The sequence below is a fragment of the Amycolatopsis thermophila genome (genome assembly GCF_030814215.1).
GTDB classification, from domain to species: domain Bacteria; phylum Actinomycetota; class Actinomycetes; order Mycobacteriales; family Pseudonocardiaceae; genus Amycolatopsis_E; species Amycolatopsis_E thermophila.
Window position 1 is genome coordinate 3,095,434 of the sequence record NZ_JAUSUT010000001.1, and the last position, 229,580, is coordinate 3,325,013.

Annotated in this window: 205 protein-coding genes, 2 tRNA genes, 4 pseudogenes and 2 riboswitches (2 of these 213 only partly in view); of the genes and pseudogenes, 117 read left to right on the plus strand and 94 right to left on the minus strand. The window is 71.6% G+C overall.

All coding sequences use genetic code 11. The features are described from left to right. Both FB470_RS15435 and FB470_RS15440 read left to right on the plus strand, forming a co-directional pair. On the plus strand, positions 1–290 hold the 3' portion of the coding sequence (locus FB470_RS15435; protein ID WP_306992206.1) for an ATP-binding cassette domain-containing protein. Its footprint begins 652 nt before the window's first position; 290 of the gene's 942 nt are visible here — the last part of the coding sequence; the start codon falls outside the window, past its left edge; it ends in the stop codon at positions 288–290. Next, entirely contained in the window at positions 287–1,030 is a 744-nt protein-coding gene (locus FB470_RS15440; RefSeq protein WP_306992207.1) for an ABC transporter permease, read from the plus strand. Before FB470_RS15435 ends, FB470_RS15440 begins: the two co-directional genes overlap by 4 nt. Here FB470_RS15440 and FB470_RS15445 read toward each other — a convergent pair. Beyond that, a complete protein-coding gene (locus FB470_RS15445) occupies positions 1,014–4,181 on the minus strand; it encodes a BTAD domain-containing putative transcriptional regulator (RefSeq protein WP_306992208.1) in 3,168 nt (1,055 codons plus the stop codon). The genes FB470_RS15440 and FB470_RS15445 overlap by 17 nt on opposite strands. Positions 4,182–4,267: 86 nt before the next feature. Here FB470_RS15445 and FB470_RS15450 point away from each other — a divergent pair, with 86 nt between their 5' ends. From FB470_RS15450 to FB470_RS15460, 3 genes are read left to right on the plus strand one after another with little or no spacing between them, the layout of a single operon-like run. Next, the gene (locus FB470_RS15450) at positions 4,268–4,702 is read left to right on the plus strand and encodes a MarR family winged helix-turn-helix transcriptional regulator (protein WP_306992209.1); all 435 of its coding nucleotides are present in this window, start codon (positions 4,268–4,270) and stop codon (positions 4,700–4,702) included. Continuing rightward, a complete protein-coding gene (locus FB470_RS15455) occupies positions 4,699–5,037 on the plus strand; it encodes an epoxide hydrolase N-terminal domain-containing protein (protein WP_306992210.1) in 339 nt (112 codons plus the stop codon). Before FB470_RS15450 ends, FB470_RS15455 begins: the two co-directional genes overlap by 4 nt. Continuing rightward, positions 4,937–5,635, plus strand: coding sequence for an alpha/beta fold hydrolase (locus FB470_RS15460; RefSeq protein WP_306992211.1), 699 nt, complete (start codon positions 4,937–4,939; stop codon positions 5,633–5,635). The genes FB470_RS15455 and FB470_RS15460 overlap by 101 nt, the downstream gene beginning before the upstream one ends. Here FB470_RS15460 and FB470_RS15465 read toward each other — a convergent pair. From FB470_RS15465 to FB470_RS15485, 5 genes are all read right to left on the minus strand, one after another. Further along, positions 5,624–6,295 carry a DUF2306 domain-containing protein gene (locus FB470_RS15465; protein ID WP_306992212.1) on the minus strand — a complete coding sequence of 224 codons (672 nt, stop codon included), beginning with the start codon at positions 6,293–6,295 and terminating at the stop codon, positions 5,624–5,626. The two genes, FB470_RS15460 and FB470_RS15465, sit on opposite strands and share 12 nt — an antisense overlap. 177 nt (positions 6,296–6,472) lie before the next feature. Beyond that, complete coding sequence (locus FB470_RS15470; protein ID WP_306992213.1) at positions 6,473–7,918, minus strand: PH domain-containing protein; 1,446 nt, start codon at positions 7,916–7,918, stop codon at positions 6,473–6,475. After that, complete coding sequence (locus FB470_RS15475; RefSeq protein WP_306999289.1) at positions 7,915–8,394, minus strand: PH domain-containing protein; 480 nt, start codon at positions 8,392–8,394, stop codon at positions 7,915–7,917. Before FB470_RS15475 ends, FB470_RS15470 begins: the two co-directional genes overlap by 4 nt. A gap of 56 nt (positions 8,395–8,450) precedes the next feature. Continuing rightward, on the minus strand, positions 8,451–9,020 hold the full coding sequence (locus FB470_RS15480; protein ID WP_306992214.1) for a TetR/AcrR family transcriptional regulator: 570 nt from the start codon (positions 9,018–9,020) through the stop codon (positions 8,451–8,453). Continuing rightward, the gene (locus tag FB470_RS15485; protein ID WP_306992216.1) at positions 8,990–9,802 is read right to left on the minus strand and encodes an SGNH/GDSL hydrolase family protein; all 813 of its coding nucleotides are present in this window, start codon (positions 9,800–9,802) and stop codon (positions 8,990–8,992) included. Before FB470_RS15485 ends, FB470_RS15480 begins: the two co-directional genes overlap by 31 nt. Positions 9,803–9,941: 139 nt before the next feature. Here FB470_RS15485 and FB470_RS15490 point away from each other — a divergent pair, with 139 nt between their 5' ends. Beyond that, complete coding sequence (locus FB470_RS15490) at positions 9,942–10,691, plus strand: SDR family NAD(P)-dependent oxidoreductase (protein ID WP_306992218.1); 750 nt, start codon at positions 9,942–9,944, stop codon at positions 10,689–10,691. Continuing rightward, positions 10,688–11,605: an RNA polymerase sigma-70 factor gene (locus FB470_RS15495; protein WP_306992220.1), complete on the plus strand. Its 918-nt coding sequence runs from the start codon at positions 10,688–10,690 to the stop codon at positions 11,603–11,605. Before FB470_RS15490 ends, FB470_RS15495 begins: the two co-directional genes overlap by 4 nt. A gap of 1,012 nt (positions 11,606–12,617) precedes the next feature. Here the strand turns inward: FB470_RS15495 and FB470_RS15500 are convergent. Together FB470_RS15500 and FB470_RS15505 are read right to left on the minus strand one after the other, a co-directional pair. Continuing rightward, positions 12,618–14,174 carry a beta-N-acetylhexosaminidase gene (locus FB470_RS15500; RefSeq protein ID WP_306992222.1) on the minus strand — a complete coding sequence of 519 codons (1,557 nt, stop codon included), beginning with the start codon at positions 14,172–14,174 and terminating at the stop codon, positions 12,618–12,620. 251 nt (positions 14,175–14,425) lie between these two features. Further along, a complete protein-coding gene (locus FB470_RS15505; RefSeq protein WP_306992224.1) occupies positions 14,426–16,339 on the minus strand; it encodes a propionyl-CoA synthetase in 1,914 nt (637 codons plus the stop codon). Between the two features lie 250 nt (positions 16,340–16,589). Here FB470_RS15505 and FB470_RS15510 point away from each other — a divergent pair, with 250 nt between their 5' ends. Then, positions 16,590–18,305 carry a serine/threonine-protein kinase gene (locus FB470_RS15510; RefSeq protein WP_306992226.1) on the plus strand — a complete coding sequence of 572 codons (1,716 nt, stop codon included), beginning with the start codon at positions 16,590–16,592 and terminating at the stop codon, positions 18,303–18,305. Positions 18,306–18,643: 338 nt separating this feature from the next. Here the strand turns inward: FB470_RS15510 and FB470_RS15515 are convergent, their stop codons facing one another. Further along, a complete protein-coding gene (locus FB470_RS15515; protein WP_306992228.1) occupies positions 18,644–19,261 on the minus strand; it encodes a class I SAM-dependent DNA methyltransferase in 618 nt (205 codons plus the stop codon). Continuing rightward, a complete protein-coding gene (locus FB470_RS15520) occupies positions 19,258–20,805 on the minus strand; it encodes a dolichyl-phosphate-mannose--protein mannosyltransferase (RefSeq protein WP_306992230.1) in 1,548 nt (515 codons plus the stop codon). Before FB470_RS15520 ends, FB470_RS15515 begins: the two co-directional genes overlap by 4 nt. Positions 20,806–20,869: 64 nt before the next feature. Between FB470_RS15520 and rsmI the strand changes: the two genes are divergently transcribed. Next, positions 20,870–21,694: a 16S rRNA (cytidine(1402)-2'-O)-methyltransferase gene (gene rsmI, locus FB470_RS15525; protein WP_306992232.1), complete on the plus strand. Its 825-nt coding sequence runs from the start codon at positions 20,870–20,872 to the stop codon at positions 21,692–21,694. Positions 21,695–21,741: 47 nt separating this feature from the next. Here rsmI and FB470_RS15530 read toward each other — a convergent pair whose 3' ends face one another. Beyond that, positions 21,742–22,821: an aminodeoxychorismate synthase component I gene (locus tag FB470_RS15530; protein WP_306992233.1), complete on the minus strand. Its 1,080-nt coding sequence runs from the start codon at positions 22,819–22,821 to the stop codon at positions 21,742–21,744. A 931-nt stretch (positions 22,822–23,752) separates the two neighbouring features. On the opposite strand from FB470_RS15530, the gene FB470_RS15535 reads away from it, so the two are divergent. Further along, positions 23,753–24,739: a DUF4185 domain-containing protein gene (locus tag FB470_RS15535; RefSeq protein WP_306992235.1), complete on the plus strand. Its 987-nt coding sequence runs from the start codon at positions 23,753–23,755 to the stop codon at positions 24,737–24,739. Here FB470_RS15535 and FB470_RS15540 read toward each other — a convergent pair. Next, the gene (locus FB470_RS15540; RefSeq protein ID WP_306992236.1) at positions 24,736–25,203 is read right to left on the minus strand and encodes a hypothetical protein; all 468 of its coding nucleotides are present in this window, start codon (positions 25,201–25,203) and stop codon (positions 24,736–24,738) included. The genes FB470_RS15535 and FB470_RS15540 overlap by 4 nt on opposite strands. 49 nt (positions 25,204–25,252) lie before the next feature. Next, positions 25,253–25,867: a glycoside hydrolase family 25 protein gene (locus tag FB470_RS15545; protein ID WP_306992238.1), complete on the minus strand. Its 615-nt coding sequence runs from the start codon at positions 25,865–25,867 to the stop codon at positions 25,253–25,255. Positions 25,868–26,036: 169 nt separating this feature from the next. Between FB470_RS15545 and FB470_RS15550 the strand changes: the two are divergent. The 5 genes and pseudogenes from FB470_RS15550 to FB470_RS15575 all read left to right on the plus strand — a co-directional run. Next, positions 26,037–26,774 (plus strand): annotated as a pseudogene (locus FB470_RS15550) (efflux RND transporter periplasmic adaptor subunit); the annotation flags it as partial. 349 nt (positions 26,775–27,123) lie between these two features. Beyond that, positions 27,124–27,742 (plus strand): annotated as a pseudogene (locus FB470_RS15555) (ABC transporter ATP-binding protein). A gap of 116 nt (positions 27,743–27,858) precedes the next feature. Beyond that, positions 27,859–28,220 (plus strand): annotated as a pseudogene (locus tag FB470_RS15565) (ABC transporter permease); the annotation flags it as partial. Further along, on the plus strand, positions 28,157–28,915 hold the full coding sequence (locus tag FB470_RS15570) for an ABC transporter permease (protein WP_306992243.1): 759 nt from the start codon (positions 28,157–28,159) through the stop codon (positions 28,913–28,915). The pseudogene FB470_RS15565 and the gene FB470_RS15570, both read left to right, overlap by 64 nt. Before the next feature lie 41 nt (positions 28,916–28,956). Further along, a complete protein-coding gene (locus tag FB470_RS15575) occupies positions 28,957–29,433 on the plus strand; it encodes a DUF2087 domain-containing protein (protein ID WP_306992244.1) in 477 nt (158 codons plus the stop codon). 48 nt (positions 29,434–29,481) lie between these two features. Here FB470_RS15575 and FB470_RS15580 read toward each other — a convergent pair whose 3' ends face one another. From FB470_RS15580 to FB470_RS15590, 3 genes are all read right to left on the minus strand, one after another. Continuing rightward, positions 29,482–30,249: an ABC transporter permease gene (locus FB470_RS15580; RefSeq protein ID WP_306992246.1), complete on the minus strand. Its 768-nt coding sequence runs from the start codon at positions 30,247–30,249 to the stop codon at positions 29,482–29,484. Further along, on the minus strand, positions 30,239–31,225 hold the full coding sequence (locus FB470_RS15585; protein ID WP_306992247.1) for an ATP-binding cassette domain-containing protein: 987 nt from the start codon (positions 31,223–31,225) through the stop codon (positions 30,239–30,241). The genes FB470_RS15580 and FB470_RS15585 overlap by 11 nt, the downstream gene beginning before the upstream one ends. 92 nt (positions 31,226–31,317) lie before the next feature. Beyond that, complete coding sequence (locus tag FB470_RS15590; protein WP_306992248.1) at positions 31,318–31,917, minus strand: PadR family transcriptional regulator; 600 nt, start codon at positions 31,915–31,917, stop codon at positions 31,318–31,320. 62 nt (positions 31,918–31,979) lie between these two features. On the opposite strand from FB470_RS15590, the gene metG reads away from it, so the two are divergent. The 5 genes from metG (at position 31,980) to FB470_RS15615 (ending at position 38,561) form a co-directional block, all read left to right on the plus strand. After that, complete coding sequence (gene metG / locus FB470_RS15595) at positions 31,980–33,773, plus strand: methionine--tRNA ligase (protein WP_306992250.1); 1,794 nt, start codon at positions 31,980–31,982, stop codon at positions 33,771–33,773. Next, on the plus strand, positions 33,770–34,600 hold the full coding sequence (locus FB470_RS15600; protein WP_370876474.1) for a TatD family hydrolase: 831 nt from the start codon (positions 33,770–33,772) through the stop codon (positions 34,598–34,600). Before metG ends, FB470_RS15600 begins: the two co-directional genes overlap by 4 nt. Before the next feature lie 272 nt (positions 34,601–34,872). Further along, positions 34,873–36,270, plus strand: a complete 1,398-nt coding sequence (locus FB470_RS15605; protein ID WP_306992253.1) for a resuscitation-promoting factor — start codon at positions 34,873–34,875, stop codon at positions 36,268–36,270. Between the two features lie 80 nt (positions 36,271–36,350). Then, a complete protein-coding gene (gene rsmA, locus FB470_RS15610; protein ID WP_306992255.1) occupies positions 36,351–37,211 on the plus strand; it encodes a 16S rRNA (adenine(1518)-N(6)/adenine(1519)-N(6))-dimethyltransferase RsmA in 861 nt (286 codons plus the stop codon). 55 nt (positions 37,212–37,266) lie between these two features. Continuing rightward, positions 37,267–37,358: riboswitch (SAM riboswitch) on the plus strand. Positions 37,359–37,547: 189 nt separating this feature from the next. Further along, complete coding sequence (locus tag FB470_RS15615) at positions 37,548–38,561, plus strand: methionine ABC transporter ATP-binding protein (protein WP_306992256.1); 1,014 nt, start codon at positions 37,548–37,550, stop codon at positions 38,559–38,561. A gap of 48 nt (positions 38,562–38,609) precedes the next feature. On the opposite strand, the gene FB470_RS15620 is transcribed toward FB470_RS15615, so the two are convergent. Then, entirely contained in the window at positions 38,610–40,004 is a 1,395-nt protein-coding gene (locus tag FB470_RS15620; RefSeq protein ID WP_370876669.1) for a DHA2 family efflux MFS transporter permease subunit, read from the minus strand. A 167-nt stretch (positions 40,005–40,171) separates the two neighbouring features. Between FB470_RS15620 and FB470_RS15625 the strand changes: the two genes are divergently transcribed. Genes FB470_RS15625 through FB470_RS15635 form a run of 3 tightly spaced genes read left to right on the plus strand, consistent with a single transcriptional unit; the run spans position 40,172 to position 43,470 of the window. Beyond that, on the plus strand, positions 40,172–40,741 hold the full coding sequence (locus FB470_RS15625; RefSeq protein ID WP_306992259.1) for a TetR/AcrR family transcriptional regulator: 570 nt from the start codon (positions 40,172–40,174) through the stop codon (positions 40,739–40,741). Positions 40,742–40,750: 9 nt separating this feature from the next. Continuing rightward, positions 40,751–41,713, plus strand: coding sequence for a 4-(cytidine 5'-diphospho)-2-C-methyl-D-erythritol kinase (locus tag FB470_RS15630; protein ID WP_306992261.1), 963 nt, complete (start codon positions 40,751–40,753; stop codon positions 41,711–41,713). Then, positions 41,713–43,470 (plus strand): ABC-F family ATP-binding cassette domain-containing protein, encoded by a 1,758-nt coding sequence (locus tag FB470_RS15635; protein ID WP_306992263.1) that lies wholly within the window; start codon positions 41,713–41,715, stop codon positions 43,468–43,470. Before FB470_RS15630 ends, FB470_RS15635 begins: the two co-directional genes overlap by 1 nt. A gap of 87 nt (positions 43,471–43,557) precedes the next feature. On the opposite strand, the gene FB470_RS15640 is transcribed toward FB470_RS15635, so the two are convergent. Continuing rightward, positions 43,558–44,187 (minus strand): TetR/AcrR family transcriptional regulator, encoded by a 630-nt coding sequence (locus FB470_RS15640; RefSeq protein ID WP_306992265.1) that lies wholly within the window; start codon positions 44,185–44,187, stop codon positions 43,558–43,560. A gap of 90 nt (positions 44,188–44,277) precedes the next feature. On the opposite strand from FB470_RS15640, the gene FB470_RS15645 reads away from it, so the two are divergent. The 3 genes from FB470_RS15645 (at position 44,278) to FB470_RS15655 (ending at position 47,349) form a co-directional block, all read left to right on the plus strand. Further along, positions 44,278–44,922 (plus strand): CatB-related O-acetyltransferase, encoded by a 645-nt coding sequence (locus FB470_RS15645; protein ID WP_306992267.1) that lies wholly within the window; start codon positions 44,278–44,280, stop codon positions 44,920–44,922. Further along, positions 44,919–45,548 carry a DUF5701 family protein gene (locus tag FB470_RS15650; protein ID WP_306992269.1) on the plus strand — a complete coding sequence of 210 codons (630 nt, stop codon included), beginning with the start codon at positions 44,919–44,921 and terminating at the stop codon, positions 45,546–45,548. Before FB470_RS15645 ends, FB470_RS15650 begins: the two co-directional genes overlap by 4 nt. A 115-nt stretch (positions 45,549–45,663) precedes the next feature. Beyond that, the gene (locus FB470_RS15655) at positions 45,664–47,349 is read left to right on the plus strand and encodes a fatty acyl-AMP ligase (RefSeq protein ID WP_306992271.1); all 1,686 of its coding nucleotides are present in this window, start codon (positions 45,664–45,666) and stop codon (positions 47,347–47,349) included. A gap of 215 nt (positions 47,350–47,564) precedes the next feature. On the opposite strand, the gene FB470_RS15660 is transcribed toward FB470_RS15655, so the two are convergent. The 3 genes from FB470_RS15660 to FB470_RS15670 form a co-directional block, all read right to left on the minus strand. Continuing rightward, a complete protein-coding gene (locus FB470_RS15660) occupies positions 47,565–47,918 on the minus strand; it encodes a DivIVA domain-containing protein (protein ID WP_306992273.1) in 354 nt (117 codons plus the stop codon). A gap of 134 nt (positions 47,919–48,052) precedes the next feature. Continuing rightward, positions 48,053–48,646, minus strand: a complete 594-nt coding sequence (gene pth / locus FB470_RS15665) for an aminoacyl-tRNA hydrolase (RefSeq protein WP_306992275.1) — start codon at positions 48,644–48,646, stop codon at positions 48,053–48,055. Next, complete coding sequence (locus FB470_RS15670) at positions 48,647–49,252, minus strand: 50S ribosomal protein L25/general stress protein Ctc (RefSeq protein ID WP_306992276.1); 606 nt, start codon at positions 49,250–49,252, stop codon at positions 48,647–48,649. 705 nt (positions 49,253–49,957) lie between these two features. Here FB470_RS15670 and FB470_RS15675 point away from each other — a divergent pair. Then, positions 49,958–50,965 carry a hypothetical protein gene (locus FB470_RS15675; protein ID WP_306992278.1) on the plus strand — a complete coding sequence of 336 codons (1,008 nt, stop codon included), beginning with the start codon at positions 49,958–49,960 and terminating at the stop codon, positions 50,963–50,965. On the opposite strand, the gene FB470_RS15680 is transcribed toward FB470_RS15675, so the two are convergent. The 5 genes from FB470_RS15680 to FB470_RS15700 form a co-directional block, all read right to left on the minus strand. Continuing rightward, positions 50,954–51,808, minus strand: coding sequence for a TIGR03621 family F420-dependent LLM class oxidoreductase (locus FB470_RS15680; protein ID WP_306992280.1), 855 nt, complete (start codon positions 51,806–51,808; stop codon positions 50,954–50,956). The genes FB470_RS15675 and FB470_RS15680 overlap by 12 nt on opposite strands. A gap of 77 nt (positions 51,809–51,885) precedes the next feature. Beyond that, complete coding sequence (locus FB470_RS15685) at positions 51,886–52,866, minus strand: ribose-phosphate diphosphokinase (RefSeq protein WP_306992282.1); 981 nt, start codon at positions 52,864–52,866, stop codon at positions 51,886–51,888. Continuing rightward, positions 52,856–54,337, minus strand: coding sequence for a bifunctional UDP-N-acetylglucosamine diphosphorylase/glucosamine-1-phosphate N-acetyltransferase GlmU (gene glmU, locus FB470_RS15690; RefSeq protein ID WP_306992284.1), 1,482 nt, complete (start codon positions 54,335–54,337; stop codon positions 52,856–52,858). Before glmU ends, FB470_RS15685 begins: the two co-directional genes overlap by 11 nt. Before the next feature lie 44 nt (positions 54,338–54,381). Next, the gene (locus FB470_RS15695; RefSeq protein WP_306999291.1) at positions 54,382–56,079 is read right to left on the minus strand and encodes a GGDEF domain-containing protein; all 1,698 of its coding nucleotides are present in this window, start codon (positions 56,077–56,079) and stop codon (positions 54,382–54,384) included. A gap of 82 nt (positions 56,080–56,161) precedes the next feature. Beyond that, positions 56,162–56,233 (minus strand) — tRNA-Gln (locus tag FB470_RS15700). A 186-nt stretch (positions 56,234–56,419) separates the two neighbouring features. Between FB470_RS15700 and FB470_RS15705 the strand changes: the two genes are divergently transcribed. The 4 genes from FB470_RS15705 to FB470_RS15720 all read left to right on the plus strand — a co-directional run bounded on the left by FB470_RS15705 (position 56,420) and on the right by FB470_RS15720 (position 62,506). After that, positions 56,420–57,346 (plus strand): acyl-CoA desaturase, encoded by a 927-nt coding sequence (locus tag FB470_RS15705; RefSeq protein WP_370876670.1) that lies wholly within the window; start codon positions 56,420–56,422, stop codon positions 57,344–57,346. A gap of 81 nt (positions 57,347–57,427) precedes the next feature. Continuing rightward, a complete protein-coding gene (locus tag FB470_RS15710) occupies positions 57,428–58,021 on the plus strand; it encodes a TetR/AcrR family transcriptional regulator (protein ID WP_306999293.1) in 594 nt (197 codons plus the stop codon). Positions 58,022–58,085: 64 nt separating this feature from the next. Beyond that, positions 58,086–60,938 carry an AfsR/SARP family transcriptional regulator gene (locus FB470_RS15715; protein ID WP_306992288.1) on the plus strand — a complete coding sequence of 951 codons (2,853 nt, stop codon included), beginning with the start codon at positions 58,086–58,088 and terminating at the stop codon, positions 60,936–60,938. A 188-nt stretch (positions 60,939–61,126) separates the two neighbouring features. Further along, positions 61,127–62,506, plus strand: a complete 1,380-nt coding sequence (locus FB470_RS15720; protein ID WP_306992290.1) for an amino acid permease — start codon at positions 61,127–61,129, stop codon at positions 62,504–62,506. On the opposite strand, the gene FB470_RS15725 is transcribed toward FB470_RS15720, so the two are convergent. Together FB470_RS15725 and FB470_RS15730 are read right to left on the minus strand one after the other, a co-directional pair. Continuing rightward, positions 62,490–63,683, minus strand: coding sequence for a PQQ-dependent sugar dehydrogenase (locus FB470_RS15725; protein WP_306992291.1), 1,194 nt, complete (start codon positions 63,681–63,683; stop codon positions 62,490–62,492). The two genes, FB470_RS15720 and FB470_RS15725, sit on opposite strands and share 17 nt — an antisense overlap. A gap of 41 nt (positions 63,684–63,724) precedes the next feature. Continuing rightward, a complete protein-coding gene (locus tag FB470_RS15730) occupies positions 63,725–64,489 on the minus strand; it encodes a helix-turn-helix transcriptional regulator (protein WP_306992292.1) in 765 nt (254 codons plus the stop codon). Between the two features lie 71 nt (positions 64,490–64,560). On the opposite strand from FB470_RS15730, the gene FB470_RS15735 reads away from it, so the two are divergent. The 6 genes from FB470_RS15735 (at position 64,561) to FB470_RS15760 (ending at position 71,693) form a co-directional block, all read left to right on the plus strand. Continuing rightward, entirely contained in the window at positions 64,561–64,731 is a 171-nt protein-coding gene (locus FB470_RS15735) for a hypothetical protein (RefSeq protein WP_306992294.1), read from the plus strand. A gap of 114 nt (positions 64,732–64,845) precedes the next feature. Further along, positions 64,846–65,775 carry an LLM class flavin-dependent oxidoreductase gene (locus FB470_RS15740; RefSeq protein WP_306992295.1) on the plus strand — a complete coding sequence of 310 codons (930 nt, stop codon included), beginning with the start codon at positions 64,846–64,848 and terminating at the stop codon, positions 65,773–65,775. A 70-nt stretch (positions 65,776–65,845) separates the two neighbouring features. Continuing rightward, entirely contained in the window at positions 65,846–69,400 is a 3,555-nt protein-coding gene (gene mfd, locus FB470_RS15745; RefSeq protein ID WP_306999295.1) for a transcription-repair coupling factor, read from the plus strand. A 10-nt stretch (positions 69,401–69,410) separates the two neighbouring features. Then, complete coding sequence (locus FB470_RS15750) at positions 69,411–69,695, plus strand: GNAT family N-acetyltransferase (RefSeq protein ID WP_306992297.1); 285 nt, start codon at positions 69,411–69,413, stop codon at positions 69,693–69,695. Between the two features lie 67 nt (positions 69,696–69,762). Further along, entirely contained in the window at positions 69,763–70,743 is a 981-nt protein-coding gene (locus FB470_RS15755) for a hypothetical protein (RefSeq protein WP_306992299.1), read from the plus strand. Next, the gene (locus tag FB470_RS15760; RefSeq protein ID WP_306992300.1) at positions 70,740–71,693 is read left to right on the plus strand and encodes a nucleoside triphosphate pyrophosphohydrolase; all 954 of its coding nucleotides are present in this window, start codon (positions 70,740–70,742) and stop codon (positions 71,691–71,693) included. Before FB470_RS15755 ends, FB470_RS15760 begins: the two co-directional genes overlap by 4 nt. A gap of 318 nt (positions 71,694–72,011) precedes the next feature. Here the strand turns inward: FB470_RS15760 and efeB are convergent, their stop codons facing one another. Genes efeB through efeU form a run of 3 tightly spaced genes read right to left on the minus strand, consistent with a single transcriptional unit; the run spans position 72,012 to position 75,225 of the window. Next, positions 72,012–73,259: an iron uptake transporter deferrochelatase/peroxidase subunit gene (gene efeB, locus FB470_RS15765; protein WP_306992302.1), complete on the minus strand. Its 1,248-nt coding sequence runs from the start codon at positions 73,257–73,259 to the stop codon at positions 72,012–72,014. Continuing rightward, a complete protein-coding gene (efeO, locus tag FB470_RS15770; protein ID WP_306992303.1) occupies positions 73,256–74,389 on the minus strand; it encodes an iron uptake system protein EfeO in 1,134 nt (377 codons plus the stop codon). Before efeO ends, efeB begins: the two co-directional genes overlap by 4 nt. After that, entirely contained in the window at positions 74,386–75,225 is an 840-nt protein-coding gene (efeU, locus tag FB470_RS15775; RefSeq protein WP_306992305.1) for an iron uptake transporter permease EfeU, read from the minus strand. The genes efeO and efeU overlap by 4 nt, the downstream gene beginning before the upstream one ends. A 201-nt stretch (positions 75,226–75,426) precedes the next feature. Between efeU and FB470_RS15780 the strand changes: the two genes are divergently transcribed. Next, positions 75,427–76,092: a hypothetical protein gene (locus FB470_RS15780; RefSeq protein ID WP_306992306.1), complete on the plus strand. Its 666-nt coding sequence runs from the start codon at positions 75,427–75,429 to the stop codon at positions 76,090–76,092. 78 nt (positions 76,093–76,170) lie between these two features. Here the strand turns inward: FB470_RS15780 and FB470_RS15785 are convergent, their stop codons facing one another. After that, positions 76,171–76,575 carry a tetratricopeptide repeat protein gene (locus FB470_RS15785; protein WP_306992308.1) on the minus strand — a complete coding sequence of 135 codons (405 nt, stop codon included), beginning with the start codon at positions 76,573–76,575 and terminating at the stop codon, positions 76,171–76,173. A gap of 84 nt (positions 76,576–76,659) precedes the next feature. Between FB470_RS15785 and FB470_RS15790 the strand changes: the two genes are divergently transcribed. From FB470_RS15790 to FB470_RS15825, 8 genes are all read left to right on the plus strand, one after another. After that, a complete protein-coding gene (locus tag FB470_RS15790; protein WP_306992309.1) occupies positions 76,660–77,112 on the plus strand; it encodes a VOC family protein in 453 nt (150 codons plus the stop codon). Between the two features lie 78 nt (positions 77,113–77,190). Then, on the plus strand, positions 77,191–78,477 hold the full coding sequence (gene eno, locus FB470_RS15795) for a phosphopyruvate hydratase (protein ID WP_306992311.1): 1,287 nt from the start codon (positions 77,191–77,193) through the stop codon (positions 78,475–78,477). A gap of 9 nt (positions 78,478–78,486) precedes the next feature. Further along, the gene (locus FB470_RS15800) at positions 78,487–79,029 is read left to right on the plus strand and encodes an FtsB family cell division protein (RefSeq protein ID WP_306992313.1); all 543 of its coding nucleotides are present in this window, start codon (positions 78,487–78,489) and stop codon (positions 79,027–79,029) included. Positions 79,030–79,056: 27 nt separating this feature from the next. Next, the gene (locus tag FB470_RS15805; protein ID WP_306992315.1) at positions 79,057–79,578 is read left to right on the plus strand and encodes a DUF501 domain-containing protein; all 522 of its coding nucleotides are present in this window, start codon (positions 79,057–79,059) and stop codon (positions 79,576–79,578) included. Between the two features lie 139 nt (positions 79,579–79,717). Beyond that, entirely contained in the window at positions 79,718–80,914 is a 1,197-nt protein-coding gene (locus FB470_RS15810; RefSeq protein WP_306992317.1) for a lytic transglycosylase domain-containing protein, read from the plus strand. A 9-nt stretch (positions 80,915–80,923) separates the two neighbouring features. Next, positions 80,924–81,877, plus strand: a complete 954-nt coding sequence (locus FB470_RS15815; protein WP_306992319.1) for a Ppx/GppA phosphatase family protein — start codon at positions 80,924–80,926, stop codon at positions 81,875–81,877. 41 nt (positions 81,878–81,918) lie between these two features. Continuing rightward, positions 81,919–82,077, plus strand: coding sequence for a hypothetical protein (locus FB470_RS15820; protein ID WP_306992320.1), 159 nt, complete (start codon positions 81,919–81,921; stop codon positions 82,075–82,077). Positions 82,078–82,169: 92 nt separating this feature from the next. After that, on the plus strand, positions 82,170–83,891 hold the full coding sequence (locus FB470_RS15825; protein WP_442320134.1) for a S8 family serine peptidase: 1,722 nt from the start codon (positions 82,170–82,172) through the stop codon (positions 83,889–83,891). 55 nt (positions 83,892–83,946) lie between these two features. Here the strand turns inward: FB470_RS15825 and FB470_RS15830 are convergent, their stop codons facing one another. After that, positions 83,947–84,357 carry a PASTA domain-containing protein gene (locus tag FB470_RS15830; protein ID WP_306992324.1) on the minus strand — a complete coding sequence of 137 codons (411 nt, stop codon included), beginning with the start codon at positions 84,355–84,357 and terminating at the stop codon, positions 83,947–83,949. 367 nt (positions 84,358–84,724) lie between these two features. After that, entirely contained in the window at positions 84,725–86,197 is a 1,473-nt protein-coding gene (locus FB470_RS15835; protein ID WP_306992326.1) for a S10 family peptidase, read from the minus strand. Here FB470_RS15835 and FB470_RS15840 point away from each other — a divergent pair. The 4 genes from FB470_RS15840 to FB470_RS15855 all read left to right on the plus strand — a co-directional run bounded on the left by FB470_RS15840 (position 86,196) and on the right by FB470_RS15855 (position 89,613). Then, positions 86,196–86,936: a uracil-DNA glycosylase gene (locus tag FB470_RS15840; RefSeq protein ID WP_306992328.1), complete on the plus strand. Its 741-nt coding sequence runs from the start codon at positions 86,196–86,198 to the stop codon at positions 86,934–86,936. The two genes, FB470_RS15835 and FB470_RS15840, sit on opposite strands and share 2 nt — an antisense overlap. An 84-nt stretch (positions 86,937–87,020) precedes the next feature. Further along, the gene (locus FB470_RS15845) at positions 87,021–88,346 is read left to right on the plus strand and encodes an NAD(P)/FAD-dependent oxidoreductase (RefSeq protein ID WP_306992329.1); all 1,326 of its coding nucleotides are present in this window, start codon (positions 87,021–87,023) and stop codon (positions 88,344–88,346) included. A gap of 42 nt (positions 88,347–88,388) precedes the next feature. Continuing rightward, positions 88,389–88,462, plus strand: a tRNA-Leu gene (locus FB470_RS15850). Positions 88,463–89,217: 755 nt separating this feature from the next. After that, positions 89,218–89,613 carry a DUF6841 family protein gene (locus FB470_RS15855; RefSeq protein ID WP_306992331.1) on the plus strand — a complete coding sequence of 132 codons (396 nt, stop codon included), beginning with the start codon at positions 89,218–89,220 and terminating at the stop codon, positions 89,611–89,613. 95 nt (positions 89,614–89,708) lie between these two features. Here the strand turns inward: FB470_RS15855 and FB470_RS15860 are convergent, their stop codons facing one another. From FB470_RS15860 to adh, 3 genes are read right to left on the minus strand one after another with little or no spacing between them, the layout of a single operon-like run. After that, positions 89,709–91,571 carry a propionyl-CoA synthetase gene (locus FB470_RS15860; RefSeq protein WP_306992332.1) on the minus strand — a complete coding sequence of 621 codons (1,863 nt, stop codon included), beginning with the start codon at positions 91,569–91,571 and terminating at the stop codon, positions 89,709–89,711. 10 nt (positions 91,572–91,581) lie between these two features. After that, on the minus strand, positions 91,582–91,950 hold the full coding sequence (locus FB470_RS15865) for a DUF779 domain-containing protein (protein WP_306992334.1): 369 nt from the start codon (positions 91,948–91,950) through the stop codon (positions 91,582–91,584). Positions 91,951–91,952: 2 nt separating this feature from the next. Then, entirely contained in the window at positions 91,953–93,476 is a 1,524-nt protein-coding gene (gene adh / locus FB470_RS15870) for an aldehyde dehydrogenase (RefSeq protein ID WP_306992336.1), read from the minus strand. A 161-nt stretch (positions 93,477–93,637) separates the two neighbouring features. On the opposite strand from adh, the gene FB470_RS15875 reads away from it, so the two are divergent. Next, a complete protein-coding gene (locus FB470_RS15875) occupies positions 93,638–95,131 on the plus strand; it encodes a GAF domain-containing protein (RefSeq protein WP_306992338.1) in 1,494 nt (497 codons plus the stop codon). A gap of 103 nt (positions 95,132–95,234) precedes the next feature. Here FB470_RS15875 and FB470_RS15880 read toward each other — a convergent pair whose 3' ends face one another. After that, on the minus strand, positions 95,235–96,110 hold the full coding sequence (locus FB470_RS15880; RefSeq protein ID WP_306992340.1) for an MIP/aquaporin family protein: 876 nt from the start codon (positions 96,108–96,110) through the stop codon (positions 95,235–95,237). 116 nt (positions 96,111–96,226) lie between these two features. Here FB470_RS15880 and FB470_RS15885 point away from each other — a divergent pair, with 116 nt between their 5' ends. From FB470_RS15885 to FB470_RS15920, 8 genes are all read left to right on the plus strand, one after another. Next, on the plus strand, positions 96,227–96,673 hold the full coding sequence (locus FB470_RS15885) for a diol dehydratase small subunit (protein ID WP_306992342.1): 447 nt from the start codon (positions 96,227–96,229) through the stop codon (positions 96,671–96,673). Continuing rightward, entirely contained in the window at positions 96,670–98,358 is a 1,689-nt protein-coding gene (locus FB470_RS15890; RefSeq protein WP_306992344.1) for a propanediol/glycerol family dehydratase large subunit, read from the plus strand. Before FB470_RS15885 ends, FB470_RS15890 begins: the two co-directional genes overlap by 4 nt. Positions 98,359–98,367: 9 nt before the next feature. Beyond that, positions 98,368–98,958 (plus strand): propanediol/glycerol family dehydratase medium subunit, encoded by a 591-nt coding sequence (locus FB470_RS15895; protein ID WP_306992346.1) that lies wholly within the window; start codon positions 98,368–98,370, stop codon positions 98,956–98,958. Positions 98,959–98,963: 5 nt separating this feature from the next. Continuing rightward, entirely contained in the window at positions 98,964–100,799 is a 1,836-nt protein-coding gene (locus tag FB470_RS15900) for a diol dehydratase reactivase subunit alpha (RefSeq protein WP_306992348.1), read from the plus strand. Next, positions 100,799–101,110, plus strand: a complete 312-nt coding sequence (locus tag FB470_RS15905; protein WP_306992350.1) for a glycerol dehydratase reactivase beta/small subunit family protein — start codon at positions 100,799–100,801, stop codon at positions 101,108–101,110. Before FB470_RS15900 ends, FB470_RS15905 begins: the two co-directional genes overlap by 1 nt. Before the next feature lie 10 nt (positions 101,111–101,120). Then, positions 101,121–101,540, plus strand: a complete 420-nt coding sequence (locus tag FB470_RS15910) for a GlcG/HbpS family heme-binding protein (protein ID WP_306992352.1) — start codon at positions 101,121–101,123, stop codon at positions 101,538–101,540. 834 nt (positions 101,541–102,374) lie between these two features. Beyond that, a complete protein-coding gene (locus tag FB470_RS15915; protein WP_306992354.1) occupies positions 102,375–106,403 on the plus strand; it encodes an AAA domain-containing protein in 4,029 nt (1,342 codons plus the stop codon). A gap of 34 nt (positions 106,404–106,437) precedes the next feature. Next, positions 106,438–107,277 (plus strand): hypothetical protein, encoded by an 840-nt coding sequence (locus FB470_RS15920; RefSeq protein WP_306992355.1) that lies wholly within the window; start codon positions 106,438–106,440, stop codon positions 107,275–107,277. 14 nt (positions 107,278–107,291) lie between these two features. On the opposite strand, the gene FB470_RS15925 is transcribed toward FB470_RS15920, so the two are convergent. Then, a complete protein-coding gene (locus tag FB470_RS15925; protein ID WP_306992357.1) occupies positions 107,292–108,014 on the minus strand; it encodes an SDR family oxidoreductase in 723 nt (240 codons plus the stop codon). Positions 108,015–108,091: 77 nt separating this feature from the next. On the opposite strand from FB470_RS15925, the gene FB470_RS15930 reads away from it, so the two are divergent. After that, complete coding sequence (locus FB470_RS15930; RefSeq protein WP_306992359.1) at positions 108,092–108,679, plus strand: TetR/AcrR family transcriptional regulator; 588 nt, start codon at positions 108,092–108,094, stop codon at positions 108,677–108,679. Between the two features lie 929 nt (positions 108,680–109,608). Here the strand turns inward: FB470_RS15930 and FB470_RS15935 are convergent. The 3 genes from FB470_RS15935 to FB470_RS15945 all read right to left on the minus strand — a co-directional run bounded on the left by FB470_RS15935 (position 109,609) and on the right by FB470_RS15945 (position 112,237). Then, the gene (locus FB470_RS15935; RefSeq protein ID WP_306992362.1) at positions 109,609–110,820 is read right to left on the minus strand and encodes an NAD(P)/FAD-dependent oxidoreductase; all 1,212 of its coding nucleotides are present in this window, start codon (positions 110,818–110,820) and stop codon (positions 109,609–109,611) included. Between the two features lie 276 nt (positions 110,821–111,096). Continuing rightward, the gene (locus FB470_RS15940) at positions 111,097–111,426 is read right to left on the minus strand and encodes a hypothetical protein (RefSeq protein WP_306992364.1); all 330 of its coding nucleotides are present in this window, start codon (positions 111,424–111,426) and stop codon (positions 111,097–111,099) included. A 142-nt stretch (positions 111,427–111,568) separates the two neighbouring features. Further along, complete coding sequence (locus FB470_RS15945; protein WP_306992366.1) at positions 111,569–112,237, minus strand: ANTAR domain-containing response regulator; 669 nt, start codon at positions 112,235–112,237, stop codon at positions 111,569–111,571. A gap of 217 nt (positions 112,238–112,454) precedes the next feature. On the opposite strand from FB470_RS15945, the gene FB470_RS15950 reads away from it, so the two are divergent. The 3 genes from FB470_RS15950 to hypB all read left to right on the plus strand — a co-directional run bounded on the left by FB470_RS15950 (position 112,455) and on the right by hypB (position 114,573). Beyond that, positions 112,455–113,078, plus strand: a complete 624-nt coding sequence (locus FB470_RS15950; protein WP_306992367.1) for a D-sedoheptulose-7-phosphate isomerase — start codon at positions 112,455–112,457, stop codon at positions 113,076–113,078. A 5-nt stretch (positions 113,079–113,083) separates the two neighbouring features. Continuing rightward, positions 113,084–113,767 carry a D-sedoheptulose-7-phosphate isomerase gene (locus tag FB470_RS15955; RefSeq protein ID WP_306999297.1) on the plus strand — a complete coding sequence of 228 codons (684 nt, stop codon included), beginning with the start codon at positions 113,084–113,086 and terminating at the stop codon, positions 113,765–113,767. A gap of 101 nt (positions 113,768–113,868) precedes the next feature. After that, the gene (hypB, locus tag FB470_RS15960; protein WP_306992368.1) at positions 113,869–114,573 is read left to right on the plus strand and encodes a hydrogenase nickel incorporation protein HypB; all 705 of its coding nucleotides are present in this window, start codon (positions 113,869–113,871) and stop codon (positions 114,571–114,573) included. A gap of 183 nt (positions 114,574–114,756) precedes the next feature. Here the strand turns inward: hypB and FB470_RS15965 are convergent, their stop codons facing one another. Then, a complete protein-coding gene (locus FB470_RS15965; RefSeq protein WP_306992370.1) occupies positions 114,757–116,334 on the minus strand; it encodes a putative glycoside hydrolase in 1,578 nt (525 codons plus the stop codon). Between the two features lie 125 nt (positions 116,335–116,459). On the opposite strand from FB470_RS15965, the gene FB470_RS15970 reads away from it, so the two are divergent. Continuing rightward, the gene (locus tag FB470_RS15970; RefSeq protein WP_306992372.1) at positions 116,460–117,485 is read left to right on the plus strand and encodes a polysaccharide deacetylase family protein; all 1,026 of its coding nucleotides are present in this window, start codon (positions 116,460–116,462) and stop codon (positions 117,483–117,485) included. Between the two features lie 110 nt (positions 117,486–117,595). Here FB470_RS15970 and FB470_RS15975 read toward each other — a convergent pair. The 5 genes and pseudogenes from FB470_RS15975 to FB470_RS15995 form a co-directional block, all read right to left on the minus strand. After that, positions 117,596–117,694: pseudogene (locus FB470_RS15975) on the minus strand (transposase); the annotation flags it as partial. 156 nt (positions 117,695–117,850) lie between these two features. Continuing rightward, positions 117,851–118,441 (minus strand): GTP-binding protein, encoded by a 591-nt coding sequence (locus FB470_RS15980; protein WP_306992375.1) that lies wholly within the window; start codon positions 118,439–118,441, stop codon positions 117,851–117,853. Continuing rightward, on the minus strand, positions 118,422–118,796 hold the full coding sequence (locus FB470_RS15985; protein ID WP_306999299.1) for a DUF742 domain-containing protein: 375 nt from the start codon (positions 118,794–118,796) through the stop codon (positions 118,422–118,424). The genes FB470_RS15980 and FB470_RS15985 overlap by 20 nt, the downstream gene beginning before the upstream one ends. 2 nt (positions 118,797–118,798) lie before the next feature. After that, complete coding sequence (locus FB470_RS15990) at positions 118,799–119,209, minus strand: roadblock/LC7 domain-containing protein (protein ID WP_306992377.1); 411 nt, start codon at positions 119,207–119,209, stop codon at positions 118,799–118,801. Continuing rightward, entirely contained in the window at positions 119,209–121,614 is a 2,406-nt protein-coding gene (locus FB470_RS15995; protein WP_306992379.1) for a sensor histidine kinase, read from the minus strand. The genes FB470_RS15990 and FB470_RS15995 overlap by 1 nt, the downstream gene beginning before the upstream one ends. Before the next feature lie 745 nt (positions 121,615–122,359). Here FB470_RS15995 and FB470_RS16000 point away from each other — a divergent pair. Continuing rightward, positions 122,360–123,670, plus strand: a complete 1,311-nt coding sequence (locus tag FB470_RS16000; RefSeq protein ID WP_306992381.1) for an amidase — start codon at positions 122,360–122,362, stop codon at positions 123,668–123,670. Positions 123,671–124,473: 803 nt separating this feature from the next. On the opposite strand, the gene FB470_RS16005 is transcribed toward FB470_RS16000, so the two are convergent. Together FB470_RS16005 and FB470_RS16010 are read right to left on the minus strand one after the other, a co-directional pair. Continuing rightward, positions 124,474–125,916, minus strand: a complete 1,443-nt coding sequence (locus tag FB470_RS16005; protein WP_306992383.1) for a coiled-coil domain-containing protein — start codon at positions 125,914–125,916, stop codon at positions 124,474–124,476. Between the two features lie 59 nt (positions 125,917–125,975). Continuing rightward, the gene (locus tag FB470_RS16010) at positions 125,976–127,970 is read right to left on the minus strand and encodes an SDR family oxidoreductase (protein ID WP_306992385.1); all 1,995 of its coding nucleotides are present in this window, start codon (positions 127,968–127,970) and stop codon (positions 125,976–125,978) included. Between the two features lie 197 nt (positions 127,971–128,167). Here FB470_RS16010 and FB470_RS16015 point away from each other — a divergent pair, with 197 nt between their 5' ends. Together FB470_RS16015 and FB470_RS16020 are read left to right on the plus strand one after the other, a co-directional pair. Continuing rightward, positions 128,168–129,004, plus strand: a complete 837-nt coding sequence (locus FB470_RS16015) for a Bax inhibitor-1/YccA family protein (protein WP_306992387.1) — start codon at positions 128,168–128,170, stop codon at positions 129,002–129,004. 427 nt (positions 129,005–129,431) lie between these two features. Further along, a complete protein-coding gene (locus tag FB470_RS16020; RefSeq protein ID WP_306992389.1) occupies positions 129,432–129,926 on the plus strand; it encodes an LppU/SCO3897 family protein in 495 nt (164 codons plus the stop codon). 58 nt (positions 129,927–129,984) lie between these two features. Here FB470_RS16020 and FB470_RS16025 read toward each other — a convergent pair whose 3' ends face one another. Then, on the minus strand, positions 129,985–131,205 hold the full coding sequence (locus FB470_RS16025; protein WP_306992391.1) for an acetyl-CoA C-acetyltransferase: 1,221 nt from the start codon (positions 131,203–131,205) through the stop codon (positions 129,985–129,987). 164 nt (positions 131,206–131,369) lie between these two features. Between FB470_RS16025 and FB470_RS16030 the strand changes: the two genes are divergently transcribed. From FB470_RS16030 to FB470_RS16050, 5 genes are all read left to right on the plus strand, one after another. Continuing rightward, positions 131,370–132,740 (plus strand): cystathionine beta-synthase, encoded by a 1,371-nt coding sequence (locus tag FB470_RS16030; RefSeq protein ID WP_306992394.1) that lies wholly within the window; start codon positions 131,370–131,372, stop codon positions 132,738–132,740. A 127-nt stretch (positions 132,741–132,867) separates the two neighbouring features. Continuing rightward, positions 132,868–134,241, plus strand: coding sequence for a hypothetical protein (locus tag FB470_RS16035; RefSeq protein WP_306992396.1), 1,374 nt, complete (start codon positions 132,868–132,870; stop codon positions 134,239–134,241). A 123-nt stretch (positions 134,242–134,364) separates the two neighbouring features. Continuing rightward, entirely contained in the window at positions 134,365–134,829 is a 465-nt protein-coding gene (locus FB470_RS16040) for a hypothetical protein (protein ID WP_306992397.1), read from the plus strand. 2 nt (positions 134,830–134,831) lie between these two features. After that, positions 134,832–135,296, plus strand: coding sequence for a hypothetical protein (locus FB470_RS16045; protein WP_306992399.1), 465 nt, complete (start codon positions 134,832–134,834; stop codon positions 135,294–135,296). Positions 135,297–135,305: 9 nt separating this feature from the next. Beyond that, positions 135,306–136,463, plus strand: a complete 1,158-nt coding sequence (locus FB470_RS16050) for a cystathionine gamma-synthase (RefSeq protein WP_306992400.1) — start codon at positions 135,306–135,308, stop codon at positions 136,461–136,463. 362 nt (positions 136,464–136,825) lie between these two features. Here FB470_RS16050 and FB470_RS16055 read toward each other — a convergent pair whose 3' ends face one another. Beyond that, positions 136,826–137,107: a hypothetical protein gene (locus tag FB470_RS16055; protein ID WP_306992402.1), complete on the minus strand. Its 282-nt coding sequence runs from the start codon at positions 137,105–137,107 to the stop codon at positions 136,826–136,828. 77 nt (positions 137,108–137,184) lie between these two features. Here FB470_RS16055 and ilvA point away from each other — a divergent pair, with 77 nt between their 5' ends. Beyond that, complete coding sequence (ilvA, locus tag FB470_RS16060) at positions 137,185–138,390, plus strand: threonine ammonia-lyase (protein ID WP_306992404.1); 1,206 nt, start codon at positions 137,185–137,187, stop codon at positions 138,388–138,390. An 81-nt stretch (positions 138,391–138,471) separates the two neighbouring features. Here ilvA and hppD read toward each other — a convergent pair whose 3' ends face one another. Then, positions 138,472–139,635 carry a 4-hydroxyphenylpyruvate dioxygenase gene (hppD, locus tag FB470_RS16065; protein ID WP_306992406.1) on the minus strand — a complete coding sequence of 388 codons (1,164 nt, stop codon included), beginning with the start codon at positions 139,633–139,635 and terminating at the stop codon, positions 138,472–138,474. 119 nt (positions 139,636–139,754) lie between these two features. Between hppD and FB470_RS16070 the strand changes: the two genes are divergently transcribed. Beyond that, the gene (locus FB470_RS16070) at positions 139,755–140,228 is read left to right on the plus strand and encodes an Lrp/AsnC family transcriptional regulator (RefSeq protein ID WP_306992407.1); all 474 of its coding nucleotides are present in this window, start codon (positions 139,755–139,757) and stop codon (positions 140,226–140,228) included. On the opposite strand, the gene FB470_RS16075 is transcribed toward FB470_RS16070, so the two are convergent. From FB470_RS16075 to FB470_RS16085, 3 genes are all read right to left on the minus strand, one after another. Then, positions 140,207–140,998, minus strand: coding sequence for an MBL fold metallo-hydrolase (locus FB470_RS16075; protein ID WP_306992409.1), 792 nt, complete (start codon positions 140,996–140,998; stop codon positions 140,207–140,209). The genes FB470_RS16070 and FB470_RS16075 overlap by 22 nt on opposite strands. Before the next feature lie 100 nt (positions 140,999–141,098). Further along, positions 141,099–141,599: a transcription elongation factor GreA gene (greA, locus tag FB470_RS16080; RefSeq protein WP_306999301.1), complete on the minus strand. Its 501-nt coding sequence runs from the start codon at positions 141,597–141,599 to the stop codon at positions 141,099–141,101. A 189-nt stretch (positions 141,600–141,788) separates the two neighbouring features. Continuing rightward, positions 141,789–142,214 carry a DUF4307 domain-containing protein gene (locus tag FB470_RS16085; protein WP_306992411.1) on the minus strand — a complete coding sequence of 142 codons (426 nt, stop codon included), beginning with the start codon at positions 142,212–142,214 and terminating at the stop codon, positions 141,789–141,791. A 101-nt stretch (positions 142,215–142,315) separates the two neighbouring features. Between FB470_RS16085 and mca the strand changes: the two genes are divergently transcribed. The 6 genes from mca to FB470_RS16115 all read left to right on the plus strand — a co-directional run bounded on the left by mca (position 142,316) and on the right by FB470_RS16115 (position 149,387). Next, positions 142,316–143,227: a mycothiol conjugate amidase Mca gene (gene mca, locus FB470_RS16090; protein ID WP_306992413.1), complete on the plus strand. Its 912-nt coding sequence runs from the start codon at positions 142,316–142,318 to the stop codon at positions 143,225–143,227. Then, complete coding sequence (locus FB470_RS16095) at positions 143,224–143,538, plus strand: hypothetical protein (RefSeq protein WP_306992415.1); 315 nt, start codon at positions 143,224–143,226, stop codon at positions 143,536–143,538. The genes mca and FB470_RS16095 overlap by 4 nt, the downstream gene beginning before the upstream one ends. A 37-nt stretch (positions 143,539–143,575) precedes the next feature. Then, a complete protein-coding gene (locus FB470_RS16100; RefSeq protein ID WP_306992416.1) occupies positions 143,576–145,606 on the plus strand; it encodes a thioredoxin domain-containing protein in 2,031 nt (676 codons plus the stop codon). A gap of 63 nt (positions 145,607–145,669) precedes the next feature. Then, positions 145,670–146,236 carry a hypothetical protein gene (locus FB470_RS16105; protein ID WP_306992418.1) on the plus strand — a complete coding sequence of 189 codons (567 nt, stop codon included), beginning with the start codon at positions 145,670–145,672 and terminating at the stop codon, positions 146,234–146,236. A gap of 42 nt (positions 146,237–146,278) precedes the next feature. Continuing rightward, complete coding sequence (locus FB470_RS16110; protein WP_306992420.1) at positions 146,279–148,168, plus strand: acyl-CoA dehydrogenase family protein; 1,890 nt, start codon at positions 146,279–146,281, stop codon at positions 148,166–148,168. Between the two features lie 250 nt (positions 148,169–148,418). After that, positions 148,419–149,387: a glycoside hydrolase family 113 gene (locus FB470_RS16115; protein WP_306992422.1), complete on the plus strand. Its 969-nt coding sequence runs from the start codon at positions 148,419–148,421 to the stop codon at positions 149,385–149,387. On the opposite strand, the gene trhA is transcribed toward FB470_RS16115, so the two are convergent. Further along, positions 149,354–150,025 carry a PAQR family membrane homeostasis protein TrhA gene (gene trhA / locus FB470_RS16120; RefSeq protein ID WP_306992424.1) on the minus strand — a complete coding sequence of 224 codons (672 nt, stop codon included), beginning with the start codon at positions 150,023–150,025 and terminating at the stop codon, positions 149,354–149,356. The genes FB470_RS16115 and trhA overlap by 34 nt on opposite strands. An 89-nt stretch (positions 150,026–150,114) precedes the next feature. Here trhA and FB470_RS16125 point away from each other — a divergent pair, with 89 nt between their 5' ends. Both FB470_RS16125 and FB470_RS16130 read left to right on the plus strand, forming a co-directional pair. After that, positions 150,115–150,891, plus strand: a complete 777-nt coding sequence (locus FB470_RS16125) for an isoprenyl transferase (protein ID WP_306992426.1) — start codon at positions 150,115–150,117, stop codon at positions 150,889–150,891. Positions 150,892–151,228: 337 nt separating this feature from the next. Continuing rightward, a complete protein-coding gene (locus FB470_RS16130; protein ID WP_306992427.1) occupies positions 151,229–152,623 on the plus strand; it encodes a PhoH family protein in 1,395 nt (464 codons plus the stop codon). A 42-nt stretch (positions 152,624–152,665) separates the two neighbouring features. On the opposite strand, the gene guaB1 is transcribed toward FB470_RS16130, so the two are convergent. Continuing rightward, on the minus strand, positions 152,666–154,105 hold the full coding sequence (gene guaB1 / locus FB470_RS16135) for a GMP reductase (protein ID WP_306992429.1): 1,440 nt from the start codon (positions 154,103–154,105) through the stop codon (positions 152,666–152,668). 30 nt (positions 154,106–154,135) lie between these two features. Between guaB1 and FB470_RS16140 the strand changes: the two genes are divergently transcribed. Next, the gene (locus tag FB470_RS16140) at positions 154,136–154,585 is read left to right on the plus strand and encodes a DUF309 domain-containing protein (protein ID WP_306992431.1); all 450 of its coding nucleotides are present in this window, start codon (positions 154,136–154,138) and stop codon (positions 154,583–154,585) included. Positions 154,586–155,432: 847 nt separating this feature from the next. Here FB470_RS16140 and FB470_RS16145 read toward each other — a convergent pair. The 4 genes from FB470_RS16145 to FB470_RS16160 all read right to left on the minus strand — a co-directional run bounded on the left by FB470_RS16145 (position 155,433) and on the right by FB470_RS16160 (position 159,468). Beyond that, a complete protein-coding gene (locus FB470_RS16145; RefSeq protein WP_306992432.1) occupies positions 155,433–156,050 on the minus strand; it encodes an MBL fold metallo-hydrolase in 618 nt (205 codons plus the stop codon). Positions 156,051–156,060: 10 nt separating this feature from the next. Next, the gene (locus FB470_RS16150) at positions 156,061–157,044 is read right to left on the minus strand and encodes an ABC transporter substrate-binding protein (RefSeq protein ID WP_306992434.1); all 984 of its coding nucleotides are present in this window, start codon (positions 157,042–157,044) and stop codon (positions 156,061–156,063) included. A 20-nt stretch (positions 157,045–157,064) separates the two neighbouring features. After that, on the minus strand, positions 157,065–158,084 hold the full coding sequence (locus tag FB470_RS16155; RefSeq protein ID WP_306992435.1) for a FecCD family ABC transporter permease: 1,020 nt from the start codon (positions 158,082–158,084) through the stop codon (positions 157,065–157,067). Between the two features lie 358 nt (positions 158,085–158,442). Next, positions 158,443–159,468, minus strand: a complete 1,026-nt coding sequence (locus FB470_RS16160) for a FecCD family ABC transporter permease (protein WP_306992437.1) — start codon at positions 159,466–159,468, stop codon at positions 158,443–158,445. A 126-nt stretch (positions 159,469–159,594) separates the two neighbouring features. On the opposite strand from FB470_RS16160, the gene FB470_RS16165 reads away from it, so the two are divergent. Then, on the plus strand, positions 159,595–161,121 hold the full coding sequence (locus FB470_RS16165) for a CehA/McbA family metallohydrolase (RefSeq protein WP_306992439.1): 1,527 nt from the start codon (positions 159,595–159,597) through the stop codon (positions 161,119–161,121). 80 nt (positions 161,122–161,201) lie between these two features. Here FB470_RS16165 and FB470_RS16170 read toward each other — a convergent pair whose 3' ends face one another. Beyond that, positions 161,202–162,713: an ATP-dependent DNA ligase gene (locus tag FB470_RS16170; RefSeq protein ID WP_306992441.1), complete on the minus strand. Its 1,512-nt coding sequence runs from the start codon at positions 162,711–162,713 to the stop codon at positions 161,202–161,204. Beyond that, a complete protein-coding gene (locus tag FB470_RS16175; protein WP_306992442.1) occupies positions 162,674–163,603 on the minus strand; it encodes a DMT family transporter in 930 nt (309 codons plus the stop codon). The genes FB470_RS16170 and FB470_RS16175 overlap by 40 nt, the downstream gene beginning before the upstream one ends. 68 nt (positions 163,604–163,671) lie before the next feature. On the opposite strand from FB470_RS16175, the gene FB470_RS16180 reads away from it, so the two are divergent. Next, a complete protein-coding gene (locus FB470_RS16180) occupies positions 163,672–164,247 on the plus strand; it encodes a TetR/AcrR family transcriptional regulator (protein ID WP_306992444.1) in 576 nt (191 codons plus the stop codon). A gap of 784 nt (positions 164,248–165,031) precedes the next feature. Here FB470_RS16180 and FB470_RS16185 read toward each other — a convergent pair. Then, positions 165,032–165,586 (minus strand): sigma-70 family RNA polymerase sigma factor, encoded by a 555-nt coding sequence (locus FB470_RS16185; protein WP_306992446.1) that lies wholly within the window; start codon positions 165,584–165,586, stop codon positions 165,032–165,034. A 156-nt stretch (positions 165,587–165,742) separates the two neighbouring features. Here FB470_RS16185 and FB470_RS16190 point away from each other — a divergent pair, with 156 nt between their 5' ends. Beyond that, positions 165,743–166,432 (plus strand): zf-HC2 domain-containing protein, encoded by a 690-nt coding sequence (locus FB470_RS16190; protein ID WP_306992447.1) that lies wholly within the window; start codon positions 165,743–165,745, stop codon positions 166,430–166,432. Here FB470_RS16190 and FB470_RS16195 read toward each other — a convergent pair. Then, a complete protein-coding gene (locus FB470_RS16195; protein WP_306992448.1) occupies positions 166,399–167,274 on the minus strand; it encodes a helix-turn-helix transcriptional regulator in 876 nt (291 codons plus the stop codon). The genes FB470_RS16190 and FB470_RS16195 overlap by 34 nt on opposite strands. Positions 167,275–167,370: 96 nt before the next feature. Further along, entirely contained in the window at positions 167,371–168,768 is a 1,398-nt protein-coding gene (locus FB470_RS16200) for a class II fumarate hydratase (RefSeq protein WP_306992450.1), read from the minus strand. Positions 168,769–168,871: 103 nt separating this feature from the next. Between FB470_RS16200 and FB470_RS16205 the strand changes: the two genes are divergently transcribed. Beyond that, positions 168,872–169,846, plus strand: coding sequence for an NAD(P)/FAD-dependent oxidoreductase (locus FB470_RS16205; RefSeq protein WP_306992451.1), 975 nt, complete (start codon positions 168,872–168,874; stop codon positions 169,844–169,846). Here the strand turns inward: FB470_RS16205 and FB470_RS16210 are convergent, their stop codons facing one another. From FB470_RS16210 to FB470_RS16235, 6 genes are all read right to left on the minus strand, one after another. After that, positions 169,847–170,779 carry a S1 family peptidase gene (locus FB470_RS16210; RefSeq protein WP_306992453.1) on the minus strand — a complete coding sequence of 311 codons (933 nt, stop codon included), beginning with the start codon at positions 170,777–170,779 and terminating at the stop codon, positions 169,847–169,849. Then, the gene (gene glpX / locus FB470_RS16215) at positions 170,776–171,846 is read right to left on the minus strand and encodes a class II fructose-bisphosphatase (protein ID WP_306992454.1); all 1,071 of its coding nucleotides are present in this window, start codon (positions 171,844–171,846) and stop codon (positions 170,776–170,778) included. The genes FB470_RS16210 and glpX overlap by 4 nt, the downstream gene beginning before the upstream one ends. A gap of 85 nt (positions 171,847–171,931) precedes the next feature. Then, positions 171,932–172,159, minus strand: coding sequence for an exodeoxyribonuclease VII small subunit (locus FB470_RS16220; protein WP_306992456.1), 228 nt, complete (start codon positions 172,157–172,159; stop codon positions 171,932–171,934). Beyond that, positions 172,156–172,548 carry a hypothetical protein gene (locus FB470_RS16225; protein ID WP_306992458.1) on the minus strand — a complete coding sequence of 131 codons (393 nt, stop codon included), beginning with the start codon at positions 172,546–172,548 and terminating at the stop codon, positions 172,156–172,158. The genes FB470_RS16220 and FB470_RS16225 overlap by 4 nt, the downstream gene beginning before the upstream one ends. A gap of 3 nt (positions 172,549–172,551) precedes the next feature. Beyond that, positions 172,552–173,790, minus strand: a complete 1,239-nt coding sequence (xseA, locus tag FB470_RS16230; protein WP_306992460.1) for an exodeoxyribonuclease VII large subunit — start codon at positions 173,788–173,790, stop codon at positions 172,552–172,554. After that, positions 173,787–174,401: a lipid droplet-associated protein gene (locus FB470_RS16235; protein WP_306992462.1), complete on the minus strand. Its 615-nt coding sequence runs from the start codon at positions 174,399–174,401 to the stop codon at positions 173,787–173,789. The genes xseA and FB470_RS16235 overlap by 4 nt, the downstream gene beginning before the upstream one ends. Positions 174,402–174,536: 135 nt before the next feature. On the opposite strand from FB470_RS16235, the gene FB470_RS16240 reads away from it, so the two are divergent. Continuing rightward, entirely contained in the window at positions 174,537–175,481 is a 945-nt protein-coding gene (locus FB470_RS16240; RefSeq protein ID WP_306992464.1) for a 4-hydroxy-3-methylbut-2-enyl diphosphate reductase, read from the plus strand. Positions 175,482–176,470: 989 nt separating this feature from the next. Here the strand turns inward: FB470_RS16240 and FB470_RS16245 are convergent. Further along, on the minus strand, positions 176,471–177,625 hold the full coding sequence (locus FB470_RS16245) for a DUF6542 domain-containing protein (RefSeq protein ID WP_306992466.1): 1,155 nt from the start codon (positions 177,623–177,625) through the stop codon (positions 176,471–176,473). A gap of 155 nt (positions 177,626–177,780) precedes the next feature. Beyond that, complete coding sequence (rmuC, locus tag FB470_RS16250; RefSeq protein ID WP_306992468.1) at positions 177,781–178,698, minus strand: DNA recombination protein RmuC; 918 nt, start codon at positions 178,696–178,698, stop codon at positions 177,781–177,783. Between the two features lie 164 nt (positions 178,699–178,862). Here rmuC and FB470_RS16255 point away from each other — a divergent pair, with 164 nt between their 5' ends. Both FB470_RS16255 and FB470_RS16260 read left to right on the plus strand, forming a co-directional pair. Next, positions 178,863–180,014 carry an exonuclease SbcCD subunit D gene (locus FB470_RS16255; RefSeq protein WP_306992470.1) on the plus strand — a complete coding sequence of 384 codons (1,152 nt, stop codon included), beginning with the start codon at positions 178,863–178,865 and terminating at the stop codon, positions 180,012–180,014. After that, positions 180,011–182,974 (plus strand): AAA family ATPase, encoded by a 2,964-nt coding sequence (locus tag FB470_RS16260; protein WP_306992473.1) that lies wholly within the window; start codon positions 180,011–180,013, stop codon positions 182,972–182,974. The genes FB470_RS16255 and FB470_RS16260 overlap by 4 nt, the downstream gene beginning before the upstream one ends. Positions 182,975–182,978: 4 nt before the next feature. Here FB470_RS16260 and FB470_RS16265 read toward each other — a convergent pair whose 3' ends face one another. Continuing rightward, on the minus strand, positions 182,979–183,488 hold the full coding sequence (locus FB470_RS16265; protein ID WP_306992475.1) for a methylated-DNA--[protein]-cysteine S-methyltransferase: 510 nt from the start codon (positions 183,486–183,488) through the stop codon (positions 182,979–182,981). A gap of 20 nt (positions 183,489–183,508) precedes the next feature. Further along, positions 183,509–185,014 (minus strand): DNA-3-methyladenine glycosylase 2 family protein, encoded by a 1,506-nt coding sequence (locus FB470_RS16270; RefSeq protein WP_306992477.1) that lies wholly within the window; start codon positions 185,012–185,014, stop codon positions 183,509–183,511. A 105-nt stretch (positions 185,015–185,119) separates the two neighbouring features. On the opposite strand from FB470_RS16270, the gene ychF reads away from it, so the two are divergent. After that, positions 185,120–186,202: a redox-regulated ATPase YchF gene (ychF, locus tag FB470_RS16275; protein ID WP_306992479.1), complete on the plus strand. Its 1,083-nt coding sequence runs from the start codon at positions 185,120–185,122 to the stop codon at positions 186,200–186,202. 418 nt (positions 186,203–186,620) lie between these two features. Here the strand turns inward: ychF and FB470_RS16280 are convergent, their stop codons facing one another. The 3 genes from FB470_RS16280 to FB470_RS16290 all read right to left on the minus strand — a co-directional run bounded on the left by FB470_RS16280 (position 186,621) and on the right by FB470_RS16290 (position 188,272). Beyond that, positions 186,621–187,262 (minus strand): hypothetical protein, encoded by a 642-nt coding sequence (locus FB470_RS16280; protein ID WP_306992480.1) that lies wholly within the window; start codon positions 187,260–187,262, stop codon positions 186,621–186,623. Positions 187,263–187,665: 403 nt separating this feature from the next. Continuing rightward, positions 187,666–187,917 carry a hypothetical protein gene (locus FB470_RS16285; RefSeq protein WP_306992482.1) on the minus strand — a complete coding sequence of 84 codons (252 nt, stop codon included), beginning with the start codon at positions 187,915–187,917 and terminating at the stop codon, positions 187,666–187,668. Between the two features lie 64 nt (positions 187,918–187,981). Beyond that, the gene (locus FB470_RS16290; protein ID WP_306992483.1) at positions 187,982–188,272 is read right to left on the minus strand and encodes a 4a-hydroxytetrahydrobiopterin dehydratase; all 291 of its coding nucleotides are present in this window, start codon (positions 188,270–188,272) and stop codon (positions 187,982–187,984) included. A 33-nt stretch (positions 188,273–188,305) separates the two neighbouring features. Then, positions 188,306–188,416, plus strand: a riboswitch (TPP riboswitch). Positions 188,417–188,438: 22 nt separating this feature from the next. Here FB470_RS16290 and FB470_RS16295 point away from each other — a divergent pair. From FB470_RS16295 to FB470_RS16305, 3 genes are read left to right on the plus strand one after another with little or no spacing between them, the layout of a single operon-like run. After that, on the plus strand, positions 188,439–189,479 hold the full coding sequence (locus tag FB470_RS16295; protein WP_306992486.1) for a thiamine ABC transporter substrate-binding protein: 1,041 nt from the start codon (positions 188,439–188,441) through the stop codon (positions 189,477–189,479). Beyond that, complete coding sequence (locus tag FB470_RS16300; RefSeq protein ID WP_306992488.1) at positions 189,455–191,077, plus strand: ABC transporter permease; 1,623 nt, start codon at positions 189,455–189,457, stop codon at positions 191,075–191,077. The genes FB470_RS16295 and FB470_RS16300 overlap by 25 nt, the downstream gene beginning before the upstream one ends. Positions 191,078–191,079: 2 nt before the next feature. Then, on the plus strand, positions 191,080–192,090 hold the full coding sequence (locus FB470_RS16305; protein WP_306992489.1) for an ABC transporter ATP-binding protein: 1,011 nt from the start codon (positions 191,080–191,082) through the stop codon (positions 192,088–192,090). Here the strand turns inward: FB470_RS16305 and FB470_RS16310 are convergent. From FB470_RS16310 to FB470_RS16320, 3 genes are read right to left on the minus strand one after another with little or no spacing between them, the layout of a single operon-like run. Beyond that, on the minus strand, positions 192,087–192,956 hold the full coding sequence (locus FB470_RS16310) for an ABC transporter permease (protein ID WP_306992491.1): 870 nt from the start codon (positions 192,954–192,956) through the stop codon (positions 192,087–192,089). The two genes, FB470_RS16305 and FB470_RS16310, sit on opposite strands and share 4 nt — an antisense overlap. Next, positions 192,953–193,957 (minus strand): ABC transporter ATP-binding protein, encoded by a 1,005-nt coding sequence (locus tag FB470_RS16315; RefSeq protein WP_306992492.1) that lies wholly within the window; start codon positions 193,955–193,957, stop codon positions 192,953–192,955. The genes FB470_RS16310 and FB470_RS16315 overlap by 4 nt, the downstream gene beginning before the upstream one ends. Then, positions 193,954–195,015, minus strand: coding sequence for a DUF2092 domain-containing protein (locus FB470_RS16320; RefSeq protein WP_306992493.1), 1,062 nt, complete (start codon positions 195,013–195,015; stop codon positions 193,954–193,956). The genes FB470_RS16315 and FB470_RS16320 overlap by 4 nt, the downstream gene beginning before the upstream one ends. Before the next feature lie 143 nt (positions 195,016–195,158). Between FB470_RS16320 and FB470_RS16325 the strand changes: the two genes are divergently transcribed. From FB470_RS16325 to FB470_RS16335, 3 genes are read left to right on the plus strand one after another with little or no spacing between them, the layout of a single operon-like run. Then, positions 195,159–195,863: a response regulator transcription factor gene (locus FB470_RS16325; protein WP_306992494.1), complete on the plus strand. Its 705-nt coding sequence runs from the start codon at positions 195,159–195,161 to the stop codon at positions 195,861–195,863. A 32-nt stretch (positions 195,864–195,895) separates the two neighbouring features. Next, positions 195,896–197,191, plus strand: a complete 1,296-nt coding sequence (locus FB470_RS16330; RefSeq protein ID WP_306992496.1) for a sensor histidine kinase — start codon at positions 195,896–195,898, stop codon at positions 197,189–197,191. Further along, positions 197,188–197,583 (plus strand): (deoxy)nucleoside triphosphate pyrophosphohydrolase, encoded by a 396-nt coding sequence (locus FB470_RS16335; RefSeq protein ID WP_306992498.1) that lies wholly within the window; start codon positions 197,188–197,190, stop codon positions 197,581–197,583. The genes FB470_RS16330 and FB470_RS16335 overlap by 4 nt, the downstream gene beginning before the upstream one ends. 136 nt (positions 197,584–197,719) lie before the next feature. Here FB470_RS16335 and trpS read toward each other — a convergent pair whose 3' ends face one another. Further along, positions 197,720–198,685: a tryptophan--tRNA ligase gene (gene trpS, locus FB470_RS16340; RefSeq protein ID WP_306992500.1), complete on the minus strand. Its 966-nt coding sequence runs from the start codon at positions 198,683–198,685 to the stop codon at positions 197,720–197,722. Between the two features lie 294 nt (positions 198,686–198,979). On the opposite strand from trpS, the gene FB470_RS16345 reads away from it, so the two are divergent. Beyond that, positions 198,980–199,279: a YciI family protein gene (locus FB470_RS16345; protein ID WP_306992502.1), complete on the plus strand. Its 300-nt coding sequence runs from the start codon at positions 198,980–198,982 to the stop codon at positions 199,277–199,279. Here FB470_RS16345 and FB470_RS16350 read toward each other — a convergent pair. After that, entirely contained in the window at positions 199,276–199,431 is a 156-nt protein-coding gene (locus FB470_RS16350) for a hypothetical protein (RefSeq protein WP_306992503.1), read from the minus strand. The two genes, FB470_RS16345 and FB470_RS16350, sit on opposite strands and share 4 nt — an antisense overlap. A gap of 142 nt (positions 199,432–199,573) precedes the next feature. On the opposite strand from FB470_RS16350, the gene typA reads away from it, so the two are divergent. Continuing rightward, positions 199,574–201,487: a translational GTPase TypA gene (gene typA, locus FB470_RS16355; RefSeq protein WP_306992504.1), complete on the plus strand. Its 1,914-nt coding sequence runs from the start codon at positions 199,574–199,576 to the stop codon at positions 201,485–201,487. Positions 201,488–201,658: 171 nt separating this feature from the next. Then, on the plus strand, positions 201,659–203,404 hold the full coding sequence (locus tag FB470_RS16360) for an ABC transporter family substrate-binding protein (RefSeq protein WP_370876475.1): 1,746 nt from the start codon (positions 201,659–201,661) through the stop codon (positions 203,402–203,404). 82 nt (positions 203,405–203,486) lie between these two features. Here the strand turns inward: FB470_RS16360 and FB470_RS16365 are convergent, their stop codons facing one another. The 5 genes from FB470_RS16365 to FB470_RS16385 form a co-directional block, all read right to left on the minus strand. Next, positions 203,487–204,539 carry an ABC transporter ATP-binding protein gene (locus tag FB470_RS16365; protein WP_306992505.1) on the minus strand — a complete coding sequence of 351 codons (1,053 nt, stop codon included), beginning with the start codon at positions 204,537–204,539 and terminating at the stop codon, positions 203,487–203,489. Continuing rightward, on the minus strand, positions 204,536–205,612 hold the full coding sequence (locus tag FB470_RS16370) for an ABC transporter ATP-binding protein (RefSeq protein ID WP_306992507.1): 1,077 nt from the start codon (positions 205,610–205,612) through the stop codon (positions 204,536–204,538). Before FB470_RS16370 ends, FB470_RS16365 begins: the two co-directional genes overlap by 4 nt. After that, entirely contained in the window at positions 205,609–206,547 is a 939-nt protein-coding gene (locus tag FB470_RS16375) for an ABC transporter permease (RefSeq protein WP_306992509.1), read from the minus strand. Before FB470_RS16375 ends, FB470_RS16370 begins: the two co-directional genes overlap by 4 nt. Continuing rightward, on the minus strand, positions 206,540–207,520 hold the full coding sequence (locus tag FB470_RS16380) for an ABC transporter permease (protein WP_306992510.1): 981 nt from the start codon (positions 207,518–207,520) through the stop codon (positions 206,540–206,542). The genes FB470_RS16375 and FB470_RS16380 overlap by 8 nt, the downstream gene beginning before the upstream one ends. A gap of 168 nt (positions 207,521–207,688) precedes the next feature. Then, positions 207,689–209,440, minus strand: a complete 1,752-nt coding sequence (locus FB470_RS16385; protein ID WP_306992513.1) for an ABC transporter family substrate-binding protein — start codon at positions 209,438–209,440, stop codon at positions 207,689–207,691. 385 nt (positions 209,441–209,825) lie between these two features. Between FB470_RS16385 and mshB the strand changes: the two genes are divergently transcribed. The 3 genes from mshB to FB470_RS16400 are packed head-to-tail and all read left to right on the plus strand — an operon-like array spanning position 209,826 to position 211,731. After that, complete coding sequence (gene mshB / locus FB470_RS16390) at positions 209,826–210,656, plus strand: N-acetyl-1-D-myo-inositol-2-amino-2-deoxy-alpha-D-glucopyranoside deacetylase (protein ID WP_306992516.1); 831 nt, start codon at positions 209,826–209,828, stop codon at positions 210,654–210,656. Continuing rightward, the gene (locus tag FB470_RS16395) at positions 210,657–211,028 is read left to right on the plus strand and encodes a hypothetical protein (RefSeq protein WP_306992517.1); all 372 of its coding nucleotides are present in this window, start codon (positions 210,657–210,659) and stop codon (positions 211,026–211,028) included. Beyond that, a complete protein-coding gene (locus FB470_RS16400; protein ID WP_306992519.1) occupies positions 211,021–211,731 on the plus strand; it encodes a hypothetical protein in 711 nt (236 codons plus the stop codon). The genes FB470_RS16395 and FB470_RS16400 overlap by 8 nt, the downstream gene beginning before the upstream one ends. A 2-nt stretch (positions 211,732–211,733) precedes the next feature. On the opposite strand, the gene FB470_RS16405 is transcribed toward FB470_RS16400, so the two are convergent. Beyond that, on the minus strand, positions 211,734–212,513 hold the full coding sequence (locus FB470_RS16405) for a site-2 protease family protein (protein WP_306992521.1): 780 nt from the start codon (positions 212,511–212,513) through the stop codon (positions 211,734–211,736). 213 nt (positions 212,514–212,726) lie between these two features. Between FB470_RS16405 and FB470_RS16410 the strand changes: the two genes are divergently transcribed. After that, the gene (locus tag FB470_RS16410; RefSeq protein ID WP_306992523.1) at positions 212,727–213,050 is read left to right on the plus strand and encodes a WhiB family transcriptional regulator; all 324 of its coding nucleotides are present in this window, start codon (positions 212,727–212,729) and stop codon (positions 213,048–213,050) included. A 134-nt stretch (positions 213,051–213,184) separates the two neighbouring features. Next, positions 213,185–215,125 carry a hypothetical protein gene (locus FB470_RS16415; protein ID WP_306992525.1) on the plus strand — a complete coding sequence of 647 codons (1,941 nt, stop codon included), beginning with the start codon at positions 213,185–213,187 and terminating at the stop codon, positions 215,123–215,125. A gap of 3 nt (positions 215,126–215,128) precedes the next feature. Here the strand turns inward: FB470_RS16415 and FB470_RS16420 are convergent, their stop codons facing one another. Beyond that, positions 215,129–215,590 (minus strand): metallopeptidase family protein, encoded by a 462-nt coding sequence (locus FB470_RS16420; protein ID WP_306992527.1) that lies wholly within the window; start codon positions 215,588–215,590, stop codon positions 215,129–215,131. Positions 215,591–215,686: 96 nt separating this feature from the next. Between FB470_RS16420 and FB470_RS16425 the strand changes: the two genes are divergently transcribed. The 5 genes from FB470_RS16425 to manA all read left to right on the plus strand — a co-directional run bounded on the left by FB470_RS16425 (position 215,687) and on the right by manA (position 220,068). Beyond that, positions 215,687–216,043 carry a DUF3499 domain-containing protein gene (locus FB470_RS16425; RefSeq protein ID WP_167111432.1) on the plus strand — a complete coding sequence of 119 codons (357 nt, stop codon included), beginning with the start codon at positions 215,687–215,689 and terminating at the stop codon, positions 216,041–216,043. A gap of 79 nt (positions 216,044–216,122) precedes the next feature. Then, positions 216,123–217,478, plus strand: coding sequence for a phosphomannomutase/phosphoglucomutase (locus FB470_RS16430; RefSeq protein ID WP_306992529.1), 1,356 nt, complete (start codon positions 216,123–216,125; stop codon positions 217,476–217,478). A 9-nt stretch (positions 217,479–217,487) separates the two neighbouring features. Then, on the plus strand, positions 217,488–217,700 hold the full coding sequence (locus FB470_RS16435) for a Trm112 family protein (protein ID WP_306992531.1): 213 nt from the start codon (positions 217,488–217,490) through the stop codon (positions 217,698–217,700). After that, complete coding sequence (locus tag FB470_RS16440; protein WP_306992533.1) at positions 217,684–218,778, plus strand: hypothetical protein; 1,095 nt, start codon at positions 217,684–217,686, stop codon at positions 218,776–218,778. The genes FB470_RS16435 and FB470_RS16440 overlap by 17 nt, the downstream gene beginning before the upstream one ends. A 66-nt stretch (positions 218,779–218,844) precedes the next feature. Continuing rightward, positions 218,845–220,068, plus strand: a complete 1,224-nt coding sequence (manA, locus tag FB470_RS16445) for a mannose-6-phosphate isomerase, class I (RefSeq protein WP_306992535.1) — start codon at positions 218,845–218,847, stop codon at positions 220,066–220,068. Positions 220,069–220,111: 43 nt separating this feature from the next. Here the strand turns inward: manA and FB470_RS16450 are convergent, their stop codons facing one another. Continuing rightward, complete coding sequence (locus FB470_RS16450) at positions 220,112–220,564, minus strand: Lrp/AsnC family transcriptional regulator (protein ID WP_306992537.1); 453 nt, start codon at positions 220,562–220,564, stop codon at positions 220,112–220,114. An 80-nt stretch (positions 220,565–220,644) separates the two neighbouring features. On the opposite strand from FB470_RS16450, the gene FB470_RS16455 reads away from it, so the two are divergent. The 4 genes from FB470_RS16455 to FB470_RS16470 all read left to right on the plus strand — a co-directional run bounded on the left by FB470_RS16455 (position 220,645) and on the right by FB470_RS16470 (position 224,612). After that, entirely contained in the window at positions 220,645–221,103 is a 459-nt protein-coding gene (locus FB470_RS16455; RefSeq protein ID WP_306992539.1) for a DUF2000 domain-containing protein, read from the plus strand. 55 nt (positions 221,104–221,158) lie between these two features. Further along, positions 221,159–222,073, plus strand: a complete 915-nt coding sequence (locus FB470_RS16460) for a cation diffusion facilitator family transporter (protein WP_306992541.1) — start codon at positions 221,159–221,161, stop codon at positions 222,071–222,073. 79 nt (positions 222,074–222,152) lie between these two features. Next, positions 222,153–223,685 (plus strand): amino acid permease, encoded by a 1,533-nt coding sequence (locus tag FB470_RS16465; RefSeq protein WP_306992543.1) that lies wholly within the window; start codon positions 222,153–222,155, stop codon positions 223,683–223,685. Between the two features lie 54 nt (positions 223,686–223,739). Then, positions 223,740–224,612, plus strand: a complete 873-nt coding sequence (locus tag FB470_RS16470; RefSeq protein WP_306992545.1) for a hypothetical protein — start codon at positions 223,740–223,742, stop codon at positions 224,610–224,612. Here FB470_RS16470 and FB470_RS16475 read toward each other — a convergent pair. Beyond that, positions 224,601–226,907: a hypothetical protein gene (locus FB470_RS16475; RefSeq protein ID WP_306992547.1), complete on the minus strand. Its 2,307-nt coding sequence runs from the start codon at positions 226,905–226,907 to the stop codon at positions 224,601–224,603. The genes FB470_RS16470 and FB470_RS16475 overlap by 12 nt on opposite strands. 86 nt (positions 226,908–226,993) lie before the next feature. Here FB470_RS16475 and ahcY point away from each other — a divergent pair, with 86 nt between their 5' ends. The 3 genes from ahcY to mtrA all read left to right on the plus strand — a co-directional run. Further along, positions 226,994–228,466, plus strand: coding sequence for an adenosylhomocysteinase (gene ahcY, locus FB470_RS16480; RefSeq protein WP_306992549.1), 1,473 nt, complete (start codon positions 226,994–226,996; stop codon positions 228,464–228,466). 147 nt (positions 228,467–228,613) lie between these two features. Beyond that, entirely contained in the window at positions 228,614–229,261 is a 648-nt protein-coding gene (locus FB470_RS16485) for a dTMP kinase (protein WP_306992551.1), read from the plus strand. Positions 229,262–229,335: 74 nt separating this feature from the next. Beyond that, positions 229,336–229,580, plus strand: the beginning of a protein-coding gene (gene mtrA, locus FB470_RS16490; RefSeq protein ID WP_306992553.1) for an MtrAB system response regulator MtrA. It continues 433 nt past the right edge of the window; only the first 245 of its 678 coding nucleotides appear in the window; it begins with the start codon at positions 229,336–229,338; the stop codon falls past the right edge of the window.

The window sequence follows — 229,580 nt, forward strand, 5'->3', positions numbered from 1 at the left end:
GCACGCCCGACGAGCTCAAGCGGCGTCTCCCCGGCACCCACGTCCGGCTCCGGTTCGCCACCGGCGCGGAGCTCGACGTCGCCGCCCGGATCTTCGCCGGGTCCACACGGGACGATGACGCGCTGAGCCTCCGGGTGCCCGGCGACGGCGGAACGGATTCGTTGCGAGCGCTGCTGGACACGCTCGACGAGCACTCGCTCAAGGCAGAGGGGTTCACGGTGCACACACCGGACCTCGACGACGTTTTCCTCGCCCTCACGGGCCGCACCACGGAGGTTGCCGCGAAATGAAGTCCCAGTCGCTCGTGATGTTGCGCCGCAACTTCAAGCACATCGCCCGCAACCCGGTCACCGTGTTCAACGCCGTGCTCATGCCGATCGTGGTCATGGTGATGTTCGTGTACATGCTCGGCGGCGCGTTCAGCGTCGGGGTCGACTACGTCGACTACGCCACGCCCGGCCTGATGCTGCTGGCCATCTGCTACGGACTGGGCGGCGTGGCGACGTCGGTGAACTCCGACATGACCAAGGGCATCATCAACCGCTTCAAGGTCATGGACGTTTCCCGCAGCGCGGTGCTCAACGGGCACGTCATCGCCAGCGTGCTGACCAACCTGCTCGCCATCGCGGCGCTCGTCGGGGTGGCCTTCCTGCTGGGATTCAGCCCGCAGGCGGATTTCCTCGACTGGCTCGGGGTCCTCGGCGTGGTCGTGCTGCTCGGTGTCGCTGCCGGCTGGTTGACCGTCGCGCTGGGACTGGCGGCGAAGTCGGTGGAAACGGCGGGGATGGCGGCGGTGCCGCTGGTCATGCTCCCGTTCTTCAGCAGCGCGATCGTGCCGGCGGACAAGATGGGGCCGGGCCTGCGCGAGTTCGCGGAGTACCAGCCCTTCACGCCGATCATCGAAACCCTGCGCGGGCTGCTCAACGGTGGTCCGGCCACCGGCGACGTGGTCGCCGCGCTCGCCTGGTGCGCCGGGATCGCGCTAGTCGGCTACCTGTGGGCGTCGTCCACGTTCAAGAAGCGAGCGTGACCGCGACCAGCTCGCGCCAGCTCGCCGCCGCCCCCTCGCCAGTCGCCTCGGTGAACCCCGCGTCACCGAGGCGACTTCGCGTCGTCCGCTCGATCCTGGCCGCGTCGGGATGGGACCGGTCCGGCAGCCCGCGCACACCCGTGCCGGCCGCGAGCAGCCGCGCCGCCTGGTCGTACTGGTCGCGGCGTAGCGCCAGGTCCGCGACTCCGACGAGCACCTGGGCGATCACCAGCGGATGCCCCGACTCGGCAGCCGCCTCGACGGCCTCCGCGCGGTGTGCCCGGGCCTCGTCGAAATCCTCGCTCAGGTAGGCGAGCAGGTCGTGTCGTACCGCGCGGATGTGCGGCCGGTCGGCGTCCTCGCCCATCATCGCCGTCGCGACCTCGAGGTGGTGGTGCGCCTGTTCGGCGTCGCCGCTCCAGCGCGCGAGCTCCGCTCTCGCCAGCGCCAGTTCGGCGAGCGACTCCGGCCACGCCACCCGTTCCGCGTACCGCTGAGCCTCGGACATGGCGGCGGTCGCCGACTCCGGAGCGCCCGACAGCCAGTACAGCTGGGCCTGCCGTGACCGCATCCGCACGACGTCCTCGATGGCACCCACCTCGGTGACGACCGCTATCGCCTGCTCGTAGTGCTCGCAGGCGCCGGCGAACTCGCCGCGCACGGCGATCCGCTCGGCCAGTTCGGTCAGGGCGAACGAAATCCCCCACCGTTCCCCGAGGGCGCGGAACTCGGTGAGCGCCGTCTCGAGGTAGGCGTCGGCATCCCGGCCGCCGTGGCCGAGCTGGATACGCGTCTTGCCGAGATGCAGCCGGGCCAGGGCGCGCACCCAGGGGTCCTCGTCGGCGATCATCGGTTCGAAGGCGGTCAGGGACGCGTCGGGCCCCTGCAACAGGTTCTCCAGCGCCGGGGCGAACTTCAGCGCCGGGTGCGGGCTCTCGACCCGCCGGCTGATCTCGTACGCCTTGTGGATCCACTCCTGCGCCTGGTACTGGTCGCTGCCGCGCCCGGAGGTCAGGAACCCCGTGACGAACGCGTACACCAGCCCGCGGATCTCCTCGGCCACCTCGCCGGGCATGGTCGCGGCCGCCATGATCAGCTCGTTTCCCTCCGCCTTGTGCCCGGCGAGCCACCAGTACCAGCCGGAGGCGGCGGCCAGCCGCATCGCCGCGTCCGCCTCGCCGGCGGCGAGCGCACCGCGCATCGCGGCGGCGATGTTGTCGTGCTCGGCCTCGAGCGTGGCCAGCCACTCCAGCTGCTCGGCGCGGCGAAGGTACGGGTCCGCGGTTTCGGCGAGCTCGGTGAAGTACGCCAGATGCGCCCGGCGCGCCAGGTCCGATTCCCCCGCCTCCGCGAGCCGCTGCTCGGCGTACTCCTTGATGGTGCCGAGCATCCGGTAGCGGGGCGCGCTCTCGCCCTCGACGACCACCAGCGACTTCTCGGTCAACGCCGTCAGCAGGTCGAGCACCTCCCACGCCTCGGCCGCCGCGTCCCCCGTGCCGGCGCACACCTGCTCGGCCGCTTCCAGGCTCGCCCCGCCGGAGAACACCGAGAGCCGGCGCAGGACCGTCCGTTCGGGCTCGCCGAGCAGTTCCCAGCTCCAGTCGATCACCGCGCGCAGGGTCTTGTGCCGCGGCAGCGCGGTGCGGCTGCCGCCGGTCAGCAGGCGGAACCGGTCGTCGAGCCGGTCGGCGAGCTGGTCGAGCGTCATGGTGCGCAACCTGGCCGCGGCGAGTTCGATCGCCAGCGGCATGCCGTCCAGCGCCCGGCAGATGCGCGCCACCGTCGGCAACGCGCGGGCGTCGGTCACCAGGTCCTTGCGGACCGCACCCGCCCGGTCCCGCAGCAGCTGGACGGCCGGCGAGGACGCGATCTCGCCCGGCGCGGCGTCTTCCCCGGGCAGGGCCAGCGGGGCGACCGGCCACAGCGCCTCACCGGTGATGCCGAGCGGTTCCCGGCTCGTCGCGAGGATCCGCAGCCGGCGGCACTCGCCGAGCACCCTGTGGGCGAAGGTGGCCGCGGACTCGATCACGTGCTCGCAGTTGTCCAGCACCAGCACCATCGTCTGCTCGCGGATCGCGGCGACGACCCGGTCCACCGGCTCCGCGTCCGGTGCGTCGCCGAGCAGCGCGTCCCGCAGCCTCAGCGCCGCGAGCGTCGCGTGCGCGATCTTGTTCGCGTCCGCCTTGTCACCGTCGGCGCCGACCGGCGCGAGTTCGACGAACCAGGCGCCGTCGGGCAGGTCGTCCAGCACCGCGCGCGCGGTTTCCGTGGCCAGCCTGGTCTTCCCCGCGCCGCCCGGCCCGATCAGGGTCGTGAGGCGGTGCTCGGTGACGAGTTCACGGACCGCCGCGACATCGGCGTCCTTGCCGACGTAGCTGGTCAGCTCGGCCCGCAGGTTGGTCTGCCGCTTCTCCTCGCGCCGTCCCAGCTCGCCCCGCAACAGCGCGACGTGCAGTTCGGACAGTTCCGGTGACGGGTCGACGCCCAGCGAATCGGCCAGGGTTTCCCGCGTGCGTTCGTACACGAGCAGGGCGTCGGTGTCGCGGCCCGTCGCGACGAGGGCGCGCATCAACGCGATGACGAGCCGTTCCCGCACCGGGTGAGCGGCGACCAGGTCGGTCAGTTCCGTCACCACGTCCGCGGCGTGGCCGAGGGCGACCTCCGCGTCGAACCGGTCCTCCAGCGCGGTCAGGCGGAGCCCCTCGAGCCGGGTGACCGCCGCGTCGAACGCCCCGCTCTCCGGCAGACCGACGTCCTGCATGGCCGCGCCGCGCCACAACGCGAGGGCTTCGCGCAGCCGTGGCAGCCGCCGTGGTTCGTCGTCGCTGCGGGCCTGCGTGAGGAGACGCTCGAACCGCACGGCGTCGACGGCGTCGGGCTCCACCTTGAGCCGGTAGCCGTCGGTCAGCCCCTCGACCGCACCTTCCGGCAGCACCTTGCGCAGCCGGGAAACCAAGCGCTGCAAGGCGTTCGCGGCGTCGGCCGGCGGCTGTTCGCCCCAGATCCAGTCGACGAGCGTCGTCTTGGGGACCACGCGGCCCGGTTCGAGCGCGAGGGCGATCAGCAGCCCGCGCAGCCGCGCGCCCGGCACGTCGGCGAAGGCGCCGCCGTCCACGCGAACTTCGAAGGGCCCCAGCATCCCGATCTGCACGCGGCCGATTCTGCCACGGGACACCGACAGATCTCCGGTCGCGCAAAGCATTAGGAACTTATTTAAGTTTCTGATATAACTGGGTCGTGCCCGAGCTGGACGTCGCGGAGCTGACCGCGGTCATGGAGCGCTTCACGCGGATGAACATCCGCCTGCCCGTGCAGCAGCGGTTGAGCTGCACGACTCTCTCGGTGCTGCACACCCTCACCACGAGAGGCCCGAAGCGGCTCGGCGAGCTGACCGCCGACGAGCAGGTCACGCAGTCCGCGGTCACGCAGATGGTCACGAAGCTGGAACGCCAGGGCCTGGTCGAGCGGCGCCCGGACCCGTCGGACGGGCGGGCCGTCCTCGTGCACGTCACCCCGGCCGGCGCGGCCATTGTGGACGGACGCCGCGCGGAACGCGTCGAGCACCTCGAACGATTCGCGGCCGCGCTGTCGCCCGCGGACCGGCGGGCCATCGCCGCGGCGCTGCCCGCCCTGGCGCGGCTCGTCGAACTCAGCGAAGGGAACCAGCCGTGATCCACGCGTCCGACGAGGTGCTGGACGATCTCCGCAGACGCCTGGAACTGACCCGGTGGCCCGACGACGCGGGCAACGACTCCTACTACGGGGTCAACCGCGTGGTCGTGCAGGATCTCGTCGAGTACTGGCTGGACGGCTACGACTGGCGGCGTGCCGAAGCGGAGATCAGCGCCTACGAGCACCACCACGTCGAGGTGGGCGGGGTTCCGGTGCACTACATGCGCCGCGCGGGTGCCGGGCCGTCACCGGTGCGTCCACGGCTGGCCGTGGACCTTCTGGCACTGGTCGAAGGTCGTCGACCCGCTCGCCGGCCCCGGTCCCACGGGCGGTGATCCGGCCGAGGCGTTCGACGTGATCGTGCCGTCGCTGCCCGGGTTCGGGTTCTCGTCGCCGTTGCGGCGGGCGGACCTGAACTTCGGGAAGATCGCCGACCTGTGGCACACGCTGGTGACCGAGGTGCTGGGGTTCGAAAAGTACGCGGTCGGCGGGTGCGATGTCGGTGCGCTGGTCGCCGGCCAGCTCGCCTGGATCCTGCAGCGGTGGCTCAAGTGGAGCGCCGCGGAAACCGTGTACAGCAAGGACGAACTGCTGACCCATGCGATGATCTACTGGACGACCAACACCATCGGCAGCTCGATCCGGACCTACGCCAACAACGTCCGGTACTCGTGGCGCCCCTCGCACGACCGGTGGCCGGTGGTCGAAGCGCCGACGGGGCTCACGCTGGTGGGGCACGAGAACCCGCCGGGAGTGTTGACGCCCGAGGCACGGGTGCGGCACTTCCGGGAGAGCGATCGCGCGCGCTGGTACAACCGGGTGAACGTGCGGGCGCACGAGCGCGGCGGGCACTTCATCCCGTGGGAGATCCCCGGCGAGTGGGTCGAGGATCTGCGCCGCACTTTCCGGATCGCGCGGGCCTCACGCGACTGACGCCATCTCCTTCGCGGACACGCGCTTCTCCTGGCGGCGGTACCGCGTGTGCTGCAGCCACCACTCCGCGATCAGGAGGTTCACCAGCCAGCTCATCCACGACCCGACTCCGATCGCCTGCTCCAGCGCGGCGGTGTCGTTCGTGTCGGGGACGAGGGCGGACACGCACACCGCGGTCCACAGGCGGTTCACCACGATCGAGAAGCACAGGGCGAAGCTGCGGACCATCCACTCGCGGTGCTGGGGGAAACGCCGCCGTCGCGCCATGACGTAGCCCGTCGCCGTGGTGGCGAGCCACAACACGGCCAGCACCGTGTTCGCGGCGCGCTGGTTCATGCCGAAGGCGCCCATCGGAGCCACGACGAGCGCCGCGAGCCCGGCCGGGATCGCCGCGGCCACGTAGACCCGTCCGCTCCACCGGTGCACCGCGGGGTGTTTCCGTCGCAGCCACGGCCACAGCTGCAGCACCGCGGTCACCAGGACGACGCTGCCCAGCAGGATGTGCGTCACCAGCAGCGCGTAGTGCAGCCCGGACCGGGCCGGAACGCGCGACTGCGCCGGGTCCAGCCCGAGGTACGGCGGCAGTGCGTAGGCGAGGAAAGCAACGATGACGAGCCCGAGTCCGACGAGCGGCGGGCGGATCCGCGTCGAGGTAGCCATACCGGAAGTCTTCGCCGTTCGGGCATCCGGATCACTGCGGTCCACCGCCTCCTTCGAGGTCGGGTTGTCCCTACCTGAACGCGTGGGCGTCCGGGGGTGACGTCGTCGTCCCGGATCGCGCGCGACGAACGGCAGCACCGGCTCGCTGCGGACGTACTCGATCGCCTCGGTGCCCGATCAGCGCCGGATCAGGAACGGCTCCAGCAGCCCGGGTTCCGCGGCGTCGGTGAGCGCGATCGCTTCCGCCGCGGGGACGTCGATGCCCGTGTAGTGCTGCCGGCCCGCGGCCGTGGTCGCCGTCAGTGACAGCAGCCCGGCGCGCCGCTGGAAGAACGACCGGTGGAACACCCAGCCGATCACGCCCTCGGTCGACAGCACCTGCCGCCGCCGGATCAGGCTGCCGGACCGGAACACCACCTTCCCGTTCGTCAGGGCGTGCCCGAGGTTGCGGTAGCGGTCCTCGGCCAGCAGCGCACCGGCCGGGAACAGCACCAGCGCGACCTGCCACGGCCAGGCCGGCCAGTCCGCGAGCCACCACAACACCGCCAGCAGGCCGGTCACGGCCGCCGCGAACAACAGCGCCCTCGTGTGGCGCCGGAGGTGCGCCCGCGAGCCGTGTCCGGTCAGCTCCTCCGAAACCACCGCGGCGTCCCCGAGAACATCGCTCGCCACGCGGTGCGCGACCGCGCGGGGCGCCGGCGGCAGCAGCACCGAACTGCTGTGCTCACCGCGCAGTCCGGTCGTGATCGCCGAGCAGCGGGCGCCGCGGGCGGCGCGCAGCAACAGCGGTTCGCTGATCTCCGCACCCCGCAGGCGGCGCAGTTCGATCGTGGTTTGGCGCGTGGTCAGCAGCCCGCGAGTCACCCGCAGCACGCCCTCGCCGCGGGCCAGCCGGAAGTTCCAGAACGCGAGGACGTAGGCGATGACCGACAGCACCGACACCAGCACCACGGTCAGCACCAGCAACCCGATCACCAGCACCCACACCGGTGCCGACGCCATCCGCCCGAGGAAGGACTCCACCATGCCGAAGTCGTCCTCGTCGAGCCGCACCTCGTTCAACAGGTTCGCCAGCGACCCCACCACGACACCGATCGCGGCGATCCCGGACAGCGTGAACGGCCCGAACCGCACCCACGACGGCTGCAGTTCGGCCAGCACGTCGACCAGGCCCTCGGCGTGCTCGGTGCGGCGGTGCAGCAGTTCTTCGCGCAGCCTCGCGGCATCCGCGGTGGCCAGCGCGTCCAGGGTGACGCCCTCCGAGCCCATCCGGTCCGCCCGCCCGGTGCCGATCACCACCCGGCTCAGGCCCAGGATCCGTTGCAGCGGGCGCGAAGTCAGGTCGACGGTGCGGATCCGGTCCCGCGGCACGGACAGTTCCTTGCGGCTGAGCAGCCCGCGCCGCACGCGGACGTGGTCGCCGGTGATCTGGTAAGTCGTGGTGAACCAGCGCAGCAACCCGGCCGCGATCGCCAGCCCCAGTCCGACGAGGCTCCAGATCTGGCCCTGGCCGCCGCGGCCGATGAACAGCACCCCGATCAGCACCGGCAGCAGCCGCACGACCTCCTGAACCGGGTGGACCGCGAGCATCCGCGCGCTCAGCCGGTTCCACTCGTCGCTCACGTCGCGTCCCCCGGGGTGTCCTGCGTGTTGGTGGCCAGCTCCTGGGTCAGCCGCTGGGCGACGTCGTAGTCCAGGCCGTGGATCTGCACCGGGCCGCGCGCCGACGCCGTCGTGACCGTCAGGTTGGCCAGCCCGAACAGCCGCTCCAGGGGGCCGCGCTCGGTGTCGACCGTCTGGATCCGGGACACCGGCGCGATCCGGCGTTCCTGGTTGATCCAGCCGGACTGGGTGTAGACCACCTGCGCCGTGGTCTCCCAGCGGTGCACGCGGAACCGCCACTGCGGCATGACGACCAGGTGCGCGATCGCCAGCACCGCGGTCACCACCAGCACGACGACGAGCGGGACCCAGCCGGTCAGCCCCAGCCACAGGCCCTCACCGGCGAGCACGACGACCCATCCGATCGCGGCACGCGCGGTCCAGAACAGCACCGCCTTGCGGCTGACGAGGTTGGCCGGCGGGCGCAGATCCACCACGGGGTTCACGTCACCACTTTGCCAGGTCACGGTGGCCGCCGGGCGGTCCCGGCGGCTCAGGGCCGCAGGTAGGTGTTGAGCGTGACGGCCAGTGTGTGCTCCACGTCCGGGGACTCCGCCGCCGACGGCAGACCGCCGCGCGACCACAGGGCCGCGAGGCCGTGCAGCGCCGCCCACAGCGAAGCCGCCAGTGGCCGGGACGCCGTGCCGCGGCGCCAGCCACCGGCCTGCGCCCGCGTCACGAGGGCCAGGAACTGCTCGAACACCGCGTCGCTGAGGCGGGCCAGCTCGGGCTCGCGCACGTCGATCAGGTCGGTCCGGAACATCAGCTCGAACATCGCCGGGTTCTCCAGCGCGAAGTCGAGGTAGCGCCGGCACGCGGTGAGCAGGCGTTGCTGCGGACCGGTGTCGGGGAGGTCCGCGGCGCGCCGCCGCAGCTCCGCGAATCCGGAGGCGGCCACCGCCGCGAGCAGTTCGGCCCGACCGGTGAAGTGCCGCAGGGGCGCGCCGTGTGAGACCCCGGCCTCGCGCGCGATCCGGCGGAGGGTGACCGCTTCGACACCCTCGCTGGTGAGCACCGCGACGGCGCTGCGGATCAGGCGCTGCCGGGGATTGTCGTTGTCCACGAGGCCAACTCGTCGGCGATGACGGGCAGCAGATCGGGGCGCTTCGGTGCGAAACCGTCGCCGGGGGACCGGCCGGTGAACCAGTTGCGCGTGCGGGTCACCATCACCGGCAGGACCTCCCGCCACACCCAGGCGGCGTGGGCGCGCAACCCGGGCCGCAGCGGCTCGCCGGGCAGCGGTTCGAGCCACGCCGGCTCGTGGTCGACGCCCAGCTGGGCCAGCAGGTGCGCGGCGAGCCTGCGGTGGCCGTACTCGGACAGGTGCAGGCGGTCCGGGCCGAAGTAGCGCAGGTCGTGCACGGCCTCCTCGCCCCACAGGTCGACCACCTGCGCGCCGTACCGGGCCGCGGACGTGTGGATCGCCTCGTTGAGCGCCTCCAGCCGGTGCCGGATGCGCAACAGTCCCGGCACCCGGCCGGAGACGTCGCTGAGGGTGAACACCACGACGGTCGGCGTGCCGCGGGTGAGCATCCGGATGGCCGCGTCCACCCGCTTCGCCACGACCTCGTCGCGGTACGTGCGGGTCAGGACGTCGTTGGCTCCCCCGAAGAGGGCCACCAGGTCCGGCTGGAGGTCCAGCGCGGCCGGGATCTGCTCGACGATGATCTGGTCCAGGCGCCGTCCCCGCACGGCCAGGTTGGCGTAGCGGAACGCCGGGTCCTTCGTGGCCAGGGTGGCGGCGGTCAGGTCCGCCCAGCCCCGGTAGACGTCGGTCCCGGGGTAGGGGTCGTGCAGTCCTTCCGCGCAACTGTCGCCGACGACGACGAACCGCTGGTAACCCATTCAGCACCTCGACATCTGCCGTTCACCTTGTAGACACTGTCTACCAAGATTTGTAGACGGTGTCTACAACGCCGGATGTCACAGGCGGACCGGCTGTCTCGTCTCGGATTCCGAGCACTCCAGGAGCAAGGAGCTGAGGATGAGCGAACAGCCGACGATCGCACTGGTCACCGGGGCGAACAAGGGGATCGGCCGCGGGGTGGCCGCGCAACTGGCCGCTCTCGGCGTGACCGTCCTGATCGGAGCCAGGGATGCCCGGCGCGGCGAGGAGGCGGCCGCGGCGCTGGGCGGCGACGTGCACGCGGTGACCCTGGACGTCACCGATCCGGCGACGGTCGAGCGGGCCGCGCGGCAGGTCGAGGAGCGGTTCGGGCGGCTCGACGTGCTGGTCAACAATGCCGGCATCACCGGTTCCGGGCAGGTCGACCCCCAAGACGCGCACGACCAGATCCCCAGCTCGGTCGACCTGGACATGGTTCGCGCGGTGTTCGAGACCAACGTGTTCGGCGTGATCGCGGTGACCAACGCGATGCTGCCGCTGCTCCGGAGGTCATCGGCGCCGCGGATCGTCAACGTCAGCAGTCATGCGGCCTCGCTGACCTTGACGAGCGACCCGGACGGCCCGTTCGCGGCGCTGCTGCCGTCGGCGGCGTACAGCCCGTCCAAAACGGCCCTGTGCGCGCTGACCGTGCAGTACGCCAACGAGCTGCGCAAGGACGGGATCCTGGTCAACGCGGTCGCCCCCGGCTTCGTGGACACGGACAGCAACAACCACACCGGCTTCCTGACGGTCGCGCAGGGCGCCGCGGTCGTGGTGCGGCTGGCCACGCTCGGCGCGGACGGACCGACGGGCGGGTTCTTCGCCGAGGACGGTCCGGTGCCGTGGTGAACCACGCCGAGGAGTTCGAGGAGCTGCGGCCGTTGTTGTTCTCCATCGCCTACCGCCTGCTGGGGAGCGTGAGCGAAGCCGAGGACGCGGTGCAGGAAACGTGGCTGCGCTTCGCTGCCTCGCCGACGCGGCCGGATTCGGTCAAGGCGTTCCTGTCGGCCACTGTCAGCCGCATCGCGATCGACGTGCTGCGCTCGGCTCGCGTCCGGCGGGAGGAGTACGTCGGGCCGTGGTTCCCGGAACCGCTGCTGGCCGATCCGTACCAGGACCCGCAGCGGTCGGCGGAGCTGGCGGACTCGCTGTCGATGGCGGCCCTGCTCCTGCTCGAGCGGCTCAGCCCGTTGGAGCGGGCGGTGTTCGTGCTGCGGGAGGTGTTCGGCTTCGGCTTCCCGGAGGTGGCCGCCGCGGTGGGGCGCTCGGAGACGGCATGCCGTCAGCTCGCGGTGCGGGCACGCCGGCACGTGGATGCGGGCCGTCCCCGGTTCGAGGCGGACCGGGTCAAGCGCGAGGAGCTCGCCGGCCGGTTCCTCGACGCGTTCCGGAACGGCGATGTCGGCGGGCTGACCGAGTTGCTGGCCGCGGACGTCCAGATGGGCGGCGACGGTGGCGGCAAGGCCCCGCAGTGGGCCGAGCGTTTCACCGGCGCCGGGGCGGTGGCGGAGGTGCTCGGCACGCTCATGCCGCTGTCCGCCCGGATCGCCGCGCAGGTGCAGCCGCACCCGGTGAACGGCCAGCCGGGCGCGATCTTCCGCGACCGGGATGGCGGGGTGCTCAGCATCTGGACGTTCGACATCCTGGACGGACTGATCCAGACGATCCGCACGGTCAACAACCCGGACAAGCTCGGACACCTCGCGCCGGTCGCGAACGCGTGGACAGCGCTGCGGGAAGCCGAGCGGGGTCGAGCGGACTGAGGCGCGTGCTCGGCGTGGGTGACTTGCCCAGGGCCCCGCTCGCGTTGCGCATGGTCGGCAACCTGGGCGCCTGCGCCGCTCGCGCCCCCGTGCGCGGCCCTGCGGAACGCCGACCACGGCGGCCGCCGTGGTCGGCGGCGCGCCTCGCCTGACGTCGGGGCATGGTGCGCCGCGCCCCGGCGCCCTCAGGGGGCGAAGCCGGACAACTCCGGCCTCCGACCGCCGGCACCCGCCCGCGCGTAACACCCACCATCCGCCACGCGGCACCCCGCGCCCGGCACCCGAGCATCCGGCACCGCTGCGGCCCGCCCGCCATCGGCCACCTGGGACACAGCACCGGCCCCCGGACCCACCATCCGGTACCCCCGATGCCTGGCGCCGGCTATCCGGCGCACCCGCCCGGCGCCCGGTACCCGCCGTCCGGCACGCGGCACGCGGCACGTGGCACCGGGCGCCAGGCACTCGAGCATCCGACACCGCTGCCACCCGTCCGCCAGCGGCCACCTGGCACGTAGCACCGGCGCCCGGACCCGCCATCCGGTACGGCACCTGGCACCCGACACCCGGCGCACCCACCCGCCCCCGGCGCCCGGTACGCAGCGCCCGCCCGCGCCTGACCCCACCATCTGGCACCGCTGCCGCCCGCCCGCCATCGGCCGCCTGGCGCGCAGCACCGGGGCCCGGACCCACCATCCGGTACCCCCGATGCCTGGCGCCGGCTATCCGGCGCACCCACCCGGCCCCCGGCGCCCGCCATCCGGCGCGCGGAACCGGGCGCCCGACAACCGCCGCCAGGCACTCGCCATCCGGAGCCCGGCGCGCTCGCTCGCCGACCATCGCCGCGTCCAGCCGGTACCAGGCACCTCCGGGCGCCACCACGGCAACCGCTGCCACCGCCACCCGCGGCCCCCAACCTGTCGCGAACGCGCAGGCGGCGCCCCGGCAAGCCGACCGTGCGCAACGAACGGCTAAGCGGGGCTCAGCGCCGGAACGCGCCGGGCCCGCATCCGTACTACGGCCAGTCCACCTGTGGTGAGCGGTAGAAGTCGATGCCCTGCGCCTCCCAGCGCGGAGCCTGCTGGGCCAGCCGCTCGCGGTAGGCCGTCCAGTCGTGCGTCGACTTCGGGGACCACCCGATCTCGGCGATGCCGGGCAGCCGCGGGAAGGCCATGAACTCGATGTCGTCGCTGTCGGTCAGGGTCTCCGACCACAACGGCGCCTCGACGCCCGCGACCGACGACTCACCGACGCCCTGGACGGCCGTCGCCGGGTCCCAGTCGTAGGAGTCGGCGACCTCGACGTACCCGGCCCAGTGCAGGCCGAGCGGGCTGTTCTCGTTGTACTGCATGTCGAGGTAGGCCTTGTTCGCCGGGGACATCACGATCTTGTTGCCCGCCGCGGCCGCCGCAGCGGTGGCGGCGTCCACTCCGTCGGTGTCCCAGAACTGCGGCACCGCCGACACGGGCGGGTTCGCCTTGGCGATCTCGTGCCAGCCCTGGGCGAGTTTCCCGTGCCTGGCGACGATCGACAGCACCTCGCCCGTGAACTTCTGATAGTCCTCGGGCGTGGTCGCATGGGCCTCGTCGCCGCCGATGTGCAGGTACTCGCCGGGTGTCAGGGCGGCCAGTTCGCCGATCACGTCGTCGAGGAACTTGTAGGTGATGTCCTTGTCCACGCAGAACGAGCTGAACCCGACTTCGATGCCGGTGTAGAGCGGCGGGGCGACGCCGTCGCAGTTCAGCTCCGGGTAGGAGGCGAGCGCGGCGTTGGTGTGCCCCGGCATGTCGATCTCCGGGATCACGGTGATGTGCCGGGACGCGGCGTAGGCGACCAGGTCCGTGTACTGCTCCTGCGTGTAGTAGCCGCCCGGGCCGCCGCCGACCTCGGTGCTGCCGCCGTAGGTGGCCAGGCGCGGCCAGCTCTTGATCTCGATGCGCCAGCCCTGGTCGTCGGCCAGGTGCAGGTGCAGGCGGTTGATCTTGTACTGGGCGATCTGGTCCATGTAGCGCTTGACCTCGTCGACCGAGAAGAAGTGCCGTGCGACGTCGAGCATCGCGCCGCGGTGGGGGAAGCGCGGGTAGTCGGTGATCGTGCCGCCGGGGAGGGTCCACGGGCCGCGCTGGACCCGCTGCGACTCGACGCGCGCGGGCAGCAGCTGGCGCAGCGTCTGCACGCCGGCGAACAGGCCGTCGCTGGTGTTGGCGCGGAGGGTGACGCCGCCACGGGCGACGGTCAGCTGGTAGCCCTGGTCGCCGACCTGGGCGGTCGCGCGGAGTTCGAGGGCGATCGAGGGCGCCTTGGTGCGTTCGACGACCGGCAGGCGGTAACCGGTCGAGGGCCGCAGCACGCCGGCGAGGTAGTCGGCGACCTGCCGGGCGCCGCGGCCGGCTTCGATCGCGGTGGACGGGGTCAGGCGGAAGTCGGCCTTCGGGTCGACCTTCGCCGAGACCGGGGCCGGGATCACGTCGGCCAGGGCGCGGGTGGCGGGCTGGCTCGCGGCGGCGGGTTGGGTGAGGGCGGTCAGCGCGAGCGCGGTGGCACCGAGCAGGCCGGTCAGGAATCTGCGCATGGGGCACTCTCCGGTGGTTCGGGAGCGGTCCCCTAAAGGTATAGACCAGTGTCGGGGCCTGCGCAATGCTCCAGCCGGCGGCCGGTGCGGACCGGTGTGCTCCAGCCGGGTGAATCGGTTCGTTCGACTCGATCGGGTAGCGATTCCCCGGCTGGAGCCCGGTTTTTGTCGGTGGTCGCTCCTAGCGTGGCGGCATGAACTTCTTCGTGGAGGTCGTCGCCGGTCTCAAGTGGACGATCCGGGCGGTCGGGTCAGGAATCGCGCAGGATCGTGCGCAGGCTGTCGAGCACCGAGGGGTCCTCGATCGTCGACGGGACCGGCTCGTCGCGGCCTTCCGCAAGGCCGCGCATCGTCTTGCGGAGGATCTTGCCCGAGCGCGTCTTCGGCAATGCGTCCACAATGGACACATGGCGGAACGCGGCCACCGGGCCGATGTCCCGCCGCACGGCCGCGATCAGTTCCGCTTTCAGGGTTTCCTCGTCGACGTCCACGCCGGCCTTGAGCACGACGAGCCCACGCGGCAGCTGTCCCTTGAGCTCGTCGCGCACGCCGATCACCGCGCACTCGGCGACGGCCGGGTGCGCGGCCAGCACGGCCTCCATCGAGCCGGTCGACAGCCGGTGGCCGGCCACGTTGATCACGTCGTCGGTGCGGCCCATGACGAACAGGTAGCCGTCCTCGTCCAGGTAGCCGGAGTCGCCGGTGAGGTAGTAGCCCTCGTACCGGGACAGGTAGGCCTCGACGTAGCGTTCGTCGTCGCCCCACAGCGTCGGCAGCGTGCCCGGCGGCATCGGCAGCTTGAGGCAGATCGCGCCCTCCTGCCCGGCCGGCAGCGGATTGCCGGACTGGTCCAGGATCCGCACGTCGTAGCCCGGCACCGGCACGGTCGCCGACCCCGGCTTGACCGGCATCGGTTCCAGGCCGCGCAGGTTCGCCGCGATCGGCCATCCCGTCTCGGTCTGCCACCAGTGGTCGATCACGGGCACGCCGAGCTTGTCCGCGGCCCAGTTCAGGGTCTCCGGGTCGAGCCGTTCGCCCGCCATGAACAGGGTCCGGAACGCCGAGAGGTCGTACTTCGCCAGTTCCGCGCCCTCGGGGTCGACCCGCTTGATGGCCCGCAGGGCGGTCGGCGCGGTGAAGAGGGCCTTCGCCTTGTGCTCGCTGAGGACGCGCCAGAACGCGCCCGCGTCCGGGGTGCCGACCGGTTTGCCCTCGTACATCACTGTCGTCGCGCCGATCAGCAGCGGGGCGTACACGATGTAGGAGTGCCCGACCACCCAGCCGACGTCGGAGGCTGTCCACCAGATGTCGCCGGGCTGGATGTCGTAGATCGCGTTCATCGAGTACGCCAGCGCGACCGCGTGCCCGCCGGTGTCGCGCACGACGCCCTTCGGTTTCCCGGTGGTGCCGGAGGTGTAGAGGATGTAGAGCGGGTCGGTCGCGGCCACCGGCACCGGGTCCACCGGGGTGGCGTCCGCGACCAGCTCCTGCCAGTCGACGTCGCGCTCGCCGAGAGTCGCCTGGGCGGCCTCGCGCTGCAGCACCACCACCTTGTCGGGCTGGTGCTCGGTCGCGGCGAGCGCCTCGTCGATGATCGGCTTGTACTCCACCACCCGGTTCGGTTCGATGCCGCAGGACGCGGCGACGATCACCTTCGGCTTGGCGTCCTCGATCCGCGCCGCCAGTTCCTTGGGTGCGAACCCGCCGAACACCACCGAGTGCACCGCGCCGATCCGCGCGCAGGCCAGCATCGCCACCACCGCCTCGGGCACCATCGGCAGGTAGACGATCACCCGGTCGCCCTTGTCGACGCCGAGCGAGCGCAGCGCCCCGGCGAAGGTGGCCACCTCGTCCCGAAGCCGGGCATAGGTGAAGGTGCGCTTGCTGCCGGTCACCGGCGAGTCCCAGATCAACGCCGGTTGCTCGCCGCGGCCGCGTTCGACGTGCCGGTCGAGGGCGTTGTAGGCGGTGTTCAGCTCACCGTCCGGGAACCAGCGGAACAAGGGGGCGTTCGACGAGTCCAGCGCCCTGGACGGTTCGCGGGTCCAGTCGATCGCCTTGGCGGCGGCCAGCCAGAAACCCTCGGGATCGGTCAGGCTGCGCTGGTGTTCCTCCGCGTAACGGCCCATGGGGCAGACCTCCTCATCGTCGAGCTCGTGTCCCACATCATGGCTCAAAAGGCCGTCGCGCGATTGTGTCGATGCGGCGACCGGGTGGGTACGCAGCGTGAGCGCGGTTCTCCGCAGCCGGTTCCGCGCTCCGTACGGGGGAGTCGCGGGGGCGATCACCGCACGTGCTCACTCGTGCGGGTGGCGGCCCGGAACCGGACCGCAACCCGCCCGTCCCCTCCCGCGTCCAAGGTGCGAATAGGGTGGGAGACCGGAAGCAGTACCCGAGCACGAAGGGACCCCGGCAGTGAACGCGTTGGCGGAGCGGCTGCTGTCCCTCGCACATGCCCTGTTCAACCCGGGCTTCTGCCCCGGCGACTGGGTGTGGGCCACGGTGGCGGCGGGGGCGCTGACCGCGCTGTTCCCGGTGGTCGGCGCGGTCCTCGTCGCGTTGATGCGGAAGTTCACCGGCAACCGGTACGACACCGGTCAGGTCGCGGCGATCGCCGTCATCGCGTTCGTCTTCGTGCTGGGCTTGCCATGGCTGGCGTTCAACGGCATCTCCAGCATCTACCGGGCCGCGGTGGACGGCTCGTCGACGCTGTCCCGGTCCGACCTGGCGACGTTGAACCGCGAGTACTGTTCGTTCATCGGCCCGCAGAGCAAGTACCTGGGTGGCGGGCAGAACATCTTCGAGACGATCTTCTACCCGTCGGGCAACGTGCTCGCCTACGGCTACTACCTGGGTGCGCTGGTCGGGCTGCCGCTGCTCGCGCTGCTGTTCATGATCCTGCAGGCCCGCACCACGATGCGCCGTGGCCCGAAGTGGCCGGGCCGCCTGCTGTGGGTCGCGTTCGTGCTGTTCGTGGCGTTCTCGGTGGGCGTCACGGCGAACACGGCCGTCTTCCTGTGGCTGGGCTACCTGCCGATCGCGATGCTCGGGATCATCCCGATCGCGCTGGTCGGACCGCCCGCGTGGTCGGTCATCAACCGGCCGGAACGGCCGCGCCCCGAACCGCGCCCGGAACCCCCGCCGCCTGTGCCGCAGCCGCCACCCGCGCCGCCGCAGCAATACACGCCTACGGCCATCGCGCCGGCCGCGCAGGAGCTGGCCGCGGCGCCCGGCCCGGTTCCGGTGCCGCCCGGGTCGACGGCCAACGGCAGCGGCCGGTACCGCCGCATCAAGCGTCTCGGCCACGGCGGGTTCGGCACGGTCTGGCAGGCCGTGGACAACCAGCTGGGCCGCACGGTCGCGTTGAAGATCGCGCACGCGCCGGACCAGGACACCGAGGAGCGGATGCGCCGCGAGGCGCGTGCGCTGGCGATGGTGAACCACCCGAACTGCGTGCGGGTCTACGACCTGGTCGAGGAGCCGGACGGGCTCGCACTGGTGATGGAGTACCTGGAGGGCCAGTCACTGGCCACCGCGGTCGACACGATGGGGCCGCTCGACGACATCGCGGCGGGCCGTCTGTGGGCCACGATGGCCGGTGCGCTGGCCGCGGCGCACGAAAAGGGTGTGCTGCACCGGGACGTGAAGCCGTCGAACGTCATCCTGGACCCGGAGGGCGTGCCGCACCTGATCGACTTCGGCATCGCCCGCAGCCGGGGCGACTCGACGATGACCGCGACCGGGATGATGATCGGTACCCCGGACTTCGTCGCGCCGGAACAGGCGGCAGGCGCGGCGGCCTCCCCGGCCTCCGACGCGTGGCAGCTGGCCGCCACGGTGAGTTACGCGCTGTCCGGCTACCCGCCGCGCGGCACTCGCGAGACGCCGATGGCCGCGCTGATGGCCGCGGCGCGGGCGGAGCCGGTGTCACGGCTGCCCCAGCGATCCGTGCACGCCCGCCTGCTGATCGCCTCGCTGGACAACGAGCCCCGCCGCCGCCCGACGCTGCACACGGTCGTGCGCGAGGTGGAAGGCTTCCTGTCCCGGTCCGGCAAGTCGACGGACGGTCCGGTGACCCGGATCGTTCCCCGCCAGACCGGCACCACGCGGGCGATCCCCCCACGCGGCTGAGCCGCTACGACATCGAGCTGCCGTCCGTGAGGACGGCCGGTCGAGGCCCTGCCGGGGCGCCGCGCGCAGGGGCCGCGGCCGGCCGAACCGCACGAGCGCTGGTCGCGGCTGGGCGGGTCGAGTGGCAACGTGGCTTCGCGGCGGCGCCCTCGGGCGACGCCACGCCGTTGACCAGCGGGTCCGGGCTACTTTTTCGCGTGGAGGGCGGCCGCTCGAGCGGCTCGAATGCTGCTCGTCCGGTGACTGGTACCACCGGCTGGCGATGCCCGGCCGAGGACCCGGGCTGGGTTTCCCTCCAGCGGGGACAGCCGGCCGATCGAGCCGTTTCGGGCTTGCCGTCAGCGCTTGCGGGCCAGCAGGATCGCCTGTGGGCGCTTCGCTCCGGCCAGCTCGACTCGTGCCGACACCGCGAATCCGGCGCGCCGCAGCAGGTCGGCGACGTGGTCGGGAGGCAGCAGGTAGGCGTCGTAGGTGACCGGGTGGCCGTAGGCCCGCTCGGGGCGCAGGTGCTCGTCGCCGGCGTGGAAGCCCATCACCACGTGCCCGCCGGGCGCGAGTGTCCGGGTGAACTCGGCGAACACGGCCGGCAGCACGTCCGGCGGCACGTGGAAGATCGACCACCACGCGACGATCCCGCCGAGCGCGCCGTCGGCCGCCTGCAGCGCGGTCATCGAGCCGACCTCGAACCGCAGGTCCGGGTACTGGCGGCGAGCCACCGCGACCATGCGGGGCGACAAGTCGACCCCGAACGCGTCGACGCCGAGCCCGGCCAGGTGCGCGGTCACGTGTCCGGGTCCACAGCCCACGTCGGCGACCGAGCCGGTCACCAGCTCCGCGAACGCCCCCAGCATGCCGCGGCCCACCGCGTCCGAGGCGAACCGCGGGCGCACGAACTCGGCGTAGTCCTCCGCGACGGCGTCGTAGGAGGTCCGGGCGCGCGAAAGGTAGTCGCTCACCGCCACGACGGCAGCCACAACTCGGCTTGCCAGCGGGCGTTGCTGATGGGGTCGCCGTTCAGGATCGGCCACAGCCAGGCGAAGTTGGCCACCACCAGGCCGACGTAGAGCGCCACGACCAGCAGGCCGGTACCGCGGCGTTCGAAGCCGCGGCGGGCGCTGCCGAGGATCTGTCCGAGTGCGAGCGTGAGACCGAGGGCCAGGAAGGGGGCCATGGGCGTGGCGTAGAAGAAGTACATCTGCCGGTCGATGTTGGTGAACCACGGCAGGAAACCGGCGAGGTAGCCGACCAGTACGGCGGCGTACCGCCAGTCGAAGCGGAACAGCCAGCGCCACAGGCCCCAGGCGAGCATCGGCAGGCTGAGCCACCAGGTGGCGGGGGTGCCGATGAGCATCGTGGCCTGGATGCAGTTGCTGCTGCCGCACGTGCTGTTGCTGGTCTCGTAGTAGTAGAGCATCGGCCGCAGGCCCATCGGCCAGGTCCAGGGCTTGGACTCCCACGGGTGCGGATCGTTCTTGGGGGTGACCAGGGTTTCGTGGAAGTGCAGCACGTTCATGGTGTAGTCGCCCAGCGAGCGCAGCGCGGGCGGCACCCAGGCCCAGAAACCGGGGTCGATTCCCTGCATCTCGACGTAGTGGCGGTCGGTGCCGGACTCGCTGGCGAACCAGGCCCACCAGCTGGCCAGGTACAGCAGCACCGGGATGGCGAGGACGGCCCACAGGGCGGGCAGCACGTCACGGCGCAGGGTGCCCAGCCACGGCCGCGGCACGCCGGCGGCCCGGCGCGCGGCCACGTCGAAACCGACGACGAGCAGTCCGAAGAAGGCCATGTAGTACAGGCCGGACCACTTCACCGCGAAGGTGAGGCCCAGGCACACCCCGGCCGCGAACCGCCACCAGCGGAAACCCAGCTTGGGGCCCCACGGCGACTCGTCGGCCCAGCCTTCGGTGACCGCCACTGCGAGGCGCCGGCGGACCTGGTCGCGGTCGATCAGCAGGCAGGCGAAGGCGGCGAGGGCGAACAGGGCGATGAAGATGTCGAGCATGCCCATGCGGGCCTGCAGGAACAGCACGCCGTCGCAGATGACCAGGATCCCGGCGATCCCGCCGAGCAGTGTCGAGCGGGTGAGGCGGCGGGCGATGCGGATGGTCAGCAGCACGATCACCGTGCCGGCCACCGCCGCGCTGAACCGCCAGCCCCAGCCGTTGTAGCCGAACATCCACTCGCCGAGCGCGATGAGCTGCTTGGCCAGCGGCGGGTGCACCACCAGCTCGTAGCCGGCGTTGTCCTCGAAACCCCCGTTGCGCAGCATTTGCCACGCCTGCGGCACGTAGTGCTTCTCGTCGAAGACGGGCGTGCCCTTGTCGGTCGGGAAGCCGAGGTTCTGGAATCGGGTGGCCGCCGCGACGAGCGTGAGCACGATCGTGACCACCCAGCCGCGCAGCCGGTCGTCCGGCATGGGCCGTCCGAGCAGGGTGGCGGCACGGTCCGTCGGCGGGCGGGAGGGGTCCACCTGGTCCGGTCGCGTCAGCACAGCGGTCACGGGGGTGATCCTAGGGACCCACGGGTGAACTCGGAGTTCCCGCGCGGCTAATAGGGTGAAGGCCATGCCGCTCGTCCTCGCCGCGACTCCGCTCGGTGACTCCCGTGACGCCTCCCCGCGCCTGGTCACTGCCCTGGCCGAGGCGGACGTCATCGCCGCCGAGGACACCCGGCGGCTGCGGTCGCTGGCCACGGCCCTGGACGTGACGCCCCGCGGCCGGGTGGTGAGCTTCTACGAGGACGTGGAGACGTCCCGGCTGCCGAAGCTGCTGGAGTCGCTGCGCGCCGGGGAGACGGTGGTGCTGGTGACCGATGCCGGGATGCCCAGTGTGTCCGACCCGGGGTACCGGCTGGTGGCGGCGTGCGTCGAGGAGGAGCTGCCGGTCACCTGCCTGCCGGGGCCGTCGGCGGTGACGACGGCGCTGGCGTTGTCCGGTCTCCCCAGCGACCGGTTCTGCTTCGAGGGGTTCGCGCCGCGCAAGCCCGGCGAGAAGGGGCGCTGGTTCCGGGAGCTGGCGGGCGAGCCGCGGACCGTCGTGTTCTTCGAGTCGCCCCACCGGCTGGCGGCGACCCTGTCCGAAGCGGCCGAGGCGCTGGGCGATCGGCGGGCGGCGGTGTGCCGGGAGCTGACTAAGACCTACGAGGAGGTTCGCCGCGGGACGTTGCCCGAGCTGGCGGAGTGGGCGGCCGACGGCGTGCGCGGGGAGATCACCGTGGTGCTGGAGGGGGCGCGGCCGCGGGCGGTGGCGGTGACCGACCTGGTGGCGGAGGTCTCGGCCCGCGTGGCGGCCGGCGAGCGGCTCAAGTCCGCCGCGGCGGAGGTCGCCGAGGCGGCCGGGGTGTCGAAGAAGGAACTCTACGACGCGGTCCTCGCCGCCCGGCGCGCCTAGCGGATCGCCCCGATGGGGGCGCCGTGGCTGCGGGCACCTGATGGACGTCAGCGAAGCAGGGCTTCCAGGGGGGCGGCCTTGTGCAGGCATTCCTGCCACTCCGCCTCGGCGTCGGAGTCGGCCGTGATGCCGCCGCCCACGCCGAGTTCGATCCGGTCGCCGTGCAGCTCGAAGGTGCGGATCGCGACGTTCAGTTCCATGCCGGCCACCGGCGAGATCAGCCCGACCGCGCCGGTGTAGACCCCGCGCGGGCGTGGCTCCAGCTCGGCGATCAGGTCCAGCGCCCGGATCTTCGGCGCGCCCGTGACCGAGCCCGGTGGGAACGTCGCGGCCAGCAGGTCGGCGTCCGACGCGGTGAGCCGGCCCTCGACGGTCGACTCCAGGTGCCACACCCCGGGCGCCGGCCGCACCCGCAGCAGGTCCGGAACCCGCACGCTGCCCACCTCGCACACGCGACCCAGATCGTTGCGCACCAGGTCGGTGATCATGACGTTCTCCGCCACGTCCTTGACCGACTCCCGAAGCCGCTGACGCAGGGCGTCGTCGGCGGGGCCGCGCCGCGGGAGGGTGCCCTTGATCGGCGTCGAGCGGACCCGGTCGCCGTGGCGGGCCAGGAACAGTTCCGGCGACAGCGACACCACGCTGCCCCACTCGCCGGTCAGGAACGCGGCCCGCCGCGGGTTCAGGCCCCGCACCCCCTGCGCGAACAGCGCCGCCGGTGAGCCCTCGAACCAGCCCTCGAACCGGGTGCAGATGTTGGCCTGGAACAACTCCCCGGCCTCGATGGCGTGCACACAAGCCTTCACCGCGTCGCCGTGCTCGGCCGGGAGCGGACGGCTCAACGGACCGGCGCGCCAGGACGGCGCCGGCGCCGGACGGGTCACCAGCTCCGCGAACTCGGCCGCGAGTTCGTCCCCGCCGCCGAGCGACTCGAACCACCAGCACCCTTCGTGGTCGAGGCGCAGGACGTGGTCGGCCCAGCCCCACACCGCGGTCGGCAGCGCCCCGCGGCGGCCGGACGGGTCGGTGAGGTCGTAGGAGAGGTAGCCGAACCAGCCACCACCGACGACACCCGGTGGCGCCGGCTCGACCTCGGGCAGCGGCCCCGGCACCGCGAACGCGGGCAAGCGCTCGGGGGTTGAGGCGGCGTGGGGCGGCAGGCCGGGTGATGCGGGTGGATTGGAGGCGGGGGGATGGGCCGTGGCGGGGACCTCGGGTGTTGGGTCGGCGTGGGGGTGGCTGTGGGCGGCTGGTGCGGCGGGCCCATGGAGGCCGGTGGGAGTGGAGTTCCCGGGTGTTGGGCCGGCGTGTGGCCGGGTGAGGTCGTGGGGGTTTGGTGGGGCGGGCTCGGCGCAGGCGGAGGGATGGGCCGGGGTGGGGATGACTGGTGGAGGGGTGGCGTGGGGCTGGGAGTGGCTGTGGGCGGCTGGTGCCGCGGGCCGGTTCCCGCCGGTGGGGTCGGCGGGGGTCGGGGTCTCGGGTGTTGGGCCGGCGTGGGGCTGGGAGAGGTCGTGGGGGTTTGGTGGGGCGGGCTCGGCGCCGGCGGAGGTATGGGCCGGGGTGGGGGTGACCGGTGGGGAGGCGGCTTGGGTTTGGGAGTGGCTGTGGGCGGCTGCTGCGGCGGGCCGGTGCGCGCCGGTGGGGTCGGCGGGGGTGGGGGTCTCGGGTGTTGGGGCGGCGTGGGATTGGGAATGGCCGTCGGCAGGTGGTGCGGCGGGTCGGTGGAGGCCGGCGGCGGTGGGCGTCTCCGGGGTTGCGTCAGCCCCCCGATTCGCGGCGTGGGTTCGCGAGTCGGGCTGTGATGGGGCGGGCTGCTCCTCCCGCACGCCGCGCGCGGAAGGTGAGACCGCCCGCACCTCCGGCACTGGGTGGAGCTCGACCTCGGGCGCGAGGATCGCCTGGGAGCCGAACCAGTCGCCGGTCAGGGCGGCTGCCCTCGCGCGTCCCCGGGAGCGGGCGCGCGCGTCGAGCAGCAGGAACACCTCGTCGGGGGTTCCGCCTCGCCCGAGGCGCTTTCGTGTGACGCGCACCTGCTCATTGTCACCTACGGTCGAGGGCATGGTTCGCGTGATCGAGACCGAGCAGATCTGCAAGGTGACCGGCGCCGATTCGATCAACCGCACCGACCGGTTCGCCATCCACGGCACCGACCTCGGCATCCTCTGGGACGGCGGCGACGGCCGGGTCTTCGTGCTGTTCGGCGACACCTTCGGCGAGGGCTGGGGCGGCGACGGCGGCGGCCCGAACAGCGCCGACTGGCGCAGCAACGTCCTCGCCTTCTCCACCACCCGCGACCTGTCCGCCGGCCTCACCCTCGACGGCGTCGTCACCCGCCCGGACGGCACCGCCGCGCAGGTCATCGCCCGCGACGACCGCCCGGACGAGGTTACCGTCATCCCCAACTCCGGGCTCGCGATCGAGGGCCTCCAGGTCGCGCACTACATGTCCGTCAACCGGTGGGGCCCGCCCGGCAAGTGGACCACCAACTACTCCGGCCTCGCCATCTCCGACGACGGCGGCCGCACCTGGGCCAAACCGTGGAGCGCCCGCTGGATCAACCGCGCCGAGCACGACGACCCGTTCCAGATGTGCGCACTCACCCGGGAGGGCGAACACCTCTACCTCTTCGGCACCACCAACGGGCGACACGGTGACGCCTACCTCGCCCGCACGGCGGTGGCGAACCTGCTCGACGCCTCCGCCTACGAGTACTTCGACGGCCGGGGCTGGCGGCGCGACGAGTTCGCCGCCGCGCCCGTGATCCCCGGCCCGGTCGGGGAGCTGTCCGTCGCCTACGACGTCCACCTCGGACAGTGGCTCGCGATGCACCTGGACGACCCCGGCGGCGCGATCGTCCTGCACTCCGCCGACCGGCTCACCGGCCCGTGGTCACCCGCCGAGGTGGCCGTGCCGGGCCACCGGTACCCCGGCCTCTACGGCGGCTACCTGCACCCGTGGTCCCTGGACGGCCCGGACATCTACTACCTGATGTCCCAGTGGGGCCCGTACAACGTGTTCCTGATGCGCAGCCGGCTCGACGGCTAGCGCGGACCGGGCGCGGAGGCTCGCGGCGTGCTGTCCCGCCGTACGATGGCCGCGGCGACCTCCCCGACCGCGGCCCGGATCATCTCGCCGTAGGCGTCTTCGGGCAGCGCGGACACCCGCTCCGCGGCCGCCTCGATGTGCGACGCGGCGGCTTCGAACGAGCCGAGCCGGCGGTAGTCGTCGGCGAGGTTGAGGTGCAGGGACGGCGAGAACCCAGCGACCCGGAGTCCGGCGTGGTGCTCCTGGACGCGCTCGTCGGTCATGGCCGAGGCGGCGTCCAGCGCGCGGATGTCCCACGCCAGTGCCTGCGCGGGGTCGTCGTGGAGGTCGGCCAGGTAGTGCGCGAGCGCGCAGCGGTGCAGCGGGTCGCCGAGGACGCCGATCTCGCTCCAGAGGTTCAGCAGCTCGCGGCGATCGCGGGCGGCCAGGGCTCGGCCGATGGCGTTCATGGTCGGGTCGGTCATGCCCCGACTCTGGGCCTTCGACCAGCTCGAAGGTCAACCCCGGAGACGATCAGAGCAGCAGGTCCGCCAGGGTGAACGGGTACACCAGCGCGTCCATCCCGACCGGGCCCGACACACCGGGCATCGGCGGCACGGAGCTGTGCTCGTGCAGCGCCAGGCGCGGGTGGAACCAGCCGGGGCGGCCGGGGATGTCGTTGTGCCGCGCGACCCACAGCACGACTTCGCGGTCGGCCCACTTCTCCGGGTGCAGCCGCCGCAGCCAGAGCCCGTAGTCGGCGTAGACGACGACCCGCTGGATTCCCGCGGCCTGTCGCACGGTCTTGACCCACGCCCGCACGAACCGGTCGTCGACGCCCTCCGCCTCGACCTCCAGCGTGGGCGCGAGCGAGCCGGGCCCGAACACGCCGAGCCCGCGGCCGGCCCGCACGCACAGCTCGGCCTGGTCGTGGGGCGCGCCGGGGCGCGCGTAGTGGCGGATGCCCGTCCGGATGCCCGCCCGCTGCGCGGCCTCGATCTGCTTGCCCGCGCCCGGGTCGAGCCAGTTGGTGTTCTCGGTGACGGTGATGGAGGCGAACGAGACAGCACCGGCCCGGACCGCGTCCCAGTCCGCCACGGTCGCGTGCAGCGCGAGGTTGATGCCGCGCTCCGTGCTGCCTTCCGTCAAGCCGCCGCCTTCGTACTCTTCGAATGCTCCCCTAGGACACTGTGTAGTCACCATAAGCGCGAAAAGCCCCGGTCGTCGTATCGACGCACCACCCGAAAGCGGTGTGACACACAGCAAGTACACAGGCGAACCTCGGAGTGCTCCTATCTGATCGAAGATCCTTCCCCGCATGACACGGCCTCGAACGTGGATCGTCAACGGCGTGCTCGTACTGCTGGTGCAGGGACCCACCATCACGGTGGCGAAGGGCAAGGTCACCGAGACGGTTTCGGCGGCAGGCACCATCGCGAGCAGTTACACGGCGGACGTCGGGTTCAGCACGTCCGGGAAGGTCGAATCGATCGACGTCGCGGTGGGCGATGTCGTCACCAAGGGGCAGAAGCTCGCGACGCTCGATTCCACCGAGGCCGACCAGCAGCTGGCCGTGGCGAAGAGCAACCTCGAAGTGGCGCGGGAGAACGTGGACGCCGCCGCCACCGCGAATCGGAGCGTCAACGGCGCTCAGGGTGGCGCGTCGGAGAGCACAGCGTCGCTGCAGGCGAAGGTCGACTCCGCCGAACTGGCCGTTCAGCAGGCGCAGGACGCGGTCGACGCGACCACCCTGACCGCGCCCGGTGACGGGACGGTCACCGCGATCAACGGCGCCGTCGGCCAGCGAACCGGCAACTCGAGCGGTTCCGGTAGCCAGTCCGGCAGCGGCACCTCCGGCTCGAGCGGCAGCAGTGCCTTCATCGTGCTGACCGACCTGAAGAACCTGGTGGTCACCACGTCGGTCGCCGAGGTCGACGTCAGCAAGGTCAGGGCGGGGCAGACGGCCGCGGTGACGATCAACGCGCTGCCCGGCACGAGCCTGCAGGCCACCGTCGCGTCGGTCGACCTGACACCGACCACCAGCGATTCCGTCGTGTCCTACGGCGCGAAGCTGACCCTGAGCAACCCGCGGGAGGGCCTGCGACCGGGACAGTCCGCGAGTGTCGTCATCACCACGGCGGAGGCCGATGGTGTCCTGACCGTGCCGGCCGCGGCGGTGCAGACGAGCGGGGACACCAGCACGGTGGCGGTTGAGCAGAACGGCCAGCAGGTGCGCAAGCGCGTCGAGGTCGGGGTGGGCGGGGAGTCCACTGTGGAGAGCAAGGCGAGCCTGACCGAGGGGGAGCAGGTCGTGCTGACCGCGACCGCGGCGACGCAGGGCGCGACGGGCGGTAGCCGCACGGCGGCCAGGGCGGCACCTTCCCGGGCGGCGGCGGGGCAGGCCGATGAAGCCGGTCCTGCAGGTCGCGGGCGTGCGCAAGTCCTACGGTTCCGGCGACACCGCGGTGCACGCGCTGCGCGGGGTCGACCTGACCGTGTGGCCGGGGGAGTACGTCGCGATCATGGGCGCGTCCGGGTCGGGCAAGTCGACGCTGCTGAACATCCTCGGCTGCCTGGACACCCCGACCGCCGGGCACTACCGGCTCGACGGTTTCGGGGCCGGCGACCTCAACGAGGCCCAGTTGTGCCTGCTGCGCAACCGCAAGATCGGGTTCGTGTTCCAGTCGTTCAACCTGCTGCCCCGGGCCACCGCGTTGTCCAATGTGGAGCTGCCGCTGGGGTACGCGGGGTTGCGCCGCAAGGCGCGGCGGGAACGTGCGCTGGCCGCGCTCGACCTGGTCGGACTGCGTGACCGCGCCCGCGCTGGTGCTGGCCGACGAGCCGACCGGCAACCTCGACCGCGGCAGCACCTCCGACGTGCTGGCCGTGTTCGACCGGCTGCACGCGCGGGGCCGCACGATCGTGGTGATCACCCACGAGGACGAGGTCGCGGCGCGGGCGGAACGCGTCGTGCGGGTCAGCGACGGCCGGATCGCGGGCGACGATCGGCTGGTGCCGGCGTGACCGTGTTGGAGATCGTGCGCTTCGCGGCCGTCGGGCTGGCGGCTAACAAGCTGCGCTCGGCCCTGACGACGCTCGGCATCACGATCGGCGTCGGCGCGGTCATCCTGCTGGTCGCGGTGGGCAACGGCGCCTCGGCGTCGGTCGCGGCGAGCATTCAGGGCCTGGGCACGAACGTGATCACGGTCAGCCAGCGACGAACGAGCGGACCACCTACGACGTGCCGGTGATCGGCACCGACCCCGAGTACTTCACGACGAAGAACCGGACGCTCTCGCTGGGCACCTCGTTCACCGACTCCGACATCTCGACGGCGCGCAAGGTCGTCGTGCTCGGCTCGTCGGCGGCCGAGGGGATCTTCGGCACCACCGACGCGGTCGGCCGGCCGGTGCTGCTCGACGGCATCCAGTTCACGTCGTGGGGGTGCTGTCGGCCGCAGGCGACTTCGCCGACAGCGACGACACCGCGTTCGCACCGCTGACGGCGGTCCAGGCGTCGCTGACCGGATTCGGGGCGATCAACCAGATCGCCGTGCGGGCCGCCTCGGCCGGCGCCGTGCCACTCGCGCAGTCGGAGATCACCGCGATCCTCGACGCGCGGCACCACGTGACCGACCCGAGCAACCGGGACTTCCAGGTCACCAACCCCACCCAGCTGCTCGTGGCCAGCTCGTCCGCGGCGGGCACGTTCACCGTGCTGCTGGCCGCGGTCGCGGCGCTCTCGCTGCTCGTCGGCGGGATCGGGGTCACCAACATCATGCTGGTCACCATCACCGAGCGGACCAGGGAGATCGGCATCCGCAAGGCGCTGGGCACGCCGCGGTGGGCGATCCTCGGCCAGTTCCTCGCCGAGGCGACGATGCTGAGCGTCCTCGGCGGCGTCCTCGGTGTCGCGGCCGGGGTGATCGGCAGCCGGTTCACGATCGCCGGGATCGAGCCGGTGCTGGTGCCGTCGTCGATCGTGCTGTCGTTCGCCGTAACCCTGGCGCTGGTCGCGCTGGTCCTGCTGGCGGCCGGGTTCGCCGGTGGGGTGTGGGTGGGCGGTTCGGCGTCGTCCGGCGGGAGCGGTCCGGCCGCCGGCCCGCAGCAGACGCAGACCGGTGGCCGGACCGGCGGGTACGGCGGGTTCCCCCGCGGCCAGGGCGGCCTCCGACCCGGGTCGTTCAGCCGCGGCTGAACGGCTTCCCGCGGCGGTCCGGTCGTCGGTACCGTGCGGCCATGCCCTCACCGGAAGCGCTGGTGTCCGCGCTCGCGGACCCCGACCGACTGCTGTTGTTCGCCCGGATCTGCACCGCCCCGGACGGGCTCCTGCCGGACGCGGACCGGCAGTCGGCGAAACACGTGAAGCGCCTGGTGGCGGCCGGGCTGGTCACCATGTCGGACAACCGCTACCGCGTCGTGCCGGAGGTGTTCCGGGAGGCGCTGGCCAAGCCACCGGCCGACCCGCTCGAAGCGCTGTTCAGCCGGGGGCGTCTGGTGGCCATCCCGCGCCCGGGCAAGCTCCGGAGGGCCCTGCTCGCGCACCTGGCGGAGAAATTCGAGCCGGGCCGTCTCTACACCGAGCGGGACGTCCGCGAGAAGCTCGCCGCCCTGCACGACGACCACGCCACGCTCCGCCGCTACCTCGTCGACGAAGGTCTCCTGCAGCGCAGCAACGACGGCGGCACCTACGGCCGTCCCGCGGAAGCCCGTTGACCGGCGATGCCGGAGGTGCGGGCCGCCTCGATCAAGGCCCGCCGCGCGTCAGGCGTTCTCCTTCTGGAACGTCCGCGTGCCCCAGAACACCGCGAGGACCGTCATCACCACGAGGATGACCGAGCCGGTCATCAGCGCGTCCATCGTCAGGTCACCGCGGAAGGTGGCCCGCTCGGCGTCGACGACGTGGGTGAACGGGTTGATCCGCGAAATGGTGTACAGCCAGTTCGGCGCGAGGATGCTCGTGATCGGCAGCAGGATGCCGGACAGCAGCAGCACCGGCATCAGCACCGCGTTCAGCAACGCCGGGAAGGCCTGCTCGCTCTTGATGGTCAGCGCCACCGCGTACGACGACGACGCCAGCGTCGCCGCGGTGAGCGCGACGATCACCAGGCTCAGCAGCACCCCGCCGACCGGCGCGTCGAGTCCGAACGCGACATACGCGAGCACGGTGATCAGCACGGCCTGGAACACCGCCTGGACCACGTTGTTGCACACCTTGCCGAGCAGGAGCCCGACCCGGCTCGCCGGCGTCACGCGCAACCGCTCCAGCACGCCGCTGCGGAAGTCCATCAGCAGCGAGAACCCGGCGAACGACGAGCTGAACAACGCCAGCTGGATGATCAGCGCGGGGGTCAGGATCGTCCAGCTGCTGCCCGGCGGGAAGCCCGGCGTGCTGCTGACGACCTTTTCCATCAGCGGACCGAACAGCACCAGGTACAGCACCGGCTGCATGATCCCGATCATGATCCACGCCGGGTTGCGCATGGACAGCGTCCAGTCCCGCTTGAAGATCAGCCACGTGTCACGCAACATGGGCGGCCTCCGGGTGGGTCTGGGTCTGCTCGGCGTCGCGCAGCGAACGACCGGTGAGCGTCAGGAACACGTCGTCGAGCGTCGGCCGGTGCACCTGCATCGAGGTCATGGCGATGCCGTCGGCGTCCAGCCGGCGCAGCAGCTCCGGCAGCGCGGTGTCCCCGCGCGGCACGCGGAAGCGCACCACGCCGTCACCGGTGGTCACCTCGTGCGCACCCGCCAGCCGCTCCGCGACCTCGGCCGCGGCACCCACGTGTTCGGGTGCGACGCCGATCGTCACGCCGTCACCGGACACCCGCGCCTTGAGCGAGTCGGGTGGCCCCTCGGCGACGATCTCACCGTTGTCGATCACCAGGATCCGGTCGCACAGCGAGTCGGCCTCGTCCAGGTAGTGGGTGGTGAGGAACAGCGTCACCCCGTGGTCGGCGCGCAGCCGCCGGATGTGCTCCCACAGGTTGGCGCGGCTCTGCGGGTCGAGGCCGGTGGTGGGCTCGTCGAAGAAGATCAGCTTCGGGTCGTGGATCAGGCTGAGCGCGATGTCCAGCCGTCGCCGCTGGCCGCCGGACAGCGTCTTCGTCAGCCGCTGGTCCAGGCTCACGAGGTCGAGTTGCTCGATCAGCTCGGCGCCGCGACGCAGAGCGTCCCCCTTCGCCATGCCGTAGAGGCGGCCCTGGAGCTCGATCTCCTCGAGAACCTTCATCTCCGGCGTGACCCCGCCGCCCTGGGCGACGTACCCGATCTGCCTGCGCACGCCGACCGGGTCGGTCAGCAGGTCGCGCCCGGCCACGTGCGCCTCACCCGCGGTGGGGCGCAGCAGCGTGGTCAGCATGCGCAGGGTCGTCGTCTTCCCCGCGCCGTTCGGGCCGAGGAACCCCACCAGCTCACCCTCGGCCACGTCGATGTCGACGCCCTTGACGGCCTCGACGGTGCGGCCGCGCGCGGTGAACGTCCGCGCGAGACCGCGTGCCTTGATCATGAGAATCCCCCTTGATTCCGTAGTCAAATTTGACTAGTGATGGCGGTCACTCTTCCTCCACTATCGCCCCGTAGTCAAATTTGATTACTTGATCACGCGGGCGGCTCGCCGAAGCTGCGGCCCGGGTCGTCGGCCATCACGTATTCGCCCTCGTCGAGCCGTTCGATCAGGTTGCGGACCCACTCCATCGTCGCGGCGGCGTTGGTCGCCCACAGCCGGTACAGCTCGTTGACGTGGGCGGGCTGGCCCCACTCCGTGCCGTGCCCCAGCACGTTCCGCACCGACGCCAGCTGCCCCTCCATCTGGGTCAGCCGGTGCCGGAGCAAGGAGGTCGCGCGCCGCCGCGGCAGGCAGGTCAGGAACGTCAGCGCCGCGGCGAAGCCGAACGCGTTCTGCGCGTCGTTCTCGCCGAGCTGGCTCAGCATCTGGCTCAGCCGGGCCAGGAACTCGGTCTCGCCGTCCTCGGTCAGCCGGTAGGCGACCCGGTCCGGGCCGCGGCCCTCCGGCTCGTCCGGCACCGCCTCCAGCAGGCCTTCGGCCGCCATCTTCTTCAGCGCGTGGTAGATGGAACCCGGCTGGACGTTCGCCCAGCGGTCCGCCGACCAGGTCAGCAGCTCACGCCGCACCTGATAGCCGTGCGCCTTGCCGTACATCCGTACGACGCCGAGCACCAGCAGCCGCGTCGGCGACACCCGACCTCCTTAAGCCTTCCCAGGTAACAATGCACGAGACGGCATCCGTACGCTAAACAGGCATGAGCATCCCTGTGTTGACGGCGGTGGCCTGGCCTTATGCCAACGGGCCCCGTCACATCGGCCACGTCTCCGGCTTCGGCGTCCCGTCGGACGTGTTCTCGCGCTACCAGCGAATGGCCGGCAACCGGGTGCTCATGGTGTCCGGGACCGACGAGCACGGCACGCCGATCACGGTCCAGGCGGACAAGGAGGGCCTGACCTCCCAGCAGACGGCCGACAAGTACACCCGCCAGATCGGCCAGGACCTGCAGGGTCTCGGCCTGACCTACGACCTGTTCACCCGCACCAGCACCGGCAACCACGCCGAGGTCACGCAGCAGATCTTCCTCGCGCTGCACCGCAACGGCTACGTCGTGCCCAAGACCACGACCGGCGCGATCAGCCCGTCCACCGGCCGCACGCTGCCCGACCGCTACATCGAGGGCACCTGCCCGATCTGCGGCTACGACGGCGCGCGCGGCGACCAGTGCGACAACTGCGGCAACCAGCTGGACGCCGCCGAGCTGATCAACCCGAAGTCGCGCATCAACGGCGAGACGCCCAAGTTCGTCGAGACCGAGCACCTGTTCCTCGACCTGCCGGCGTTCACCGAGAGCCTCGGCAAGTGGCTGTCGACGAAGACCGACTGGCGGCCCAACGTCGTCAACTTCACCAAGAACCTGCTCGACGACATGCGGCCCCGGCCGATCACCCGCGACCTGGACTGGGGTGTGAAGATCCCGCTGGACGGGTGGCGCGACCAGCCGCTGAAGCGGTTCTACGTGTGGTTCGACGCGGTGATCGGCTACTTCTCGGCCAGCGTCGAGTGGGCCCGCCGCAGCGGGAACCCGGACGCCTGGCAGGAGTTCTGGACCAACCCGGACGCGCGCGGCTACTACTTCATGGGCAAGGACAACATCACCTTCCACGCCCAGATCTGGCCCGCCCTGCTGCTCGGCCACAACGGCGCCGGCGACAAGGGCGGTCAGGTCGGCCCGTACGGCAAGCTGAACCTGCCGGACGAGATCGTCTCGAGCGAGTTCCTGACCATGAGCGGGTCGAAGTTCTCCACCTCGCGCGGCACGGTCATCTACGTCAACGACTTCCTGCGCGAGTTCGGCCCGGACACGCTGCGCTACTTCATCGCGGTGGCCGGCCCGGAGACCCAGGACACCGACTTCACCTGGGACGAGTTCGTCCGCCGGACCAACTTCGAGCTCGCGAACGAGTGGGGCAACCTGGTCAACCGCTCGATCTCGATGGCGCACAAGAACAACGGCGCGATCCCGGCCCCGGTGAAGCCGGCGGCCGCGGACGAGGAGCTGAAGGCGTTGTCCCGCAAGGCCTTCGAGACCGTGGGCGGGCACCTGCAGCGGTCGCGGTTCAAACTGGCCGCCACCGAGGCGATGCGCGTGGTGTCCGCCGCGAACCGGTACCTGTCCGACCAGGAGCCGTGGAAGCTCAAGGAGGATCCGGAGCGCCGTGACGCGGTCCTGCACACCGCGCTGCAGGTGGTGTCGGACGCGAACACGCTGCTCACGCCGTTCCTGCCGCACTCGGCGCAGAAGGTGCACGAGGCGCTGGGCGGCACGGGCGTGTGGGCCGCGCAGCCGGAACTCAAGGAGGTCGAGGACCTCGACATCCCGGACCGGATCAACCCGATCCTGACCGGCGACTACGCGGCCGAGCAGGCGCGCTGGGAGTCGATCCCGGTCGAGGTCGGCCGCCCGCTGGCCAAGCCGACACCGCTGTTCGCCAAGCTCGACCCGAAGCTGGGCGAAACCGGCCCGGAATGGGCCCCGATCGCGCGGTGAGCAAGAAGGAACGACCGCCGGTGCCGGAGCGCCTTCCGGCGCCGGTGGTCGACTCGCACACGCACCTCGACGCCTGCGGCGCGGTGACGGCGGCCGACGTGGCCGTCCTGGCGGACCGCGCCGAGGCGGCCGGCGTGACCCGCATGGTGACCGTCGCCGACGACCTCGACGCCGCCCGCTGGGCCGCGCAGGCGTCCACATGGGACCCGCGGGTCTGGGCCGCCGTCGCGATCCATCCCACGCGCACCAAGGACTTCGGTGCGGCGGAGCAATCCGAAATAGAGCGCCTGGCCAAGCAGGAGCGCGTGGTGGCGGTCGGCGAGACCGGCCTGGACTACTACTGGGACTACTCGCCGCCGCAGGCCCAGCAGGAGGCCTTCCGCTGGCACATCGACCTCGCCAAGCGCGTCGGCAAGCCGCTGATGATCCACGACCGGGACGCGCACTCCGACGTGCTGCGGATCCTGGACGAGGAGGGCGCGCCGGAGACCGTGGTGTTCCACTGCTTCTCCGGTGACGAGGACATCGCGCGCCGGTGCGTCGACGCCGGCTACGTGCTGTCGTTCGCCGGGACGGTCACGTTCCGCAACGCCCGCGCGCTGCAGGCGGCGGCGAAGCTCGTGCCGTCCGGGCAGTTCCTCGTGGAGACCGACGCGCCGTTCCTGACGCCGCACCCCTTCCGCGGACGGCCGAACGAGCCGTACTGCACCGCTTACACGGTCGAATTCCTCGCGGACCTCCGTTCGGAAGACCTGGCGGGCGTCTGTTCGGCGGTATCCGCCGCGGCCGAACGCGTCTTCCGGCTCCCGTCCGTCACGTCGCGTTGAACGGACTGCGACATTCGTGGAACGCAACCATCCACCTGGAGGAGTGACGAACGCCACGACATTCCGCCCGGTGTTTGCGCAACCCGCCGGGGTTCGTTACTGTCCCGTGACCGTGCCGCATGATCGCTCGAACCGGGCGGGAGCGGGACACCCGGAGTCAAGCCAGTGCAGGTCGGGATCGGGGATGGCGACGACTCCGGGAGCCGTAGTGCGAAAGGGATCGACCTGCTGTGACTGGTAGTAGACGGGCTGACGCGCGCCTCGACGAAACGATGGACTGGTTCGAGTCCAGCCGTGGTGGCGCCGTGGGCACCCTCGACTGGCCCGATGACGCGTTCTCGGACGACCTGTCGGTCACCGAGCACGACATCCGCACGGTGCTGGGCACGGACGCGGACGATCTCATGGCCGAGGCCGAGATCGACGTCGACGAGCTGATCCGCCTGATCAACGCCGAGACCACGATGCTCCCCGCGCTCGCGGTCCCCGACGCCGTGGCCGAGGACCGCACCGCGGTCGCCGAGGCCGAGGCGGAGCCGGAGAAGGCGCTCGTCACCGCCGTCAAGACCTGGAAGCGCCGGTTCCTCCGGGGCTCGGTCCTGGCCCTGCTGATCAGCCTCACCGGTGGCGGCGCGGCCGCGCTGGCCATGAACAAGAGCGTGACCGTCGACGTCGACGGTCACACGCAGACCGTGCACAGCTTCGGCAAGACGGTCGGCGAGGTCCTCGAGGACGCCGGTCTCACCGTCGGTGAGCACGACGCGCTGTCCCCCTCGCCGCAGGCGCCGGTCGGTGACGGTGGCGTCATCAAGCTGGAGCGCGGCCGCAAGCTGAACCTGGTCGTCGACGGCGAGGCCCGCGAGTCGTGGGTGCGCGCGTCCAGCCTCCAGGAAGCGATTTCCCAGCTGGGCCTGAGCGACAAGTTCGGCCCGGGCGCCGCCTTCTCGATGCCGCTGACCGCGGAGCTCCCGCTGGACGGCGCGACGGTCGAGGTCAAGACCCTCAAGCACGTCACCCTCTTCGACGGTGACGCCGCCCCGCGCCAGGTCGACACCACCGCGGTCACCGCGGAGGAGTTCCTCGGCCAGCAGGGCCTGTCGCTCGGCCCGGACGACGAGATCGACGGTGGTCTGGGCCTGAAGCTGGCCAACGGCGCCGAGGTGCACATCTCCCGCACCGGCGTGTCCGTCATCAACCAGGAAGAGGACATCGAGCCCGACGTCCAGGAGATCAAGGACTCGACCCTGGAGGCCGGCAAGGAGGTCGTCGACGACCCGGGCACGGCCGGCAAGAAGCTGGTGACCTACCGGATCACCAAGCGCAACGGCAAGGAAACCGACCGCGAGGAGCTCTCGACCAAGGTCCTGGTCGAGGCCAAGCCGAAGATCGTCCGGGTCGGCACGAAGCAGCCCGTCGTCAGCGACGGCGCGATCTGGGACCGCATCGCCCAGTGCGAGTCGACCGGCAACTGGGCCGCCAACACGGGCAACGGCTACTACGGCGGTCTGCAGTTCGACAAGGGCACGTGGGACGCCTACGGCGGTGACGCCTACGCGGCCTACCCGCACCAGGCCACCCGCGAGCAGCAGATCGCGATCGCGACGAAGGTGCGCGACGACCGCGGCGGCTACGGCGCCTGGCCCGTCTGCGGCAAGAAGGCCGCCGGCTGACCCTCCCCGGATATCCCCGATGATGACCCCGGCCCACGGCCGGGGTCATCGTCGTTTTCCCGGCCAGTAGCATTTCCGGCGTGACCGCACTGCTCGGACCAGCCGAGATCCGTGGGCTGGCCGCCGAGCTGGACGTGCGGCCCACGAAGAAGCTCGGCCAGAACTTCGTCCACGACCCGAACACGGTCCGCCGCATCGTCGAGCTGTCGAAGGTCACCCCGGACGACCACGTCCTGGAGATCGGTCCCGGGCTCGGCTCCCTGACCCTCGGTCTCCTCGCCTCGGGCGCGCGGGTCACCGCGGTCGAGATCGACCCGGTCCTGGCCGGGCGCCTGCCGGCCACGGTCGAGGAGCGCGCACCCGAAGCCCGGGGGCGTTGCACTGTCCTGACGCTCGACGCCCTGAAACTCCGGGGCGCGGATCTGGCGGACGAGCCGACGCACCTGGTCGCGAACCTGCCCTACAACGTCGCCGTCCCGGTGGTCCTGCACCTGCTGGCCGAGCTGCCCTCGCTGGCGCACGGTCTCGTCATGGTGCAGACCGAGGTCGCCGACCGGATGGCCGCCGGGCCGGGCAGCCGCACCTACGGCGTGCCGAGCGTGAAGATCGCCTGGTACGGCCGGGCCCGGAAGGTCGCGCCCGTGCCACGGGCCGTGTTCTGGCCGGTACCCAACGTCGACTCCGCGCTGGTCGGGTTCGAACGGTCCGCGGAGCCGGTGTCGGACGCGGACCGGGACGAGGTGTTCGCCGTCGTCGATGCCGCCTTCGCCCAGCGCCGCAAGACGTTGCGGGCGGCCCTGTCGTCGTGGGCGGGGTCGGGCGAGCGGGCCGAGGCGATCCTCCGCGCGGCCGGGATCGATCCGCGCACGCGGGGCGAGCAGCTCGGGGTCGCCGACTTCGCCAAGATCGCGCAGGGCAAGGCCTTGCCACCGTTGGTGTGATCTCGCACCCGTAAGCCTTGCGAAGAAGATGTGAAGTCCGTTCTACTCTTTGAGGTATCCATCCCGAGCGGCTGAGAGACCTGGCTCGCCGAAGCCGCAGCAACCACCCCACCCGGGGGCAGGTGCTAACGCCAGGACCGATGGAGGATTCCTGTGTATCGCACGATGCTCACGAGGCGCCGCGTGGTCGACGAATGTCGTCGCACGGTCTGTGCGTGTCGTCGCTGACCGCTCTTCCTTCCACCACCCTTCTCCTGTCTTCGCCTGACCGTCCTCAGTGGACGGTCTCCCTGGTGTGCGGTCGGCGCGTACGCGCCCGTTGTGCTGGAGCCTTTCGTGATCACTGTCGAAAACCTGACCAAGTCCTTCCCCGGTGCCCCCGCGCCCGTCCACGCCCTGCGGGACGTGAGCGTCGACGTGCCCGCCGGTGCCCTCTTCGGGGTCGTCGGCCCGGCCGGCTCGGGCAAGTCCACCCTGGCCCGCTGCATCGCGCTGCAGGAGAAGCCCGACCGCGGTGTGGTGCGCCTGGACGGCCTCAACACCACCGGTCTCGACGGGCGGAAGTTGCGCGAGGTGCGCCGCCAGGTCGCGGTGCTGGACGCGCAGCCCGTGCTGCACGCCGAGCGCACCGTGGCCGGCAACGTCGCGGCCCCGCTGGAACAGCTCGGCCTCGAGGGACCGCAGCGCCGCAGCCGGGTCGGCCGCCTGCTCGACCTGGCCGGCCTGACGCAGCGCGCCGCGCTGCGCCCGAGCGAGCTGACCCCGGGTCAGCGTCGCCGCGTCGCACTCGCGCGTTCCCTCGCGGCCGGTCCGGCCGTGCTGCTGGCCGACGACCCGACGGCCGGCGTCGGTGCCGAGGAGACCGGCGCGGTGCTGACCGTCCTCGACCGCGCCCGCGCGGAGCTGGGCGTGACCGTGCTGCTGACCACCCAGGACGGCGCGGCGGTGCGGCGCGTCTGCGACGGGGTCGCGGTGCTGGAGGGTGGCCGGCTCGTCGAGCAGGGAACCGTGCTCGAGCTGCTGTCCAACCCGGCCAGCAAGGTCGCGCAGAGCCTGCTGCCCGCGATCGACACGCCGCGGTCCCAGTCGGCGAGCTACGACCGGTCCGCCGACGTCGTGCTCATCGGCTTCGCGGCGGTCGGCGCGCTGCTGCCGGAGGCCTCGGCCCGGTTCGACGTCGAGCTCGCCACCATCGGCGGCGGCCTCACCCGCGTCGGCGACACCCCGGTGGCCCGCTTCCGCATCGGCGTCAACGGCGCGCAGGCCGACACCGCGCTGGCGTGGATCGCCGACCGCGGCGCCCACGTGGTGCAGCCGAAGGAAGGCCCGAAGAGCGTCGTCGCGGCCTGACCGAACGCGCGCAGGAGGGGCGTCCCGGACGGGGCGCCCCTCCTCGTCTCACTTGGTGGTGCGGGCCAGGAACCCGACGGCGATCGCGCCGAGTGCCACGACCCCGGCCGCCCACCCGTTCGCGACGGCGTAGCCGTGCACGGTGGCCGCCGGCAGGCTCAGCCCGGCCGCGGAGGCGGTCGCGCTCGCGGCGATCGTGTTCAGCGACGCCGTGCCCAGCGACGCGCCCACCTGCTGCGAGGTGGTGATGAACGCCGAGGCCACGCCCGCGTCCTTCGCCGCCACCCGTGCGGTCGCGATGTTCATGACCGTCGGCATCGCCAGCCCGGCGCCGGCGCCGAGCACCAGCTCCATCGGCAGGATCAGCGACGCGTACGACGTGTCGACGGACAGCTGGGTCAGTGCCGCGAGCCCGGCGGCCATCAGCAGCAGCCCGATCACCAGCAGCGGCCGCGGCCCGGTCCGCGGGATCAGCCGCCGCGTGAGCAGCGTCGACACCGTGACGTTGGCCAGCAGGAACGGCAGGAACGCGACACCGGCACCGAGTGCGCCGAAGCCCATGATCGCCTGCAGCTGGTAGGTGATGAACAGGAACATCCCGAACATGCCGAACGCGGCGATCGCGATCGTCAGGAAGCCGGACGAGCGGGCCCGATCGGACAGGACCTGCAGCGGCAGCAACGGGTTGCTGACCCGGGCCTGCCGGAACACGAACGCGGCCAGCAGCACCACGGCACCGGTCAGGCAGCCGAGCACGATGCCCGACCCCCAGCCGCGGGTCGCCGCTTCGGACAGTCCGTAGACCAGCCCGCCGATCCCGGCGCTGCCGAGGACCCCGCTGATCCAGTCCAGCCGCGTCGAGCGGTGGCCGGGCACGCTCGGCAGCACGAACCAGCCGGCGAGAGCGGCCGCGATCGCGATCGGCAGGTTCACGTACAGGCACCAGCGCCACGACGCGTACTCGGCCAGCGCGCCGCCGGCCAGCAGGCCCAGCGCACCGCCGGACATCATGATCGCGCTGAAGATCCCGAACGCCTTGGCGCGTTCCTTGGCCTCGGTGAAGGTCAGGGTCAGCAGGGAGAGCGTGGACGGCGCGAGCAGCGCGGCGAAGACCCCCTGCGCCGCGCGGGCCGCGATCAGCAGGCCGGGGCCGGCGGCCATCCCGCCGACCGCCGAGGCGGCGGCGAACCCGAGCGCGCCGACGATCAGCGTGTTCTTGCGGCCCAGCCGGTCGGCCAGCCGCCCGCCGAGCAGCAGCAGGCCGCCGAAGGCGAGCGTGTAGGCGCTGATCGTCCACTGCCGGGCGACGTCGGACATGCCGAGGTCGGCCTGCGCGGTGGGCAGCGCGATGTTGACGATCGTGGTGTCGATGATGACCAGCAGCTGGGCGAGCCCGATGACGCCGAGCGCCCACCACCTTCTGGAGTCCGTTGGCGCCGACACCGGCGCCGGAGCAGCTGTTGTCACGATGGAACCCCCTGCTCGAGACCTGCGTTAGACTGTGGGCGACCATTGCTAGTCGGCCGACAAGCAATGGCGCTGACGGCACGGTAGGCCCATTGCTAGCCGGTCGTCAAGCAAAGATTGAGAGTTCCTCAGGAAGGACGGTCATGGCGGGGCGGCGGACCGACACGCGCGAACGCATCCAGCGGGTCGCGCTGGACCTGTTCGTCGAACAGGGTTACGAGAAGACCTCGCTGCGCGAGATCGCGGAGAAGCTCGGCGTCACCAAGGCCGCGCTCTACTACCACTTCCGCACCAAAGAGGACATCGTCCACAGCCTGATCGAGGACATCGGCGTTTCGCTCGACGAGATCGTCGAGTGGGCGCGGCAGCAGGACGACCCGGTGCGGGCCCGGGAAGAGGTCCTGCGCCGGATCTCCGGGCTGATCCAGGGCCGGTTCGGGCCGATCATGCGGTTCATGCAGGACAACCAGCCCGCGCTCAAGGAGCTGCACGCCGGGCACGTCCTCGCCAAGCGGATGAAGGAACTGTTCCGGTTCATGGGCGCCGACGAGAGCGATCCGGTGGCGCAGCTGCGCGCCCGGCTGGCGCTGGTCGCCCTCATGGTCGGCAACAACCCGCAGTTCCTGGACGAGAACCCGACCGCGGCGTCGGCCGACGTCGCGTTGCGCGTCGCACTGGAGCTTGCCTCTCCGCGGCCCGGAGCGGGCACGTAGGCTTGACGGGTGCTCGCCGTCGTACCGCCACCTGTCACCGTCAGGGTGCCCTCGAAGATCAACCTGCACCTGTCGGTCGGCGACCTGCGCCCGGACGGGTTCCACGACCTGACCACGGTGTTCCACGCGCTCTCGCTGACCGACGAGGTCACCGTCGCGCTGGCCGAGGAGCCGGGCGTCGAGGTCTACGGCGAGGGTGAGCAGGTGGTCCCGACCGGTGGTGCGAACCTCGCGTGGCGCGCGGTGGAGGCGCTGGCCGCCCACGTCGGCAGGACCGACGGCCCCGCCAACGTGCGGGTGGTCCTCCGCAAGGGTATCCCCGTCGCGGGTGGGATGGCCGGTGGCAGCGCCGACGCGGCCGGCACGCTGGTCGCGCTCGCGTCGTTGTGGAAGCTCGACATCGGCCGCGACGAGCTCGCCGAGATCGCGGCGAAACTCGGTTCGGACGTGCCGTTCGCGCTCTACGGCGGCACAGCGCTGGGCACCGGCCGCGGTGAGCAGCTGGTACCGGTGCTGTCCCGGCACACGTTCCACTGGGTGCTCGCGTTCGACCAGCGCGGGCTGTCCACGCCGCGGGTCTTCACCGAACTCGACCGGCTCCGCGAGACCGGCAACCCGCCGCGCGTGGGCTCGCACGCGCCGGTCGTCGAGGCGCTGGCCTCCGGCGACCCGCGCCAGCTGGCCCTGCTGCTCGGCAACGACCTGCAGGCCGCCGCGGTGTCGCTGCGGCCCGGGCTGCGCCGCACACTGCGCGCCGGGGTGAACGCCGGCGCACTGGCCGGCACCGTGTCCGGCTCCGGCCCGACGTGCGCGTTCCTGTGCGCCGACGCCGAATCGGCCCTCGAGGTCGCGGCCGAGCTCGCCGGCGCCGGGGTGTGCCGGACGGTGCGGGTCGCGCACGGCCCGGTGCCGGGCGCGCGGCTCGTCGGCGGCGACGAACACCGACCCACTCCTCCCCAGGTGCACGCATAGTGGCGAATCTGATCAATCTCGAAGCGGTTTCCAAGTCCTTCGGGGTGCGTCCCCTGCTGGACAACGTGTCCCTCGGCGTCGGCGAAGGCGAGCGCATCGGCGTCGTCGGCCTCAACGGCGGCGGCAAGACCACGCTGCTGGAGGTCCTGTCCGGACTGGCCGAGCCGGATTCCGGGCGGGTGAGCCAGGTTCGCGGGTTGCGGCTCGCGGTGGTCACCCAGCGGACCGAGCTCGCCGAGGGCAGCACGATCCGCGACGCCGTCCTCGCCGGGTACGCCGCCGAACACGAGTGGGCCGCCGACGCACGGGTCCGGTCCATTGTGGAGGGACTCGGGATAACCCAGCTGGGGCTGGACAACCCGACCGCGACACTGTCCGGAGGGGAGCGTCGGCGGGTCGCGCTGGCGGCCGCCCTGATCGGTGACCTCGACCTGCTCGTGCTCGACGAGCCGACCAACCACCTCGACGTCGAGGGCGTGCGCTGGCTCGCCGACCACCTGCTGGCGCGGCGATCCGCGCTCGTGGTGGTCACCCACGACCGGTGGTTCCTGGACACGGTGTGCGGCCGGACGTGGGAGGTCGCGAACGGTCGCGTCGAGCAGTACGAGGGCGGGTACGCGGACTGGGTGTTCGCGCGCGCCGAGCGGGCCCGGCTCGCGGCGAGCGCGGAGGAGAAGCGGCGCAACCTCGCGCGCAAGGAGCTGGCCTGGCTCCAGCGCGGCGCGAAGGCTCGCACGTCGAAGCCGCGGTACCGGATCGAGGCGGCCGAGGCGCTGATCTCGGACGTGCCGGAGCCGCGCGACTCGGCGGAGCTGATGACGTTCGCGCGGCGGCGGCTCGGCAAGACCGTGCTGGAGCTGGAGGACGTCACGCTCAACGCCGGCGACAAGCCGGTCGTGGAGGGCCTGACCTGGCGCATCGGGCCGGGTGACCGGTTCGGGCTCGTCGGCGTCAACGGGTCGGGCAAGACGACGTTGCTCAAGCTGCTGGCCGGCGAGGTCGAACCCGCCGCTGGGCGGCGGATCGAGGGCAAGACGGTGCGGCTGGCGCACCTGTCGCAGGAGCTGGACGAGCTGCCCGGGCAGCTGCGCGTGCTGGAGGCCGTCGAGGAGGTCTCGGCGCGGGTCGTGCTGGGCAAGCAGGAGCTGTCGGCGTCGCAGCTGGCGGAGAAGCTCGGGTTCCCGCCGGCGCGGCAGTGGACGCCGGTCGAGGACCTCTCCGGCGGCGAGCGCCGTCGGCTGCAGCTGGCGCGGCTGCTGATGGCCGAGCCGAACGTGCTGCTGCTCGACGAGCCGACGAACGACCTGGACATCGACACGCTGCAGCAGCTGGAAGACCTGCTGGACTCCTGGCCGGGCACGATGGTCGTGGTCTCGCACGACCGGTACCTGGTGGAGCGCGTGACGGACGCGGTCTACGCCCTCTTCGGCGACGGTCGCATCACGCACCTGCCCGGCGGCATCGACGAGTACCTGTCGCGGCGGGCTTCCGCGCGGGCGGCTTCCGCTCCGGCTCCCAAGCTCGCGCAGAAGACGTCCAGCGCGGCCGAATTCCGTGCGGCGCAGAAGGAACTGTCCCGTCTCGAGCGGCGGCTCGACCAGCTGCACACGCGGGAGGCCAAGCTGCACGAGCAGCTGGCGGCGCACGCGACCGAGCCGGACAAGCTGGTCGAGCTGAACACCGAGCTGAAGACGGTCCGCGCGGAGATCGAGGACGTCGAGGCGCGCTGGCTGGAGACCTCCGAACTGGTGGAGTAGCCCCGCTCCGCACGGCTGCCGCACAGTGTTTGCCGCTGCGGGTGGCGTGTCCGCTGCGCGTGCGGCGGCCGTGGTGACCGATCCCGGTCAGGCGCGGGCGTAGTCGCCGAGCGCCGGTTCCAGGAGGGCGAACGCCTGCTCGGCCTCCGGCCCGACCACGGCGGCGATCTCCGGGTTGCCGCGCCCGGCCAGGGTCAGTTCCTGGATGCGGGCGAACAGCACCCGGTGCACCCCGCCGAGGACGGACGCCGCCGCCCGCGGGGTGATGTCGCCGGCCGCGGCACCGGTCGCCTCGGCGAGCGCGGCGGCCAGGGCGTCCTCGCGCTGGTCGTGCAGGCCGCGCAGGCACACCGCGAGCGTCGGGCTGTCCGCGATCATCCGGCTGAACTCCGGGCCGGCGAACCCCGCCACCGGGTCCTGCCGCTCGACCGCGTCGAGGAAATCCCGGCGCAGCGCGGACAGGGCGGACTCGCCGGGCTCGCGGGCCGCGACCGTGCGGGCGAGGCTCGCGACGAACTCGTCCTGGTGGTCGAAGGCCAGGTCCTCCTTGCGCGGGAAGTAGTTGGTCACCGTCTTCTTGGCGACCCGCGCGGCCTCCGCGATCTCCGCGATGGTCGTCTGCTCGAAACCCTTCGCCACGAACAGCCGGGTCGCCTGGTCGGAGATCAGCTGCCGGGTTTCCTGCTTCTTGGCTTCGCGGAGGCCGGTGACCGTCATGAGCGAATCTTACCCTCGTCCTACTTTTAGGTTGACAGGCTGGTTGCTCTTGGGATAACTTTACGTCGGTCGTAAGTTTACTCCTGTGAGGTGTTCGTGCCCGACCCCACCGTGCTCCACCCGCTCGCCCGGCATCCCCGCGTGGTGTTCCTGAAACCCCTGGTCGCCGATCCGCGCATCGAGGTCGGCGAGTTCACCTACTACGACGACCCGGACGCCGCCACCGCCTTCGAGACCCGCAACGTCCGCTACGCCTACGGTCCGGAGAAGCTGATCATCGGGAAGTACTGCGCGATCGCCTCCGGCACCCGGTTCCTGATGGCCGGAGCGGAACACCCGACGATGGGGGTGTCGACCTACCCGTTCACGATGTTCGGCGGCGAGTGGGCGGAGTCCACACTGGACCTCGTCACGACCATGCCCAGCCGGGGCGACACGGTGGTGGGCAACGACGTCTGGTTCGGCTGCGGCGCGACCGTCATGCCCGGCGTGACGATCGGCAACGGCGCGATCATCGCCGCGGGCGCGGTCGTCACCGCCGACGTGGCGCCGTACACGATCGTCGGCGGCAACCCGGCCCGCCCGATCCGCGCCCGCTACGGGCCCGCAGACGTCGAACTGCTCGAGCGCGCCGCCTGGTGGGACTGGCCGGTCGAGCTGATCACCCGGCACGTGCGGACGATCATGTCGGGCACCCCCTCCGACATCGCGGCGATCAAGGAGGTGCGGGCTTGACGTTCGACGTGACCGCCGAATTCGACCGCCAGGTCGCCAACCTGCTCGACCGCGGGTACCCGGCGCTCGCCGGGTACGACGAGGACGGCTTCCGGACCCTGGTCGAGCCGCTGCGCGCCGCGGCCCGGTCCGGTGACCTCGACCCGCAGGCGGGCCGCCTGCCGTTCCTGCTGGTGGTGACCCGGAAGGCGGCTCCGGTCGAGGCGACGATGCCGCGCACCACCCTGCACAACGGGCGTCTGCCCGGTTTCGTCGACCACTCCTTCGAACCGGGATCGCTCGAACGGTTCGTGGCCACTGTGGACCTGCCCGCCCCGGAGGCCTACCTGCTCTTCGACGTCGAACGCGGTGCGGAGTTCTGCGGCGCCGTCCCGACCGACGCGATGGCGGCGATCGCCGGACGGGGCCGCACCCTGCTCACGATCGAGGAGGGCATCGCCCTGATCACGCACTTCCCGCAGGTGCTGGTCAAGAACAAGTGCTTCTCCCTGGGCGGTTCGCGCTGCGGGGACCGGCGGGTGCCGGCGATCTGGATCAGCAAGCGCGCGCCGAAGCTCGGCTGGTGCTGGCAGGGCAACCCGCACACCTGGCTGGGCATGGCCTCGGCCGGCTCGCGCGCGACCTGAGTTCCGGCGCCGGCGGCTCCCCGCCCAGGTACGCCGGACTCGGCCCCCGGGCACGGGTTTCGACATCACGGCCACGACGTCCGCCGGTCCGTTAACGCCCGATAAGGTGAGCGCCATGAGTCGGTTCGTGGAGACGCTCGTCCGCACCGCTGCGGAGGGTGGGCAATTGCGTGGCATGGTCACCGGGGAGCCCAAGGAGCCGGTCCGCCGGACCTGGGCCGAGGTCCACGAGCAGGCGCGGCGCATGGCCGGCGCGCTCGTCGCCGGTGGGCTGGAGCCGGGCAGCGCCGTCGCCGTCCTCGCCGGGGCACCGGCCCTGATCGCGCCGACCGTGCAGGCGGTGTGGCTCGCCGGCGGCAGCGTGACGATGCTGCACCAGCCGACCCCGCGCACCGACCTCGCCGTGTGGGCCGAGGACACCGTGAAGGTGCTGGGCATGATCGACGCGAAGCTGGTCGTCCTCGGCGAGCCGTTCGACGCGCTCGCGCCGGTGCTCACCGAGCACAACATCGGCTTCCGGATGATCACCGACCTGTTCGACGGCGAGCCGATCGCCGAGCCCGTCGCGCGCGGCGAGGACGACCTGGCGCTGCTGCAGCTCACCAGCGGTTCGACCGCCGACCCGAAGGCCGTGCGGATCACCCACGGCAACCTCTACACCAACGTGAAGGCGATGGTGGAGCGGGCTGAGTTCGACTTCGCCAAGGACGTCATGGTGTCCTGGCTGCCCACGTTCCACGACATGGGCATGGTCGGGTTCCTGACCGTGCCGATGACGTTCGGCGTCGAGCTGATCAAGATCACCCCGGCGGAGTTCCTCACCGGCCCGCTGATCTGGCCGGAGCTGATCAGCAAGTACCGGGCGACCACCACGGCGGCGCCGAACTTCGCCTACGCGATCGTGGGGCGGCGGCTGGCGCGGGTGGAGGACGAAAGCGCCTACGACCTGTCGACCCTGCGGATCGCGCTGAACGGCGCCGAGCCGATCGACGAGTCCGCGGTGCGGTCGTTCGTCGAGGGCGGGGCGCGGTTCAAGATGCCGGCGGAGTGCGTCTTCCCGGCCTACGGCATGGCCGAGGCGACGCTCGCGGTGTCGTTCGCGCCGCTGTTCACCGGGCTGACCCTGGACGTCATCGAGGCGGACGCGCTGGAAGCTGACAACCGTGCGGTGCCGGTGCCGGAGGGCGACCCGCGGCGCGGCACCGAGGAGGTGCGGTCGTTCGCCGTGCTCGGCCGCCCCCTGGACGGGCTGGAGGCGCGGATCGTCGACGACAACGGCAAGGTCCTCGACGACCGGGAGGTCGGGGAGATCCAGCTGAGCGGCCCGGCCGTGACGCCCGGGTACCTGACGATGGAGGGGCCGAAGCCGACGCAGGACGAGGACGGCTGGCTGGCCACCGGCGACCTCGGGTACCTGATCGACGGTCAGATCGTGATCTGCGGGCGCCGCAAGGACGTCATCATCATGGGCGGCCGCAACATCTACCCGACGGACATCGAACGCGCCGCGACGTCGGTGGACGGGGTGCGGGCCGGCAACGCGGTGGCCGTGCGGATCGACGCGGGGACCCGCCGGGAGCGGTTCGCGGTGGTGCTGGAGTCGAAGCTGGCCGGCGACGCCGACGCCGAGCGGCGGCTGCAGAAGGAGGTCGCGGCCCGAGTGCGCGACGCGGTGGACGCCCGGCCGTACGCGGTGGTCGTCCTGCCGGCCGGCAGCCTGCCCAAGACGCCCTCCGGCAAGGTCAAACGCGCCGCGACGGCGGCCCAGTACGCCGAGGCGATCGACCGCAACGCCTCCTGACCGCGGCGGGCCCCGGGAGGCGGGGACCCGTCCGTGGCGGTGCTGTGCCGGGGCGCGGCCGCGCGGCGTTGAGCATCGACGGCCGGGACTCCTGGCGGCGGGGACCCGTCGGTGGCGGTGCTGTGCCGGGGCGCGGCTGTGCGGCTTTGAGCATCGACGGCCGGGCATGGCGGAGCCCCGGGAGGCGGGTGCACTCCCGGGGGCCGTGGGTGCTGTCAGTCGGTGGTGATGGGGGTCGGCAGGTCGGCCGGGGCGGTGCGCGGGGTGGTCGCCTGCGCGACGGTGCGCGCCTCGGGCACCGGGTAGGGTCGCCCGCCGCGGCGGGCGAACTCGTCTTCGACCTCGTCGAGGAACTCGTCGACCTCGCGTTCGTCGTAGCCCCGCTTGCCGAGAAGGGGCTTGCTGAACATGACGTGGTGCACCTCGGCGGCCGTCAGGTCGTCCTCGCCCACCAGAGTCTTGGCGATGCGCTCGACGAAGTCGTCCACCTCGTGCTTGGCGTACCCGCGCCGGCCGATGGGGGCGTTACCGAATTCGACTCGATAAACGTCTTCGGCGGAAAGGGACATGAAGTACTCCAGTTCAGCGTGTACGGGACACTTCCCATATCCCGTCCTAGCCGCCGGACCAAACCTCCGGAAGAGTCCCCGGCCTGGTGAAACTCCATGGAGCGGTATGCCGCACCCCTGTGGGTGACCGCCGCTCACCCAGCGTGGAAGTCGTTCTGGGCCGCAGTCAGCCCTTTGCCGATCAGCGCCTCGACCGCGTCGGCGCACCGGTCCAGCTCCAGCGGGAGGTCCTTGCGCTCGATTGTGGAGAAGTCCTTGAGGACGAAGTCGGCCGGGTCCATGCGGCCCGGCGGGCGCCCGATGCCGAAACGCACGCGGTAGTAGTCACGCGTGCCGAGCGACTTGCTGATCGACCGCAGCCCGTTGTGGCCGCCCTCGCCGCCGCCGATCTTCAGCTTGAGACCGCCGAAGGGCAGGTCCAGCTCGTCGTGCACGACGACGATCCCGGTGGGGTCGATCTTGTAGAACTTGGCCACCCCGGCGACCGGGCCGCCGGAGACGTTCATGAACGAGCGCGGCTTGGCCAGCACGACGCGCCGCCCCGCGAGGCGGCCCTCCAGCACTTCCGCGCCCGACTTGTGGGCCTTGAACTTGCCGCCGACCCGGGCGGCCAGCTCGTCGAGCACCATGAAGCCGACGTTGTGCCGGTTGCCCGCGTACCGGGGGCCGGGATTGCCGAGGCCGACGAGCAGCACCTGCTCGCCGGCCCCGGGAACGTCCGAACTCACTTACTCTTCGGTGCTCGCCTCGGCCGGCTCCTCGCCGGTCTCCTCGGCGGGCTCCTCGCTGGTGGCCTGCGCCTCGTTGACGGCGACGACCAGGCTCTCCGGGTCGGTGACCAGGGTCGAGCCGGCGGGCAGGGTGACCTGCGAGGCGAGGATCTGGGTGCCGGCCTCGGCGCCCTCGATGGACACCTCGATCTGCTCCGGGATGTGCAGCGCCTCGGCCTCGATCGACAGCGAGTCGAGCTCCTGCACCTGCAGGGTGCCCGGGGCCGGGTCGCCGGTCAGCACGACCGGGACGTCGACCGTGACCTTCTCACCACGCTGGACGACCAGCAGGTCGACGTGCTCGATGTAGTTCTTGATCGGGTGCACGGTGACGGTCTTGGTGAGGGCGAGCTCGGTGCCACCGTTCAGGTTCAGGGTGAGGACGGCGTTGCTGCCGTTCTCGCGGATGACCCGGGCGAACTCCAGCGCCGGCAGCGCCAGGTGGCGCGGGTCGGTACCGTGGCCGTACAGCACGGCGGGGACCTTGCCGGCGCGGCGGGTGCGGCGCGCGGCGCCCTTGCCGAACTCGGTGCGCGGCTCGGCGGACAGACGTACCTCGGACACGGTGTAGCACTCCTTCAAACGATTGCGTGGCGGCGCAGATGGCGTGTGGTCATCTTCGGCGGCGAGTTCCACGGACATGCTCGAGCAGCGGACCTCAAGCCGCCGCGTCGATCACGTTCGGGCACCGGGTGCAGCATGGAGCCCGCCTCGCCGAGACAACCTGTTCAGTGTAAGCGCCCCGACACGACGGTGTCGCGTGGGGTTCGCAAGACCCGGAAGCGACCCACTCGACAAGCGACCCGGCCTGCTCTTGGGTCGTCCCGGAGCCCGCCTGTCCGGCGAGGATCTCTGGATCTTCGCAGCCGCGCCCGCGCGTGAAGAGGACGCCTCACGGCGTCGATGGTCACCTGGGGCGGGACCTCCCCCGCCCCCTCCGGTTGGAGGGTTTCGGTCGCCGAGCAGCGGCGTCAAGGCGGGAAGGAGTGCCTTGACCCCGCTGATCGGCGACCAAATGCGGGCTGGGGATCGGGGGCGGGGGTGGTCTGGGTGAGGTCGCACCTCGCCTGGCGTTGCCGGCTCGCTGGGGATGCGGGCAGGTCTGGAGAAACGCACCGCCCCTTGCGTTGCCGGCCGGTGGTTCGGGTGGTCGGCCCGCGTCGCCTCGCGTTGGCGGCTGTCCGGGTCAACCGAATGGATGACGTGTCTCCCTGCCCGGAACCCGGAAACCTGAAAATGCGTCTGATTCACCAACTGCCGGTTCCTGTAGTGATCGGGGGTCCGATGCGGCTGCGCGGTCTCGCGGTGCTCGTCCTCGTCCTGACCGTGCTCGCCGGCTGTGAGGCACCCCGTCCGGCGCCTGATCCCCGCGCCGTCGTCGATTCGGCTCTCGCTGCGCTGGCCGCTGAGCCGGCCGTTGCCTACCGGCTCCCGGACGCCACCCTCACCGTCACGCGTGGCGGGCTCGTGGAGGGTCGGATCCCGCTCCGGGGCGAGCACGTCAAGGCGCTCCGCGTCGGTGGGGCCCTCTACGTCTTCGCCTCGCCCGCGTACTGGCAGGCGCAGGGCATGTCGGCGGCACGGGCGGCCCGGTTCGGCGGGCAGTGGACCCGTGCCGATCGCGGGATGCCGTTCGACCCGGGGCGGGCTCTCGCGCCGCAGGTGGTGGCCGCCGCGCTGCGCGCCGCCCTTCCGGCCGGTGCGCTGCCCGTGCGGGCCGGAGACGCGGTCGACCTCGCCGGCCTGCGCGTCAGCACCACCGTGCCCCACCGCGTCCTCAGCTTCCCGCCCGCCTTCCTCGGCCCGGTCGCCGCCGAGCTCGGCTCGCCTGAGGTCCAGCTCGACGACGACGTGCACCTCGACGACCTCCGCACCCGGCTCGACGAGGGCGTCGCCGGGCTCGGGCAGCCGCTGATCGCCGGGCCGGCGATCGCCGCGAACGTCACCGGGCACGACCTCCGCTGCACCACCGGCGGCGCCTGCACCGACTCCGTCCGCGTCGACAACCGCCTGCTCGGCACGGCGCCAGGGGTGCTCGCCCGGGTCGTGTTCACCTCGACCGTCACCTCCGACGCCCTCGGCGCCCGCACCTGTGCACGCGAGCTGGTCCTGCCGCTCGACACGCCCGCCGACATCGCGTGCTCGGTCCGGTTCACGCTGCCCCGCACCGACGGCGCGACGAGGATCCACGCCGCGCCGACCGTCACCGCCGAGCCCGTCGCCGTCGTCGACCCGGACGCCCTCCGGCGCGACGTCGCCGCCGAGCTAGGACCGTAGGAGCGCGATCACCGGCGCGAACTCCTCCAGGAACATCTCGAACACCGTGAAGTACGTGAACCCGTACCGCTCCCGCATCGCCCGGATCTTCGCCGCGATGTCCGCCGCGCTGCCCGCCAGCACCTGCGGCGCGTCCACGAGCTGAGCCGCCGACCAGCCCAGCGCGGAGGGCACCCCGGCCAGCCACTCGGTCAGCGCGGGCACCGGGTCGTCGGCCACCACGACCTTCTGGATCAGCATGTTGGCCTCGACCGGCCGGGCGCCCGCCCGCGCCCGCACGAAACCGACGCGCTCCTCCAGCTCCGCCGCGGACGCGATGTCGAACGTGCCCGGCGGGAAGCCCTTCGCGTGCTTCAGGCCCGCGAAGCCGACGATGTCCGCGTGCTCGGCCGCCAGCCGCAGCACTCCGTCGCTGTTGCCCGCGATCAGCAGCGGCGGCACGTCGTCGAGCCGGGTCCGCAGCACGTCCACCGTCCGTGCCAGGTGCTCGATCCGCTCGGCGGGCGGCGCGAACCGCAGTCCCGCGTCGTCGAACTCGGACTTCATGTGCCCGGAGCCGAGCCCCACGTCCAGGCGGCCGCCGGTGAGCAACGCGGTGGACTCGACCTCACGGGCCAGCAGGACGGGGTTGTAGAAGGGCGCGTTGAGCACCAGGTGCCCGACGCGGACCCGCTCGGTGGCCGCCGCGGCGGCGACGAGCGCGGGGAAGGGCGCGGGCATGCCCAGGTGGTCGGGGATGGTGATGGTGTCGTAGCCCAGTTCCTCGGCGCGACGGCACTTGGCCGCCCAGTCGTCACGCCCGGTCAGGAACCGCAGGGAAACTCCGAAGCGGAAGTCGGTCACAACCCGAAACTACGAAACGAAAGGCCCTTCCGCCGCCGGTTTCGCCGGCGGCGGAAGGGCCTTCGCGGAGAGCGAACTCAGGCGTTGCCGTCGAACAGGCTCGTGACCGAGCCGTCCTCGAACACCTGCTGGATCGCCTCGGCGAGCAACGGCGCGATCGACAGGACGGTCAGGTTCGCGAAGTGCTTCTCCGGCGCGATCGGCAGCGAGTTGGTGACGATGACCTCGCGCGCCTTGCAGTTGGACAACCGCTCGGTGGCCGGGTCGGAAAGGATGCCGTGCGTGGTCGCGATGACGACGTCCGCGGCACCCTCGGCGAGCAGCGCGTCCGTGGCCTTCACGATCGTGCCGCCGGTGTCGATCATGTCGTCGACCAGGATGCACAGCTTGCCCTCGACCTGGCCGACGACGCGGTTGGCCACGGCCTGGTTCGGCTTGTCCGGGTCGCGCGTCTTGTGGATGAACGCGATCGGCCGGTCGCCCAGCTGCTGCGCCCACTTCTCCGCCAGCCGCACGCGGCCCGAGTCCGGGGAGACGACGGCGATGTCGGCGTCGCCGTAGGTCTTCTTGATGTGGTCGGCGAGCAGGGTCTGCGCGAACAGGTGGTCCACCGGTCCGTCGAAGAAGCCCTGGATCTGCGCGGTGTGCAGGTCGACCGTCATGATCCGGTCGGCGCCCGCGGTCTTGAACAGGTCGGCGATCAGCCGGGCCGAGATCGGCTCGCGGCCCTTGTGCTTCTTGTCCTGCCGCGCGTACGGGTAGAACGGCATGACCACGGTGATGCGCTTGGCGCTGGCGCGCTTGAGCGCGTCCACCATGATCAGCTGCTCCATCACCCACTCGTTGATGGGCGTGGTGTGGCTCTGGATCACGAAGGCGTCGGTTCCGCGGACCGACTCCTCGAAACGCACGAACAGCTCGCCGTTGGCGAACGTGTGCGCGGTCTGCGGGGTGATCGTCACGTTGAGGTGCTGCGCCACCTCCTCCGCGAGTTCCCGGTGTGCGCGGCCGGAGAAGAGCATCAGGTTCTTCTTCGGCGTGCCGGACTTAGGACTCATCAGACGACTCCCGCTCGGTCTCTTCCTGGTTTTCCTGCGCGGCGAGCGCGGCCTCCGCCGCCTGCGCCGCTGGGGTGCCGGGCCTGCGGCGCGGCACCCAGCCTTCAATATTGCGCTGTGGTCCGGTCGACACCGCCAGCGCCCCCGGCGGAACGTTTCGCCTGATCACAGTGCCAGCACCCGAGTACGCACCGTCACCGACCGTGACCGGCGCGACGAACATGTTGTCCGAACCAGTCTTGACATGCGAACCGATCGTGGTGTGGTGCTTGCGCACGCCGTCGTAGTTGACGAACACGCTCGACGCGCCGATGTTGCTGTACTCGCCGATCGTCGCATCCCCGACGTAGGTCAGGTGCGGCACCTTGGTCCCGGTGCCGATGTCGGCGTTCTTGGTCTCGACGAACGTCCCGATCTTGCCCTTGGTGCCGAGCCGGGTGTTCGGCCGCAGGTAGGCGAACGGGCCGACGCTCGCGCCCGCGCCGATCTCGGAGTCGGAGCCGTGCGTACGGACCACGGAGGCGCCGGCCCCGACCGTGACGTTCGTCAACGTCGTGTCCGGCCCGATCACCGCGCCCTCGCCGACCTTCGTGGTGCCCTTGAGCTGCACGCCGGGCTCGATCACGACGTCCTGAGCCAGCTCGACGTCCACGTCCAGCCACACCGACGCCGGGTCCACCACGGTCACCCCGGCACGCTGCCAGCGCTGCACGAGGCGGCGGTTCAGCTCGGCGCCGAGCGCCGCGAGCTGAACCCGGTCGTTGACGCCCTCGGTGAGCCACGGGTCGTCCACGACGAGCGCGCCGACGCCGCGGCCGTCCTCGCGCGCGATGCCCAGCACGTCGGTCAGGTACAGCTCGCCCTGAGCGTTGTCGGTCGACAGCCGGCCCAGCGCCCCGGCGAGCACGGCCGCGTCGAAGGCGTAGACCCCGGAGTTGATCTCGTCGATCTCCAGCTGCTCGGGCGTGGCGTCCTTCTGCTCGACGATCGCGGTGACCGCGCCGTCGGTGTCGCGCACGATCCGGCCGTAGCCGGACGGGTCGGCCACCACGGAGGTCAGCACGGTGACCGCGTGGCCGTTCTCGCGGTGCTCGGCCAGCAGCGCGCCCAGCGTTTGGGTGTCCAGCAACGGGACGTCGCCGTAGCTGACGAGAACCGTGCCCGAAAGTCCTTCGGGCAGAACGGACAAAGCGCACGAGACCGCGTCGCCGGTGCCGTTCTGCTTCTCCTGCACGGCGGTCCGGACCTCCCGGCCGAGCGCCTCGCCGACCGTGGCGAGGTGCCCGGCGACGGCATCCCGGCCGTGCCCCACGACGACGACGAGGTGGTCCGGCGAAAGCCCGGCCGCGGCCCGCACGGCGTGCTCGACCAGCGGTCGCCCGGCTAGCGGGTGCAGCACCTTCGGGGTGTTCGAACGCATCCGGGTGCCCTCGCCCGCGGCGAGGATCACAGTGCTCAGCGGGCCGGTCACGGCACTCCCAACGAATCCGGGACGGGTGGTGGCGGGGCCCGATCCTACGGGTCGTCCCCGGCAGCCGACCGCGGGTCGGCCTCGGAGCCGGTTTCCGCCTCTGCGGTAAGGGCCTCGCCCGCGGCCGACAGGGCCGTGGCGACCTGGTTCCCGCCGCCGCGTTTCGCCTGGTACATCGCCGCGTCGGCGCGGGCCAGCACCTGGTCGGCGCGCTCCTGCGGGCGCAGCGACACCAGCCCCACCGACAGGGTTACCCCGTGCGAGAGGTGGTGCGGCAACGAGTCGACCGCCGTGACCGCTCGGCCGAGCGCCTGCTTGGCCGCGGACACCGGCGCTCCGGGCAGCAGCGCGACGAACTCGTCCCCGCCGTAGCGGGCCACGATGTCGTCACCGCGCAGTGCGTCGCGCAGCGTCGAGGCGACCACGCGCAGCACGTCGTCGCCCTCGGCGTGCGAGTGCTGGTCGTTGACGCCCTTGAAGCCGTCGAGGTCGATCAGCGCGACCGCGAGCGGCTGCGCCGTGGTCGACGCCGACAGCGTGCGCAGGTGCTCGTCGAGCGCGCGGCGGTTGGGCAGTCCCGTCAACGGGTCCTGCAGCGCCTGCTGGCTGATCGCGCCGTGCTGAGCCGAGAGGCGCTCGTGTTCGCGGCGGGTGTCCAGCGTCGCGAGCTGGGACTCGCGCATGTGCCACAGCTCGACCTCGAGCGCGGCGGAGTAGTCCACCAGCGCGCGGGAGCCCTCGAGGTCGGGCTCGCTGTCCAGCCGCGCGATCTCCCGCATCAGGTGCAGGTTCATCGACGGCATCGAGTTGTCCTCGGCCAGGTTGAGCTTGGTGGCGTGCAGCGCCTTGAGCGCTTCGTCCCGCTGGCCGCCCTGCTCCAGCGAACGGGCCAGCGCGATGGTGACGATGACCTGCTCGTGCGGGTAGCCCGGCTCGATCAGCAGGCGCCGCAGCCGGTCGACGTGCGTGGTGTCCGGTGCGGCCAGCGCGAGCGCCGCGGCCAGCACGCCGACCTGGTCGACGGCGGGCACCCCGACCCGCCGGGGGAACAGCGACTCGGCGAACGGCGCCTCGACCGCGACGGCCATCGACGCGGCCGTGCTGAACTTCGCGGCCGCCTCCTCGTGCCTGCCGACCCGCTCCAGCCGCAGGCCCCAGCCCAGCAGCATCTTGATGCGGTTCATCAGCTGCAGGGTGATCTCGTGCGGGCCCGCGGTCTCCCGGATCGCCTGGTGGGCGCGCGCGATGACCTCCTCGGCCGCCTCGTAGACGCCCAGCTGGTTGAGCACGATCCAGCAGTCGACGAGTGCGCTGGACTGCGCCTTGGCCCACTCCCGGCGCGACATGTGCATGTCCGGGCTGTTCGAATCGTCCAGGATCGCCAGCGCGCGGGCGATCTCGGTGAGCGCCGCGTCCTCCTGCTTGGCCAGCACCAGACGGCGGCCGCGCAGCGCGTGGGCGTCGGCGCGGAACAGGGCGAGACCGTGGCGGCGGGTGTGGGCCAGCATCTCGTCGAGGAGGGGTTCGGCCTCGGCCGCCAGACCGCGGGTGACCAGCCTGCCCAGGGAGGTGGCCCGCAGGAGCTGGGAGACCAGGACGGGTTCGCCGCGCCGCTGGGACTCTTCGAGCAGCTGGTCGAGGGTGTGCACGATGTCCAGCTGCTCGCTGTGCTCGGTGTGCTGCACGGCGGCGATCAGTTCCCGGGCGCGCCCGGCCAGCCAGGCGTCGGAGAGCTCGGCCAGCGCCGGCCGCCTGTTCGTCTGTTCGCTCTCGCCTTGTAGCGTGGCGCACCCCCTTCGGGCACGTCGGGGTAGGGCACGGCAGCTCCGCCGCCAGGACTCGAACCTGAACTATCAGAACCAAAATCTGAGGTGCTGCCAATTACACCACGGCGGATCGTGCCTGGTCAGGATAGCGACGTCGGAAAACCCCGCCAGTCCAGGGGCCCGGGTCCGAGGTTTGAACGTCTCCCCACCGGGCTAAACCTCCTGTACCGTAACTTACGGAAACGTAGGTTAGGACGCCCTTTCCCAGGGTTTGCCCAGGTAGGAAGAAGTGTTGCGCATGACATCCACTCCGGTCATGGAACCACCCAAGACCAAGGGCCCGAAGCCGGTCACCGCCGGCCAGCGAGGCGCCGGTGTTCAGTTTTCGGTCTATCTCGGCGTGATCCTCCCGCTGGCCGCGCTCATCGCCGCCGTGCCGTTCGCCTGGGGGTGGGGCCTGAGCTGGGTGGACGTCGGGCTGTTCGTCGTCTTCTACGCCATCAGCGGTCTCGGCATCACCGTCTCGTACCACCGGTACTTCACGCACGGCTCGTTCAAGGCCAAGCCGTGGTTGCGCGTGGTGCTGGCCATCGCCGGCAGCCTCGCGGTGCAGGGCCCGGTCATCACGTGGGTGGCCGACCACCGGCGTCACCACGCCTTCTCCGACCGCGACGGCGACCCGCACTCGCCGTGGGCCTTCGGCACCTCGCCGCTGGCCATCGCCAAGGGCTTCTGGCACGCCCACATGGGCTGGCTGTTCGAGCGGGACCAGAGCAACGCCGAGCGCTTCGCCCCGGACCTGCTCAAGGACCCGGCGATCAAGAAGGTCGACGAGCTGTTCTGGCTGTGGACCCTGCTCACGCTGACCCTGCCCGCGCTGCTCGGCGGCCTGATCACCTGGTCGTTCTGGGGCGCGGTCACCGCGTTCTTCTGGGCCGGGCTGGTGCGGGTGTGCGTGCTGCACCACGTGACCTGGTCGGTCAACTCGGTCTGCCACATGATCGGTGAGCGCCCGTTCGCGGCGCGCGACAAGTCGGCCAACTTCTGGCCGCTGGCGGTCCTGTCGTTCGGCGAGTCCTGGCACAACCTGCACCACGCCGACCCGACCTCGGCGCGGCACGGTGTCAAGCGCGGTCAGATCGACATCTCCGCCCGCGTCATCTGGGCGTTCGAGAAGCTGGGGTGGGTGCACAACGTGCGCTGGCCGACCCCGCAGCGGCTCGCCCGGCTCGCATCCGAATAGTCTCTCCGGGTGGCGGGACGACGTCGAGCGAAGCGTGAGGTCACCGGGGCGCGGCCACCGGCTCCGGTGCCGCGCGTCCGGATGACCGGCGCGGAACGCAGGCAGCAACTGCTCGACGTCGCCCGCAAGCTCTTCGCCGAAAAGGGTTTCGACGGCACCTCCATCGAGGAGATCGCCCACCGGGCCAACGTGTCCAAGCCCGTGGTGTACGAGCACTTCGGCGGCAAAGAGGGCATCTACGCCGTCGTCGTCGACCGGGAGACCCAGTCGCTGCTGGACCGGATGGTGTCCACTTTGCACGGTGGGCACCCCCGGGCGATGCTCGAGCAGGCGGCCGGCGCGCTGCTGGCCTACGTCGAGGAGTCGCGCGACGGGTTCCGCATCCTGGTGCGCGACTCGCCGGTGGCCAGCGCCTCCGGCACCTTCTCCACCCTGCTCAACGACATCGCGATGCAGGTCGAGCACATCCTCGCGCAGCAGTTCGACGCCCGCGGCTACGACGATAAACTCGCGCCGCTGTACGCCCAGGCGCTCGTCGGCATGGTGGCGCTCACCGGCCAGTGGTGGCTGGACGCCCGCCGTCCCAAGCGCGACGAGGTGGCCGCGCACCTGGTCAACCTCGCCTGGAACGGGCTTTCCCACCTGGAGCACAAACCGAAACTGCGCCTGAACTGACCGGTTTCCTTGCTACGCTGAGCGACGAATCGCAGGCACGGCGTCAAGACGGGGGCGGCGACCAGTGGCGGGTGACGATCGGCTCCGGCTGTCCGTGCTCGGCCCGTTCCGCGCGTGGCGCGGTTCCCGTCAACTCGATCTCGGCCCGGTCCGGCAGCGGGCGCTGCTCGCCGCCCTCGTGCTGCGTCCGGACGCGACGGTCAGCGCGGACGAACTCCTCGACGACGTGTGGGGCCTGGAGCCGCCGGGCACCGGACGCCGCGTCATCCCCACGTACGTCTTCCGGCTGCGGAAATGCCTGGGCTCCGAGTCCGCGGACGCCGTCATCGAGCGCACCAGCACGGGATACCGCTTTCCCGGTGCCGCGGCCGAAGTGGACGAGGTGTCCCTGGACCGGCTGGCTTCGGAAGCCGCCGCCGCGGAACGGTCCGGGGACCTGGCCGGTGCGGTGCGTGCCGCGTCGGCCGCGCTCGACCTGTTCGACGGCGAGCCGCTCACCGGGTTGCCCGGACCCTTCGTCGAGGGACACCGGTTGCGGCTGGCCGAGCGCCGGATGGCGTTGCGGCTCGACAAGGCCGGGTGGCAGGTGCGCCTGGGCCGGCACGCCGAGGTGATCGACGAGCTGACCGCCCTCACCCGGGTCCACCCGCACCACGAATCCCTGGCGGCGTTGCTGATGCGGGCGTTGCGCGGCGCCGGCCGCCGGGCCGACGCGCTGGCGGTGTACACCACCTTGCGGCGCCGCCTGGTCGACGACCTCGGGGTGGAACCGGGCGGCACAGCGCGGCGGGCGCAGCAGGCGGTGCTGCGCGACGAACCCACGCCCGCGGGCCGGGAACGCCCGCCGCGCAACGAACTTCCGGCCGACGGCGAACTCGCCGGGCGGGCCGAGGAGCTGGCCGTGCTGGTCGAACCGGGGGATCCGGCGCTCGTGACGGTCGCCGCCGTGGACGGGGTGGCGGGCTCGGGCAAGAGCGCACTCGCGGTGCGCGCAGCCCACCGGCTGCGCCCCGGATATCCGGACGGCTGTCTGTTCGTGGACCTGCACGGGCACACCGAGGGGCACGAGCCGTTGCGCCCGGAGCAGCTGCTGCCGCGGATGCTGCGCGCGATCGGGGTGGACGGTGAGCACACCGCGGGCGAGTTCGACGAACTGGTCGCGTCCTGGCGGTCCGCGACGGCGTCGCTGCGCCTGTTGGTGGTGCTGGACAACGCGAAGAGCGCCGAGCAGGTGCGCCCGCTCCTGCCCACCGGTGCGGGCAGCCGGGTGCTGGTGACCAGCCGACGGCGGCTGACCGGTCTGCACGCGGAACGACGGATCTCCCTCGGCGCGCTGGACGCCGGGGCCGCGGACAAGCTGCTCCGCCGGATCGTCGGCGCGGACCGGGTCGAGCGGGAACCGGATGCGGCCCGCGAACTGGCCCGGTTGTGCGGCGGGTTGCCGCTCGCGTTGCGGCTCGCGGGCGCCCGGTTGCAGAACCGTCCGACGTGGACGTTCGAGTACCTGGTCGCCCGCCTGACCGGGGAAGAGCGCAGGCTCGGCGAGCTCGCCGTGGAGGACCACGGGATCGAAGCCGCGCTGCGGTTGTCCTACCACCAGCTGCCGGAGGCGGACCGGCGGACGTTCCGCATGCTCGGCCTGGTGCCGACGCCGGTGTTCGACCCGCTGGCCGTCGCCGCGGTGCTCGGCTGCACCGCGGCCGAGGCCGAGCGGTCGCTGGAACGGCTGGTGGACGCGAGCATGCTCCTGCAACCCGCCGGGGGCCGGTACCGGCTGCACGACCTGGTCGGGGTGTACGCGCGAGGGCTGGCCGCGGGCGAACCCGCGCCGGTGACCGCTGCCGCGCGCGGCCGGGTGCTCCGGCTCTACGCGGCCGCCGCCCGGTGCGCGAGCGACTGGGGCGTCCACGACCCGTCCAGCGGTCCGGCGCCGGACGACGCGCCGTTCACCGGATGGGCGGACGCGACGGCCTGGCTGGACGCGGTCGGCGCCGATCTGACCGGGGTGGTCGGTTACGCGGCGAGCACCGGCGAGGCGGACTACGCGTGCTGGATCGCCGAGGGGCTGGTCGAGTACCTGATGCGGCAGGGCCGGTACGAGGAGTGCCGCGCGGCCATCGATCTCGCACTCCCGCTGGCCGAGCTGAGCACCGACCCGCGGATGGCGCCGGCTCTGCGGCGCGCCTTCGGTACGGCGGAAGGGATGCAGGGCCGGTACGAGCGTGCCCGGCCGTGGTGCGACGAGGCCGTGCGGCTCAGCCGTCGCCTCGGCGACCGGCACGAGGAGGCGCGGGCGCTCGCCATGCACGGCACGCTGGAGGCGGTGGCCGGAGACCCGGCCGGGGCGCTCGCGGCGCTGACCGAAGCGCATGCGCTGGGGCGGCGGTTCGACGACCCGTTCCTCGTCGGGCTGACGATCGCCAACACCGGGCTGGTCTACTTCCGCACGGGCCGGGTCGACGAGGCGCAGAGCTGCCTCGAGCAGGGTGTGGTGTTCGCCGAGAAGATCGACCGGCCGCGGGCCGTGGCGATGGCGTCGGGTGCGCTCGGCAAGTTCCACCTCGGACTCGGCCGGCACAGCGAGGCCGTCGCGCCGCTGCGGCGGGCGGCGCGCTCGGCCGAGGAGGCCGGCGACGTCGACCTGTCGGCGGACTGCCTGTCGATGTGGGGCGCGGCCGAAGCGGGACTGGGCAACGCGAGCACGGCCGTGGAGCTGCAGCGCCGGGCGCTCGGGTCGCTCACCGAGCAGAGCCGGCCGCAGCTGGAGCTGGAAATCCGCAACCGGCTGGGCGAGGGGCTGCTCGCGGTGGGGGACGCCGCCGCGGCGCGGGAGCAGTTCGCGGTGGTGCTGAAGCGGACCGGCCCCGCGGACGCCGAACGGGCCCGCGCGCGGGCGGGCCTGACGGCCTGCGGGTGAGCCACGGGTTCGCGCGCGTCCTCTGTGGACCGGGTGCGTGCACGTGCCCGTCGCATGATCTCCCCGGGGTGGTGGCACGGGAACGCGGCACCCTCACCGGGCAAATCGTGCACGTCACCGGTGGTGCGTACGCCGGCCGGTGACGCTCCCGTTAAGGTCCGGACCAGATGGACCGGGATCGGAGGAGCATGAGCGACCAGGGAACGGACGAGGGCTACGCCCGCGGCCTGAAGAACCGCCAGATCAGCATGATGGCGATCGGCGGCGCCATCGGCACCGGTTTGTTCCTGGGTGCCGGTGCGGCGATCGAGTCGTCCGGGCCGGCGCTGATCGTCTCCTACGCCGTCGCCGGCGCGGTGATCTTCTTGATCATGCGCGCGCTCGGCGAACTGCTGATGTACCGGCCGGTGTCGCGCAGTTTCGTGGACTACGCCGAGGAGTTCGTCGGCCGGTTCGCCGGGTTCGCCACCGGCTGGGTGTACTGGCTGATGTGGGTCGTCACGGCGATGGCGGAGATCACCGCGGCCGGGATCTACGTGCAGTACTGGTTCCCGGGCATCCCGCAGTGGGTCACCGCCGCGGTGGTGCTGGGCGTGCTGTTCCTGGCGAACCTGATCTCGGTGAAGGTGTTCGGCGAGTTCGAGTTCTGGTTCTCCATGATCAAGGTCGTGACGATCGTCGGCGCGATCGTGCTCGGGCTCGCGGTCATCGTCTTCGGCCTCGGCCCCGCCGGTGAGCACGCCACGTTCGCCCACCTGGTGAGCGACGGCGGGTTCCTGCCGCACGGCGCGGGCAGCGCGCTGCTGGCGCTGCAGAGCGTCATGTTCGCCTACCTCGGCGTCGAGCTGATCGGCCTGACCGCCGGCGAGGCCGCGAACCCGCGGGTGGTGCTGCCGAAGGCGATCAACAACGTCATGGTCCGGATCGGCGTGTTCTACGTCGGGGCGCTGGTCGTGCTGCTGTCGCTGGTGCCGTGGACCGAGTTCCACGAGGGGGAGAGCCCGTTCGTGCGCGCCTTCGACGCGGTGGGCATCCACGGCGCCGCCGGGATCATCCAGTTCGTGGTGCTCACGGCCGCCCTGTCGTCGTGCAACTCGGGCATCTACTCCACCGGCCGGATGCTGCGCACGCTCGCGGTCCACCGCGCCGCGCCGAAGCCGTTCCGGCGGCTGTCCCGGCGTCAGGTGCCCGCCACGAGCATCACGGCGTCCGCGCTCGTCATGGCGCTGGGCATCCTGGTCAACGCGGTGGTGCCGGAGAAGGCGTTCGCCTACGTCACCAGTGTCGCCACGGTCGGTGTGCTGTGGACGTGGGGCGTGATCGTGGTGTGCCAGCTGCGGTACCGCCGCCGCAGCGACCGGGGCGAGCTGCCGGCGTCGGAGTTCCGCATGCCCGGCGCGCCGTGGACCGGTTACCTCGCGCTGGCGTTCCTCGCGCTGGTCGTGGTGCTGCTCGGGTTCGGCGAGGACACCCGGGTGGCGCTCTACGTGACGCCGGTCGTCGCCGCCGTCATCGGTGCCGGCTACCTGATCAGCAGGCGGCCGGAGCGGGCTAAGCAGCCGGCGTGACGCGCAGGACCTTGTCGTCGCTGCCGTCCGACGTGGTCACGTACAGCGCGCCGTCCGGACCGCTGCGGGCGGCGCGCAACCGGCCGTACTTGTCGTTGAACTCCGGCGGCAGGTAGACCTCGGTGATCGCGCCGGAACCGTCCACCGTGAACATCAGCATCTTCTGTCCCTTGAGCGCCACCACGGCGAGCCTGCCGTCCAGCGGCCCCCACTGCGGTCCGGACACGAAGGCCGCGCCGCAGATGGCCTCGGTGATCTCGCCCGACGTCCACAGCGGCCGGACGGCGTCCGGGAACCGTTGCAGGTCGGTCATCGGGACGTTCTCGTCGTACTCGCCGCTGGTACCGCCCCGCGACGGGTCCCAGCCGTAGTTGCCGCCGGCCCGGATCAGGTTGATCTCGTCGTCGAACGCCGGTCCGTGCTCGGCGACGAAGACCTGGCCGGTGCCCGGCCGCACGGCCACGCCCTGGATGTTGCGGTGCCCGTAGGTGTAGATCCGCTGCTCGGCCGGGTCGGGCGAGGAGATGAACGGGTTGTCCGGTAGCGGGGCGCCGGTGCCGAGGTCGATGCGCAGCACCTTGCCGCCGAGGCTGTGCCGGTCCTGCGACACGGTGGGCTGGGCGGTGTCACCGGTGCCGACGAGCAGCGCCCCGTCGGCGGCGATCTGCGGCCGGCAGCCGGAATGGCGGCCGCTCTGGTTGACCGGCAGCCCGGTCAACAGGTCGCGCACCTTCGTCGCGCTCCGCTTGTCCGCGGACAGCGTCCACGTGACCAGCCGGATGTCGACCGCCCGACCGTTCTCCTGGTGGGTCTGGCAGGTGGTGAACCGGTGGCTGACGGCGAAGTCCGGGTGCACGACCATGCCCATCAGACCACCCTCGCCGCGTGCCCAGACGTCGGAGAAGTCGGCGGTCACCGGGCTGACGGCGGTGCCGTCGACCAGCGTCAGGCGCCCGGGCCGCTGCGTGACGAGCATCGAGCCGTCCGGCAGGAAGCCGACGTCCCAGCCGTGCTGCAGCCCGCTCGCGACGACGTCCACGTGCAGGGCGAGGCTCTTGCCGGACACGGTCGTCGGGGCGGCCACCGTGGTGGGCGCGGACGGCAGGTCCTGGGCGGGCGACGGCGTGCAGGCCGTCGCGGCCAGGACGGCGAGCAGAACGGCCCAGGTGCGGCGCATGCGGTCATTGTGCCCGTTGTCCGGTGAAGTCCGGGCCGAAATCACGCCGCGAGCGCCTCGGCGGTGGCCGCGTCGGCCGGCAGGAACGTTTCCAGCCGCAGTTCGGACACCGTGACGTCGACGGCTGTCGCGAACGTGGTGATCGCCGTGAGCAGGCGCATCCGACCACGCGCGGTGTCGAGCACCAGCGGCACCGCGAAGCCGAGGTGCTCGCCGTCGAGCTCGGGTGGTCCGGGCAGGTAGCCCGCCAGCTCGGCGAGCAGTTCCTCGTGGCGGGGGTGCGGGGCCTTCGCCAGCTCCTGCCGCGGCCGCTCCAGCACGTGACGGGCCCAGTCGTCGAAGTTCACGATCCGCCGCGCCATGCCGCGCGGGTGCAGGGCCAGGCGCAGCACGTTGACCGGCGGTTCGAGCAGTTCCGGCGCGGCGCCCTCGGTGAGCAGGTCCGCGGCCTTGTTCGCGGCGACGAGGTCACCGAAGCGGTCCACCACGATCGCAGGGTACGGCTCGTGGCCCTCCAGGAGCTTTTCCAGCGCGTCGAGCACCGGCCGCAGCGCCGGGTCGGTCACGTCGGTCTCCGGGTAGGTGGGGGCGTAGCCGGCGGTGAGCAGCAGCGCGTTGCGTTCGCGCAGCGGGAGCTGCAACGACTCGGCGACGCGCACCACCATGCCGCGCCCGGGCACCGACCGGCCGCTCTCCATGAAGCTGACGTGCCGCTGCGTGGTACCGGCGCGCAGGGCCAGCTCCAGCTGCGACAGGCGCCGTCGTCTGCGCCAGTCCTTGAGGGCACTTCCGAAAGCCGTCGTCACCCCGCATGCTTACTACCGGCAGTGCGCTGCCCGCCATTCCCCGCGGGGAATGACCCGCCAGGAGGTGCCGGATGCCCGAGCGGTTCACGGATGAGGAGCTGGACTTCCTCCGCTTCGCACGCTTCGGCGAGCTGCCGCCGCGCGTGCCGCCGGAGCAACTCGTGGAGGTCGTGGAGACCGAGCAACCGGACCTGCCACCGGCGCGGCCGGTGTTCGACCTCGGACCCGGCGGGCCGGCCTGACCACCGCGACGGCGCGGCGTGCCCACCCGGAAACATGGCGGGCGAACTCGGCGGCGGGGGCGTATTCCCTGACGGGAATTGCCGCTGTCCCGCCCCGGCGCGAGTCTCGGCGGCGTGCAGATCGGACTTCTCCTCCCCACCGGGCAGGCCCAGCTCCAGTCGGGCGGCTCGGCCGCGAACGTCGTCGACATCGCCGTCCGGGCCGAGCGGCTCGGCTTCGACTCGGTCTGGGCCGGGGACTCGCTGTCCCGCGCCCGGATCGAACCGCTCACCCTGCTCACCGCCGTCGCGCAGGCCACCGACACGATCAGGCTCGGCACCGCGACCCTCATCCCCGCCTACCGCCACCCCGCGCAGGCCGCCCTCACGATCTCCTCGCTCGACCTCGTCTCCGGCGGACGCCTGGTCCTCGGCGTCGGCGGCGGGTTCCCCGGTCGCAGCGAGCACGAGTTCGACCTGGTCGGCGTCGACCCCAAGACGCGCTTCTCGCACCTCGACGACACCGTGACCTTGTGGAAGCAGCTGTGGACCGGCCGCCCGACGTCGTTCTCCGGCAAGGTGCTGCACTACGACTGGCTGCCCGAGGTGCCGCGCCCGGTCCAGCCGGGCGGCCCGCCGGTGTGGCTCGCCGGCATCACCCCGGCGGCGCTGCGCCGCGCGGGCCGGCTCTACGACGGGTGGTTGCCCTACCCGCCCGACCCCGCCGACTACGCGAGCGGTCTGGCGACCATCCGCGAGCAGGGCCGCGACGTCACCCCGGCCCTCTTCGCCACCGTCCACCTCGGCGAGGGCACGGCCGCGCTCGAGGAGTACTGCCAGGCCACCTACCAGGCCTCACTCGACTGGGTGAGCAAGATCCAGGTGATGATCTCCGGCGGCCCGGAGTCGGTGATCGCCCAGCTCAGGCGCTTCGCCGACGCCGGTGCCCGGCACATCCTGCTGCGCGTCGCGGCCCTCGATCCCGCTGCCATCGACCACCAGCTCGCGGGACTCGCCGAAATTTTGTCGCCCCTGCGACGTACCCTGGAACCCGAGAGCCCCTGATCCCTCCGCGAACCCGGGCAGGGGTGTGCCCGCGTGCTCCAGGGAGATCGTTTCCGTGACCGACCCGCAGTTGTCCGGCCTGCTCTCCGCCGTCCTGCCCGACCCTGCCCTGCGCGCGGTGGTCGAGCGGGCCGGCGCACCCCTGCTGGAGCTGGACGGCGCCACCACCACCCGCCAGCTGGTGGTCGCCGCGCTCGCCGCCGACGCCGGGGCCGGCCGCCCGGTGCTGGCCGTCACCGCCACCGGCCGCGAGGCCGAGGAGCTGACCGCCGCCCTGGCGAGCCTGCTCGGCGAGGACGCGGTGGCCGACTTCCCGTCCTGGGAGACGCTGCCGCACGAACGCCTCTCGCCGCGGGCGGACACCGTCGGCCGTCGCCTGGACGTGCTGCACCGCCTGCGCACCGACCGCGCCCCGCGCGTGGTCGTCGCCACGGTGCGCAGCCTGATCCAGCCGATGGCGCCCGGGCTGGGCAGCCTCGCGCCGGTCGAGCTGAAGGTCGGCGAGGAGTCGGAGTTCGAGCCCCTGCTGGAGCGGCTCGTCGAGCTCGCCTACACCCGCGTCGACATGGTCGAGAAGCGCGGCGAGTTCGCCGTCCGCGGTGGCATCCTGGACGTCTTCCCGCCCACGGCCGACCACCCCTACCGCGTCGAGTTCTGGGGCGACGAGGTCAGCGAGGTCCGCGCGTTCGCGGTGTCGGACCAGCGGTCGCTGCCCGGCGAACTGACCTACGTGTACGCGCCGCCGTGCCGCGAGCTGCTGCTCACGCCCGACGTGAAGGCCCGCGCCGGTGAGCTGGCCGAGCAGTACGAGGCCGACGCGCAGCTGGCGGAGATGCTCACCAAGCTCGCCGGCGGCATCCCGGTCGAGGGCATGGAGGCCCTGATCCCGGTGCTGTGCGAGGGCGAGCTGGAGCTGCTCACCGACGCCATGCCCGAGGGCACCCACGTCGTACTGGCCGACCCGGAGAAGATCCGCGCCCGCGCCGCCGACCTGGTGCGCACCGGCCAGGAGTTCCTCGAGGCGTCCTGGATGTCCGCCGCAGGCGGCGGACAGGCGCCGATCGACCTGGGCGCCTCGGCCTACCGCAACCTCGAAGAGGTCGCCAAGCACGCCGGCGAGACCGGCCGCCCGTGGTGGACGCTGTCTCAGCTGACCAGCGAGGACGCCGACGTCATCCAGGTCGGCATCGAGTCCTCGCCGTCCTACCGGGGCGATCTGGAGCGGGCGGTCACCGACCTGCGCGCCCACCTGGCCGCGAACGGCACCGCCGTCCTGGTGGTCGCCGGGCACGGCACCGCGTCGCGCGCCGTCGAACAGCTCTCCGCGGCCGGGATCTCCGCCACCCACGCCGCGGACGGTCTGCACGACCGGCCCGCGCCGGGCATCGTCACCGTCGTCTGCGGCGGGCTCGCCGAGGGGTTCGTCGCGCCCGGGCTGAGCCTGGTCGTCCTCACCGAGGCCGACCTGACCGGCCGCGGCGCCACCGCCGGGTCCGCGACGCGGGACCTGGGCGCGAAGATGCCTTCGCGCCGCCGCAACGCGGTCGACCCGCTGGCGCTCAGGCCGGGCGACTACGTGGTGCACGACCAGCACGGCATCGGCCGGTTCGTGGAGATGGTGCAGCGCACCGTCGGCGGCGCGACCCGCGAGTACCTGGTGCTGGAGTACGCCTCGTCCAAGCGGGGCCACCCGGGCGACCGGCTGTACGTGCCCAGCGACCAGCTCGACGAGGTGTCCCGTTACGTCGGGGGCGAGCTGCCCACGCTCAACAAGCTCGGCGGCTCGGACTGGAAGAACACCAAGGCCAAGGCGCGCAAGGCGGTCAAGGAGATCGCCGCGGAGCTGGTGCAGCTCTACGCCGCCCGGCAGGCCTCGCCCGGTCACCCGTTCGGCCCGGACACGCCGTGGCAGCGCGAGCTCGAGGACGCGTTCCCGTTCACCGAGACCAACGACCAGCTCGCCGCCATCGACGAGGTCAAGGCCGACATGGAGCGCGGCGTGCCGATGGACCGCGTCATCTGCGGTGACGTCGGCTACGGCAAGACCGAGATCGCCGTGCGCGCGGCGTTCAAGGCGGTCCAGGACGGCAAGCAGGTCGCGGTGCTGGTGCCCACCACGCTGCTGGCCCAGCAGCACCTCAACACGTTCAGCCAGCGCATGGCGTCGTTCCCGGTGACGATCAAGGGCCTGTCCCGGTTCACCGACAAGGCGGAGGCGGAGACGACGCTGGCCGGGCTCGCCGACGGCGAGGTCGACATCGTGATCGGCACGCACCGCCTGCTGCAGACCGGCATCCGCTACAAGGACCTCGGCCTGGTCATCGTCGACGAGGAGCAGCGGTTCGGCGTCGAGCACAAGGAACACATCAAGGCGCTGCGCACGCACGTCGACGTGCTCACCATGTCGGCCACGCCGATCCCGCGGACGCTGGAGATGTCGCTGGCCGGGATCCGCGAGATGTCGACGATCCTGACCCCGCCGGAGGACCGGCACCCGATCCTGACCTACGTCGGCGCGTACGACGACAAGCAGGTCGGCGCGGCGATCCGGCGCGAGCTGCTCCGCGACGGGCAGGTCTTCTACGTGCACAACCGCGTCTCGTCGATCGAGAAGGCCGCGAAGCGGTTGCGCGAGCTGGTGCCGGAGGCGCGGGTGGTCACCGCGCACGGGCAGATGAACGAGGAGAAGCTCGAGAAGATCATCCAGGGTTTCTGGGAGCGCGAGTACGACGTGCTGGTCTGCACGACGATCGTGGAGACCGGCCTGGACATCTCGAACGCGAACACGCTGATCGTCGAGCGCGGCGACCTGCTCGGCCTGGCGCAGCTGCACCAGCTGCGCGGGCGCGTCGGCCGCGGTCGCGAACGCGGCTACGCCTACTTCCTGTACCCGCCGGAGAGCCCGCTGACCGAGACCGCGCACGACCGGCTCGCGACCATCGCGCAGAACACCGAGCTGGGCGCGGGCATGGCGGTCGCGATGAAGGACCTGGAGATCCGCGGCGCGGGCAACATCCTCGGCGCCGAGCAGTCCGGGCACATCGCCGGTGTCGGCTTCGACCTCTACGTGCGCCTCGTCGGCGAGGCGGTGGACGTGTTCCGCCGCAGCGCCGGTGACGCGCCCGCCGAGGAGGAGGAGCTGCGCGAGGTGCGGGTCGACCTGCCGATCGACGCGCACATCCCGCACGACTACGTGCCCGGCGAGCGGCTGCGCCTGGAGGCCTACCGCAAGATCGCCGCCGCGGTGGACGAGGACGAGCTGCGCGGCGTCGAGGAGGAGCTGGTCGACCGCTACGGCCAGCCACCCGCCCCGGTGCGCCGGCTGCTGGCGGTGGCCCGGTTCCGGCACGTCTGCCGCGCCGCGGGTGTCACCGAGGTGGCCACGCAGGGCAACAACATCCGGTTCGCGCCGCTGGAGCTGATGGACTCGCAGCTGGTGCGGCTCAAGCGGCTGTACCCGAAGGCCAACTACAAGGCCACGATGCGCACGGTGTCGCTGCCGAAGCCGACCGAGGGCCCGGCCGGCGGCCGGATGGGCGCGCCGCCGTTGCGCGACGACGCGCTGCTGGACTGGTGCACCAAGCTCCTGATCAACTTGACCAAGAAGCCCGCCCCCGTCGGCTGAGGAGATGCAGATGGTCACCCGCAATGAAGAGAAGAGCCGCTACGAGATCTTCGTCGACGACAAGCTGGGCGGGTTCGCGGAGTACCGCGAGCGCGGCGACAACGTGATCTTCACGCACACCGAGATCGACGACGCGTTCTCCGGTCAGGGGCTCGGCTCGAAGCTCGCCTCCGCGGCGATCGCCGATGCGGTGGAGCGCGGCAAGACGATCGTGCCGCTGTGCCCGTTCATCGCGGCCTACCTGCGCAAGCACCCCGAGCACGACGCGCACGTGCGCTGGCCGAAGGGCGACTGATTTTTCCGGCCGCGTTCCCTTCGCCCGGTCGGGCGGATGTGAGAGGGTACGGGTTGTGATGCGGATCATGGGTCGCTCCCGGTCGCTGCTCGTCGCGCTCACCGGCTGTCTCGTGCTCGCCGGCTGCGGGTCCGGGCCGAGCCAGGTGGGTGCGGCGGTCATCTCCGGCGACCGCGTGACCACGGTGGACCAGGTGCAGGACCTGCTCGACAAGGCCGTGCGGGAACAGCCCGCCGCGCAACAGCTGTCCCAGCAGCGCAAGCTCGATCTGCTCGGGCGCGAACTGGTGCGGCAGCTGGTGATCCACGACGCGATCGTCCGGGCCGCTCAGCGGGAGGGGCTGGTCGCGGACCCGCAGCTGCTGGAGCAGACCCTGGCCAACGACCCGCTGGCCAGCCCGGTGCCGACGACGGCCACCGACCCTTCGCAGCTGGCGCAGCAGGTCGCCAACCGGGTGCGCGACCACCGCGAGGTGATCACCGACAGCCTGCTGCTGCAGGCGCTCGGGCAGAAGTACGTCGACCGCCTGTCCGTCACCTTCGACTACACCTCGGTGGTGTCCGACGACGGCAGCGCCCAGCCGGTCGACCGGCGCGAGAAGGCGATCGCCAAGGCCGAGCAGATGGCCGCGAGCCCGGCGGCCGCCGCCGAGGTCATCCGGGCCGACGCGGCCGCGGGGCAGCAGACGAGCGTCGGCGAGAGCGTGCCGGCCGCGCAGGCGCCCGCACTGGCCACGATGGTCCTGTTCGGGGTCGAGCCGGGCACGGTGGTGGCGTTCCAGCCGAGCCAGGAGCAGGAGGTGTGGATCGTCGCGATCGTGCGGCAGCGCGATCTGACCACGCCCGCCGTCACCGATCAGGCCGCGCAGCCGACGGGTCTGCAGCTCGCCGGGATCGGTCAGCGGCTGCTCCAGCCCGACATCGACCAGGCCGGCGTTCGGGTCAACCCGCGCTACGGCGTGTGGGATCCTGTGGCCATGAACCTCGCTCCGAGCAGCGCCGAGACCGCCGGTGTCGTGCTGCCGGTGAAGGGCGCCGCGCAGCCGTGACGGTCGTGCTCCTGCCCTTCCCGGACGCCGGGATCCCGCCGGCCGCCGTGCCGTTCCTGCGTGGCGCCCACGCGGTCTACGCGTCGGGCATCGACAGCGAGCTGGCCGATCTGCTGGGCGCGAAACCGGCGCCGGAGGACCTGGCCGGGGAAACCGGGCCGGTCGTGCTGTTCGCGGCGGACGCGGCGGATCCCGCGGTGGCGGCCATGGTGCGGGCCGGGTCGCGGGTGATCGCGCAGCCGGCCGGGGCGGGCCTGGTCGAGGCGGCGCAGGTGATGGACCGGTTGCGTTCCCCGGGCGGCTGCCCGTGGGACGCCGAGCAGACGCACGACTCGCTGCGGCAGTACCTGGTCGAGGAGACTTACGAGCTGCTGGAGGCCATCGAGGAGGGCGACCGGGCCGCGCTGCGCGAGGAGCTCGGCGACGTGCTGCTCCAGGTGCTCTTCCACGCGCGGGTGGCCGCCGAGGACGACGGCGACCCGTTCGACATCGACGTGGTGGCCTCCGCACTGGTGGCCAAGCTGGTCGGACGGCACCCGCACATCTTCAGCGACGCCGAGCGCGTGCACACCGCCGCGCACCAGCAGGTGCGGTGGGAGGAGCTGAAGCAGGCCGAGAAGCAGCGTGAGTCCAGTGTGGACGGTGTCGCGCTCGGGCAGCCCGCGGTGGCGCTGGCCGGGAAGCTGGGGCAGCGCACGAAGCGGGCCGGACTGCCCGCCGACCTGTTCCCGGCCGGGGATTCCGCGGCGGAGCAGTTGTTCCGGCTGGCCGCCGAGGCGCGGCGGAACGGGATCGACCCCGAGGGCGAGCTGCGCGCAGTCGCGAAGCGGTTCGCGGCCGACGTGCGGGCGGCGGAGAAGTCGGCCCGCGCCGCCGGGCTGGACCCGGCGGACCTGGACGCCCGCGCCTGGCGCGAGCACTGGCCCCAGCAGAGCAGCGATTCGCCCTAGTAGCCGGTCTGGCTGAGGTGCCGGGTGGCGCGGAAGTCGGCCCGCGGCGCGGGGGCTGGATCTGGTGGCTCTGGGCGCTGGTGCATAGCACTGGCTGCGCAGTGTCCTCAGCCGAACAGCGTCTCGCCCTAGTAGCCGGTCTGGCTGAGGTGCCGGGCGGCGGAGCGGTCCGCCCGTGCCGCGGGGCTGGACCCGGCAGGCCTGGACGTTCGCACCTGGTGCGAGCACTGGCCCCCGCCGAGCAGCGATTCGCCCCAGTAGCCGGGTGGGGGTGGATCGGGTGGGCCTGGACGCTCGTGCCTGGCGTGCGCACTGACCTCAGCCGAACAGCGTCTCGCCCCAGTAGCCCGTCTCGTTGACGCCCGGCGGCACCGCGAACAGTGCCGAACCCGTGTGCTCGATGTACTCCATCATGGCGTCCTTAGCCGACAACGCCTTCTGCATCGGGACGAACTGGGTGCGCGGGTCGCGGTTGAAGCACAGGAAGAACAGCCCCGCCTCCAGGTGCCCGAGCCCGTCCGACCCGTCCACGAAGTTGTAGCCCCGCCGCAGGATCCGCACGCCGTTGAGGTTCTCGGCGGACGCCAGCCGGATGTGGGCGTCGGCCGGGATGAGGGGCCGTCCGCCGGCGCCGCCGACGTGCAGGTCGACCGGGTCGAACTCGGCGGCCTGGCCGAGCGGCGCCCCGGTGCCCTTCGTGCGGCCGACGACCTGCTCCTGCTCGTCCAGCGAGGTGCGGTCCCACGTCTCGATGTGCATGCGGATCCGCCGCGCCACCAGGTAGCTGCCGCCGGCCAGCCAGTCCGGTCCGTCGCCGGGCGCGACCCACACGTGCTGCGCCAGTGCGTCGGTGTCCTCGGCCTTGAGGTTGTTCGTGCCGTCCTTGAAGCCGAACAGGTTCCGGGGCGTCACCTGCGTCCGGGACGTCGAGGCGCTGCGCCCGAACCCGAGCTGCGACCAGCGCACCTCCGTCGTGCCGAACCCGATCCGCACCAGGTTGCGCACCGCGTGCACCGCCACCTGCGGGTCGTTCGCACACGCCTGGATGCACAGGTCGCCACCGCTTCGGGCCGGGTCGAGGTTGTCCTTGGGGAACGCCGGCAGCTCGGCCAGGGCCTCCGGGCGCTTGCCCGCGAGCCCGAACCGGTCGTCGAACAGCGACGGGCCGAAGCCGATCGTCAGCGTCAGCGACGCGGCTGGCAGGTCGAGCGCCTCACCGGTGTCGCCGGGCGGGGCGGCACCGGCGCCGCCCACCGCGCCGTTCGCGACGACCTCGTGGCCGCCGGTCATGCGCCGCGCCGCGTCGGTCCACTTCCGCAGCAGCGAGATCAGCTTCGCCCGGTCCTTCGTCGTCACGTCGAGCGCGGCGAAGTGCAGGTGCTCCTGAGCGGGCGTGACGATGCCGGCCTGGTGCTCGCCGTGGAACGGCACGATGTCCGTGGTGGCCGAGGCCTCCGGGGCGGACAGGGCGTGGTCGATCCCGGCACCGGCCGCCGCGCCGGCTCCGGCGAGGACGACGCCGGCACCGGTGATGCCGAACAGCCGGCGCCGGGACACCTGGGTCATTGCGCGACGACCTCCGCGACCTTGCTCAGCGGCTCGCTCAGCGCGTCGACTGCCGAGGCGAACTGCCGGACCTGCTCCTGGGTGAGTTCGGTGTAGTACTTGAACCCGTCACCGGCCCGCTCGGCGTCCAGCAGCGTCTGCACGTTCTTGAACTCGGTGTCCACTTGGGACACCAGCTGCGGGTCGCGCTCCTGCAGGACCGGCCGCAGCGCCTGGATCGCGGCCTCGGAGCCGTCCAGGTTGGCCTGGAAGTCCCACAGGTCGGTGTGCGAGAAGGTCTCCTCCTCGCCGGTGATCTTGCCGGTGGCGACCTCGTCGAGCAGTCCCTTGGCGCCGTTGGCCAGGTCGAGCGCGGACAGCTGGATCGCCTTGGCCTGGGCCACCAGCGTGGTGACGTCGGCGACGAGCTTGTCGGCGATCTGGGCGCTGTCGGCCTGCAGGCCGGTGGACCACAGGTCCTTCTCGAGCCGGTGGAAGCCGGTGAACTGCTGGCCCTCCTCGAGGTCGGCCTCGCGCACGTCGATGGCCGGGTCGAGGTCGCCGAACTTCTCCGCGACCGGCTCGATGCGCTCGTAGTACACGCGGGTGGGGGCGTAGCGGGCCTTGGCGTCCTCGACGTTGCCGGACTTGACCGCGTCGGCGAACTTCCGGGTCTCGGTGAGCAGCGCGTCGCTCTGGCTGGCCACGTAGGTGGAGTAGCTCCTGGTGGCGTCGGCCAGCTTCGTGTTGGCGTCGGCCTGCCGGGTCGCGCCGCCGGTGACGGTGAAGGCGGCCCGGATGCCGTCGCCCGTCATGCCGGGCTTGCACGCCGTCTGGTAGGTGCCCGCGTCGGGGACCTCGATGGTCAGCTTGCGGGTCAGGCCGGGCGCGATGTTCTCGACCTCGCCCATGATCCGGTCGCCCTCGGCGTAGAGGTAGAACTCGGTGACCTTGGTGCCCTTGTTGGTCACCTCGAACGTCAGGTTGCCGGCGTTCGCGGTGGTCGTCGAGACGGCGCAACCGGTGTCGGTGGCCTCGACGGTGATGGGGCCGCCGTCCGCCGCGGTCTTCTGGTCACCGCCCGAGCACGCGGACAGGACGAGCAGCGCGGCGGATCCCGCGATGGCGAAGGGGGTCTTGCGCAAAGTCACTCCTTGGAACCGGCCACCGCGGGGGTGGTCTTGGCGGCGGGCCGCCGCAGGAACAGGGGCAGGACGATCGCGACGTAGGCGACCCAGGCGATCGCCTGGAGGACGGTCGTTTGCTGGGAGTAGTTGAAGATGCCCTTGAGCAGCGCGCCGTACCACGAGGTTTCCGGGACGGCGGCGGACGCGTCGAAGGCGAGGGTGGTCAGCCCGGGCAGGAAGCCCGCCTCCTGCAGGTCGTGCAGGCCGTAGCCGAGGACACCGGCGGCGACGAACACCAGCAGGACGCCGGTGATCGTGAAGAACTTGCCGAGGTCGAAGCGGATGGCGCCGCGGTAGAGGGCGTAGGCGATGGCGACCGCGATGGCGATGCCGACGGCGAACCCGATCAGGGGCTGCGTGGTGCCGCCCTGCGCGGTCTGCACGGCCGCGTAGAAGAAGACCGCCGTCTCCAGCCCCTCCCGGCCGACGGCGAGGAACGACAGGAGCAGGACCGCGAGCGGGCCGACGGCGAGCGCGTCGTCCATCTTGCCGCGCAGCTCGGCGGCGATGCTCTTCGACGCCTTGCGCATCCAGAAGATCATCGCGGTGACGAACCCGACGGCGACGATCGACAGGCTGCCGCCGAGCAGCTCCTGCTGTTCGAACGACAGCTGGGCCGTGGTGTAGGTCAGGACCGCGCCGACGGCGACCGACAGCAGCACCGCGGCGGCGATCCCCGGCCACACCCAGCGCAGTGCGGCACGCCGGTCGGTCTTCACGAGGAACGCGACCAGGATGCTCACGACGAGGGCGGCCTCCAGGCCCTCACGGAGCCCGATGAGCAGGCTCGAGAACAACACGGGGCGCCTCCTTGAGCGGACGGGTCGGATTAGGTTTAGGTAAGGCTCACCTGAAAGTCCAGGTCGGTCCTCGCGAGTTGAACGCGGTAACCTCGCAAACCGGACATCGCCTTCGGTGTTTGTGCAGCTAGGAGCGGTGGGAACGGGTCGATAACGAAGTTGTGTGATCCGTCTCGTAGCGGGGCCGGATAACCTGTTCGGGTGGCAGAACCCACTCGGCCGGGGGAGGCGCGGATCCGGCGGTTTTCGCTGCGGTTGCTCGTCGGGGCGGCTGTGGCCGGCACCGGGCTCGTGCTCATCCTGACCATCGGCGTGACCCGTCCGGGCGAGGAGCCGGCGGTGTCCCCGCCCGCCGCCGCCGCGCGGACCGTGGAACCCCCGCCCGCCGCGACGGCCCCGCCGCCCGGCCGGGCGGCGCCGGAGGACCGGCCGCGGGAGTCGGACCTCGCGGCGCTCGACGCCTGGTCGAACGAGGTGGCCTCGGCGACGAAGCTGCCGGCCCGCCTGCTGGCCGGCTACGGCCGGGCGGAGATGTGGATGCGCGCCGAGTGGTCCGGCTGCCACCTGTCGTGGGCGACGCTGGCCGCGATCGGCCAGGCGGAGGCGGTCGGCACGGGGCCCCTGCCGGTGCCGGAGGAGATCTGGAAGCAGTGGGCGGCCCGCGCCGGCGGCGACGGCAAACCACCGGACCCCGCCGACGTCGACGACGCGGCCCTGACCGTGGCGAGGTCCCTGTGCTCGACCGGCGCCGACCTCGCCACTGCGCAGGGCTGGTGGGGCGCGATCCTCGGCACCCCGGCCCTGGCGCCGCAGGCGCGCCTGATCTTCGACACGGCCACCACGCTCGCCGCGGCCGCGCCGCGCTAGGCCCGGCCGAGCCAGGTGGTCATCCCGTCGCCGGGCACCGCAACGATCACAAGACAGCGGTGGGCCCGGCCGGGCAGCTCAGCTCTCCTGCAGTCGCACCCGGGCGTTCACCTCGGACAGCGCGTCCTGGTACTCGGGCACCGGGTTCATCGCCCACGCCATGCGCAGCTGTCCCAGGGCTTCGACCAGCCGTCCCAACCTCTGGAGCGTGCGGCCCAGCACGAACCGGGCGTAATGGTCCGACGGATCGAGTTCCAGCACCCGCGTCAACGCCTGCTCGGCGCGGTTGAGCTGGGCGGAGTGGAAGTAGGCGCGTCCGGCCAGCAGCTGGACGCTCGGCTTGTCCGGTTCGCTCTCCAGCACCGGCTGCAGCGCCTTCAGCGCGTCGAGTGGACGACGCTTTTCGACGAGATCCTCCGCTTCGCGAAACGCGTGGAGCGGGTGCCGGCTTGCTGTTCCCCGCGGGGTCTCTGAGTCATCCATCTTCTGATCGACGTTACCCCCGGCAACGGCGTTTCGGCAGGGGCGAAGCGGGTGGCGCGGGGCGGCATGATGCACTAACCGGTCATGAGCGAAGAACCGCGGTATCTCGGCCTCTCGCCCTACCTGTACTACACCGACGCCAGTGAGGCGCTGGACTGGCTGGTGCGCGTCTTCGGGTTCACCGAGAAGGTCCGCTACGTGGACGCCTCGGGCATGGTGTTCCAGGCCGTGGTGGCGGCCGGTGACGCCGAGATCCTGCTGGCCGGGGTGGGGGCCGACTACTGGGAGGCGAAGGGCGTGGACCGCCCGGTCGGGCAGCTCAACGTGGTCTACGTGCCCGACGCCGACGCGCAGCACGAGCGGATCTGCGCGGCGCTGGGGGAGAACTGCGACGTGCCCGCGCCGCAGGACCAGCCGTACGGTGCGCGGGTGTTCACGGTCCTGGACATCGGCGGCAACAGCTGGACGTTCTGGCAGCAGATCTCCGACACGGCGGACCTGCCGTCGGGGTGGCAGGAGGTCCGGGCGGCCGAGTGACGCGTGCCTCCACCGGGTGAACCGCCGCTGCGGCTACGCTGGTCGCGTCTTCGCAGGGCGAACCGATGAGGAGCAGTTGTGGCGGTCATTGAGCAGGTAGGCGCACGCGAGATCCTGGATTCGCGTGGCAACCCGACCGTTGAGGTGGAGGTGGCTCTCGACGACGGCACCCTGGCGCGGGCCGCTGTTCCGTCGGGCGCGTCCACCGGCGAACACGAGGCTGTCGAGCTGCGGGACGGCGACACCAAGCGCTACAACGGCAAGGGTGTGGAGCGCGCGGTCGCCGCGGTGCTCGACGAGATCGGCCCGGAGCTGGCCGGTGTCGACGCCGTCGACCAGCGGATCGTCGACCAGAAGCTGGTCGACCTGGACGGCACCCCCGACAAGTCGCGCCTGGGCGCGAACGCGCTGCTCGGTGTGTCGCTCGCCGTCGCGAAGGCCGCCGCCGAGTCGGCCGAGCTGGAGCTGTTCCGCTACCTGGGCGGCCCGAACGCGCACGTCCTGCCGGTGCCGATGCTGAACATCCTCAACGGTGGCGCGCACGCCGACACCGACGTGGACATCCAGGAGTTCATGATCGCCCCGATCGGCGCGGACTCCTTCCGCGAGGCGCTGCGCTGGGGCGCGGAGGTCTACCACTCGCTCAAGTCGGTCCTCAAGGGCCGCGGCCTGTCCACCGGTCTCGGTGACGAGGGCGGTTTCGCGCCGAGCCTGTCCAGCAACCGCGAGGCGCTGGACCTGATCACCACCGCCATCGAGAAGGCCGGCTACGCGCCGGGCCGGGACGTGGCGCTGGCGCTGGACGTCGCCGCGACCGAGTTCTTCTCCGCCGGCTCCTACACGTTCGAGGGCAGCAAGCGCACCGCCGAGCAGCTGGGCGCCTACTACCGGGAGCTGGTGGACGCCTACCCGCTCGTGTCGATCGAGGACCCGCTGGCCGAGGACGACTGGGACGGCTGGGTCGCGCTGACCACGGAGATCGGCGACAAGGTCCAGCTGGTCGGCGACGACCTGTTCGTCACCAACCCGGACCGCCTCGAGGACGGCATCAACCGCGGCGCGGCGAACGCGCTGCTGGTCAAGGTCAACCAGATCGGCACCCTGTCGGAGACCCTGGACGCGATCGCGCTGGCCACTTCCAGCGGCTACAAGTCCATGATGAGCCACCGCTCCGGCGAGACCGAGGACACCACGATCGCCGACCTCGCCGTCGCCACCGGGGTCGGCCAGATCAAGACCGGTGCCCCGGCGCGCAGCGAGCGCGTCGCGAAGTACAACCAGCTGCTGCGCATCGAGGAGGCCCTCGGTGACGCCGCCCGCTACGCCGGTGAGCTGGCCTTCCCGCGGTTCTCGACGGAGAGCTGAACGGCGTAGATGACGCAACGCGGAACACAGCGCGCGCGGCGCCCCCGCCGCACGGAGGGCTCACCGGCCCGACGTGGGGAGGGGGCGCCCGCGCGCCGTCCGCAGCTGGCCCGGCGCGTGGCCGCCGGGAAGGCGCGCCTGCGCCGCGGCCCGGGCGGTCCGGGCGCGGGTGCGGCGCGCGTGCTCGGCATGTCCACGACGCGGCGTGCCGCGGTCCTGGCGATCGTGGTGTGCGCGCTCGCGCTGACCGTCGCCGTGCCGTTGCGCACGTACCTGGCGCAGCGAGCCGAGGTCGCCGAGCAGGAGCAGCGGCAGGCCCAGCTGCAGCACGACGTCGCACTGCTGGAGCAGCGCAAGGCCGCGGTGTCCGATCCGGCGCAGGTCGAGGCCGAGGCGCGGCGCCGCCTGCGGTACGTGATGCCCGGCGAGACGCCCTACATGGTGCAGCTGCCGGAGGACGCCCCGGCGCCGCAGCAGCAGGCCCAGCCGGATCCGGTGCGGGCCGGTGGCGGCGCGTGGTACGAGCAGTTGTGGAGCACCGTCGGCGGCTGAGCCCGCGGTGCTTGCGACAATGGTCCGGTGAGCAAGACGGACCTGCCCTCGTTCGAACCGGTCACCGAAGCCGACCGGATCATCATCTCCGAGCAGCTCGGCCGCCCGGCGCGAGCGCTGCGGGCGGTCGCCGCGCGCTGCCCCAGCGGGCACCCGTCCGTCGTGCAGACCAACCCGCGCCTGGAGAACGGCACCCCCTTCCCGACGTTGTACTACCTGACCTGCCCGCGGCTCACGTCGCTGGTCGGGCGTCTCGAGGCGTCCGGGATCATGAAGGAGATGACCGAGCGGCTCGCCGTCGACGAGGAGCTGGCCGCGGCCTACCGGCGCGCGCACGAGTCGTACCTCGCGCAGCGGGACGCGCTGGAACCGCTCGGGCACCAGGTGACCGCCGGTGGCATGCCGGGGCGCGTGAAGTGCCTGCACGTCCACCTCGCCCACACCCTCGCGGTCGGCCCGGGCGTGAACCCGTTCGGCGACGAGACGCTCGAGCTCCTCAAACCCGACTGGCCGAGCGGCGACTGCGCCGCGGAACCCGCCCGCGACTGAGAACGAACGCGAACTTCCGGCTAACACTTCCTCCCCGTTCCGCCGATACCACTCGGCGGTAACACGGACTTCACATCCCGCCGTTCAGCATCGGAGGGGTTCACTGCTCGGGGAGGAAGAGGATGTGCGCCGGACTCGTGTGAGGGCTGCCCGCCGCAAGGCGCGAAGAATCGGCCTGGCCCACAAGACCACGCTCGCCGCGATGGGCGGCCTGCTCGCCGTGATCCCGGCCGGGCTGGCCAGTGGCGGCACCGACAACTGGTCGGCCCGCGCCCCTGTCGACAACACCCGCGAGGTCGGCCCGGTGCAGGGCCTGCCGCCACAGATCCTGCGGGTCAGCGTCAACGGCGAACTGCCGAAACCCCCCGAGCCCGTCACGCCGGACGAGCTGCCCAGCGGCCCGCTCGGCATCCCCGGCTCGGCGCTCAAGGCGTACCGGAACGCGGCCGACCTGATGGCGGCCGAGCAGCGCGGCTGCCACATCGACTGGGCGCTGATCGCCAGCATCGGGCGCATCGAGTCCAACCACGCGCGCGGCGGGTACGTCGACGCGCACGGCACCACGCGCGAGCCGATCCTCGGCCCGGAGCTCAACGGCGTCGGCCCGGTGGCCGCGATCCCGGACACCGACCGCGGCCGCTGGGACCACGACACGGTGTGGGACCGCGCGGTCGGACCCACCCAGTTCATCCCGACGACCTGGAACTTCTACGGCGCCGACGGCAACCACGACGGCGTCGCCGATCCGAACAACATCTACGACGCGACGCTCGCCGCCGCGCGGTACCTGTGCTCGGGTGGTCTGGACCTGGCCGACCCGGCGCAGCTGCGCGCGGCGATCTACCGCTACAACAACTCCGACGCCTACGTCGAGACGGTGATCCGCTGGGCGGAGGCCTACCGCAGCGGGATCCTGACCCTGCCGGACAGCGACGTGCCGATCGGCGTGCCCAACCCGACCGCGGCGGCGTCCGCGCCCCCGGTCGCGCCACCGCCGGCGATCCTCGCGCCCCCGCCGCCGTCGACGAGCACCACGCCGTCGACCACCGCGGGCCGCTCGGACAGCGGCACCACGACGACGGGTGGCACCACCACGCCGTCGACCACCAGCACGGGCAGCACCGCCACGACCACCACGACCACCACGACGACGACCCCGGGCACCACGTCGAGCGAGCCGGCGAACACCTCGCCGACGTGCGAAAGCACCACTTCGCCGACATCGACGACGACCACCACGACCACGCCCACGTCGGAACCGCCGTCGCCGTGTCATCCGCTCGCGACGAGCGAGGAGACCACGACCAGGGGATCGACGACCACGCGGACCCCGTAGGGTGGGCGCATGCCCCGTGTTGCCGCGATCGACTGTGGAACGAACTCCATCCGTCTGCTGGTCGCCGAGCTGACCGAGCGTCACGACGGCACCTTCGACCTGCGCGACCTGCACCGGGAGATGCGGATCGTGCGGCTCGGGCAGGGGGTGGACGCGACCGGGACGCTGGCGCCCGAGGCGCTGGAGCGCACGCGCGCCGCGCTGAAGGACTACACCATCGCCGCCCGCCGCAAGGGTGTCGAGAAGGTCCGGATGGTCGCCACGTCGGCCACCCGCGACGCGAGCAACCGCGACGAGTTCTTCGCGATGACGCGCGAGGTGCTGGGCGTCGAGGCCGAGGTGATCTCCGGCGACGAGGAGGCCCGGCTGTCGTTCCTGGGCGCGGTCGGCGAGCAGGACCCGGACGACGGGCCGTTCCTGGTGGTCGACGTCGGCGGCGGCTCGACCGAGCTGGTGCTGGGCGAGTGGGACGGCAAGCGCGCGACGGTGACCGCGGCGAAGTCGGTGGACATCGGGTGCGTGCGGATCACCGAGCGGGCGCTGAAGTCGGACCCGCCCACGTCCCACGAGATCGTCGCCGCGCGCGAGTTCGCGACCGGGGCGCTGGCCGAGGCGTTCGACGCGGTCGACGTGTCGAAGGCGCGCACGTGGATCGGCGTGGCCGGCACGGTGACCACGTTGTCGGCGGTGGCCCAGGAGCTGCCGGAGTACGACTCGGAGCGGACCCACCTGTCGCGGCTGACGCCGGCGGACATCACGCGCGTGTCCGGGCAGCTGCTGGAGGCCGACCACTCCGCGCGCGCCGCGAACCCGGTGATCCACCCGGGCCGGGTGGACGTGATCGGCGGGGGCGGGCTGATCGTGCAGGTCCTGGCCGAGGAGATCGGTCGCCGCGGCGGCCCGGGCGAACTGGTGGTCAGCGAGCACGACATCCTCGACGGCATCGCCCTGTCGCTGACCTGAGCCCGAGGCCTGGCCGACCGCACCGGGCCGACGAGATCGTGGTGACCACGAGCACCTACGACCGCACCGAGATGCTGGATTCCTACCGGCTGCTGGCCGGATCGGTCTTCGCCGGCGCCCGGTGGTACAGCGCCACCGCCACGATCAGGAAGAACCACTCCAGCCCCGCGGGCTTGAGGGTGAGCACCGTGCCGGCCTGAGCCGCGCACGCACCCGACGAAGGTAGGGTTTTCGTACCGGTTCGCCCGTTCGCGGAGGTAACTTCCTCTTCACCCTGATGAGGAGGAAATCCTTGAGACGAACCAGGCTGCTCATCGCGGCGATCGCGGTCCCCCTGATCGGCGGGGCCGTCGCGCTGCCCTCCGCCGGTGCCCAGCCCGCCGCCCCGTCCGGGCCGGCCACGGAGTTCACCGTGCTGGCCGCCGGCGAGCAGAGCGTGGCCGCGGCCGAAGAGGCCATCCGCGCGGCGGGCGGAACCGTGCTGCACACCAACACCGCGGTCGGCCTGATCACGGCCAGCGCCCCGGCGAACGGCTTCGTCCAGCGCGTCTCGGCCGACCGGGCCGTCTACGGCGCGGCGAAGGCGACCTCGATCGGCCAGGCGCCCAACGGCAAGGCCAAGCCGAAGCGCTCCGACGTGGAGAAGGAGAGCCGCCAGGCGCCGCGGAGCGGCACCGCCAAGCCCGGCACCACCGGCACCGATCCGCTGGACGACCAGCTGTGGGGCCTGAAGTCGGTCCGCTCGGACCTGGCGCGCACGGTGCAGCCGGGGGACAAGCGGGTCAAGGTCGGCATCATCGACACCGGCGTCGACGGCACGCACCCGGACATCGCGCCCAACTTCGACCGGGCCGCTTCGCGGAACTTCACCCGGGACATCCCGGCCGACCCGACGGGCGCGGTGGTGGACGGGCCGTGCGAGTACCGCGGCTGCGTGGACCCCGCCGACCACGACGACAACGGGCACGGCACGCACGTCGCCGGCACGATCGCCGCGGCCGCCGACGGGTTCGGCATCTCCGGGGTGGCCCCGAACGTGTCGATCGTGAACCTGCGCGCAGGCCAGGACGCGGGGTACTTCTTCCTGCAGCCGGTCGTCGACGCGCTGACCTATGCCGGCGACGCGGGCGTCGACGTGGTCAACATGAGCTTCTACGTGGACCCGTGGTTGTACAACTGCGCGTCCAACCCGGCCGACACGCCCGAACAGCAGCTGGAGCAGCGCACGATCACCGAGGCGATGACGCGCGCGATGAACTACGCCTACCGCAAGGGCGTCACCGAGGTGGCGGCGCTGGGCAACGAGCACTCCGACCTGGGCGCGCCCCAGCCGGACGCGACGAGCCCGGACTACCCGGCGTCGGCGTCGCACCCGCGCACCATCGACAACGCCAGCTGCCTGTCGCTGCCGGTGGAGGGTCCGCACACCATCGGGGTGTCGGCGTTCGGCCCGTCCGGGGCGAAGGCGGACTACTCGAACTACGGACTGGAGCAGATTTCGGTGTCCGCGCCGGGGGGCTACTTCCGGGACGGGTTCGGCACGGACTGGTACCGCACCAACGAGAACATGATCCTGTCGGCCTACCCGCGCAACGTGGGCGTCGCGGAGGGCACGATCGACGCGGACGGCAACGTCACGCCGGACGGTGCCGCGGTGGGCGTGCAGAAGGCGGTCACGAAGGACGGCCGGGCGGCGTACTACCAGTTCCTGCAGGGCACGTCGATGGCCACCCCGCACGCGACGGGCGTGGCGGCGCTGATCGTGTCCGAGTACGGCAAGGTGGGCCGCGGTGGGATCACGATGAGCCCGGACGCGGTGCAGCGGGTCATCGAGGGCACGGCGGCGGAGATCCCGTGCCCGGTCCCGGCGACGGTCGACTACCTGGACGAGGGCCGGGACGCGTCGTTCACCGCGACCTGCCAGGGCTCGCCGTCGTTCAACGGTTTCTACGGCAACGGCGCGGTCGACGCCTACGCGGCGGTCACCCGCGGCGGCGCCTTCGTCCGCGGCTGAGTTCGCGAGGGTGGAGGCCGCCCCCGGTGTCGCCGGGGGCGGCCTTCGCCGGTGTTCAGTCGTCGGTGTACTTGATCGCCGTCAAGGTGATCACCGTGTCCGGCGTGACCTTGGTGCCCGCCGGCGGGTCCTGACCCACCTGGACCCAGTTCCGGTCGACGACGAGCGTCCGGCCCAGCCCCTTCCCGTCGACCTCGCGCAGGTTGTACAGACCGGCCGCCTGCATGGTGTCCTGGGCCTGCTGGTGGTTCATACCGGACACGTCCGGCACGGTGACCAGCTCGGCGGAGCCGGCCGGAGCCGGGGGTGCCGAAACCGGCGCGGGCGGTGTCGCCGCCGGGCTGCTCGCGGTCCCTCCCACCGGGGCCGAGGGCGTGGCCCCGCACGCGGTGACGATCGCGAGGAGCGGGAGGGTGACCGCCCAGCTCCACCTCCGCCCGGTCCGCTCCACCGCTCTGTTCCGCACGTTGCCTCCCGAATCGATCTCTCGGCAGGCCTGTCGGGAGACGAAGGCTCGCCGTTTCGCCCGGTTGAACAACGTTCTCGTTCCGTTACGGTACGTCGAGCGTCTCGTCGGTGGGATCTCGAGAATCCGGTAGTGCACGAGGTCGGACCTGCATCAGTTCTGGACGGAGCGGTTCCTGGATCAGGCGCAGTACCTGCCGGAAACACTTCGCTGATGGCATACCAGGTTCCTGTCGACGCTGGTTCAACTCGGGGCCGCTCGGTGTGTCGGGTACCAGGGCACCCCGAGCATGGCTGGGCGCGGGCGCACGGCGCGTCTCCTGGCCGGAGAGGTCTGTCCCGTGCCCTGCCGGCTCGATCGACCTCGGCTACCGGTTGGAGCTGCGCGCCACGAACTCCGCCAGGTCCTTGGACTGCTGCACCCGCGAGGGCTCGTGCACGTACATCATGTGTCCCGCCGGGTAGTAGGCCGACTCGATGTTGCTCCGCAGGTTGTCCGGGATCTGCAGGTGCGCCAGCACGTGCTCGGCGGCGTAGTAGGGCGTCGCGCCGTCGTAGTAGCCCAGGGCGACGTGCACCTTCAGATGCGGGTTGCCCCGCATCGCCGCGCTCAGGGCCTCCACCGCGGACACCGCGCGCCCCTCGAACTCCGAGTACGACCAGTTCCGCACCACGTCCATGGACAGCACCTCGTACGGCAGGTCGTTCTCGTACCCCAGCTCGGCCCGCACGTAGTGGTTGAACCCGGCCGAGTACGCGCCGATGATGCGCGACACGGACGCGTCGTCGCTCATCAGCTCGCGCCCGCCGTCCGGCTCCCACGTCGTGAACCGCCCGTCCATCCGGCCCGTCGTCAGGCCGCGGTCGCGCAGCAGCTCGGTGAAGAACCGCACGTGCTCGATGCGCAGGTTCACACGGTCCACATAGGACTCGTCCAGCCCGGTCAGCGACGCCAGCTTGCGCACCGCCGCGGCCTTCTCCTCCGGCGTCAGCCGCGCGCCCCGCTGCAGCGCCCACGGCAGCTCGCGCGCGGCGAACTCCTCGGCCTCGGCCAGCACGTCCGGCAGCTTCCGCTTGCCGTGCTTTCCGTGGTAGTGCGCGATCGCCGCGTACGTCGGCACGAACAGCGGGTACGGCTGGTCGTTGCCCTCGGTGAACCGGACCGTGCCCATGTCCAGCACGCTGCTGATCAGCATCAGCCCGTTCAGGTAGAACCCGTGCCGTTCCTGCAGGTGTCCGGCCAGCGCGGCCGCGCGCAACGTGCCGTACGACTCGCCGGCCAGGTACTTCGGCGACAGCCACCGCCCGTTGCGCGACGTCCACAGCCGGATCACCTCGGCCACCGACTCGACGTCCGCGGTGAACCCGTGGTAATCCTTCGCGCTCTCGCCCTTCTTCGGCCGCGAGTAGCCGGTGGACACCGGGTCGATGAACACCAGGTCGCTGTGCACCAGCAGCGTCTCCGGGTTGTCGACCACCCGGTACGGCGGCGGCTCGGGCGCGTCGACGTCCCCGGACACCACGCGGCGCGGACCCAGCACGCCCATGTGCAGCCACACGCTCGCCGAGCCCGGGCCGCCGTTGAAGGCGAACGTGACGGGCCGCGAACCCGGCTCCGCGCCGTCCAGCGTGTAGGAGGTCAGGAACACCTCGGCCTTGGCGGTGTGGCCGTCGAACTTGCCGTCGGTGTGCACCTCCTTGCGCAGCACGATCCGCCCGGTCTGGGCGGTGTAGGCGAGCTTGCGCCGTTTGACGGTGAGCGTGTGCTGGGTGGTGACGAGGTCGTCGCTCGGTTCCGGCGCGGCCTCGGTCTGCTTCTCCTCTTCGGGGGTTTCCGGCATGATCGCCAACCTAGCGGAGCACACTGACATTGTGACCCGACGAAAGCCCCGCACGCTGGCCGAACTGGATGCCGCCGTCCCGCAGTGCCGCCGCTGCCCGCGTCTGGTCGCCTGGCGCGAGGAGGTGGCCGCGGCCAAGCGGGCCGCCTTCGCGGACTGGACCTACTGGGGACGCCCGGTGCCCGGGTTCGGACCGGCGGACGCGGCGATGGCGATCGTCGGGCTGGCGCCGGCGGCTCACGGCGCGAACCGCACCGGCCGGATGTTCACCGGCGACCGCTCCGGCGACTTCCTCTACCAGGCCCTCTACGACATCGGACTGGCCTCGCAGCCGCACTCGACCCACATCGGCGACGGCCTCGAACTCAAGGGCGTGCGCATCACCGCGCCCGTCAAGTGCGCGCCACCGGCCAACAAGCCGCTGCCGTCCGAGCGGGACAACTGCCGTCCCTGGCTGGTGCGGGAGTTCGAGCTGTTACTTCCGACACTCCGTTCCGTGGTCGTGCTCGGCGCGTTCGGGTGGCAGGCGCTGCTCCCGGTGCTCGCCCAGACGTGGACGGTGCCCAAGCCGTCGCCGAAGTTCGGCCACGGCGCGCACTTCGTCCTGCCCGGAGCCCCGGAACTTCACCTTTTTGGGTCGTTCCACGTCTCGCAGCAGAACACTTTCACCGGGCGGCTCACGCCGGCCATGCTGCGGGACGTGCTGAGCCGTGCCGCCGGGGTGGCCGGCCTCCTCTGAATCGTTCTGTTCTGGCGCGCGACCCTGGTCACAGGTGGGGAGGGTGCACGAGCGTCCCCGTCTCGCGAGTGGGAAGATGATGCTATGGCCGCAGCGAAGTCGGAACCGACTCGGATCCTCATTCTGGGTGGCGGTTACGTCGGGCTCTACACGGCGTTGGGACTCCAGAAGAAGCTCCGCGCCAACGAAGCCTCCGTGACGATCGTCGACCCTCAGCCGCACATGACCTATCAGCCGTTCCTCCCGGAAGCGGCGGCTGGGGCCATCGAACCACGTCACGTCGTGGTGCCGCTGCGGCGGGTGCTCAAGCGTTGCCACGTGCTCACCGCGCGGGTCAACAAGATCGAGCACGAGCGCAAGACCGTCACCGTCGAGGCCGCCGACGGGCACATCGAGCAGCTGAACTACGACGTGCTCGTGGTCGCGCTCGGTGCCGTGGCGCGGCTGCTGCCGATCCCGGGTCTGGCCGAGGAGGGCATCGGCATCAAGACCATCGGTGAGGCCATCTACCTCCGCAACCACGTGCTGACCAAGCTGGACCAGGCGGCCAGCACGCTGGACCCGGAGCTGCGCAAGCGGCTGCTCACGTTCACCGTCGTGGGCGGCGGGTTCGCGGGCATCGAGGCGCTGGCCGAGCTCGAGGACATGACGCGGTTCGCGACGCGCTACTACGAGAACATCCAGCCGGAGGACATCCGGTGGGTGCTCGTGGAGGCGGCCGGCCGGATCCTGCCCGAGGTGCGCGAGACGCTCGGCGTGTGGACGGTCGAGCAGCTCGAGCGCCGCGGCATCGAGGTGTTCCTGTCGACGGCGGCGAAGTCGTTCGAGAACGGGCACGTGGTGCTCTCGGACGGCACCGAGTTCGACAGCGACACGATCATCTGGACCGCCGGTGTGAAGGCCAACCCGGTGCTGGCGAACTCCGACCTGCCGATCGACAAGCGCGGCCGCGTCGAGGCGACGGCCGCCCTGCAGGTCGTCGGCCACCCGGACGTCTGGACGGCGGGCGACAACGCCGCCGTGCCGGACCTGTCGCGCACCGAGTCCGACCCGACGGCCACCTGCCCGCCGAACGCGCAGCACGCGGTCCGGCAGGCGCGCCACCTGGCGAAGAACATCATCAAGGTGCTGCGCGGCGGCCAGCCGACGGACTACTTCCACAAGAACCTGGGTGCGGTCGCCGGGCTGGGCCTGCACAAGGGTGTGGCGGACGCGCTGAACATGAAGATCAAGGGCTTCCCGGCCTGGTTGTTCCACCGGGCCTACCACCTCAAGGCGATGCCCACCTTCAACCGCAAGGCGCGCATCCTGCTGGACTGGACGCTCGGCGGCCTGTTCCGGCGCGAGGTCGTGTCGCTCGGGCAGATCAACAACCCGAAGGAAGAGTTCGCGCGGGCTTCGAAGTCCTGACCTGCGCTGGGGTGGTGGGCACCGTTCGCCTAGGCTGACGGTGCCCCCGTAGCCCAACCGGCAGAGGCAGTCGACTTAAAATCGATTCAGTGCGGGTTCGAACCCCGTCGGGGGCACTGAATCGCAGGTCGGAGGCTCGGGGCTGACGACCGTCAAGATCATCAGCCCCACTTACGCCCCACTTTCCCGCGAACCCTCACAAGATGTCTTCGAGCGCTGCGGCGTCCTGCGTTATCGAGGGCTTGGTACTGATCAAGCTTGCCAAACATCCGCAACCGTGTCGCCACAACCTCTAGGTCAGGGGTCGGCCGCAGCGCGCGTCGAGCGGCTGGCCTGCGGCAGGATGTCCGCGTGGCGATGGCAGACGAATCCAGACCCTTGAGCGACGACGAGTTGAGCTTGATTGAAGCCCGGGTCAGCGCGACCACGCCCGGTCCTTGGTACTTCCACCTCCTCGACGACGACTGGGCGATGAACCTCGTGGCGGTCAGCACGATCCCCGACGAGGGCCTGAAGGCGACCGTGGAAACTTCGATCCCGGGACTGTCATCGCCGCCACGATGGTCCAGCACCCGCGGTACGTCCACGGTGCCGACGAGCGGTGGGACGAGAACGCCCACTTCATCGCTGCCGCGAGAACCGATGTCCCGCGGCTGGTCGCCGAGGTAAGGCGGCTTCGCCAGCTCTTGCGTGAGGAGTCGGCGTAGGTTGGCGTGGCTGGTCGCCGTGACCGTCTCATCGGTACGCCGTGTCTGTGTGCCCGGTCGGCGAGAGCCGCACCCACGATCCTGGCTTGCGCGGCTGATCCGCGACCCACCGCATGTCGCGCGTGGGGTGTCCGCCGGCTACGTCGCGCACTAGGGTCCGGAGCGTGAACGAGAGCGAAGTTGGGGACTGGTTCGTGGAGTATCTGTCCGCCTTCGCCGCGATGGGGCGCGGTGAGTCCCAGCCCGGCGATGTCGTCGCTTACTACGGCGCCCCGTTCCTCTTCACGAGCGACGACGTCGTCATCTCGCTGAGGACCCGGGACGAGGTCGCGGCATTGTTGCAGAGTCAAATGGATGCGATGGTGGCCGCGAAGTACCACCACACCAAGATGCTGACCAGTGACGTGGCCACCGTGAACCGGAAGACGGCGTTGCATCGAGCTGAGCTCTCACGCCGGCGTGCCGACGGCACGGAGATCAACCACATGTCCGTCACGTACGTCATCACTCGCGAGTCCGAGAGCTTCCACATCTCCGCGCTGCTGTTGCACTCCCCCTGATGCCCAGGAGCGGCATTCCTGTCCCTCCCCGCCGCGGGATGAATCGATCAGCCCCGCCGTCGACTTCTTCTTCACCTCGGACCCGAGGGCCGTCCCTAGCGCAGCACGTCGCGCAGTTTTTCCAGCACCGAGGCGTCCTCGATCGTCGACGGGACCGGCTCCGTGCGGCCTTCCGCGATGCTCCGCATCGTCTTGCGGAGGATCTTGCCCGACCGCGTCTTCGGCAGCGCGTCGACCACCGTGACCTGCCGGAAAGCTGCCACGGCGCCGATGTCCCGGCGCACCGCGGCCACCAGTTCGCCGGCCAGGCCGTCCGCGGAAGCCCCCGCCTTCAGGACCACGAAACCCCGCGGCACCTGGCCCTTCAACGGGTCGTTCACCCCGATCACGGCGCACTCGGCGACCGCGGGGTGCGCCGCCAGCACCGCTTCCATCGCGCCCGTCGACAGGCGGTGGCCGGCCACGTTGATCACGTCGTCGGTCCGGCCCATGACGAACAGGTAGCCGTCCTCATCGACGTAACCGCCGTCGCCGGTCAGGTAGTAGCCCTCGAAACGCGACAGGTACGACGAGACGTACCGCGAGTCGTCGTTCCACAGCGTCAGCAGCGTGCCCGGCGGCAGCGGCAGCTTCAAACAGATCGCGCCCTCCGCGCCGCGCGGCAGCTCCGCACCCGACTCCGCCAGGATCCGCACGTCGTAACCCGGCATCGGCACGCTCGGCGAACCCGGCTTCACCGGCAGCGGCTCCAGGCCGCGCGGGTTCGCCGCGATCGCCCAGCCCGTCTCGGTCTGCCACCAGTGGTCCACGACCGGCACGCCCAGCGACGACGAGGCCCACTGGTACGTCTCCGGATCCAACCGTTCCCCGGCCAGGAACAACGCCCGCAACGACGAAACGTCCCAATCGGACAGCAACGACGCCGTCGGATCGACCTTCTTGATCGCCCGCATCGCCGTCGGTGCGGTGAACAACGCCTTCACGCCGTACTCCGAAACCACCCGCCAGAACGCGCCCGCATCGGGTGTGCCGACCGGCTTTCCCTCGTACAGCACGGTCGTCGCGCCCACCAGCAGCGGTCCGTACACGATGTAGGAATGCCCGACGACCCAACCGACGTCCGACGCGGTCCACCACACGTCGCCCGGTCCGATGTCGTACACGTTCGCCATCGACCACGCCAGCGCGACCGCGTGGCCACCGTTGTCGCGCACCACGCCTTTCGGTTTACCCGTCGTTCCGGACGTGTACAGCACGTACAGCGGATCGGTCGCCGCAACGTCCATACAGGACACTGGAGATGCTGTCGCCATCAGCTCGGACCAGTCGTGGTCACCTGGGCCGAGCGATGCTCGCAGCGTGTCCCGCTGGAACACCACCACGGCAGGGGACAACCCGGACAGCGACACCGCCTCGTCCACAATGGGCTTGTACTCGATCACCCTCGTCGGCTCGATGCCGCACGACCCGCAGACCACCACCTTGGGCCGGGCGTCGGCGACCCGGACGGCGAGTTCCTTCGGTGCGAACCCGCCGAACACCACCGAGTGCACCGCACCGAGCCGGGCGCAGGCCAGCATCGCGATCACGGCCTGCGGCACCATCGGCATGTAGATCACGACGCGGTCGCCACGCTCCACACCAAGCCCCCGCAACGCGCCGGCGAACCGCGAAACCTCGTCCAGCAGGGCGGAGTACGTGTACCGGGCCGACGAACCGGTCACCGGCGAGTCGTAGATCAACGCGGTCCGGTCCCCGTGCCCCGCCAGGACGTGCCGGTCCAGCGCGTTGTAGCAGGTGTTCAGCGTGCCGTCGGGGAACCACCGGTACCAGGGCGGGCGCTCGGCGTCCAGCGCGCGCGACGGCTCGCGTGACCAGTCGACCGACGAAGCCGCGGACAACCAGAACGACTCCGGATCCCGCAGACTCTCCTCGTACACGCCGGCGTACCCGCCCATCCCCGTCCTCTCACTCCAATTCGGACAACTCTTGTTCGGTCAGCAACCGCGACCGGATCAGGAACCGCACACCCTCCGGTGCCTCCAGCGAGAAACCGATTCCCCGCCTGGGTACCACGTCGATCGTGAGGTGGGTGTGCTTCCAGTACTCGAACTGCGCGGCCGACATCCACACCGGAACGGGGTCGGGCACCCCGGCGACCGTGAGATCGCCGAGGTGCACGTCGGACCCCCCGGTGCGGAACTCGCCGGCCGGGTAGCACATGGGCGCACTGCCGTCGCAGCATCCACCGGACTGGTGGAACATCAGCGGCCCGTGCTGCCCGGCCAGCCGCCGCAGCAGTGCCGCGGCGTCCGCGGTGAGATCCACCCGGCCCATGATCAGAAGAAACCCTGGGCGTCGGGCGAATAGGAGACCAGCAGGTTCTTCGTCTGCTGGTAGTGGTCGAGCATCATCTTGTGGGTCTCCCGGCCGATGCCGGACTGCTTGTAGCCGCCGAACGCGGCGTGCGCCGGGTAGGCGTGGTAGCAATTCGTCCACACGCGACCCGCCTGGATCTCCCGGCCGGCGCGGAAAGCGGTGCTGCCGTCGCGCGACCACACCCCGGCGCCCAGGCCGTAGAGGGTGTCGTTCGCGATCTTGATCGCGTCGTCGTAGTCGTCGAACTTCGCCACCGACACGACCGGGCCGAAGATCTCCTCCTGGAAGATCCGCATCTTGTTGTCACCGGCGAACACCGTCGGCTTGATGTAGTAGCCGCCCGCCAGCTCGCCGCCGAGATCGGCCTTCTCGCCACCGGTGAGGACCTTCGCGCCCTCCTGCCGGCCGATGTCGATGTAGGACAGGATCTTCTCGAACTGGTCGTTGGACGCCTGCGCGCCGATCATCGTCTCGGTGTCCAGCGGGTGGCCCTGCTTGATCTTCTCGACCCGCGCCACACCGTCCGAAACGAACTGGTCGTAGATGGACGACTGCACCAGCGCCCGCGACGGGCACGTGCACACCTCGCCCTGGTTGAGGGCGAACATCGCGAAGCCCTCCTGCGCCTTGTCGTAGAACGCGTCCCGTTCGGCCGCGACGTCGGCGAAGAAGATGTTCGGGCTCTTGCCGCCCAGCTCGAGCGTGACCGGGATGATGTTCTCGCTGGCGTACTGCATGATCAGGCGGCCGGTGGTGGTCTCGCCGGTGAAGGCGACCTTCCGGATGCCCTTGTGCTGGGCCAGCGGCTTGCCGGCCTCGACACCGAAACCGTTGACCACGTTCAGCACACCGGCGGGCAGCAGGTCCGCGATCAGGCTCAGCAGCACGTGGATCGACGCCGGGGTCTGCTCGGCCGGCTTGAGCACCACGCAGTTGCCCGCGGCCAGCGCCGGTGCGAGCTTCCAGGTGGCCATGAGGATCGGGAAGTTCCACGGGATGATCTGGCCGACCACGCCGAGCGGTTCGTGGAAGTGGTAGGCGACGGTGTCCGCGTCGATCTGCGAGATCGCGCCCTCCTGCGTGCGGATGGCGCCGGCGAAGTAGCGGAAGTGGTCGATGGCCAGCGGGATGTCCGCCGCCAGCGTTTCGCGCACCGGCTTGCCGTTCTCCCACGACTCGGCGACGGCGAGCTTTTCGAGGTTGGCTTCCATCCGGTCGGCGATCTTGTTGAGGACCGCGGCGCGCTCGGCGGGGGAGGTCCGGCCCCACGCGGCGGCGGCGCCCGTGGCGGCGGCGACCGCGCGGTCGACGTCCTCAGCCGTGCCGCGCGCGATCTCGGTGAAGGTCTTCCCGGTCACCGGTGTGGGGTTCTCGAAGTACTCGCCCTTGGCGGGCGGGACGTATTCGCCGCCGATGAAGTGGTCATAGCGCGGTTCGAACGCGACGACGCTGCCGGTTTCGCCCGGCGCGGCGTACTTCGTCATGGGCCTGCCTCCTGGATCGGGTGTTCGGTGCGGACGTCTTCGGTGCACCGGGCGCCAAGCTAGGGAGGATGACGTTGCAGCACCGTTGCAACGGTTGCCGAACGCGCGCCGCGCCCGGCATGCTGGCCGGGACGATTCCGTCGATGCCGCCGGAGTGCTGAATGGACGCCGAAACCGTGAACAACGCCCCGACGGCGCGGGAGCTCGCGTCGGACCCGCTGGCGCAGTTCGCCGTGCTGCGCCGGGTCCATGAGTCAACTCTGAGTGGGTCTCCGTCGCCGCTTTCACCCCGTCCGGTGATTTCCGAGTCCTGGCAACGATCACTGGCCGCACACATCGATCCGGACGACTTCCGCCCGCCGATCGTGTACCAGCCCGACGAGGTGGCGGACGTCCGCGACGCCCACCCGTTGCACGCGGTGCTGCCGACCCTGCGGGAACTGCTGCTCAGCATCGCCGACGAGTCCCGGCACGTCATGATCGTGACCGACGCGGAGGGCACGATCCTGTGGCGGGAGGGCCCGGCCAACCTGTGCAGCCAGGCCGATCCGGTCGGGTTGTGCGAGGGCACCGGCTGGTCCGAACAGGCGATCGGCACCAACGCGATGGGCACCGCGCTGGCGGTGGACGCCCCGGTGCAGATCTACTCCGCCGAGCACCTCGTGCGGACCTACCACGGGTGGACGTGCGCGGCGGCGCCGATCCACGACCCGGACACCGGCGACCTGCTCGGGGCCATCGACGTCAGCGGTCTGCTCGACACCCTGCACCCGGCGACGGTGTCGCTGGTCAACGCCACCGCGCAACTGGCCGAGAGCCACCTGCGACGGCGCATGGAGTGGCTGGACGGGCAGCTGCTGACGAAGAACATGCCGCACCTGGCGCGGCTGCGCGGCGAACCGGGCGCGCTGCTCACGCCCACCGGGCGGGTGATCGCCGCCGACCGGCTGGGCCGCTGGCCGCGACGGGTCGCCGTGGACGTGGAACGGGTGCTGCTCGACGACGGCCGCGAGGCGGAGGTCGAGCCGCTGGCCGAGGGCTACCTGCTGCGCGTCCGGTCCTCGTCCGCGGCGCGCCGGCCCACGCTGCGGTTGTCCTTCCTCGGTGACAACCCGACGGCGGTGATCAACGGCCGGAAGCTGCCGCTCACCCTGCGCCGCGCGGAGATCCTGGCCCTGCTCGCGCTGCACCCGACCGGGTTGACCGCCGAACAACTGGCCTTCCAGCTGTACGGCGACGACGGCAACCCGACCACCGTGCGCGCGGAGATCCACCGGCTGCGCGGGCAACTCGGCGGGGAGGCGATGCGGGCCAAGCCGTACCAGCTGTGCGCCGAGGTCGACGCCGATTTCCTGAACGTGCGCCGCGCGCTCCACGCCGGTGACGTGGCCGGGGCGGTGGCGGCGTGCCCGGCGCCGCTGCTGAACCGGTCGGACGCGCCGGCCATCCGGGCGGAGCGGGAGCAGCTGGTCGCCGCGGTGCGGACCGCGGTGCTCGGCCACGCCGATCCCGAGGTGCTGTGGACCTTCGCGCAGAGCGAGACCGGCCGCGACGACGTGGCGGTGTTCGAGTGCCTGACCAGCCGCCTCCCGGCGGGCGACCCCCGCCGGGCCGTCGCGACGGCCCGGCTGGAGTGGCTCCTCGGCGAGGACTGATCGACCTCCGGGGATGGATCAGCGGGCGGACGAGATCGCCCGTGCGCGGGACTTCGGTGAGCACAGGCAACGGACCACATCGAGTTGTCGCTGGTCGCGACAGTCAGCCGACGAACTTCTCCTCGGCGGCTTGCCGAGCGTGCAGCACATCGCCGATGAAGAAGTCGTACAACACGGCACCGACGAGGCCGCCGGCCAGGGGCCCCACGATCGGCACCCACAGGTAGCCGCTCATCGCCGTGTCGCCCCAGCCGGCGAGGAACGCGAACAGCCGCGGGCCGAAGTCGCGCGCCGGGTTGATCGCGTAGCCGGCGTTCGCGCCGTAGGACAGGCCGATCGCGGCCACGGTGAACCCGATCAGCAGCGGGCCCATCTTCGGCGAGACCGCCTTGTTGCGCGCGTCGATCAGGGCGAGGACCACCACGAGCAGCACCGCGGTGCCGACGACCTGGTCGAGCAGCGGCCCGAACCAGCCGGCGAAGTACGGCGCCGGTGCCGTCGCGAAGATCGAGAACGTCGCCTCGGCCTCCCCGCGCGGTGTCCCGGCCGCGGCCTCGAACGCACCGATCGCCGGGTGGTACACCGCGTACACCAGTGCGGCTCCCAGGAACGCTCCGGCCAGCTGCGCGAGCCAGTACCCCGGCACCTTCCGCCACGGGAAGCGCCGGCGCACCGCCATCGCCACGGTCACCGCCGGGTTCAGGTGCGCGCCGCTGACCCCGCCGGCCACGTAGACCGCGAACGCCACGGCGAACGCCCAGCCCCACACGATCAGCAGCCAGTCTCCGGTGCCCTGGAAGAACGTGGTCGCACCGGCGGTCCGGCCGGAACCGGGCAGGCCGGCGACGGCCATCGCGACGCACCCGTCGCCGAGCGCGATGAGCAGGAACGTGCCGAAGAATTCGGCGAGCAGGTCGCCCCGCCCGCCGGTCAGGCGGTTGAGGGCGGAGGGGCGGCGCAGGGGTGCCACATCGGTCACTGGGTCCTCCTCGACGCAGTCGGATGCCGCACACGATGCGAAGCCGCAGGTTGCACGGACGTTGCCGGCGTCGCGTGCAACGTCGATGCAACGTGACGCCGCTTACGGTCCGGCCCGTGACTACTCCGAGCCAGGTGGACCTCGACCCGGGCCGGGACTACCCGCTCGCGGCGCGGCGCCCCGAACTGCTGAAGACCCCGACCGGAAAACGTCTCGACGAGCTCACCATGGACGCCGTGCTGGCCGGTGAGGTCGCCGCCGAGGACCTGCGCATCGCGCCGGAGACCCTGCGGTTGCAGGCCCAGATCGCCGACCGGATGGGCCGGCCGCAGCTCGCGCAGAACTTCCGCCGCGCCGCGGAACTGACCGCGCTGCCCGACGAGCTGGTGCTGTCGATCTACAACTCGCTCCGCCCGCGCGCGTCGACGAAACAGCAGCTCATCGACATCGCCGACGAGCTGGAGGGCACCTACTCGGCGACGATGTGCGCGCGGCTCGTCCGCGAGGCGGCCGACGTCTACGAACGCCGCGACATCCTCGCCCGCGGGGAGGACGGCCGATGACGGGCGCGCGACGGTCGAAGCGGACCGAGGCACTGGAGCAGCGGCCGGTCAACCTGGACGGGTTCGTCGAGGAGTGGCCCGAGGTCGGCATGGTCGCGATGGACAGCCCCTTCGACCCGGAGCCGGGCGTCCGCGTCGAGGACGGCCTGATCGTCGAGATGGACGGCAAGCCGCGGGCCGAGTTCGACTTCCTCGACCAGTTCATCGCCGACCACGCGATCGACGTGGCGGTGACCGAGGAGGCGATGGCGATCCCCGCGGTCGACATCGCGCACCTGCTCATCGACCCGCGCGCGACCCGCCAGGATGTGCTCGCGGTGTCCCGCGGCCTCACGCCGGCGAAGCTGCTCGAGGTCGTCAAGACCATGAACGTGGTCGAGATGATGATGGCGCTGCAGAAGATGCGGGCCCGCCGGACGCCGGCGAACCAGGCGCACGCGACCAGTGCCCGCGACAACCCGGTGCAGGTCGCGGCCGATGCCGCCGAGGCTTCGCTGCGCGGTTTCCGCGAGCTGGAGACCACGCTCGGCGTGGTCCGGTACGCGCCGCTGGTGGCGATCGCGCTGCAGGTCGGCGCCCAGGCCGGGACGCCCGGCGTGCTCACGCAGTGCGCGCTGGAGGAGGCCACCGAGCTGGAACTGGGCATGCGCGGGATCACCGCGTACGCCGAGACGATCTCCGTGTACGGCACGGAACCGGTGTTCTGCGACGGCGACGACACCCCGTGGTCCAAGGCTTTCCTCGCTTCGGCCTACGCCTCACGAGGCATCAAGATGCGGTTCACCTCCGGCACGGGTTCCGAGGTGCAGATGGGCAACGCCGAGGGCAAGTCCATGCTGTACCTGGAGATCCGCTGCATCCTGGTGACCAAGGGCGCCGGGGTGCAGGGCCTGCAGAACGGGTCGATCAGCTGCATCGGCGTGCCCGGCGCGGTGCCCGCGGGCATCCGTGCGGTGCTCGCGGAGAACCTGATCGCGAGCACCGTCGACCTGGAGTGCGCGTCGGGCAACGACCAGTCGTTCTCGCACTCGGACATGCGCCGGGTCGCCCGGTTGCTGCCCCAGCTGTTGCCCGGCACCGACTTCGTCTGCTCCGGCTACTCGTCGACACCCAACTACGACAACATGTTCGCCGGTTCCAACGTGGACGCCGAGGACTACGACGACTGGAACGTCCTGCAGCGCGACCTCCAGGTCGACGGCGGGCTGCGGCACGTCCCCGAGGCGGAGATCCTCGCCGTGCGCAACCGCGCCGCCCGTGCGCTGCAGGGCGTGTTCGCCCACCTGGACCTGCCGCCGATCACCGACAAGGAGGTCGAGGCGGTCACCTACGCGCACGGCAGCAAGGACCTGCCGCCGCGGGACGTGCTGGAGGACCTCAAGGCGGCACAGTCCGTGATGGACCGCGGCGTGACCGGGTTGGACATCGTCAAGGGGCTGGACGCGGCCGGGTTCGGCGACATGGCGCACTCGTTGCTGGCCGTGTTGCGGCAACGCGTCTCCGGGGACCTGCTGCACACCTCGGCGATCCTCACGCCGGAGCTGGAAACGCTGTCCGCTGTCAACGACACCAACGACTACGCCGGCCCGGGCACCGGTTACCGGCCCAGCGGCGCGCGGTGGGAAGAGATGAAACGCCTGCGGCACGTCGTGAGCGCTCAGAACCCCGAGCAGGAAGTCGGCTGAGGAGGAGTCATGAACGACACCGGAGTGGGCAGCCGGCGCACGCTCGAGCTGACCGAGCTCGGCGAAGCCGGGCCCGGAACCCGCAGCGACGAGGTCGTCATCGGGATCTCGCCCGCGTTCGGCGACTTCTTCACCAAGACCATCGTGGACATCCCGCACGCCGAGGTCCTGCGGGAGCTGCTCGCCGGCATCGAGGAACAGGGCGTGCACGCGCGGGTGATCCGGTTCCGCGGCGGATCGGACCTGGCCGTCATCGCGCACGCGGCGGCGAAACTGTCCGGATCCGGCATCGCGGTCGGGGTGCTGTCGCGCGGCACCACGATGATCCACCAGAAGGACCTCGTGCGGCTGTCCAACCTGGAGCTGTTCCCGCAGGCACCGCTGATGGACCTGGAGACGTTCCGGAAGGTCGGCCGCAACGCCGCCCGGTACGCCAAGGGCGAGTCGCCGGAGCCGGTGCCCTCGCGCAACGACTTCATGGCCCGCCCGCGCTGGCAGGCCAAGGCGGCCCTGCTGCACATCAAGGAGACCGAGTTCGTCGTGCCCGGCGCCGCTCCCGTCGAGCTGGACGCGCGGATCCGGCTGGCCGACGCGGGCTGATCGCGATGGCGCTGGTGGCGGGCGTCGACATCGGGAACTCGACCACGGAGGCCTGTGTCGCGGAGATCGGTCCGGGTGGGCGCGTGGAGTACCTGGCCGGTGCGCTGACGCCGACGTCCGGGGTCAAGGGCACGGCCGACAACGTCCCGGGTGTGGTGGACGTGGTGCGGCGGGCGTTGTCGTCTGCCGGGCGTCGGGTGAGTGACCTGAGCGCGGTGCTGGTCAACGAGGCGACCCCGGTGATCAGCGGGCTGGCGATGGAGACCATCACCGAGACGATCGTGACCGAGTCGACGATGATCGGGCACAACCCGGACACGCCGGGTGGCGCGGGACTCGGTGTCGGTGAGACCGTCGCGTTCGGATCGCTTCGCGACTGCGCCCCGGGTACGAAGGTGATCTGCGCCGTCGGCGCCGGGGTGGATTTCGAGGACGCGGCGGCGGGCATCAACGCCGCCGTCGCGCGTGGGGTCGAGGTGGCCGGGGCGATCGTGCACGCGGACGACGCGACGCTGATCGCGAACCGGCTCGACGTGCCGATTCCGGTGGTCGACGAGGTCACCCTGGTGGAGAAGGTGCCGCTGGGCATGCCGGCGGCGGTCGAGGTCGCCGAGCCCGGCCGCACCGTCCGGACGCTGTCCAACTCCTACGGGATCGCGACTGTGTTCGACCTGGACGCCGAGCAGACCCGCATGATCGCGCCGGTCGCGCGGGCGCTGGTCGGCAACCGGTCGGCCGTCGTGGTGCGCACGCCCAGCGGGGACGTCACCGACCGGCGCATCCCGGCCGGGAGCCTCACGCTGATCGGCGAGCAGGCCCGGCGGACGATCGGGATCGACGCCGGCGCCGCGGAGATCATGGCCGCGCTGCGCCGCGTCCGGCCGCTGAGCGACGCCACGGGCGAGCCCGGGACGCACGTCGGCGGGATGCTCGCCCGCGTCCGCGACACCATGTCCGAGCTGACCGGCACCGCGGTGGGGTCGGTGCGGATCCAGGACGTGCTGGCGGTCGACACGTTCGTGCCGCAGGCGGTCACCGGTGCGCTGGCCGGTGAGTTCGCGCTGGAGAACGCCGTCGCGCTGGCCGCGATGGTGCGCACCAGCCGCGGCCCGATGCGGCTGCTGGCCGAGGAGTTGCGCGCGGCGCTGGGCGTCGAGGTGCTGATCGGTGGGGTCGAGGCGGACATGGCGGTGCTCGGCGCGCTGACGACGCCGGGCACGGGGCGCCCGGTCGCGATCCTCGACCTCGGCGGCGGGTCCACCGACGCGGCGGTCGCCGGCGACGGGGTCGTGCGGTCGGTGCACCTGGCCGGGGCCGGCGACCTGGTGACCAAACTGATCGACTCCGAGCTGGGCCTGGACAACCGCGAGCTGGCCGAGGACATCAAGAAGTACCCGCTGGCCAAGGCGGAGAGCTTCTTCCACGTGCGGATGGAGGACGGCACCGCGCGGTTCTTCGACGAGCCGTTGCCCGCGGAGGCGTTCGCCCGGGTGGTGGTGCTGGGCGATGCCGGGATGCGGCCGGTGCCGACCCGGCACAACCTGGAGAAGATCCGCCAGGTGCGGCGGTCGGCGAAGCACAAGGTGTTCGTGGTCAACGCGTTGCGGGCGCTGGAACAGGTGGCGCCGGGCGGGAACCTGCGGCAGATCGGGTTCGTCGTGGTGCTCGGCGGGTCCGCTTTGGACTTCGAAATCCCGGACCTGATCGCCGAAGCCGTGGCGGGCATGGGAATCGTCTGCGGCACCGGGAACGTGCGCGGCACGGAGGGTCCGCGCAACGCGGTGGCGACGGGGCTGGTCGCGAGCCACGCGCTGGCCGTGTCGCTGGAGACGGCAGGCTGATGCGCGGGCCCGCCGTGGTGGTGCGCTGCCGGGACGCCTCGTCGCCCTGGTTGCGGGAGATCCGGGCCGGGATGGAAGAGGAGGGCGTGCCGGTGCTGGTGGAGGAAGTGTCCGAAGGGGACGCGGTGGCGCTGGCCTTCGCCGCCGCCCGGCTGTCCTCTTTGGATGTCGGCGTGGGTGTGGCGGACTCGGTGTGCGTCCACCACGCCAAGCGGCCGTCCGGTTCGCCCGTGCTGACCGGTCCGCTGGGGCGCGCCCGGGTGCTCGGGCACAACGCGGCGCGGCTGGTCGTCGGAATTCCGCTCAAGTGAAGGAGAAGATGTGGCCCCACGACTCGCTCTCGCCGATGCCCAGGAGGTTCTCGAGGCCGCGCTGGCGAAGGCGGAGGACATCGGGCAGCCGATGAACGTGGCCGTCGTGGACGACGGCGGGCACCTGCTCGCGTTCGCCCGGCAGGACGGCGCGATTCTCGCCAGCGTCGACATCGCGATCCGCAAGGCGCGGACGGCGGCGTTGCTGAAGATGACGACCGCGCAGCTGGGGGAGGCGGCCGCGCCGGGTGCGCCCCTGTACGGCATCGAGGTGACCAACGGCGGACTCGTCATCTTCGGCGGCGGGATACCGCTGGTCCGCGGACGGGAGGTGGTCGGCGCGATCGGTGTCAGCGCCGGTTCCGTCGAGCAGGACACCGAGGTGGCGGAGGCAGGTGCGGCAGCGCTGCCCAAACGCGCGCGGCGGTGACAGGGACCGGACCGTCACGGTTCGCCAGCGCGGTGACACGTCGGCTGTGGTTCCTTGTCGACGTCCCGGGTTTTCGTCGAAATGGACGGCAGCCCGAGGGTGAGGAACCGACCCCGTTCTGGTCGCACGGTGGCGTCAGCACTCGCTTTCCGGGATGTAGCCTTGCTCGCACCCGTACTCGCGCTGCAGGTCGCCCGAGGTATCGCCCCGCCTCGGGCCGCCGGGGTCGAGGTAGCCTTGGTACTCGGGGCACTTCGGGTTGAACCGCCCGGCGTCCACGGCCCGCTGGCCGCAGCCGGGTCCGCTGTCGGCACGAGGCGAGCGCTTGGTCGACGATGTGCTCTTCGGGGGTGCGGTCGATATCGACGTGGCGGCCGGTACCGAGGTGGTCGGGATCGCCGACGTGGACGATGGCGGGGGCGTCGCGGGCACGGGACGCCCCTCACCGCACGCGGTCACGGCGAGGACCACAGCTACCACCAGACCGGCGGCTCGCGCCTGCATACCGGTACATCACGGAAACCGCGTCCGGCGTTAGTTGAGAGACCGGCCAGATCCGAAGACTCGAGGTATCTCACGGTGTGGGCGGATCGGCTATCCAACCGCGTCCGTTCGGGTGATCTGAACGCTGATCAGTGACATCGGAGGCGGACGCGGCGATCTTCACTCGCGGTGGCATGGAGGCTGCTTGTGAAGTCCGGTGAGGGTGGGCAGAAGGGGCTTTCACGCGCGCTCGCTCTCTGGCATCCTGTAGGGCTCGCCGGAGGACGGCGGGCCCTGGAGCCCAATGCTGCCAGGTCCGTAAGCCCGTCTTCGCGAGGGGGATGCAGCGGTATGACCGCGCAAGTGGATACGCGCCGACTGACTGTTGTCGCGAGCAAGGTCGACGAGTGGCGCAGGAGACTCATCGACCTCAGCTACCGCAATACCTTGCTCTACTTCCGGGACACGAAGACCGCGACTCTCGACCTCACCCAGGCGGACGCCGACGCGCTGACTGCCCTCGAATCCGGCTCCAGGGTCCGGCTGCGTGCGCTCGTATCCGACGACGAGCTGCATCGGGACGCCTGCCGGAGAGCCCGGAACCTGAGCCGGAAGATTCGCATCTTCGACGAAGAGCAGGGTATCGACGTCGGACGGGTGGCGTTCGGGCTGGTGCGGACGACGGCCCGGAGGAATGGCCAGGGCAACATTCCCGCGCTTCGCGCTCCGCTGCTTCTCCGGCCTCTGGCCCTGACCACGAGGACGGCCACCGACAGCGACTTCACACTTGCGCTGACGGATGAAGCGGAACTGAATCCCGTCCTGATCCATGCGCTCGACGAACACTTCGGTGTGGAGGTCGAGCGGATCGAGGGCGTCCTCGAAACGGCGGCTGAGGGCCTCACCGGCATGGCACTCGCCGAGAAGGTTCACGCGCAACTCGCCGAGGCGGCCGGCGCCCAGGGGGTCGAGCTCACGTTCGAACGCGCCGTGGTGGTCGGTACCTTCAACTACGTCAAGCTTCCCATGGTCGAGGACTTGGCGAACGCGACCGAGCTGCTTACCTCACACGATCTCGTCGCCGCTCTGGCCGGGTTCGAACCGGCGAAGGAAGCGCTGATCACCGATTCCGCCGATCTCCACATACCACAGGTCGACGAGCTCAACCCCTCGGACGAGTACCTGGTACAGGATGCCGATTCCTCACAACACCGCGCGATCATGACCGCGTTGAGCGGGCAGCACCTCCTCATCGAAGGGCCGCCGGGCACCGGCAAGAGCCAGACCATCGCGAACATCATCGCCGGCGCGGCGGCAACCGGGAAGAAGGTGCTGTTCGTCGCGGAGAAACGAGCCGCCATCGAGGCCGTGCTGAACAGGCTGGCCGAGGTCGGGCTGGACGGGCTCGTCTTCGATCTTCACCAGCAGAACGCCTCGAAGCGTGAAGTCGCTCAGCAACTCGCGCAAAGCCTCGACCGCGTCACGAAAGAACCGCCGGTCGACACAGAGGAGCTTCACGAACGCTTGGTGACGTCGCGGCAGAGACTCCTCGACCACTCCCGTGAACTCCACGTGCGCCGGGACCCCTGGAACATCAGTGCCTACGAGGTCCGCGCGCAGCTGCTCGATCTGCCATCCGACGACATGCCCGGAGTGTTCCGTGGTGATCGGCTCCGGGCCCTGAACGCGGCCACCGTACGGGAGGTCGAACGGAGTCTGAAGGACTTCGTCGAGCTCGATGGGCTGCGCATACTGCGCGGGGAGACTCCGTGGCGGAACGCGGATGTCCGCACGGACGAGGACGTGCGCAAGATCCTGGTCGAGCTGGATCAGCTGGCCGATGGGACCCTGCGGCGTGGACAGGAGGGAATGCACCGGTTGCTCCGGCAGACGGGGTTGGCCGCTCCGCACGACATCGAAGCCTGGGAGCACGTCCTTCGCCTGCTCGATGACGTCTCGAAGAGCGTCGACGCCTTCGGGCCGGAGATCTTCGGTTCCCATCTCGACGCTTTTCACTGTGCTACTGGTGATCGGAAGCAGCGCGAACGGTACGCACCGCACATCACTTTGTCGTGGAAACAGCGTCGCGCATTGGTCAAGCAGCTCAGGGCGATGTCACGGAACGGGCTCGTCAAGCGTCCGGCATTGCACGCCGCGCTCAGCCAGGTTCTCGAACAGCGCGACCGTTGGCGTCGTCTGGGCGGACAACACACCGTTCCGGCGCAGGTTGTCGGACTCGAGGAGGTGATGCGCGACTACCAGACCCTGCGCACCCAGCTGGCCGCGGTAGCGGCTTCCGCTCGACGTCCTGATCTCACCCCTGGACCGGCCCATGTGGTGGAACAGAAGCTCGGTGAGCTCCGTGACGACCACCGGATGCTGTTCCGGATGCCGACGTTGAACGGGCACCTGCAGTTCTTCCGCCGGCTAGGCCTCGATGAGCTGTTGAACCAGATCGCACAACGCAACCTGACGGCCGAGCAGGCGTGGATGTCCTTCAAGCGCATTTGGTTGAAATCCCTGGACGACGAGTTCAGGATCCAGTCACGGGAGCTCGGACAATTCGTTCCTGAACGGCAGGACCGCGCCGCCGACGATTTCCGGGCGGCGGACACGCGTCATCGTGCTCAGGCCGCACGGCGGGTGCGGCGGCAGGTCGCACGGATGGCGAGGCAGGCCGGTGACGCGTACCCGGAGCAGACGCGGGTCCTGCGGCAGCAGGCGAGCCGGAAGAGCCGGCACATGGCCACCCGGAAACTTGTCCAGCAAACCTCGGACGTACTGCTCTCACTGCGGCCGTGCTGGGCGATGTCGCCTCTGGTCGTGAGCCGCATGCTGCCGGCCGAAAGGCTCTTCGACCTGGTCGTGTTCGACGAGGCGAGCCAGATCCAGCCGCACGACGCGATCACCGCCATCATGCGCGGTGACCAGCTCGTGGTCGCGGGAGACGAGAAGCAGTTGCCGCCATCCACCTACTTCGAGCGGGTACTCATCGGCGACGGTGATGAGGACGAGAACGAGGACGATCTCGGTGACTACGAATCGATCCTGACGGCATTGCGGTCCGTCATCCCGGCTACTCAGATGCTGACGTGGCACTACCGGAGTGCTGACGAGCGGTTGATCTCCTTCTCCAACCGCGAGATCTACCGGGACGCGCTGGTCACGTTCCCCGGCCCGGCCAAGGACAACCCCGTCACCCTGGAGCTGGTGAACGGCGAGGCGTCACCGGGTCAGGACGGCTCCGCTCCCGCCGAGGTGGAGCGGGTAGTCGAGTTGATCCTGCACCACGCGCGGACACGCCCGGGCGAAAGCCTCGGCGTGATCACGCCTGGCGAGAAGCACCAGGCGCGCATCGAACGCCGGCTGGCGCAGGCTCGTCGCGAGTCCCCCGAACTCGACGAGTTCTTCTCCGAGGACGTGGAACTCACCCGGCGGTTCTTCGTCAAGAACCTGGAGAGCGTTCAGGGTGATGAGAGGGATGCGATCATCCTCAGCCTCGGCGTCGCCCGCAGCGCGTCCGGCCGGATCAACAGGACGAGTTTCGGCCTGCTCAACAGAAAGGGGAGCGAGCGGCGGGTGAACGTGGCCGTCACGCGGGCGAAGAACCGGATGACGGTCGTCGCGTCCTTTTCCGCTGCTGACCTCGAACCATCGCCCGACCTGACGGGAACCGAACTCCTGCGACGCTATCTGGACTTCGCCGAGCGACTGGGGCGGATCGAACAAGTGGGCTCGCTGGACGACGTGCCACTGAACGGTTTCGAACGCTCGATCCGGGATGCCCTGAGTGAACGTGGTGTGCCGGTCTACCCCCAGTGGGGGTTCTCGGACTACCGGATCGACTTCGCACTGGGGCACCGGGACCAGCCTGGACGGATGGTGCTCGCTGTCGAAGCCGATGGCGAGCGCTACCACCGGGCTCCCTCCGCCCGAGACCGCGACCGCCTGCGGCAGTCGCATCTGGAGAAGCTCGGCTGGCGCTTCCACAGGTTGTGGTCTTCGGCGTGGTTCGCCGACACCGCGAAAGAGACCGAGCGGATCATCTCGGCATGGCAGCGCGCCATGGATGAGGCCGACGCGCCGTCCGCCGAAGACCCCGTGCTGGAAAGCGACGTCGAAATCCCGGAAGACATCGCCGTCTCGCGTAGCCCGCGTCCGCGAGTCCCGGCTGGGCTGCCGATTCACCAATACACGGAACGGCAGCTCGTCGAGGTGTGCCGGTGGCTGATGACCGACCGCCTGCATCTCAGCCGTGATGAGCGATTGGCCCAGGCAATGGCCGACCTGGGCTTCCAGCGCCGGGGCCCGCGCATCGTCGAAAGGCTCACCGCCGCAATCGACGTCGCGCAGAAGTTGGCGGACCAGGAGGAGGACTGAGATGTTTCCGTTGGACCCACGGACGCTCGACCGCTTGGCGAAGATCATTGTGGACATCGGTGGTCCCTACGAACGCAAGGGCTACGAGCTCGAGGAGCTGATGCGGAACGCGCAATGGGAGGACGTGCCGGCTTACGACGGCTCCCCGCGAGTGCCGTGGCTCCGGGAGCAACTCGAAAAGCGACGGGAGAACCTTGCCGAGATCGAGCGGCTCCTGTGCCGGGTGTGCGACCCCGTCGAATACGACGATGGCGTGGTCAGTGCCAATGAATTCCGGGACGTGGTCAACGCGAAACTCGAATCGGAAGGGCTTGTTGTCACCCTGGTCGGCGGCCGGCCGGTGGTGGGACAGGTGGGTACGGACGGGTCCGCGCCCACCTTCGCCGAACCGCCTGATCTGCGTGGCAGGCTGGAGAAGCTGATCAACGACCCGGCCACGGTCGATGTGCTGATGGGCAGGGTCGAGGAGACGAGGATCTGCTTCTCCAACGGGGCATACCGGATGGCGACTATCGGCATCGGAACGTTCATCGAGGGACTGCTGCTCTCGGTCCTCCTCGAGCGTGACGATGATCTGCGGGAGAACGGCTTTCCCGACGTCCGGCAGCGGATCCCCGCGGAGAGGCGCTCAGGCAGGCGCTTCCCCGCGGACTTCGCGCCCATGGAACTTCTGATCGACACCGCTTTCGCGAAGGACTGGGTCCAGCTCGACGCGACAACGTTCGCCCACACGGTGCGCGACTTCAGGAACTTCATCCATCCACGCAAGGAACTGGCCGAGCAGCCCCGTTTCGACGGGGATACGGTGATGCTGTGCTGGGGGCCCGTCCAGGCGCTTCTCAACGACCTCGAACACAACCTGCCACCGGCCTGAGCCCGGTGGAACGGTCAGGCCATGCCGCCGTTGGTGTAGATCACCTGGCCGTTCACCCAGCGAGCCGGGCCTGCGAGGAAGGCCACCGTCTCGGCGACGTCCTCCGGCGTGCCCAGCCGCTCGAGCGGGGACTGCGCGGCCAGCCGGTCGATCGTCGCCTGGTCTTTGCCTTCCAGGAACAGCGGGGTGGCCGTCGGGCCGGGGGCGACCGCGTTCACGGTCACGTCGCGGCCCCGCATCTCGCGCGCCAGCACCAGTGTCATCGCCTCCACGGCGCCCTTGCTGGCGGCGTACGCGGCGTACGTGGGGAACGCCAGCCGCGTCACCGAGGTCGAGAAGTTGATGATCGCGCCGCCACCGCGGATCCGCCGTGCCGCCTGCTGCGACACCACGAACGTGCCGCGGATGTTCGTCCGGTGCATCCGGTCCAGGTCGTCCAGGTTCAGGTCGACCAGCGGCGACAGCAGCATGATCCCGGCCGTGTTCACCACCACGTCGACGCCGCCGAACGCCTCCTCGACGGCGTCGAACGCGGCGGCCATCGCGGCCTCGTCCGCCACGTCACCGCCCACCGCGATCGCCTTGCCGCCCGCGTCTTCGATCCGGCCGACCACCTCGTCCGCGGCCGCCTTCCGGCCCGCGTAGTGCACGGCCACCGCCATGCCGTCGGCCGCCAGCCGCTCCGCCACCGCGCTACCGATCCCGCCCGAACCACCTGTCACCAGGGCCACTCGCATGTCTGCCTCCTTGGTAATGAACGCTGAGTCCATTAAAGCACTTTGTGAACGACGCGTCCATATGGCAAGCTGGCGCCGTGGACGTGAGACGACGCGGCCGTGGACGCCGACCCGCCGCCGAGGTGCGGGACGACATCCTCACCGCGGCCGGCAAGCTGCTGATCGACGAGGGCATGGCCGCGTTCACCATTGAGAGGGTCGCGCTCGAGGCCGGTGCGAGCAAGACGACGATCTACAAGTGGTGGCGGTCGAAGGGTGCGCTGGCCCTCGACGGGTACTTCCACGCTGTCGAGTCGACCCTCGCCTTCCCCGACACCGGGGACATCGAGGCCGACCTGAGCAGTCAGGTCCGCGCCTTCGTGCACCTGCTGACCGAGACGCCCGCCGGTCGCGTGATCGCCGAGCTCGCCGGGCAGGCCCAGACGGACCCGGACTTGGCGACCGCGCTGCGGGAGCGCTACACGGTGCCGCGGCGCCGGCTGGCCGTCGAGGTGATGGAGCGGGCGCGGTCGCGCGGGCAGCTGCGAGGTGATGTGGATTTCGAGGTGGTGGTGGATCAGCTGTGGGGGGCTTGCTACCACCGGTTGTTGCTGCCGGCCGAGCCGCTGAACGATCAGTTCGCGGTGGAGTTGGTGCGGAACGTGCTGCGGGGGATCCGGGCGTAGCGGCTACCCGGAGCGTGGAATGGTCCGTTCACGCCCGCGCGGGTGGCGCTGTCGTGCGGCAGCGAACCGGTCTCGAATCAGGTTCGAGATGAATGGTCCGCTCACCTCCGCGCGAGTGGCACTCTCGCGCCGCAGCGAACCGGTTCCGAGCGCGTCGGCGATGAATGGTCCGTTCATCGCGGCGCGAGCGGCGCTCTCGTGTGGCAGCGAACCCGATCCCGCGCCGCGACGGTGGTGAACGGTCCGTTCATCCCCCGGTGAGTGGCACTCTTGTGCGCGCGGGTGGCCCAATCCGGAGGCAGCCGCCGCCACCCTGCCGAACTTCAGGCCGCGACCCGGCAAGACCTCGGGCTGCGACCCGCCGAATCCCGCGTCGAACGGCGGGGAACCGAAGGCAGCCAACCGGCAAACCCAAAGGCCGCCACCCCGAGCAAACCCCAAGGCGTCACCCGCGGAATCTCAGGCCGGCCGCGGCGGAACCTCAGGCCCCCACGCAGCAAGACCTCGGGCTGCGACCCTGCGCAACCCAGGTCGGTCCCCCGTCGTCGCACCGGCCCGCCGCCCGGCCAATCCCCGGGCCGCCACCGGCCAAACCCCCGGGGCGCCCCCGCGAACGCCAGACCGGCGCCCGGCGACTCCCGAGGCCGCCGCCCGGCCAAACCCCAGACCGCCACCGGCCGAAACCCCGGGGCGCCCCCGCGAACGCCACACCGGCGCCCGGCGACTCCCGAGGCCGCCGCCCGGCCAAACCCCAGACCGCCACCGGCCGAAACCCCGGGGCGCCCCCGCGAACGCCAGGCCGCCGCCCGGCGAACCCGAGGCCGCCACCCGGCCAATCCCTGGGCCGCCACCGGCCAAAACCCCGGGGCCACCCCGCGAGCCCCAGGCCGCCGACCCCGCGAGCCCCAGGCCGCCCGCCCAGCGATACCTCAGCCCGCCAGCACCTCGGACTTCTCGGCGCCCCGCACCAGCAGCATCCGGTGCCGCGCCACCTGCTTGGCCGCGCCGAACCCGGCCACCGCCACGAATCGGTCTCCCGCGAAGTACCCGGCCACCGTCCCCTTCACCGGACCACCCGCCAGGCCCTCGCCCTGCAGCGGCACCACGCTGTCGGCCACCTGGGGCCGCCCGGCCATCTGGATCTTCAGCCCGAACTGGTCCGACCAGAAGTACGGCACCGCGGGCGCGGGAGCCTCGACGCCGAGGATGTCCCGCGCCACGACCGCCGCCTGGTCGGTCACGCTCGTCCAGTGTTCGTACCGGAAGCGGCCCCCGTGGCCGGCGTCGTCCCACGCCGCGACGTCCCCGACGGCCCACACCCCGTCCGCACCCAGCACCCGGCCACTCGCATCGCAGGCCAGGCCGTTCGTGACGTCGAGATCCAGTTCGGTGCGAAGCCAGTCCACGCGGGGCACCGCGCCCACGCCGACCAGCACCACGTCCGCCGAGAGCCGCGTCCCGCCCGCGAGGCGCACCGTCCGCGCATCGGCGAAACCGGCCATCGTCGTCCCGAGCCGAAGGTCCACGCCGGCCTCCGTGAGCATCCTCCCGCACAACACGCCGACCTCCGGGCCGAGCGCCCGCTCGCACGGCACCGGCCCCGCCTCCAGCACCGTGACCGCCAGCCCCCGATCACGGGCAGCACTGGCGACCTCGGCGCCGATGAACCCGGCACCCACGACCAGCAGCGACGGCGCCTCCTCCAGAGCGGCCTTCAACGCCAGCGCGTCGTCGAGCGTGCGCAGCGTGTGCACCCCGTCCGGCTGGCCAGGCAGCCGACGCGCCTCCGCACCGGTCGCCACGACAATCGCGTCCGCGGCCAGCGACCGCCCGTCCGCCAGCTCGACAGCCCCCGCAGTCAGGCCGACGGCCGGAACGCCGAAGTGGGTGTCGACGGCGAGCCCGGCGAGCGCCTCGGCGTCCTTCAGCACGATGCGCTCGGGCGCCCACGCGCCGGTGAGGATCTGCTTCGACAGCGGCGGCCGGTCGTACGGCGCGTGCGGCTCCGCGCCCACCAGGCTGATCCGGCCCCGGTAACCCTGGTTGCGCAGCTGCTCGACCGTGCGCACCCCGCCCAGCCCGGCACCGACCACCACGACGTGCTCGACCACCACGACCCTCCGCTCGCCGTTTGCGATCATGGTAGGGCGGCGGTCGCGGGACGGGTCGGGCGAGCAACCCTTGCTCTGCGTGACGCGGGCAGACCCCGGGATCACGCTTCGTGATCGGACGAAGCCGCCGCGCCGAACACCAACGGCACGTGCTCGCGGCCCCCTCGTCCGCGAGCACGTAGACGCCCCTCGGCGCGCGAACGACCCGAAATCAGCCCCTCACGAAAACACCCGTGCGGGTGAGAAAACGGATGCCCGGAACGACCGGCTCCAGGGTTGTTTCAGCCGTTCCGGGCATCCAGGCGCTCACTCGGCGGGGTCGTCCCGCCGGTGGTGCCGTCCGGTGGGGGACAGGTGGTGGCGCCAGCGCGCCGGCCGGTCCGTTTCGTGTCGGTTGCCGGATCTGGAGCCACTGCCCAGCACGTCGTCGGCCGCCACCAGACGCTCCTCGCCGTCGGCGTCGGTCAAGGGCACCATCAGTCCCCCGGCCGCGTCGGCCCGGCACTCACCGGACACGGCGCCCACGCGCACGGTCACCTTGTCGGGCCCGTCGTCGTCGCGGTCGAGGTACATGAGCCGTTTCCCGACCGGGAAGGCGTCCGCCTGCAGGTGGTGGTCGTGGGACATGGTCGTCATCCGGTGCTCCCCTCGCATGGTCTTTCCTACAGCGTTCACCGCCGGGGTCCGGAGCGGATTTCGGTCCGCCGTCTGCCTGCCTCCTGGCGACGGCGGAACCCGATGCTAACTGGCAAATCGCGCGAGCACGACCCTTTGTTTCTCAGAAGTCGTTCGGGCGCACCGGGTCGCGGCCCTCGACGATCTCCCGCGCCAGGTCGGCGACGCGTTTGTTGTGGTCCCGCGCAAACCTCCGCAGTCCCTCGAACGCTTTGTCCACACTGATCTTGTGCCGTTCCGCCAGCACGCCTTTCGCCTGCTCGATGACGACACGGCTGTCCAGTGCGATCTGCAGGTGCCGCAGGCGGACTCCGAGCTGGTGCAGATCCCGTTGGTGCGCCAGGCGAAGCGCCGCCGCGTGCGCGAGCATCCGGCCCCTCGTGTGGGCGTTTCCGCCGCCGTCGAACAGGCACAGCACGCCCAGCGGATCGCCGACGGCCTGAATGGGCACCGTGTGTACCGCCGAGTAACCGGCTTCCGCGCAGGCAGCGGAAAACCGCGGCCACGGGCCGTGGCCCGATGATCCACTGTGGAGACACTCGGGTACCGGTCCCTCTCCGTGCTCGAGCTGGAACCGCACGAGCGCGTTCCCGTGTCCGGTCCCGGCGGTCACTTCCGCCTCGCCCGGGTACGACAGCAGCACCCCGGCATCGCGTGCCGGGACGACGGCGACCGCGCGCGCGGCGAGGTCCTGCGCGAACCGGGTCGCGTCGAAGTCCTCGGCCTCGCGCGACAGCAGCTCGAACAGGGTGTCGATCAGATCCGTGCGCATCGGCCGCCATCCCGGGCTGTGTGGGAAAGCGGTACCCGCCGTCCGGTTCGCGGAACTGCGCTGATCGGGTGAATCACGGGCCGTCGTTGATCGACTCTGCACCGTGCTTGACCAGCGTCAACCGCGGCCCGAACAGGCGAGGAAACTTGTGTGACCTGCGTTACGGTCATACGGTGGATCAGGCTGGCAGGCCCACCACCGAGGGAAGTGACCCGCGATGCCGCGGTCAGCGGATCCACTCGTCACTGCCGACGCCGTCTTCGAGCGCCGCGAGGCCCCGGCACGCGACCTGGCCGCCCAGGCCGACGCCGTCGCGCACGCCTGCCACGCGATGGCGGTGCGGTTCCACCGGGGCGGCAAGCTGGTCGTGTTCGGCAACGGCGGTTCCAGCACCGACGCCCAGCACGTGGCCGTCGAGTTCGTGCACCCGGTGATCGTCGGCAAGCGCGCGTTCCCGGCCATCTCGCTCACCGCCGACATCGCGACGCTCACCGGGGTCGCCAACCGCACCGGGTTGTCCGACGTGTTCGCCCACCAGATCCGGGTCCTGGCCGATCCGGCGGACATCGCGCTCGGCATCTCCACCGACGGCGAGTGCGCGAACGTGTTGCGGGGCCTGGAGGTCGCGCACGAGCGCGGCCTGCTGACCCTCGCGCTCACCGGCGGGGACGGCGGCGCGGTCGGGCGCAGCCCGGCGGTCGACCACCTGCTGCTCGCGCGGTCCGCCGATCCGCGCGTGGTCAAGGAGGTCCACGTCACGGCCTACCACATCCTGTGGGAGCTGGTGCACGTGTTGTTCGAGCAACCCGGTCTGCTCGACCCCGCCGTGCTGGGGACGTGAGCGCCATGGCCGGCGAGGAGATGGAATCGCTGTACCCGCTCCGGTACGCCGACGGCACCGATCTGGACGCCGTGCTCGCCGAGGTCCGCCAGTCGACCGTGCGCAAGGCCAATGAGATCGCCGACCTGCGCCGCGGTGTCCTGGAGCGCGACGGGGTCCAGCTGACCTCGTGCGCGTGGGACATGGCCGTGCGCTTCGCGCGCGGCGGCCGGCTGCTCGCCTTCGGCAACGGCGTCAGCTCGACCGACGCGCAGGACCTCGCCGGCCTGTTCCTGAGCCCGGCCGGGGACGCGCGTCCGTTGCCCGCGTTCGGGCTCACCAACGACATCGCGGTCGTCACGGCCCTGTCCGACGACATCGGGTTCGACGTCGTGTTCGCCCGCCAGATCGGCGCGTTCGGGCGCGCCGGGGACATCGCGGTCGGGCTGTCCACGAGCGGCAACTCGCCGAACCTGTTGCGCGCCTTCGACGAAGCCGCCCGCCGCGGCCTGCTGACCGTGGGCATCGCGGGCTACGACGGCGGCCGGATGGCCGAAGTGGACTCGATCGACTACCTGTTCGTCGTCCCGTCGGCGTCGGTGCACCGCGTCCAGGAAGCGCAGACGACGCTCTACCACGCGCTGTGGGAGCTCACGCTCGCCGAACTGCCGGCCCACGAAGCGGGCCAGTCGCACGTCCCCACCCACTGAGCTGCCGGGTGATCAGCCGTGTCCACCGCCACCCAGCCGAGCATCGAGTCGGGTCGCGCCGGACCGGCGGGATGAGGATCAAGTTGGTGGAGGTGGGTCAGGTGTGTCAAACGTGCGGGTGTTCGGACACCGCTGCCGTCGTCACGGAACCGGGTCACGGCCACGGGCACCGGGTGGCGCGGGAACCGGACGCGCTGGCCGAGAACGACGTTCTGGCCGAGGAGAACCGCGCCTGGCTGCGCTACCAGGGCGTGCTGGCCGTCAACCTGATGAGCTCGCCGGGCTCGGGCAAGACCACGCTGCTCGAACGGACGGCGCGGGAGTCCGGCCTGCCGGTCACGGCGATCGAGGGCGACCAGGAGACGTTGCTGGACGCCGAACGGATCAAGGCGGCGGGCGCGCCGGTGGTGCAGATCAACACCGGGACCGGGTGCCACCTCGACGCGGCGATGGTGGACCGGGCGCTGCGCACGCTCGAACCCGAACGCGGTTCGGTGCTGTTCATCGAGAACGTCGGCAACCTGGTGTGCCCGGCGCTGTTCGACCTCGGCGAGTCCTGCCGGGTGGTGGTCCTGTCCGTCACGGAGGGGCAGGACGAACCGCTGAAGTACCCGCGCATGTTCGCCGCCGCGGACCTGGTGGTGCTCAACAAGATCGACCTGCTGCCGTACCTGGACTTCGACGTGGAACTGTTCGACGAGAACGCCCGGAAGATCAACCCCGGCGTGGAGGTCCTGCGGGTGTCGGCGACGCGCGGGACCGGGCTGGCGGACTGGTTCGGGTGGCTGCGCGAGCGCGCGGGATGAGGTGGTGATGAGCACGGACAGCGTGGAGGTCCGGCGCACGGCGATCGCCGGCCCGCCCGGTGGTCAGGGCGGGGGACGCGCGGAGTCCGCGGTAGCAGGACGACGGGCCGCCTGCGATCGGTGAGCGGCGCGGTATCGTCCACTTCGCACAGTCGGCTCAGTTCGCTCGCGCGGGCCGGCGGATCACGGTGTCGCGAGGTCCGCCGCGTCGTACTTGCACGCCGCGTTCCACAGGAGGAACGAGTCCATCCCGTTCTCGCGCGCCCCGTCGAGCTGGGCGCGGATCTGCTCCGGTCCATAGTGGACCTTCATGCTGAACGCCTGGATCCACGGGATGATCACCGCCTGCGTGCCGGCCGCCTGCTGGGCGAACGCGGCCAGCGACCGTTGTGTGATGTCGTGCGGCTCGGATTCCGGGTCGGCCACCCCGTACTCGCCCGCGCCCCAGTGCGACGGGTAGATCATCGGCGCGATGTAGTCCACGCGGCGGGCCATCTTGGCGATGTCCTGCCCGATCTGCGTCGGCCGGTTGACCGCTATCCCGAACACCGAAGCGCCGACGAACGCGCCCTCCGCCCGCACCGCGTTGCGGCTCTCGTCCAAGAAGTCCGCGACGGCGTCCTCCGGCGTGCCCTGCAGGCCGGGGAACCGCAGCTGCTCGATGGGTCCTTCGGGCCGCCGGACGTAGTCGTAGAGGACGTCGTCGAACCCGGCCCGCGCGGCCTCGGCCGCCAGCGCGATGTTGTACTCGCGCACCTCACGGTTGGCGAAGTTCGTGAACGCGTACTCGCCGTACCCGCTGGCCCACGGCTGGCCGTCGGCGCTCTGCACGACCCGGTCGCGCTTGCCGGACTCCCACGAGGCCCGCGCCAGGATCGGGTCCCGGAACGCCACCAGCCGCCCGACGACCCGGATGCCCTCCTTGTGCAGCTGCTCGACGACCCCGTGCAGGTCGTAGTAGTTCTTCGAGGCGCCGATCTCCCGCGCGAGCGGCACCTGCGAGGCGTACCCGACCTCGCCGCTCTCGTCCTTGATGTCCAGCTCGATCGTGTCGATCAGCCCGTCCCGCGCCATCTGCAGCACCGGGTCGCGCAACGCCGGCGCCGTCCACGCCTGCGCGGTCATGTGCACGCCGCGCATGCCGGGGTGCCGGGCCAGCACCGGCACCCGCCCGGCCGCGCGGTTGCCCGCCGCGTCCTGCGCGCCGATCTCGATCTTCGCCGGCGGGGTCGGGACGGTGGCGGTGAAGTTGCCGAACTCGTTGACCTTCACCTCTTCGCCCTGCACCGTGACCTTGTCGGCGCCCTTGGCCGTGCCGCGCAGCGTCACCGGCTTGCGCGGGTCGTTGATCTCGACGGGCTGGAACGACAGCTCGGGAGCGGTGTTGTCCACGCTGAACGTGCGGGTCACCTCGGCGTCCGGCAGTCCCGGAACCTCGTTCGGCAGCCGGGCGACGAGCGTGTGCTGGCCGTCGTCGATCTTCAGCGGCGGGAGGACCAGACGTCCGCCGTCACGCTTGGTGGCCACCGGCTGGTCGTCCAGGGTGACCGCCACCCGGTCGAGGTCGCTGTCGCGCGCCGCCGTCACCCGGATGTCGCGCAGGGACTCCGCGTTCGTGGTCACCTTGTCCCCGAGCCCCTGGATGGCGAGCCCGAACGGCAGCGACCCCACCACCACCGGGGCGAGGGCGACGGCGATGGTCGCGACGATCACGACGAGGACGAGGACCGAGTTCTCCGAGCGCGTGTGGTGCCTGCCCATGTACCCCTCCCGTGCCGGTGCCGAGCAGGAGGCACATTCCCCGGTTCGATCGGGTCATGCGGGATTCCATCCCTTCGGGTTACACCCCGTTGCCTCCGCGCTACGGACGGCGCACGTTGGAAGGCGTGACACCCAAACTGGCTTCCCTCGTCGCGGTCCTGTTCCTGGCCACGGGATGCACGACGGTCGTGACCGGCCAGCCGCACGAGCAACGCGACGGCGCGCGGGAGTGGGCCGCCTTCGCCCCGCTGCGCTCACCGGACGCGCCCGCCGCGCCGGCCGATCCGGCCGCGGTCCGGGCGAACGAGCTGGGCCACGTCCCCGTGCTCATGTACCACCGCATCGTGGCCGAGCCGGAGTCGGTGTACGACCGCACCCCGGACGACTTCCGGGCCGAGCTGGAGCGGCTCGACCGGGAGGGCTACGTCCCGGTGCCGGCCGCCGACTTCACCGCGGGCCGTCTCGACGTGCCCGCGGGCAAGCACCCGGTGGTGATCACCTTCGACGACGGCGACCCGAGCCAGTTCGCGCTCGGACCGGACGGCAACCCGGCGCCGGGGACCGCGGTCGCGATCATGCTCGACGTCGCCCGCAGCCACCCGTCGTTCCGCCCGGCGGCCACGTTCTACGTCAACGCCGAGCCGTTCGGCGACCCCGGCGGCACACGCACGATCCCGTGGCTGCTCGCCCACGGGTTCGACGTCGGCAACCACACGATGACCCACGCGAACCTGCGGGAGGCCGACGAAGGCACGACGCACACCGAGATCGCCGACCTGGACGCCCTGATCCGGCGCGCCGCGCCTCAGGCGAACCCGGCGACCATCGCGCTGCCGTTCGGCATCCACCCGCGTCCGCCGGAGCTGGCGTTGCACGGCGACGGCTACGACTACCAGGGCGCGTTCCTGGTCGGCTCGAACCCGTCCGCGTCACCGTTCACCACGGACTTCGACCCGCTGAACATCCCGCGCATCCGGTCGCAGGGCGCGGACGGCGACGAGGCCGAGTACGGGTCGTCGGCGTGGCTGGACAAGCTCGCGCACGGCAACAGCCTCTACACCTCTGACGGCGACCCGGCCCGCATCTCCTACCCAAAGGCCGACTCGGACGAGGTGGCCGCGAAGTTCCGTGGTCAGGAGAACCCGTACTAGGGCCTGTCCTCAAAGCCAGATGGGCGGGTGGCCAGGTCGATCATGCCGGTCGGCGATCACCCGTCGCGGCCTGGTTGCCGGATGCCCGGGCCCGTCTTCCACGGCCCCTAACGCTCGGGCAGGTCCCGCCACGCCACCCCCGTTCTGGCCTTGAACAACATCCCGTTGATCACCCGGCGGACATCAACCCGCGGACGGCCCCTCACACCCGACGGAGCCGGTTTCCGCCGTTCCGGGGCTCCAGTTCGGACAGTCGCGCCGTGTGGCGCGCACGCAGCGCGGTGCCGGCGTCCGGCTCCAGCGGAAGCCCAGGTGCGACAACCTCTTCGGCGCTCCGGCCGTTGGTGACGGACAGCCCGATGCGGTCAGCGGCGGGCCAGCGCCGCGTTGTGCATGACGTGCTGCATCAGGATCACGAGCACCTGCTTCGTGGACTCGCGGTCCCGCGCGTCACACAGCAGGATCGGCACCGACTCGTCCAGTTCGAGCGCCGCGCGCACCTCTTCGGTGCCGTAGCGGTAGGCGTTGTCGAAGCAGTTGACCCCGACCACGAACGGCAGGCCGCGGCGCTCGAAGAAGTCCACGGCGGGGAAACAGCTCTCCAGCCGGCGCGTGTCGGCCAGCACGACGGCGCCCAACGCACCCTGCGCGAGCTCGTCCCACATGAACCAGAACCGGTCCTGCCCCGGCGTGCCGAACAGGTACAGGATGAGTTCGGGGTTGATCGTGATGCGGCCGAAGTCCAGCGCCACCGTGGTGGTGGTCTTGCTCTCCACGCCGGTCAGGTCGTCGATCCCGGCCGAGGCCTGGGTGATCGATTCCTCCGTCCGCAGCGGGGAGATCTCGCTCACCGAGCCGACCATGGTGGTCTTGCCGACCCCGAAACCGCCTGCGATCAGCAGCTTCACCACGGTGGCGGAGACGTTCCGCCGGGGCTCAGAGCCTGCGAATGCCATCGAGAACCGCCTGGAGTACGTGTTGTTCGGGGGTGTCGGACAGGGGCTGGGACGTCCGGTAGATCACGTGCCCGCGTTCGATGAGGTCGGCGAGCAGGACCTTCACGATCGGCACCGGCAGGTCGAGGTGGGCCGCGACCTCGGCGACCGACAGCGGCCGCTGGCACAGCCGCACGATGCGCGCGTACTCGGGCGCCATCGTGGCCGCTTCGGCCGGTCCGGGCAGGGCGACCACCAGCGACAGCAGCTGCAGGTCGATGTTGCCGGCGTGGGTACGGCCGCCCGTGATCGTGTACGGCCGGGCTATCGGGCCGGCCGCGTCATCGAACCACGTGTCCTCGTCCCGCGGGATCATCATCATGGCGCGGTTTGCTGCTCAACCCGTGGCGCGGCGCTGAGCGCGGCACCGACCCGTTTCACCATCATGTTCATCGCGTACGCGACCAGGCCCATGTCGACGTCCTCGGCGGTCAGCAGCGCGAGGCAGGCGCCGTGCCCGGCCGTGGTGACGAACAGGAACGCGTGCTCCATCTCGACCACGGTCTGGCGGACCGCGCCGCCGCCGAAGTGGCGCCCGGTGCCCTTGGCGAGGCTCTGGAACGCCGACGCGACCGCGGACAGGTGCTCACCGTCCTCTTCGGACAAGTTGGTGGACCGGCCGATCAGCAGACCGTCGGCGGACAGGACCACGGCCCGGTCCGCGCCGACGACCTGTTGCAGGAGGTCGTCGAGGAGCCAGTCCAGCTCGTTGATTCCCGCGTTCGGCATCACGTGTGCTCTCCCAGAATGTCGGTGGTGCTCGGATCCTGTTCACGAGCGCGGCGAGTGCCCTGCTGGAAGGCCGAGAGCCGGCTGCGCGCCTGCTCCGGGCTGTCCGCCGGCACGGGGTTGTGGTCGGTGGCGGTGCTGAACGTCGCGGTCTGTTCTTCCTTCCTCAACTGCGGGGCCAGGTTCTGCTGCTTCCGGCGCCGCGGCAGCGGCGGCCGGTCGGCCGAGATGGGGCCGGCGTGCTGCGGCCGGGCCTGCGGCGGCCGCGTGTCGATCGGCACGCGCGTGTCCAGCGGTGGCCGGGAGTCCAGGGGCGCCCGCGCCGGCACCGACGGGCGCGACGGCGGGGTGTGCTGCTGCGGGGGCGGTTCCGGCGCGGCGACCGGCACGGTCGGCCGGAACAGGTCCACGCGTGGCGGCGCCTCTTCGTGCTGCCCGTTCGTGGCGGGCGGTTCCGGCGGGGCGTCGTCCTCCTCGGGCCAGCGGTGCGCGGGCACGCTCTGGGCGGGCACCAGCGTCTCCTCCGCCTGCGGGGCGTCCTCCGATTGCGGGACCGGGGCCAGCAGCTCGGACCGGACCAGCACGATCGCGCGCGTGCCGCCGTAGGCGGAATCCCGCAGCGTCACCGAAATACCGTGCCGGGCCGCCAGCCGCGCGACCACGAACAGCCCCAGGCGCGGCTCCGCGGACAGCGCCATGACGCTGAAGTCCGGCGGCTCGTGCAGCATGGCGTTGAGCTCTTCGGCCTGCTCCGGCTCGATCCCGAGGCCCTGGTCCTCGATCTCGATGACCACGCCCTTGCCGACGACGTCACCGAACACCTCGACCCGTGAGTTCGGCGGGGAGAACGACGTGGCGTTGTCGAGCAGCTCGGCCAGCAGGTGGACCAGGTCGGCGACGACGGGGCCGGCGATCGCGACGTTCGGCAGCTTGCCGACGGTGACGCGGGCGTAGTCCTCGGTCTCCCCGGTGGCGCCGCGGACCAGGTCGGCCAGCGCGACCGGGTTGCGCCACTGCCGTCCCGGGCGCTCGCCGCCGAGGATGATCAGGTTCTCGGCGTTGCGGCGGGCTCGGGTGGACAGGTGGTCCAGGCGGAACAGCATGTCCAGCTGGTCCGGGTCCTCCTGCTTGCGCTCGGCCTCGTCCAGTGCCTTGAGCTGCCGGTGCACCAGCACCTGGCTGCGGTGGGCGATGTTGAGGAACACCTTCTTGGTGCCCTCACGGGTCTTGGCCTCGTCCACGGCGGCCGCGATGGCGGTCTGCTGAGCCTTGTTGAACGCGTCGGCGACCTGGCCGATCTCGTCCTCGCCGTGGTCCAGGAGCGCGACCTCGGTGTCGAGGTCGACGGCCTCCCCGGAGCGCACCCGGCCGACCAGGTCGGGCAGCTGCGTCTCGGCCGCCTCCAGGGTCTCCTCGCGCAGCCGAACGAGGCGCCGGACCAGCCGGTTGGACAACCGCCACGCCACGAAGAACACCGCGAACGACACGATCAGCGCGGCCGCACCGGCGATGATCGAGGTGACCAGGGTGCGGTCACCGTTGTCCAGGCCGATGGTGGTCGCGTTCGAGCTCTGCTCGATGTAGAGGCCCATCAGGGCGTTGCCGACCTGGGTCGCGGCATCGCGCCATTGCGCCTCGGGCACCGGGAGCGCGTTCTGGTTGCCGCGCAGGAAAGCGTTTTCAACCGTGCTCAGGGTGTCCCACGCCGGGCTGTTCACGAGCGCGTCGTACTTGGCCCGGACCGACGGGATCATTTGCGGCGCCGCGACTTCGAGCTCGGCGTGGTAGGCGCCGACCTGCGCGATGTAGGTGCGGAACTCCTCCTCGGTGAGCCCGCGGCCGGCGACACCGGCCGCCGCGAGGGCGTCACCGCGGGACATCGCGTCGGCGGCGGTGAACAGCGGCATCGCGGTGACGCGGAGGAACGCGGTCTGCGCGTCCGGTGCGCCCTCCGCGACGGCGTTCAGGCCGTTGGCGAACTCGTCGATGATGCGGTTGTAGAAGGCGTAGGCCTCGAGCGCGGAGACCTGCTTGCTGTCCACGCGCTGCCGGAGTCCGGGCAGCTGCGCGAAGTTCGCACTGGTGTTGGCGATGCTCTGGCGCACCGATTCCGGCGCGTCGTCGATCATGTCCTGCAGCACCGACGCCATCCGCGCGGCGGTGGCGTCGGTCTTGCCGCGCGCCTGCACCAGATCCGCGCCGGGGGCGGCGTTGCTCGCCAGGGTGCGCAGGGTCAGCACGCGTTCGGCGCGCACGGCACCGAAGAAGAGTGCGCCCGGCTCGGCCGAGTCGTGGACCTTGGTCGCGAACGTGCGGGCTTCCACGGCTTGCGTGACCAGGTAGCCCGCGAGCGCGACGCCCGCGAGCAGGAGGGCGACGCTGGGCACGATCGCGATCGCGAGCACCCTCGACCGGATCGAAGCACGCCGCCTACGTGTTCCGAATGCCTTTTTCAACGCTCTGGAGAGCCTTCCCGCAACTCGATGTAATGGTCTCGGCCCCCGGACCCGAGTTGACGCTTCGCGCAGAAACCCGCCGGGGCTCTGCGACCGGGAGAGTGAACCAGCCCGAACAAGTGTGAGTCAACTTCACGTTCTGTCGTACCGGCCGTCCTCCTCGGCGAGGAGCCGGGGACTTTCGCACCGCGCCGATATTGTCGCCGCGCTATATGATCTCGTTACGCCCCCTGCGCCGGGGTCGAGCAGATCGGTGCGGCCCCCGGGGAATGCCGAAGCAATCCGCGGAAGCTATTCCGCCGGTCGGTCCGGTCGGCTGCTCCGAATGGTCGCAACGGACCGCGCTGCACTCCTTAATCTTGTGATCTGTCCCACCTTTATCGATGAGGGATCGGGGTACCGAACGAGATTCTAGCGGCCGCGCAACGGGTCCACGGCGGGTTGAGCCGGGCCGTGGCAGGTTCGGTCCACATCGGAGAGTACGGCTGATCAGCGGTTCTCACGGTGGGTGTACCGGTCGTGCGCGAACGGTGTCCCGACGAGCGTGACATATCCGACATTGCCCCGGTGTGGTTCCCTGGCCTTCGGGCACTACGGGTGACCACCGCGTCACGAGGGGCCCGCTGTTTCTCCTTCACGACCGGTGCGTTTTCCGGAAAATACGCGGAAACGGCCGTGGCGATAGGGTTCGCACATGGTGGCGACTGCGACGGAGCTGGCCCGGGCCGTGCGGGCCGGGGAAGTGGATCCGGAACGGGAGACGGAACTGGTGATCGCGGGCATTGCGGCCGCGGATCGCGTCGTCGGTGCGTTCCGGAAAGTGCGTGCGGCGGAGGCGGTGGCCGAGGCCCGCCGGGTGCGCGAACGGCCCGATCTCGGCGAGCTGCCGCTGGCCGGCGCGCCGGTCGCGGTGAAGGACGTGGCGGCGATCGCCGGCGAGACGGTGACGCGCGGATCGCGCGCGGTGCCGGCTGCGACCGCTGGTTCAGACCACCTCGTGGTGCGGCGGCTGCGCGAAGCCGGTGCGGTGATCGTCGGGATCACGCGCGTGCCGGAGCTGTGCATCTGGCCGATGACGGATTCCCCGGAGGGTATCGCACGCAACCCGTGGGTTCCGGCGTACACGGCGGGCGGTTCGTCGGGCGGGAGCGCAGCGGCGGTGGCGGCCGGGCTGGTGCCGGTCGCGCACGGCACGGACGGGCTGGGCTCGATCCGCCTCCCGGCGGCGATGTGCGGGCTGGTCGGGATCAAGCCGGGGGCCGACGTGCTGCCCGAGGACGGCTGGTTCGGGATGTCCGCGCACGGCAGCCTGGCGACGACGGTCGCCGACGCCGCGTTGGTGTTGTCGGTGCTGGCCGGGCGGCCGGACCTGGCGACGGTCGGCGAGCCGGGCCGGTTGCGGGTCGCGGTGTCGACGGAGGTGCCGTTGACGCACGCGCCGGTGCCCCGGCCCCTGACGGCGGCGGTGGAACGGGTCGCGGACCTGCTGGCCGGGGCGGGGCACGCCGTGGAGCGGGCGCGGCCGCGTTACGGCGTCGAGCCGGTGGCCGGGATCCTGGAGCGCTGGTTCGCCGGGCCTGCCGAGGAGGCGGCGGGGCTGGACGAGAGCCTGTTGCAGGCGCGGACGCAGCGGCACGTGCGGATCGGGCGGGCCGTGCGAAAGCTGGTGCGGCCCGGAACCGCGCGGCGGTGGATCGAGCGGGCGGCGGAGTTCTTCACCGCGCACGACGTCCTGATCACCCCGACGCTGGCCACGTTGCCGCCGAAGGCCGCGGCGTGGCACACGCGGTCCTGCGCCGCCAACGCGCTGCCCTCGATCGCGCTGGCGGGCTTCACGGGACTGTGGAACCTGGCCGGCTACCCGGCGATGTCCGTCCCGGCCGGACGTCATCCCAACGGGCTACCGATCGGGGTCCAGCTGGTCAGCCGCCCCGGCGGCGAAGCGCGGCTGCTGGCGCTGGCCGCGCAGCTGGAGGCGCTGAACCCCTGGCCACGCCTGCCGTAGCTGAGACCCGCCGATGTGGCGTTGGTGGCGCTGGCCGTGACATCGGCCGGCGAGCGCGGGCGGGGTCGCATCGGCCGGTGAGTGCGGGCGGGGTCGCATCGGCCGGCGAACGTGGCGCCCGCCGTCACAGCGGTTGGCGAGCGCGGGCGGCGTCGCATCGGCCGATGAGCGCGGGTGGTGGGCGCCGGTTACTTCTTCGGGGAGGGGAGGGCCGCTTCGGTGGCTGCTGGCCGTCCCGCCGAGCGGCGGGGCGCGGCTGCTGGCGGTGGCCGCGCAGCTGGAGGCGCTGAACCCCTGGCCACGCCTGCCGTAGCTGAAGCTCGCCGATGTGGCGTTGGTGGCGCCTGCCGTGACATCGGCCGGTGAGCGCGGGCGGCGTCGCATCGGCCGGTGAGCGCGGGCGGTGGGCGCCGGTTACTTCTTGGGGGAGGGCCGCTTCGGTGGCTGCTGGCCGTCCTGCCCGGGCGGCGGGACGCGGCTGCCGGCGGTGGCCGGGCGGCTGGAGGCGCTGAACCCCTGGCCATGCCTGCCGTAGCTGAGGCTCGCCGATGTGGCGTTGGTGCCGCCGGCCGTGACATCGGCCGGCGAGCGCGGGCGGGGTCGCATCGGCCGGTGAAACCGGGCGGCGTCACAGCGGTTGGCGAACGCGCGGCGTCGCATTGGCCGGTGAGTGCGGGCGGCGTCGCATTGGCCGATGAGTGCGGGCGGCGGCACAGCGGCCGGCGAACGTGGCGCCCGCCGTCGCATCGGCCGGTGAACGCCGGCGTCACATCGGCCGGTGAGCGCGGGCGGGTGGGCGCCGGTTACTTCTTCGGGGAGGGCCGCTTCGGTGGCTGCTGGCCGTCCTGCCGGGCGGCGGGGCCGGCGAGCGCCGCCGGCGGTTTCCCGGTGACGGGCGGCGTGGCGGGTTTCGTGTCACCGCTCCGGCTGGGCTTCGGGCCGCGGGCCGGGGCGGGCGTCGCCCCACCCGAGGTGGCGGGCCCACCAGCCGGGCCCGGCTTCGCCGTGGCGTCACCAGCGGCAGCCGGGCTCTGTCCGGCTCCACCGGCCGACGTCGCGCCGCCGCCCGTGGCGGGCGCCGTCCCGGCCGCAGCCGCGCTCGTCCTGGCCGCGGGTCCGGTGCCGGAGCCGCCGGCCTGGGCCGCACCGCCGGCACCCGGCCGGGGAGCGGGCTTCACCGCGGGCACCGTCTTCTGTCCGTCGGGCACCACGTCGCCGCCCGGAGCCGCACCCGCCGGGGCCGCACCCGCCGCAGCCGCGCCAGCCGGACCCGCGCCCGCCGCGCCCGCCGGACCCGCGCCCGCCGGACCCGCGCCCGCCGGACCCGCGCCCGACGGCGCCTCACCGGCGCGGCTCATGTCGACGACGGACTCGTCCTTCAGCGGCTCCAGCGCGGACTGGCTGCGGGCCAGCACCTCGTCGGTCTTGCGGAGCCGGCTGGCGACCTCCGTGCTGACCCGCGTCAGGCGATCGACCAGGTCCCGCGCCTCGCGCTCGCGCTTCTCCGCCTTTGCCGTCGCCTCTGCGACGAGGCGGCGGGCCCGCTCGGTGGCCTCGTCGACGAGCCGCTTCGCCTCGGCGGTCGCCTCCGCGATGCGGCGCTCGGCCTGCTGCTTGCTCGCCCGCTGCTGGTCGGCGACGTGCTTCTCCAGCGCGGCCCGCTGCGCGGCCATCGACTGCTCGAAGTCGTGCTGCACCGTGCGGCGCTTGCGTTCCGCCTCGATGTCCAGCTGCGTCCGGCGCCGCGTCGCCTCCGCGGTCAGCCGCTCGACCTCGGCCTTCGTCGCCTCCAGCGCGCGCTTGTGCTCGGCCTGCAGCGCCTGCCCGTGCGTGTCCAGCTCGGCGAGCAGGCTCTGGTACCGCTCGCGCAGCTTCCCGGACAGCTCGGTCGTCCTGCTCCAGTGCTCCTCGGCCGCGACCTGCGCCCGCGAGGTGATCTCCTCGGCGCGCATCTCGGCCAGCTCGACCGTGCGCTGCATGCGCTCGTCCAGGTCCTCGACCCGCTCCGGCGGCCGCTTGAGCTCCTCCACCCGGTTCCGCAGGCGGGCGATCTCCCCGCGCGCACCCTCCAGCTCCCTGGACAGGTTGCTCGCCTTGGTCATCGCGTTGTCGCGATCAGCCATCACCCGGCGCAGGTTCGCCTCGACGTGATCCAGGTACTGCAGCACCTGGCCGCGGTCGAAACCGTGCCACACCTGGTTGTACTCACGCCTCAACGGCAGCAGGCTGTCGCGTTCGGGAACCATGCGAAAACCGTACCCGCGCACAGCGCGTTAACACGCTCAGGCCACGCCCGGTGTGTCACTCACCAGTGGAAGCCCCTGGTCAGCTTGATCAGCGCGTTCGCGGCCCGCGACAGGTGCCGTTCACCCTTGCCGAGGCGCAGTTCGCCGCTGCCGCCCGCGGCCGCCGAGTCGGGGAAGACGCGGTAACCCTCGTAGGCGACGGCGTCGACCAGCCCCGGCACCAGCGTGTACGCCGCCTGGATCAGGTACCCCTCGGGCGTGCCGATGTGCTTGGGCCGGTTCTTCAGCGCGCGCACCACCATGTCGGCCGCCTGGTCCGGCGACTTCGTCGGGAACGCGTCGTAGATCTTCGTCGGCCGGATCATCGGGGTGCGGACCAGCGGCATGTGGATGGTCGTGAACGTGATGCCGTCGCCGTGCGTCTCGGTCGCCGCGATCTTGCTGAAGTAGTCCAGCGCGGCCTTGGACGCCACGTAGGCCGAGAACCGCGGCGCGATGCCCTGCACCCCGATCGACGACACGTTGACGATGTGCCCGAACTTCCGCTCGGCCATGTGCGGCAGCACCGCGAGGATCAGCCGCACCGCCCCGAAGTAGTTGATCGCCATCGCGCGCTCGTAGTCGTGGAAGCGGTCGTAGGACAGCTTGATCGAGCGGCGGATCGACCGGCCCGCGTTGTTGACCAGCATGTCGATGCGGCCGTGCTCGCTCAGCATCTGGTCGACGATCTTGCGCACCGCCTCCTCGTCGGTGAGGTCGGCCGGGTAGATCGACGCGTAGCCGCCGGCGGCGACGATCTCGTCGCGGACCTCCGCCAGCTCCGCCTCCCGGCGCGCGACCAGCAGCGGGACACCGGCCTCGGCGGCGACCTTCAGGGCGGTCGCGCGCCCGATGCCCGACGACGCGCCGGTGATGATCACGCGACGGCCGTCCAGCTCGCCTCGCGGCCCGTGCTTGCGGGCGCGGAACGGGTCGAGGTGCTCGCGCCAGTACCGCCACAGGGCGGGGGCGTAGTCCTCGATGCGCGGCACGTCGACACCGCTGGACGCGAGCTCCTTGCGGGTCGCCGCGGAGGAGAAGACCGACGGGAACGCCAGCGTGTCCAGCAGGACCGCGGGGATGCCCAGGCGTTCCAGGAACGCGTCCCGCGTGATCGACACCCCGGGTACGTGCTCGCTCAGCCGCACCAGCTTCAGCAGGCCGCGGGACAGGCGCCGGTCCAGCTCGATGTCGACCGTCGGCGCCCCGGCGGCGCGGGCGAAGGCGTTGTAGACGCACAGCACCGACTGCGGTTCCGGGCTGACCAGGTGGAACGCGCGCCCGTCCAGTCCCGGTTTCACGACCAGCTCCAGCAGGGCCCGTGCCACGTAGTCGACCGGCACGATGTTCGTGTCGCCCAGGTCCGGCCCGGCCAGGGGCACGTTCGGCAGGGCGGCGAGCCTGCTGATCGCGGGGAACAGGTAGTACGGGCCGTCGATCTTGTCCATTTCGCCGGTCTGCGAGTGACCCACGACCACCGCGGGCCGGTACACCCGCCACGGCACCTCGGACTGCTGCCGCACGAGCCGTTCGGCCTCGAACTTGGTGCGGTGGTAGGGGGTCGGCAGCCGCTGGCCGGTGTCGAACATGTCCTCGGTGAACACGCCCTCGTGGTCACCGGCCACGGCCACCGACGACACGTGGTGCAGGCAGCCGGCTTCGATGTCCGCGGCCAGTTCGAGCACGTGGCGGGTGCCCTCGACGTTGGCCTTGACGCTGGTGGCGTCGTCCGCGGTGAGGTCGTAGAGCGCGGCCAGGTGGACCAGACCGGTCACGGTGCCGCGGAGCGCGGCGCGCACCTCCTCGCCGACGCCGAGGCCCTCCTGGCCGATGTCGCCGTCGACGAGCGTGACCTTCTCCGGGTGCGGCCACGCGTTGACGAGGTCGGCCAGCCGGTCCCGCGACTTCTCCCGGACCAGCAGGAACACGCGGTCGACGTCGTCGCGGGCGAGCAGCAGCGGGGTGAACTGGCGGCCGATCAAGCCGGTCGCCCCCGTCACGAGATACCCGGTCATGCGATGCCCTCCCGCTGATCCGCACCCGTTCCGGCTGCATTGTGCGTCAGTCCGGCGTGCCGTGACCACAGTCATAGTGCACCGGCCTACCGGAACGATCACCGGGCGCGAGTAAAGTCGCCTTTACTTGACGGGAACCGGCAGGGCGCTGCCGACGTTGAACCTGATGCAGGTGCCAGTAGATCCAGGAGGATCAGGTGCGTTCCACAAGCAACCCAGCGTTCCGCAACCTGCCCACCGGCAGCGCGGGATACGGCTCGTACGGGCCGAACGTAGGTTTCAACCAGCCGCAGGGCATGCCCGGCTACGGCATGCCGTCGGGCTACGGCGCGCCCCAGGCGCCGTCGGCCGAACGCCCCATGACGGTCGACGACGTCGTCATCAAGACCGGCCTCAGCCTCGGCACCGCCCTGGTCACCGGCGTGCTGGCCGCCATATGGGCCCAGACCCAGGCCGAGGCCAACGCCCTCGGCCCGATCGTCGGGCTGATGGTCGGCGGCATGCTGGTCGGGCTCGTGCTGTCGCTGATCATGATCTTCCGGCAGAAGCCGAGCGGCCCGATGACGCTGATCTACTCGGCGGCCGAAGGCGTCTTCCTCGGCGCGATCACCGGGCTGTTCGAGTTCATCTACCCGGGCATCGCGCTGCAGGCGATCGTCGGCACCGCGGGCGTGTTCGTCGCGATGCTGGTGGTCTACAAGACCGGTGCCGTGAAGGTCACGCCGAAGCTCACCAAGTGGATCATCGGCGCCACCGCCGGCGCCGCGATCCTGATGCTGTTCAACCTGGCCCTGAGCCTGTTCGGGGTGAACACGGGCCTGCGGGACGGTAGCACGCTCGCGATCATCTTCAGCCTGGTCGTCATCGGCATCGCGGCGTTCAACTTCCTGCTCGACTTCGACATGGCCGACCAGATGATCCGACAGGGCATGCCGGCCAAGTGGGCGTGGTTCGCGGCGTTCGGCCTGATGACCACCCTCGTCTGGCTCTACCTCGAGATCCTGCGCCTGCTGTCGTACCTGCAGAACGACTAGCGCGGTCCACGTCAAGCAGAAGGACACTCGGTGATCAACCGGGTGTCCTTCTGTCATGTGGTCACCTGATCGGTGGGCCAGTGATCGTCACGTTGACTACGCAGTGTTGGATACGGGCATCTGTCGTCCCGTTTACACTTGTGAGGTCCGCGTGAGCGTCCCCCCACCGCCGGCTGCGCCTGGAGGGCAGCCGGCACCGTTCGGCAATCGGCCGCCCGCCGGTAACCAGGGCGCTCCCGGCGCTTTCGGCCAGCCCGGCCCGCAGGGGCAGGCCGGCCAGTTCGGTCCGCCGCCCGGCCAGCCCGCCGGCGCCCCGCCCGCCGTCCCGCCGCCCGGCCAGCCCGGCGCGTTCGGCCCGCCACCGGGGCAGCCGTTCGGCCCGCCGCCCGGCGTGCCGGCGCGGAAGAGACGCTTCCCGGTGTGGCTGATGATCGTCGCCCCGATCGTCGTGGTCGGGCTCGTCGTCGCCGGCGTGATCGGCTTCCTGAACTCCCCGGACAGCGCGGCCGTCGGCGACTGCCTGCAGGTCACCGAGTTCAAGTACAACGGCGACGAGCCGACGAAGATCGACTGCAACGACCAGAACGCGAACGTCAAGATCGCCGTGAAGCTGGACGACTCCTCGTCCGAGTGCCCCACCGGCGACTACGACTCCTACAGCGTCTCCGGCCGCGGCGACTACAAGCTCTGCCTGATGATCAACGCCCACGAGGGTGACTGCTTCGCCAACGTCACCTCGGACACCGCCGGTTACAAGCGGGTTCCCTGCACGGACCCGACGGCCGAGATCGAGTTCCTCAAGATCGTCACCGGCCAGGCCGACGAGGCGGCGTGCCAGGGCCTCAAATACGACGGCGCGGTGAAGTACTCCGAGCCCGCCACCACCATGTGCGCGGTCGCGAAGGGCGGCGCCAGCGCCTGATCCGGCGCACGAAGAAGGGCCCGGCGGGAAACCCGCCGGGCCCGTTTTCGTCCCGGTGTCAGCTCAGCCGCTCGATGACCATCGCCATGCCCTGACCGCCGCCGACGCACATCGTCTCCAGGCCCCACTGCTTGTCGTGGTGCTGGAGCGAGTTGATCAGCGTCGAGGTGATGCGGGCGCCGGTCATGCCGAACGGGTGGCCCACGGCGATCGCGCCGCCGTTGACGTTCAGCCGGTCGATGTCGATGCCCAGGTCCCGGTAGGACGGGATGACCTGCGCGGCGAACGCCTCGTTGATCTCGACCAGGTCGATGTCGCCGATGGACATCCCGGCGCGGGCCAGCGCGCGCTGCGAGGCCTCGACCGGGCCGTAGCCCATGATCTCCGGCGACAGGCCGGACACGCCGGTCGACACGACCCGCGCCAGCGGCGTGATGCCGAGCTGCTTCGCCTTGGTGTCGGACATGATCACCAGCGCGGCGGCGCCGTCGTTGAGCGGGCAGCAGTTGCCGGCGGTGACCCGGCCGTCGGGGCGGAACACCGGCTTCAGGCCGGACACGCCCTCGAGCGTGACCCCGGCGCGCGGGCCGTCGTCCTTCGACACCACCGTGCCGTCGGGCAGGGTCACCGGCGTGATGTCCTTGGCCCAGAACCCGTCCGCGATCGCCTTCTCCGCCAGGTTCTGCGACCGCACGCCGAACTCGTCCATCTCCTCGCGGGAGACGTTCTTCAGGCGGGCGAGGTTCTCCGCCGTCTGGCCCATCGCGATGTAGACGTCGGGCAGCTCGCCGTTCTCACGCGGGTCCACCCACGTGTCGCTGCCCTCGGCGGCGACCTTCGCGGTGCGGGCCTCGGCGTCGGCGAACAGCGGGTTGTGCGTGTCGGGCCAGGAGTCCGAGCTGCCCTTCGCGAACCGGGACACGGTCTCCACGCCGGCGGAGATGAAGACGTCGCCCTCGCCCGCCTTGATCGCGTGCAGCGCCATCCGGGTGGTCTGCAGGCTGGAGGAGCAGTAGCGGGTGATGGTGCAGCCGGGCAGGTGGTCGTAGCCGAGCTGGACCGCGACGGCGCGGCCCATGTTGAACCCGGACTCGCCGCCCGGCAGGCCGCAGCCCAGCATCAGGTCGTCGATGTCCTTCGGGTCCAGCTGCGGCACCTTGTCCAGGGCGGCGCGGACCATCTGGACGGCCAGGTCGTCCGGCCGCATGCTGACCAGCGAGCCCTTCCCGGCGCGGCCGATCGGCGAACGCGCCGCGGAGACGATGACGGCTTCGGGCATGGGGGACACTCCTTCGGGTCGGACTAAGCGCGTGCTTACCCACATCCTGCACCCTGAACGGGCGCGGTCAAACCCCTGAGCGACGACTACCACGTCCAGGGTGGCCCCTTCCGTCGCCCACCACCACCCTCGACGGACGCGCTCCGCGCGCTAGCCTGACCCGTGTGGACTACGTCGAGCACATCGTCGACCTCGTGGGCGAGACCCCGCTGGTCAAGCTGAACTCCCTCACCGAGGGCCTGGCGCCGCTCGTGCTGGCGAAGGTGGAGTACTTCAACCCCGGCGGCAGCGTGAAGGACCGCATCGCGCTGCGGATGGTGGAAGCGGCCGAGGCCTCCGGCGAGCTGCGGCCCGGCGGCACGATCGTCGAGCCGACGTCCGGCAACACCGGTGTCGGCCTGGCGATGGTCGCCCAGCGCAAGGGTTACAAGTGCGTCTTCGTGTGCCCGGACAAGGTGAGCGAGGACAAGCGCAACGTGCTCAAGGCCTACGGCGCTCGCGTCGTGGTGTGCCCGACCGCCGTCCCGCCCGAGCACCCGGACTCCTACTACTCCGTCTCCGACCGGCTGGTCGCCGAGATCGAGGGCGCCTGGAAGCCCAACCAGTACGCCAACAAGGAGAACCCGGCCAGCCACTATCACTCGACGGGTCCGGAGATCTGGCGGCAGACCGACGGCCGGATCACGCACTTCGTCGCCGGCGTCGGCACCGGCGGCACGATCTCCGGCACCGGCCGCTACCTCAAGGAAGCGTCGCAGGGCCGGGTCAAGGTCATCGGCGCGGACCCGGAGGGCTCGGTCTACTCCGGCGGCACCGGCCGCCCCTACCTGGTGGAGGGCGTCGGCGAGGACTTCTGGCCGGACACCTACGACCGCGACATCGCCGACGAGATCATCGCGATCTCCGACGCCGAGTCCTTCGCCGTCACGCGCCGCCTCGCGCTCGAGGAGGGCCTGCTGGTCGGCGGTTCGTGCGGCATGGCCGTCGCCGGCGCGCTCAAGCTCGCCGAGCGGCTCGGCCCGGACGACGTGGTCGTGGTGCTGCTGCCCGACGGCGGCCGCGGCTACCTGGGCAAGGTGTTCAACGACCAGTGGATGGCCGGCTACGGCTTCCTGCCGCCGGACTCCTCCGGCGCCACGGTCGGCGACGTCCTGCGCGCCAAGACGGGGTCGCTGCCCGACCTGGTGCACACGCACCCGAACGAGACGGTCGCCGAGGCCGTCGCGATCCTGTCCGAGTTCGACGTGAGCCAGATGCCGGTGGTCAGCGCGGAGCCGCCGGTGATGGCCGCCGAGGTGGTCGGCGCCGTCAACGAGCGCGAGCTGCTGGAGGCGCTGTTCACCGGGAAGGCGCAGCTCGCGGACCGGCTGGACAAGCACATGTCGCCCCCGCTGCCCACCATCGGCGCCAGCGAGGGGGTCGGCGCGGCGATGGAGGCGCTGTCGGGTGCCGACGGCGCGCTCGTCCTGGTCGACGGCAAGCCCGCGGGCGTGCTCACGCGGCACGACCTGTTGGGATTCCTCGCCGGACGGTGAGAAGGGGTTCATCGCGTGGAACCGTCGGGGCGTTACGAGCGTCCATGACCGGTATCCGATAGCGTGTGGCCAGCCGAATCATCGTGTATACGCACTGTCAGTCCTCTCGAGGGGGTTCAATTCCCAGATGAGCGCTCCGCAGCCGCCGAACCAGCCGTGGGGTGGCGGCCAGCCGCCTCAGGGCCCGCCGAGCGGTCCCCAGCAGCAGCCAGACAACCCGTTCGGCTCCTCGGAGCCGACCCAGGTCGTGCAGCCCGGCCAGTCGCAGCAGCCGTCCGAGGGCGGTTCGTTCGGCGAGACCGCGGAGCCGACTCAGGTGGTCCAGCCCGGCGGCGACCCCAACGCCACCCAGAAGGTCAACCCCGGTGAGACGCCCGGCGCGGAGTCCACGCAGCTGGTGCCCCCGGGCTCGCAGCCGCCGGCCATCCCGTACTCGCCGCCGCCGAGCGCCGCGGACAACCCGGGTGCGGTGAACCCCCAGCAGAGCTTCGGGCAGCAGGGCTTCGGCCAGCCGCAGCAGCCGGGCTTCGGGCAGCAGCCCGGCCAGCCGGGTGCCTACGGCCAGCCGCCGCAGGGCTACGGCCCGCCCTCCCAGCCGGGCGGTTTCGGTCAGCCGCAGGGCTTCGGTGCTCCCGGTTTCGGCGCCGCGCCGAGCGGTGGCGCCGGTGGCGGAAACCAGCTCTTCGGCTGGATCGCCGGCGGTGTGGCCGCGCTCCTCGGCCTGATCGCCGCGATCCTCGTCCTGGTCGACTTCGGCGACGCGGGCGACTACTCCGACCTCTACAACCAGTTCTCCGAGCAGGCCGCGGCCGCCGGCGCGCCCAGCCCGGGCCTGATCTGGTTCTACCTGATCATGATCCTGGTCGGTTCCCTCGCCGCGCTGGCGGGCGGTGTCCTCATCGCGCTCGCCGGGCGCCTGAGCGCGTCGCTGAAGAAGATCGCGCCGATCCTGACGGCGGTCGGCGGCTTCCTGCTGCTGCTGTTCGCGATCCTGCTCATCACCGCCTTCCCCGGCGACCTGAGCGACGTGCCCGGCAAGGGCGTCATGTACATCATCTTCGGTGTCGTCCTGCTCCTGATCGGCGCCGCGGGCATCGTCCCGGCAACCAAGCAGTTCGTCGGCCTCGGTGGCGGTGGCCAGGGCGGCCAGGGGCAGGGCCAGGGCGGCCCGGGCGGCTTCGGCGGCCCCGGTGGCTACGGCCCGCAGAGCGGTGGTTTCCCGCAGCCGGGTCAGCCCGGTCAGTTCGGGCAGCCGCAGCAGCCCGGCCCGTACGGCCAGCCGGGCGGGCCGAACCCGCAGAGCGGTGGCTTCCCGCAGCCGGGTCAGTACGGCCAGCCGCCGCAGCAGCCAGGTTACGGCCAGCCGCAGCCCGGCCAGTACGGCCAGCAGCCCGGTTACGGTCAGCCCGGCCAGTACGGTCAGCCGCACCCCGGCCAATACGGCCAGCAGCCGCAGCAGCCCGGCTACGGTCAGCCCGGCCAGCCGCCGCAGCAGTGGTGACCAGCTGATCTCGTCGATGCCCCCGGCCCAGGCCGGGGGCATCGTCTTTTTCCCAGTTGATGACCGCGCGCTGGGAACGCGGCTAGGGTGAGCGCCGTAACGGTCCGATTCCCTGGGGGCGCTGTGACGAGTCCGGTCGGCCGGGAGCCGCGCCCCAGTGGCCTCACGGCGATCCTCGCGGGGGCGCTCGGGCTGCTCCTGGCCGTTGTGCTGGGCTACCTGCCGTTGAAGTTCTTCGTCGACCACGGACTCGACGGCATGGCCGTGAAGGTGAGCTGCGTGCTCGGCGTCTACTCCGCGGCGGCGTTGTTCCTGCTGGTCGGCGCGCTGATCACGTTCTTCCGCGCGGTCGCCGGCGCGGTGTCGCTGCTGGTCGGCGCGCTGCTCGCGGTCGCCGCGGTGGTCCTGGAGCCGGTCCTGCTCTACCCCGGCTACGTCGGGGCCTTCTTCTCGGACATGTTCCGGTTCGGGCCCGACGACGCGTTCGTGCGGGTCGGCGCCGCGGTCGGTGGCCCGCTCGTTTTCGTCCTCGCGGTGCTTCCGTGGACCTTCCGGTACCTGCGGCACCGCCCGGCTGGTAGTTGGTAGATGTGACCTTTCCGCCCCCCGCCGAAGACTTCGCCGACGCGACCGCCCCGTCCCGCGGTGGCGGCGCCGGCATCACCGCCGCCGTGCTCGCCCTGCTCGGCGGCGTGTTCCACCTGATCGGGGTGGCGGGCGGGGCGGTGCTGCTGGCCGGCGACTACGACCTGGGGCGCGGGCTGCTCACGTTCGCGACGCACCTGGTGCTGGCCGCGACCCTCATCACCGGCGGTGTCGGGCTGGTGCTGGCGAAGGAGTTCGGCCGCGTCGCGACGATCATCGGTGCGGCCGCCGCGCTCGTGGTGTACGTGCTGGTGCTGGTGCTCGGCGCGTTCGGGGTGTACTTCCTCGGGCTGATCGATGCCCAGGTGCCGGTCGTCTACGTCGCGGTGTTGTGCGTGCCCGCGATCGGGACGCTGGTGCTGGCGTGCCTGCCGCCGACCGCGCGGTGGGTGAGCCGGGGCTGGTCGTAGGCTGGGCCCATGACCCACGACCTCTCCTCCGCAGGCTTCGAGACGCGCGCCATCCACGCAGGTCAGGAGCCTGACCCGCGGACGGGTGCGGTCATCGTGCCGATCTACCAGACCTCGACCTACGCGCAGGACGGCGTGGGCGGCACCCGCGAGGGTGACTACGAGTACTCGCGCACCGCGAACCCGACGCGCACCGCGCTGGAGCAGGCGCTCGCCTCGCTGGAGGGCGCCCGGCACGGGCTCGCGTTCGCGTCCGGCATGGCCGCCACCGACGCCGTGCTGCGGACCGTCCTGCGTCCCGGCGACCACCTGGTGCTGGGCAACGACGCCTACGGCGGCACGTTCCGGCTGATCGACAAGGTGCTGAAGTTGTGGGGCGTCGAATACGGCGTCGCCGACCTGTCGAACGCGGACGAGGTGCGGGCCGCGATCCGCCCCGAGACGAAGCTGATCTGGTGCGAGACGCCGTCCAACCCGCTGCTCGGCATCGCGGATCTGGCGGTGCTGGCGGAAATCGCCCACAGCGCCGGCGCCCGCCTGGTCGTGGACAACACCTTCGCGACGCCGTACCTGCAGACGCCGCTCGCACACGGGGCGGACGTGGTCGTGCACTCGACGACGAAGTACCTGGGCGGACACTCGGACGTCGTCGGCGGCGCGGTGCTGACGAACGAGGAGGAGCTGCGGGAGCAGTTGTTCTTCCTGCGCAACTCGGCCGGCGCGGTGCCCGGACCGTTCGACGCGTGGCTGACCCTGCGCGGGTTGAAGACGCTGGGCGTGCGGATGGACCGGCACTGCGACAACGCCGAGCAGATCGCGCAGATGCTGGTGGAGCACCCGAAGGTCGCCGAGGTGTACTACCCGGGCCTGCCGAGCCACGCCGGCCACGACGTCGCGGCCAAGCAGATGCGCCGCTTCGGGGGCATGATCTCGTTCCGGCACGCGGACGGGCGGGACGCCGCACTGGCCACCGCGGCCGGCACCGGGCTGTTCATCCTGGCCGAGTCGCTCGGTGGCATCGAGAGCCTGATCGAGCACCCGGGCCAGATGACGCACGCCAGCGTGGCCGGCTCGATGCTCCAGGTCCCCGACGACCTCCTGCGGATCTCCGTGGGCATCGAGGACGTCCGCGACCTGAGCGACGACCTGCGCGCAGCGCTGGGCTGACAGCGCGAAGCGCGTGCTCTGGTAGGAGCTGGGTGCCCGTGTAGCGGGGACGGGCGAGGTGCGGGAGCAGTTGTTCGTCCTGCGCAACTCGGCCGGGACGGTGCCCGGACCGTTCGACGCCACGCCGGCCACGACGTCGCGGCCGGGCAGATGCGCCGCTTCGGGGCATGATCTCGTTCCGGCACGCGGACGGGCGGGATGCCAACGGCGCGAAGCGCGTGCTCTGGTAGGAGCTGGGTGGCTGTGTAGCGGGTGTGGGTGAGGTGCTGGGTCCCGTTGCGTGCCAGGTCGGTGCCGAGGGGGTTGAGCCGCCGGGTGGGCCGGGCAGTGGCGTGCGCTGCCCGCCCGGCAACCGTCATTCGTCAGGGGCGGTAGTTGTTCAGCTCCGCGTTCTTCGCGTTCCCCGTCGTGCTGCCCGTCCGGATGCCCTGCAGCTCCGACCCGTCCACGCACCCACCGACCAGCTCGACGTAGTTGTCGTGCCGGATGTACTGCCCCGGATCGCCGCAGGTGGCCCTGTCGACGGTGTACACCGCGGCCCCGGTCAGGGCCAGCGCGGACGTCACGCCCGCGACCAGGGGCAGCAGTCCGGCCGCACGCGTGGCACGCCGGACTCTGCCGCCCGTTTCGCTCCGCGTTGGCATGGCTACTCCCGATTCGCCGAACTGACCGGCTCCCAGGGTACCGAAACCCGCGGGACGGGGGTGGCATGATCCGGGACATGGATCTGGTGGACGTCGACCGCATCCGGGAAGCGCGGAAGCTCCTCGAGGGCATCATCCGCGTCACGCCCATGGAACACGCGCGTGACCTGGAACGGCTCCACAGCGGCGCGGTCCACCTCAAGTGCGAGAACCTGCAACGCACCGGCTCCTTCAAGATCCGCGGCGCCTACACCCGCCTCCACGGGTTGACCGCCGACGAGCGAGCCCGCGGGGTCGTCGCCGCCAGTGCGGGCAACCACGCGCAAGGGGTGGCTCTCGCGGCCTCGCTGCTGGGCATTTCGTCGACGGTGTTCATGCCGACCCGCGCCCCGCTCCCCAAGCTGGCCGCCACCCGTGGCTACGGCGCGGACGTGCACCTGCACGGGGACGTGCTGGAGGAGGCCCTCGCGGAGGCGATCGCGTTCGCCGAACGCACCGGGGCCGTGTTCATCCACCCCTTCGACCACGCGGACATCATCGCCGGCCAGGGCACGGTCGGGCTCGAGATCCTGGAGCAGGTGCCGGAGGCGGCCACGATCCTGGTGCCCACCGGCGGTGGCGGTCTCGTCGCGGGCGTCGCGTGCGCGGTCAAGGCGACCCGGCCCGACGTGCGCGTCGTCGCCGTGCAGGCCGAGGACGCGGCCGCGTTCCCGCCCTCGCTCGCGGCCGGCGGGCCGGTGCGTCTCACGCAGATGCAGACGATGGCCGACGGCATCGCGGTCGGGCAGCCGGGTCCGGTGAGCTACGCGCACGTGGCGTCGAAGGTCGACGACGTCCTCACGGTGTCGGAGGAGTCGCTGTCCCGCGCGGTGCTGCTGTGCTTGGAACGGCGCAAGCTCGTGGTCGAACCGGCGGGCGCGGCGGCGGTGGCGGCACTGCTGCAGTACCCCGGCGAGTTCGCGGCGCCGGTGGTGGCGGTCGTCTCCGGCGGCAACGTCGACCCGTTGCTGCTGCTGCAGATCATCCAGCACGGCATGACCGCCGGCGGTCGTTACCTGGCGTTGCGGCTGCGCGTGCCGGACCGGCCGGGGTCGCTGGTGTCGGTGCTGTCGCGGGTTCGCGACCTGGGCGCCAACGTCCTCGACGTGGAGCATTCGCGGATCTCCGGCGCGCTGGCCCTCGGCGAGGTCGAGATCGCCCTCAACCTGGAAACGCGCGGCCCCTCGCACTGCGAAGAAGTCCGCGCCGAACTCCAGCGCGCCGGGTTCACCGTCGTCGGCTAGGACCCGGTGGAGGCCGGGTCCGGGCTCGGCCGCGTCCGCGGCGTGCAGCGCCACGACCAGCCAAGACTTTTCTCAGACGCGCTAGAGGTTGCCGCGGCGCTCCTGCTCGCGCTCGATGGCTTCGAACAGCGCCTTGAAGTTGCCCTTGCCGAAGCCGAGCGACCCGTGCCGCTCGATGAGCTCGTAGAACACCGTGGGCCGGTCGCCGACCGGCTTGGTGAAGATCTGCAGCAGGTAGCCGTCCTCGTCGCGGTCGACCAGGATCCGGTGCTCCTTCAACGTCTCGATGGGCACCCGCACCTCTCCGATCCGCGCCCGCAGTTCGGGGTCGTCGTAGTAGGAGTCCGGGGTGTCCAGGAACTCCACGCCCGCCTCGCGCATCGCCGTGACCGTGCCGACGATGTCGCCCGTGGCCAGCGCGATGTGCTGGCACCCGGCACTGCCGTAGAACTCCAGGTACTCGTCGATCTGCGACTTCTTCTTCCCCACCGCGGGCTCGTTGAGCGGGAACTTCACGCGGTGGTTGCCGTTGGCGACGACCTTGCTCATCAGGGCCGAGTAGTCGGTGGCGATGTCGTCGCCGACGAACTCCGCCATGTTCGTGAAGCCCATGACGCGGTGGTACCAGTCGACCCAGTGGTCCATCCGGCCGAGCTCGACGTTGCCGACGCAGTGGTCGACGGCCTGGAACAGGCGACGGCGCTCCGGCGTCTCCCGCGGTTGGTAGCCGGGCAGGTAGGGACCGGAGTAGCGCGAGCGGTCGACGAGGCTGTGCCGGGTCTCGCCGTAGGTGGCGATCGCGGCCAGCCGCACGGTGCCGTGCTCGTCGGACACGTCGTGCGGCTCCTCCAGAACCGTCGCGCCCTGCGCCCGCGCGTGCGCCACACATTTGTCCACATCGGACACTTCGAGCGCGAGGTCGACGACCCCGTCGCCGTGACGGCGGTGGTGGTCCAGCAGCGGTGAGTCCGGCCGCACCCCGCCGGTGACGACGAACCGCGCGGAGCCGGACTCCAGCACGAACGCCTTGTGATCCGGCTGCCCGGTCTCCGGGCCGGAGTAGGCGACGAGCCGCATGCCGAACGCGTGCTGGTAGTACCACGCGCTCTGGGTGGCGTTGCCGGCGATGAACACGACGGCGTCGAGCGACTTCACGGGGAACGGGTCGGCGGTCTCGTCGTGCTCGACCAGGCCGACGAGGCGGCGCAACTGGTCGTAGTCCACGTCGTCGAGGGTGTTGGTCATGTCAGGAAGAATGCGGAGTTCATCGCAGGCTGGGCAACAGTGACCGGTTTCGCTGGACAATCTGACCAGCGGGCGACGAGGATGATCTACCAGAGTGGGCAATCTGACCAGGAGGTGCCGTGGACGCGCTCGACGCCCGGTTGTTGTTGCTGCTCACCGACGCGCCGCGGCTGAACGTGCTGGAGTGCGCGCGCCGGCTGGGCGTCGCGCGCGGGACGGTCCAGGCACGCCTGGACCGGCTGACCGAGCAGGGGATCCTCGGCGGCTTCCCGCCCGAGCTGAACCTCGCCGCGATGGGCTACGGGCTCACCGCGTTCGCCTGGCTGGAGATCGCGCAGGGCCGTCGCGCCGCGGTGGCGGAGGCGCTCGAGGCCATCGAGCAGGTGTGCGAGGTGCACGCCACCACCGGGCAGGGCGACCTGTTCGTCCGCATGGTGGCGCGCGACCACGACGACCTGCAGCGGGTCATCGATGCCGTGGTCAGCGTGCCCGACGTGCGGCGGACGTCGACGTCGCTGGCGCTGTCGACGCCCGTGCCGCCGCGGGTGCGCCCGTTGCTGGAGCGGCTCGCCTACGAGACGAACTCCAGGTAGCGCTTCGCCGAGCGCTGCACGACGTCGTACCCGTCCTTGCGGACCACGGCGTCCCACCAGGCGCCGTAGATCGCCTCGAAGCGGTACCCGGCGAGGATCTCCGCCGCGCGGCGGACCACCGCCGGCCGCTCCGGGATCAGGTTCGGGTAGCTGTACATGAAGGCGACGAACTCGCGGTCCGGGATGACCTGGACGATGTCGCCGGACAGCAGCGCCCCGCGTCCCTGCTCACCGCCGGACCAGTGCAGGACCGTGCCGCCGGTGAAGTGCACGCCGAGGTTGACCAGCGTCAGCTCGTCGCCGACCTGCTTGGTCGGCCCGCTCCACAGCTCGATCCGGTCGTCCGGTCGGCCGATCCACTGCCGGTCGCCCTCGTGCAGGTGGACCGGCACGTCGAAGGCGCGGGCCCATTCGACGCAGGTGGTGTAGTAGTGCGGGTGGCTGATCGCGATGCCGGTGATGCCGCCGCGCGCGTTGATGTCGTCGACCAGGGCGTCGTCGAGGTAGGCGGTCAGGTCCCACAGGAAGTTCCCGCCGGCCGTCTCGACGAGGAGCGCCCGCTGGCCGATGCCGAGTTTCGACGTGGTGCCGATGCCGGTGATGTTCTCGCCCTCGGGTTTGACGAGGGGTTCGAACTGCTGCTGGATCGTGGCGAGGTCGGTCCACCGCTGGCCGGACGGGGGGACGTACTGGCGTTCGTCCTCGCAGATGGGGCAGTCCGGACGCGGGGCCGCGTACTGCATGCCGCAGGTCACGCAGATGGGGTTCATGCGGGCCAAGCTACCGCCGGACCGCCCCCGGGCAGAAAAAAATGCGGCTGTCCCCGGGCAAGGACTCCCGCCCGGAGACAGCCGCACGTGGCTGGGGGGCTCAGCCGGCGTAGGGGACGGCCTTGATCAGCGTGACCTTCTGCGTGCTGCCGTTGGGCAGCTCGTACTCGCGCGACTCGCCCTCCTTGGCGCCCAGCAGGGCCTTGCCCAGCGGCGACTCCGGGGAGTACACGTCGAGGTCACCCTCCGAGGCGCCCTCCTCACGCGTGGCGAGCAGGAACTTCTCGTCCTCGTCGTCGCCCTCGTAGCGGACGGTGAGGACCTTGCCGGGACCGGCGACGCCGTCGTTGGCAGGGGCTTCGCCGACCTTGGCCGACCGCAGCAGCTCCTGGAGGTGCCGGATGCGCGCCTCCTGCTGACCCTGCTCCTCACGGGCGGCGTGGTAGCCCCCGTTCTCCTTGAGGTCGCCTTCCTCACGGCTGTCGTTGATCTTCGCAGCGATGACCGGACGATTCTCGATCAGCTCGTCGAGCTCGTGCTTGAGCCTGTCGTAGGCTTCCTGGGTCAGCCAGGTCACCTGGGTGTCGCTCACGGCCACCATCTCCTCGTCGTACCTGCCGGACATGGGTGTTCATGCCGGCAGCCGCACTGCACCGCGTGCGGCTGGATAAAGGAAAAACACGGCCCGTTCGGGCCGTGCCGGTAGATCAGGGTACCACGGCAGAGCAGGTCAGCGCCGGTCCTTATCCCAGAAACCGGGCATTCGCCGCGTCATTCACCCCGTTGGCCGCTAACTCCTTGACAAATAGGCGGGGATGTCGTACGAGCAGCCGTACACATCCGCGGTGACCGGACGGTCGATGCTCCGGATGACCGTGTCGACCCGGCTGGTGCCGCCCGGGACGTAGACCTCCTTGCGCCCGCTCTCGGCGCCGCTGAGGTCCCGCGTGCGCACGATGCACACCCCGGGCCGGCCCGGGTCGTCGCGCGTCACGTTGATCGAGATCGACATCGCGTTCCCCGGCAGCTCCTCGAACGTGACCCGCTCCGCGCTGATGGGCGCGGCGCCGAGGTTGACGTAGCCGATCCAGGCGACCACACCGCCCACGACCACCGCCAGGATCCCGAAGGCCCACACGCGCCACCGGCGGCTCGCCCGCGGTGGCTTGCCGTAGCGGCCTTCCGGCAGCGACGGCGGGGCGCTGGCGGTGCTCAAGCCGGGCCTCCGATCGATCTTGTCGTACCCCCGGGGACAATGGGGACCACCGCAGTATCTCTCCGCGGCGGAATACGGGATCAGAAGGGGTCGTTGGACGCATGGTGGGTTCTGACGAGCTGATGTCCGGATCGGGATCGCGCCTTCGTCTCATGGCGGTGCACGCCCATCCCGACGACGAGTCGAGCAAGGGCGCGGCCACGATGGCCCGCTACGTCGCCGAGGGTGCCGAGGTCATGGTCGTGACGTGCACGGGTGGCGAGGCCGGCAGCATCCTCAACCCGGCCATGGACCGGCCCGAGGTGCTCGCCAACATGTCCGCCATCCGCCGCGAGGAGATGGCCAGGGCCGCCAAGATCCTCGGCGTGCAGCACCGCTGGCTGGGCTTCGTCGACTCCGGCCTGCCGGAGGGCGACCCGTTGCCCCCGCTGCCCGAGGGCTGCTTCGCGCTCACGCCGCTCGAGGAGCCGGTGCGCGAGCTGGTCAAGGTCATCCGCGAGTTCCGCCCGCACGTCGTCCTCACCTACGACGAGAACGGCGGCTACCCGCACCCGGACCACATCCGCACCCACGAGGTCTCCGTCGCGGCCTTCGACGCCGCCGCCGAGCCCGGCAAGTTCCCCGAGGCCGGCGAGCCGTGGCAGCCGCTCAAGCTGTACTACATGCACGGCTTCTCGCGCGCCCGCATGCAGGCCTTCCACGACGCGCTCGTCGAGGCCGGCATGGAGTCGCCGTACGCGGAGTGGCTCGGCAAGTGGGACCCGGACCGCGCCGACGTCATGGAGCGGGTCACCACGCAGATCGAGTGCGGCGAGTACTTCCCGGTCCGCGACGAGGCGCTCAAGGCGCACGCCACCCAGATCGACCCCAACAGCCGCTGGTTCTTCGTGCCGCTGGAGATCCAGCAGAAGGTGTGGCCGACCGAGGAGTACGAGCTGGTGCGGTCGCTGGTGGACAGCACGCTGCCCGAGGACGACCTGTTCGCGGGCGTCCGTGAGAAGGTGTACACATGAGTTTCGCGTTGCCGGCGCCGGTCACCACGACCGCCCTCGTCCTGGCCCAGCAGCCGGGCAACGGCGACAACGGTGGCCAGGGTGAGGACTTCGGCAAGTCCTCGCCCCTGGGGTTCCTGATCCTGCTGCTGTTCCTCATCGCCGTCGCCCTGCTGGTGCGCTCGATGACCAAGCACCTCAAGCGGGTCCCGCCCACCTTCGACCCCGAGGAGCAGGCCGCCGCCGAGGCCGAAGCCGCCCAGAAGGACGAGCCCGGGGCGGAGCCCGCCGAGGCGCCGGCGAGGGAGCCGGAGAAGAGCGAGAGCAGCTAGCGCGGCGTCGCCGGGCAGGCCGTGACACCCTGGTGCCATGGCCAACCGACTCGCCGCCGCGACGAGCCCCTACCTGCTGCAGCACGCCGAGAACCCCGTCGACTGGTGGCCCTGGAGCGCCGAGGCGCTCGCCGAGGCCAAGCGCCGGGACGTGCCGATCCTGCTCTCGATCGGTTACGCCGCGTGCCACTGGTGCCACGTCATGGCCCACGAGTCCTTCGAGGACGCCGAGACCGCGCGCCTGATGAACGAGCACTTCGTCAACATCAAGGTCGACCGCGAGGAACGTCCCGACATCGACGCCGTCTACATGACCGCCACCCAGGCGATGACCGGCCAGGGCGGCTGGCCGATGACCTGCTTCCTCACCCCCGACGGCGAACCGTTCCACTGCGGCACCTACTACCCGCCGCAGCCGCGCCCCGGGGTGCCGTCGTTCCAGCACCTCCTCGTCGCCGTGGCGCAGGCCTGGCAGGAGCGCCGCGACGAACTGGTCGAGGGCGCGGGGAAGATCGTCGAGCACCTCGCCGGGCAGCTCGGGCCGCTGCCGCCCGCACCGGTGGACGAAGCCGCGATCGACGCCGCGGTGCGCAAGCTCGCCGGGGAAGCCGACCGCGCGCGCGGCGGATTCGGTGGTGCGCCGAAGTTCCCGCCGTCGATGGTGCTGGAGTTCCTGCTGCGTCACCACGAACGCACCGGTTCCGCCGATGCGCTGTCCTTGGTGGAATCGTGCGCGGCCGCGATGGCCCGCGGCGGTATCCACGACCAGCTCGCCGGCGGGTTCGCGCGCTACTCGGTCGACGCGTCCTGGGTCGTGCCGCACTTCGAAAAGATGTTGTACGACAACGCCCTGCTGCTGCGGGTGTACGCGCACCTGGCGCGCCGCACCGGCTCCGCGCACGCCGCGGAGGTGGCCCGGATGACCGGGAACTTCCTGCTCGGGCGCCTGCGCACCGGTGAGGGCGGGTTCGCCGCTTCGCTGGACGCCGACACCCTCGGCGAGGAGGGCCTGACCTACGTCTGGACGCCCCAGCAGCTGCGCGAGGTCCTGGGTGAGGACGACGGCGCGTGGGCCGCGGATCTGTTCTCCGTCACCGAAAAGGGGACGTTCGAGCACGGTGCGTCGGTGCTGCAGCTGTTGCGCGACCCGGATGACCGGGAGCGGTTCGAGCGGATCCGCGCGGCCCTGCTGGTCGCGCGGGACCAGCGACCCCAGCCGGGCCGCGACGACAAGGTGATCGCCGCCTGGAACGGGCTGGCGATCACGGCGCTGTGCGAGGCGGGCGTCGCTCTCGACGAGCCGCACTGGGTGTCCGCGGCGCAGCACGCCGCGTCCACCGTGCTCGGTATCCACTTGCGGGACAACCGCTTGCGCCGCAGTTCGCGCGACGGTGTCGCCGGCAACGCGGCGGGTGTGCTGGAGGACTACGGCTGCCTCGCCGAGGGGCTGCTCGCGCTGCACCAGGCGACGGGTGATCCGCGCTGGCTCGCCGAGGCGACCAACCTGCTGGACATCGCGCTCGACCGGTTCGCGGTCGACGACAGCCCGGGTGCCTACCACGACACGGCCGACGACGCCGAGATCCTGGTGCACCGGCCGTCCGACCCGACGGACAACGCCAGCCCCTCCGGCGCGTCCGCCCTGGCGAACGCATTGGTCACGGCCTCCGTGCTGGTCGGCAGCGACCGGTCGGCGGGCTACCGGGAGGCGGCCGAGCAGGCGGTGCGCCGGGCCGGGCAGCTGGCCGCGAAGGCACCCCGCTTCGCCGGGCACTGGCTCACCGCGGCCGAGGCGCTGCTCGCCGGGCCGGTCCAGGTGGCGATCGCCGGACCGGATTCGACGGAACGGGACCTGCTGCGCGCGGTGGCCGCTCGCCGGGCGCATGGTGGTGCGGTCGTGCTGGCCGGCGAACCCGGTGCGGACGGTGTCCCGCTGCTCGCGGACCGGCCGCTCGTGGCGGGCAAGGCGGCCGCCTACGTGTGCCGCGGGTACGTCTGCGATCGGCCTGTGACCAGCCCCGATGAGCTGGTCGCCGCCTTGTCCGCCAGCAGTGAACAGGGGATCTGACGGCGGGTTTCCGGCGTAGCGTGTTGCAGAGTAATCATGTAATCATCGCCGGAGGCGAGAGACATGCGCACACACGCACAGTGGGGACGGGGCTGGAAGGGCCGCGGGCAGGCTGAGGTGCCCTCCGCCGAGGACGCGGCGGGCTGGTTCGCCGGGCGGCTCCCGGACGGCTGGTTCACCGGCGCACCGGACATCACCGTCGACCGCGAGGAGATCCTGATCGTCGGCGAGCTGCCGGCGCTGACCGAAGATTTCGACGACGACGCCGCCCGCGCCGCCGCCGAATCCGGCCGCATCAGCCGGTTCCGCGAGGAGACCCGCGAGCAGCGCATCGAGATCGCGCGACAGGCCGAGCATCGGTACCAGCGCAAGGTGTCCTGGGGCGCGCGGCTGGGCGGCACGGAGGAGTTGTTCACCACGCAGTCGGTGCCGGTGATGACCCGCCTGCGCCAGCCCGAACGGATGGTGCTCGACACGCTCGTCGACGCGGGCGTCGCGCGGTCCCGTTCGGACGCACTGGCCTGGGCCGTCCGGCTCGTCGGGCAGCACGCCGAGGAGTGGCTGGGCGAGCTGCGCGAGGCGATGTCGAAGGTCGACGAACTGCGCCGGGAGGGGCCGGATCTGGCCTGAGTTCACCGTGCGGGACGGTGGAAGTTACGCCAGAGTAGGAACATGAACTCCGATGCGTTGACCGCGGTACTGGATGGGCACTGGGCCCAGCTGCGCCGGGACATTCGCGCGCAGTTCGCCGACCACAGCTTCGCCGAGCCCGACGACCTGGGCACCGAGGAGTACCGGGCGTGGGTGCTGGAGCGCCTGCGCGAGCTGGCCAAGAGCGGCTGGCACCGGCTCGGCTTCTCCCGTGAGTACGGCGGCGGTGACGACATCGGCGGTTCGGTCGTGTCGTTCGAGATGCTCGGCTTCGGCGACCTGTCGCTGATGGTGAAGTCGGGCGTGCAGTGGGGCCTGTTCGGCGGCGCCGTCCAGCTGCTCGGCACCGCCGTGCACCACGAGCACTACCTGGCCCGGATCATGGACCTGGACCTGCTCGGCTGCTTCGCGATGACCGAGACCGGGCACGGGTCGGACGTGCAGCACCTGCGCACGACGGCGACCTACGACCCGGCCACCCGCGAGTTCGTCATCGACACCCCCGACGAGCAGGCGCGCAAGGACTACATCGGCAACGCCGCCCGGCACGGGCGGATGGCCGTGGTGTTCGCGCAGCTCGTCACGGGTGGCGAAAGCCGTGGCGTGCACGCGTTCATGGTGCCGATCCGGGACGAGACCGGCACACCGGTGCCCGGTGTCGAGATCGGCGACGACGGGCGCAAGGCCGGGCTGAACGGCGTCGACAACGGGCGGCTGACGTTCCACGCGGTGCGCGTGCCGCGGGACGCGCTGCTCAACCGCTACGGCGACGTCACCGAGGACGGCACCTACACGAGCCCGATCGAGAGCGACAACCGGCGGTTCTTCACGATGCTCGGCACGTTGATCCGCGGGCGGATCAGCGTCGCCGGCGGCGCGATCCACGCCACCCAGCGGGCGCTGGCAGTGGCGACGCGGTACGCGGAGAAGCGCAGGCAGTTCGGCCGTCCCGACGCCTCCGGGGAGACGCTGCTGCTGGATTACCGCGTCCACCAACGGAAACTGCTGCCGGCGATCGCGCGCACCTACGCGCTGCACTTCGCGCAGGAGGAACTCGTCCGGACGCTGCACGACATCCAGAGCTCGGACGACGCCGAGGAGCGGGCGCAGCGGGAGCTGGAATCGCGGGCGGCCGGGATCAAGGCGATCGCGACGTGGAACGCGACCCGGACCATCCAGATGGCGCGGGAAGCGTGCGGTGGCGCGGGATACCTGTCGGAGAACCTGTTGCCCGCGCTGAAGGCCGACACCGACGTGTTCACCACCTTCGAGGGCGACAACACGGTGCTGCTGCAGCTGGTCGCGAAGGGACTGCTGACCAGCTACCGCGACCACTTCGCGGACCTGAGCCCGCTGGGCACCGCCAAGTTCGTGGCCGAGCAGTTCGTCGGCGCGGTGATCGAGCGGACGGCGGCGCGCAAGGCGATCGAGCGGCTGGTCGACGCCGCACCCGGCCGCGACGACGACGGCGTGCTGTTCGACCGCGGCTGGCAGGTGAAGCTGTTCGAGGACCGCGAGCAGCACGTGCTGGAGGGCTGCGCGCGCCGGCTGCGCCGGGCGGCCGAGGCGGACCCGTTCGAGGTGTTCAACGACGCGCAGGACCACGTGCTGCGGTCGGCCCGCGTGCACGTCGACCGGATCGTGCTGGAGGCGTTCGTCGCCGCCATCGACCGGTGCGCCGACGACGAGGCGCGTGCCCTGCTGAACCGGGTGTGCGACCTGTACGTGCTGTCGAACGTCGAAGAGGACCGCGCGTGGTTCCTCGAGCACGGCCGTCTGACGTCCGCCCGGTCGAAGGCGGTGGTGGCCGCGGTGAACGACCTGTGCGCCGAGCTGCGCCCCCACGCGCGGCTGCTGGTGGACGGCTTCGCGGTGCCGGAGCCGTTCCTCCGCCCCGCGATGCTGCGTTGAGCCGCTTCTGCTTGGCGGTGCCGAGCGCCACGTGCCCAGGCTGACAAATGTCATGCCCAGGACCGGATGTTCGGCATGATCACCGGCCCGGCGCGGCGGCCACGATCGAGGGTATGAGGAACCCCGCACTGCAGAGCCTGGCGCGGCCGGCTCAACGCACTGGCCGCCGTGATCCTGCTGGTCAACGTGACCGTCCTGGCGCTGAGATCGCGGTGAGATCGATGGAGCGCCAGATGGCGGTGGTGAGGTGATGCGCCGCCGCGGCATCAACTACGACACCGGGGTCAGCCCGCTCGGCACGACCTCCCGCCGGGACTGGGACCTCACAGAAGTGCGCCGCGAGATGCGGATGATCGCCGAGGACCTGCATTGTTCGGCGGTTCGCGTGACCGGCGACATCCCCGGGCGGATCGAGGAAGCCGCCGCCATCGCCGCCGATTCCGGCCTCGAGGTCTGGTTCTCGCCCTTCCCCTGCGAACTGCCCCGCCCGCAGCTGCTCACGATGCTCGCCGACGCTGCCGTGCGCGCCGAGCGGCTGCGCGGCACGGGGGCGGAGGTGGTGTTCGTCGCCGGGGGCGAGATCAGCCTGTTCAACCGGGGCTTCTTCGGCGGCGACGACTTGCGGACGCGGATGTCCTCGCTCGTCCCGGCGGCCGGACCGGCGGAGTTCGCCGACTTCCTCGGGCAGGCCGCCGCGGCGGTCCGGGCGCGGTTCGGCGGTCCGGTCACCTACGCCGCCGGGTCGTGGGAACCGGTCGACTGGGCGCACTTCGACATCGTTTCCGTGGACGCGTACCGCTCGGCAGACAACGCCCGCACCTTCCGCGAGGAGCTGCTGCGGACCTACACCGCGCACGGCAAACCGGTCGTTGCGACCGAGTTCGGGTGCTGCACCTTCCGCGGCGCGGCCGACCGGGGCGCCACCGGCTGGACGATCGCCGACCGCGCCACCGGGCGGCTCGCCCCCGGCTACGAGCGCGACGAGGACGAACAGGCCCGCTACTTCACAGAACTGCTGGCCGATTTCGAAGCCGAGGGCCTGGACGGCGCATTCTGGTTCACGTTCGCCGGCTACGGCCTGCCCCACCGGGCGGATCCCGCGCGGGACCTCGACCTGGCCTCCTACGGGGTGGTGAAGCTGACCGACGCCGGCCTCCGCCCGAAGGCGGTCTTCCACGCCATGGCTCAGGCGTACAGCGCCAGCCAGACCGCGATGTAGTGCGAGATCGCGGCCAGCACGGTGCACGCGTGGAAGAACTCGTGGTACCCGAAGGTTTCGGGCCAGTAGTTCGGCCACTTCACCGCGTAGAAGACGGCGCCGATGGTGTAGAACAGGCCGCCGACCAGCAGCAGCACCAGCGCGGCCACCCCGGCGTGCGTGGCCAGCTCGGGCAGCACGAAGATCGCCACCCAGCCGAGCGCCACGTAGATCGGCACGCCGAGCCAGCGCGGCGCGCCCGGCCACAGCATCTTCAGCGCCACTCCGGCCAGCGCGCCGCCCCAGACCACGCCCAGCACGACGTACCCGGTGGGCTTCGACATGGCCAGCAGCGTGAACGGGGTGTACGTGCCGGCGATGAACAGGAAGATCATCGAGTGGTCGGCGCGCTTCATCCACTGGTAGGCGCGCGGGCTCCAGATCCGCCGGTGGTACAGCGCGCTGACCCCGAACACGCCTAGCACGGTCAGCCCGTACACGGATGTGGCCAGCGCGGCCAGGCCGGACGCCGTGGTCCCGGCGAGGACGACCAGCGTCGTCACGCAGGCGAGCGCGCTGAAGAACGTCCAGAAGTGGATATGGCCGCGGAGCCGGGGCCGGGTGTCGACGAAGCTCGGGGGTTCGGTCTCAACGGTCACACCAACCAGGTTACGGCGACGTAGGTTCTTCGCCAGTCAACCGTGGCCCGGCCCACGCCGCTCGGAGACCCTGCGTACATTGGTTGGACGTGAGTCTTCGCTCCTTCGGGTCCAAGCTTGTCTACGGCATCTACAGCCGTCGTCTGATCCAGCAGGCGGCCGGCAAGCACCCGCGGCACATCGCGATCATGCTGGACGGCAACCGCAGGTGGGCGCGGGAAGCCGGCTTCACCGACGTCTCCGACGGGCACCGCGCGGGAGCGCGCAAGATCGCGGACTTCCTCACCTGGTGCCGCGAGGCCGACGTCGAGGTCGTGACGATGTGGCTGCTGTCCACGGACAACCTCAGCCGCGCCACCGAGGAGCTCGAACCGCTGCTGGAGATCATCGCCGACGTCGTCGACGAGCTGGCGCAGGCGGCCAACTCGTGGCGCATCCGGGTCGTCGGCGCGCTGGAGCTGCTGCCCGAGCCGATCGCCAAGCGCCTGCAGTCGGCCGCGGCCAGCACCGAGAAGCGCACCGGCATGGAGGTCAACGTCGCGGTCGGCTACGGCGGCCGCCAGGAGATCGCCGACGCGGTCAAGAAGCTGCTGCTCCACCACGCCGACGAGGGCACGCCGATCCGCGAGCTGGCCAAGATCCTCGACGTCGACCACATCTCCGAGCACCTCTACACCTCCGGCCAGCCGGACCCGGACCTCATCATCCGCACCTCCGGCGAGCAGCGGCTGTCCGGATTCCTGCTGTGGCAGTCCGCGCACTCCGAGTTCTGGTTCACCGAGGCGTACTGGCCCGCCTTCCGCCGTGTCGATTTCCTGCGCGCGCTCCGTGACTACGCGTGGCGGCACCGCCGTTTCGGTACTTGACAACACACCCGGTGACGATTCGCTGATCTTTCCTCTACCGACGGTGAGATGACAACCTGGTGAATCACCTGCCTGGCTGCCTGCACGAAACCGCGATCGCAGGTAACTTCCGAAGTGATGGCTCGTGACCTTGCGGACCATCACGGGAGGCCCTGGTAGTGGCGGTTGTAGAGCAGACGGCGCGTGAGCCGTTCGCGATACCCACGAGGGGGCCGGCACCCGGCCCTCGTGGCCCTGCTCGCTGACGCGAGAGCGTCAGCACCGAGCGGACCAGCCAGGGTGGTGCCCGGCCCAGCGAGTGTGGGCGTGGTGCCACGTCCACGAGGGAGATGCCGTCGTGACTACGCAGCGTTCGCCCCGTAAGGCCTCCGGCCGCTCATCGAATTCCGCGGAGGGCACCGCAGAACCCCCGAGTCCCGTTCCAGGGCAGCACACCTACGTCCTGGACACCTCGGTCCTGCTGGCCGACCCGTGGGCCATCACGAGATTCGCCGAGCACGCCGTGGTCCTGCCGTTGGTGGTGATCAGTGAACTGGAGGCGAAACGGCATCACCCCGAACTGGGCTGGTTCGCACGGGAATCCCTGCGCCAGCTCGACGACCTGCGGCTCAAGCACGGCCGCCTGGACTCGCCGATCCCGATCGGTGACGCGGGCGGCACCCTGCACGTCGAACTCAACCACTCGGACCCGACGGTGCTGCCGCCCGGGTTCCGCACCGACTCCAACGATCACCGGATCCTGGCCTGCGCCCTCAACCTGAAGGTCGAGCGGACCACGGTCACGCTGGTCACCAAGGACATCCCGCTGCGCGTCAAGGCCGGTGCGGTCGGCCTGGACGCCGACGAGTACCGCGCGCTGGAGGTCACGCCGTCCGGCTGGACGGGGATGGCCGACGTGGAGGTCCCGCAGGAGGCGGTCGACGCGCTGTTCCGCGACGGTGTCGTGGACCTGGCCGAGTTCGGTCTGCCGGAGGTCGGTGAATCACCGTGCCACACGGGTCTGCGGCTGGTCGCCGGTTCCGGCAGCTCCAGCGCACTGGGCCGGTTGACGGCGGCGAAGAAGGTGCAGCTGGTGCGGGGCGACCGGGAGGCGTTCGGGCTGCACGGTCGTTCCGCCGAGCAGCGGATCGCGCTGGACCTGCTGCTCGACCCGGACATCGGCATCGTCTCGCTCGGCGGCCGCGCCGGCACCGGTAAGTCCGCGCTCGCGCTGTGCGCCGGCCTGGAGTCGGTGCTGGAACGCCGCGAACACCGCAAGGTGGTCGTGTTCCGGCCGGTCTACGCCGTCGGCGGCCAGGACCTCGGCTACCTGCCGGGGTCGGAGTCGGAGAAGATGCAGCCGTGGGCGCAGGCGGTGTTCGACACCCTCGGCGCCCTGGTCAGCCAGGAAGTGCTGGACGAGGTGTTCGACCGCGGCATGCTCGAGGTGCTGCCGCTGACGCACATCCGCGGCCGCTCGCTGCACGACTCGTTCGTGATCGTCGACGAGGCGCAGTCGCTGGAGCGCAACGTGCTGCTGACCGTGTTGTCCCGCCTGGGCGCGGCGTCCCGCGTGGTGCTCACGCACGACGTGGCGCAGCGCGACAACCTGCGCGTCGGGCGCCACGACGGCGTGTCGGCGGTGATCGAGAAGCTGAAGGGCCACCCGCTCTTCGCGCACGTCACCCTGACCCGCAGCGAGCGGTCGCCGATCGCCGCGCTGGTCACCGAGATGCTGGAGGATCACGGATAGCGGCCGGTGGGGCCGCCTCCGGGCGCGGAGGCGGCCCCGCTGTCACCAGCCCGCGGGCAGCGGCCGGCCTTCGGCGAACCCGGCGGCGGACTGGATCCCCAGCACCGCGCGGGCGTGGAAGTCCTCGATGTCCCGCGCGCCGGCGTAGGTGAAGGCGGAGCGGACGCCCGAGCAGATCTCGTCGATCAGGTCCTCCACACCGGGGCGCTGCGGGTCGAGCAGCATCCGCGACGACGAGATGCCCTCTTCGAAGAGGGCCTTGCGCGCCCGGTCGAAGACGTTGTCGGTGCGCGTGCGGGCGCCCACGGCCCGCTTCGACGCCATGCCGAACGACTCCTTGTACGGGCGGCCGTGCTCGTCGTAACGCAGGTCGCCGGGGCTTTCGTGGGTGCCGGCGAACCACGAGCCGACCATCGCGGCGGACGCGCCCGCGGCCAGCGCCAGCGCGACGTCGCGCGGGTGCCGCACACCGCCGTCGGCCCACACGTGCTTGCCCAGTTCGCGGGCCGCCTTCGCGCACTCCAGGACGGCGGAGAACTGCGGGCGGCCCACGCCGGTCATCATCCGCGTGGTGCACATCGCACCCGGGCCGACGCCGACCTTGACCACGTCGGCGCCCGCCTCGATGAGGTCGCGGGTGCCCTCGGCGGTGACGACGTTGCCCGCCACGACCGGCACCGCGGGCGAGACCGAGCGGACGGCCTTCAGCGCGGCGAGCATCTTCTCCTGGTGGCCGTGGGCGGTGTCGACCACGAGCGTGTCGATGCCGGCGGCCAGCAGCGACTCGGCCTTCGCCGCGACGTCCCCGTTGATGCCGACCGCGGCGGCGACGCGCAGGTTGCCCTGGTCGTCGGTGGCCGGCGTGTAGATGCCGGCCCGCAGCGCCGCGGTCTGGGTGAGGATGCCGGCGAGCTTGCCATCGGCGTCGACCCCGAGCGCGGCGTGGGCGCCGGCGGCGTGCAGGCGTTCGAAGACCTCGCGCGAGGGCGTGTCGAGCGGGCAGGTGACGGGCGGTTCGAACGCGACCTCGGAGACGCGCGCGAAGCGGTCGACTCCCGTGCAGGCGGCCTCGTCGACGATGCCGCGCGGGCGGCCGTGCTCGTCCACCACGACGACGGCGCCGTGGGCGCGCTTGCCGATGAGGTTGAGGGCGTCGGCGACGGCGTCACCGCCGGTCAGGACGAGCGGGGTGTCCCAGGTGGTGTGGCGGCTCTTGACCCAGGCGACGATGTCGGCGACGGCGGCCGGGTCGACGTCCTGGGGGAGGACGACGAGCCCGCCGCGCCGGGCGACGGTCTCGGCCATCCGCCGCCCCGCGACGGCGGTCATGTTGGCGACGACGACGGGGATCGTCGCGCCGGTGCCGTCGACGGTGGACAGGTCGACGTCGAAGCGCGATTCCACGGCCGAGCGGTTGGGCACGAGGAAGACGTCGTCGTAGGTGAGGTCGTGAGCGGGCCCGTGGCCATCGAGAAAACGCACGAGTTCTCAGACTACGGCACAATCGGGCCCATGGCCGATCGGGACCGCGACGCCGAGGGACGCCCGCGAAACGCCCGCCCGCGCGACGGGCTGGGACGGCCGCTGCCGTACGGGGCGGCTGGGGTGTCCCGCCAGCCGGAGGGCGTGGTGCGCACGCCGGCGGAGACCGTGGCGGAGGCGCAGAGCCTGCTGGACGCCGGACGGCCCTTCCACGCGCACGAAGTGTTCGAGGACGCGTGGAAGTCGTCCGACGGGCCGGACCGCGCGCTGTGGAAGGGCCTGGCGCAACTGGCGGTCGGGCTGACGCACGCCGCGCGCGGCAACGCGAAGGGCGCATCGTCACTGCTGACGCGCGGCGCTTCGGCGATCGAGCCGTTCACGGCGGAGGCGCCGTACGGCATCGACGTGGCGGGCCTGGTGTCGTGGGCGCGCTCAGGGGCAGAGGCCCCAGAGGGGCTCACGGCCCCGCGGCTGACGTAGGTCGCTCACCGGCTCAGCGACCCGCTGTCGCGGTGGCCGGGCGAGTTACTGCCGTGGAGGGGTGGTCGCCGCGAGGGTGGGCGACTCGCTGGTGGTGGGGCTCATGGCCCCGCGGCCGACCTGGCCGCCTTGCCTGGCCCCACCCTCTGGCGACCCGCTCGTCGTCGTGGGTGGCGGGCTCGCTGTGGTGGAGGGGTGGTCGCCGCGTGGGTGGGCGGCTCGCTGCTCGGAGGTTTCATGGCCCGCCGTTGAGCTAGTCGGCTCGCGTGGCCCCACCCGTCTGGCGACCCGCTCGTCGTCGTGGGTGGCGGGCTCGCTGTGGTGGAGGGGTGGTCGCCGCGTGGGTGGGCGGGTCGCTGCTCGGAGGGTTCATGGGCCGCCGTTGAGCTAGTCGGCTCGCGTGGCCTTGCTCGCCTGGCGATTCGCTCGTCGTTGTGGGTGGCGGGCTCGCTGTGGTGGAGGGGTGGTCGCCGCGTGGGTGGGCGGCTCACCGCCCTGGCCTCACGGCTTGGCGCCCCGCTCGTTGCCGATGCTGCCGCGACGCAGGATCACCCGGCCGGGGTGGGCGGCTCGCTGATGGGGGGGCTCACCAGGCCCGGGGCTGACCTCGCCGACCCGCCGCCTGGCGTGTCGCCAGGTGTTGCCGATGCTGCCGCGGTGGGTGACCACGCGGCCGGGGTGGCGGCTCGCAGCTCGGAGAGGCTCTCCGCCACGCGGCTGACGTCGCCCCGCCAACTCGCCGCCCGCGTAACCGGGTGCAGCCAGGTGTGGCCGGCTCCCGCCGTGTGCCGGAGCGCGGTCGCGCCAGGTTCTGCAGCGCTGGGCGGGAGCGGGCCGGCGGCGAAGGTCAGTCCCAGCCTGCGGAACCCGCCTTCTCCGCGCCGATCGTCGTCGAGTCGCCGTGGCCGGTGTGGACCGTCGTTTCGTCGGGCAGCGCGAAGAGCTTCTCCCGGATCGAGCGGACGATCGTCGGGTAGTCCGAGAAGGACCGGCCCGTCGCGCCGGGGCCGCCGTTGAAGAGCGTGTCGCCGGTGAAGACGATCCCCAGCTCCGGCGCGTGCAGGCACACGGCGCCGGGTGCGTGCCCCGGCGTGTGCAGCACCGTCAGTGCCGTGCCGGCCACCTCGAGCACCTGCCCGTCGGCCAGTTCGCCGTCCGGGGCGCGGTCCGGGTGGGTGAGGTCCCACACCACCCGGTCGTCCGGGTGCAGCAGCACCGGCGCACCCACCCGCGCGGCCAGTTCCGGCGCGGCGTTGACGTGATCGTTGTGGGCGTGCGTACAGACGATCGCCGTCACCCGCGCACCGCCGACCGCCTCGGCGATCGCGGCCGCGTCGTGGGCGGCGTCGATCACCAGGACCTCGGTGTCGTCGCCGACCAGCCACACGTTGTTGTCCACTTCCCACCGGCCGCCGTCGAGCTCGAAGACGCCCGAGGTGACCACGTTGCGCACGCTTGCCGCCATGTCCGTGAACTTAGACGACCTTGCGGGACGCCTCCAGGTTCGCCGCCAGGTTGTTGAGCGTCCGCGCCTGGGCGACGTAATCCATCGAGGAGAACTCCCACGGGAACACCTGCCCGGCCGCAGCCGCCGGCATCCGCGCGAAGGTGGGCTGCTGCAGGAGGGTGTCCTTGTCCATCGCGCGCAGCGAGTACAGCACGACGTCGGTGGCGTACTTGCCGATGTTTTCCCAGCTCACCTGCTCCCAGTAGTACTTGGAGCCACCCGGGTCCGGGTAGGTCAGGCCCAGTTCGGTGTAGCTGCGCAGCGCCGGGTCGTCGCCGGCCTTGGCGATGTAGACACCGTCGCCGGGATAGGCGGCGATAGCCATCACGGTCAGTCCCTTGGCGGCGGCGGTTTTCAGCCGGTCGCGGGCGGCGTCGTAGTCCTGCTCGGCGGTCGCGGGTGGCTCGCCGCCCAGGGCGCGGACGAGGTCGACGGTGCGGTCCACGACGTTCGTGGCCGAACCGGCCATCTTCAGCGCGATGATCGGCGCGATCTCGGCGACCGCGTGCTGCTGGGTGATGTCCTTGAACCCGTACAGCGGCTGCGCCTTGTCGATCGTGCCCGCGCTGTCGACGGGGTAGGCGTGGGTGAGGATCAGGTCCGGCTTGGCCGCGGCCAGCGCCTCGATGTCGATCTCGCCGTAGGTGCGGCCGACCTCCTTGACGCCGCTGAGGTCGCGGCCGCGGAAGTTGACGTCGTCGGCCATGGCGGTGTAGCCGAATGCGGCGGCCGGGGTGATGCCGTAGTTCCACAGCGAGGCGATGGCGTCGGTGAGGCCGGCGATGCGGGCCGGCTTGGCGTCGAGGTCCACCTTCGTGCCGAGGTCGTCGGTGAACGTCCACGCACCGCCGGCGGTGGCGGTGTCCGATCCGCTCGAGCCGCATGCGGCGAGGAGGCCGGTCGCGGCCACAGCCAGGCTGCCGGTGAGGAACGTCCGGCGGGAGGTCGTCATGGGGCACCTTTCTTCGGCGGTCAACGTCGTCGGAGGAGAAGCCAGATGAGGTAGGGGGCACCGATCGCGGCGGTGATCAGCCCGACCGGGACCTCCCAGCTGAAGGCGGTCCGGCCCAGCAGGTCGGTGGCCTGGACGAGCAGGGCGCCGCCGAGCGCGGACGCGACCAGCGGGGGCCGGGAGCCGCCGGCGAGGCGGAGCATGATCTGCGGCGTCACCAGCGCGACGAACCCGACCGGCCCGGCGGCGGCGACGGCGGCCCCGGTCAGCCCGACGGCCACCGCGATGGTGCCCAGGCGCGCGGACTGGATGCGAACGCCGAGGCCGGCGGCGGCGTCGTCGCCGAGCTGGGTCACGGCGAGCGTGCGAGGCAGCGTGAGCGCGGCCGGGATCAGCAGCGCGGCGAGCACCAGCAGGGGGATGGCCTGGTCCCAGCTGACGGCGCTGATCGAGCCGACGAGCCAGACCGTGGCCTGCGCGGCGCTGTTGATGCTGGCCAGGATCAGCATCCAGCCGGTGAGCGCGGTCAGGACGGCGCCGCACCCGATGCCGACGAGGATCAGCCGGAAGCCGTCCACGCCGTGCCGCCAGGAGAACCCGTAGACCGCGACGGCGGCGACCAACCCGCCGACGAGCGCGGCGGCGGGCACCCCGAGTGTGGTGAAGCCGCTGGTGAGGCTGTAGGCGCCGCCGCCGAAGACGATCACGGTCACGGCGGCCGCGGAGGCGCCCCCGGTGACGCCGAGGATGTCCGGGGTGGCGAGCGGATTGCGCGAAATGGTCTGCGTGAGTGCGCCCGCCATGGCCAGGCACGCGCCGGCGAGACAGCCCGTGACGGCCCGCGGAACGCGCAGATCGAACAGGATGTGCCGGTCGATGCGTGCCCCACCACCGGCGAGCAGCTCGGGCAGCTGCCCCAGCGCGATGGGGTATTCGCCGATCGTCACGCCGACCGCGGTGACCACGAGCAGCGCGAGGAGCGCGACGAGGCAGACGGTGGCCGTGCGGGCGTTGCACCGCACGAGGAGGGACGCGGTCATGGGCGGGGGCCTCCGCGGGTGCGGCTGGTGGCGGTGGGTGTGGCCGGGGGGTTGTCGTGGGTGGGGGCGGCTGCGGTGTTGTGTGGCGCGTCGGGGGAGGTGGTGCGCGTTCGCGGGTGGCTGCCCGCCCTGTTGCGGAGAGGGTGGGGGCAGGCGGTCATGTCGTGCTGCGGTCGTGCTGCCGGACGGCGCTCGCCGAGCGGGCGGGTGTGCGGGCCCGGGACGCTAGTGCCGACGGCAGCGGGGCCAACTTGTGCGATCGCGGTCGGGCCGACTGTGGCGATCCGGACTGCCACGTCGTTCCGGGTGCCCGGGGCACCACCGCGGGTGCGAGCGGAGACGTCACGAGCGGCCGGCATCAGAGCCTCACGAGGCGGGTGCGCCGGGCGATCAGGACGAAGGCTCCGCCGCCCAGGATGGCCAGCACGATGCCCGCCGGGACCTCCGCCGGGCCGGCGATCAGGCGGCCCACGACGTCCGCGACCAGCAGCAGCACCGCGCCGGCCACCGCGGAACACGGCATCAGCCACCGGTGATCGGGCCCGGTCACGGCACGGACCACGTGCGGCACGATCAGGCCCAGAGAGGCGATCGGCCCCGCGGCGGCCGTCGCGGCGCCGGCGAGCAGCGTGATCGCGGCCAGGCCCACCACGCGGCTCGCCACGACCGACTGGCCGAGACCCCGCGCGGTGTCCTCGCCGAGGGACACCGCGTTCAACGCCCGCGTGTTGATCATCGCCAGCACCAGCCCGGCGACCACGAACGGCAGGATGCCGAGGCTGATCCCCGCATCCCGGCCGCTGATCGAGCCGACTACCCAGCGGCGGTAGACGTCGAGCGTGGGGTTCGAGCTGAGGATGATCAGCGAAGTGAACGTGGACAGCAGCGCCATCACCGCCGCACCGGCGAGCGCCATCGGCACCGGGCTGAGCTGCCGCCCGCTCGACCCGATCGCGAACACCGCGGCGGTCGCGACCAGGGCACCGGCGAAGCCGAACCACACCTGGCTGCCGGGATCGGCGATGCCGAACAGCTGCGCGGCCAGCGCGACGGCGAGCGCGGCGCCGGCGTTGATGCCGAGCAGGCCCGGGTCGGCCAGCGGGTTCCGGGAGTGCCCCTGCATGAGCACCCCGGCGGCGCCGAGCGCGAGCCCGACCAGCACACCGAGCGTCGTGCGGGGCAGGCGCACGTCACGGACGATCGTCGCCGCCTCGCTGCCGTCGTCGTGCAGCAACACCCGTACCGCTGTGCCCAGCCCGAGGTCGTTGCTGCCCAGCACCAGGCTCAACGCGACCGCGACGACCAGCGCCACCAGCAAGGACACCAAGAACAGCGGCCGCCTGGCCACGGTTCTGGTCACCGTCGGTGACAGGAGCGCGTTCACGCTCTGCAACTTAGCTTAGCCGTACCTAACCTCGGAAGTGTGATGTTCGTTCAGGTTCTCGACATGCGGTGTACGGGCCCGCGGCTGGAGACCGTCACCCCTCGCTGATGGCATAGCGCCATGTGCATGGGTTGTGGGGTTTCCCGACGCGGTTTCCTGCAGGCGGCATCCGTGGCGGGGGCGGTGACGCTGGCGCCGGTGACGTTCGCCGAAGCCGCCGAAGGACGCACCGAGACGAAGGTCCTGACCGGCCGGCTCGAACCGGGCACCGAGGACTTCGTGTACCTGCCGGTGGAGGTCCCGGCGGGCGTCAGCCAAGTGTCCGTCGTCTACAGCTACGACAAACCGGCCGTGCCCGCCGGAACGCCCGGCAACTCCTGCGACATCGGCATCTTCGACAACCGTGGCACCGGCCTCGGCGGCGACGGGTTCCGCGGCTGGTCCGGCGGGTTCCGCGACCGCTTCTCGATCAGCCGCACCGAGGCCACCCCCGGCTACCTGCCCGGCGACGTCACGCGCGGCACGTGGCACATCGTGCTCGGCCCGTACACGATCGCGCCGCAGGGCACGAACTACCGCGTCGAGGTGACGCTGACCTACGGCCCGGCCGGGTCGGCCTACCAGCCGAACTACCCGCCGGAGCGCACGCGCGTCCGTGGCCGCCGCTGGTACCGCGGCGACTGCCACCTGCACACCGTGCACTCGGACGGGAAGCGGTTGCCCGCCGAGGTGGCCGCCGGCGCCCGCGAGGCCGGGCTCGACTTCATCACCTCGACCGACCACAACACGTCCTCGTCGCACGGGGTGTGGGGCGAGTTCGCCGGGGACGACCTCCTGATCGTGCTCGGTGAGGAGGTCACCACCCGCAACGGCCACTGGCTCGCGCTCGGCGTGCGGCCCGGCCAGTTCGTCGACTGGCGGTACCGCTCCCGCGACAACGAGCTGCCCGAGTACCAGCGTGAGGTGCACCGTTCCGGAGGCCTCTGCGTCGCCGCGCACCCGTACTGCCCCTGGGTCGGGTGCAACTTCAAGTTCGGGTACACCGGCTTCGACGCGGTCGAGGTGTGGAACGGCCCGTGGACGTGGGACGACGACGCTGCCGTGTCCGAATGGGACAACACCCTGGTGGAATCCGTGCGCGGCAAGGGAAGCTGGCTGCCCGCGATGGGCAACAGCGACGCGCACAACCCGGGCCAGGTGATCGGCCTGCCGCAGACCGTGGTGCTCGCCGACGCGCTCACCCGGGACGCGATCCTCGACGGGATCAGGGCCGGGCGGAGCTGGATCGCCGAGTCGGCCGGCGTGGAACTGTCACTCGTGGCGACCGGACCGCGCGGTCAGGCCGCGGGCATCGGCGACCGCCTCGACGTCGCCGCCGGCGACCAGGTGGCCGCGCGACTGGACGTCTCGGGGGTGCCCGGCGGAACCGTCCGCCTGATCACCGACGAGGGACAGGTGTTCCAGCAGAGCCTTCCCGCTTCGGGGACGGGCAGCGTGACGTGGCTGACCACGCCCGCGGTGTCGGCTTATGTGCGTGCTGAGGTGCGTCACCCCCTTGCTGATGGATCCGCGGGTGCCCCCGCGTTGTCGCCAGGATTGAACTTCGGCGCGATGGCCGCGATGACGAACCCGATCTTCCTCGGCCGTCTCTGACCGCGACTGCGTGAGACGTCCGGGCCCGGCAGTCGGAACCGCATGTCGCGGCGTGGAGTTGTCGAACCGGCTACCTCCCCTCAGCCCTTCACCGTGGCGCGGACGGCGTCGATCGTGTCGGCGTCGGCCGCGTCCTTGTCCGGGCGGTACCGCACCACGCGGGCGAACCGCAGTGCGACGCCGCCCGGATATCGGGTGCTGACCTGGGCACCGTCCAGTTCGATCTCGACCACCAGCTCGGGCCGGACGTACACCGTCCAGCGGTCGCGGTGGGACTCGATCTCCTGGAACGTCTTCGTCTGCCACGCCAGGAGCTCGTCGGTGAGCCCCTTGAACGTCTTGCCCACCATGATCGGCGGCCCGCCGTCCGGGTCGCGGGCCCCGAGGTGCAGGTTGGACAGGTACCCGGTGCGCCGGCCGTGGCCCCACTCCGCGCCGAGGACGACGAGGTCGAGCGTGTGCACCGGCTTCACCTTCAGCCACGCCCGGCCCCGCCGCCCCGCCGCGTACGGCGAGTCGAGCGCCTTGACCATCACGCCCTCGTGCCCGGCTTCGAGGGCGGCCGCGAGGATCGCGTCCGGATCGGACGGTTCGGTCCGCCCGGGGATGAGGTGCTCGCCCGCCACCCGGCGCAGCGCCTCGTTGCGGTCCCGCAACGGCTCGTCCAGCAGGTCCGTGCCGTCCAGGTGCAGGCAGTCGAAGAAGTACGGCCGCAACAGCAACGCGCGCACCTGCTCCTCGCGCGTGCTGCCGAACCGGCTCATCGTCTCCTGGAACGGCCGTGGCCTGCCGTCGTCGGTCAGCGCGAGCGTCTCGCCGTCGAGCACCACCGACCGGCACGGCAGCGCCCGGACGAGCGACACCAGCTCGCCCACGTGCTGGGTGATCTCGCGCAGTGTTCTCGTGTACACGTGCACCTCGTCGCCGTCGCGGTGCACCTGGATGCGGGCTCCGTCCATTTTGAACTCGACAATGGCGGACGGGTGCTCGCGCACCGCCTCGTCGAGCGACTCGGCCGGGGACGCCAGCATCGGCCGCAGCGGACGCCCCAGTTCGAGCCCGAACTCCCCGAGCGCGGCCTCGCCGCCGGTGACCGCGGCCTGAGCGGTGACCGGCAGCCGCCCGGACAGCATGAACGCGCGCCGGACCGCTTCGGCCGGCACCCGCGCGGCCGCGGCGATCCCGTCCAGCATCACGCCTTCCAGCGCGCCCTGCCGCAGCTCGCCGGTGAGCAGGCGGAACAGGAACTGCTGTTCGGGTTCGGTGGCGCGGCCGAACAACTCCGCCAGCAGGCCGGAGCGGCGTTTCACCGACCCGCTGCCGGAGGCTGCTCCCACCTCGCCGAGGACGTCGTCGACCTCGGCGACCGTCAGGTTCGGTTCGGCGGCCGGGCTCGCGCCCAGCTCGGCCAGCGTGCGCCACCCCGTCCCGATGCGGCCCTGGGTGGGCTGACCGGTCAGGAAGGCCACGACGGCGGGCAGTTCCCGCTCACCGGCGCGGTTGAGCAGGTCTGCCAGCGTCGCGATCTTCGCCTTGCGCGAGCGGGTGGCCGCTAGCGAGGCGGAGGCGGTGACGACGTCGGCGAGGAGCATGCGGTCATCATCTCTCGCCCCTCCGACAATTTCCGGGGACGGCGCAGGACCAGGACCACCGCGGCCAGGCAGACCACCAGTCCGAGCAGACCACGCAGCGTGATCGTGTCACCGAACATGATCCAGGCGAGCACCATCGTTGTCGGCGGTGTGAGGTACAGCAGGGTCGAAACGGTCGTCACCGAGCTACGCCGGAGCACCAGCCAATAGCACCCGTATCCCCCGAACGTGGAGAACAGCACGACCCACCCGATCGCGAACCAGAAGTCCGGAACCCGGGGCGGGACCAGTTGCCCGGTCGCCGCCGCGATCCCGGTGAACAGCACCATGCTGGTGACGCACTGCACGACCAGGCCGTCCGCCAGCGGGACGTCCGACGCCGTCCGGCGTTCGACGAGGGTCGCGGCCACCAGGGCGAGCATCGCCAGGAACGGCATCCCGTAAGCGAGCACCGGCGTGCCCGGCCGTCCCGACAGGTCCCCGCCGACCACCAGCGCGACTCCGGCGAGTCCGGCCACCAGTCCCGCCCACCGCAGTGGCCCGGCTCGTTCGCCGAGCACGAACTGCCCGAGCACCACCGCGACGATCGGTTGCAGCGCGGCGATCAGCGCCGACGTCCCGGGCGCGACGCCGAGATCGGCCGCCGCGTACACGAAGTACAGGTAGGCGCCCTGGGAGAGCACGCCGAGACCCGCCTGGACGGCGACGTCGCGTGGTCGCATCGAGCGCCGCCGGAACACCCACCAGGCACCGAGCAGCAGGCCGGCGACGATGAACCGCCAGGCGAGCAGGGTCACCGCGCCGCTGGACCGGGAACCCAGCGTGGCGCCCACGAACCCCGAGCTCCAGAACAGGACGAACCCGGCCCCGGCGATGACGTTCCGGCCCATGCGGCCTCCTCCATGTATACCGTTCTGTGTAGTCACGGTAGCTATACCGGTGGGTGTACTGTCAAATCGTGGAGACGCAGAAGCCGCTGACCCCGGCCGCCGAACGCATCCTCGAGGTCGCCGGGAAACTGTTCTACGACAACGGGATCCACGCGGTCGGCGTGGACACCATCGCCGCCGAGGCCGGCGTCACCAAGAAAACCCTGTACGACCGGTTCGGCTCGAAGGCCGAGCTGATCGCGCTCTACCTGCGCCGCCGCGACGAGCGGTGGCGGGAGCGGGTGCGGGCGTTCGCGGACCCGCGCGCGACGCCGGAGCGTCGCCTCCTGCGGGTGTTCGATGCGTTGGCCGACTGGATGCGGACCGAGAACGCGCGGGGCTGCGCCTTCGTGAACGCGCACGCGGAGCTACCCGCGGCTGATCACCCAGGGCGGCAGGTGATCGCGGAGTCGAAGCGGTGGCTGCTGGACTACCTGCGCGGGCTCGCGACGGAGGCCGGGGTGCGGCGGCCGGGTCGGTTGGCGGAGGAGCTGTTGATCCTCGTGGAGGGTGCGACGGTGGCGGCTTCGCTGGGGGTGGCGCCGACAGCGGTGGCGACGGCGAAGCGGCTGGCGAAGGGGTTGCTGCAGGAGGCGGCTGAGTGAAGGGCGCGTGTGTGGTGGAAGCCGGTGGTGCGGCGGCCGGGTGAGGTGGGCCAAGCTCGCGGCGGGAGGCGGGGTGCGGGGCGCGGCCTGGCGGCGGAAGCCGGGTGCCGGGGCGGCCGGGTGAGGTGGGCCGGGCTCCGGGCGGCAGCCGGAGTGCGGGGCGCTGACGGCGGCTGGGGTGCGTGTCCGATGGCGCCGCCTCGGGGCGGTGGCCGGTGGCCGGGTGAGCTGGTGGGTTTGCGGCCGGAGATGGGGTTGAGGTGTGGCGGAGGCTGGGGTGCGCGTCCGTGGGCGCGGCTCGCGACGGTGGCGCCCGCTCGCGACGATGGCCGGGATGCGGAGGCTGGGTGAGCTGGGGGGTTTGCGGCCGGATCCGGGGCGGGAGGCCGGGGTGCGCAGCCGGTGGCTGGCGGGGTGCGGCCGGTTGGGGGAGCGGTCTCGCGGTGGAAGCCGGGGAGCCGGAGCGGCCGAGCGAGGTGGGTCGGCGGGAGCCGTGGTGCGGGGTCGGGCGGTGCGCGGCCCGGTGGGGCGGGAGCCGGAGCGACCGAGCGAGGTGGCCGGCGAGAGCCGAGGTCCGGCGGTGCGCGGCCCGGTGGGGGCGGGAGCCGGCGGGCGGGGGAGGGGGTGCTGACCCCTGGAAGGCGCGGCGCGTCCGGCAAGGTGCGTGCCGACGGCGTGGGCGGGCCGGCGGAGTCGGCGATCCCGGGGCCCGCACCCACACCGCGCGTGCTTCGTCCGCCACCACATCGTGCGCCGACGGGATGGGTGCAGTGCCCGCTGAGGCTCAGCCGAGGGACGCCGCCGGGTCGTGGACGCTCATCGCGGCCGTCAGGTCCTCCCGCGCCCGGAACACCCTCGACCGGATCGTTCCGATGGCGCACTCGCACACCTGGGCCGCCTCGGCGTAGGACAGCCCGATGACCTGCGTCAGCACGAACGCCTCGCGCCGCTCGGGTTCCAGGTCCGCCACCAGCTTCCGCAGCACGACGAGGCGACCGTGGTCCGGCGTCCGGGCGCCGCCCTGCTCGGCGGCCGCCACCCAGTCCTCGACCTGGCTCGTCCGCGGCCGGCGCCGCGCGGTGCGCAGGTGATCGGCCGCGACCCGCTTCCCGATCGACAACAACCACATCCGCGCGGGCGACCGCCCGGCGAACGACGGCAGCGCCGCGAAAGCCCGCAGGTACGTCTCCTGCGTCAGGTCCTCCGCTACGCCGGGATCCGACAAGTAGGTCAGCAACCGGTGCAGCTGCCGCTGCGTGCCGGACACGAAGCGTTCGGCGGCCACCCGATCGCCGCGCGCCGCCGCGAACGCGTGCCGGGTGATCTCGTCGTCGTCCACTTCGCGTTCCTCCCAGTGCGGCCCCGGCCGATGACCCCACGGCCCCGGCATCACGCGGCGTCAATGGAACATCACCGCAGCGTGAAATCCCAACCGCTCCCAGCATCCGGTGCGGTGAGGGGGAACCATCGCCCAGCGCCCGACGACCAGGCGGATATGGACTGTGCGACCGCGCGCGAGGCGATCTCGGCCACCCTCGACGGCGAGGACCCCGGCGTGGACCCGTCCGCGCTGGACCGGCACGTCACCTCCTGCCCGGCCTGCCTGACCTGGCAGGACGACGCGGCCGCGGTCACCAGGCTCGCCCGCCTGGAACCGGCCGGGGCCACGCCCGACGTCGCGCCACGCGTACTCGGCCACCGGCCCGTACCGTCCGGCTCGGCGAAGTCGGACTGGCCGCGCTGGTCACTGGCGATCGCGGCAGTCGCCCAGCTCTCGCTGGTCGTGTCCCTGCTGTTCCTGCCGCCCGGGATGGGCGGCGCGATGGCGGTCCAGCCCGGATCACACCTCGAGCACGAGGCGGCGGCGTTCAACTTCGCCATCGCGATCGCCCTGCTGTGGGCGGCCGCGAAACCCCGCCAGGCCCGGGCCCAGCTGCCGGTGCTGCTCAGCTTCACGGCCCTGCTGGTGGGGTTGTCGCTGCTGGACCTGATCGGCGGCCGTGTCGGCTGGCCGCGCCTCGGCACGCATCTACCGCTGCTGTTCGGGGTGTTCTGCGCGGTGCTGATCGCCCGGCGCGGCGGTCGCCGACCGGACCCGGCCGACCACGGCCACGAAACCGTGGACGGGCGGCCTACCCGGTCCAGCCGGCATCAGCCCCCGGCGGCGCGGCGCAACGTGGCCTGATCGAGGTGATCGGTGGACACCCAGGCGGCGAGCAACTCCAGTGCCCGTTCGGACTCCGAACCGGGCTCCGCGGTGTAGGTGACCAGCGCCTGGTCGGGCTCGTCCGGCAGGCGCAACGTCTCGTATCGCAGGTGCAGATCGCCCACCAGCGGGTTGCGGATCAGCTTGTGCCCGTGGGCCTTCTCCCGCACGCGGTGTCCGGCCCAGAGCCGGCGGAACAGGTCGCTGCCCAGCGACAGCTCGCCGATCAGCTGGGCCAGACGCGGGTCGTCGGGGCACCGGCCGGCCTCGGCGCGCAGGTTGGCCACCAGGTCCTGGCAGACCTGGTCGAACTCGGGGTGCAGGACGCGCGCCTCGTCCTCGTTGAGGAAGATCAGCTTCGGCATGTTGCGCTCCTCCGGCGGCACCGAGCCGAAGTCGAAGGCGATCGCCCCGCCCATCGGGTTCCAGGTCAGCACGTCCAGGTAGCGGCCCAAGATGAACGCGGGCACCGCCATGGCGTCCAGCAACTGCTGCAACGCCGGGCGCACCTGCTGCGCCGGAGAGCGCACCGGCCGCTTGCGACGTGGCGTCGCGAGGTTGTGCAGGTACCGGCGCTCGTCCGGAGTGAATCGCAATGCACGGGCGAGTGAATCGAGCACCTCGTCGGACACGTTCCGCGCGCGCCCCTGCTCCAACCGGGTCAGGTAGTCGACGCTGATGCCAGCCAGCTGGGCCAGTTCCTCCCGGCGCAGCCCGGCGACCCGCCGACGGGTCACCCCCTGCGGCAGGCCCAGGTCCTGCGGGTCCAGCGCGGCACGCCGGGCCTTGAGGAACGCGCCCAGTTCGGCTTGATCGACCATGCCTCCAGTATCCGGACGCGTCCACCGACTTGCCTGGTACTGACAGACCCAGGCCGAAACGTGGAGGCCACCCGCGCGGGGTGGCCTCCACGGCACTCACTTGCCGCCGCGCGCCATGCGGAGCACGTCGAGCGCCTCGTCGAGCTGGGCCTCGGTGAGCTTGCCCTGCTCGATGTACCCGCGCTCGATGACGACCTCGCGGATCGTCTTCAGCTCCTTCAGAGCCTGCTTGGCGACCGCCGCGGCCTCCTCGTAGCCGATGTAGGAGTTCAGCGGCGTCACGATCGACGGCGAACCCTCGGCGTAGGCCCTGGTGCGCTCCTCGTTGACCGTGATCCCGGCGATCACCTTGTCGGCGAGCAGGCGCGACACCGCGGCCAGCAGGCGCGCCGACTCGAGCACGTTGCGCGCGATCACCGGCAGGTTCACGTTGAGCTGGAAGTTGCCCTGCGAACCGGCGTAGGCCACCGCCGCGTCGTTCCCGATCACCTGCGCGACCACCTGCAGCGTCGCCTCCGGGATGACCGGGTTGACCTTGCCCGGCATGATCGACGACCCGGGCTGCAGGTCCGGCAGCTGCAGCTCGGCCAGGCCGGTGCGCGGGCCGGAACCCAGCCAGCGCAGGTCGTTGGCGATCTTGGCCAGCGACACCGCCACCGTCCGCAGGTGTCCCGAGGTCTCGACCACGCTGTCCTGGCTGGCCTGCGCCTCGAAGTGGTTGCGCGCCTCGGTCAGCGGCAGGCCGGTGACCTTCGCCAGCTCGCCGGCCACCGCGGCGCCGAAGCCCTCCGGCGCGTTCAGGCCGGACCCGACCGCGGTGCCGCCGATCGGCAGTTCACCGAGCCGGCCCAGCCCGGACTCCAGCCGCTCGATGCCGAACCGGACCTGCGCCGCCCACGCCCCGGCCTCCTGGCCGAGCGTGATCGGCACGGCGTCCATCAGGTGCGTGCGGCCGGACTTGACGATGTCCTGCCACTCGCCGGCGCGCGTTTCGATCGTCTCGGCGAGGTGCTTCAGCGCCGGGATGACGTCGGCCAGCACGGCCTCGGTGGCGGCGATGTGGATCGTCGTCGGGAACGTGTCGTTCGACGACTGCGAGGCGTTGACGTGGTCGTTCGGGTGCACGTCGCTGCCCAGCGCGCGGCTCGCCAGCGTCGCGATGACCTCGTTGGCGTTCATGTTCGACGACGTGCCGGAGCCGGTCTGGAACACGTCGATGGGGAAGTGCTCGTCGTGCTTGCCCTCAGCCACCTCGTCGGCGGCCTGCGCGATCGCTTCCGCCAGATCGGCGTCGAGCACGCCGAAGCGGGCGTTGACCCGCGCCGCGGCGGCTTTGAGCAGGCCGAGCGCGCGGATCTGGGCGCGCTCGAGGCCGCGGCCGGAGATCGGGAAGTTCTCGACGGCGCGCTGGGTCTGGGCCCGGTACAGCGCGTCGACGGGCACCCTCACCTCGCCCATCGTGTCGTGTTCGATCCGGTATTCCTGTTCAGCCATAACCCGAGTCTGGCCCTTCCGCCCGGCGCTCGCTCCGTGTGTTTGAGCACCCGGAATGGTTAGATCGAAGGTGAGGTGGATCACGGCGAAGGGCGGTTGGTCCATGGATCTGTCAGTGGACGTGCTGATCGTCGGGGCGGGCCCGACCGGGTTGTTCGCCGCGTACTACGCCGGTTTCCGCGGGCTGTCGATGGCGGTGGTCGACTCGCTGCCGGAGGCCGGTGGCCAGGTCACCGCGATGTACCCGGAGAAACTGATCTACGACGTCGGCGGGTTTCCGGCGGTCCGCGGCCGCGACCTGGTCAAGGGCCTGGTCGAGCAGGCGGCGCCGTGGAACCCGCGGTACCTGCTCGGACGCAAGGCCGAGGAGCTGCGCCGCGGCGCCGACGGGCTCGACGTGGTCCTCGACGGCGGCGAGGTGGTGCACGCCGGGGCGGTGCTGATCACGGCCGGGATCGGTGAGTTCACCCCGCGCCCGCTGCCCGCCGGTGACGGCTGGCTGGGCCGCGGCATGGTCCACTTCGTGCCGTCGCTGGACGCGCACGCGGGTCAGGACGTCGTGGTGGTCGGCGGCGGCGACTCGGCGTTCGACTGGGTGCTGGCGCTGCACCCGCTCGCGGCGAGCGTGACACTCGTGCACCGGCGGGCGAAGTTCCGGGCCGCCGAGTCGATCGTCGGGCAGGCCCGCGAGCTGGGGGCGCGGATCATCACCGATGCCGAGGTCACGGCCCTGCGGGAGGGGCCGGACGGGCGGCTCGCCGAGGTCGAGGTGCAGGTCAAGGGTGCCGAGCCGGAGGTGCTGCCGGCCCAGGCCGTGGTGGCCGCGCTCGGGTTCACCGCCGACCTCGGACCGATCGAGAACTGGGGACTCGACATACACCAGCGCGCCATCCGCGTCGACTCGACGATGGCGACCGGCGTCGAGCGGGTCTTCGCCGCCGGGGACGTCGCCGCCTACCCGGGCAAGGTCAAGCTCATCGCCACCGGGTTCGGCGAGGCCGCGACCGCGGTCAACAACATCGCCGTCACCCTCGATCCCGAGGCCCACCTGTTCCCCGGGCACTCCAGCAACGCCTGACTACGCGGGCGGCGCCGGAGTCGAGGTCGGAGTCGGTGTGGGGCTCGGCGACGGTGCGGGAGCCGGTCCCGGGTTGGGCGCCGGGCTCGGCGACGGAGCCGGAGTGGGCGCCGGAGCCGGTGTCGGCGACGGCGCTGGAGTGGGCGCCGGCGCCGGTGGTGGCGGCGGCGCCGGTGGTGGCGGCGGCGCCGTCTGCGAGGCGATCCACTGCGTGTACGCCACGGCCGAGGTGTAGATCGAGGGTGCGGTCGTGCAGGCCGGGTCGTTGTTGCCGGAGCGGCTGGTCAGGCCCAGCAGCAGCCACCGGTCGCCGGCCCGCACCAGTTCCGGGCCGCCCGAGTCGCCGTAGCAGGCGCCGGACTTGCCGCCGGGCGAGTCCGTGCACAGCTCGGTGGCGGCGTCCATCGATGCGCAGCGCGTCGCGTCGACCAGACTGGTGTCCAGTTGCTGCAGGTCGACCGGCGCCGCACCGCAGCCGGGCGTGGGGCAGGTCTGGCCCCAGCCGAGCAGCCGCACCGAGGTGCCGGCCGCGGTCGACGTGCCGAGCCCGACCGGCGCGGCCTGCACCGGTGCGGCCAGGTGGATCAGGGCGATGTCGCCGCCCGCGCCGCTCGGGTTGTAGTTCGGGTGCACGATCAGCCGGTCCGGCTTGGCGACCTCACCGCCCTGGGTGCGGTCGTTGCTGCCGATCCGGGCCGTGACCGCGTCCGGGGTCTGGTCGGACACGCAGTGCGCCGCGGTCAGCAGCCACTGCGGCGCGATCAGCGACGCGCCGCAGAAGTGCCGTCCCGCAGAGGTCTGCAGCGACGCCACGAACGAGTAGTTCTGGTCGGCGGACACGCCGCCGACCAGGTCCGGCCGGGCCGCCGCCTGCTGCGCGACCGTGCCCAGGGCGAGCAGACAGGCGGCGGCGATCAGCAGGAGGCGTTTCACGGCAGCGGTGGCACCACATCGTCGTCGGGGGTTCCGGTCAGGACGCCGTCGAAGTCGACGGAGGAGTACGCGCGGAGCTTGGTCAGGCGGTGGTAGCCGTCGATCAACCGCACCGTGCCCGACTTGGAGCGCATGACGATCGACTGGGTGGTCGCGCCGCCGGAGCGGTAGTGCACGCCGCGCAGCAGGTCACCGTCGGTGACACCGGTCGCGCAGAAGAACACGTTGTCGCCGCGCACCAGGTCGTCCGTGGTGAGCACCCGGTCCAGGTCGTGCCCGGCGCCGATCGCCTTCTCCCGCTCGGCGTCGTCCTTCGGCCACAGCCGGCCCTGCAGCTCGCCGCCCAGGCACTTCATCGCGCACGCGGTGATGATGCCCTCCGGCGTGCCGCCGATGCCGAACAGCATGTCGACACCGGTGGTCGGGCGGGCCGCGGCGATCGCGCCGGCCACGTCACCGTCGGAGATGAACCGGATCCGGGCGCCCGCCTCACGGACCTCCTTGACCAGCTGCTCGTGCCGCGGCCGGTCGAGGATGCAGACCGTCACGTCGGAGACCTCGGTGTGCTTGGCCTTGGCGACCCGGCGGATGTTCTCCGCGACCGGCGCGGACAGGTCGACCACGCCCGCCGCCTCCGGGCCCACCGCCAGCTTCTCCATGTAGAAGACCGCCGACGGGTCGAACATCGCGCCGCGCTCGGCGACCGCGAGGACGGCCAGCGCGTTCGGCATGCCCTTCGACATCAGCGTCGTGCCGTCGATCGGGTCCACGGCGACGTCGCAGGCCGGGCCGTCCCCGTTGCCCACCTCTTCGCCGTTGTAGAGCATCGGGGCTTCGTCCTTCTCGCCCTCACCGATGACGACGACGCCGCGCATCGAGACGGTCGAGATCAGCTGCCGCATCGCGTCGACGGCCGCGCCGTCGCCGGCGTTCTTGTCGCCCTTGCCGACCCAGCGTCCCGCGGCCATCGCCGCGGCCTCGGTGACGCGGACCAGCTCCATCGCGAGGTTGCGATCCGGCGCTTCCTTGCGTCTGGTCGAGCTCGGGGACGGGGTGCCGCTGGTCATTGCTGCCCTCCAGGTAGGTGCTGGCGCGGGTAACGATTCTCTCAGACTCGCGCGCGCTCGCAGGGCAATGTGCCGATGGTGAATGTCACCCTTCGTCGCCGTTGGTGGCGCCGTCGGTGTCCTCGACCGACTTCAACGCGTCCTCGATGCGCTCGCGCGCCCCCTCCAGGTGACGCTCGCAGACCTTGGCGAGGTGCTCGCCCTTCTCCCACAGCGTCAGCGACTGCTCCAGGGACAGACCGCCCGCCTCCAGCTCGCGGACCACCTCGATCAGCTGGTCGCGGGCCTGTTCATAGCCGAGTTCTTCGGTCACCGGGTTGTGCTCCTCGCGGGTCGACGAGCGCACACTACCGCGCTGGCCATCGCGTGGTCGTACCCGGCGAAGGCGGTGGCGAACTCCTGGCCGTCACCTTCCGTGATCGCGAGTTCGATGGATCCCTGGGCCTGCGCCACCCGCCTGCGGTGCGGTGCGCCCTCGTTGAACCACCACTTCGTGCCCACGTACGCCGAGGTCGCCTCCGACAGGCTGCGCAGCCGCGCGTCCAGGTCCCAGCGGCCCGGCACCGAACACCCCGCCAGCAGCGAGACCCAGCACGCGCCGGCCGCGGCCTCGGCCGCACCGGCGTGGTGGAGGACGGCGCGGGCGCCGGCTCGCGCGGCGGCGTCGGTGGTGAGCGGGAGGAACCTGGGGCTGCTCAGCACGGCCTACTCTCCTGGTTCGGTGGACTTCGTCACCGCATGCACCGCTCCGTCGACGACGCGCACGCGCAGCGGAGTTCCCTCCGCCACTTCGGAGATGTGCCGGAGCACCTGGAGGTTGCCTGCCTCGTCGTGATATTGCACGACCGCGTACCCGCGCTCGAGCGTCGCGGCCGGGCCGAGCGCGGTCAGCCTGCCGCGCGCGCCGGAGATCGCGGCCTGCTCGTGCGAGACCAGGTTCAGCATCGCGCGGCGGCCGCGTTCCCGGTGCAGCTCGATCTCATCCGCGCGGCGGTTGACCGGGCCCATCGGATCGGCCAGCACCGGGCGGCTGCGCAGCTGGTCCAGCAGGCGGCACTGGGTGTCGACCCAGCCGTGCAGGGCGCGGCGGGCGCGGTCGCGCATCTGCCGGACGCGCTCGGACTCCTCCTTGACGTCCGGCACGACACGCTTGCCCGCGTCGGTCGGGGTCGAGCAGCGCACGTCGGCGACGTGGTCCAGCAGCGGGGTGTCCGGTTCGTGCCCGATCGCGCTGACCACGGGCGTGCGGGCGGCGGCGACGGCGCGGCACAGTGTCTCGTCGGAGAAGGGCAGCAGGTCCTCGACGCTGCCGCCGCCGCGCGCGATCACGATGACCTCGACCGACGGGTCGGCGTCCAGCATGCGCAGCGCCTTGACGATCTGCGGCACGGCCTGCACGCCCTGCACCGCGGTGTTGACCACCTGGAACGGGGCGGCAGGCCAGCGGTTGTGCGCGTTGACCAGCACGTCCCGCTCGGCGGCCGACGCGCGCCCGGTGATCAGGCCGATGCCCTTGGGCAGGAACGGCAGACGACGTTTGCGCTCCTTCGCGAACAGACCCTCCGCGGCCAGCAGGCGGCGCAGGCGTTCGATGCGCGCGAGCAGCTCACCGATCCCGACCGCGCGGATCTCGGTGGCCCGCAGCGAGATGGTGCCGCGGCCCAGGTAGAACGTCGGCTTGGCGTAGACGACCACGCTGGCGCCGTCGCGCAGCGGCGGGTCGATGCCGCGCAGCAGGCCGGTGGGGCAGGTCACGGTCATGGACACGTCGGCGGCCGGGTCACGCAGGGTGAGGAACGCGGTCGACGTGCCGGGGCGGGCGTTGATCTGGGTCACCTGGCCCTCGACCCAGACCTGGCCGAGCCGGTTGATCCACTCGGCGATCTTGCGCGCGACCGTGCGGACCGGCCACGGGTTCTCGGCGCTGGTGGGTTCGGCGCTCACTCCGCGTCGGCGTCCTCGGCGGCGTTGGCGCGCTGCACGTTGGTGATGCGGCGGGCCAGCATGCCGACGAACTGCGCGCGGTTGGCGTGCGCGCGCTCGTAGGCGAGCAGCTCCTCGAGCTCCTCGAGGGAGAAGCGGCGCAGGCGGGCGCGCAGCTGCGGCAGGGTCAGCTCGTCGTAGTTGCCCAGGCCGAGCGGGCCTTCGCCGCTGTCCGGGCTGTCGAACTCGCCCTCGGCGTGGTCCTCGCCCAGGGCGCGTTCTTCCTGCTCCCAGGGGCTGTCGCCGACGTCGGCGAGCACGGCGTCCGGGCGGTGGCCGTTGGTGCGGGGCTCTTCGGCGACGGTCTCGGCGGCCGGCTGGGGGGTGGTGAGGTCCTCGTCGAAGGTCGCCCAGCTGGGCTCCTCCTCGACGGGGCGCAGCGCGGCGAGCGCGTCGTCACCCTTGATGGCCAGCTCGGTGACGTGCTGCTGCATGCGCATCGAGAACTGGAGCACGCCCGAGATCACCGTGACCGGCAGGCCGAGCAGGGTTTTCGGCAGGTCGCGGGCGCGTTCGGCGGCGGTCACGGCCAGGCCCGCCGCGACGCGGAGGGGAAGCGGGAGTGGCTTCATGGGTACAGCGTGCCGCACTCGGGCGGTTGAGCCCAACCGGCGCGACCGCGGGAGGTGACCGGACGCACAGAATCGGCGTGGCGGTGGCCCGGTGGGGGCCGGGTGCGGGGCGTGCCCGGCCCGTACCCTGGAGGCATGACTGCTGTCTCCAAGCGTGTGTTGCTGGCCAAGCCGCGCGGTTACTGCGCTGGCGTGGACCGCGCCGTCGTCGCCGTGGAGAAGGCCCTGGAGCTGTACGGACCGCCGGTGTACGTGCGCAAGGAGATCGTGCACAACCGGCACGTGGTGGAGCGGCTGCGGGAGCGCGGGGTCGTCTTCGTGGAGGAGACGTCCGAGGTGCCCGAGGGTGAGCTTGTGGTGTTCTCGGCGCACGGCGTGTCCCCGGCGGTGCGCGCGGAGGCGGAGGAGCGCAACCTGCGCACGATCGACGCGACGTGCCCCCTGGTGACGAAGGTGCACAAGGAGGTCAACCGGTTCGCCGGTCAGGACTACGACATCCTGCTGATCGGGCACGAGGGGCACGAGGAGGTCGAGGGCACCGCGGGTGAGGCGCCGTCGCACGTGCAACTGGTGGACACGGCGGAGGACGCGGCGAAGGTCGAGGTGCGCGACCCGTCCAAGGTGGTGTGGCTGTCGCAGACGACGCTGAGCGTCGACGAGACGATGGTGCGGGTCAACCAGCTCAAGGACCGCTTCCCGACACTGGCGGACCCCCCGAGCGACGACATCTGCTACGCGACGTCCAACCGGCAGACCGCGGTGAAGGCGATGGCCCCCGAGTGCGACCTCGTGCTGGTCGTGGGCTCGACGAACTCGTCCAACTCCCAGCGGCTCGTGGAGGTCGCGAAGCAGGCCGGCGCGCGGGACGCGCACCTGATCGACTACGCCCGCGAGGTGGACGAGTCCTGGCTGGACGGCGTCGGGACGATCGGCGTGACGAGCGGTGCCTCGGTGCCGGACGTGCTGGTGATGGACCTGCTGGCCTGGCTGGCCGACCGCGGCTGGGGCGAGGTGCAGGAAGTGACCACCGCGAACGAGAAAATCGCCTTCGCGCTGCCCCGCGAGCTGCGCGGCGTGTGAGCGGAGTTGCGCCGCGTGTTAGCGGCGTTGCCGGGCGGCGGTATGCCGGAGTTGAGTCCAGGTGAGCGGCGTTGCCGGCGGCGGTTGAGCGGTGTCGTGCCGCGTGTTAGCGGCGTTGGTGCCCGGGACTGAGCCGGAGCTGGGCCGTTGATGGGCGGGGGCTGCGTCGGGCGGTAGCGGCGTTCGTGGCCGCGACTGAGCCGGGTTGCCGGCGGCGCGTGAGCGGCGTTCTTGGCGGCGTGTGAACGGACTTGGGCCCCGTAAGAGCGGCGTTCCTGGCGGCGTGGTGTGAGCGGTGTTTGGGGCGCGGCGGAGCAATGTTCGTGGCCGCGCGTGTGAGCGGGAGCTGCGTCAGTTGTGAGCGGAGTTGCCTGCGGCGTGTGAGCGGTGTAGGGCCGCGTGAGCAGGCGTGAGTGGAGATTCCTGCTCTTCGGTGCCTTGCGCTGTGTTCATCCCCGGGGGATGTCCTTTGTGGGCAGTGCTGAAGTGATCGATTGGCGGCGCCGCTATGGGCGCCCCCTCGTTGCACGTTGATACGACGCTCGTCCATGGTGGACGGAACGGTCGCTGCCGCAGAGGCCTGGGGTGGCGACGGCCCCATCGGCTCCGTGACTCCAGGCACGACCCGTCGTGGTGTTGGTCGTGGGTTCGAAGGGGCGAGCTGGGGCGGCCCTCGGGCAGCCTTGACCGGTGTTCTCCCCCAGAGGCAGCACCTGCCAGCCGCCGTCGCGCGGCGGACTTCCACATCCCAACGAAGGCGAAGGCGCGTATCCCGGACTTCCTCGTCCGTGGCGAGAGGCTGCCGGGTGTCGTCCGTCCGGGAGTCGCGCTTGGTCGACGTCGTCCCTCGCGCAGTGCCGGCCCACGCTCTCGTTCCAGGCGCAATGCCGGGCCACGCTCTCGTTCCCAGGTCTGTCCGGGCTCGTTGCCTGCCCGGGCGTCGTCGTTTCTGGACGATGCCTGCGGGCCTGGCCGTGCCAGGGCACTGCTCAGGTGTCGTCGTCCCAGGGACGGCGGCGTGGCGGTGTTCCGCGGCGGCCTTCGGGCGCTCGGCGCGGGTCCTGGCGTGGGTCGCCGGAGCGCGGGGGCACTCGGCGGGGGCGGTCGGCCGCCGGTGGGCCTCCCGCGCGCGTCTCGCCGCCGCGGGCGTCCTCGGGTGGCAGCCCACCGCGCTGCCGCGGGCGGCGGCCCGGGGGCGGCGTCTTTCCGGCCCGGCGCGGGTCGTCCTCCGCCGGACCGCGGGCACCGCGCCGATCGTCGTCCGCGCCGCGGCGCCTGCCGCCACGACGCCCGGCATCCCCGGCGCCGCCACGGCCACCTGCCGGGCCCAGGTCATCCGCCGCGCCGCGACGGCCACCCGTCGAGCGCGGATCGTCCTCCGCGCCACGGCGCCCACCGGCCGAGCGCGGATCGTCCTCCCCACCACGGCGACCGCGGCGAGGCTCGTCATCCGCACCGCGACGCGCGCGGCCACGACCGGGCTCGTCCTCGGGGGCACGCCGCCCTGGACGCCGGCCGCCGGCACGGCCCGCCGCGACGGCACCCGCAGCCCCGCCCGCACGTCCCTCCGGACCGCCGGAACGGCCTTCGCCGGCCGCACCACGACCGTCAGCGGGACGACGCCCCCGCGGCGCATCACCTCGCCCGCCGGGACGCTTGTCGTCGCCGGCCTTGGGCTTCGCGTCCGGGTCGCGTTCGCGGTAGATCCGGACGATGCCCAGCACCAGCGTGCACGCCGTGGTGATCGCCATCGTCGGGAAGCCGTTGATCAGCGGCGTCCCGACCGCGAGCGCCTTCGACAACGTGTCGCTGTTGTCCGGCAGCCCGGACACCAGCAGCACCACCCCCGGCACCGTGACCCCCAGGATCAACGGGGGCTGCACCATCGGTCCGAACAGGCTCCGCCGTTGCACGGCACACACCGCGCCGACCGCCCCGACGAAGTACGCGCCCTTGAACAGCCAGCCGAGCGTGTTCTGCATCTGCATATCGACGACCGCGCCGATCACCGCCAGCCCGAAGGCGAGGAGCACGGCGCCCCACCACGGCAAGCCCCGGCGTTCCCCACCGATGGGACGCTGGTCCCACGGCACGGCGGAGTCGTCGGCGTCGGAGTCGCTCCGGCGATCGGGAATGGCGGTCACGAAGCAACACCGTAACCTGTAGCAGCCGTCACCGGTGCCCCATCCCGCGGGGACGCGGTTCAGACCACTGCCTCAGTGGCCGTCGCACCCGTCGTGATCAGCGATTTCGCGCACCGCGACCCTGTTGGTAATGCGCTGGTAACGCACGTTTTTCGCTAGCTTGCGGCGATCTCGTCCCCCCTTCGCACGGCGGCCACCTCGGTCGGGCTCGCGGCCGCGTCCGACAGGGGTGTCACCGCTGTCCGGAACCCCTCGAGTGCGTCGAGCTCACGGCGACGGGCCGAGAGGAACCGCTGGAGGTGGGTGCTGCTGAGGTTGAGCGCATCGATCGCGTTGCCCGCCGCCCGGTGCGCGGCCGCGGCGCCGGCCCGCACCCGCTCGACGTCCTCGACCACCGCCCGGTCGCTCGCGGCGAACAGCGCGGCCGACGCCACCACCGCGAACCCGGTCGGACCGCACAGGAACACCCGCCGGTCGAGCATCCAGCGCAGCAGCTCGGGATCGGTGTCCAGCGCCGCCACCACGGCCGCGTCCGACGGTACGAACATCACCGTGCCGTAGATCGCGTCCGCCCAGCGCTGGTACCCCTTGCCCGCCAGCTCCGCCGCCCGCGAGCGGAGGTTGCGGACGTGGACCCGCAACGCGTCCATCCGTTCGTCCGGATCGTCGGTCTCGACCGCTTCCGCCCAGCAGGCTAGGCTCGCCTTCGCGTCGACCGGCACGGCCCGGTCGCCGCCCACGCGCAACACCATGTCGGGTTTGGCCGAGCCACCTCCGGCCAGATCCGTCTGCAGGGTGTAGTGCAGCCCCTCGCGCAGCCCCAGCGCGCGCGCCGTCTCCGCCAGGACCTGCTCGCCCAGCTCGCCGCGGCCGCTGATCGACGCGAACGCGACCTCGTAGCGGCGCAGTGCCGCCTGCTGCTGGTCCACGCGTGACCGCTCGGCCTCGACCTGCCGGGCCGCCGCGTCCGCCCGGCGCATGCTGTCCCCGTAGAGGCGCCACAGCAGGACGACCGCCACGACCAGGACCAGGGCGATCGCGACGGCTGCCGTGCTGATCACGGTGGAGGCCAATGCCGCCCTCCTTTCTTGATCGTCGACAACGTGACCGCATCATGACGGAGGGCACCGACAAAAACGGGGCCTGCCCGTCCCGATCCGCACCGAACACACGTTCGGGTGAACGTCTGCGGTGTGTCGGCGGGATTCTGTCGTACCCCCCTCCTAACTTGGGCCACGTGAGACTCCTGCACACCTCCGACTGGCACGTCGGACGCACCTTCCACGGACTGGACCTGCTCGCCGAGCAGGACGCCGTGCTCGCGCACCTCGCGGACCTGGTGGTCGCCGAGGGGGTCGACGTCGTCCTCGTCGCGGGCGACATCTACGACCGCGCCGTGCCGTCGGCCGAGGCGGTCGGGGTCGCCAACCGCGCGCTGAGCCGGCTGCGGCGGGCGGGCGCGGAACTGGTCCTCACGTCGGGCAACCACGACTCCGCGCCCCGGCTGGGTGCCTTCGGCGAGTTCGCGGCGGCGGGCGGTCTGCACCTGCGCACCACGATCGACCGGATCGACCGGCCGGTCCTGCTCGAGGACGCGCACGGGCCGGTCGCGATCTACGGCATCCCTTATCTCGAGCCGGAACCGGCGCGCCACGCCCTCGGCGTCACCGGCGCCCGGGGGCACACGGGCGTGCTGACCGAGGCGATGCGCCGCGTCCGGGCGGATCTCGCCGAGCGCGCCGCGGGCACGCGGTCGGTCGTGCTCGCGCACGCGTTCGTCACCGGGGGCGCGGCGACCGAGTCGGAGCGGTCCATCGCGGTCGGCGGTGTCGAACAGGTTCCGGGTTCGGTGTTCGACGGCGTCGACTACGTCGCGTTGGGGCACCTGCACGGGCCGCAGACGCTCGCCGAGCACCTGCGTTACTCGGGAAGCCCGGTCGCCTACTCGTTCTCCGAGGCGCTGCAACGGAAATCCGTGTGGATCGTCGATCTCGACGCCTCCGGCCTGGCCGAGGTGCGGCGTCACGAGCTGCCGGTTCCGCGCCGGCTCGCGAAGATCACTGGTCGTCTGGCGGACGTGCTGGCCGATCCGGAGCACGACGAGCTGGTCGACTGCTACCTCTCGGTCACGCTCACCGACGCGGTGCGCCCGGTGGACGCGATGAGGCTGTTGCGCGAGCGGTTCCCGCACACGGTGCACCTGGACTGGCAGCCGGAGAACGGGAAGACGTCGTCCGCGCTGCGCTACGCGACCAGGGTGCGGGGGCGGTCGGACCAGGAGATCGCGCGCGGCTTCCTCGACGACTGCCGCGGCGCGCCGCCGAACGAACGCGAGGCCGGCCTGCTGCGGGCGGCGCTGGAGAAGGCGGGCAAGGAGGACGCGGCATGAGACTGCACCGGCTGGAGGTGGCGGCGTTCGGCCCGTACCGGGCACGCGAGGTCGTCGACTTCGACGCGCTGGGCGCCGACGGGCTGTTCCTCCTGCACGGCGACACCGGCGCGGGCAAGACGACGCTCCTCGACGCCGTCGCGTTCGCGTTGTTCGGCACGGTTCCCGGCGCGCGCGGGCAGGTCAAACGGTTGCGCTGTGACCTGGCGGGGCCCGACGACCCGACTGAGGTCGTCCTGGAGCTGACGGTCCAAGGGCAGCGGTTGCGCCTGTCGCGCAGCCCCGAGTACCAGCGCCCGAAGCGGCGCGGCGAGGGCACCACGACCCAGCAGGCGAAGGCGGTTCTGCGGTGGGTCGGTGAGCCGCCCGCGGGGCAGCCGGCCGAGGGGCTGACCAGGATCGACGAGGTCGGCCGCACCGTGCAGCGGCTGCTCGGGATGAGCGCGGAGCAGTTCTTCCAGGTGGTGCTGCTGCCGCAGGGCGAATTCGCCAGGTTCCTGCGCGCGGACACCGACGAGCGCGAGAAGCTCCTGGAGCGGCTGTTCGGCACCAAGCGGTTCGCCGATGTCGAGGCCTGGTTCCGGGAGCGGCGGGTGGAACAGCGCCGCAAGCTCGAGGAGCGGCGGCAGGACCTGCAGGTGCTGACGGCGCGGTTCGCCCAGGTGGCCGGGGAGGACGTGCCGGAGGAGGACGTCGCCGGCTGGGTTACGCGCACCAGCCAGCGCATCCGGCTGGCCGTGGAGCAGGCGCGGGAGGCTGAGCGGCGAGCACGTGCGGAACGCGAAGCCGCTGATGCCCTCCTGGGCGAGCGGCAGGCGGCGGCCGACCGCGTACGCCGGGTTCGGGAAGCGCACCAGCGACTGGCGGTACTGGCGGAACAGCAGGAGGAGCGGGACCGCTGGGCTGAGGAACTGCGGGCCGCCCGGCGGGCGGCCACCGTCGTGGGCGTCGCCGCCCAGGCGGATCGCTGCGCCACCCAGCTCGACGAGGCCCGACGTGTGGAGCAGCGCAGGGCGCAAGCGCTTGCGGCAACGGGTTTCGCCGACGCCGAGGTGGACACCCCGGAGCTGCGCCGGCTGTCCGGCCGGCTGCGGGAGGAGGCCGGCGCGCTGGCCGGGCTCGTCGCCGAGGCCGAGCAGCAGGTCCTGGACGAGCAGGCTGTCGTGCGGTTCACGGAAACCGCGAGGGAGGCGCGCGCCCGCGCCGAGGTGCTCGGCGAGAAGCTGGCGGGCATCCCGGAGCGCGCCCGTGAGCTGCGGGAGGGGCTGGACGCGGCGATCGACGCCGAGGCGAAGCTCGGCGAGATCCGCAAGCGGGAGACCGAACTGGCCGCCGCGGCTCGCGACGCGGCGCGGTTGCCCGCGGCCGAGCGTGCCGCGGCGGACGCGGACGCCCGGGCTCGCCGGGCGATTGACGAGCACCAGGAGGCGCGCGAGCACTTCCAGCAGCTGCGCAGGTGGCGGCTGGACGGGATGGCCGCCGAGCTGGCAGCGCGCTTGACGCTCGGGTCGCCGTGCCCGGTGTGTGGATCGTGTGACCACCCGGCGCCCGCGATGGTGGCGCCCGAGGCGGTCGCCCCCGAACAGGAGCAGGCGGCCGAGGAGGCCGAATCCCGGGCGGAGCAGCGCCGCAAGCAGGCGGAGAAGGCCAAGCACGACGCCGAGACCACGCTGGCCGCTCTGCGCGAGCGGCTCCGCGGGCGAACCGGTGCGCAGTTGGATGACGAACTTTCGGCGCTGCACAAGGAGATCGCGGGCCTCGAGGGGCTGGCGCGGCAACGCGCTCCGCTCGCGAAGCAGGCGCAGGAGGCCGAGACCGAGCAGCGGGAGCTGGAGAAGAAGCTGTCCGCGGCGCTGCAGGCCGCCACGGCCGCCGAGACGCAGGCCAAGGCGTTGGCCGAGCGGGTCGACCAGCGTCGCCGGCGCCTGGACGAGGCCAGGGGCGAGCACCCGGACGTCGGTGCCCGGCGGGCGCACCTGACGGGACTGGTGCAGGCGCTGGACGCGCTGGCGGACGCGCGGTCGGCCACCGCGAGCGCCGCCCAACAGCTCGAGCGTCAGCGGGCGGAGGTCGCGGAAGCGCTGAGCCGGGCCGGTTTCGAGACGGTGGACCAGATGCGGGCCGCCGCCCGCGACGAATCGACGGTCCGGGCCCTGGAGGCACGGCTGACCGAAGCGGGAGAGGCCGAGGCAGCGGCACGGGCCACCCTGAACGAGCCCGAGTTGTTCGGCGTGGCTCCGGACGACGAGGTCGATGTCGAGTCGGCGAAGGCCGACGCCGACGGCGCACGGGAACGGGCGGAGTCCGCGGTCGCCATGCTGCGGTCGGCCACCGCACGGGCACGCGATCTCGGCACGCTGGCCGAGCGCCTGGCGGCGGCCACCGAGCGGTTGCGCCCGCTCGAGGAGGAGTTCGCCGAGCTGGACGCGCTGACCGACGTGGTCAACGGGCGCGGGCAGAACGCGCGGAAGATGTCGCTGCGGTCGTACGTCCTGGCGGCCCGGCTGGAAGAAGTGGCCATCGCCGCGACGGCGCGGTTGCAGACGATGAGCCAGGGGCGTTACTCGTTCGTGCACTCCGACGAGGCCGGATCGCGCGGGACGAGGGGCGGCCTGGGCCTGGACGTGCTGGACGACTTCTCCGGCACGATCCGGCCGGCGAAAACCCTGTCCGGTGGGGAGTCCTTCCTCGCGTCACTGTCGCTGGCCCTCGGGCTGGCCGACGTGGTCGCGGCGGAGACCGGCGGCTCGCTGCTGGACACGCTGTTCGTCGACGAGGGGTTCGGCACGCTCGACTCCGAGACCCTCGACGTGGTGATGAACATCCTCGACGAGCTGCGGGCCGGCGGCCGGGTGGTCGGCCTGGTGTCCCATGTGGAGGAACTGCGGCAGCGGATCCCGACCCGGTTGCGAGTGCGCAAGTCCCGCACCGGATCGAGTTTGGAGCTGCAGATGGCGTGACTTCTCAATCGCGGTAAGGGGTTTCGTGGTCGAGCAGCCACCGCTTGACGTCGACGCCCCACCGGAAGCCACCCAGTGCGCCGCCGATGCGGAGCACCCGGTGACAGGGCACGAACAGCGCCGCGGCGTTGCGGGCGCAGGCCGAGGCCGCGGCACGGATGGCGGCGGGACGGCCGGCGAGCGCGGCGTACTCGGTGTAGGTGACCGGTTTGCCGGCGGGCACCGTGCGCAGCACGTCCCACGCGTGCTGCAGGAACTCGCCCGAGCGCTGGCGCACCGGAACGTCGTCGATCGCGTCGAGCTCGCCCTCGTGGTAGCGGCGGACCGCGGTGCTGACCGCACCGAGGTCCCGCTTCTCCTTCAGGTCGGACGGGCGCAGGGAGGGGGAGATCTGGGGAGTGAGTGTGTCGAGGTCGGCTGTCCAGCCCGAGGCCAGGACGGCGCCGTCGCTCGCGACGATGGCGGTGAACGGGCCGACGGGGGTGGCGGTCGTGGACCAGTGGGCGATGCTCATGTCGGTTCTCCTTACGGGGTTCAGGCTTGGCTGGAGCGCCACAGGTACATGCCGGCGTAGGACCGCCAGGGTCGCCAGGCCTGTGCGCGTTCGGTGAGGGCCGGGATGTCGTCGGCGATGCCGAGGGCTGCGGCGCCCTTGCGGAGCACCAGGTCGCCCGTGAGGAGCACGTCGGGGGCGCCGAGGACGCGCATCAGCACGTAGTCGGCCGTCCAGGAGCCCACGCCGGTCAGCCCGAGCAGTTCGGCTCGCAGTTCGCCGGCATCGCGGCCCACGTGCACGTCGACGTCGCCGGACGCGAGCGCGGCGGCGGCGCCGAGGATGGCGTCGATGCGGCGCTTGGGTCCGCGGAGCACCTCGTGGCCGCGTTCGGCGACCGCTTCGGCGGTCGGGAACAGCAGGATGTCGTTCTGCCAGGGCACCGGGTCGCCGAGCGTGGCGGTGAGCCGGGCCGCGGCGGTGCGGGCGGCGGCGACCGAGACCTGCTGCCCGAGCATCGCGCGCAGCACGAGCTCCGGGCCGTCGGCGGCGCCGGGGACGCGGATGCCCGGGGTCGCGGCGACCGCGGGGGCCAGCGCTGGGTCGGCGCCGAGCACGCGCGCCACGGCCTCGGGGTCGGCGTCGAGGTCCAGCAGGCGGCGGGCCCGGGTGACCGCGGCGCCGAGGTCCCGGACGTCGGCGAGCTGCAGGTCGCAGCGCACGTGCCCGTCCTGCGGGGTCAACGTCACCGACGCGGCGCCGTGGGGGAGCCGCAGGGTGCGGGTGTAGCGGTGGTCGTCGGCGGACTCGACGCCGGGCACCGCACGGGCGGCGAAGAAGCCGAGGATCCCGGCGGCGTCGAGCGGCGGGCGGAACGGCAGGCGCAGGGACAGGCGCGTCCCGGCTGCCGTGGCCGCGTCGGGCTCGGCGGTGCCCGCCCGGCGGCGCGCCGTGGCGGCGGCCGTGCGCAGCTGGGACGGGGTGCGGGCGAAGACCTCGCGGATCGTGTCGTTGAACTGCCGGACGCTGGCGAACCCGGCGGCGAACGCGACGTCGGCGAGCGGCAGCTCGGACAGCTCGATCAGGAGCCGCGCCGAGTGCGCGCGGTGCGCGCGGGCCAGGGCCAGCGGTCCTGCGCCGAGTTCGGCGGTCAGGACCCGGCCGAGTTGCCGTTCGGAGTAGCCGAGCCGGCGGGCCAGGCCGGGCACGCCCTCGCGCTCGACGACGCCGTCGGCGATGAGCCGCATCGCGCGGGCGGCCAGGTCGGCGCGCACGTTCCACAGGGGCGAGCCGGGCACCGCGTCGGGCAGGCAGCGCCGGCACGCCCGGAAGCCGGCGGCCTGCGCGGCCGCCGCGGTCGGGTAGAACCGCACGTTCTCCTGGCGGGGCGTCAGCGCCGGGCAGGACGGCCGGCAGTAGATGCCGGTCGTGCGCACGGCCGTGATGAACTGGCCGTCGAAGCGGGCGTCGCGTGACGTGACCGCGCGGTAGCAGCGCTCGGTGTCACGCCAGAGCGCCTGCTCGGCTGGTGCGGCGGTGGCTGTCATGCGTTCGATACTGCCAGCAGGTCAGCCGCCCGACTGGCGGAAATCCGACATGGCCGTGAACGGGCGGCCGGGCCGGGTGGCGGGCCCGCCCCGTAGACTGCGGGCGTGAGTCTGACCCTCGGTATCGTCGGCCTGCCCAACGTCGGCAAGTCGACCCTGTTCAACGCGCTGACCCGCAACGACGTGCTCGCGGCGAACTACCCGTTCGCGACGATCGAGCCCAACGTCGGTGTCGTGCCGCTGCCCGACGCGCGGCTGGACAAGCTCGCCGAGATGTTCGGCTCCGCCCGGGTCGTCCCGGCGACCGTGTCCTTTGTGGACATCGCGGGGATCGTGAAGGGCGCCTCCGAAGGTGCCGGGCTGGGCAACAAGTTCCTCGCCAACATCCGTGAGGCCAACGCGATCTGCCAGGTCATCCGCGTGTTCGACGACCCGGACGTGGTGCACGTCGACGGTCGCGTCGACCCGTCGTCGGACATCGAGACGATCAACACCGAGCTGATCCTCGCCGACCTGCAGACCCTGGAAAAGGCGCTGCCGCGGCTGGAGAAGGAAGCCCGGACGAAGAAGGAGAACCGGCCGGCGCTCGAGGCGGCGCAGAAGGCGAAGGAGATCCTCGACAGCGGCCGGACTCTGTTCTCCGCGCAGAAGGAGATCGACACCGCGCTGCTGCGGGAGCTGAGCCTGCTGACGCTCAAGCCGTTCCTGTACGTCTTCAACGCCGACGAGGGCGTGCTGACCGACGAGGCGAAGCGCGAGGAGCTGACGAAGCTGGTCGCCCCCGCCGACGCGGTCTTCCTGGACGCGAAGGTCGAGGCCGAGCTGCTCGAGCTGGACGACGAGGAGTCCGTGCGGGAGCTGCTGGAGTCGGTCGGCCAGACCGAGCCGGGCCTGCACGCGCTGGCCCGCGCCGGGTTCCACACCCTGGGCCTGCAGACCTACCTGACCGCGGGCCCGAAGGAGTCGCGCGCGTGGACGATCCCGCAGGGAGCCACCGCGCCCCAGGCCGCGGGCGTCATCCACACCGACTTCGAGCGCGGCTTCATCAAGGCCGAGGTCGTCTCCTACGACGACCTGATGGAAGCCGGCTCGATGGCCGCCGCGCGCTCCGCCGGCAAGGTCCGGATGGAAGGCAAGGACTACATCATGGCCGACGGCGACGTGGTGGAGTTCCGCTTCAACGTCTGACCCCGTCTTCGCCCGTGGCGCGACCACGGGGCGCGGTCGCGGTGGCGCGCGACGCGAACTGGCCAGGCTGGGGGAGGCCGGGTCACGGCTGAGCCGGTGCAGCGTGAGCGGTGCGCTGCTGGCGGCTGCCGGGCATCGGGTGCCGCGACGGTGCGCAGGCTGCGGATGGCCGGCGAGTGTCGAGCCGGGGCGTCACGTCCGGCGAGTGTCGAACCGCGGCGTCACGTCCGGTGACTGTCGAACCGCGGCGTCGCACCCGGCGAGTGTCGAACCAGGTCGTCACATCCGGCGACTGTGGAACCAGGGCGCCACATCCGGCGACCGTCGAGCCGGGCGTGACAAGAGGAATCCCACGGACCACGAAAAACGCCCAGGCCGGGGGGACCTGGGCGTTTCACGCGGGACCACGAAATGACGATCAGCACGTGACCGTGATGGGGCCGCTCGCCTCGAAGGACACGTGCACGTGGTCGTAGTGGTTGGCGGTGGCGCTGCCGCGGTCTTCCATCGTCGACCAGCCGCTGCCGTCGTTGTAGCGCTGCCGCCAGATCACGTACGTCACGTTGAACTCCGACTTGTGCGCCAGCACGTAGTCGGCCAGCTGGTTGCCCGTCGCGGTGTCGACCATGAAGTCGAGCGCCAGACCGCTCGGGTGGTCGCTCGTGCCGGAGCGGCCCGCCCGGCCGCCGACCTCGTCGACACCGAACTTCGCCTTCAGGTAGTTGCCCACGGCGGCCACGTGGGGCTTCGTGCCGGCCAGGACCGTCGAACAGGCGTTGGCCGCCTTCGTCGTGGTCTTCGGCGGCGGCGACGGAGTCGTCGACGTGGACTCCGGGGTCGATTTGGTCGTCGTCGTCGTCGGCTCCGGTGACGTCGTCGCCGGCGGGGGCGGCGGTGGCGGGGTGGCCGTGCTGCTCGACGTGCTCGCGGGGGCCGAGGACGCGGGCAGCGGGGCCATCTGCGCGGCCATGCCGGCCGTATCCTGCCGGCTGAAGTTACCGGTCAGCCACACCGCGAAACCGAGCACGAAAGCCGCGGCCAGGCCGATCGCCAGCGGCATTCTCAGCGATTTCGCTTTGGATCTATGTCGACCCACCATTGCGGAAGATCACCATTTTCGGGGAGGGGACTTTTCGGCCGTTCGGGGGATGGCCGCCCGTCAGATTACGAACAGGACACGAAGAAGTCACCAGCGAGTGGTCATGGACACAGATCGACAAAGCAGGAAAAAGGCCCGCCGGAACATCCGGCGGGCCTTGGACCAGCTGGTCAGCCCAGCATGGCGAGCACGAGAACGGCGAGCAGGGTGACGGTGGTGGCCACACCGGTGACCCAGGCGCGCTGGACGGGTGTGAGGGCGGGCGAGCTGTTCATGGCGACCTCGGTGATGAGCAGGACCTTTCGCGCGTGACAGCGTCCGCGACGCCCGCAGTGTTACGACCCGGGTGCCCCTGTGACCGAATTCACTCCGAATGCCCGCGATGCCGGGCGGTGTACCAGAACACCCCGCCCGCCGCGGCGATCATCAACACGAACGACAACGTGCCGACGACGACCGCTCGCGTCTCGCCCGGCGGGTCGACGGCCACGCTGCTGTGGTTGCCCCGGTCGGCAGGCGACGGCGCGTCCACGGCCTGCGCCGTCCCGGCGAGTACTCCCAGCAACACGGCGACGGCGGCGCCCACGCCCGCCAGTCGCGCGACAACCTTTCTCATGGTGCGTTCCCTCCACCCAGGGCAACGCACGAGACCGGCCGCGATGTTGCCGGTTCGACCTAGATCACAGCGAGTCGATCGTGCTGTCGATCTGCTCGGCCAGCGACACGTCCTTCGCGGTGATCCCGCCCGCCGAATGCGTGCTGCACCGGAACGTCACCGTGCGCCACCGGATGTCCATGTCGGGGTGGTGGGCGACGCTCTCGGCGATCTCGGCGACCCGGTTGACCACGGCGATCGCCTGCGGGAAGTCGGCGAGCTCGGCCGTGCGCTCCAGCGCGTCACCCGCGCGCTGCCAGTACGGCAGCTTGTTGAGGGCCTCGGAGATCTCGCTGTCGCTCAGTAGTTCCGCCATGTGCTCCATGGTGGTACGAGGCCGGGTACGCTGCACGGTTGCCACGGGAGTCCGGTCGTCCGGACTGAGAGGCGGGGTAGAGCCCGCGACCGTTCGCACCTGATCCGGATCATGCCGGCGCAGGGAGGGCCTCGACCTTTCTCGCCGGACCGAGCGAGGAGTGGTCATGAGTATCCGCACCGGCGTCCTGGTCGGCCTGGTCGCCGCCCTGACCGCGGGCTGCAGCCTGGCCGGAAACGACACCCACGACGGCCCGTCGACCGTCACGCTGGTCACCCACGACTCGTTCGCCGCCCCGCAGCAGGTGCTCGACGCCTTCAAACAGCAGACCGGCATCACGATCAACGTCGTCAAGAAGGGCGACGCGGGCGCGCTCACCAACGCGCTCGTCCTGACGAAGGCCAACCCGATCGGCGACGCGGCCTACGGGGTCGACTCGACGTTCGCCTCCCGCGCGCTCAGCGAGGGCGTCTTCGCGCCCTACACCAGCCCCGAGGCCGACCGCGGCCCGCAGCGCTACGCCGTGGACTCCGAGCACCGCCTGTCCGCGGTCGATGTCGGCGATGTGTGCGTCAACATCGACACCACCTGGTTCGCCGCGCACGGCGTCCCCGAGCCCGAGACCTACGACGACCTGGTCAAGCCCGAGTACAAGGACCTGGCGGTCGTGGAGAACCCGGCCACCAGCTCCCCGGGCCTGGCGTTCCTGCTCGGTACCATCGCCCGCTACGGCGAGCAGAACTGGCAGAACTACTGGACCCGGCTCAAGGACAACGGCGTGCGGACCGCGGCCGGCTGGGAGGAGGCCTACAGCCAGGACTTCTCCGGCTCCTCGGGCAAGGGCCCGCGGCCGATCGTCGTCTCCTACGCCTCCTCGCCCGCCGCCGAGATCGGTGACGACGGCAAGCCGCGCACGAAGGCGCTGCTGGACACCTGCTACCGCCAGGTCGAGTACGCCGGCGTGCTGGCCGGCTCGCCCAACGCCGACAAGGCGCAGAAGGTGATCGACTTCCTGCTGTCGCAGCAGTTCCAGGCCACGGTGGCGGACAACATGTACGTGTACCCGGCGCGCGAGGGAGTGGCGTTGCCGCACACCTGGACGACCGCCGCCCCGTTGCCGCCCAACCCGGCGAGCCTCCCCGCCGACGCCGTGCAGGCCGGGCGTGAGCGGTGGATCGAGCAATGGCGCTCCTTGCTCGGCCAGTGAGCCGCACCGGGCTCGGGCTGGCGGCACTGGCCGTGCTGCCGCTCGGGTTCCTGGTGGTCTTCTTCGCCTGGCCGGTCGGGGCGATCCTGCGGCTGGGCTTCGTCGACGGCGGCGTGCTCGGCGCGCTGGCCGAGGGCGAGACCTGGCGGCTGGCCTGGTTCACGGTCGCGCAGGCGGCGGGCTCGACCGCGATCGCCGTCGTCGCCGGCCTGCCGGTGGCGTACCTGCTGGCGCGGGTCCGGCTGCCCGGCATCCCGGTCGTGCGCACGCTGGTGCTCGTCCCGTTCGTGTTGCCGACCGTGGTGGTGGGCCTGGCGTTCCGGGCGCTGTGGACCGACGGCGGCTGGCTCTCGATCGTGCTGGCCAACGCGTTCTTCAACGTCGCCGTCGTGGGCCGCACGGTCGCCGGGCTGTGGGCCGTGCTCGACTCGCGCGCCGAGGACGCCGCCCGCGCTCTCGGCGCGTCCCGCTGGCGCGCGTTCCGGTCGGTGACGCTGCCCGCGCTGATGCCGGCGATCACGTCGGCGGCGGCGGTGGTGTTCCTGTTCTGCGCCACCAGTTTCGGCGTCGTCCTGATCCTCGGCGGTGCGCGCTACCGGACGCTGGAGACCGAGATCTACCTGCGCACCGAGAACCTGCTCGACCTCACCGGTGCGGCGGCGTTGTCGCTGGTGCAGATCGCCGCCGTGCTGGCCGCGCTCGTGCTCGGCGCCGCGGCGCGCCGCCGCCGGGAGAGCGCACTGCGCCTGCGGTCGCGGCGGGAGACCGCCCGCAGGCCGGCCGGCGGGGAGTGGGCCGTGGTCGGCGCCGCCGTGGCGGTGCTCGGGCTGCTGCTGACGCCGATCGCCGCGCTGCTGGTGCGGTCGCTGTCCACCGCGGACGGCTGGAGTCTCGCCGGGTACCGAGCGCTGTCGAGCACCGGCAACGACGGCACGCTGCAGGTGTCCGGCTGGGAGGCGGCGATGAACTCGCTGCGCACCGCGACCGACGCGACGGTGCTCGCGATGATCATCGGGGTGTCGGCGTCGGTGCTGCTGGTGGCCTTGCGCCGGTCGCCGGGCCGGCTCGCGCGCGGGGTCGGCGAATCGATGGACGCGGCCCTGATGCTGCCGCTGGGCGTGTCCGCGGTGACCGTCGGCTTCGGGTACCTCGTCACCCTCGACGCGCTGCCCGGTGACCTCCGCCGGTCGCCGCTGCTGGTGCCGCTGGCGCAGGCGTTGGTGGTGATCCCGCTGGTGATCCGCACGGTGCTGCCGGTGGTCCGCTCGATCGACGACCGGCTGCGGCAGGCCGCGGCGACGCTCGGTGCGAGCCCGGCGCGGGTGTGGCGGGAGATCGACGTGCCGCTGACCTTCCGCGCGGTGGTGGCCGCCGCCGGATTCGGGTACGTCGTCGCGCTGGGGGAGTTCGGCGCGACGAGCTTCCTGGCGCGGCCGCAGACACCGACGCTGCCGGTCGCGATCGCGGCGCTGATCGCGCGGCCCGGCCAGCTCAACAACCAGATGGCGTACGCGGCGTGCGCGCTGCTGATGCTGGTCACCGCGGCCGCGGTGATCGTGATCGACCGGCTCGCGTCCGGCCGGGTGGGGGAGTTCTAGCGATGGCGTTGACCGTGTCCGGCCTGACCGTGCGGTACGGCTCGTTCACCGCCGTGTCGGGCGTGGACCTGGAGATCGCCGACGGCGAGGTGCTCGCGCTGCTCGGGCCGTCCGGCTCCGGCAAGTCGACGCTGCTGCGTGCGATCACCGGCCTGGAGCCGATCACCGCGGGCAGCGTGCGCTGGGACGGCGCGGACCTCGTCCGCGTGCCGGTGCACCGCCGCGGGTTCGGGCTGGTGTTCCAGGACGGCCAGCTGTTCCCGCACCGGGACGTGGCCGGGAACATCGCGTTCGGGCCGCGCATGCACGGGATACCCGCCGCCGAGCGCGCGGAGCGGGTCCGCCGGCTCCTCGACCTCGTCGGGCTGGCCGGCTACCAGAAGCGGCGGGTGACCGAGCTCTCCGGCGGCGAGGCGCAACGGGTCGCGCTGGCCCGCGCGCTCGCGCCCGAACCCCGCCTGCTGCTGCTGGACGAGCCACTGTCCGGTTTGGACGCCGGGTTGCGCGAGCAGCTGGCCGTCGACCTGGCCGAGTTGCTGCGCAGCGCGAAGATCACCGCCCTGCTGGTCACGCACGACCAGGAGGAGGCGTTCACGCTCGCCGACCGGGTCGCAGTGCTGCAGGCCGGGAAGATCCGCCAGGCCGGGGCGGTGCGCGAGGTGTGGCACCGGCCCGCGGACGAGGGCGTGGCGCGGTTCCTGGGCGTCACGACGGTGGTCGACGGCAAGGCCGCGGACGGGATCGTGCGCTGCCCGTTCGGCGACGTCGCCGTGCCCGAGGCGGCCGACGGTCCGGTGCGGCTGGGCCTGCGGCCGGGCGGACTGCGGCCGGCGGCGCAGGGCATCGCCGGCGAGGTGCTGAGCAAGGTGCACCGCCGCGACCACGTCCGCCTCTCCGTGCGCACGGGCGCCGGCACGGTGGACGCGATCGCAGCGGTGTCCGCCGACGTGAACCCGGGCGACGAGATCCGCCTCGCGCTCGACCCGGACGGCGTGGCCCTGCTCGGGTCCTAGCCGTCCTTCGTGGACAGGCGCGCGTAGGCCAGCGACAGGCCGATCAGGATGTAGCACGCGGCGCGGATCGCGCCCTCGCCCAGCTGATCGGCGGGGATCGGGTCGCGCAGGATGTCCGCGATCGCGTCCCACGACTTCGGCAGCAGGAACGGGTGCAGCCAGTCCACCGCCGACAGCAGGAGCAGCACCGTCGACACCACGGTGCCGGCCAGCACCGACACCACCACGAGCATCGGGTGCTCGGTGCACGCCGAGATCGCCAGCGCGATCGCGCCGACCGCCCACAGCTGCAGCGTCACCCACGCCGCCGCCAGCGCGACCCGGCCCAGCGCGTCGACGAACGACAACGTGGTGCCGGACAGCGTGAACAGCGATCCGGTGCCGTTGATCACCAGCCCGGTCAGCATCGCGACCACGGCCATCAGCAGCGCCGCGGCGAGCGTGAAGGTGGCGACCCCGAGCGCCTTCATCAGCAGCAGCCTGCTCCGGCTCACCGGCGCGAGCAGCAGCCCGCGCAGGGTGCCCACGGACGACTCGCCGGCCAGCGCGTCGCCGGCGGACATCGCGGTGATCAGCGGCAGCATCAGGTTCAGCGTCACGCCGAGCGTCGCCAGCGGCAGGACCAGCGCGTTCCCCGCCGCGGCGGTGAGCAGCGGGTCGCCGCCACCGTTCCCGCCGCCCGGTCCGGCGCCGTTGTCCGCCGCGATCGTCAGGCCGATCCCCATGATGATCGGGATCAGCGCGAGCAGGCCCAGCACGATCAGGGTCCGCGGGCGGCGGAAGATCCACCGCAGCTCGGCGCGGTAGAGCCGGTGGAAGGGCACACTCCACCGTTCCGCCGGCGCCGCGTCCAGCGTCGCCGTCATGACGTCCCCTCGTCCACATCGGGCAGGCCCCCGGCTTCGGAATCCCGCTGCGTCAGCCTGGCGAACAGGTCCTCGAGCCCGGTGCGGGCCCGCTGCGCCTCGTGCACCGCTACCCCGGCCCGCACCAGCGTCTCGACCACCTGCGGCGCGGTCGCGGCTGTGAGGTCCGCCCGCACGCCCTCCGGTGTCAGCCGGGCCGGGATGCGGTTGTCCCGCAACGCGATGAGCGCCTTGTCACCGTCCGGAGTGGAGACCAGCAACGACGGCGTGCCGGAGTCCAGCAGCTCCGCCAGCTCGCCCTGCGCGACGACGGTGCCGTCGTGCAGCACCGCGACGTGCGTGCACGTCGCCTCGACCTCGGCCAGCAGGTGGGAGGACACCAGGACCGTGGTGCCCTCGTCGTGCAGTTCGGCGATGATCCGGCGGATCTCCCGCGTGCCCGCCGGGTCCAGGCCGTTCGTCGGCTCGTCCAGCACCACCATCCGCCGCGGCACGAGCAGCGCCGAGGCCAGCCCCATCCGCTGCTTCATGCCCAGCGAGTACCCCCGGTAGCGCCGGTGCGCCGCGTGCGCCAGCCCGACCCGCTCGAGCGCGTCGTCCACCGCGCGGGGGATCGCGGCCGCCGACAGCCGCGGCTCGGCGGCGGCCACCCGGCGCAGGTTCTCCCGGCCGGACAGGAACGGGTGGAACCCGGGCCCCTCGACCAGCGCGCCGACCTCGGGCAGCGCGCGCGGCGCGGCCTCGGGCATCCGGTGGCCGAGCAGTTCGACCTCGCCCTCGGTCGGGCGGACCAGGCCGAGCAGCATCCGGATCGTGGTGGTCTTGCCCGAGCCGTTCGGCCCGAGCATGCCCAGCACCGCACCTTCCGGCACGTCCAGATCGACCCGGTCCACCGCGACCGCGGTCCGGTACACCTTGCGCAGCCCCCTGGTCCGCGCGGCCAGTGCCGGACCGCCGGCGGGTGCCCCGGCCGGGGCACCCGCCGGCAGCGTCTCCGTCATTTCGCTCCCAGCGCCTCGGTCAGCACCTGCTCGGGCACCGCGCCGACGGCGAAGCGGCCGTCGTCGGTGACGAGTGCGGTGACGACCTTCGTGGTGATCACGTGGCCGGTGCCGAACGCGCCGCTGACCGGCTTGCCGAACCGCGCCAGCAGCGCCTTCGGGTCGACGTCGCGCCCGTGACCGCCCTGCTGCGGCTGCAGCGCGCCGGCCGGGATGGTCCCGGTGATCACGGTGTCCCAGCCGTCACCGACGGTCTTGACCTGGTCCGCGGTGGCGTCGTGGCCGGGCTCGCGAGCCGGGGGCTGCTCCTCGGTCACCTTCGCGCCCTGCGGCGGGGTGAACTGGAACTCGCTCGCCGGCTGCGGCGCGAAGGCGATGTCGCTGAACGCGACCTGGAAGGCCGGGTCGGCGGTGCCGTAGGTCATCACGGCCAGCCGCAGCGGCACCCGCTTCTCGGCGTCAACCGCGACCCGCACCTCGCGCAGCAGCGTGCGTTCGGTCGGCTTCGGCGTCAGGACCAGCTCGTAGGCGGCCCGGTCGGCCACGCGGGCGGTGCCCATCACCGACACCGTGCTGCTCTCGCGGACCTTCGCCAGCAGCTGCGTCGCGGCCGTGGCCGGGTCGCTCAGCTGCACCTGTCCAGGCTGCTCCGGCAACGCCCCGGCGGGCACCGTCACCTTGGTCGCGGTGTTGTCCTTCGAGCTGTACGACCACACGGTGGCGCCGTTTCGGACCACCGTCCGCTCGCTCGCCCCCTGCTCGATGGACAGCCTGCTGTCGCCGGCGCCGTCGTTGACCACGCGGGCCGAGTCGATGTTCAGGCTCGTGCCGTCCGGCAGGCTCGAGACCGGCAGCCCCAGGTTGTTCTGGACCGCGACGGTGCCCTCGAGCGCCGGGGTCTTGGTGCTGAGCACCGACTGAACCAGCTCCTCGGCGCTGACCGGCGGCAGCTGCGGCGCCTCGCCCGCCGTCGCCGGCATCGCCAGCCAGGCGAGACCGGCCACGCCCAGCGCGGACCCCGTGACCGCCGCGGTGATGGCCTTCGTCTTCGGCTGCATTGCGTTCTCCCTGTGTCGTGAGCACCAGTGTGCTCGTTCCCCACCGGAAACACTTCCAAGTCCGGGCTGAGATGGGCCTGAGATGCTGAGAGACCGCTGAGAGGGGACGCCCGAGCAGCGAAAACCGGGCATGCTAGGGCACTGTGAACCCTCGGATCCTGGTGGTGGACGACGAGCCCGGCGTGCGGAAGGCGCTGCACCGCGGTCTGCGGGCGGAGGGCATGGACGTGGTCACCGCCCCGGACGGACCCACCGGCCTGCGGCTCGCCCAGACCGGCTCGTTCGACCTCCTGCTGCTCGACATCATGCTGCCCGGGCTGTCGGGGTACCGGGTGCTGCAGGCGCTGCGCGCGCAGGGCATCGCCACGCCGGTGCTGATGGTCAGCGCCAAGGACGGCGAGGTCGACCAGGCCGACGGGCTCGACCTGGGCGCCGACGGCTACCTGGTCAAGCCGTTCTCGTTCGTCGTGCTGGTCGCGCAGATCCGCGCCGTGCTGCGGCGGGCCGCGGCCGAGGGGACGCGGGGGCCGCTGCGCATCGGCGGTCTCGTCGTCGACCGCGCCACCCGCGAGGTGCGCTGGCACGACGAGCCGGTCGCGCTGAGCCCGCGCGAGTTCAGCCTGCTCGAGGTGCTGGCCGGCCGGGCCGGGACGGTGGTCACCAAGGACGAGCTGCTGCGCGCGGTGTGGGGCGACGAGCAGGCCGCGACGCGCAACGTCGTCGAGGTCTACGTCGGGTACGTGCGCCGCAAGCTGGACGCGGTCGGGGCGGGCGCGCTGGTGCGGACCGTGCGCGGTCACGGCTACCTGGCCTCCGACGCGGCACTCGACGAGGTCCTGCCCGGGTGAACCGCCTTCGCCGGTGGTGGGAACGCCGGTCCATGCAGTTCCGGATCACGGCGCCGGCCGCCGCGGTCACGCTCGCGTTCCTGATCGGCCTGGCCCTCGTCGCCGGCCGTGGTCTGGGCCCGCTGCGGGACTCCTCGGTGAACACCGAGCTGGCCGGTGCGCTGGGCCCCGCGACCGCGGCGGTGTCGGCGGGCCGGCTGCCCGCGCCGCCGGGCGGGGTGGTCCTGCGCGTCCTGGACACCGCGGGCACGCCCGTCGACGGCGGTGGTGCGACCGGGCTGGGGGCGGGCGACGTGCGCGCGCTGAAGGGCGGACAGCCGGTCACGGTGTCGGCGATGCGGTGGCTGGGGTCGGTGGTGAGCGCCCCGGACGGGCAGCTGCGGCTCGTCGCGGCCGGAACCGGCCTGGTCGGCCAGGACCTCGCGGTGCACAAGGCGGCCGAGTGGCTGATCCTCGCCGCCGCCGTCGGCGCGGTGCTCGCCGCGATCGCGACGTGGCTGGTGGTGCGGTTCGCGCTGCGCCGGGTCAGCCGCATGCGCCGGACCGTGCGCGCGCTGCCGCCGGGACAGCGGTTGCCCTTGCCCGAGGCGGACGACGAGCTGCGCGCGCTCGCGGCGGACTTCAACGCGTTGCTGCAGCGGCAGGAGGAGGCCAGCCAGCGGTTGCGGCGGTTCACCGGCGACGCCGCGCACGAACTGCGGTCCCCGGTCGCGTCGATCCGCGTGCAGGCGGAGGTCGCCGTCGCCAACCCCGATCCCGAGCTGGCTCAGGAGACGCTGGCCGACGTCCTCGCCGAGGCGGAGCGGCTGTCGTCGCTGCTGGACGGCCTGCTGACGCTGGCGCGGTCGGACGCCGGCGAGCTGCCGCCCGCCGAAGCGGTCGAGCTGCTCACCGAGGCGCGCGCGGCCGCCGACCGGCTGCCGCCCGGTTCGCCCGCCGTGCGCGTCACCGGCGTGGTCGGTCAGGCGTGGGCGCACGCGGCGCACTCCGAAGTGGAGCTCGTGCTGAACAACCTGCTGCGCAACGCGTGCCGGTACGCGTCGTCGCAGATCGTGGTTTCGGTGCTGCCCGGGCATTCCCGCGTGCGGCTGGTGGTCGACGACGACGGGCCGGGCATCCCGGCCGAGCACCGGGACCGCGTGTTCGACCGGTTCTACCGCGTGGGCGACGACCGGGCGCGCTCGTCCGGTGGCACCGGGCTCGGGCTGGCGATGGTCGCGGAGACGGTGCGTCGCCGCGGCGGCCGGGTGTCGGTGGGCGAGTCGCCCGAGGGCGGTGCCCGCTTCCAGGTCCTGTGGCGGGCGGCCGGTAACGTCTCCGGCTCGTGAAGGTGATCGTGGGAGCGGCCATCGTGCGGGGCGCATCCCTGCTCGCCCAGCAGCGCGCGTACCCGCGGGAGGTGGCCGGGCTGTGGGAACTGCCCGGCGGCCGCGTCGAACCCGGTGAGTCCGAAGCAGACGCCCTGCGTCGGGAGTGCCGCGAGGAGCTCGGGGTCGAGGTCACCGTCGGCGACCGGGTCGGGCCGGATGTGCCGCTGCGCGCGGGCCTGGTGCTGCGGGTGTTCGCCGCGGAGCTGGCCGACCCCCGCGCCCGGCCGGAGGCACTCGATCACAAGGCGCTGCGCTGGCTCGACCGGCCGGGCCTGGACAGTGTCGACTGGCTCCCGGCCGACCTGGAACTGCTCCCGGACCTGAGGCTGTTGCTGCAGCCGCCGCGGTGACCGGCTCCCCGCGGCGGCCCGGCGGCCCGGCAGGGGAGGAAGCGACCGGCGGGCAGTCCGCACAGCACTCGGCCCGCGCCGCCGCTTCACCCGAGCCGGGCCGCCCCTGGACCGGCGGAACAGCAGGTGACGAGACCTAGGCGCCCGCGCCGATCAACCGCATCGCGGAGGACAGGCGGTGCTCGCCCCGCTCGGCGGCGCGGGCGGCGCCCGCCTTGCGGATCCGCGCCAGCTCGCCGGGGTCGGCCAGCAGTTCGACGGTCCGTTCGCGGATCGGCCGGAGCTCCTCGATCACCGCGTCCGCCACGGCCTCCTTCAGCGCGCCGTAGGACGAGAACTCCGCGGCCAGGTCCGCCGGCCGGCCACCGCGGCAGCCGGCCAGGATCTCCAGCAGGTTGGCCACGCCGGGGCGCTCGTCCGGCGCGTAGGAGACGTCGGTGAAGCCGTCCGTCACGGCGCGGCGCACCTTGCGCCGGATCAGGTCGGGCTCGTCCAGCACGAACACCACCCCGGCCGCGTCCCGCGCGGACTTCGACATCTTCCGCGTGGGGTCGGCCAGGTCCCGCACCCGTGCACCGGTGGGCGGCAGCACCGGCCGCGGGACCGTGAAGACCTCGCCGTAGGTGCTGTTGAACCGCCGCGCGAGCGCGCGCGCCAGCTCGACGTGCTGGTTCTGGTCCTCGCCCACCGGGACCTCCTCCACGCCCTGCAGCAGGATGTCCGCGGCCATCAGCACCGGGTAGGTCAGCAGGCTGAGCCGCACGCCGGGCTGCCCGCTGCCCTTCTCCTTGAACTGGATCATCCGCGCCGCCTCCCCGTAGCTGCACGTGCATTCCAGGATCCAGGTCAGCGCGCCCAGCTCGCGGGCCAGGTCCGACTGCACGAACACCCGCTCGGCGGGGATGCCCGCCGCCACCAGGACGGCCAGCATCTCGCTGGTCCGCGCCCGCAGGCCGCCCGGGTTGTGGGTCGTGGTCATGGCGTGCAGGTCGGCGACGAAGTAGAGGTCGTCCGGGCCGCCGTCGTGCACCCAGCGCCGGACCGCGCCCAGGTGGTTGCCGAGCTGGGTGTGGCCGGACGGGGTGATCCCGGAGAGTCGCATCGGTGTTCCCTCGAGGTCGGTGACCGCCCCGCCACGGCCCCGGGAACGCCGAAGGCCGCCTGCGGGCGGCCTTCGGGTTGCTGGGTGTCAGCGCACGTCGGAGGAGCCGCCTGCGGGCGGCCACCAGAAGTTCCCGGTCGTGCGCACTCCGCGAGCCTAGCAGTGGCCGAAAGTAATCTCCACATTGCCTGCGCGGGAGCAATTCTTTGGAAATGGGAACGCGTGTTGCACAAGTTACCCGAAAACGCTCCGGAAACATTTCCCGGGGGTCGTTCACGGGTCTACCGTGGACGTATGTTCATCGTGTTGATCGACTACACCGCCCCCGTCGAAGAAGTCGACTACTACCTGGCTGACCACGCGAAATGGCTGGACCGGCACTTCCAGTCGGGCGAGTTCCTCGCCGCCGGCAGGCGGGCTCCGCATTCCGGTTGCGTGATCGTCACCAGGCCGATGGCCCAGGTGCACCTGGAAGCCGTTATCGCCGCCAATCCGATCGTGCAGCGACACCTCGCGCAGTTCCGGATCATCGAATTCAGCGCCACCCGCACCGCGCCCGAGCTCCGGCTCGTGAACGAGGCGCTGGCGGTCTAGGCCGCCTTCGCCAGCTCCGCCTTCGCCCGCTGCAGTGCGAGGACCGGGCACTTCTTGCAGCGCGGCTTCGACCGGCAGCACTTCTTCTTGACCTTGCCGGCCTTCATCAGCTTGCGGACCTTCTTGCGCGGGTCCGCGTGCTTCTTGCCCACGCCATCACTCCAACGTTGTCGGGTCCTCTTAGGTTAGGGGAACCTAAGTGATCAACCACCGTGGCGCTGGTCACAATGTGGTACGGGGTATCCTGATGGGGATCGCGTATGCCAGAGCGGGCCCGCGATTCATCCCTTCGAAATGTTCAGGAGCCCTCGCGTGCCCACAGCAACCGCCGAGAAGGTCCGCACCGACCTGCGCAACGTAGCCATCGTCGCGCACGTCGACCACGGTAAGACCACCCTGGTCGACGCCATGTTGCGGCAGTCCGGCGCCTTCGGCGAACGTGCCGAGGTCGTCGACCGCGTGATGGACTCCGGCGAGCTGGAACGTGAGAAGGGCATCACGATCCTCGCCAAGAACACGGCCATCCGCCGCCAGACCGGCGAGGGCTCGGTCACCATCAACGTGATCGACACGCCCGGCCACGCCGACTTCGGCGGCGAGGTCGAGCGCGGCCTGGCCATGGTCGACGGCGTGCTGCTCCTGGTCGACGCGAGCGAAGGCCCGCTCCCGCAGACCCGCTTCGTGCTGCGCAAGACGCTGCAGGCCGGCCTGCCGGTCGTGCTCGTGGTCAACAAGGTGGACCGTCCCGACGCGCGCATCGCCGAGGTCGTCGAGGAGACCCACGACCTGCTGCTCGACCTGGCGGGCGACATCGAGGACGCCGATCTCGACGCCGTCCTCGACCTGCCGGTCATCTACGCCTCGGCGCGGGCCGGCAAGGCCAGCCTGGAGCAGCCCGCCGACGGCGCGCTGCCCGACAGCGAGAACCTCGACCCGCTGTTCGACGTCCTGCTGCGCCACGTGCCGCCGCCCAAGGCCGACCCGGACAGCCCGCTGCAGGCCCTGGTGACCAACCTCGACGCGTCCAACTTCCTCGGCCGCATCGCACTCATCCGCATCCACGCGGGCAAGCTCCGCAAGGGGCAGACCGTCGCGTGGCTGCGCGAGGACGGCACCGTGCAGAACGTGCGGATCTCCGAGCTGCTGGTCACCGAGGCCCTCGAGCGCGTCCCCGCGCAGGAGGCCTCGGCGGGTGACCTGGTCGCGATCGCCGGCATCCCGGACATCACGATCGGCGACACGCTGGCCGACGTGGAGAACCCGGTGGCGCTGCCCCGGATCACCGTCGACGAGCCCGCCATCTCGATGACCATCGGCGTCAACACCTCGCCGATGGCGGGCCGCAACGGCGGCGACAAGGTCACCGCCCGCCTGGTCAAGGCGCGGCTGGACCAGGAGCTGATCGGCAACGTGTCGATCCGCGTGCTGCCCACCGAGCGCCCGGACACCTGGGAGGTCCAGGGCCGTGGCGAGCTGGCGCTGGCGATCCTGGTCGAGCAGATGCGCCGCGAGGGCTTCGAGCTGACCGTCGGCAAGCCGCAGGTGGTCACCAAGACCATCGACGGCAAGCTGCACGAGCCGTTCGAGCGGCTCACGCTGGACATCCCCGAGGAGCACCTCGGCGCGGTCACCCAGCTGCTCGCGGCGCGCAAGGGCCGCATGGAGGACATGGGCGGGCACGGCACCGGCCGGATCAAGCTCGAGTTCGTGCTCCCAGCGCGCGGGCTGATCGGGTTCCGCACCGACTTCCTCACCGAGACCCGCGGCACGGGCATCGCGAACCACGTGTTCGAGGGCTACCACCCGTGGGCGGGCGAGATCCGCACCCGGCACAGCGGTTCGCTGGTCGCCGACCGCTCGGGGCCGGTCACCTCCTACGCGATGATCCAGCTGGCCGACCGCGGCACGTTCTTCGTGGAGCCGGGCGCCGAGGTGTACGAGGGCATGGTCGTGGGCGAGAACCCGCGCGCCGAGGACCTCGACATCAACATCACCAAGGAGAAGAAGCTCACCAACATGCGCTCCTCCACCGGTGACGAGCTGGAGCGGCTGGCGCGCCCGCGCAAGCTGGGCCTGGAGGAGGCGCTGGAGTTCTGCGCCGTCGACGAGTGCGTCGAGGTCGCGCCGAACGCGGTGCGCGTGCGGAAGGTGACGCTGGAGATCACGCAGCGGGCCAAGGAGCGGTCGCGCGCCAAGTCGCGCGGCTGAACCGGCGTTTTCGAAGGGGACGTCCACCGCGGTGGACGTCCCCTTTCGTGTCCGGCGGAACCTCACCACGCTCCGCGACGTCAACCCTTCGGCGGTACCTGATCCGGTGACGGCTTGTTCTCGCCGGTCTGGCAATCTCGGTGTCGCGGCTACAGGCCTTGTGACACCATCATGGGCTCATCAGGGGAGGCAGGCGTGCGGAAGAGCGGTATCGCGGCGGCACTGATCACGGTGCTGCTCACCGCGCTGGCCGCGTGCGACACCACCCCGCCGCCGCCGGTCGTGACCTCGCCGGTGGCCCAGTCGTCGACCTCACCGGTCACCACGGCCTCGCAGATCGTCATCGGCGTCGACGACATCGCGGGCGGCTACAACCCGCACAACCTCGCCGACCAGTCCACGATCACCACCGCCCTGTCGCAGCTGCTGCTCCCGTCGGTCTTCCGGCCCGACGACGCCGGTGAGTACCAGCTGGACACCACCCTCATGCGGTCGGCCGAGGTCACCTCGACCGAGCCGTTCACGGTCACCTACCAGATCCGGCAGGACGCCTCGTGGTCCGACGGCGCGCCGATCGCGGTGGAGGACTTCGTCTACCTGGCCGACGCGATGCGCGACCAGCCCGGCGTGGTCCAGCCCGCCGGCTACCGGCTGATCAGCGGCATCCAGCCCAGCGAGGGCGGCAAGGGCGTCCAGGTGACGTTCTCCGAGCCCTATCCCGGCTGGAAGAGCCTGTTCTCGAACCTGCTGCCGCAGCACCTGCTCAAGGACGCGCCCGGCGGCTGGCAGGGCGCGCTGCAGGACAGCTTCCCCGCCTACGGTGGCCCCTTCTCGATCAAGACGCGGGACAACGCGCGCGGAGAGATCATCCTGGAGCGCAACGAGCGCTACTGGGACAAGCCGGCCGCGGTCGACCAGCTGGTGCTGCGCCGGTCGGACGCGGCGGGCCTGGCCGGTGCGCTGCGCAGCGGCAACGACCAGTTCGTCATGTCCCGGACGGACGCCGCCGGTCTGAACCAGTTCCAGGCGCTCGGGCCGACGGTCCAGCTGAACACCGTGCCGAGCCCGCGGGTGGCCGAGGTGCTGTTGCGCCCCGCGAACGGTCCGTTGGTGGACGACCGGGTGCGCGAGGCGGTGTCCGCGCTCATCGACCGCAACAAGCTGATCGACGAGGGCACCGGCGGCGGCCCGTCGGCCGGGCTGCGGGCCGATGCGCAGGTGCTGCCGCCGTCGCAGACCGGCTACGCGCCGACGATCCCCGCCGGCTTCGGCGTGCCCGACCCGGCGGCCGCGGAGAGGCTGCTCACCAGCGCGGGGTACGTGAAGGAAGCCGGCGTCTGGCGCAAGGACGGCAAGGCACTGACCCTCGTCGTGGCGGCGCCCGGGCAGCAGGAGCCGTACGCGAGCATGGCGAAGGAGCTGAGCAACCAGCTCGTCGCGGCGGGTATCCAGGTGAACACGCTGGGGCCGCAGCCGCGGGACCTGTTCGCCAACCTGCTGGCGCTGCCGGTGAGCCCGGGTTCGCAGGCCCCGACGGGCAACTCGGTGGGTGTGGACGTCGCCGTCGTCCCGCTCCCGGTGGGCGGCGACGCGGCAACGGTGCTGGCGTCCCGGTTCGGCTGCCGTCCGGGCCAGTCCACACCGTCGTCGAACGTCGCGGTGGTGCCCGCCAACCCGGCAGCCGTGTGCGACGAGTCCCTGCAGCCCACGATCGACGAGGCGCTGACCGGGACCAAGCCGGCGGCGGACGCCCTGGCCGAACTGGAGCCGCGGTTGTGGGCCCAGCACACCGCGATCCCGTTGTTCCAGCTGGCCGACACGCTGGCCACCGGGCAGGGCATTTCGGGGATGACAGTCGGTCCGCCGCTGCTGGGGCCGTTCGGCAACGCGGTGAACTGGACCCGCAGCGGGCGTTGACATCGTCGGTGCCCGCGACCCGGACCCGGCAACGAAAAAGGCCCCCAGCACGAGCCGGGGGCCTTCTCCGCGCGCAAAAAACTCAAATGAGCTGCCGCACCTGCGCGTAGTGGCACGCCGCCGGGTGACCCTGTCCCCGGTCGACCAGCAAGGGCTCCTCGTCGATGCACTTGGTCCGCTCGGCGTCGGAGAGCTCGTTCGCGAACTTCGGGCACCGCGTCCGGAACCGGCATCCGCTGGGCGGGTTCGCCGGGCTGGGCACGTCGCCGGTGATCACGATCCGTTCGCGCGACCGTTCCTTGCGCGGGTCGGGCACCGGGATGGCCGAGATCAGCGCCTGCGTGTACGGGTGCGCCGGGTTCTCGAACAGCTCCTCCGACGGCGCCGTCTCCACGATCTTGCCCAGGTACATCACCGCGATCCGGTTGGAGATGTGCCGGACCACGGACAGGTCGTGCGAGACGAACAGGTACGACAGCCCGAACTCCGCCTGCAGGTCCTGCAGCAGGTTCAGCACGCCGGCCTGGATGGACACGTCCAGCGCCGACACCGGCTCGTCCAGCACCAGCAGCTTCGGCCGCAGCGCGAGCGCCCGCGCGATGCCGATGCGCTGCCGCTGGCCGCCGCTGAACTCGTGCGGGTACCGGTTGCCGTGCTCGGGCCGCAGCCCGACCGTGGCGAGCAGCTCGCGCACCCGCTCCCGGCCGCCCTTCTCGTACAGGTTGTGGATCCGCAGGGGCTCGGCGATGATTTCGTTGACCGGCATGCGCGGGTCGACCGAGGCGTAGGGGTCCTGGAACACGATCTGCATCTCGCGACGCAGCCGCTGCAGGTCCTTGCGGTTCAGCTTGCCTAGTTCGGTGCCTTCGAAGCGCACCTCGCCGTCGGTGGCGGGCTGCAGGTTCAGCACCACCCGCGCGGTGGTCGACTTGCCGCAGCCGGACTCGCCGACCAGGGCGAGGGTCTCGCGCTCGTAGATGTCGAACGACACCCCGGACACGGCCTGGACCTCGCCGATCTGGCGCCGGACCAGGCCGCCGCTGCGCACCGGGAAGTGCTTGACGACGTTGCGGGCCGACAGGACCGGGGTCCGCTGGTTCTGCTCAGGCAGCACATCTGCCGCGCTGTGGCTCATTCGTTCTTCTCCCCGGCGGCCACGGCTTCGGCGTCGTCCACCGAAGTCGGGTTGAACAGGTCAGTGGGTTCGCGGCCGGCCAGCTCGTCGCGGAAGTGGCAGGCGGAGACGTGCAGCCCGTCCGTGGTCGGCTCGAGCGAGGGCTCCTCCCGGTCGCAGATCTCGGCCGCCATCGGGCAGCGCGGGCTGAACGGGCAGCCCGGCGGCATGTTGACCACCGAGGGCGGCGAACCGGCGATCGGGGTCAGGCGGTCGGTCTTGACGTCCAGCCGCGGCAGGCTGCCGAGCAGGCCCAGCGTGTAGGGCATGCGCGGGGTGTAGAAGATGTCGTCGACCGTCCCGGCCTCGACCACCTTGCCCGCGTACATGACCTGCACCCGGTCGGCCTGCCCGGCGATGACGCCGAGGTCGTGGGTGATCAGCACCATCGCGGCGCCGGTCTCCTGCTTCGCCGCCTGCAGCGCGTCCAGCACCTGCGCCTGCACGGTCACGTCCAGCGCGGTGGTCGGCTCGTCCGCGATGATCACCTCGGGCCGGTTGGCGATCGCGATCGCGATCACCACGCGCTGCCGCATACCGCCGGAGAGCTGGTGCGGGTACTCCGTCGCCCGCTGCTGCGGGTTCGGGATGCGGACCAGGTCCAGCAGCTCCACGGCCTGCTTGCGGGCCACGTCCTTGCGCACGTCGTGGTGCGCGGTGATGGCCTCGGCGATCTGGTCGCCCACCGGGTACACCGGGTTCAGCGACGTCATCGGGTCCTGGAAGACCATCGCGATACCGCTGCCGCGGACCCGGGTCATCTCCTTCTCGGAGAGTGCGAGCAGGTTGCGACCCTTGAAGTCGATCCTGCCCTCGACGCGGGCGGTCCGGGGCAACAGGCCCATGACCGCCATGGAGGTGACCGACTTGCCGGAACCGGACTCACCGACCACGCCCAGCACCTCACCGCTGCCGAGCTGGTAGCTCACGCCGCGCACGGCCTGCACCGGCCCGTCGTCGCTGGGGAACGTGACGGACAGGTCCTCCACCGAGAGGACGGGGTCGGCCGTCGTCTGGGAGTCGAACGAGGTCATGCGCGCACCTTCGTCTGCTGGGGGTCGAACGCGTCGCGGAGCCCGTCCCCGATGAAATTGATCGTCAACGCGATCAGGATGATGAACAGGCCCGGGAAGTAGAACAGCCACGGGCGGGTGTCGACCGCGGTCTGGGCGGCGCTCACCAGCAGGCCGAGCGAGGTGTCCGGCGGTCGCACGCCGAAGCCGAGGAACGACAGCGCGGTCTCCAGCAGGATGCCGATGGACACCAGGATCGTCGCGTTCACGATCACCGAGCCCAGCGCGTTGGGCACCAGGTGCCGGAAGATGATCCGGGCGTCACCGGCCCCGAGCGCGCGGGCCGCCTCGACGAACTCCTTCTCGCGCAGCGACAGCACGACGCCGCGGGCGACCCGGGAGACGTAGGCCCAGTACAGGCCGGCGATGACGACCGCGATCAGCCACCAGCTGCCACCCACGTTGTGGGCGAGCACGGCGGCGACGGCCAGCAGCGGCAGCGTGAGCACCAGGTCGGCGATGCGCATCAGCACGGTGTCGATCCAGCCGCGGTAGTACCCGGCCACCGCACCCCAGATCGTGCCGACGACCGTCGAGAAGATCGCCACCAGCACGGAGATCTGCAGTGAGATCTGGGTGCCGCGCAGTACGTTGGCGAACATGTCCTTGCCGACCGCGTCGGTGCCGAACGGGTGCGCAGGCGACGGCGGCTGCGAGTTGTCCGGGGTGATGTCGTCCGGTCCGTACTTCCACAGCCAGCCGCCGACGTAGGCGAGCAGCACGATCAGCAGCAGGACGATGAGGCTGGCGACGGCCAGCCGGTGCTGGAGGAACCGGCGCAGGACGAGCTGGAGCTGGCCGCGCTCCTGGACGGTGAACTCGCGTTCGACGGTGCCCTTGGGGCTGTCCTGCAGCTGGGCCGTCGGGGTGCTTTCGGTGGTCGAAGGCTCAGGCATGGCGGATCCTCGGGTCGAGCACGCCGTACAGCAGGTCGGCGACAAGGTTGAACAGGATGACGAAGGTCGCCGAGATGAGTAGCCACGCTTCGACGGCGTACACGTCGCTCTGCGAGATGGCGTCCAGCAGGAAGCTGCCCGCGCCCTGCCACTGGAACACCTTCTCGGTCACGACGGCGCCGGAGATGATGGACGCCAGGTCCAGCGCGGTGACCGTGGTCAGCGGGATGAGGGCGTTGCGCAGCGCGTGCCGCCGCATCACCACGCCGCGGGGCAGGCCCTTGGCGCGGGCGAGCCGCACGTAGTCGCTGTTGAGCACCTCCAGCATCGACCCGCGCTGGAACCGGCTCCACGACGCGTAGGAGATCAGCGCCAGCGAGATGGTCGGCAGGATCATGTGCCCCAGCACGTCGCCGAGGTGGGCCCAGAAACCGCCCTGCACGTAGATGGAGCTCGCGCCGATCGTGTAGAAGACCTGGCCGCCGGTGTTGTTGTTGATCGAGATACCGGCCTGCTTGAGGAGCACCGCGAGCCAGAAGGCGGGCATCGACAGGAAGAGGAAGCCGAAGAAGGTGGCCGTGTAGTCCAGCTTCGAGTACTGCTTCACGGCGCTCACGGCGCCGACGACGATCGCCAGGATCAGCGCGATGATCATCGCGAGGAAGATCAGGCGGAAGGTGACGCCGAACCGGGAGAGGATTTCGTGCCCGATGTCCATCGTCGAGTTGACGGACGGGCCGAAGTCGCCGTGGAAGATCCCGGTGATCCAGTTCCAGTAACGCTCCAGGAGCGGCTGGTCCAGGTGCAGCCGGTGGGCTTCGGCGGCGATCGTCTGCGGTGGTGGGGGCGGGTTCCGCGTGATGAGGGGGTCGAGCGGGTTGGCCGACAGCGACACCATCAAGAAGACGAGGAACGTCGACAGGATGAGGATCGGCACCGACACGAGCAGCCGGCGCAAGGCGAAGGCGAGCATGGAGGTCTTCCTGCTGAAAGTGCGACCAGCACGCCGCTCGTGACGGCGGAACCGGGCGGCGCGACCTGTCTGAATGTGGAGTTTGCGGGGGTCAGGGGGTGGGGGAGTCCGGCGCCGCCGGGCTCCCCCACCGCATTACTTCTCGGTAATGTACTCCCGTCCGGGCGATCAGCCCTTCCGGATGCCCCATTCCTGCATGTTGTAGACCGGCCCGTCGAGGGTCGAGTTGTTGCGGATGTTGGCGATGTTGTCGTACGACGCGATGAAGGTCGGCTTCTGGTAGAGCGGGAGCACGTACGCGTCCTCGGACATCAGCTGGTCGGCCTGGTTGAGCAGGTCGCCCGCCTTGGCCTGGTCGGTCTCGGCGTTGGCCTGCGAGATCAGGTTGTCGACCTGGGGGTTGCTGTACTTGCCGTAGTTGCTGGCCGAACCGGTGGTCCAGTTCTGCTGGGCACCCGAGAACGGGAACGGCGAGGCGACCCAGGCGAACACGATCACGTCGTAGTCGCCGCTGGTGGTCGTCTTGCCCAGCGAGTCGGTCGGGATGATGTCGACCTTGACGCCCAGCTGCTTGGCGGCCTGCTGGAACAGCTCGCACTCGTTCTGGCGGATCTGGTTGCCGACCGTGTAGCGCATGCGCAGGGTCGGCACGGGCGCGCCGCTCGGGTCGAGCAGCTGGTCACCCTGGAGCTTGTAACCGGCGCTGGTGAGGATCTGCTTCGCCTTGTTGATGTCACCCGTGCCCTGGCCGGTGGACGAAATGACGTCCTTGTAGCCCTCCTGGCCCGGCATGAAGTTGTGGTTCTGCAGCGGCTTCACCTTGTTGGTGAACTGGCCGACCGTCTTGTCGATGACGCCCTGGACGTCGACCGCGGTGTAGAGGGCCTGCCGCAGGGCCTTGTTGCCCAGCGCGGGGTTCTTCAGGTTGAAGTCGAAGTGCTCCCAGGTCAGGCCGAGGCCGATGTAGGAGGACACGTTCGGGATGTTGCGCACCTGGTTGACCAGGTCGACCTGCGGCTGCGGGTAGATGACCTGGACCTCGCGGTTCTGCAGGGCCGTCGGCTCCTGCGAGGCGTCGGTGATGATCCGGAAGATCACCCGCGACAGGTGCGGCTTGGCGCCCCACCAGGACGGGTTCGGCACCATCGTGGCCGACACGTTGTTCTGGAAGTTGTCCAGCTTCCAGGGGCCGCCGGACCAGGTCGGCACGGTCTCGCCGAACCACTTGTACGACTCGGCCAGGCCGGCCGGGGTGTTCTGGTCACCGTGCTGCGCGGCCAGGTGCGCGGGGTACATCGCACCGGTCGAGCTCCACAGGACCTTCCAGTCGGTGTACGGCTTGGCGAAGGTCACGGTGACCGTCTTGCCGTTGTCCGAACCCACGACCGAGGCGATCTGGTCGTAACCGGAGGTGCTGGCCGGCGAGCAGTCCGGGCAGTCCTTGCCGTTCTGGACCTTCCAGTTGTAGATGAAGTCGTCCGCGCTGATCGGGGTGCCGTCGGACCAGACTGCCTTCGGGTTGATCTTGTAGACCACCGTCTGCGGGTTGGTGCTGGTGATGTCGGCCGAGGTCACGAAGTCCGTGTTCAGCGTCGGCTTGAGGTCCGGAGTCGTGTAGAAGGTGTAGGGCAGCAGGCCCTTGGTCACCATGCCGGTCTCGAAGACGTTGCCTTCGGCGGAGGTCACGTTCCAGTTCGGGATGTTCTTCTCGATCGCGAACGTGACGTCACCGCCGTCCTGCAGCTGGTCCGCGGCGGCCGAGTTGCACGCGTTGGCGTTGGAGTCGCACTGGGCGAACGCCTGGCCGGTCTGCACGCCGCTGTTGCCACCGCCGCCACCACCACAGGCTGCGAGCGCCAGTGCGGCGGTAGCTGCGAGCGCGCCGAGTCTGGCGGCACGCAACTTGGTCTTCCCTAACATTCATTCTCCTTGCTCGACGCCGTCGTGGGTTGCGAGGCGGCCTCGTTCCTGTGGCGGCGAACTGTCGAGGTGATCGAGTTTGCTCACCGTAGTCGTGCAACCTAGGCAGGGGAACAGCTTCGGCGGCCACTCAGCGTGAGATTGTGATGGAACAGTGACGCGGCGTCCCTCACTCGATCGGGCGACGATCATCGCTGCTCGTGGCCGCTCACCCACCCCACCGGACCTTGGCGCACAGGCACCCCTTCGTGGATATCCCCTGCTACGGCGCGGTGCGTAGCTCGGGGGAGAATAACCGACGCGTCCCACTTTGTGGACCCCACGAAAGGACTAGTCATACGCCTGTGACAGGAACGCCGCACAATCTTCTAATTAACCTGAAGTCGTGACCGCTACCTCCGCACGCCGGCTTCTCCTCGTGCACGCCCACCCCGACGACGAGAGCATCACCACCGGGGGGACCATCGCCCGCTACGCCGCCGAAGGGGTCGAGACGACCCTCGTGACCTGCACACTCGGCGAGGAGGGGGAGATCATCCCGAAGGGACTGGACCAGCTCGGCGCGTGGGCGGGCGACCAGCTCGGCGGGTACCGCGTGGGGGAGCTGGCGGCGGCCGGCGCGGCCCTCGGGTTGACCCGCCAGTGTTATCTGGGCGGTATCGGGCGGTGGCGGGATTCCGGCATGGCGGGCACGCCGTCGGCCGATCACCCGCGGGCCTTTTGCGGAGGTGATCCACATGAGCAGGCCGGCCAGTTGCGGACCGTTCTGGACGAGGTGCGGCCCCATGTGGTCGTGACCTACAACGCCTTCGGCGGGTACGGGCACCCGGACCACATCCGGGCACACGCAGTAACCATGATCGCGGTCCAGGACGCACCGTACGTGCGCCGGGTCTTCCACATCGCCGCCTCGCGCGACGCGCTCGCGCGCGGGCTCGACCGGCTGCGGGACGTGCCCGGGCTGCCGTGGCGGCTGCCGGAGGACGGCGAGCTGCCCACGACCCCGGACGAGGAGATCACCACCGCGATCGACGTCGGCGACCACCTCGACGCCAAGATCGCGGCGCTGGCCGCGCACGAGACGCAGATCAGCGTCCGGCCCCCCGCGTTCGCGTTGTCCAACGGCATCGCGCAGCCCATCGGCGACGTCGAGCACTATGTACTCGTGCACGGCCCCGCCGAGGGCGCGGAGCGCGACCTGTTCGGAGGGCTGTAGATGACCAGGCTGCTGCTGGTGCTGCTGATCGTCGACGCGGCACTGCTGGCGCTGCTCGAGCTGTTCTTCCTGCCGCTGCGCGTCGGCGGCACGATCCCGTTCCCGATCACCGCACTCGTCGCCGCGGTCACCACGCCGGTGCTCGTCCGGCTGGCCGGGCGGCTCGTCGCGCCGCGGGCGGCGTTTGCCCCGTTGATCGTGTGGGTACTGGTCGTAGTGGTCGTCGGGCTGTTCGGGCCCGGCGGTGATCTCGTGCTGCTGCAGGACTGGCGAGCGTTGCTGCTCATCGCCGGCGGGGCACTGCCGGCCGCCCTGAGCCTGGGTGGGGTGCTCGCCGTGCCGCCGAAGGAAGGTGCCGCCCGCCGTGGGTGAAGCGATTTCCGACCGCCAGGTCGTCGCCGTGCTGCGGCCGGTCGTGCGCGCGTCGGGCCCCGTGCTGCACGCGTTGCGCACCCCGGGCCGCCTGGAGGGGCTGGCCTCCGTGCGCGTGCCCGGATCAGCCGCGTGGGAGGCGATGGCCCGCGACCAGCACGTCGACTGGTGGATCAACCGGCTGGGACGGCTGACCTCGCTCGTCACCTCGATCCCCGGCCTGGGTGGCGCGCTCGCCGACCGGCTGCCCGTGCAGGACGCGCTGGGCACGGCCACGCAGGCGCTGCTGCTGACCGCCATCGCCGAGGAACGCGGCGTCACCGACGTCGGTGAGCGCGTCCGGCTGGTCGCGTGGGTGCTGTTCGGACGCGACGTCGACCCGGCGCTCGCGGCGGGCAAGGACGGTGAACGCGACGCGGCCGTCGAGGACGCCGAAACCGCGAAGCTGGCCGGTGAGTTCTCCCAGGTGGAGCACCGCTCGCGGCACATCACCCTGAAGTCCGCGGGCAAGACCCTGTGGCGCATGGGCCGCTCGCTCATGGCGATCACCGGCGAGCTGGACAAGCGGCCGCACGGCCGGTTCTACCACCGGGCCGTCGGGATGCTGCCGGTCGTCGGCCTGGTCGGCGACTACCTCGGCGAGCGCAGCGGGCTCAAGCGGGTCGTGCGCCGCGCGGACGACTGGATCGCCCGCGCGGCCTAGCGTCAGTGGCGCCAGAAGAGGAAGGCGTACTGGCCGACCGCCGCGGCGAAGTCGTTGCCGCCGCACGCGCCGTAGATGAACTGCACCAGGTCCCAGAACGCGCTGCCCACGGCGGGAACCGCGAACAGCAGGGCGAACAGGACCAGCGGCGCCCACGGCCGCGCCTTCGCGCCGAACTCGCGCGCCTCCGGCGACAGGTAGGGCTCGATCGCGCCGTAGCCGTCCAGGCCGGGCACCGGCAGGATGTTCAGCACGAAGGCCGCGATCTGCAGCAGCGCCAGGAACGACAGCCCGGCCAGCAGGCCGATCGGCATGGGGACCAGCTGCACCACCACGGTGAGCACGATGCCGACCAGGAGGTTGCTCAGCGGGCCGGCCAGGGACACCCACGACGCGACGGAGCGGGTGCGCAGGGCCCACCGGTTGATCCACACCGCACCGCCGGGCAGCGGGATGCCGCCGATGAGCAGGAAGATCAACGGCAGCACGATGGACAGCACCGGGTCGGTGTAGTGCCGGACGTCCATCGACAGGTAGCCCTTCGAGGCGACTTCGTAGTCGCCGCCCTTGAAGGCCACGAAGGCGTGCCCGAACTCGTGCAGCGTGAGCGAGAGCACCCATCCCGCGATCACGAGGATGAAGATGCCGGCTACCACCATCGGGTCTTGGTTGGGAGTCAGCAGCGTGTTCGCATCACCGAACGCGGCCAGTAGGCCACCCACTACGGTGAGTGCGAGGATGCCGAAGAAGACAGGACTGGGTCGGACCGCGGATCGTTGCACGAGGTCCAGTCTGTCGCATCCTCGCGAGTCGATGCTCGGCGTGTCCGCTTGCGCGGCGGCGGAGAAGCATCCCCCAACCTCGCTACTCCGCTTGACCTAGCCTCATTACACGGGTGTAATCACAGTGCTGTTATTCGTTGCTGCAAGGGGGCGACGGTGACGGCGATGCAAGACCGCCAGCCTGGGGAGTGCGTGGAAGCAGAGGAGGCGGACATGCGGTTGGAAACTGATGGAAGGGATTGGGGGAACGTCGTGGAGTGGCGAGAAGGCCCGGAGGTGGAGCTGGGCGAGCTCGTCGACCTCTTCGACAACGACGAGCCCCCCGAGTGGCAGGACCGCGCGCTGTGCGCGCAGACCGATCCCGAGGCGTTCTTCCCGGAGAAGGGCGGCTCCACCCGTGAGGCGAAGCGGATCTGTCAGGGCTGCGAAGTGAAGGGCGAATGCCTGGAGTACGCGCTGGCCCACGACGAGCGCTTCGGCATCTGGGGCGGTCTGTCCGAACGGGAGCGTCGGAAGCTCAAAAAGCGGGCTGTCTAAGGAAATTTCACGCCTGCTTCACAACGAGGTGGCAGGTGTTCGCGTACTCGTGCGGGTGCGCCGGGCACGGTCGGCTCAGCTAGGCTAACGCGGCAGGAGATCGACACCGATCGTCGCCGCCCACTGGAGAAGCCTTGCCCGACAACGTGAACGTCCCGGACAAGACGTCGACGGTGGCCAGGATCGCCCCGGTTGCGGGCGTTTTCGTGGTGCTGGCCGCACTGGGTCTGTCGGTCAACGCGGGACGACTGGGGTTCGACCTCGCCGGCGGGCGGCTGCTCGAGACCGGATCGCTGGGCGAGGTCTGGTCGGCTTATCTCGCGGGCTGGCACGCGGTGGGCGGTGGCACGGCGAGTGCCGCGCCGGCCGCACTGGCCGTGCTCGGTGTCTTCGGGGCGATCTTCACCCCGCACGGGTTCGTGTCGTTGCTGATGATCGCGGACGCCCCGCTCGCCGGGGTGTCGGCGTACTTCGCCACGCGGCGCCTCCCGGTGCACCGGTGGGTGCGCGCGGTGGTCGCCGCGGTCTACGGGCTGCTGCCCGCCGCGACGGCGGCGGTGGCGCAGGGCAGGCTCGACGTGGTGGCCGCTCACATCCTGCTGCCGCCCGTGGTGGCCGGGATCGCGGGACTGCTGACCGGTCCGGGACAGCGGTGGCTGCACTCGTCGTCGTTGGGCGCGCTGGGCCTGGCGCTGCTCGGCGCGTTCTCACCGCTGGCGCACCTGCTCGCGCTGGCCGGGCTGATCGTCGGGTTCGTGGTGCTGCCCTCGCCCGCGCCGCTGCTCAAGCGGGCCGGTGCGGTGGTCATCGTCGTGCTCGTGCCGCTGGCGCTGCTGATGCCGTGGCCGACGGTGCTGGTGAACCACCCGGCGCTGGTCCTGCACGGGCTGAGCGGCCCGGGCGATCCGGTGACCGCGGTCGACCTCGCCGGCCTCGACCCCGGCGGCGCCGGTGCGTTGCCGGTCGGGCTCGTCGTGCTCCTGGCCGCGGTGATCGCCTTCGCGGTGCGGCCGTCGCGGGCGGCCGGGGCCGGCCTCGCGGTGGTCGGCCTCGGGGTGGTGGGGTTGCTCGTGGTCCGGCTGGTGACGGTGACACCGCTGCAGGGCGGTGAACCGTCGCCGGGGTTCGCCGGCGTGCCCCTGCTGGTGATCGGGGCCGGGCTGCTGTGGATCGTGCTGTCCGCCTGCCGCGGTGATCTCGGAAAGCCTTTTCTCGCTGGTGGCGCCGTGCTCGTCGGGGCACTGGCGGTGGGGGTCGTCGTGGCGGGCAGCGGCGGGCCGTTGCACTCCGGTGGCGGCCCCGCGCTCGCGCCGGACCAGGCCGGCGAGCTCGCCCGCACCGGGCGGTCGGTGCTGGTCCTCGACGCCGGTCACGCGCCGGCGCTGCAGACCGGCGGCCGGATGCCGCGCTTCGGCGACGAGCAGCTGGCGGTGAGCGCGGCGACGCCCGCGCGGCTGGCGGGGTGGCACGACGCGCTGGTGAACCCGGAGGCTTCCCGGACGCGCGCGGCGTTGTCCGGTGCGGCGGCGTCCGGCGCGTTGTTCGTGGTGCTCCCGGCGGGCGCGGACGCCCGCCCGATCGTGGGGATGGCCGGGGACCTGGCGGCTTCGGTCGCGCCGACCAGCGACGGGCGGCCGGTGCTGCGGCTGCTCGAGCCCGGCGGTCAGGTCGTGTTGATCCCGCCCGGGGTCGCGCGGCAGGCGGTCACGTCGCAGGCGCCGACGAGCACGCTCGGGGTGACACCGGTCGACGCGCAGCTGCCGGACGTGCGGGTGCGGGTGTCCGAGGGCGTGCCGGGGCGGCTGCTCGTGCTGGCGGCCGAGCAGGAGGACGGCTGGCGCGCGACCGTGGACGGCAGGCCGGTGCCGATCGTGCCGGCGTGGGGCCACCAGGTGGCGGTCGCGGTGCCGACGGCGCAGGCCGAGGTGACGCTCCAGCACCCCGCCACGCTCCGGGACGTGCTGCTGCTCGTGCAGATCGCGGCCGTGCTGTTCACGCTGCTGACCGCGGTACCGACCCGCCTGCGCGATCCGCACCGCGGCGAGGAGGAGCCGGCGCCGGCTCCGGCCGCCTGAGACCTACTCGCCGCCCTCGATGATGTCCGGTTCGACGCCCAGGTAGCCGGCCACCTGCTCGACCAGCACGTCGTGCACGAGTTCGGCCAGTTCGCCGGGGTCCTTGGCCCGCGCCTCCAGCGGGCGCCGGTACAGCACGATCCGCGCGCGCGTCGGCATGCCTGCCCGGTCCACGCCCGCCGGGACCAGCCGGGACAGCGGCACCGCCCCGTCGTGGAGCACCCCGTCGTCCTCCGGGCCGCCACCGCCGCGGATCTCGGGCACGTCGTCGACGGCCACGTCGAGCTTGGTCAGCTGGTCCCGCCAGCGGGCCTCGATCGGCTCCAGCGCGTCGAGCACGAGCTGGTCGAACTTCTCCGCACGGCTGGCCGCGGCGGGCAGGGTCGCCGGGTACAGCGGCCCGCGCAGCCCGCGGCCATGCCGGTCCCGGCGGACACGCCGCCGATGCCGGGAACTTCGAGCCATAGACACATCCGGAAGGTTACGCGTTGGCGTCGGTCGGTGGCCTCCACCGGTGCGCCTGCGCGCACTTGTCGGGGTGAAGCGCTATCGTCTGCGATCGTGTCGAGCGTACGAAAGTGTTCGCGAACGGGGTGCCTGAACCCGGCCGTCGCCACGCTTACCTACGCCTACAGCGATTCGACCGCGGTGGTCGGTCCCCTCGCGACGGCGTCCGAGCCGCATTCCTACGACCTGTGCGAGGAGCACGCGCTCCGGCTGACCGCACCCCGGGGCTGGGAGGTCGTCCGGCACGAGGGCGAGTTCGCCGCCCCGGACCGGTCCGACGACGAGCTCACGGCGCTGGCCGAGGCCGTCCGGGAGGCCGGCCGGTCGGACAAGCCCGCCCCGCCGCCGGAGCCGGAGGGCCCCTCCGGGCGCCGCGGCCACCTGCGGGTGCTGCCCGACCCGATCTCGTAGGTCACGCCACATCCGCCGAGCGTTCCCCCGGTAGGCTCTCGGGTATCCGCAGCCCATGGACAACTCTCGGGGAGAGCGCGTGTCAGACCTGTCGGCCATCGTCAAGGCCTACGACATCCGTGGTGTCGTCGGCGAGCAGCTGGACGCCGGCCTCGTCCGGGACTTCGGTGCCGCCTTCGCGCTGCTGATCAAGCCGGAGTCGCCGTCGGTCGTGATCGGCCACGACATGCGCGAGTCGTCCCCGGGCCTGGCCGCCGCGTTCGCCGAGGGCGTCAACTCGCAGGGCCTCGACGTCGTCTCGATCGGCCTGTGCAGCACCGACCAGCTCTACTTCGCCTCCGGCTCGCTCAACATGCCGGGCGCGATGTTCACGGCGAGCCACAACCCGGCCCGGTACAACGGCATCAAGCTGTGCCGCGCGGGCGCCGCCCCGGTCGGCCAGGAGTCCGGGCTCGCCGAGATCCGCGACACCGTCGAGCAGGGCGTGCCGCAGTTCGCCGGGCAGCCGGGCAGCGTCACCGAGCGGGACGTGCTGCCGGAGTACGCCGCCTACCTGCGCCGGCTGGTCGACCTGTCGGGAAGCCGCCCGCTGAAGATCGCCGTGGACGCGGGCAACGGCATGGGCGGCCACACCGTCCCCACCGTCTTCGAGGGCCTGCCGATCGAGGTCGTGCCGATGTACTTCGAGCTCGACGGCAGCTTCCCCAACCACGAGGCCAACCCGCTGGACCCGAAGAACCTGGTCGACCTGCAGGCCAAGGTGCGCGAGGTGGGCGCGGACGCGGGCCTGGCCTTCGACGGCGACGCCGACCGTTGCTTCGTGGTCGACGAGAACGGCGACCCGGTCTCGCCGAGCGCGATCACCGCACTGGTCGCGGTGCGCGAGCTGGCCAAGGAGCCGGGCGCCACGATCATCCACAACCTGATCACGTCGCAGGCGGTGCCGGAGATCGTCGCCGAGCACGGCGGCAAGCCGGTGCGCACCCGTGTCGGGCACTCGTTCATCAAGCAGGAGATGGCGTCCACCGGCGCGATCTTCGGCGGCGAGCACTCGGCCCACTACTACTTCCGCGACTTCTGGCGGGCCGACACCGGCATGCTGGCGGCCCTGCACGTGCTGGCCGCGCTCGGTGAGCAGGACGGTCCGCTGTCCGAGCTGACGGCGGCGTACTCGCGCTACGCGGCCTCGGGCGAGATCAACTCGACGGTCGACGACCAGGTCGCCAAGCAGCTCGCCGTCAAGGACGCGTTCGCGAGCCGGCCGGGCGTCGAGGTCGACGAGATGGACGGCCTCACCGTGAGGCTGCCGGGCAAGGCGTGGTTCAATCTGCGCCCGTCCAACACCGAGCCGCTGCTGCGGCTCAACGTCGAGGCCGCCGACGAGGACGCGGTCCGCGCGCTGACCGAAGAAGTCCTCGCGATCGTTCGCAGCTAGGGAGGTTCCATGGCAGTCGCGCTCGACCCCAAGTTGCTGGAGATCCTGGCCTGCCCGTCCGACGACCACGCGCCGCTGCGCCCGGGCACCGCGGGCGACCCGGAGGCCGACGCCCTGACGTGCACGTCGTGCGGCCGCGAGTTCCCGGTCCGGGACGGCATCCCGGTCCTGTTGCTCGACGAGGCCACGATCCCGGGTGAGTCCCGTGCCGACGGTGCTTGACGACACCCTCCTGGACGACCCCGCACGGCTGGCGGAGGCCGACACGGCAGGACTGCTGCGGGCCGCGGCGATGGCGGGCGCCCAGGTGCGCGCCACCGCCGAGGTCGCCGGTGAGGCCGAGCTGGCCGACCGGCTCGACCTGGGCCGTCCGCGCGCGCTCGTGCTGGTCGTCCGTCCGGGCGTGGGCCGGAGTGTCGCCCGGTTGCTGCACGCGCTGCTGGCGCCGGCCTGCCCGGTGCCGGTCGTGGTCACCGACGCGGTGCCGCCGTGGATCGGCGCGCTCGACGTCGTGTTCACCCACACCGACGACCCGTTCGACCGCGAGCTCGCGGCGGGCGTCGAACGGGCCACGCGGTTCGGGGCGACGGTCGTGCTGTCCGCGCCGAACGAGGGGCCGGTGGCGGCGTCGATCGCCGGGAAGGGCATCCAGCTCGTCCCGCGGGTCCCGGTGCCGCCCGAGCTGACGTTCGCCCGCGGTCTCGCCGCCGCCCTGCTCACCGCGAACGCGCTCGGGTTGCTGATGGCCGACGTGCAGGCGCTGGCCGACCAGCTCGACTCCGAGGCGGAGCGGGGCCACCTCGGCCGCGACTCCTTCACCAACCCGGCCAAGGCGCTCGCCCTGCGCCTCGCCGACCGGATCCCGCTGCTGTGGGGACTCGACCCGATCGCGGTCGCCGTCGCCCAGCACGCCGGGTACGCGCTGGGCGCGTTCGCCGGGGTCGTCGCCGACGTCGCCGACTACCGGCAGGCGCTGACCCGCCGCGCACTGCACCAGGCGGCCGCGAGCAGCTCGGGCGAGCGGGACATCTTCGCCGACCCCGATTTCGACAGCGACCTGCCGAACTACCGGCCGCTGCTGCTCGCGGTGCACAGCGGCCCGGCGGCCGACGCGGCGCGCCACGACGCTTCGCATACGCTTCCCGGGGCCGGGGTGGTCGCGCCCGCGGACGAGATCGTCGGTGACGAACCCGTGCGCGCCGGGGTGCTCGCACTCCGGTTCGAGCTGGCCGCGGTCTACCTCGGGCTGGCGACCGCCACCACGGGTGGTGGCGGGCACTACGAACCGGCGAGCGCCTGACGCCGGTCCGGGCCCGAATCCGCGGGATCGGGCGAGGGGTTGTAGAGCCAAGGAGTTGAGAAGACAGTGGAGCTGCTGCGCAACGCGGTGCGGCCCTACGCCTGGGGGTCCCGGACGACCATCCCCGAGCTGCTGGGACGGGAGGTGCCGGCGCCCCACCCGGAGGCGGAGCTGTGGATGGGTGCGCACCCGGGCGACCCGTCGCGTCTCGTGGGCCCGGACGGCGACGAGCGCAGCCTGCTGGAACTCGTCGAGTCCGATCCGCACGGGCAGCTGGGCCGGGAGTGCGCCGAGCGCTGGGGCAACCGGCTGCCGTTCCTGCTGAAGATCCTCGCCGTCGAGGAGCCGCTGTCGATGCAGGCGCACCCGTCGGCCGAGCAGTCGGCGGAGGGGTACGCGCGCGAGGAGGCCGCCGGGATCCCGCGTGACGCGGCGAACCGGAACTACCCGGACCCGACCGCCAAGCCCGAGCTGGTGTGCGCGCTGACGGAGTTCCACGCGCTGGCCGGGTTCCGGAAGCCGGAGCGCACGGTCGAGCTGCTGCGCGCCATCGAGACCCCGGGGCTGGCCAAGTACACCGAGCTGCTGGCGGCCCAGCCCGACTCGGCCGGCCTGCGCGCGCTGTTCACCACGTGGATCACGCTGCCGCAGCCGGTGCTGGACGAGCTGCTGCCCGAGGTGCTCGACGCGTGCGTGTTGCACGTGAAGGACCACGGCCAGTTCGACGTCGAGTGCCGCACGATCCTCGAGCTGGGCGAGGCGCACCCGCGTGACGCGGGCGTGCTGGCCGCGCTGCTGCTGAACCGGCTGACGCTGAGCGCGGGCGAGGCGATCTACCTGCCGGCCGGGAACCTGCACCTGTACCTGCACGGCACCGCGGTGGAGATCTTGGCGAACTCGGACAACATCCTGCGCTGCGGGCTGACGCCGAAGCACGTGGACGTGCCCGAGCTGCTCCGCGTCGTCGACTTCACGTGCGCGGACATGCCGATCCTGCGTGGCGAGCCGTCCGACTGCGGGGAGGTCTACACGACCGACGCGCCGGAGTTCGAGCTGTCCCGCTGCGAGTGGGCGCCCGGCGAGACCGGTTCGCTGCGGGTGGACAACGGCAAGCCGCAGATCCTGCTGTGCACGCAGGGGTCGGTGCGGGTCAAGGCGGAGAGCGGCCAGGAGATCGAACTGCGCCGTGGCCAGTCGATGTGGGTGCCGGCCTCCGACCCGGCGGTCGCGGTGCACCCCGCGGAGAGCGGACGGACCCAGCTGTTCCGCGCGACGTCGGGCTGCCTGTAGCGCCGATCCGCGCCGGCCTTGGCGATCCCGCGTGCTCGGCGCGTCAGGCGGGGTCGATCACCCGGCTGCGGATGTGCTCGTAGATCACGTTCGTCCGGACGTCGGCGACCTCCTGGCGCTGCGTGAGGCGGTCGATGACGAAGGCGTACAGGCTGTCGTTGTCCGGCACGGCCACGTGCACCAGGAAGTCCTCGCCGCCGGTCACCACGAACACGCCCAGCGTCTCCGGCAGCAGCGTCACCCATTCCCGGAAGGCATCGATGACCGGCCGGGACGGTGGGCGCACCCGGATCGCGATGAGCGCCTGCACCGGGCGGCCGATCTCGCCCAGATCCAGGTCCACGCTGTAACCGCGGATCACCCCGCGCTCGCGCAGAGCGCGGACCCGCTCCAGCGACGTCGACGGCGAAACGCCCGTCGCCGCGGCCAGTTCCCGGTTGGTCCGCCGTCCGTCGCGCTGCAGTTCCCGCAGCAGTGCCTGATCAAGTTCGTCCAACCGGGCCAAAACGGGCCTCCTCTCGAATTAAGTTCGGCGCCGCTGGCCGAATCGCACATCTCTGCCTAGCTTAGGCGTCCGTGACCACAGATCATCAGGTAGATGTCCAGCTCGACGCCACCACCCGCACCGCCAAGGTCAAGTGGGTGATCGTCGCCGACCCGTCGCTCGGTCCGGGGCTCGTCGCCAACGCGACCGCGTGCCTGGGCGCGTCGGTCGGCAAGGTGCTGCCGGAGCTCCTCGGCCCGGAGGTGGCCGACGCGTCGGGCGGCACGCACGCCGGCCTGCCGTGGACCGGCTGTTCGATCCTGGCCGCCGACGCGGCGAAGCTGCTGCAGATCCGCACCAAGGCCGCGAACCGCGAGGGGATCTTCGTCGCCGACATGTCCAAGCACGCGCAGGCCAGCCGCTCCTACGTCGAGTACACCGAGGCGATGACCAGCACCGACGCCGACGCTTTCGAGTACTACGCGGTGAGCCTGGTCGGCCCGCGCAACAAGATCGACAAACTGGTTGGCGGACTCCCACTGCTCCGGTGACGGCGCGGGCCTTAGGCTCGGTCCCGACAAATCGGGAAGACTCCAGGGGGTCAGCGTGTCGGCAAGTGGCGGAACGAAGGCGATCCTCGCGGCACTCGGCGCCAACGCCGGGATCGCCGTGGCGAAGTTCGCCGGGTTCCTGGTCACCGGGTCGTCGTCCATGCTCGCCGAGTCGGTGCACTCGCTCGCCGACACGTCCAACCAGGGCCTGCTGCTGCTCGGCCAGAAGCAGTCCCGGCGCCACGCCAACCGGGAACACCCCTTCGGCTTCGGCCGCGAGCGCTACTTCTACTCGTTCGTCGTCGCGCTGATGCTGTTCACGCTCGGCTCGGTGTTCGCGCTGTACGAGGGCATCCACAAGATCGAGCACCCGGAACCGCTGACCAGCCCCCTGGTCGCGGTGGCCATCCTGGTGGTCGCGATCTGCCTGGAGGGCTACTCCTTCGTCACCGCGATGCGGGAGTCCGCCAAGATCAAGGGCGACGTCTCCTGGTGGCAGTTCATCCGCCAGTCGCGCACCCCGGAGCTGCCGGTCGTGCTGCTGGAGGACTCCGGCGCCCTGTTCGGCCTGGTGTTCGCGCTGGCCGGGGTCGGGCTGTCCGAGCTGACCGGTGACCCGGTGTGGGACGGCATCGGCACCGTGATGATCGGCGCGCTGCTCGGCGTCATCGCGATCATCCTGATCGTCGAGATGAAGAGCCTGCTCATCGGCGAGGGCGCGACCGACCGCGAACTCACCAGCATCTGCGACGCGCTCACCGACGGCCGGGTCGAGCGGGTGATCCACATCCGGACCCAGTACCTGGGCCCGGACGAGCTGCTGGTCGCCGCGAAGCTCGCGCTCGCGCCGCGGCTCGAGCTGTCCGAGGTGGCCGGCGAGATCGACGCCGCCGAGGCCAGGGTGCGCGAGCGGGTGCCCGCCGCGCGGCTGATCTACCTGGAGCCGGATCTGGACCGTCAGCTTGTCTGACGCCGATTCGCCTGCCTCACCCGTTCGCGTTAAGGTGACCAACCGGACCTGAGACCCAGGACACCGGGAGGAGACACCCTTGCCAGGTAACGGGCTGTGGCGCACCAAGTCGATCGAGCAGTCCATTAAGGACACCGACGAGCCGGACACCAGGTTGCGGCGCAACCTGTCCGCGTGGGACCTGACGGTGTTCGGGGTGGCGGTCGTGATCGGCGCCGGGATCTTCACGCTGACCGCGCGCACGGCGGGCGACTACGCCGGGCCCTCGGTGTCACTGGCGTTCGTGTTCGCCGCGATCGCGTGCGGGCTCGCGGCGCTGTGCTACGCCGAGTTCGCCTCGACCGTGCCCGTCGCGGGCAGCGCGTACACGTTCTCGTACGCGACATTCGGCGAGTTCATGGCGTGGATCATCGGCTGGGACCTGGTGCTGGAGCTGGCCGTCGGCGCGGCCGCGGTGGCCAAGGGCTGGTCGGTGTACCTGGAGACGGTGCTCGGCTACATCTTCGGCAAGGGCGCGAAGACGACGTTCGCCCTCGGCGGCCTCACCGTCGACTGGGGTGCGCTGATCCTGGTGGTCGTGCTCGCCACGGTGCTCGCGATCGGCACCAAGCTGTCGTCGCGGGTGTCGATGGTGATCACCGCGATCAAGGTCGGCATCGTGCTGTTCGTCATCGTGCTCGGCCTGTTCTACATCAAGGGTGACAACTACACGCCCTACATCCCGCCGGGCGCCGAGGGCGGTGCCGGGGAGACCGGGGTGAACCAGTCGCTGTTCTCGGTCATCGCGGGTGGGGCGAGCAGCTCGTTCGGCATGTTCGGCCTGCTGGCCGGCGCGTCGCTGGTGTTCTTCGCGTTCATCGGGTTCGACATCGTGGCCACCACGGCGGAGGAGACGAAGAACCCGCAGCGCTCGGTGCCGCGCGGCATCTTCGGCTCGCTCGCGATCGTCACCGTGCTGTACGTGGCGGTGTCGCTGGTGGTCGTCGGGATGGTGCCCTACACCGAGCTGGCCACCTCCGCCGGCGACGGCAGCCACAAGACGCTGGCGACCGCGTTCGCCGCGAACGGCGTCAACTGGGCCGCGAACGTCATCTCGGTGGGCGCGCTCGCCGGCCTGACGACCGTGGTGATGGTGCTGATGCTCGGCCAGGTCCGGGTCCTGTACGCGATGTCGCGGGACGGCCTGCTGCCGCGGTCGCTGGCCCGCACGAGCGAGCGCGGCACCCCGGCCCGCGCGACGATGCTGGTCGGCGTGCTGGTCGCCGTGGCCGCGACGTTCTTCCCGGCGGACAAGCTGGAGGAGATGGTCAACGTCGGCACGCTGTTCGCGTTCGTCCTGGTCTCGGCCGGTGTGCTGGTGCTGCGCCGGACGCGCCCGGACCTGCCGCGCGCGTTCAAGGTGCCGGGTGTGCCCGTGGTGCCGATCCTGGCGATCCTGGCCTGCCTGTGGCTGATGCTGAACCTGACCGTGCTGACCTGGCTGCGGTTCCTGGCGTGGATGGTCGTCGGCGTCGTCATCTACTTCGCCTACAGCCGCAGGCATTCGCTGCTCGGCAAGCGCGCGACGGAAACGCCGATGCCGGTCGAAGGCGCGGACCCGACGAAGCCGTGAGTTCCGGGGAAAGCCCGGATGGCACCGGCCCGGCGCGCCGCTAGCGTCGGGCCGGTGATCCGAAGGTTGTTGCTGGTCTTCCTCGGCGCGGCGGCCGTCTGCCTGGTGCCCTGGATCGTCTACCTCGCCCACACGCTGCCCGACCACTTCGACACCGCGCAATGGCGGGTGGCGTGGGTCGGGTTCGACGTGGCGCTGGTGTGCTGTTTCGCCGCCGCCGCGTGGCTGGGGCTGCGCCGGCGGCGGGCGGCGGTGCCGCTGCTGGCGGCGACCGCGGCCCTGCTGGTGTGCGACGCCTGGTTCGACGTCGTGCTCGACTGGGCCTCGCCCGACCGGTGGGTCAGCCTGGCGCTCGCGGTCTGCGCCGAACTGCCGATCGCCGCGCTGCTGGTGGTGACCGCGCGCAAGCTGCTGAGCGGGGACATGCGGCCGCGGGCGCTGACCCTGACCGACATCGAGATCCGCAGCGACCCCGGTCACGACGAGGTGCTGCGCGAGCTGCCCGCGACAACCGACGAACTGACCCGTCGCCTCGGCGCGGACGCGGCGGGCCGCGTCGCCGTGCTGGCCGAAGCCGGATACGTGCGGCGGCGGTGGGACGGCCGGTGGCACGCGCTCCCGCAGAACACGACCGAGCCCAAGCCGGCGGAATTCACGGGGACCCACCAGCGGCGGGTCACCGAGTACCTGGACCGGAAGTACGACCGCGAGCTCGAACTGCTCGCCTGGGCCGCCCGCAACCGTGACGAGTTCGGTCCGTGGGCCACCGCCTACCGGGGCGTGGCGTCGCTGACCGAGCCGGAGCTGCGCCGGCTGGAGGCGGAGTACCAGGACCTGGTGGCCCGGTACTGCCGGCTCCGCCACCGACCCGCACCCCAGGCGCGGGAGGTCACGGTGCGGCTGTACGCCTTCCCGCTACCTGGCTGACGGGGCCTTCAGGTGGAACCGCGGGAGGTCGGGGAACAGGGGAACCTGCTCGGCCTCCCCACGGACCGGCCGGCCCGGCGTCTCCAGGCCGGCCGCGATGGCCACGGCCTGGTCCCACTCGGGGTCGACGAGGTAGTCGGCGTGGCCGAGCACCCCGGCGGACCACCGGCGGGCGCCGGACGGCGGGGGGACCGGGTCCGGCAGCCAGTGGTCGCCGCCCAGGACGAGCGCTCCGTTGGCGCCCTGGGCGGCCGGCGCGAGCGCGCCCCAGCCGCCGTCGGGCAGGAAACCCTCGCCGGTCAGCTTGTCGCCGTCGACCTGGTGGCGCCACGTCGTGACGCCGCCGCCGAAGATGTCCGTGCCCCGCGCGAGCCCGCGCCACCGGCCGTCCAGCGAGCCGTAGAGCGCCGCGAGCGCGGTGTGCGGCAGCACCGCGGGGAACGCCCGCTGGTAACCCCACTGCAGCGGTGAGCCCGCGGAGAGCAGCCCCACCCGCTCCCGGTCCGCGGGCGAGAGGCTGTGCACCAGCCGCGCGGTCGCGATCAGCGCCAGCACGCTGCCCAGCTTCTCGCCGCCCAGCACGACCCGCGTGTTCGGCTCGGACAGGTGCTCCTTGGCGCGGGCCGCCAGGTCGGGCACCACCTTCAGCGCGTAGCACGGCGGGATCGCCGGGTGCGCGGCCCGCGGCCAGAAGCACACCAGGTCCGCCAGCGCCCCGAGGTGGCGGTTGCGACCGGGCTTCGTCGCGGCCGTGTAGACCACCCGCAGCAGCCCGACGGCCAGCACGCCGAGCCCGAACACCCCGACACCGGAGAGCGGGTCGAGCCAGCCGGGCAGCGTGCCGAACCCGTACCACGCGACCAGCAGCGCCGCCGCGCCGAGCGACAGGCCCGCGATCACGCCGAGCGCCAGGTGGTGCAGGTGACGGCGTTCCCACGCCGACCGCGCCCACGCGGCTGCCGCGGCGTGGGCCTCGGGCGGCGACTGCAACATCTGCACGACTTCCGGGACACCGCGCCTGCGCCGCCGCAGCGGCACCCCGACGGCGAAACCCAGCACGCCCAGCACGACCGCCAGCACCAGGCCACCGCCCCACAACGCGGTCACCAGGCGGTAGCTGTCCGGCAGCCGGAGGTCGCCCGCGCCGGCCAGCCGACGCAGCCCGGTCGCCAGCCCGGCGCCGAACCCGCCGCCGAGCAGAGCCGCCAGCGCCAGCGTGAACGCCGCGGCCCAGCCACCGGCCCACGGCCGCAACCGCTTCGGCAACTCCCGCCACGTGCGCCGCGCCAGCAGCGCCGCGGGCACCAGCAGCAGGGCGAACACCAGCCACGCGCCGAGCAGCGCCGCACCGACGCCCTCGACCGTCGCGTCCGATCCGGTCGGCACCGCGCCGCGGACACCGACGGCGACCAGCAGCGCCGCCGCCACCCCCAGCAGCCCGCCGCGGGCCCAGCGCGGCAGATCGCGCACGCCGGACGCCGACGTCACCAGAGCCACCCCGGCCAGCACCAGCGCGACCGCCCACAGCAGGCGCCCGGTGACGTCACCGGGCACCCGCAGCGGTCCGCCGACCGCGACCAGCGCCACCGTCGCCAGTGCGGCGACCGTGTGCACCCAGCGCAGCACCGGCGAGTCCGCATCGCCGCGCAGGACGTCACCGGGAAGCGTGTCGCCGGGCGGGGGTGGGGTGTGCGCGCGCACCGTCCAGTTCGTGCCGGACACCCGGTACAGCACGAAGACCACCACGGCCGCGGGCAGCAGACCTGCGCCGAGCCGGAGCTGCTCGACGTCGCGCAGCCAATCCGGCAGCCAGGTCAGGCAGCGGCGGCCCGGGGCCAGGCACTGCGCCGCGAACAGGTCGAGCGTGATGACCGCGACCTGCGCCACGAGCAGCATCGTCAGCAGCAGCGCCGCGATCCGCAACACCCCGCGGCACAGCCCGCCGACGACCGCGGCCGCGCGGCTGCCGTCCGGCACCGGCGGCAGCATCCAGTGCGCCACGTTGGCCAGGGAGAACGGGAACAGCAGCGCCCACGCCGCCTTCGCCGAGCCGCCCGAGGTCATGCCGCTCCACAGGTAGCCCTCGAGGGTGCGGGGGACCGACCGGCCGAGCGCGGGCAGCACCGGGCCCGGCGCGGGGCGCCGCAGGCGGTCCGACGGGCGGATGACGCGGCCGACCCCGTCCCCGGCGACCTCCACCGTGCCGGCCGCGTCCAGCAGTTCCTCGCCGCTGGTGCCGGACAGGCCCGGCACGCGTAGTTCGACCACTCGGGTGTCGGGACCAGGAAGCGGCACGTCGGCTGTCTCCTTTTCCGGGTGTCCTGCGATGAACAGACAACGGTACTGTTCAGGTGGAGTCGATCGTTGGAGGAAATGCCGCTATGACCCCCGAAAGCGTTGCGAAGTGGCACGACACCCGCAACGGGGTGGAATTCGCCGTCGCGGACCTGGAGCTGGCCGAGTTCGGCCGCAAGGAGATCCGCCTGGCCGAGCACGAGATGCCGGGGCTGATGGCGTTGCGCCGCGAGTACGCGGAGGTGAACCCGCTGCGCGGCGCGAGGGTGACCGGCTCCCTGCACATGACGGTGCAGACGGCGGTGCTGATCGAGACGTTGGTGGCCCTCGGTGCCGAAGTCCGATGGGCCTCCTGCAACATCTTCTCCACGCAGGACCACGCCGCGGCGGCCGTCGTGGTCGGCCCGCACGGCACGCCGGAGGAGCCCAAGGGCGTGCCGGTGTTCGCGTGGAAGGGCGAGTCGCTCGAGGAGTACTGGTGGTGCACCGAGCGTGCGCTGACCTGGGACGACGGCGGCCCGAACATGATCCTCGACGACGGCGGCGACGCCACGATGCTGGTCCACAAGGGCACCCAGTACGAGGCGGCCGGCGTGGTGCCGCAGCCGGAGGACGACGACCCCGAGGAGTGGAAGGTCGTCCTGGAGCTGCTGCGCGCCTCGCTCGCGGCGGACGGGCAGAAGTGGACGAAGATCGGCCAGGGCGTGCGCGGCGTGACCGAGGAGACCACCACCGGCGTGCTGCGGCTGTACCAGCTGGCGGCCGCGGGTGAGCTGCTGTTCCCCGCGATCAACGTCAACGACTCGGTGACCAAGTCGAAGTTCGACAACCGCTACGGCATCCGCCACTCGCTGATCGACGGCATCAACCGCGGCACCGACGTGCTGATCGGCGGCAAGGTCGCCGTGGTGTGCGGCTACGGCGACGTCGGCAAGGGCGCGGCGGAGTCGCTGTCCGGGCAGGGCGCGCGCGTGATCGTGACCGAGATCGACCCGATCTGCGCGCTGCAGGCCGCCATGGACGGCTACCAGGTCAAGACCCTGGAGTCGGCGCTGCCCGAGGCCGACATCGTGATCACCACGACCGGCAACAAGGACGTCGTGCTGGCCGAGCACATGGCCAAGATGAAGCACCAGACGATCGTCGGGAACATCGGCCACTTCGACAACGAGATCGACATGGCCGGTCTCGCCCGCTACCCCGGCGTGCGGCGCATCAACATCAAGCCGCAGGTCGACGAGTGGGTCTTCCCGGACGGCCACTCGATCCTGGTGCTGTCCGAGGGGCGGCTGCTCAACCTCGGCAACGCGACCGGGCACCCGAGCTTCGTGATGTCGAACAGCTTCTCCAACCAGGTCATCGCGCAGGTGGAGCTGTTCACCAAGCACGAGGAGTACGACAAGGAGGTCTACCGCCTGCCCAAGAAGCTGGACGAGAAGGTGGCGCGCATCCACCTGCAGGCCCTGGGCGGCGAGCTGACCAAGCTGACGAAGGAGCAGGCCGAGTACATCGACGTCGACGTCGAGGGCCCCTTCAAGTCGGAGCACTACCGCTACTGACCGGCCTCGCCGCTCCGTGATGCTTTCACCGGTGAAAGCATCACGGAGTGCGGCCGGCCGGAGTCCCGCGCGGCGACCAGCGTCAGGCCGACGCCGCGAAGGCGCAGGCCCCGAAGTGCGCCGACCGGCGCCGGATAGCCTGAGCGCGTGGGACGGCTGGTGGTCATCGAGGGGCTCGACGGGGCGGGCAAGCGCACCCTGACCGAAGCCCTCACCAAGGCACTGCACGACGAGGGCCGCACGGTCACGACCCTCGCCTTCCCGCGGTACGGCCGCAGCGTCCACGCCGACCTGGTCCGCGAGGGCCTGCACCGCCGCCACGGCGACCTGACCGACTCCGTCTACGGCATGGGCCTGCTCTACGCCCTCGACCGCCGCGACGCCGTCCCCGAGATCCGTGCCGGACTGGACACCCACGACGTCGTCCTGCTCGACCGGTACGTCGCCTCCAACGCCGCCTACGGCGCCGCCCGCCTCGAACAGCGCGCCGACGGCGAGTTCGTCCGCTGGGTCCGCGAAATCGAGATCGACCGCTTCGGCCTGCCGGTGCCTGACACCCAGATCCTGCTGAAGGTCCCGCCGGCCGTGGCGGCCGAGCGGGCCGAGAAGCGGGCCGGCACGGAGGCCGACCGCGCCAAGGACGCCTACGAGTCCGACGACGACCTCCAGGCCCGGTGCGCGGCCGTCTACGACGAGCTCGCCGCGATGTCCTGGTTGTCCGCTTGGCGGGTGGTCGACGGCGCGACGGGCGTCGACCACACCGGACTCGTCGCCGGGCTGGTCCATCCGGGCTAACGGCCGTGCTCGCTTCGTGACCCCTTCGCAGGGTCGGGCGTCACGAACGCACTCCGTAGTGCGAATATGTGGTCATGAAGGCACGTGTGTTGGTCGTCGACGACGACCCCGCTCTCGCGGAGATGCTCACCATCGTGCTGCGCGGCGAGGGGTTCGACACCGCGGTGGTGGCGGACGGCTCCCGGGCGCTTCCCGCCCTCCGGGAGCTCAAGCCCGATCTCGTGCTGCTCGACCTGATGCTGCCCGGCATGAACGGCATCGACGTCTGCAAGGCGATCCGTGCCGAGTCGGGCGTGCCGATCGTCATGCTCACCGCCAA

Excerpts from the sequence above, each read along its gene's own strand:
- FB470_RS15440 (WP_306992207.1), top strand. The coding sequence starts at position 287 with ATGAAGTCCCAGTCGCTCGTGATGTTGCGCCGCAACTTCAAGCACATC.
- FB470_RS15465 (WP_306992212.1), bottom strand. The coding sequence starts at position 6,295 with ATGGCTACCTCGACGCGGATCCGCCCGCCGCTCGTCGGACTCGGGCTC.
- FB470_RS15485 (WP_306992216.1), bottom strand. The coding sequence starts at position 9,802 with ATGGGTTACCAGCGGTTCGTCGTCGTCGGCGACAGTTGCGCGGAAGGA.
- FB470_RS15490 (WP_306992218.1), top strand. The coding sequence starts at position 9,942 with ATGAGCGAACAGCCGACGATCGCACTGGTCACCGGGGCGAACAAGGGG.
- FB470_RS15500 (WP_306992222.1), bottom strand. The coding sequence starts at position 14,174 with ATGCGCAGATTCCTGACCGGCCTGCTCGGTGCCACCGCGCTCGCGCTG.
- rsmI (WP_306992232.1), top strand. The coding sequence starts at position 20,870 with ATGCCGCTCGTCCTCGCCGCGACTCCGCTCGGTGACTCCCGTGACGCC.
- FB470_RS15535 (WP_306992235.1), top strand. The coding sequence starts at position 23,753 with ATGGTTCGCGTGATCGAGACCGAGCAGATCTGCAAGGTGACCGGCGCC.
- FB470_RS15540 (WP_306992236.1), bottom strand. The coding sequence starts at position 25,203 with ATGACCGACCCGACCATGAACGCCATCGGCCGAGCCCTGGCCGCCCGC.
- FB470_RS15575 (WP_306992244.1), top strand. The coding sequence starts at position 28,957 with ATGCCCTCACCGGAAGCGCTGGTGTCCGCGCTCGCGGACCCCGACCGA.
- FB470_RS15580 (WP_306992246.1), bottom strand. The coding sequence starts at position 30,249 with ATGTTGCGTGACACGTGGCTGATCTTCAAGCGGGACTGGACGCTGTCC.
- FB470_RS15585 (WP_306992247.1), bottom strand. The coding sequence starts at position 31,225 with ATGATCAAGGCACGCGGTCTCGCGCGGACGTTCACCGCGCGCGGCCGC.
- metG (WP_306992250.1), top strand. The coding sequence starts at position 31,980 with ATGAGCATCCCTGTGTTGACGGCGGTGGCCTGGCCTTATGCCAACGGG.
- FB470_RS15605 (WP_306992253.1), top strand. The coding sequence starts at position 34,873 with ATGGACTGGTTCGAGTCCAGCCGTGGTGGCGCCGTGGGCACCCTCGAC.
- FB470_RS15625 (WP_306992259.1), top strand. The coding sequence starts at position 40,172 with ATGGCGGGGCGGCGGACCGACACGCGCGAACGCATCCAGCGGGTCGCG.
- FB470_RS15640 (WP_306992265.1), bottom strand. The coding sequence starts at position 44,187 with ATGACGGTCACCGGCCTCCGCGAAGCCAAGAAGCAGGAAACCCGGCAG.
- FB470_RS15655 (WP_306992271.1), top strand. The coding sequence starts at position 45,664 with ATGAGTCGGTTCGTGGAGACGCTCGTCCGCACCGCTGCGGAGGGTGGG.
- FB470_RS15660 (WP_306992273.1), bottom strand. The coding sequence starts at position 47,918 with ATGTCCCTTTCCGCCGAAGACGTTTATCGAGTCGAATTCGGTAACGCC.
- FB470_RS15685 (WP_306992282.1), bottom strand. The coding sequence starts at position 52,866 with ATGAGTCCTAAGTCCGGCACGCCGAAGAAGAACCTGATGCTCTTCTCC.
- FB470_RS15705 (WP_370876670.1), top strand. The coding sequence starts at position 56,420 with ATGGAACCACCCAAGACCAAGGGCCCGAAGCCGGTCACCGCCGGCCAG.
- FB470_RS15710 (WP_306999293.1), top strand. The coding sequence starts at position 57,428 with ATGACCGGCGCGGAACGCAGGCAGCAACTGCTCGACGTCGCCCGCAAG.
- FB470_RS15720 (WP_306992290.1), top strand. The coding sequence starts at position 61,127 with ATGAGCGACCAGGGAACGGACGAGGGCTACGCCCGCGGCCTGAAGAAC.
- FB470_RS15725 (WP_306992291.1), bottom strand. The coding sequence starts at position 63,683 with ATGCGCCGCACCTGGGCCGTTCTGCTCGCCGTCCTGGCCGCGACGGCC.
- FB470_RS15735 (WP_306992294.1), top strand. The coding sequence starts at position 64,561 with ATGCCCGAGCGGTTCACGGATGAGGAGCTGGACTTCCTCCGCTTCGCA.
- FB470_RS15750 (WP_306992297.1), top strand. The coding sequence starts at position 69,411 with ATGGTCACCCGCAATGAAGAGAAGAGCCGCTACGAGATCTTCGTCGAC.
- FB470_RS15755 (WP_306992299.1), top strand. The coding sequence starts at position 69,763 with ATGGGTCGCTCCCGGTCGCTGCTCGTCGCGCTCACCGGCTGTCTCGTG.
- efeB (WP_306992302.1), bottom strand. The coding sequence starts at position 73,259 with ATGACCCAGGTGTCCCGGCGCCGGCTGTTCGGCATCACCGGTGCCGGC.
- FB470_RS15785 (WP_306992308.1), bottom strand. The coding sequence starts at position 76,575 with ATGGATGACTCAGAGACCCCGCGGGGAACAGCAAGCCGGCACCCGCTC.
- FB470_RS15790 (WP_306992309.1), top strand. The coding sequence starts at position 76,660 with ATGAGCGAAGAACCGCGGTATCTCGGCCTCTCGCCCTACCTGTACTAC.
- FB470_RS15800 (WP_306992313.1), top strand. The coding sequence starts at position 78,487 with ATGACGCAACGCGGAACACAGCGCGCGCGGCGCCCCCGCCGCACGGAG.
- FB470_RS15815 (WP_306992319.1), top strand. The coding sequence starts at position 80,924 with ATGCCCCGTGTTGCCGCGATCGACTGTGGAACGAACTCCATCCGTCTG.
- FB470_RS15840 (WP_306992328.1), top strand. The coding sequence starts at position 86,196 with ATGATCGCCAACCTAGCGGAGCACACTGACATTGTGACCCGACGAAAG.
- FB470_RS15835 (WP_306992326.1), bottom strand. The coding sequence starts at position 86,197 with ATGCCGGAAACCCCCGAAGAGGAGAAGCAGACCGAGGCCGCGCCGGAA.
- FB470_RS15845 (WP_306992329.1), top strand. The coding sequence starts at position 87,021 with ATGGCCGCAGCGAAGTCGGAACCGACTCGGATCCTCATTCTGGGTGGC.
- FB470_RS15860 (WP_306992332.1), bottom strand. The coding sequence starts at position 91,571 with ATGGGCGGGTACGCCGGCGTGTACGAGGAGAGTCTGCGGGATCCGGAG.
- FB470_RS15865 (WP_306992334.1), bottom strand. The coding sequence starts at position 91,950 with ATGGGCCGGGTGGATCTCACCGCGGACGCCGCGGCACTGCTGCGGCGG.
- adh (WP_306992336.1), bottom strand. The coding sequence starts at position 93,476 with ATGACGAAGTACGCCGCGCCGGGCGAAACCGGCAGCGTCGTCGCGTTC.
- FB470_RS15875 (WP_306992338.1), top strand. The coding sequence starts at position 93,638 with ATGGACGCCGAAACCGTGAACAACGCCCCGACGGCGCGGGAGCTCGCG.
- FB470_RS15890 (WP_306992344.1), top strand. The coding sequence starts at position 96,670 with ATGACGGGCGCGCGACGGTCGAAGCGGACCGAGGCACTGGAGCAGCGG.
- FB470_RS15895 (WP_306992346.1), top strand. The coding sequence starts at position 98,368 with ATGAACGACACCGGAGTGGGCAGCCGGCGCACGCTCGAGCTGACCGAG.
- FB470_RS15900 (WP_306992348.1), top strand. The coding sequence starts at position 98,964 with ATGGCGCTGGTGGCGGGCGTCGACATCGGGAACTCGACCACGGAGGCC.
- FB470_RS15905 (WP_306992350.1), top strand. The coding sequence starts at position 100,799 with ATGCGCGGGCCCGCCGTGGTGGTGCGCTGCCGGGACGCCTCGTCGCCC.
- FB470_RS15915 (WP_306992354.1), top strand. The coding sequence starts at position 102,375 with ATGACCGCGCAAGTGGATACGCGCCGACTGACTGTTGTCGCGAGCAAG.
- FB470_RS15925 (WP_306992357.1), bottom strand. The coding sequence starts at position 108,014 with ATGCGAGTGGCCCTGGTGACAGGTGGTTCGGGCGGGATCGGTAGCGCG.
- FB470_RS15935 (WP_306992362.1), bottom strand. The coding sequence starts at position 110,820 with ATGATCGCAAACGGCGAGCGGAGGGTCGTGGTGGTCGAGCACGTCGTG.
- FB470_RS15940 (WP_306992364.1), bottom strand. The coding sequence starts at position 111,426 with ATGACGACCATGTCCCACGACCACCACCTGCAGGCGGACGCCTTCCCG.
- FB470_RS15945 (WP_306992366.1), bottom strand. The coding sequence starts at position 112,237 with ATGCGCACGGATCTGATCGACACCCTGTTCGAGCTGCTGTCGCGCGAG.
- FB470_RS15950 (WP_306992367.1), top strand. The coding sequence starts at position 112,455 with ATGCCGCGGTCAGCGGATCCACTCGTCACTGCCGACGCCGTCTTCGAG.
- FB470_RS15955 (WP_306999297.1), top strand. The coding sequence starts at position 113,084 with ATGGCCGGCGAGGAGATGGAATCGCTGTACCCGCTCCGGTACGCCGAC.
- FB470_RS15965 (WP_306992370.1), bottom strand. The coding sequence starts at position 116,334 with ATGGGCAGGCACCACACGCGCTCGGAGAACTCGGTCCTCGTCCTCGTC.
- FB470_RS15980 (WP_306992375.1), bottom strand. The coding sequence starts at position 118,441 with ATGGCATTCGCAGGCTCTGAGCCCCGGCGGAACGTCTCCGCCACCGTG.
- FB470_RS15985 (WP_306999299.1), bottom strand. The coding sequence starts at position 118,796 with ATGATCCCGCGGGACGAGGACACGTGGTTCGATGACGCGGCCGGCCCG.
- FB470_RS15990 (WP_306992377.1), bottom strand. The coding sequence starts at position 119,209 with ATGCCGAACGCGGGAATCAACGAGCTGGACTGGCTCCTCGACGACCTC.
- FB470_RS16000 (WP_306992381.1), top strand. The coding sequence starts at position 122,360 with ATGGTGGCGACTGCGACGGAGCTGGCCCGGGCCGTGCGGGCCGGGGAA.
- FB470_RS16005 (WP_306992383.1), bottom strand. The coding sequence starts at position 125,916 with ATGGTTCCCGAACGCGACAGCCTGCTGCCGTTGAGGCGTGAGTACAAC.
- FB470_RS16010 (WP_306992385.1), bottom strand. The coding sequence starts at position 127,970 with ATGACCGGGTATCTCGTGACGGGGGCGACCGGCTTGATCGGCCGCCAG.
- FB470_RS16020 (WP_306992389.1), top strand. The coding sequence starts at position 129,432 with ATGATCGTCGCCCCGATCGTCGTGGTCGGGCTCGTCGTCGCCGGCGTG.
- FB470_RS16025 (WP_306992391.1), bottom strand. The coding sequence starts at position 131,205 with ATGCCCGAAGCCGTCATCGTCTCCGCGGCGCGTTCGCCGATCGGCCGC.
- FB470_RS16035 (WP_306992396.1), top strand. The coding sequence starts at position 132,868 with ATGAGCGCTCCGCAGCCGCCGAACCAGCCGTGGGGTGGCGGCCAGCCG.
- FB470_RS16050 (WP_306992400.1), top strand. The coding sequence starts at position 135,306 with ATGACCCACGACCTCTCCTCCGCAGGCTTCGAGACGCGCGCCATCCAC.
- FB470_RS16055 (WP_306992402.1), bottom strand. The coding sequence starts at position 137,107 with ATGCCAACGCGGAGCGAAACGGGCGGCAGAGTCCGGCGTGCCACGCGT.
- ilvA (WP_306992404.1), top strand. The coding sequence starts at position 137,185 with ATGGATCTGGTGGACGTCGACCGCATCCGGGAAGCGCGGAAGCTCCTC.
- hppD (WP_306992406.1), bottom strand. The coding sequence starts at position 139,635 with ATGACCAACACCCTCGACGACGTGGACTACGACCAGTTGCGCCGCCTC.
- FB470_RS16075 (WP_306992409.1), bottom strand. The coding sequence starts at position 140,998 with ATGAACCCCATCTGCGTGACCTGCGGCATGCAGTACGCGGCCCCGCGT.
- greA (WP_306999301.1), bottom strand. The coding sequence starts at position 141,599 with ATGGTGGCCGTGAGCGACACCCAGGTGACCTGGCTGACCCAGGAAGCC.
- mca (WP_306992413.1), top strand. The coding sequence starts at position 142,316 with ATGGTGGGTTCTGACGAGCTGATGTCCGGATCGGGATCGCGCCTTCGT.
- FB470_RS16095 (WP_306992415.1), top strand. The coding sequence starts at position 143,224 with ATGAGTTTCGCGTTGCCGGCGCCGGTCACCACGACCGCCCTCGTCCTG.
- FB470_RS16100 (WP_306992416.1), top strand. The coding sequence starts at position 143,576 with ATGGCCAACCGACTCGCCGCCGCGACGAGCCCCTACCTGCTGCAGCAC.
- FB470_RS16105 (WP_306992418.1), top strand. The coding sequence starts at position 145,670 with ATGCGCACACACGCACAGTGGGGACGGGGCTGGAAGGGCCGCGGGCAG.
- FB470_RS16110 (WP_306992420.1), top strand. The coding sequence starts at position 146,279 with ATGAACTCCGATGCGTTGACCGCGGTACTGGATGGGCACTGGGCCCAG.
- FB470_RS16115 (WP_306992422.1), top strand. The coding sequence starts at position 148,419 with ATGCGCCGCCGCGGCATCAACTACGACACCGGGGTCAGCCCGCTCGGC.
- FB470_RS16140 (WP_306992431.1), top strand. The coding sequence starts at position 154,136 with ATGGCCGATCGGGACCGCGACGCCGAGGGACGCCCGCGAAACGCCCGC.
- FB470_RS16145 (WP_306992432.1), bottom strand. The coding sequence starts at position 156,050 with ATGGCGGCAAGCGTGCGCAACGTGGTCACCTCGGGCGTCTTCGAGCTC.
- FB470_RS16150 (WP_306992434.1), bottom strand. The coding sequence starts at position 157,044 with ATGACGACCTCCCGCCGGACGTTCCTCACCGGCAGCCTGGCTGTGGCC.
- FB470_RS16155 (WP_306992435.1), bottom strand. The coding sequence starts at position 158,084 with ATGACCGCGTCCCTCCTCGTGCGGTGCAACGCCCGCACGGCCACCGTC.
- FB470_RS16165 (WP_306992439.1), top strand. The coding sequence starts at position 159,595 with ATGGGTTGTGGGGTTTCCCGACGCGGTTTCCTGCAGGCGGCATCCGTG.
- FB470_RS16170 (WP_306992441.1), bottom strand. The coding sequence starts at position 162,713 with ATGCTCCTCGCCGACGTCGTCACCGCCTCCGCCTCGCTAGCGGCCACC.
- FB470_RS16175 (WP_306992442.1), bottom strand. The coding sequence starts at position 163,603 with ATGGGCCGGAACGTCATCGCCGGGGCCGGGTTCGTCCTGTTCTGGAGC.
- FB470_RS16190 (WP_306992447.1), top strand. The coding sequence starts at position 165,743 with ATGGACTGTGCGACCGCGCGCGAGGCGATCTCGGCCACCCTCGACGGC.
- FB470_RS16195 (WP_306992448.1), bottom strand. The coding sequence starts at position 167,274 with ATGGTCGATCAAGCCGAACTGGGCGCGTTCCTCAAGGCCCGGCGTGCC.
- FB470_RS16200 (WP_306992450.1), bottom strand. The coding sequence starts at position 168,768 with ATGGCTGAACAGGAATACCGGATCGAACACGACACGATGGGCGAGGTG.
- FB470_RS16205 (WP_306992451.1), top strand. The coding sequence starts at position 168,872 with ATGGATCTGTCAGTGGACGTGCTGATCGTCGGGGCGGGCCCGACCGGG.
- glpX (WP_306992454.1), bottom strand. The coding sequence starts at position 171,846 with ATGACCAGCGGCACCCCGTCCCCGAGCTCGACCAGACGCAAGGAAGCG.
- FB470_RS16235 (WP_306992462.1), bottom strand. The coding sequence starts at position 174,401 with ATGAAGCCACTCCCGCTTCCCCTCCGCGTCGCGGCGGGCCTGGCCGTG.
- FB470_RS16240 (WP_306992464.1), top strand. The coding sequence starts at position 174,537 with ATGACTGCTGTCTCCAAGCGTGTGTTGCTGGCCAAGCCGCGCGGTTAC.
- FB470_RS16260 (WP_306992473.1), top strand. The coding sequence starts at position 180,011 with ATGAGACTGCACCGGCTGGAGGTGGCGGCGTTCGGCCCGTACCGGGCA.
- FB470_RS16265 (WP_306992475.1), bottom strand. The coding sequence starts at position 183,488 with ATGAGCATCGCCCACTGGTCCACGACCGCCACCCCCGTCGGCCCGTTC.
- FB470_RS16270 (WP_306992477.1), bottom strand. The coding sequence starts at position 185,014 with ATGACAGCCACCGCCGCACCAGCCGAGCAGGCGCTCTGGCGTGACACC.
- FB470_RS16280 (WP_306992480.1), bottom strand. The coding sequence starts at position 187,262 with ATGCCGCTGGCGATCGGCCTGGCCGCGGCTTTCGTGCTCGGTTTCGCG.
- FB470_RS16285 (WP_306992482.1), bottom strand. The coding sequence starts at position 187,917 with ATGAGAAAGGTTGTCGCGCGACTGGCGGGCGTGGGCGCCGCCGTCGCC.
- FB470_RS16290 (WP_306992483.1), bottom strand. The coding sequence starts at position 188,272 with ATGGCGGAACTACTGAGCGACAGCGAGATCTCCGAGGCCCTCAACAAG.
- FB470_RS16295 (WP_306992486.1), top strand. The coding sequence starts at position 188,439 with ATGAGTATCCGCACCGGCGTCCTGGTCGGCCTGGTCGCCGCCCTGACC.
- FB470_RS16300 (WP_306992488.1), top strand. The coding sequence starts at position 189,455 with ATGGCGCTCCTTGCTCGGCCAGTGAGCCGCACCGGGCTCGGGCTGGCG.
- FB470_RS16305 (WP_306992489.1), top strand. The coding sequence starts at position 191,080 with ATGGCGTTGACCGTGTCCGGCCTGACCGTGCGGTACGGCTCGTTCACC.
- FB470_RS16310 (WP_306992491.1), bottom strand. The coding sequence starts at position 192,956 with ATGACGGCGACGCTGGACGCGGCGCCGGCGGAACGGTGGAGTGTGCCC.
- FB470_RS16315 (WP_306992492.1), bottom strand. The coding sequence starts at position 193,957 with ATGACGGAGACGCTGCCGGCGGGTGCCCCGGCCGGGGCACCCGCCGGC.
- FB470_RS16320 (WP_306992493.1), bottom strand. The coding sequence starts at position 195,015 with ATGCAGCCGAAGACGAAGGCCATCACCGCGGCGGTCACGGGGTCCGCG.
- FB470_RS16330 (WP_306992496.1), top strand. The coding sequence starts at position 195,896 with ATGCAGTTCCGGATCACGGCGCCGGCCGCCGCGGTCACGCTCGCGTTC.
- trpS (WP_306992500.1), bottom strand. The coding sequence starts at position 198,685 with ATGCGACTCTCCGGGATCACCCCGTCCGGCCACACCCAGCTCGGCAAC.
- FB470_RS16345 (WP_306992502.1), top strand. The coding sequence starts at position 198,980 with ATGTTCATCGTGTTGATCGACTACACCGCCCCCGTCGAAGAAGTCGAC.
- typA (WP_306992504.1), top strand. The coding sequence starts at position 199,574 with ATGTTCAGGAGCCCTCGCGTGCCCACAGCAACCGCCGAGAAGGTCCGC.
- FB470_RS16360 (WP_370876475.1), top strand. The coding sequence starts at position 201,659 with ATGGGCTCATCAGGGGAGGCAGGCGTGCGGAAGAGCGGTATCGCGGCG.
- FB470_RS16365 (WP_306992505.1), bottom strand. The coding sequence starts at position 204,539 with ATGAGCCACAGCGCGGCAGATGTGCTGCCTGAGCAGAACCAGCGGACC.
- FB470_RS16370 (WP_306992507.1), bottom strand. The coding sequence starts at position 205,612 with ATGACCTCGTTCGACTCCCAGACGACGGCCGACCCCGTCCTCTCGGTG.
- FB470_RS16375 (WP_306992509.1), bottom strand. The coding sequence starts at position 206,547 with ATGCCTGAGCCTTCGACCACCGAAAGCACCCCGACGGCCCAGCTGCAG.
- FB470_RS16380 (WP_306992510.1), bottom strand. The coding sequence starts at position 207,520 with ATGCTCGCCTTCGCCTTGCGCCGGCTGCTCGTGTCGGTGCCGATCCTC.
- FB470_RS16385 (WP_306992513.1), bottom strand. The coding sequence starts at position 209,440 with ATGTTAGGGAAGACCAAGTTGCGTGCCGCCAGACTCGGCGCGCTCGCA.
- FB470_RS16395 (WP_306992517.1), top strand. The coding sequence starts at position 210,657 with ATGACCAGGCTGCTGCTGGTGCTGCTGATCGTCGACGCGGCACTGCTG.
- FB470_RS16410 (WP_306992523.1), top strand. The coding sequence starts at position 212,727 with ATGCGGTTGGAAACTGATGGAAGGGATTGGGGGAACGTCGTGGAGTGG.
- FB470_RS16420 (WP_306992527.1), bottom strand. The coding sequence starts at position 215,590 with ATGGCTCGAAGTTCCCGGCATCGGCGGCGTGTCCGCCGGGACCGGCAT.
- FB470_RS16435 (WP_306992531.1), top strand. The coding sequence starts at position 217,488 with ATGGCAGTCGCGCTCGACCCCAAGTTGCTGGAGATCCTGGCCTGCCCG.
- ahcY (WP_306992549.1), top strand. The coding sequence starts at position 226,994 with ATGACCCCCGAAAGCGTTGCGAAGTGGCACGACACCCGCAACGGGGTG.